This window comes from Pseudorhodobacter sp. E13, assembly GCF_003991405.1.
Taxonomy (GTDB): Bacteria; Pseudomonadota; Alphaproteobacteria; order Rhodobacterales; family Rhodobacteraceae; genus Pseudorhodobacter.
This window is the reverse complement of sequence record NZ_RPEN01000159.1, coordinates 112128-334563: the sequence shown is the minus strand read 5'-3', so window position 1 is coordinate 334563 and position 222436 is coordinate 112128. Positions and strand designations below refer to the sequence as shown.

Sequence of the window (222436 nt, the reverse complement as noted above, 5' to 3'; positions counted from 1 at the left end):
GGCCTGTCTGCAATTGCGCGACAAGCACGGCTATACCCCCGATGTGATCTTTGGCCATTCCGGTTGGGGCGAGACGTTGTTTCTGAAAGAGGTTTGGCCAACCGCCAAACTGATTGTCTATGCGGAATTCTATTACCGTGGCGTCGGCTGTGACGTTGGTTTCGACCCGGAGTTCAGCCGCCCCGGCTTTGATGCGGTGATGACGGCGCAGGCGCGGGCGGGGCATCTGGGGCAAAGCCTGCTGCATGCCGATGCGGGGCTGGCCCCGACGAAATGGCAGGCCAGCACCTATCCGCCTGCGTTGCAGCCTTTGATCAAGGTGATCTTTGACGGGGTGAACACCAAGACCATGGTGCCGAACCCATCCGCCAGCCTGTCGCTGCCCGATGGCCGCGTTCTGCGCGACGGGGATGAGGTGCTGACCTTCGTGAACCGCAATCTGGAGCCTTATCGCGGCTATCACAGCTTCATTCGGGCGCTGCCTGATGTCATGACGGCCCGGCCTGCGGCACAGGTGGTGATCGTGGGGGGCGATGATGTCAGCTATGGGGCCGCAGCGCCCAAGGGCCAGACGTGGAAACAGATGTTTCTGGACGAAGTAAAGGACCGGCTGGACCTGAGCCGCGTGCATTTCCTTGGCAAAGTGCCCTATCCACATTTCGTGGCGCTGATGCAGATCAGCCGTGTGCATGCCTATCTTACCTATCCGTTCGTCCTGTCATGGTCGATGCTGGAGGCGATGTCGGCGGGGGCCTATGTTGTCGGCTCTCGCACCGCGCCGGTGGAGGAGTTGATCGAGGATGGTGTGAATGGCCGTTTGGTCGATTTCTTCGATATCAAAGGCTGGTCAGCGGCGCTGACCGAAGGTTTGGCCGCGCCGGACCGCTTTTTGCCCCTGCGCAAAGCCGCGCGCCAGACCATTCTGGACAAATACGACCTGCACGGCATCTGCCTGCCGCGCATGGTCGATTATGTGGAAAGCTTTGCACCGACAGCGGGTTAAACCGCTGCCGAATGTTGTGCCTTGGCGTGATCATAGGCATCAAAGGCCCGGGCGATCATCCGGGTCAGCGGGCGGGCGCGGGGTGGGATGGCAAGGCCGTCATCATTCACCTGAACCATATCGCCGAAACTTGCCTTGGCTGATTGGAACATCGCTTCCAGCGCGCTGTCGTTGGTATCGAAATCGCGCAGCAACTCGGCCCGGCTGACCTGAAAGTCACACATCAAGGCCTCAATAATCCGGGCGCGCAGCAAATCCTCACCCGAAAACACATGGCCGCGATGGGTAGAGAAGCGCCCCTCGCGGATCGCTTTGGTATGGGCCGCCGTGGCGCTGGCGTTTTGCGCGAAACCCTGCGGAAAGCGCGAGATGGACGAGGCGCCAAGGCCGATCAGGGCTGCGGCGGTATCATCGGTATAGCCTTGGAAATTCCGGCGCAGGGTTCCATTGCGTTGGGCAATGGCAAGCCCGTCGGTCGGGCGGGCGAAATGGTCGATGCCGATTTCATCATACCCGTCCCAGACAAACAATTCCCGCGCGGTTTCAAACAGGCCCAGCCGTTCTTCTGGCGTTGGCATCTTGTCCGAGGGGATCATTTGCTGGCGGCGGCTCATCCATGGCACATGGGCATAGCCATAAAGCGCCACGCGATCCGGCGACAGGGTCAGCAATTTCTGCACCGATTCCGCGATGCGTTGGTTGGACTGGTGCGGCAAGCCATACAGGATATCGGCGTTCAGGCTTGGCACACCGCGTTCGCGGATCATATCGCTGACCTTTTTGGTCAGTTCATAGCTTTGCTCGCGCCCGATGGCTTTTTGAATCTCTGGGTCGAAATCCTGCACCCCGATAGAGGCGCGGTTCATGCCCGAGGCAACCAGTGCATCCAGCCGTGCGGCATCAATCTCATTCGGGTCAATCTCGACCGAGAATTCCCCACCCGGCGCCAAAGGCACCACATCAAACACCTGATCGGCCAGTTTGCGCATCAAATCGGGCATCAGCAGCGTGGGCGTGCCGCCGCCCCAATGCAGGCGCGAAAGGGTAACGCCGGCGGCCAGATTTCGGCGCAGCAGTTCGATTTCCTCGCGCAGCATTTCGGCATAGGCGATCACCGGCGCATCAGACGAGGTGCCCTGCGTGCGGCAGGCGCAGAACCAGCACAAGCGGCGGCAAAACGGCACATGGATATACAGCGAAACAGAGGCCCCCGAGGGCACCGCCTGTATCCACTTGGCAAACGTGTCAGGACCAACACCCGGCGCGAACTGCGGCGCAGTCGGATAGCTGGTATATCGCGGGACGCGCGCGTCAAATAGTCCGAGGCGCTTGAGTTCTGATTGTGTGTTCATATCTGAAGCTGTGACGTATAAGCTAAGATGAATCCTTGATTCAGATCAAACTGGACCCAGCATATGCCAACCTTAGACAGCCTGATCACCACACATGATTGTGGCGATTGCCCCATCCGCCACCGTGCCGTGTGTGCGCGCTGTGAAGGCGATGAATTGGCCCGGCTGGAGCAGATCAAGTATTACCGCAGCTATCAGGCGGGCCAGACGGTGATCTGGTCGGGCGACCGGATGGATTTTGTCGCCTCTGTGGTCAGCGGCATTGCCACGCTGAGCCAGACGATGGAAGACGGCCGCCGCCAGATGGTCGGCCTGTTGCTGCCATCGGATTTCGTGGGGCGTCCGGGGCGCGAATCGGCTGCCTATGACGTGACCGCGACGACGGATCTGGTGATGTGTTGTTTCCGCAAAAAGCCATTTGAGGAAATGATGATCAGCACGCCGCATGTCGCCCAGCGTTTGCTGGAAATGACCTTGGATGAACTGGACTCCGCGCGCGAATGGATGCTGTTGCTGGGCCGCAAAACCGCGCGGGAAAAGATTGCCAGCCTGTTGTCGATCATCGCGCGGCGCGATGCCAGCCTGTCGATGAAGACGCCATCCGGGCGGCTGGTGTTTGACCTGCCGCTGACGCGCGAAGAAATGGCCGATTATCTGGGCCTGACGCTGGAAACCGTCAGCCGTCAGATTTCGGCGTTGCGCAAGGATGGGGTGATCTCTCTGGAAGGCAAGCGCCATGTCACGGTGGAGGATTTCGACGTGCTGATGGAAGCCGCGGGCGATGACAATGACGGTGGTATGCTGGTCTGACCTGCGCTGGGGGGCGTGATGCTGGCCTTTCACACGATGGATGTGTTCACCGACCGGGCTTTTGCGGGCAACCCTCTGGCCGTGGTGATGGGCGCGGATGATCTGACGCCCGCGCAGATGCAGATCATCGCCCGAGAGTTCAATCTGTCCGAAACGATCTTCGTGCAGCGCCCGGTGAACCCCGCCCATACCGCGCGGGTGCGCATCTTTTTCCCCACTGCCGAAATCCCCTTTGCCGGGCATCCCACGATTGGCTGCGCGCTGCTGCTGGCCGAAGGCGCTTTGCCCGAAGGTGACGGCGCTTTGCGTCTGGTGCTGGAGGAGGAGGCTGGGTTGGTGCCCGTGACCGTGCGGCGCCAACAGGGCCGCGTCGTGGCAGAGTTGACAGCGCCGGTCACGCCGCATCCCGCCCTTGCGGTGCCGGATGCCGGTTTTGCGCTGCACCCCGCGCATCTGGCGGCGGCCTTGGGGCTTGATCCGGCAGTGATCGGCTTTGGGGAACATCGCCCCGGCCTGTGGCAAGGCGGGCCCGCGTTTCTTTATGTCCCGGTGCGTGATCTTGCCACCCTCGCCGCCGCCCGCCCGTCAGAGCCGCAGTGGTCGCAGATCATGGCGGCGGGTGGGGTGGATAGCGCTTATCTTTATACGCCCGGCACGGGGGCGGATTATCAGGCGCGCATGTTCTCGCCCACCGCGGGCATTCCCGAAGACCCGGCGACAGGCTCTGCCAGTGCCATCCTTGCCGCCCAGCTTTGGGCAAGCGGGGCCTTGCAGCCCGGCACAAAGGCGCTGGCGCTGGCGCAGGGTGTGGAAATGGGGCGGCCCAGTGCCATTTGCCTGACGGTGGACTGTGATGCGGCCGGGGTGACATCCGTCCGGGTCAGCGGCGCGGCTGTGCGCATCAGCGATGGCCATATCCGCCCGCCCGAAGCTGTCTGACCAGCCTCTGCCACAAGTGCGTGGCAACAGCCGCCGAGCGGGGGCTCGATGCCCCCGAAGGCGGCACGCCCTTTCCGCTCAGACGCGAAAGCCCGCTTCGGCCATCAACGCATCCGAGGCGGTTTCCACCTCGCGTTCCAGCCGTTCCATGAATTGCGCATTGGGCAGGCCTGCCGGGATGGGGGGCAGAAATTCCACCACCGCCAGCCCTGGTTTGCGCAAAATTCCCCGCTTGGGCCAGAACACCCCGACATTGGTCGCCACCGGATAGCATTCCTGCCCCAATTGCATATAGAGCGCCGCCGTTCCGGCCTTGTAGGGCATCTTGACGCCGGGGGCGACGCGGGTGCCTTGGCTATAGATGATCAATTGCCCCGCGCGTTGTGCGCCCGATTTCACATCGGCCATCATCTTGGTGATCGCCGCGCCCCGCTTGCCTCGGTTCACCGGAACACAACCGATGCGCAGCGCGAACCAACCCAAGATCGGGGCATAGATCAATTCCCGTTTCATGATGAACTTGCCACGCGGAATCGCATGGAAAATCATAAGGATATCCAGAAAGCTCTGATGTTTGGCGGCCACCAGAACCTCATGCGTTGGTGGGGTGCCGCGCACTTCGGTCCGCAGCCCCGTCAGCACCCGCAGCGAGAACAGCACCCAGCGGCAATAGGCGTGGCAAGCGGCCAGCGCGCCATCGGGCGACAGGATCGCATAGGGCAGATACAACAGCCCCACGACGGCCATGGCCAGATACATCTGGACAATGAAGATCAGCGAAAGCAGCCATTGGATTGCGTGGCGCATCAGGTCAATTCCTTCAATTTCCGAAAGGCGGCAAAGCGGGTCGCGAAAAAGGCCACCAGCGCCGCCGCGGGGGGGATCAGGAAGGGCAATAACCAGCCCGCGCCCTGAAAGCCAAGCCCTGTCAGGAACCCGCCCGCCACATCGGCCGAGGGCAGCAGGGCCACCCCGATCATCCCCGCCACAGCCCCGATGGCCGATCCTGCCAGCGCCCGCAGCGTGAACCGCCGCACAAAGGCCCGCGCGATATAGGCATCCCGCGCGCCCACCAGCCGCAGCACCCGGATCACTTGGGCATTGGCCGCCAAAGCTGCATTGGCCGCCAGGGTGATCATCGCTGCCATGCTTGCCCCGATCAGCAGGATAGAGGTGATCCCCAACATGCGCAGCCGCCCCGCCGCTACCGCCAGCGGTTTGCGCCAGCGCGTGTGATCATCCAGCACTGCCCCCGGTGCCTCGGCGGCCAGCCGTTGCCGCAGGCCTTCGGCGTCATAGCCGGTGTCATCCTCTGTGACCTCGACCAGCCGGGGGATGGGCAAGGCATCCAGCGGCAGGTTGGGGCCGAACCACGGCTCCAGCAAGGCGCGTTGCTCGGCGTCATCCATGGCGCGGGCGCGTTCCACGCCGGGGGTGATGGCCAGAACATCCAGCACGGCGCGGGTTTGGGCATCCATCTGCCCCGCCGGGGCGGAAATGCGGATGGTGGCACTGCGCGCCAAGGCATCGCCCCAACGTTCCGCCAGACGCCCTGCCGCCAGCGACAAGGCCAGCGCAAAGACGGCCAGAAAGGTCATGGTGGCGGCGGTAAAGCTTGTCAGCCAAGCGGTATGGCCCGAAGGCGGCACCACCCGGTCCGCCTGTTTGTCGCCGCGCAGAAATTGGGTCAGGGCCAGAATTTTCACAGATCAGCCCCCGCCAATTGCACGCGGCGCTTGGCAATCCGCAACACGCGCGCGGGCACTTGCTGCTTGGCCGCGCGGATCAGGTTCAGATCATGGGTCGCGATCAGGATGGTCTTGCCCATCTTGTTCAACTCCACCAACAGCGTCAGCAGCCGCAAGGACATTTCCCAATCAAGGTTGCCCGTGGGTTCATCCGCCAGCACCACATCGGGCGACATGATCACCGCCCGGGCCACTGCCGCGCGCTGACGTTCGCCGCCCGACAATTGCGGCGGCAGAGCATCCGCCAAAGGGGCCAGCCCGACCCAGTTCAGCAGATCCTGCAAATCCTCATTGGCAGAGCTGCGCCCCGACACCATCGCGGGCAGGGTCACATTGGTTGCCAGTGGCAGGTGATCGAGGAACTGGCAATCCTGATGCACCACGCCAATGCGCCGCCGCATCCGCGCCACCTCATCCCGGTCAAGGCTGCGCACCTCGCGGTCAAACAGTGTGATCCGCCCGGCGGTCGGCAGCAATTCCGCATAGCAAAGCTTCAGCAGTGTCGACTTTCCCGCCCCCGATGGCCCTGTCAGAAAATGGAAAGAGCCGGGGGCCAGCCGCAAGCTGACCTCGGATAACAACTCCCCCCCGCCATAAGAATAGGCGACATTTTCAAATGCGATCACGCGTTGCTCCGTCTATTGCGGCGGCATGCCGCGTGTTGTGGCAGTTTTGCCCAGAGTTCGGGAGGTTTCAACGCCCTATTGTGCACAGAATGACGACAAAGGCTTGGATATGCAAAATATCACAGCTACAAAGTAAACAGGGACAAAGAAGTCACGGGTCGGAGAAGTGCAAATGAGGCTGATTTGCCCGAATTGCGACGCACAATACGAAGTAGAAGCGACTGCCATTCCTGACGGCGGGCGGGACGTGCAATGTTCGAATTGTGGTCATGCATGGTTTCAACTGCCGCCCGATCTGGAAGCAGAGCAGGAGGCCGAAGAGGCGCTGTTTGGCAAAGCGGCCCCCGTTCAGGTGCCGCAGCCTGTGTCCACACGTTCGGTTGAAACCGCGCGGGGCGGGGATCGCGGGCAAAGCAAGGTTTGGGCCGATGACCCGGATGACAGCACCGCCGCAGAGGTGACAGCGCCGCCACCGCCCCGGCCCGCTGCGCCCCCAATGCCAAAGCCCGCGTCGACGCCCACCCCGACAGCCGCGCCAGAGGTTCCGGTTGCCAAAACGGCGCAAGCCCCGGCCACTCCGGCAGCCGAGACAACCACCCCGCCTGCTGCCTCTGACGTGCAGTCGCCGGTGTCAGGAGCCGTGCCGGGGGCCGCACCGCGCCGTGGGCTGGATGAAAGCCTGCTTGCCGTTCTGCGCGAGGAGGCCGAGCGCGAAGCCGCTGTGCGCCGATCACAAACCCCGCCCCGGCCCTTGGAATCGCAAACCGAACTGGGGCTGGAGGAAACCACCGGTGCCGCCAGCGCCGCCAAAGCCGTGCGCGACCGCTTGGCACGTCTGCGCGGGCAAGAGGCAGAGCCGGAAACCACCGAAAAGCCGACCGCCCGCCGTGACCTGCTGCCCGATATCGAGGAAATCAATTCGACTCTGCGCGCCAGCACCGAAAACCGTTCGGGCGATGAACTGGCGATGGAGCAAGCCAGCACAACGCAAGCCGAAAGCCGCGCGGGGTTCCGCAACGGGTTTTCGCTGATGTTGCTGTTGGCGGTGGTTCTGGTTGCGGCCTATCTGGCGGCCCCGAAAATCGCCACACAGTTTCCGGCCAGCAAAGGCGCGATGGAAAACTATGTCAGCGCGGTCGACAAAGGCCGGGTGATGCTGGACAGCGCCATGCGCAGCGCTATCACCGCCTTGCAAAACCTGACCGGCGGCGAGACAAGCTAACTACCCGGCAGCCCGGGCCAGCGGCCCGGACGCGGCCCGGTTTCAATACAGATCCAGCAGACGTTTCAGGTAGTCCCGCTCGCTTTCCGGGCGGGTCTGGTCGCCTTGGCGTTTGCGGATTTCGTCCAGCAAATCCTGCGCCCGGCGATAGACATCATCGCCCTGCAACAGGTTGCGATCAGACCCGATCCGCGCGCCTTCGCCCGGTTCGCGGCCCAAAGGATCGCGGGCAGAGTTGGGGTCGGCACGGCCAACCGCCTCACCCTGCTGGGAGCCATCGCTTTCGCGGCGTTCCTGCGCCATCGCCTCGCCCAGATTTTGCATGCCTTCGCGCAAGGAGCGCATGGCATCGGCCTGATTGTCCAGCGCGCCGGGCAGGTCGCCGTCGCGCAGGGCGCGCTCGGCTTCCTCCATGGCGCGGCCTGCGTCATCCAAGGCGCGGCGGCCGGCCTCTCCCTGTTCGGTTCCGGCACCGGGCAGGTTGCTGCCGTTCAAGCGGCCCAGACGGTTGCGCAAGTCGCGCTGGCGGTCTGACAGGCTTTGGCCTTGGCCCTGACCTTCGCGGCCCGTGCCTTCTTGTGCTTGGCCATTCTGGCCTTGCTGGGGCTGACCTTGCTGGCCGTCCTGCCCGTTCTGGCCGGGTTGCTGGCCGTCTTGCTCGCCCTGTTGCCCGTCTTGTTCGCTGCCTTGCTCGTTGCCCTGCTGGCCGTCTTGCTGGCCGGGGTTTTGCAGTTCTGAAAAGCTGTCATCCGACAGGTCTTGCTGGTCGCGCAGCGTATCGCCAAGGTCGCGCATGGCTTGCTGGCCGGGGCCGCCCTGACCACCTTCGCCCTGCGTTACCTGCATGTTTTCCATCAACTGCCGCAGCATTTCCATCAGCTCGGCGGCTTCTTCCATCCGGCCTTCTTCCAGCAGCTTTTGCAGTTCTTCCAGCATTTCCTGCAACTGATCGCCGGTGATTTCCATCGATTCTTGCTCGGTCGCGGCCTGGCTGTCTGGGTTGCGCTGCGCCTCTTCGGCAAGCTGGCGCATGTAATCATTCATGGCCTGCCGCAGTTCCTGCATCAACTGGTCAATCTCGGCCGGGTCGGCGCCATTGCGGATGGCCTCATCCAGCCGGTCCTGGGCGCGCTTCAACCGCTCGCGCGCGTTTTCCAGATCACCTTCTTCGATCAGCAAAGCGATGTCCCAGAACGCCTCGGCCAGTTCATCGCGCGTCTCGACTGACAGGGTGTCCGCCTCGGCCTCCAGCCGCCGCAGGGCGACGCGCAGGCGCAGATAGGCTTTTTCGTTGCGAATCAATTCCTCGGGCCGATGGGTGATGGCCTTGAAAATCTGCACCGACCGGGGGGCATTGCTGCGCGACCACAGCAGATCGCGGCGCATTTCGACCACGGCGGCGGCCAGCGGGTCAAAGAAGCGTTTGCCCGGCAGTGTCACGCGCAGCGGTTCGGCGGTGCCAATTTGCCCCGGCGCATCGGAGACGGACAGGGAGATGGTGACGGGCAGGTTGGCGAAAACATGTTTGGACAGATCGTCGAGCAGGGTTTCGGTGAAGTCCGTCCGCGATCCGGTGATCGGCAAAGGCAGGTCCAGCGTGACCGGGTCCGTCATTTCCGGGGTGGCGGCAAGGCCATAGCGGCGGTCAACCGCGTCCAGATCCAGCGCGATGATGGCTTGGCCGCCGGTGACGCCAAAATCGTCCTTGGCGGTGAAATTCAGTTTCAGCCGCCCGTCCGCTTCGCGCGCAAGGTCGCCCTTGGCGCTGACGCTGGGGGGGGCGTCGCGGGTGGCGGTGATGTTCCATTTGCTGCCATTGGGGCCATCTATCCGCAGCTCACCGCTTTGGGTCACGTCAAATTCATGGCTGGGGGCGGCAGGGTCTAGGGTTTCGCTGCTGCGGCCGGACACGGTTTCGGCCAGCGACAGCGCGCCCACCTCGCCGTAAAACCGCAGTTGCACGCGGCTGCCTGTCGGCACCTCAAAGGTGACGCGGTCAATATCGTTCAGGTAAAGCGTGGGCTTGCCGGTATAGGGCGGCGGCTGCACCCAGCCTTCCCAGCTTGGCCCATTCGCCAGCGCCTGCGCCGGGTTCGGGCCGATGCCGGCAACCGAGGCAACCCGCCAGAGCGAGCCGAACATCAGCGCCATCACCAGCCCCGTCAGCGCGATGTAGCGCAGGCCGAAAGGATCCCGTTTGGAAAGCCGCAGGTCGGGGGAAACGGCGCGGGCGGCAGCGGCGGCGCGGGCCATCCGGGCCTGATGCGCGGCCCAGACCGCCTGTGAGGCGGGGTCATTCGCCCCGATTGCCTGTGTATCGGCCAAAGTGGCGATGGGGCGACCGGGCAGGGTGGCATCCAACCGGTCCAGCGCATCTTGCCGCGTGGGGCGTGCAAAACCGCGCCAGCCGCGCCAAAGGAAATACATCGAAGCCAGAGCCGCAGCAGACAGCCCGCCCCAAACCGCCCAAAGCGGCGCGAAATCCTGCACGCCAAAGGCGAGTGTGGCCAGTGTTGCAATCAGCACGGTCCACAGCGGCCAAAAACTGCGGGCCAGACGTTCTGCCCACAGCCCCGCCCGCGTCAGCGCAAGCGGGCGTTTCAATCTGGCTGCAACGGAGTCCGGCACATCTTGCTTCATTTACCCTGCCTTTGGGCTGCGATGGGTCACAGCCACTCGGGTATGGTATCGCGAGAAAGCATTTCGTCAAACGTCGGACGTGCCCGGATGACCGCAAAGTGATCGCCACGCACCAGAATTTCGGGAATCAGCGGGCGAGAGTTGTATTCCGACGACATAACCGCGCCATAGGCCCCGGCAGAGCGGAAGGCGATCATATCGCCGCTGTGCAAGGCGGGCAGATTGCGCCCCTTGGCAAAGGTGTCACCAGATTCGCAAACCGGGCCCACAATGTCATAGGGTTGTTGCTCGGCCCCGGCCTGTGCTTCGACAACCGGGATAATATCGTGATGCGAGCCATACATGGCGGGGCGAATCAAATCGTTCATTGCGGCATCGACGATCAGGAAATCACGGTCCTCGCCGTTTTTCACATAGATGACCTGCGACACCAGAATCCCCGCATTGCCGGAAATCAGGCGGCCGGGTTCAATTTCAATCTCGCAGCCCAGATCGCCCACGGTGCGCTTGATCAGCGCGCCGTAATCCATCGGCAAGGGCGGGGCGTTGTTGTCGCGGGCATAGGGAATCCCCAAGCCGCCGCCAAGGTCCAGCCGTTCGATGGTGTGCCCATCGGCGCGCAGCGCATGGGTCAGTTCGGCCACTTTCAGATAGGCGGCTTCAAACGGTTCCAGCGCGGTCAACTGGCTGCCGATATGCACGTCGATGCCCACGATTTTCAGGCCGGGCAGGGCGGCGGCTTCGGCATAAACCTCCCGCGCGCGGGAAATCGGGATGCCGAATTTGTCGCCTTTCTTGCCGGTCGAAATTTTCTCATGCGTTTTGGCATCGACATCGGGGTTGACGCGAATGGTGATCGGGGCTGTCAGGCCAAGGCTGCTGGCCACCTCCGACAAGACCCGCATTTCGGGTTCCGATTCGACGTTGAACTGCCGGATGCCGCCGGTCAGGGCCAGCCGCATTTCCTCACGCGTTTTGCCGACGCCGGAAAAGACGATCCGCTCTCCCGGCACGCCGGCGGCTTTGGCGCGCATGTATTCGCCCGCAGACACCACATCCATGCCCGCGCCCAGATCGGCCAGCGTTTTCAGAACGGCGATGTTGGACAGGGATTTGATGGCAAAACAGACCAGATGCGGCAGGGGCGACAGCGCCTCGGTGAAAAGCTGGTAATGCCGGGTCAGGGTTGCGGTGGAATAGCAATAAAACGGCGTGCCCACCTGTGCGGCGATATCGGCAATGGCGACATCTTCGGCATAAAGCGCGCCGTTTTTATACAGAAAATGATCCATCTCGCGCCCTTTGTCTTGCTGCTTGCCCCGCGTCTATCACGAATGGAAAGCCAAGGAAAAGCCACCAGCGTATTGGTGGCGCTGCCGGGGGGTCATGTGACCGGGCGGGTGCGCAAAAACAGATAGAGCGGCAGGCCGCAAGACACGCCGATGCAAAAGGTGGCCGGAATGGCGATCAGTGCCGACCAGTTCTTGCGCACCCGCGTTTCGGCCAGAATCCACAGCGTCAGCGCAATGGCGGCGATAGTCAGATCCCATGTCAGCCCGGTGGTAGAGGCGTTGACATACCACGCATCCATCAACCCGCTAAGGCCGGTGCCGGTGTCCCGCATATGGGTGACAAACCAATACATCGGATGCACCGCCCCCCAGACCGCCAGCCCAAGGTAAAGTATGCGCAAAGGCGACATCATCCGCCCGCCACAACGCCCATCCGCGCCTCACCTGAAACGGTCAGGCCGGGGGCGGTGGGTTCACCATCGGCGCCACATGCGGCCAAGGTGGCAAGGGTCAGAAGGGCAAAAAGGGCGCGCATGGTTGGTTCCTGTGATCAAGGGCTGATAGAGACGGTGGCCCCGCCGAGTTTGGCGCTGGCCACCGGGGTGACGCGAACGCCGTTTGGGGTGATGCTGATGCCGGTATGCAGGCTTGGGTCTGCGCATCCGGCCAAGAGCATGAGGATGATCCCAAGCCCGCGCATCAGAATTCCACCGATGTTTCAGTGCGGCCCAAGCCCGTTACCATCGGCTCTGCCCCTTGGCGGGGCTGAAGCTGACAGGCAGCGGTCAGCAGAATTGCAAGGGCCAGAACCAGTTTCATTTCAACGCGTCTTTCCAGCGGGCGATCTGTGCGCGCACCTGATCGGGTGCGGTGCCGCCATAAGACATACGGCTGCGCACGGAGTTTTCCACCCCCAGCACATCAAACACATCGGCGCGGATGCCGTCATGCACGGATTGCATCTGCGCCAGTGTCAGGTCCGGCAAGTCGATGCCCGCCTTTTCGGCCATGGCAACCAGCGTGCCCGTCACATGATGTGCGTCGCGGAATGGCAGGCCAAGTTCGCGCACCAGCCAATCGGCGAGGTCGGTCGCGGTGGAAAAACCACTGGCGGCGGCGGATTTCAGATTGTCTTGCAGCGCCGTCATATCGCCGACCATGCCTGTCATCGCGGCAAGGCCCAGCATCAGGCTGTCGGCGGCGTCGAAGGTCTGTTCCTTGTCCTCTTGCATGTCCTTGGAATAGGTCAGCACAAGCCCTTTCATCACGGTGAACAGTGCCACCGTCGCCCCCAAGATCCGCCCGAGTTTGGAGCGCAGCAATTCCGCCGCATCGGGGTTTTTCTTTTGCGGCATGATCGACGACCCGGTCGTCCATTTGTCCGACAGTTTCACAAAACGGAACTGGGCCGAGGACCAGATCACCAGCTCTTCGGCAAAGCGGCTCAGGTGCATGGCGCAAATGCTGGAAACAGAGAGGAATTCCAGCGCGAAATCGCGGTCTGACACGGAATCGAGGCTGTTGGCCGTGGGGCGGTCAAAGCCAAGGGCGGCAGCGGTTGCATGGCGATCAATCGGGAAAGAGGTGCCCGCCAAGGCCGCCGCACCCAAGGGGCATTCATTCATCCGCTTGCGCGCGTCGATGAAGCGCGACCGATCCCGCGCGAACATCTCTACATAGGCCAGCATATGATGGCCCCAAGTGACGGGTTGCGCGGTTTGCAGATGGGTAAAGCCGGGCATCACCCAATCCGCGCCTGCCTCGGCCTGCGCCAGAAAGGCTTTCATCAAGGCTTCCAGCCCGGTGATCGCCGCATCGCATTGATCGCGCACCCACAGCCGGAAATCCACCGCCACCTGATCGTTGCGTGAACGGCCCGTGTGCAGACGCCCCGCAGGTTCACCGATGATCTCTTTCAACCGGGCCTCGACATTCATGTGAATGTCTTCCAATTCCACCCGGAAGGGGAACTTTCCGGCCTCGATCTCTGACAACACCGTGAGAAGCCCTTCCCGGATCGCCTCGGCGTCTTTATTGGTCAGGATACCCTGTGCGGCCAACATGGCGGCATGGGCCCGAGAGCCTGCGATATCCTGCGCGGCAAGGCGACGGTCAAACCCGATGGAGGCATTGATGGCCTGCATGATCGCGTCCGGCCCGGCTTCAAAGCGGCCACCCCACATGGCGTTGGCGGTGGTGGTGGGGGCAGAAGGATCGGATTTGGAAGAATTGGTCATCGGTTGGCCCCTGAGGAGATGTAAATGCTGCGAATTGTTCTGATCGTCCTTTATACTGGCTTGGGGCTTGGTGCAAACAGCGCGCTGGCCGATGTGGGGGCGGCCAAGGCCGTGCTGGACGGCGATATGCGCAAACTGGTGTTTCACGACACGGCTAAGGACCTGCCCGCCGAGGTGCTGACCGATCTGGAGGGTGCAGAGCGTGGCTTGGCCGAATGGCAAGGGCAGTGGGTGGTTTTGAATTTCTGGGCGACATGGTGTGCGCCGTGCCGCAAGGAAATGCCCAGCCTTGACCGTCTGGCCGCCAGCGTGGCCGACAAGGGCGTTTCTGTGGTCACCATTGCCACCGGGCGCAACCCGCCGCCTGCCATCACGCGATTTTTTGAGGAAATCGGCGTGCAAAACCTGCCTGTGCTTTTGGACCCGAAATCCGCCTTGGCGCGTCAGATGGGCGTGCTGGGGTTGCCGCTGACGGTGATCCTGAACCCCGCGGGGCAAGAGGTGGCGCGGTTGATTGGGGACGCCGAATGGGACAGTGCCGATGCCAAGGCAATGATCGAGGCGTTGATCGCGCCCTGAACGCGTTTTTGATTTTTCTGCGAAAAATCATGCCTTCGGCGAGGATATTTTTGCCAAAGAGAAAGGGGGGCGCGCGCCCTTTCGGGCCATGGTTTCGTCGGGTCGTTTGCGCATGAGCGCGCAGGTTTGGCCTTGTTGCGTTTACCTTTCGGAGCGCCTTGCCAAGGCTGCCACTTTGGCGTGGCAGGGGCAGCCGATCATGTGGTCATTCACCATGCCGGTGGCCTGCATGAAAGCGTATACGATGGTGGGGCCGCAGAAGGTGAAGCCTGCCTTTTTCAGGTCTTTGGAGATTTGGGTGGACAAGGGGGTGAAGGCGGGCACCTCTGCCATGGTTTTCAGGTTGGTTTGCAGCGGCGTGCCGTCGACATAGGCCCAGAGCCAATTTGAAAACCCCACATCCCGCTCAATCTTCAGATAAGCGCGGGCGGATTTGATGGTGCCTTCGATCTTGCCGCGATGGCGCACGATGCCGGGGTTTGACAGCAGGCGCTGCACGTCATCCTCGCCCCATTCGGCGATGATTTCGGGGTGGAATCCTTCGAATGCCGCGCGAAAGGCATCGCGTTTTTTCAGAATGGTGATCCATGACAGCCCCGCCTGAAACCCGTCAAGGATCAGCTTTTCCCACAGCGCGCGGCTGTCCCATTCCGGCACGCCCCATTCGGTGTCGTGATAGGCCAGATACAGCGGATCGGTGCCGGGCCAAGTGCAGCGTGAGGGGTCGAGGGGCATGTCGGGTGGCTCCGGTTACTGAGGGAGAAGTGCCTAAAATTGGAACAACGGGCAGAATTTTACCAGCCCTTTACGTCTGTGTCGGCATTGTGCGGAACGGACAGCTTGGGGCGTCGGCCCAAAATGGCATGGGGGCATGGCAGCATATGGCAGATATTTCACGACTTGATCGGCAGCCGGGCAGTGAAAGCCCGCTGGCCGCCGCCGTGACCGCGCGGGACAAGGAAACCTTGGCCATGGTGCGCCAAGCCGTGCAGGACAAGCGGATGCGGCTGGCCTATCAGCCAATTGTTCTGGCCGCAGACAGCTCTCGGGTTGCCTTTTACGAAGGTCTGATGCGGGTGATTGATACGACTGGCCGCGTGATCCCGGCGCGGGATTTCATTCATGCCATCGAAACGGATGAATTGGGCCGCGAGATTGATTGCCTCGCGTTGAACATCGGGCTGACGGCTTTGGCGCGCTTTCCGCAGGTGCGGCTGTCGGTGAATATGTCGGCCCGCTCCGTTGGGTATCCGCGTTGGATGAAAATATTGCGCAAGGGGCTTGCGGCGGACAAAACCATCGGAGAACGGCTGATCCTCGAGATTTCGGAAAGCTCTGCCATGCTGATCCCGGAACTGGTGGTCGCCTTCATGGATGATCTGCAAAATCAGGGCGTTTGCTTTGCACTGGATGATTTTGGGGCCGGGCAAACCACCTTCCGCCATTTTCGCAACTTCTTTTTCGATATGGTGAAGATTGACGGCCAGTTCATCCGCAATATCCACAGCGACCCTGACAATCAGGCGCTGACCCGCGCGTTGATGGCGATTGGGCAGAATCTGGATATGCTGACCATCGCCGCCTCGGTCGAAACCAAGGAAGATGCCGAGTGGCTGCAAAGCGCGGGCATCGATTGCATGCAAGGCTTTCTGTTCGGTGCGCCCACGGTGCGCCCCTCCTGGGCTGAAGGGCGGGCCGCCCAGGCGGGTTGATGGCATTTCCCCTGCGTCAAATCTGTGCCCTGACCGGGCTGCGAAAACCTTGCTTTTTGGTCCCACTCGCCTTAGGCCAAGGGTAACGGCGGCTTGGGAAGACCACGCCGCGTTCTGGGTAAGGGGAAGGACCTAACATGACCAATGTTGTAATCGTTTCAGCCGCGCGGACTGCCGTAGGCAGCTTTAATGGCGCTTTTGCCAATACGCCGGCGCATGAGCTGGGCGCTGCCGTCATTTCCGAAGTTCTGGCCCGTGCTGGTGTCGACAAGTCTGAAGTCGAAGAAACCATTCTGGGGCAGGTGCTGACTGCGGGCCAAGGCCAGAACCCGGCCCGTCAGGCCCATATTCTTGCCGGACTGCCGCAGGAAGCCTCGGCCTGGTCCTTGAACCAGGTGTGCGGCTCGGGCCTGCGCGCGGTCGCTTTGGGGGCACAGCATGTGCAACTGGGCGATGCGGCGATTGTGGTCGCCGGTGGTCAGGAAAACATGTCCATGTCCCCCCATGTCGCGCATCTGCGGTCGGGCACCAAAATGGGTGACATGAAGATGATCGACAGCATGATCAAAGACGGGCTTTGGGATGCGTTCAACGGCTATCATATGGGGCAAACCGCTGAAAACGTTGCCGAAAAATGGCAGATCAGCCGTGAGATGCAGGACGCCTTTGCCTTGGCCAGCCAGAACAAGGCAGAGGCTGCGCAAAAGGCAGGCAAGTTCGCGGATGAGATTGTGGCCTTCACCATCAAGACCCGCAAAGGCGATATCACCGTGGATGCCGATGAATATATCCGCCACGGCGCCACGCTGGAATCGATGCAAAAACTGCGCCCGGCCTTCACCAAGGACGGCAGCGTGACGGCGGGCAACGCCTCTGGCCTGAATGATGGCGCGGCAGGTGTTCTGCTGATGTCCGAGGCTGAGGCCGCAAAGCGTGGTCTGACGCCGCTGGCGCGCATTGCATCCTACTCCACCGCGGGTCTGGACCCGGCCATCATGGGTGTGGGCCCGATTTACGCCAGCCGCAAGGCCCTGACCAAAGCCGGTTGGAAAGCGGCTGATCTGGACCTTGTGGAGGCGAACGAAGCCTTTGCCGCGCAGGCCTGCGCCGTGAACAAGGATATGGGCTGGAACCCCGATGTGGTGAACGTGAACGGCGGCGCAATCGCCATCGGCCACCCGATCGGTGCCTCGGGCGCGCGTATCCTGAACACCCTGCTGTTCGAGATGAAGCGCCGCGACGCCAAGAAGGGTCTTGCCACACTGTGCATCGGCGGCGGCATGGGTGTGGCTATGTGCCTTGAGCGTCCCTGATCCCTGCATGTCGCTTAAAGATTGAAAAATGCGGGCGCAATAATATTGCGTCCGCATATTGGTTTCGATAACACTATTACAAATCAATCACGTGGAGGAACTATCATGTCTAGAGTCGCCCTTGTCACCGGGGGGTCGCGCGGTATTGGCGCAGCGATTGCAATCGCGTTGAAGAACGCCGGCTACACGGTTGCCGCAAACTATGCGGGCAATGACGATGCCGCAGCGAAGTTCACAGCCGAAACCGGAATCAAGACCTACAAGTGGAACGTTGCAGATTATGAGGCCTCCAAAGCCGGCATCGCCAAGGTAGAGGCTGATCTTGGCCCCGTGGAAATCGTCGTGGCCAATGCGGGCATCACCCGCGATGCGCCGTTCCACAAGATGACGCCCGAACAGTGGCATCAGGTGATCGACACCAACCTGACAGGCGTGTTCAACACCGTTCACCCGATCTGGCCGGGCATGCGCGAGCGGAAATTTGGCCGTGTTGTCGTGATCTCCTCGATCAACGGGCAAAAGGGGCAATTCGCGCAAGTGAACTATGCCGCGACCAAGGCGGGCGATCTGGGCATTGTGAAAAGCCTCGCACAAGAAGGCGCGCGCGCGGGCATCACCGCCAACGCCATCTGCCCCGGTTATATCGCGACCGAAATGGTCATGGCCGTGCCGGAAAAAGTGCGCGAGTCGATCATTGCAGGCATCCCTGCTGGTCGTCTGGGCGAGCCGGAAGAAATCGCGCGCTGCGTGGCGTTCCTTGTCTCGGATGATGCAAGTTTTATCAACGGCTCCACCATCAGCGCAAACGGCGCGCAATTCTTCGTCTGATCCCATCGGACAGGGCATTCAGGGGCTGGCCACAGGCTGGCCCCTTTTTCGTGGTTGCGGTTTCATCTTGGTCCAAATACCTATCCACGGCTGACCCCGCAGAAAAGGCTTTGGAATGACTCGCCCCCGCGCCACGCTCATCGGCTTTACCGCTGTCCTGATGTGGGCGCTTCTGGCGCTGTTCACCATCGGCTCTGCCCCGGTGCCGCCCTTTCAACTCAGCGCGATCTGCTTTGGCATCGGCGGGGTGATCGGGCTCGTCTGGACGGCGCGGGGCATCGGGCTTGGCGCCTTGCGCAAGATCAGCTGGAAGGTCTATGCCTTTGGCACATTGGGGCTTTTTGGTTATCACTTCTTTTATTTCACTGCATTTCGCTGGGGCCCCACAGCCGCCACCGGGCTGATCGCCTATCTTTGGCCGCTGTTTATCGTGCTGTTCTCGGGCCTGCTGCCGGGAGAGCGTTTGCGCAAGGGCCATGTGATCGGGGCGTTTATCGCGCTGCTGGGCGCGGGGTTGATCGTGGTTGCATCGCGCGGGGATGGCGGGGCCAACTCCCTGCCTGCGCTGGCGCTGGCCTTTTTGTGCGCGTTGACATGGTCCAGCTATTCGGTGTTGTCGCGCCGTCTGGGGGCTGTGCCGACAGAAAGCGTGACGATCTATTGCCTTGCCACGGCCGCCCTGTCCTTGCTGGCGCATCTGACGCTGGAAACCACCCAATGGCCTGCCACCCCGCTGGGGTGGGGCGCGGTGCTGGCGCTGGGGATAGGCCCGGTGGGGGCTGCGTTTTTCACTTGGGATATCGGCATGAAAAAAGGCGACATCCAGCTTTTGGGTGTCGCCTCCTATGCCGCGCCGCTATTGTCTACTTTGGTCTTGGTCGCTGCGGGTATCGCGCAACCGACCGCATCACTGGCTGTCGCCACGGTGCTTATCACGGCGGGTGCGGCACTGGCAGCGCGCGCCAGTGCCGGGCGTCAGGCTATTGTGCCAGACGCGTAATCTCTTCTTTCAGCCGAAGCTTCTGTTTCTTGAGTTCAGCAACCTTAAGGTGGTCTGCACCGGGGCTACGTTCCGCTTGTTCAACCATGGATGAAAGGTTTTCATGCTTGCGGCGGAGTTCCTGCAGGTGCGAAGCAATGGTCATTCGAGTCCTCCTGTAAACGGTTTCCGTTACACCAGTGCAACATAAGTTTTACAACTTGTCACGGAAAACCGAACAGCATCGGCCACAGATTGCCGAGAACTTAGCTAAACAAATGCCCAAGCCCGTGTCCGTGCCGGAAAACCTGTTCGGCTTGGGGGGAATGGTTGTCGCGGTCGCCGGGGTGTTCGGCCCCGTCATGCAGCACGAACGGGGCCAGCAGGCGCAAGGCCCCCCGCCCGCCTTTGCGCGACCGGATCACCACACGCCCGGCCTCGCGCCCCTCGCGCGCGGCAAAGGGCAGGATGGTCACTGACCCCATGCTATCGCCCAAACCCACCAGCGCATCGCCCAGACGGTCTGCACGCACGATCAGCGTCAGCCAGCCCAAAGGCATGACGCGGCGCTTGGCGGCTGTGATCCAATCGGCCAGCAGCACCTCTTCGCGCAGGGCCAGATTGCGGCCTTCATCGGCGGCGGGGGTGCCAACGGGCGGGTAATAGGGTGGGTTGGTGATGACATGATCGAAATCGCGGCGCAGCGCGCGGGGCATATCAAGGATGGAGCCTTCGACCACCTCAAACCCCAAGCCCGCGCGCGCCGCGTTGCGCCGTGCCAAGGTGGCATAGTCGGCTTGCAGTTCCAGCCCGGCCAGCGTCAGCCCCGGCACCCGTGCCCCAAGGCACAGCGCACCTGCGCCCGCGCCACAGCCCAGATCAAGCACGCTTTGCCCCGGTTCGGCCGGGCAGCAGGCGGCCATCAGCACCGGGTCGGTTGCTGCGCGGTAGCCGCGCCGGGGTTGCCAAAGCTGCAAGCGGCCCCCGAGGAATGCGTCATCTGTCAGGTCTTCTGGCGCAAACATCCCGTAATCGAACCCTATTGCCCCGTTGGAATTTCATTATCGGTCAACACGGCCCGCGCGATGAACAGATCGCGGTCCATCACCATCAGCCGCCGTGGCAATATGCCCAAGGAGCCATCCAGTATGCTCATGTGGACGTCAATCTCAAACGTCTCTATACCCTCACCCTGCAAGAGCGCGCTGGCCCAGGCGATGATTGTCGGATCGGTCGTGCGCAAAAGCTCTTTCATACCTTGGACATAATCGTTGGGCGCGCGCCTGTCGAGGTTGCTGACATCAGCGTGAACAAGGATGGATGGGGCTGTGGTGGGTGTAAGGGGTTGAACAGGTCACAGGAAGGTGACAACCAAGGCCAGAACGGTGCAGATGGGGCAAGGCATGAACCAGACAGTCGCGAAACCGCAGGATCAACTGGCCGCTTGGCTGGCCGAGGATATGGCCGCCGTCAACGCCCTGATTCGCGCGCGGATGGCCTCGGAACATGCGCCGCGTATCCCCGAGGTGACGGACCATCTGATCGGGGCAGGCGGCAAGCGCTTGCGCCCTTTGCTGACATTGGCGGCGGCGCGGTTGTGTGGTTACGATGGCCCCTATCATGTGCATCTGGCCGCAACGGTGGAGTTTATTCACACCGCCACGCTGCTGCATGATGATGTGGTGGACGAAAGCGAAAAGCGGCGCGGACGCAAGACGGCCAATATCCTGTGGAACAACCAGACTGCCGTTCTGGTGGGCGATTATCTGTTTTCGCGCAGCTTTCAGTTGATGGTGGAAACCGGGTCGCTGCGGGTTCTGGACATTCTGGCCAATGCCTCGGCCACGATTGCCGAAGGCGAGGTGCTGCAACTGACCGCCGCACAGGATCTGGCCACCACCGAGGCGATTTATCTGCAAGTGGTGCGCGGCAAAACCGCCGCTCTGTTTTCTGCGGCGACAGAGGTGGGCGGCGTGATAGCGGGCGCGCCCGAAGATCATGTGCGCGCGCTGTTTGCCTATGGCGATGCGCTGGGGATTGCGTTCCAGATCGCGGATGATCTGCTGGATTACGGCGGGTCCGAGGCTGTGATCGGCAAAAACCCCGGCGATGATTTCCGCGAGCGCAAGCTGACTCTGCCGGTTATCAAGGCCATCGCGCAGGCCGATGCCGAGGAACGCAGCTTTTGGCAACGCACCATCGGCAAGGGCGACCAGCGCGAGGGGGATTTGGCGCAGGCCATGGCGATCATGGCCCGTCACGGCACGATGGAGGCGGCCCGCGCCGATGCGCTGGCTTGGGCGGCCAAAGCCCGCAGCGCGCTGGATATCCTGCCAGAGCATCGCTTGCGCAACGCCTTGCAGGACCTTGCGGATTACGTCGTCTCGCGCATCAACTGATTTAGTTCGGCGGCTTTGCTGCCGGGAAAAACAGACCCATCGGCCACCCACCAGTCCGGGTGGTTCCGGCCAATCGCCGCGCTGGCCGCTTTGGCCCCGGCCGCATCAGCAAAAAGCGCAAAGCAGGTGGCACCAGACCCGGACATCCGCGCGATCAACGTGCCGGGTTGCGCCTGAAGACTGGTCAGAACATCGGTGATCACCGGCGCAATGGCTTGGGCGGGGGCTTGCAGATCGTTGCGCTGGCCCCGCAGCCAAGCCGCAAGCGCTGTGGCATCGGGCCAATCGGGCAGGGCATCGGGCATCGCGGGGTGCTGCTTGGTGGTCAAGGCTTTAAAGACCTGCGGCGTTGGCACCTCTACCCGTGGATTGACAAGGGTTATCCAACATTCCGGGGTTTTCACAAAGGAAATCCGCTCTCCGATTCCGCGCATCCTTGCGGGGTGGGAGAACAGGCAGATCGGCACATCGGCCCCAAGACGCAGCACCTTGTCCCGGTCAATCTGGTGGAGGCTGTCTTCGACAGCGCTGCCCTCGCCCCCCGCGACCATAAGTCGAACAACGCCACGAATGGCCGCCGCCGCATCTGCCGAACCGCCACCAATGCCAGAGGCAGGCGGCAGGTGCTTTTGCAAGGTGAAGGCGAAACCTTGCGATGGCGCAAAAAGCCGCGCCGCCCGCAACACAAGATTATCCATATCGGCGGGCACTTCGGCCCCGAATGGCCCTTCCAGCATCAGCGAGGACACGGCTGCCGGAGCTACATCCAGCCGGTCGCCGATGCTGGCAAACACCACCAGACTGTCCAGCAGATGATAGCCATCGTCGCGCTGGCCAGTGACGTGCAGCGTCAGGTTTATCTTGGCAAAAGCCTGCTCAGTTACCATTCGCGACATCGGACAAAGACTTCGCACCCTCTTCCTTCAGCACCTCGTCAAGACCGATTTCAAGCTTGCGGCGGATGCGCACGGCGACGTCTTCTTCCGGGTCAAAGGACAGGGCGCGGCGCCATTGAAACTGGGCCTCCCGCTTGCGGCCCACGGCCCAATAGACATCGCCCAGATGGTCCGTCACGGTCGGGTCCACCGGTTCCAGCACCGAGGCGCGCTCCATCGGTTCCACGGCTTCGGCATAGCGCCCGGCAAGGAAATAGCCCCAAGCCAGACTGTCGATGATATAGCCGCTGTCAGGGCGCTGGGCGACCGCGCGTTCGATCATCGACAGCGCTTCCTCATAATTCTCGCCCCGTTCCAGAAAGCTGTAGCCAAGATAGTTCAGCACCTGCGGCTGATCCGGTTCCAACGCCAGCGCTTTGCGGAAATCGGCCTCGGCGCGTTCCCAGATTTTCTGACGCTCCAACGTGATCGCGCGACTGTAATAGACAGACCAGAACCCCGCCGGTGCAGGCTGCGGGATCAGCGCGACCGCACCGTCATAGGCGGCGCTGGCCTCGGCCCAGCGTTCGGCACCGCGCAGCATATCGGCCAAGGCCAGATGCACCGAAATCAGCGTCGGGTTGTCGCGCACCAGACCGTTCAACACCTCCAGCGCGGCTTCCAGATTGCCCGCGCCTTTCAACGACCGCGCGCGCCCGATCTCGGCGGCAAAAAAGCCGCCATCCTCACGCGGGACGGTGGCATAGGCCTCGGTCGCCAGATCAAACTGGCCTTGGTTTTCCAGCATCGCCCCGGCAAGCAAGATCGCCTCGGCATGATCCGGGCGCAGATAGGATGCCACGCGGGCATATTGCAGGGTGAACCCGTCCGATGCCTCACCGTTCAGCGCAAGCGCAAGGGTAAAGAACACCTCGGCAATCCCGTCGGTGACATTGCGCGTCACCTCAAAGGGCACAGGCTCTCCGGTTTCCAGCCGCGCGCGCAGGGCCGTCACCTCGGGGTCGCTTTCGCCGGGAAAGGCCTTGTCCAGCACCGCAATGGCGTCTTGGTTCCGCTCTAACTGGCTGAGGATCTGGATATGCGCCATGGTGCCGCGCCGCATCACGTTGATGGTGCCGCCTTCCTCGCCCGCGAAGATCTTTTCCGCCCCTTCAAAATCCCCGACCGAGGCCAGGGCCAGGGCCTTGTGGAACAGGCCAAAGGCTTGCAGCCCTTCGGTTTGCGCCATTGCGTCAAAGGCTTCCAGCGCCTCGGACATCCGGCCTGTGCCCAATTCCCCCCAAGCGCGGATCAGGCCATCCAGCAACAGGGCCCCGGTGCGGCCACCTTCCTCGGTCGCCTTCAGCGCCTCAAAATCGCCGCGCTTGGCTTGGTCGGCGATCAGCGCCAATTCGGCGGGTTGCGATTTCGCCCCTTTGGATTTCAGGCGCTGCGCCACCGCAATTGCTGCATCCAGATTGCCCGCGCCAAGCTGCGCCACAATCGCCCCATCCATCAGCCAGACATCATCAGGCGCGGCGATCAGCGCGCGGGTAAACCAATGCGCCGCCTCGCGGTAATCATCCGAGGTGCCTGCCACACGCGCGGCCAGATAGGCGCCGGGGTCGATGCCCTGCGCCTGCGCCACCAAGGGTTGCGACCACATCGCCAGCAATGCGGCGGCAAGAACGGGGCGGAACTGCATATAAAATCTCCCATAGGGTTTGGGGCAGGGTAGTGCGCGCGCGGGGGCAAGGCAATGCGACCCAGCGGTCAAAAACCGGGTTTGGCCCCTGCCTCGCGCGATTGTTAGGGTTTGCCGCGAAAGGATGGGCCGTGTGCGTGTTGGACAAGGGCCATTTGCAACGAAAAAGGGCGGGCACCATCGGCCCGCCCTTTGCCAGATGCGTCTGCGCGCGCGGCGCAGGCCCATTTACATGTTCGGATAGTTCGGCCCGTCGCCGCCCTGCGGCGTGGTCCAGTTGATGTTCTGGCTGGGGTCTTTGATGTCGCAGGTTTTGCAATGCACACAGTTCTGGAAGTTGATGACAAAGCGCGGGTCTTTGCCGTCTTCGGCCACCACCTCATACACCCCCGCCGGGCAATAACGCTGCGCGGGCTCGGCATATTCGGGCAGGTTCACCTTGATCGGGATGGCGGCATCTTTCAGCTTCAGATGCGCAGGCTGCGATTCCTCGTGGTTGGTGAAGGAAAACGCCACATTGGTCAGCCGGTCAAAGGACAGCACGCCATCGGGGCGCGGGTAATTGATCGGGGCGAAATCCTTTGCCTTGCCTGTGGCGGCGGCATCGGTCTTGCCATGGCCCAAAGTGCCAAAAAGCGAAAAGCCCAGCGTATTCGTCCACATATCGAATCCGCCCGCCATAAGCGAAGCAACAAGCCCGAATTTGGACCACAAGGGCTTGACGTTGCGCACTTTTTTCAGGTCAGCGCCAATCGCGCCGCTCCTCACCTCGGCCTCATAGGCGCTCAGTTCGTCGCTGCTGCGGCCTGCGGTGATGGCGGCATGGGCCGCCTCGGCGGCGGCTTTGCCTGACAGCATCGCGTTATGGTTGCCCTTGATGCGCGGCACGTTGACCATGCCAACCGAACAGCCCAGCAGCGCCACGCCGGGGGCGACCATCTTCGGCATCGACTGATACCCGCCTTCCGAGATTGCCCGCGCGCCATAAGCCACGCGCTTGCCGCCTTTCAGCAATTCGGCGACCATCGGGTGATGCTTGAACCGCTGGAATTCCATGTAGGGGTAAAGATGCGGGTTCTGATAGTTCAGGTGCACCACGAAGCCGACATAAACCTGATTATTCTCAAGATGATAGATGAAGGACCCGCCGCCCGCGTTGCTGCCCAGCGGCCAACCCATCGTATGGGTCACTGTGCCAAGCTTGTGCTTTTCGGGGTCGATCTCCCAGATCTCTTTCATGCCAAGGCCGAATTTCTGCGGCTCTTTGCCCTTGGACAGGTCGTATTTCGCAATGACTTCCTTGGCCAGCGACCCGCGCACCCCTTCGGACAGGAACACATATTTGCCGTGCAGCTCCATCCCCGGTTCATAGTTCGGGCCGGGGGTGCCATCGGCGGCAAGGCCCATTTCGCCCGCGATCACGCCTTTCACCTCGCCCTTGTCGCCATAAACCAGCGCCGAGCAGGACATGCCGGGGAAAATCTCAACCCCCAAACCTTCGGCCTGTTCGGCCATCCAGCGGCAGACATTCGCCATCGACACGATGTAATTGCCGTGGTTGTTCATCAAGGGCGGCATCGGGAAATTGGGGATGCGAATTTGCCCCGCCTCGCCCAGCATGTAGAAATTATCCTCAACCACTTCGGTCTTGATCGGGGCACCCATGTTGCGCCAATCGGGCAGCAGCGCATCAAGGCCCGACGGGTCCAGCACCGCACCCGACAGGATATGCGCCCCCACCTCGGACCCTTTTTCCAGCACAACCACGTTCAGATCGGCATCCAGTTGCTTCAAGCGGATCGCAGCGGACAGCCCGGCAGGCCCGGCCCCGACGATCACAACGTCATATTCCATCGCCTCGCGCTCGACTTCGGCCATCTGAAAACTCCCTTGCATCTTTGTGGCGCAAACGCGCACCTATCCGTCACATTCTTGCGTGACTGGCTAGCCCAGCCAGATCACAGTTTCAATCTTTACCGCATATCAAAGCCTGTAAATCCGCGCTGATCCAGCCTATACGTTGCGTCCTTGCGCCTAAGCGCGGCAATGGGCCGCGCAAGCCTTGCCATTCCTCTTGCAATTGCCGCGTGGCTGCTATTGGGTAAGGCGCAGCAACCCAGAAACGAGGTCATGGCCCGCAACGGCCGTGGCTTTCTTACTTTTACGTGTAGGCCTATGGAAAAAATTCCGATGACGCGCGCGGGCTTCAACGCGCTGGACGAAGAACTCAAGGTGCTGAAGTCGGTGGAACGCCCGGCTGTGATCCGCGCGATTGCCGAAGCGCGGGAGCATGGCGACCTGTCGGAAAACGCCGAATATCACGCTGCCCGCGAAAAGCAGAGCTTTATCGAAGGGCGGGTGAAGGAGTTGGAGGCGATCTTGTCGCTGGCCGAGGTGATCGACCCGACCAAGTTCACCGGCACCGTGAAATTCGGCGCCACCGTTACGCTGGTGGACGAAGATACCGAGGAAGAGCGCACCTATCAGATCGTCGGGGAACCCGAGGCGGATCTTGAAAAAGGCTTGCTCAACATCAAATCCCCGCTGGCCCGCGCCTTGATCGGCAAAGACGAAGGCGACACGGTCGAGGTGAACACCCCCGGCGGCCAGCGCAGCTATGAAGTGCTTTCGATCAAATTTGTCTGATCCGTGCTACATGGGTGGACTAAGGGGTTCAGGTGAGAACGACAGATGAGTGACGCAGGGCAACAGGCCGCAAAGCGCGGCGCACCACTGCCAGCAGAGCGGAGCAAGCCGCATCTGTCAGAGATGATCGCTCTGGCCTTTGCTGTGGTTTGGGTGGTTGCGGTGGTTGCCCAGCTTGTCATGGCGCCGGAAAGCGTGATGACGGGGCCCTTATCGATTCTGATGACGCTGTTGGTGGTGTTTTTGCCGCTGGCATTGCTGTGGGGCATTGTGGCCACGGCGCGCACCATCCGCGCCCTGCGGGACGAAGCGGCGCGGTTGCAAGTGGCGGTGGATGCAATGCGCCACGCCTATGTCGTAGGCCAGCAGGGCGGGGCGACAAGCAACCCATCGGTGGAAAAGAAGCTGGACGAAATTGCCGCCGCGCAACGCAAGACCGAAAGCGCACTGGCCATGTTCACCTCGCGCCGCGACACGGCTTTGACGGTGCCTTCGGCAGATCGCAAGGCCGCGCTGTCGATCCCGATCAAATCGGCTGCCGATGAACAGCCCACGCTGGCGCTTGGCACACCCGCCGAAGAATTGCGCGCGCCGCTGTCGGTGGCCGATTTTGTGCGCGCCTTGCACTTCCCCGAAAGCGCGGAGGATAAAGCCGGGTTCCGTGCCCTGCGGCTTGCGCTGGAGGATCGAAAGACCTCGCGTCTGATCCGCGCGGCGCAGGATGTGCTGACCCTGCTCAGCCAGGAAGGCATCTATATGGATGACCTGAAGCCAGAGCGCTGCCGCCCCGAGGTTTGGCGCCGCTTTGCCAGTGGCGAACGTGGGCGCGAGATTGCACCGCTGGGCGGGATTCGCGATCGCTCCAGCCTTGCGCTTTCGGCGTCGCGCATGCGCGAAGACCCGGTATTCCGCGATGCCGCGCATCATTTCCTGCGCAGCTTTGACAAGACCTTTGCCGAATTTGAAAAGAACGCCACCGATGCGGAACTGGCAGACCTTGCCGAAACCCGCACCGCGCGCGCCTTCATGCTGCTGGGGCGGGTGACGGGGACGTTTGACTAAAGCGTTTTGACCATGGTGGTCGAGCGGGTGAAATTGAACACATGCCGCAACACCCCCAGATTTTCGCTGCGCAGCGCCTCAAATCCAAAGCGTTCATACAAGGCGCGGGCGCGGGGGTTGGTATCTATCACATCCAGCCGCACCGCCGGATAATTGCGCTGCCGCGCTTCGGCGCAGATCGCCTCCAGCAGCAGGGTGCCAACACCTTGGCCGCGTGCTTGCGGGGCGACGCAGATACCATCCAGCAAAAACCGTTGGTTCTCGACATCCCGCGTCAGCAGGGCCAGCAATGCCGCGCGCCAGCTTGCGCCAAACAGGCCATAGACGGCGCGCATATCTGCCATCTCGCCCCCGGCAAAAGACCCGTTGGCCGTCTTGAACCCGACAAGCCCAAGCAGATCGCCCCGGTCTGACAGGGCCACAAAGGCATGATCGCTGCGCAAAACCCGTTCCAGAAAGCGGATGGCCTTGGGTTTTGGCCCCAACACCCGCCCCAGCTTGCCGCCAAAGGCCTCCCAATACAGGGCGGCTGCCTCTGGGCGCAAATGCTCGGGCAGGCCGCGGCGCAGCGAAACCGTCATTGCAGGCGCGGATCGCCCGCTTGCACCAGCAAAACGCCGTGATTGTCATTGGTGTCGGTATCGGTGATCCGCTTCGTCTTGACGCCCGGCAATTGCCCGAAAGCGTTCATCAGCTTTTTCGGATACCATGTGCTTGGCAGGCCTTCGAAACCCGGCACACCGCGCAGAATCTTGGAGGTGGCAACCGTGCATTGCGCCTTGGGCACGGCCCCGTATTCCATCGCGCGCCGCATCACCAATTCGGCAACTTCGGGCGATACTTCGATGGTTTGTTCAATCACATCAAAGGTTTCGCGGGCATGATAGTCGATGTAGAAATCCACCATCAGGGGCGTCATGCCAAAATGCACATCGTTGCGTTCGGGCAGGCGCGGGTGGCGCCATGTGCCCGCCGGGTCAAACATGACGCGCTGAGAACCGTTGATCAGCAAGCCCGCATGCGCGCCAGAGCCGTCGCGGGTTGCCAGAACGGTGTAAAGCGTGATCGAGGGCGGGCCGCCATGCACATAGCGCGCGCGGGCCACATCTGCATCCGGCGCCCATGTCGGCTGTGCCGTGCCGCAGGCGGCCAGAAACAAAATGGCGACAAAGCACATATACAAACGGCGCATAGCTATCCCTTTCGGCGCGCGAAACGCGCGCCGCCAAAATCATGGAGCCAAAAGAAAATTAGGCGTTGGCCAAAGCCAGGAAGATCAGAACACCGATCGAAATCGCGGCACCCCAAGTGACCATACGGATAAACCCTGCAAAGGCCTTTTCCTGTGCTTTGATATCCATGCTGCCGTGCTTGTGTTCAGCCATTGTGGCATCTCCCCTAAATTCCAAGTTCTTTCGTCCTTTACCCGATTCATTCTGCCCTGTCACGGGGGCAGGCAAAATGCCGCAAAAGCGCGGCGCTCAGGCCTCACCCAAATCCTGCGCCAGCCGAAAGCCTATCCGGCGGGCGGGCTCTTCGGCGGGGGATTGTTTGGAAACGGCGCGCAGGGCCACGTTCAACTGGGTTACATGCTGCACCAGTTGCATCCGCGCGCCCTCCTCATCCACACCGTAGAAGGTCAGGATATCGGGGTCGAAATAGCCCAGACCTTCGATCCGCAGCACACCTGCCGTGCTGCCGGTAAAGCCCATGGCCACCTCGTGATTCTGGTCCAGTTGCTCTTCAAAATTCTTCAGATACAGGATCACCCGCTCATACGCCCATTCCGCCGGGCTTTTCTGCGAGACGGGCTTGTCGGCAACCGCCTTGGGCAGGGGCAGTTGTTCGGCGGTGGCGGGCGCATTTTCACTGCAATGAACCACGCGGGCATGTGGCATGGCGCTGGCCTCCATCGCCTCGGCGGCGGTCATTATGTCATCTGTCATGCATCACCCAAGTCCAAGCGCCTGTCTCGTTCATGGTCCGGCAAACCTCGCCGCGATGCAAGAGGTGGTTCAGATGCGCCACCGCCTCAACCAGCGCCAGCCCATAGGCGCCGCCGGTGATGTCACGCTTGAAGATGGGCAAAAAACACTCGGCAGCGGTGTGGGGTGTCGACAGATGCGCGCGCAACCGGTCCAGCGCGCCGTGGTGGTTTTCAATCATCTGGTGCAGGCGCAGCGGCAGGCCGGTGAAGGGCAGCTTATGGCCGGGCAGCACCAGTTGATCGTCACGGGCCAAGGGTTGAAAGGCCGCGCAGCTTTCCAACCATTCGCCCAAAGGGTCGGCATCGGGTTCGGTCGGGTAAACCCCGATATTGGCAGAGATAGAAGGCAAAAGCTGGTCGCCGCCCAGCACCAGATTGTCATCTTGTGACCAGAAGGTTGCGTGTTCCGGCGCATGGCCGTTGCCCATGCGGATGGTCCAGCGCCGCCCGCCCATGGTGATCGCTTGCCCCTGTTGCAGGCGGGTGAAGCCAAGCGGCAGCGGGGCCACCACATCGGCAAAGTTGAACGGGCGTTCGGCCATGCGCTGCGCCAGCAGGTCCGGGGCCATGCCTGCCGCGCGCCAAAACGCCACCTGTTCCGGCAGGGGGGTGGGTTGTTCATCCAGCACCAGCATCCGCGCGTAAAGCCACGCGGTGCGAGTGGTGTGCAGCGCGGCCCCTTGTGCCTGCAACCAGCCCGCAAGGCCGATATGGTCGGGGTGGTGATGGGTCACGATCACCCGCGTTACCGGCTTGCCCCCCAAAGGCCCGGCCAGCAGGCGTTGCCAGATCGCGCGGCCGCGTTTGCTGTCAAAGCCGGTGTCGATCACCGTCCAGCCGGGGCCATCATCCAGCGCAAAGATATTCACATGGTCCAGCGCCATCGGCAGCGGCAGCCGCATCCACAGCACGCCGGGGGCGATTTCAATGGCCTCGCCTTCGGCGGGTGGGTCTGCGTAGGGATAGCGGATGCCTGCCGCCATCACATTCACGCGGCAAGATCCTCATCCGTGAGGGCATAAAGCTCGGCAGCACCGGCGCGAGCTTGGGCCAGCAAGGCGATATGTTCCGGCAACAGGCGCTTGATCGCCACGCGGGCGAGGGCCGTGCGCGGGCCATCATGCCCCTCGGCCATGGCGGCGCGCAGGTGGAAATGGCTGCCAAGCACGCGGGCAAAGGCGCGTTGATAGGCCACGGCCCCGGCAAAACGGTCGTTCATATCTTGGCCGACCAGCAACTCCGTCGCCTCGCGCAGGCTTTCGGCAGCGTTCCAGACTGCGGTGGCCATATTGGGATATTGGGCGCGCACGCTATGGGCGTTTTGTTCGATTTCCTCGATCAGGCGGAAGGCGGCCTCGCCCCCGTCCATCATCTTGCGGCCCACAAGGTCCATCGCCTGAATGCCGTTGGTGCCTTCGTAAATCGCTGTCACCCGGACATCGCGCAGGTATTGGGCGGCGCCGGTTTCCTCGATAAAGCCCATGCCGCCATGCACCTGAATACCCATGTCGGCCACGGCAATCCCGGTTTCGGTGCCGAAGGATTTGTTGACAGGTGTCAACAGAGCCGCGCGCGCCGCCCATTCGGCCGACCCTGTGGCCTTTGCCATATCAATCGCCACGGCGCAGGACAGGGCGATGGCGCGGGCGCTGAACACCTCGGCTTTCATCACCGCCAGCATGCGGCGCACATCGGCGTGGTCGATGATCGCGCCAGAGCCTGCCACCGGCGTTTTGCCCTGCTTGCGGTCTTTTGCATAGGCCAGCGCGTGCTGATACGCGCCTTCTGCTGCGGAAATCCCCTGAATACCCACACCCAGACGGGCGTTGTTCATCATGGTGAACATCGCGGCCATGCCCTTATGCGGCTCACCCACCAGCCAGCCCTTGGCCCCGTCATATTGCATGACAGCGGTGGGGGAGCCGTGAAGGCCCATCTTATGTTCCAGACTGACAACTTGCAGGGAATTGCGCGCGCCTAGGCTGCCATCGGCATTCGGGATCACCTTCGGCACCATGAACAGGCTGATGCCCTTGGTCCCCGGCGCACCATCGGGCAGGCGGGCCAGCACCAGATGGCAGACGTTTTCGGTAAAATCATTATCACCCCAGCTGATATAGATTTTCTGCCCAGAAATCGCATAGGAGCCATCGCCATTCGGTTCTGCCTTGGTCCGCAGCGCGCCCACGTCACTGCCCGCTTGCGGTTCGGTCAGGTTCATCGTGCCGCACCATTCGCCGGAAATCAGCTTGGGGATATACAGCGCCTTGATCTCATCGCTGGCGTGATGTTCCAGCGCCTCTATCTGGCCTTGGGTCATCAGCGGGTTCAATTGCAGCGACAAACAGGCCGACCCCATCATTTCATTGACGGCGCTCGTCAGCGCCATCGGCAGGCCCATGCCGCCAAATTCGGGGCTGGCCGCGATGCTGACCCAGCCACCTTCGACAATCGCGCGATAGCCATCTGCAAAACCGGGAGAGCAGCGCACAACCCCGTTTTCCAGCCGCGCCGGGTGCAGATCGCCGGGGCGCTGCAAGGGGGCCAGAACCGTTTCGCACAGCTTGCCTGCCTCGGACAGGATCGCCTCGACCGTGTCGGGGGTCGCTTCGGCAAACATCTCTGTCTTGGCGACCTGATCGAAACCCACCACATGGTCAAAGAGGAACTGAAAATCGGTCAGCGGTGCGCGATAGGGCATAAAACTCTCCTCAGGCATAAATACGGGCATGAGCTTGGCAAATGAACCTTACACAAGTATGTCCGGTAAGCGGCAAGACTAACGCCGCTGCCCCAGCCTTCAAGGTCAACGCTACGTCACGATGCCGATGAAAACCCAAATCCTTGACGCAACGTCAGACGGTATCGCTGCTGCCGCAGAAATTCTGCGGGAGGGCGGGCTTGTCGCCTTTCCGACCGAAACGGTTTACGGGTTGGGCGGTGATGCGCGGGCGGATCGGGCGGTGGCCCGGATTTTTGACGCCAAGGCCCGCCCGCATTTCAACCCGCTGATCGTGCATTTGCCGGATCTGGAGGCAGCGGCCCTTTACGCCGAAATCCCTGATCTGGCCCGGACACTTGCGGATGCGTTCTGGCCCGGACCGCTGACGATGGTATTGCCCTTGCGGCCCGATGCGGGCTTGTCACCTTTGGTGACGGCGGGGCTGGATACGGTGGCCATTCGGGTGCCGGCCCATGCCACCGCCCGCGCCTTGCTGCGGGCCTTTGGCGGGCCGCTGGCCGCCCCTTCGGCAAACCCGTCGGGGCGCATTTCCCCGACCCGTGCCGACCATGTGATGGCGGGCCTGTCCGGGCGGATCGAGGCGGTGCTGGATGGTGGCCCCTGCGCTGTCGGGGTGGAAAGCACGATTCTGGGGCTGGAGCCGGGGCCGGTTTTGCTGCGGCCCGGTGGTTTGCCGCAAGAAGCGCTGGAGGCCGCGTTGGGCCAGCCGCTTGCCAGTGGTGGCAATGCGGCCAAGCCCAATGCGCCGGGGCAGCTTGCCTCGCATTACGCGCCGGAGGCACGGGTGCGCTTGGGCGTGACGACCCCGCAACCAACAGAGGTTTGGGTGGGTTTCGGCCCCGATTGCGCGCAGGCGCCGCTGACGCTTTCGGCCTCGGGCGATCTGATCGAGGCGGCGGCCAATCTGTTCCATATCCTGCGGCTGGCCGATGCGCAGGCCGGGGCAGGGGCGGGCATTGCCTTTGCGCCGATCCCCGAGCAGGGTTTGGGCCGGGCGATCAATGACCGTTTGCGCCGCGCTGCGGCCCCGCGGCCCTGATTTTGCCTGCGCTGGGTTGTGGGGCGGCGGGCCGGGTATAGGTATTTTTGCCAAGATGAAATCAGGGCGCGGGTTTGTGGCTTGCCCGCGCCCGGTCCGGTTCAGCCCCGGCTGGGGATCGTCAACCCGCGCTGCACGGCGGGGCGGGCGAGGAAACGATCGAGGTAGGCAGGCACATGGTGCAGGTCTGCCCAGCCTGCGCTGTCGGCGGCTTTGTAAAAATCGCGCAGGGTGCGCAGCCAAGGGGCAATGGCGATATCGGCAATCGAGTAGTCGCCCACGATCCAGTCACGCCCCGCCAAGGCACCATCCAGCACTGTCAGCAGGCGCGCCGCTTCGGCCCGGTAGCGTTCTTTCGGGCGAGGGTCTTCGATCTCTTTGCCAGCGAAATGGTGGAAATAGCCCAATTGCCCGAACATCGGGCCCAGCCCGCCCATCTGAAACATCAGCCATTGCAGCACTTCATAGCGCTTGTCCGCTGGCATCAATTGCCCGGATTTTTCGGCCAGATAGATCAGGATCGCGCCGCTTTCAAACAGGGCCAGCGGTTTGCCCTCTGGCCCATTCGGATCAATGATTGCGGGGATTTTGTTATTCGGGTTCAGCGCCAGAAACGGCGCGCTCATCTGGTCGTTGCTGGCAAAATCCACCAGATGCGCCTCGTAGGGCAGGCCGATTTCTTCCAGCATGATCGAGATTTTGACCCCGTTGGGCGTGGGCAGGGAATAAAGTTGCAGCCTGTCGGGCACCTGCGGGGGCCAGCGGTGCGTGATCGGGTGGTCTGCCAAACTCTGCATGATCTTATCCTTTTTTAATGCTTTGGCGCAGATAAGCATATTTTCCCCGTGAAAAACCCCGGCCCTTCAGGCAAACATGGCGCAGCGCATGTGCGTAAACACACAGGAACCAAGGGCCGATAACAGGCTGAGCGACCAAGGGGACATAAGAATGATCAATGAATTCAAGAATTTTATCGCCAAAGGCAATGTCATGGACATGGCTGTTGGTATCATCATCGGCGCGGCTTTCACGGCGATCGTTTCGTCCTTGGTGGGCGATCTGATCAACCCGATCATCGGCCTTATCATCGGCGGGATTGATTTTTCTAACATGTATGTGGTTCTGAGCGGCGATGTCGCCCCCGGCACCGGGCTTGAGGCGGCGCGCGAAAGCGGTGCTGCGATCTTTGCCTATGGGTCCTTCATCATGGCCATCATCAACTTCCTGATCATCGCATTCGTGGTGTTCATGCTGGTGAAAATGGTTAACCGCGTGAAGGATGCCGCGATCAAGAAGGAAGAGGCCGCACCGGCAGCACCTGCTGGGCCGACCGAAACCGAATTGCTGGCTGAAATTCTGGCCACGCTGAAGAAATAAGCGGCGGGCTATCCGCAGCAAAAAGGCCCCTCGGAGCGATCCGGGGGGCCTTTTCCTTTGGTCGTGTCAGGCCGCAGTTGCCGGGCGGCTGGGCCGTTTGCGGAAATACTGATACCAGATGCGATAGAGGCTGAGCGCGGCCAGTGGCGCGAAATGGACCGCAGCAGGGGCCCAGCCGCTCCAATTGTGCAGGCTTGCCCAATGCAGCAAGGTCAGCACAGCGGCAGCATAGGTCCAGCGTTGCAGGGGTTTCCACGCCGTGCCCAGTTTGCGCAGCGCCCAGTCGTTCGAGGTGGCCGCAAGCGGGATGAAGATCAAAAACGCGAGCCAGCCTGTCAGAATGTCGAAATGTGTGACCTCTCCCAGAATGCGGGCAAGGCTGCCTTCATCGACCAGATAGACCACGGTGTGCAGCGCGGCATAGCCAAAGGCGGCAACGCCGAAATAGCGCCGGTTTTTCACCAGCCAGCGCGGCCATTGATGGGTGCGGAACAGCATCATCAGGGGCGTGGCCAGCATGGAGATGATCATGAACCGCGCGGCGAATTCGCCCGTCGGGTGCAGCAGGCGGTGAAAGGCGCGGGCGTCATCGCCGGTCAGGGCCGAAAACATGCCCAAAGCGGGCAGCGAAAGGATAACCCACAGAAGATAGGGAGAAATACGCGCAAACATGGAAGGGGGGCCTTTGTGTTGTTATGACCCTTTTACGTTTGTTTGCGCGCTTTCCGTCGCTGTTGCGTCAGATTTTCATCGCCTCGGCCGCCGGGGTGACGGGCAGGCCCAAAGCCTCGCCCACTGCGGCATAGGTCAGATGGCCCGCATGGGTGTTGAGGCCGGCCAGCAAGTGCTTGTCCTCGGCGCAGGCCTTTTTCCAGCCCTTGTCGGCGAGCGCCAGCATGAAGGGCATGGTGGCATTGCCAAGCGCGATGGTCGAGGTGCGGGCTACAGCGCCCGGCATGTTGGCCACGCAATAATGCATGATGCCGTCCACGTCATAGATCGGGTCTTGGTGGGTGGTGGCCTTGGAGGTTTCAAAGCAGCCGCCTTGGTCGATTGCCACATCCACGAGGGCCGCGCCGGGTTTCAATTCTGCCAGTTGCGCGCGCGAGATCAGCTTGGGCGCGGCGGCCCCCGGCACCAGCACCGCACCGATGATCAGATCGGCCTGACGGGCCAGTTCAATGGTATTGCCTACGCTGGCATAGGCATTTTTGAACGTGCCGCCAAAGACATCATCCAGATAGCGCAGGCGGGGCAAAGACCGGTCAAGCACCGTTACATCCGCGCCCATACCCGCCGCGATCTTGGCCGCGTGGGTGCCAACGACACCGCCACCGATCACCAGAACGCGCCCCGGCCCAACACCCGGCACGCCGCCCAACAAGACCCCGCGCCCGCCATTGGCTTTCTGCAAGGTCCAGGCCCCGACCTGTGGCGCCAGCCGGCCTGCGACCTCGGACATCGGGGCGAGCAGGGGCAAGCCGCCGCGGTCATCGGTCACGGTTTCATAGGCAATGGCGGTGACGCCGGATTTCAGCAAGTCTTTGGTCTGCGCCGGATCGGGCGCAAGGTGCAGATAGGTAAACAGCACCTGACCTTCGCGCAGCATGGCGCGTTCAACGGCTTGCGGTTCTTTCACCTTCACGATCATTTCGGAGGCGCTGAATACATCTGACGCAGTCGCCGCGATCTTGGCCCCAGCAGCGATGTAATCGGCATCAGAGAACCCCGCGCCCAAGCCTGCGCCGGTTTCGATCAGCACCGAATGGCCATGGGCGACAGCCTCATGCGCGGCGTTTGGTGTCATGCCGACGCGGAATTCCTGTGGCTTGATCTCTTTTGGGCAACCGATTTTCATGTGAACCTCCCGCTATGCTAAGCCATCAGCTTGCATCCGCTTTGCCGCAATTGTTTTGAATTCTTGCTGGCAATCGGAGTTTGTTTTCGTATAATCTTCGGCATATCCGGGTATGTCTTGAAAGATTACACCGCCATGCTTGATCTTGACGCAACAGACCGCCGCATCCTGACCGTTCTGCAAAAAGAGGGGCGCGTGACCAACGCGGAATTGTCAGAGCGGATCAACCTGTCGCCCTCGGCCTGCCACCGCCGCGTGCAACGGCTGGAGGAGGAGGGCTATATCGCGGGCTATGTCGCCTTGCTGGATACCCGCCGCATGGGCCGCCCGACCACGGTTTTCGTGGAAATCACCTTGCAGGGGCAAGCGGATGAGATTTTGGATAAGTTTGAGCGTGAAGTCGCGAAAGTGCCGGATATTCTGGAATGTTATCTGATGGCGGGGTCTGCCGATTATCTGCTGAAAATCCTTGCGCAGGATACCGAGGATTTTGCCCGTATCCACCGCCAGTATTTGTCCCGCTTGCCGGGGGTGGCGCAGATGCAATCGTCCTTTGCGCTGCGCACGGTGGTCAAGACCACGGCGATGGCGGTGTGATCAGGCCTTGCGCCGTTTGCGGAAATACTGAACCACCGCAAAGGCGATGATCAGCGCATAGGTCACATCAAGGATCACCATCAGCAGCCAGAACCGCGTGACCATCAGGCCCACGATCACCGCCGCGCCCAGCAAGACCAGCACTTGCCATTCGCGCTTCACCCGCACCGCCTTGGACGACAGTGTCGGCACTTTGCTGACCATCAGCCAGCCCACGATCCCGATCCACAGCCCGAACAGAAAGGGATAATCCTGCGCGTCGATCAGCCCTTGCCGGGTCAGGAAAAACGGCAGCAGCGCCAGCATCGCGCCGCCCGGTGCCGGAACCCCGATGAAATGCGGCTTGCCGCCCACCGGCGCCGGATCATCGCGAGAGACGTTGAACCGGGCCAAGCGCAGGCAGCAGCAGCAGGCAAACACCAGAACAAACATCCAGCCCGTTGCGAAATCGCGGGCCAGTGCGAATTGGAACACCAGAATACCGGGGGCCACACCAAAATTCAGAAAGTCTGACAGGCTGTCCAGTTCGCCGCCAATCTCACTCGCGGCATTCAGGCGGCGGGCCAGCAGCCCGTCCAACCCGTCAATCAGTGCGGCGAAAATGATCAGGGCCGCAGCGATATCAAACCGCCCGACCAGCACGAACCGGATAGAGGTCAGGCCCGCACACAGCCCGAGGATTGTCACCATATTTGGCAACATCAGCATCAGCGAGAGGCTGTCTCTTTTGCGGTGCGGTTCTTCGTTCATCTTTCGCGGCCCATACGCGGGGATTCCGTCGAAGTGATATCGGCCAGTACGGTTTCCCCGGCAACCATGGTCTGACCCAAGCAAACCAGCGGCTCTACCCCTTCGGGCAAATAGACATCCAGCCGTGATCCGAACCGGATCATGCCAAAACGTTCTCCGGTTTGCAAACGCGCGCCTTCGGGCACCTCGCAGACGATGCGCCGCGCCACCAGCCCGGCAATCTGCACCACGGCCAGATCGCGGCCGTCATCCATCCGCACGACCAGCGCGTTACGCTCATTATCCTCGCTGGCCTTGTCGAGGCTTGCGTTCAGGAATTTGCCGGGGCGGTATGCAATCTTGCTGACCACGCCCGAAATCGGCAGGCGGTTCACATGGCAGTTGAACACGTTCATGAATACCGAAACCCGCATCATCGGGTCAGGGCCAAGCCCCAGTTCCGCAGGGGGAACCGCCGGTTCCAACAAGGAGATCACACCATCGGCAGGGCTGATGATAAGCCCTTCGCGCGTGGGCGTGACGCGCTTGGGGTCGCGGAAAAAGTAATAGCACCAGATCGTCAGGCCCAGACCAATCCAGCCCAGCGGTTGCCAGACGAAAAACAGCACGAGTGCCACAACCGCAAAGATCGGAATAAAGCGCCACCCTTCGCGGTGGATCGGCTTGATAACAGTGGACATCATGCTGGCGGACATATGCGGGCCTTTGTTGGTTCGTGTAAGCTGATGCGGTCTGGCACATTTCAGAGGGTGAAACAATGCCAAGGCCGATATGGTTCCGCAGCGTTTCCCTTGCGCCACGCCACCCGCCCAGGCCCGCCTTCCTTGGCCAAAATCGCACACCCGGCCCAGATTGGCGCGAAACTGCCATGGCATCAGCATCGCACGCCCCTGTCGTGCCAAGATGGGATAGGGAAGCGCCTTAAGGGAAAAGAGAAATGTGTATCGCGAAATCAAGTTGGTCTGGCGTGCGTGGAGAGGTCAGCCCGCCACATATGCACCAGCGGCGTTTCGGAGAAGCCGTTCAACAAACGGTGGTTTTTGGAAGGGCTATGAATGGCAGATACGAGGCTGAAATAGACTTCATACGGAAACGCTACCAAATGACGAATATCTTAGATCAGCGAGCAGGTAGTGCAAGGTCACTTTCACAAACTGCCAGAGATTTCGCAGTCAGCGCTGTGACTTCCGAGACCCAATTTGTCGCTTTATCAACCTTACCTTCGAAACAGCCACATCCGTAGCCGTAAGAACCATTTGTCTCTCGCCACTGATCCTGAAAATTCCAATCGTTCGGGATGTCGGAGAACCCGTTATCTTGGTCGCCAACACCTTGGACACTTAAGATCCACTCGCCGTCACGATCCGTTAGCCACCAATTAGCGGGCGTCGGATTATCGACCCAACCGCAACGCAATTCAGCTGAAGCAACTTGAGGCAAAAAACCGAATGTGAAAATGAGGGCTAATATGGAAGAACGAGGATTGATTGATCGCATAGTGCTAAATTCCCAAAGTTACTCGGATCGGCGCAAACAGTAATATGGCCATCACAAGCCTAGCTTGCCAGCTATTTCAAATTCAAGTCTTGGGAGCGGGCAGCGAGTGACGGCTTGGTCAGCACAGTATTCGTTGAGATCCGTTCCAAAAACCCACGTTTCAGGAACATCAGCAAAACACCCCGTTTTCCGCCGCAAAAAAAAACCGTTCAAAATTCAATTCCTTGTTGAAGGTTTTTGCCGCGCCTGTGTTCGCCGCGTCCCTCTGCATTATGCAGCACCCAATACCGCTTCGCCCCGGCCAAAAGAAAAACCCCCAAGCTCGCGCAAGGGGGTTAACCTTATTAGTGGGGTTGCCCCCACCAGTGTTCGCTTGACGTCGATCTTTTCTTAAAGACCGCCTTCGCGCTGGGCTTTCTTGCGTGCGAGCTTGCGCGCACGCCGGATTGCTTCAGCTTGCTCACGGGCTTTCTTGACGGAGGGTTTCTCGAAATGTTGCTTGAGCTTCATTTCGCGGAACACGCCTTCGCGCTGGAGCTTTTTCTTCAAGGCCCGAAGGGCTTGTTCGACGTTATTGTCGCGGACGCTGACCTGCATGTGGTTTTCACCACCTTTCTAAGTTAAATTTGCACGGATGTGCAGGCCTGCGCCCTATAACAAAGGGGGAATGGCCTGTCTACCATTCCGACCGGCGCAGGAGGCCTTGATGAGCGACCAAACCCAAGCGGACCCACAGGAAACCGGGCTAACCCCCCAAAAACAGGCGATTTTGCAGGCCGCCTTGCCGCATGTCGCCTTTGACGGCTGGACGGATGTGACCTTTCGCGCGGCGGTGGCTGATTCGGGTGTGGCCGATGGTTTGGCCCGCGCGCTGTTTCCGCGGGGCGGGCTGGATCTGGCTTTGGCCTTTCACGCGCAGGGCGATGCGCTGATGGTGGAACGGCTGGCCGCGCTCGATCTGGGCAGTCGCCGCTATTCGGAACGGGTGGCCCTTGCCATTCGGACAAGGCTGGAACTGGTGGAGGATAAAGAGTTGGTGCGCCGTGGCACCACGCTGTTTTCCCTACCGCAGCACGCCGCCGAAGGGGCAAAGGCGATCTGGGGCACCGCCGATGCGATCTGGAAGGCGCTGGGCGATACCAGCACCGATTTCAACTGGTATACAAAGCGGGCCACGCTGTCGGGCGTTTACGGGGCAACCGTGTTGTTCTGGTTGGGCGATGACAGTCCCGGCCATACCGCCACATGGGATTTTCTGGATCGGCGGATTGCGGATGTGATGCAGATTGAAAAGGTCAAGGCCAGCCTGCGCGATAACCCTTTGTCCAAGGCGCTGCGCAATGGACCCTTTGGCGCTGCGCTTAACGCATTGGAAAAGTTCAAGATGCCAGATATGCCTAAGATGCCCGACGATCTGCCCGGCAGGTTTCGGCAGTAACGCGCCCGACGGCAAGAAATGAGGCAGAGATGACCCTTCCGCATGCGATGCTCGCGATTGAAATCACACAGGCTGGTGCGCCCGATGTGCTGACGCCTTGTTCAGTGCCGGTGCCGGTGCCGCGCCATGGCCAGATTTTGATCCGGGTTGCCTATGCCGGGGTGAACCGCCCGGATGCCTTGCAGCGTGCGGGGGCCTATAACCCGCCCCCCAATGCCTCGCCCCTGCCGGGGCTGGAGGCGTCGGGCCATGTTGCGGCTGTGGGGCCGGGGGTGACGCGCTGGAAGCTGGGCGATGCGGTCTGCGCGCTGCTGCCGGGCGGCGGCTATGCGGAATATGCGGTGACGGCGGCTGATCACGCGCTGCCGGTGCCTGAAGGCATGTCGATGCGTGACGCTGCTTGCCTGCCGGAAACCTGCTTTACCGTCTGGTCCAATGTGGTGATGCGCGGCGGTTTGCGCGGCGGAGAGCGGTTCTTGGTGCATGGTGGCACCTCGGGCATCGGCACAACGGCGATTCAGATTGCCCGCGCGCTGGGGGCGCGTGTTTTTGCCACCGCGGGTTCCGAGGAAAAGTGCAAGGTCTGCACCGATCTGGGGGCCGAAAAGGCCTTTAACTACCGCGAGGAAGATTTTGCCGCCGGGATGAAGGCGGTGGGTGGGGCCGATCTGATCCTTGACATGGTTGGCGGCACCTATCTGCCCCGCAATATCCGCAGCCTTGCCGATGATGGCCGCCTTGTGCAGATCGCCTTTCTGACCGGCGCCAAGGTCGAGCTGAATTTTGCGGAGTTGATGATGCGCCGTCTGACGCTGACAGGGTCAACCCTGCGCCCGCAATCCGATCTTGCGAAGGCCCGAATCGCCGCGCAGGTGGAAACGCATGTCTGGCCGATGATCGCGCGCGGGGTGTTCAAACCCGTGATCGACAGCGAATTCCCGTTGGCAGAGGCCCCCGCCGCGCATTGGCGGATTGAGGCCCCCGGCCATATCGGTAAAATTGTTCTGAAAGCGCGGGAGGGGTAAGCCCCCCGCCCGATTTTATCGCACCGCGCCCAAGATCGCATCCTGCATCCGGCAATCGCGGATTGTATCGGCCCCGCAGCGGCGCGGTTCCAGATCCTTGGTCAGGCACAGGCGCACTTCCTGGATCATGCCAGCCTGACAGGTGACGGTGATCATGTCGCGGGCAAGGCCGGGGTTGGCGGCCAGAAACGCCTCTTCCACCACCTCGGCGGGCACCTCCAGGGTTTTGTTGATCTTGGCAAAAACCTCGGGTTCTTTCACCGAAGCAAAGGCTTTACGGGCGGTGGCAAAGTAATCCTCGGCACTTAACCCCGCGCAGCGCCCGTGTTTTTTCCACTGATACCACGCCAGCCCCGCGCCGCCCATGATATCGGCCATCGCTGCCGACTGGCTGCGCGAGGGGTCGCGCGCGGTGGTGCGGCAATAGGCGGGCCAGCCTTTTTCATATTGCGGCCACAGCCCGTGCAGCGTGAATGTCAGGCCTTTGCCGGGCAGGCACTGGTCCTCGCCGCGGGCATCGCCTTCCAGCGCGCACCAGTTGGCAGACCAACTTAACGCCATCACATAATAGTCGAAATCCCCGGCTTTTTCGCCATCGGCCCGCGCCATAACGCCCGAAAACGCCATCACAAACCCGATCACTAGTGCAAAAACACGCATTTTCTCTTTCCTCTGCCCGTTTGGCCCATTATATGCACCCCTGACTTCCCCGAAAACGAGAAGACGCGAGGCCCCGGCCCGCAGCCGTTTTCCCGGCATGGAAGGGATATATAAAGGAGTGTTGCGATGAACAAGCCACTGATGTCCAAAGCAACCGCCGTCTGGCTGGTGGACAACACAACCCTGACCTTCAAGCAGGTCGCCGATTTCTGCGGGTTGCACGAATTGGAAGTGCAGGGCATCGCCGATGGTGATGTGGCAACCGGGGTCAAAGGCTTTGACCCGGTGTCCAACAACCAGCTTGAACCGGGTGAAATTGAGAAGGGTCAGAAAGACCCGGCCTATCGCCTGAAGCTGAAGTTCAACGCCTCGGCCGTGGGCGAAGAAAAGCGCCGCGGCCCGCGCTACACCCCGCTGTCCAAGCGGCAGGATCGTCCGGCGGCCATTCTGTGGCTGGTGAAATTCCACCCGGAACTGACCGATGGTCAGGTGGGCAAGCTGGTGGGCACCACCAAGCCGACCATCCAGGCCATCCGTGAGCGCACGCATTGGAACATCAACAACATCACCCCGATTGACCCGGTGGCGCTGGGTCTGTGCAAACAGACCGAGCTGGACGCCGCCGTGCAGGTTGCCGTGCGCAAGAAAGCTGCCGAAGGTGGCGTGATGTCGGATGATGAACGTCGCAAGCTGGTCAGCACCGAGCAATCGCTGGGCATGCCGGATGAGCCGAAGATGCCGTCTTCCATCGCAGGGCTGGAAAACTTTACCCTGTCGGAAAAGGAAGAGAAATCGGCCGATTACTCGGACGCGGACAGCTTCTTCAACCTGCCCGATGCGGATGAAGATGATGATGAGGATGATGACGGCATCGACCCGCGCCGTTGATCCGCAGCCGCCAAAGCCACGAAAAAAGCACCCCGCGCGGGTGCTTTTTTATTTGGGGGGCAAGGGGAAAGCGGGGGCTAAGCCGGTGCCGCGTGCTGTTCCACCCAGGCCCGAACTTCGGTCTGACGGTTGCGGGCGACAGGGATTTCCTGCCCCGAATGGGTAACGATCCGCCAGCCGTCGCGGTGGCGCAGCAAGTCGGCGACCGACGTCGTGGCGACCCAATAGCTGCGATGCACTTGCATCCCCGATTCTTCGGGCAGGCAGGCCATCGCATCCGCCAGTCTTCCGCGCAGCAGCAAAGGGGGGCTGCCGTGCAGGGCAACACAGACATAATGCTCCTCGGCTTTCAGATAGATCACGGTATCGCTTTGCACCTGCTTGCCCAGCAGGTCTATCCAGTGGGGGGCCGGCGGCTCTGGCTCTTTGGCAGGTTTGGGGGATGCCTTTTCCGAAGGGATTTCTTGCGTGATCACTGCGTCCTCTGGGGCATAGATGGCGGGGACGGGATGCGCCTTCATCCCTGTCTGCGCGGCAATGCGGCCCAGAAGAAAAGAGGACAAGACGACCTCTCCGATGATGGCGACAACCAGATCAAAGGCCAGAAGCTGCATCCATTGCGCCGGGCTCAGCCCCTGTCCGCCCAAAGCCACGCTCAATTCAACGCCCCAGACCGCCGAGACGCCTATGGCGGGCAGCATGACGACAAAGGTGCGCATCCGGGTGCAGGTGCGATATCCGATGGCCAGCAAGCCGATGGCGGTTGCCAGAAACACCAGAACGCAACTGGCAACGATGAGCATTCTGACAATCACGCCTTCGGGCATGATGTGGTTGTAGGGTTGCACCAAGAAAATGATGCCGGTCATTGTCAGAACCAGACCGACGAAATGCGGACTCCATAATGCGCGGCGCAAATCGCGCCACTTGCCCCTGAATTCGCTACCATTCAAGAATATGATGTGCATTTCATTCCAAAATTGATGAATCTGTTATACTTTTTTGGCACAAAGAGGTCGGGTCGGGGGCAAAGCGCCCGTCAAAAGTTTAAGTGTAGCGAATGCCGACCCGCTTTTCCCAATTCCCATGGCACTGCGTGTCACCGTTAACCTTTGGGTAATTTAGCGTGTTCGCAGGTCAGGGAAACCCTACCTTTGCGATTTTTTCCAATGTTTTTGCAGCGGCTTTTGCACGAGGGGAAGGGCCGGATTTCAGAGGGGGGCATTTCAGAACTTCCGGCGTGCTTTCAGGGCTGCGCCGATGGTGCCATCATCCAGATAATCCAACTCGCCCCCGATAGGCACGCCTTGCGCAAGGCTTGTCACCTGCACCCCGGTTTCCTCTAACGCGTCGGCGATGTAATGCGCGGTGGTTTGCCCGTCGACAGTGGCATTCAGCGCAAGGATCACCTCTCGCGTGGCCTCCTCGCGGACGCGGGCCACCAGTTGCGGGATGCGCAGATCATCCGGCCCTACGGCATCCAGCGCAGACAGCGTGCCGCCCAGAATGTGATAGCGCCCTTTGAAGGCGCGGCCGCGTTCCAGCGCCCACAGGTCAGCCACATCTTCGACCACGCAAATCTCGCCCGTGGCGCGGCGGTCGTCGCGGCAAATCTCGCAAATCTCGGCGGCGCCGATATTGCCGCACACCTGGCAATCGCGGGCGGTTTCGGCCACTTCGGCCATCACACGGGCCAATGGGGCCATCACCGCCCCGCGCTTTTTCAACAGCATCAACACGGCCCGCCGCGCTGACCGTGGCCCAAGCCCCGGCAGCCGCGCCATCAGGTCGATCAACTGTTCAATATCGCGCGGGGTTTCAGCCATGGTCAGAACGGCAGTTTCATGCCCGGCGGCAGGCCCAGCCCCTCGGTCAGCTTGCCCATTTCGGCCTGTGCGCGTTCGCTGGCCTTGGATTGCGCATCCTTGATCGCGGCGAGGATCAGATCTTCGACGACTTCCTTTTCCGAGGCGACAAAAATTGAGGGGTCGATCTCCAGCCCCGTCAACTCGCCCTTGGCGGTGGCGCGCGCCTTGACCAAGCCAGCGCCGCTTTCACCGATCACGACGATCCGCTCCAGCCCCTCTTGCATCTCGGCCATCTTGCCTTGCATTTCCTGCGCGGCTTTCATCATCTTGGCCATGTCGCCAAGCCCGCCCAATCCTTTTAGCATCGCGTATTCTCCACTTGATTTATCCTGAGGTAGGCCGTGCCCTTACGGGGTTCAACCCTCCTCAAACGGGTCCCATTCGTCTTCGACCTCTGGCAGCGCCTCAAAGGCGGCTTCAAGCTCTGGCTGGCGCATCGCGCTGATCTTGGCACCGGGAAAAGCGGCAATCACGGCTTGCACCAACGGGTTTTCCATGGCTTTCGCCTCTGCCGCCAGACGTTCCTTGTCTTGTTCCTCGGCCAGCGTGGCCTTGCCGCCTGCGTTCACAACCGTTACCGCCCAGCGCGCGCCGGTCCAGCCCTGAAGCCGGGTTGCCAGCCGGGAGGCAAGGTCGCGCGGGGCGTCGGCGGTGGGTTCAAATTCGATCCGGCCGGGCGCGTATTTGGCCAGCCGCAGCGTGGTTTCCACCTCGACCAGCAGCTTCATGTCGCGGCGCTCGCGGATCAGATCGACGACATGATCAAAGCTGACATAGCTTTCCAGCGCGCCGGGGGCCAAGGCGACCGCAGTCGCTTGCCCGCCCTGCGCGGCGCCGTGCATCATCGTTGCGCCATGCACCGGGCCCATGGCCGGGGCCGACAGCCGCGTGCTGGCGTGAACCATGCCACCGCCACCGCCACCGCCCGCAGGCGCCCCGCCGACAACCGGGCCGGGCTGCGACGATTGCAACTTGCGGATCAGGCTTTCCGGGTCGGGCAAATCGGCCACATGGGTCAGGCGGATCACGGCCATTTCGGCGGCCATCATGGCATTGGGGGCCAGCGATACCTCCTCCAGTGCTTTGAGCAGCATTTGCCACATGCGCGTCAGCACCCGCATCGGCAAACGCCCCGCCATATCCAGCCCGCGGCGGCGTTCATCGGGGGGGATCGTCGGGTCCTCGGCGGCCTCGGGCGTGATCTTGATGACGGACAGCCAATGCGTGATTTCGGCAAAATCGCGCAGCACGGCCATCGGGTCCGCGCCATCGGCATATTGGTTCGAAAGCTCGGTCAGGGCGGCGGCGGCATCGCCCCGCACCACCATATCGAACAGGTCCAGCACCCGGCCCCGATCGGCCAGCCCCAGCATGGCGCGCACTTGGTCGGCGGTGGTTTCCCCCGCACCATGGCTGATCGCCTGATCCAGCAGCGAGGTCGCATCGCGGGCCGACCCTTCGGCGGCGCGGGTAATCAGCGCCAGCGCATCCTCCGAGATATTCGCCCCTTCGGCCTTGGCAATTTTTTGCAGCAAGGCGATCTGGGCTTCCGGTTCAATCCGTTTCAGATCAAAGCGTTGGCAGCGGGACAGCACCGTCACCGGGACCTTGCGAATTTCGGTGGTGGCAAAGATGAATTTCACATGCGCTGGCGGTTCCTCCAGCGTTTTGAGCAGCGCGTTGAAAGCGTTGTTCGACAGCATGTGCACTTCGTCGATGATGTAAATCTTGTAGCGGGCCGAGGTGGCGCGATACGCGACCGAGGCGATGATTTCGCGGATGTCATCCACCCCGGTGCGGCTGGCGGCGTCCATTTCCATCACATCGACATGGCGGCCTTCCATGATGGATTTGCATTGGTCGCATTGGCCGCAAGGTTCCGTTGTCGGCCCGCCCTTGCCATCGGGGCCAACGCAGTTCAGCCCTTTGGCAATGATCCGGGCGGTGGTGGTTTTGCCCGTGCCGCGAATACCGGTCATGATGAAGGCCTGCGCGATCCGGTCGGCGGCAAAGGCGTTTTTCAACGTGCGCACCATCGCATCCTGCCCGACCAGATCGGCAAAGGTTTCGGGCCGGTATTTGCGGGCCAGAACCTGATAGGCTTTGGGGGCTGTGTCGGACATGTGGCTCCTTGCGGCGGCGGCGGATTCGAACTTCGGCCAGAGGTTAGGCGCTGGCTTGTCGCGCGTCCAGTCAATGACTAGTCTGAAACAGGGTATACCGCCGGGAGACGCCGATGTCGAACAGTCGCTGGGTTCAGATTTTGCTTGCGCTTTGGCTGGTGGTTTTTCTGTGCTCGCTGGCCTTGCGGGTGTTTGGCCCCGCCGAGGGGCTGGGCTTTCTGCGTGGGGTGGAACGGGCGGCGGGCTTTGTCATCGGGCAGTTCTTTGCTGGGGTGGTTGCGATGCAGGCCCGCAGTTTTGCGATCCGTCTGCCCAAGGGCGATGCGTTGCGCCTTGTGGGGCAGGTGCCGCTGATGGTCACTGCGGCGATGATTGCGCTGGCCTTCGTGCTGATCGTCCGGGCCTTGAATCAAGGCTTGGCATGAGCGGCTTTTCCCTGACGCCGCTACCGCTGTTGAAGGGGGCGCTGGCGCTGTGCCCGTTGCCGGGTGCCGGGGAGGGGGCGGGCTTGGCCGATGATCTGGCGCAGGTGCAGGCTTGGGGGGCCGATCTGGTGCTGACCTTGGTGCCACAAGCGGAACTGGCGGAATTGGGCGCATCTGCCCTGCCGCAGCAGGTGGCGCGGTTGGGCATGGCGTGGCGGCCTTTCCCGATCAGGGATTTTGGGGTGCCGCAGGGCGGTGACTGGCCCGCGCTGTCGCAAGAGCTGCGCGCGGTTCTGGCGCGTGGCGGGCGGGTGATGATCCATTGTCGGGGGGGCTGCGGTCGCACGGGCATGATCGCCCTGCGTCTGATGCTGGAGGCGGGTGAGCCACCGCAACCCGCTTTGGCCCGGTTGCGCGCGGCACGTCCCTGCGCGATTGAAACCGAGGCGCAACTGGCTTGGGCGCTGCGGGATTAGCGCTTTTTGTGTTTCTGCGCGGTCTTGATCTGTTTGGCCAGCGCCTTGCCCTTGGACCGTTTGGTGATGCCATAACCCTTGCCCATGGCCGCCGCCGATGTGGTGCTGTTCACCGCATCTTCGGCTGAAAGCTTGCGCCAGCGGTCCAGCCGGTCGGCATCGACGTCGCCACTGGCGATGGCGGCTTGCACGGCGCAACCGGGTTCTGCCTCATGCGCGCAATTGCGGAATTTGCACTGGCTCGCCAGTTCGGTGATTTCGGCAAAGGTGACATCAATCCCCGAAGCAGCATCAGATACCCCAAGCCCGCGGATGCCGGGTGTATCAATCAGCCAACCGCCCTTGGGCAGCGGATAAAGGCTGCGGGCCGTGGTGGTATGGCGACCGCGCGTGTCGTCGCGGATGCCTTGTGTTGCCTCAGTCATCCCGGTCAGCGCATTGGTCAGCGTGGTTTTCCCCACACCAGAGGACCCGGCCAGCGCCACGGTTTTTCCCATGCCGCACCATTGCGCCAGCTTTTCGGGCACATCTGGGGCGTGGGCGTCCAGCACCAGCACCGCCAAATCCCGCCCCAGTTTCTGCGCCTCGATGGCATAGCTTTCGGGATCGTCGGCCATATCGGCCTTGGTCAGCAGGATCACGGGTTCTACTTCGGCGTCATGAGCCAGGGTCAGATAGCGTTCCAGCCGCGCCACGTTGAAATCGGCATTACAAGAGGTGGTGATAAACAGCGTGTCGATATTGGCGCCGATCAGGCGATATTCACCGATGTTGCGGCTGCCTGCACGCGAATGCACCCGGCGTTGCAGCAGGCTGCGCCGTTCCAGCCGCCGCCGCATCACCGATTGCGTGGCGGAAATCATCACCCAATCGCCCACGGCAAAGCTGCCCGAAGGGTGGCCATTGGGCAGCGCCACCTCACGCGGGCCATCGGGTGTCAGCACGGCCAAGCGGTCACGATGCACTTGCGCCACGCGGGCGGGCAGGCTGCCGTCATCCTCTGCCGTGATCTGACGCGCGAAATCATCGCTCCAGCCAAGGGCTTCAAGCGAGAGGGGTGGGGGGGTATCGGTGGAGATGACAAATATCCCGGCGTTTGGCGCAAGCGCGCGCCCAATGGGCGAGGGTGAGAGGCTGGACATCGACCCAAGTGGGGCTCGTTGTGGCTGCTTCCTTCCGGACCTGACCAGGTTGGCGAGGCACTTGCCCGCGCCAACCTCTCCCCTTCGATATAGGTGGCGCGAACGGGATTCGCAAGGTCAACTGGGCAAAAGGCCAATCGCGCGCGCGCCGGACAGCAGATCGGGGGCCACCAGATGCGCAAAGCGGCCCGAAGCGGGGTTGATATCGGGCACCTGCACCACGGTCATGCCTGCGCGATGCGCCGCTTCGGCCCCGGTTTCGCTGTCTTCAAAGGCAAGGCAGCGTTTCGGGTCCACCCCCAGAAGCGATGCAGCCAGCAAGAACGGATCGGGCGCGGGTTTGGCATGGGTCACATCGTCAAAACTGACGAAATGGCTGAAATAGCCGGAAATATCAGTCACGCCCAGCTTGTAATCCAGTTGCGCGCGGGTGGAGGAGGTGGCCAGAGCCTTTGGCAAGGCCACCGCGCCCAGCAATTCATGCGTGCCGGGTTTCAGCGGGATGCCGCCCGCATAATGCGCAAGCACCTGCCGTTTCCACGCCTCGGCAAAGGCATCGAAATCCAGTTGCGGAAACCGCGCGCGGACAAGGCCCGCGCCTGTCACGTCATCCCGCCCGATCAGCCCGTGCAGAAAGCTTGGGTCCACCGTGATGCCGCAATCGGCAAAGGCCTTGATCCCCGCCGCCTGTGTCAGGCTTTCGGTGTCCAGCAGGGTGCCATCCAGATCAAAGATAACCGCATCAAACATGCGGTCAGACGCCTGCGTCGATGATGGCACGCGCCAGAATGGGCACGGTGCGCGCGTTCAGCCCGGCGATGTTCATCCGGCTGTCCCCCACCATATAGATGCCATGATCACGGCGCAGGGTTTCCACCTGTTCCGGCGTTGCCCCCAGCCGCGAGAACATGCCGCGATGCTGGGCCAGAAAGCCGAAACGGTCAGACCCGGACAGGCGGCGCAATTCGGCGGCAAGGCTTTCCCGCAGGGTCAGCATGTTCTGCCGCACGTCTTCCAGTTCGGCCTGCCATTCGGCGCGCAGGGCAGGATCGGTCAGGATCATGGTCACCAGCCGCGCGCCGTGATCGGGTGGAAAGCTGAAGTTCTGGCGGTTGAGAAAGGCCAGATTGCCCTGCACCACCGCCCGCATATCCGCATTTGGCGCGATGGCGATCAGGATGCCGGTGCGTTCGCGGTAAATCCCGAAGTTCTTGGAACAGGACGCCGCGATCAGCATCTCGGGCAGGCGGCTTGCCAACAGGCGCATGCCTGCGGCGTCCTCCTCCAGCCCGTCGCCAAAGCCTTGGTAGGCGATATCGACAAATGGAATGGCCCCGGTCTTTTCCAGCATGTCGGCCACGGCGGCCCATTGCGGCAAGGTCAGGTTTGCCCCGGTCGGGTTGTGGCAGCAGGCGTGCAGCAACACCACATCACCGGGCTTTGCGCTGGCCAGATCGGCCATCATGCCATCAAAATCGACGCCGCGCCTCTCGGCGTCGAAATAGCGATATTCGGCCATCTTCATGCCAAGGTATTTGATGATCGACGGATGGTTGGGCCAAGTGGGGTTGGACAGCCACACCGTAGCATCGGGGCTGGCAAGCTGGATCAGTTCCAACGCTTGGCGAATGGCACCGGTGCCGCCGGGCGTGGCCACGGCAGCCAAGCGATCGGCTGGCACAACACCGGCCAGCAGCAGGGTTTGCATGGCTTCGGCATAGGCAGGTTCACCCGCGAGGCCGGTATAGGTTTTGGTTTTTTCGCTTTCCCAAAGCTGCTTTTCGGCGGCTTTGACCGCGCGCATCACCGGGGTCAGCCCGGTGGCATCCTTGTAGACCCCGACGCCAAGGTCGATCTTGGTGTCGCGCGGGTCATCCTTGAACATCTGGATCAGTTGCAGGATCTTGTCTTGCGGTTGGGCGTGCAGCGCGTTCAGCATGGGGTCTTCTTTCAACAGATTGCAGGGTCAGCCTTTGGCGATGGGCAGGTCATCATACATGCCCCATTCCGACCAAGAGCCATCGTAAAGCGCGTGATTGCGGTGGCCGATGCGTTCCAGCCCCAGCGACAGGATCGCCGCCGTAACGCCGGACCCACAGGTCGTGATCACGGGTTTGGACAGGTCCACCCCTGCCGCCTCAAAGGCTGTGCGCAGGGCGGGCGGCGTTTTCATCGTGCCATCGGGGTTCAGCAACTCGGCAAAGGGCAGGTTTTTCGAATTCGGAATGTGGCCTGCGCGCAGGCCGGGGCGGGGCTCGGCCACTTCGCCCTTGAAGCGGGCGGCGGCGCGGGCATCCACGATTTCCGTTTCCAGCAGTTTGGAGGCAGAGGCGACTTGCGTGACATCTTTCACCAAGCCGGATTGGCGCTGCACGGTGATATGGCGGTCGCGCACCACGGGGGGCATATCTTCGATTTCGCGCCCTTCGGCCTGCCATTTCGGCAAACCACCATCCAGCACCGCCACGTCGGTTTTGCCCATCAGCCGAAAGGTCCACCAGACGCGGGCCGCCGAAAACAGCCCGGTGCTGTCATAGACCACAACCTGATGCCCGTCACCCACACCCATCGCCCGCATCCGGCTGATGAATTTTTCCACCGGGGGGGCCATATGTGGCAGCTCTGACCGATGGTCCGAAATCTCGTCGATATCAAAGAAGCGCGCACCGGGAATATGGGCGGCATGATATTCCGCCAGCGCATCGCGGCCCGTTGCCGGCATGTGCCAAGACGCATCAATCACCCGCAGATCGGGGTCTTTGAGGTGTTTGGCCAGCCAGTCGGTGGAGACCAGCGTTTTCGGGTCGTCTTGCGGGGCGGGGGTCATCTGTGGCTCCTTGCAGCAATACGTTGGGTATATCGGATAAGCCGTATGAGGCAAGGCTGGAGACGGCAAAACCAGTGGCCTTGGGGTCGCAGCTTGGCGAAAGCCGGTGCCGCGCGGGGCCGCCCTGCGCAACGCCTCGCAGGATGTGCCTTAGCGGTTTTGCTTCAAAAGACGGGCCTTCTGGCGATCCCAGTCGCGCTTGGCCGAGGTTTCGCGCTTGTCGGCATTCTTTTTGCCCTTGGCGATCCCCAGCTTGAGTTTGACCATCCCGCGCTCGTTGAAATACATTTTCAGCGGCACGATGGTCATGCCTTCGCGGGCGGTCGCATTCCACAGGCGCGACAGTTCCTTGCGCGACACCAGCAGCTTGCGTTTGCGGCGTTCTTCATGGCCCCATGTCTTTGCTTGCAGATAGGGGGCAATATAGCCGTTGATCAGCCAAAGCTCGCCATCTTCGACGCTGGCATAGCTTTCCGCGATATTGGAACCGCCTTGCCGCAAGGACTTTACTTCTGAACCCAAAAGCATGATGCCCGCCTCGATATCATCTTCGATAGCGAAATCGAACCGCGCGCGGCGGTTTTCGGCAATGAGTTTGGAATTGGGGTCGCTGTGTTTTACCATGGTGCACCCCAGATAGGGGTTGGCGCGCCGACTGTCCAGATGGCGGCGTTTGGCAAAGGGGTTGGAATGTTCTTGCAGATCGCCATTGGCACCGGGTTGATGTTGCTGTCGATTGCCGTGGGTGGCGCCGGAATTCTGGCGATGGAGATGGGGTTTGCCCGCAGCCACCGTTGGCTGGTGCGAGAGCCACACCGCCCCAAGCTGCTGCTGGTCATGCTGGGTGTGTCTTTTGTGGTGCTGGGGATCATCACGGCAGGCGTCTGGATCTGGGCCTTGGCCTTTTACGCCTTGGGCGTGTTCATCACGCTGGAGGCCTCGGTCTATTTTTCGCTGGTCAGCTTTACCACGCTTGGCTTTGGCGATGTGTTGTTGCCGCAGGAATGGCGATTGCTATCGGGCATGGCGGCGGCGAATGGGCTTTTGAACTTTGGCCTGTTGACCGCGCTGCTGGTTGAGGCGCTGCGCCATGTGCGGCTGGGGCAGATGAACGCGCGCAAAGGCCGGGAATAGGGCGAAACACCTTACGGCTTGCGGGCGATCAGGGTGTAGCACAGCGGCAATTGCGCGGTCTGGCCTTCGTAGCGGTCGTAATCCACCTCTCGGTTGGAATGGGGGTGTTCGGTCAGCCGTTCCATCCGCAGGCCCGCCGCTGCGATGGCCGTCACTATCGCCCCCATCGGATGCGCGAACCAATAAGACCGCGCGCCCTTGCCTGCGTCTGTGCCGTCATAGGTGATGACATCGTCAAACACCTGTGGTTCGGCCTGAAAATAGGACCGCACGGGCGCAAACGGGTCGGGTGCATCCGGGTCGAACATATCAAGGATGGGGTGGGTTTCATAAATCACCAACTGGCCGCCTGCCGCCATCAGCCCGGCCACAATCTGAAAAAAGCGCGGCAGGTCGGGCATCCAGTTCAGCACACCGATGGTGATAAGCGCGAGGTCATGGCCGCGCGGGGTGTTTTCGGGCAGGGCATAGATATCGGCGCAGAGGAATTGGCAATCAGACTGCGCGGCGCGGGCCAGTTGCGCCGCCTGTGCCAAAAACCCTGCGGATTGGTCGATGCCCAAGCGGGGCCGCGCGCCGAAATGCGCCAGCGACAGCAGTTCCCGCCCGTTGTTGCAGCCGATTTGCACCGCCGTTTTGCCTTGCAGCGACAGGGCTTGCAGCGTCTCGGCCAGGCAGGCATCGAAGGTGGAAAACCCCGGCTGGCTTGCCGCCTGCACCAGTGCCGCCCATTCCGGCGTTGCGGCATGCGCCGGGGCCGAAGCATCCCATGCGGCGCGGTTGGCGGCGGTGTAGCGTGTCAGATCTTGTGTCATGCTGTGGCCCCGGAAGTTTTGCGCCCGCGCAGCAGCGTGTAAATGCCTGAGGCGACGATGATCGCGCTGCCGATCAGCGTGGCGGCATCGGGGCGTTCCGCAAAGACCAGCGCGCCAAGGATCAGCGCGAACACCAGCCTTGTGTAGCGGAACGGCGTCACGACCGATACCTCGCCGACGCGCATCGCGGCGGTCAGCGCGTAATAGCCTGCAACGCCAAACAGGGTGGCCGCCGCAAGGGCAATGCTGGTGGGCGCATCTGGCCAGACCGCGCCCCCCGTCCATGCCAGCAGCACAGCCCCGGTGGGCACCATCATCGCAAAGCCGTAAACACCCAGCGTCAGGTTGGACAGGGTCTTGGGGGCGGCCCGCGTGGCCAGATCACGCCCGGCAAAGCCCAGCATCCCCAGCACGGCAAGCACCGACAGCGGGGTAAAGCCCGCAAGCCCCGGTCGCAGCACCACCATGACGCCGACAAACCCCACCATGATCGCCGACCAGCGCCGCCAGCCGACCTTTTCGCCAAACACCAGCGCCGCCCCCGCGACCACAACCAAAGGCGTGGCCTGCAAGATGGCCGAAGCCGAGGACAGCGGCGTCAGCGCAATCGCCAAGGTGTAAAACAGGCGGCCCATCACCTCAAACACCGCGCGGATCAGGATCGGGGCAGACAGGATCGCGGGGTTCAGCAGCCGTGCGCCTTGCGCCTTGGCAAGGATTGCAAACCCCACCATCCCCGCCGCACCAAAGATCATCAAAATCTGGCCCACGGGGATTTGGCGGGCAGCGGTTTTCAGGAACATATCCTCCACCGCGAAGCCTGCCATCGCGGCAATCATCATCAGGCTGCCGCGCAGATTGTTGTTCATATCACTTCCCTGCGGCCCAGCATGTCTTTGCGCTGCACCCTAACGCCCGGCGGTGGCAAAAGAAAAGAGCGATTGAGCGGGCTTACTTCTTGCCCGGCGTGCCGTCGAATTTCTTTTCCAGATCGGCCCAGCAGTCGATGTAGTCATCCTGCAACGGGGCTTCCTTGGCGGCGAAAGGCGTCAGATGTTGCGGGAAACGGGTTTCGAACATGAAGCTCATGGTATGGTCGAGCTTGTGCGGTTGCAGGTCGGCATTGCTGGCACCTTCAAAGGCGGTGCGGTCGGGGCCGTGGGGCAGCATCATGTTATGCAGGCTTAGGCCACCGGGGATGAAACCTTTGGGCTTGGCATCATATTGGCCGTAAATATTGCCCATCAGTTCCGACATGACATTCTTATGATACCACGGCGGGCGAAAGGTATTTTCCGCCACCATCCAGCGTTCGCGGAACAGCACAAAGTCGATATTCGCGGTGCCTTCCACCCCTGACGGCGCGGTCAGCACGGTAAAGATCGACGGGTCCGGGTGATCAAACAGAATGGCACCGACCGGGCAATAGGTGGTCAGATCATATTTCACCGGGGCGTAATTGCCGTGCCATGCCACCACGTCCAACGGCGAATGGCCGATGCGGGTTTCGTGGAACTGCCCGCACCATTTCACCGTCACGGTGCTGGGCACCTCGCGATCTTCAAACGCGGCCACGGGGGTTTTGAAATCGCGGCGGTTGGCCATGCAATTGGCCCCGATGGGTCCGCGCCCCGGCAGATCAAACTTCTGCCCGTAGTTTTCACAGACAAAGCCACGCGCGGGGCCGTCCAGCACCTCTACCCGATAGACCAGCCCGCGTGGCAGGATGGCGATTTCCTGCGGGGCAAGGTCTATCACCCCCAATTCGGTGCAAAAGCGCAAACGGCCTTCCTGCGGCACCACCAGCAGTTCCGAATCCGCCGAGAAGAAATAACTGTCCACCATGCTTTGCGTGACCAGATAGATATGGCTGGCCATGCCCACTTGGGTGTTCACATCCCCTGCCGTGGTCATGGTGCGCATGCCTGTCAGCCACGTCAGCGCGGCATCGGAATGGGGAACCGGGTCCCATCGGTATTGACCAAGGCTGATGACATCCGGGTCCACGCAAGGCGCGGTTTTCCAATAGGGCAGGGCAATTTTGGCAAAGCGCCCGGTGTGTTTGACCGAAGGGCGGATGCGGTAGCACCATGTCCGTTCATTCTGGTGGCTTGGCGCAGTGAAAGCGGTGCCGGAAAGCTGTTCGCCATAAAGACCGTAGTTGCATTTTTGCGGGCTGTTCATGCCCTGTGGCAGCGCACCGGGCAGCGCCTCGGTTTCGAAATCATTGCCAAAGCCGGGCATATAACCGGGTGTGGTGCCAACAGGGCTTGGCGCAGAATGCAGCTTGGTCATGGGGGTGGCCTTTCGGGACAGGTGCTTTTCGGATAATAGTTGAAAATGTAACTAACAAGGGATTTGTCGCCCGATGCCCAGCGAGTCAGATTTCGATTTGCAGCAGTTTTTGCCCTATCTGCTGAATCAGGCGGCGGAACAGGCCAGCCTTGGCTTTCAGACGCTTTACAAAACCCGCTATGGCATGTTGCGCACCGAATGGCGGGTGCTGTTTCACCTTGGCCGCTATGGCGAGATGACGGCAAAGGCGCTGTGCGACCGGGGGCGGTTGCATAAAACCAAGGTCAGCCGCGCCGTCGCCAAGCTGGAGGGGCGACGGTTTTTGCAGCGCCGCACCGTGCCACAGGATCGCCGCGCCGAGGTTTTGGCGCTGACCGCAGCGGGCCGCGCCGCCTATGCCGATTTACACGCGCAGGCGCAGGTGTTTGACCGCCAACTGACCGCAGGGCTTTCGCCTGCGCAGGATCAGGCCTTGCGGCAGGCTTTGGTGATTTTGGCAAAGCTGTAGCGCCCCGGTATTTTGCCAAATGGACAAAAGATCCCGCGCGGATATGCCTTTTCGGGGCTTTGAAACCGTGTCATTTCGTGGCATCACCTTGCCGCACTGAAAACCCCGCTTTCGGGCGGAAAAAGGATAAAAAACTCCGCGAAACGGCGCTGGCATGTCGCAAATTCAGTGTGGGGGCCGGGTGAAATGCCCGAGAAACAAGCAAACAATCTCATATGGGGAGAGACTGGGATGACACATCGGCGAATGATCTTGGGGGCGCTGGGCGGCATGGCGCTTGCGGCCTTGGCGGGCACGCAGGTCTTGGCACAAGAGGTGACGCTGAAGCTGCACCAGTTTTTGCCCGCGCAGGCCAATGTGCCAAAGCTGATCCTCGATGTCTGGGCCGATAACGTCGAGCGCGACTCGGCCGGGCGGATCAAGGTCGATCGCTTTCCTTCCATGCAGTTGGGCGGTGCCCCGCCGGAATTGCTGGATCAGGCGATTGACGGTGTGGCCGATGTGATCTGGACGGTGGTCGGCTACACGCCGGGTCGTTTCCCGTCGACCGAAGTGTTGGAGCTGCCTTTCATGGTGTCGGATGCGCGCGCGGCCTCCTATGCCTATTGGAAGCTGTTTGATGCCCATATGAAGGATACCGAGTTCAAAGATGTGCATGTGCTGGGCACTTGGGTGCATGGGCCGGGCCTGTTCCATACGGCTGATCCGGTCGAAACCCCTGCCGATCTGCAAGGCATGAAAATCCGCGGGGCCTCGCGCATGGTCAACACGTTGTTGGAAAAGCTGGGGGCGGAGCCGGTGGGCATGCCGGTGCCTGCGGTGCCCGAAGCCTTGTCCAAAGGCGTGATTGATGGTGCGACCATCCCGTGGGAGGTGACGGGGTCGCTGAAGGTGCCGGAACTGGTGGGCAATCACACCGAATTCGAAGGCCCGGCGCTGTATAACGTGACCTTTGTGCTGGCGATGAACAAAGGCGTCTATGAAGCCCTGCCCGATGATCTGAAAGCCGTGATCGACCAGAATTCCGGCTTGGAGTTTTCGGTGTTTGCGGGCGGCGTGCAATCGGATGCCGATGCACCTGCGCGTCAGGTCGCGGTGGATCGTGGCAACACCATCATCACCATCAGCAAGGACGAGGCCGCGCAGACATGGCTGCCTTTGGTCCAGCCGATTTACGCCTCTTGGGTGGCGGAAATGCATGGCAAGGGGATTGACGGGCAAGCCCTGATTGATGAGGCCCGCGCCTTGATGGATGAATACCAAGCCAAGCAATAGGGCTGTGGCGCAAAAGGGGCCTTGATGCAGCGCTTTTTTCAAACCCTTGCACGGGTCTTTGCCTATTTGGGCGGGGCCATGCTGGTGGCCTTGGTTCTGCTGACCTGCCTTTCGGTGCTGGGCCGGAAGGCAAGCGATCTGCTGCATGGAATGCTGGCCCGCGATCTGTTTGCGGGCACGGCGCAGGCCTTGCTGGATGCCGGCATCGGCCCGGTGAAAGGCGATATTGAGTTGATCGAGGCCGGTATCGCCTTTGCCATTTTCGCCTTTCTGCCGCTGTGCCAGATCAAATCGGGCCATGCGGCGGTGGATATGTTCGCCAACCGATTGCCGCCGCGCGCTGATCGCATCTTGCGCGCGCTGACCGAGGTGGTCTTTGCCGCCGTTCTGGTGCTGATCGCGGTGCAGCTTGGCGCAGGCATGCAGAGCGAGCTGCGGTCTGGGCAGACGACCTTTCTGTTGCAGTTTCCGCTGTGGTGGGCCTATGCGCTTAGCCTGACTGCTGCTGTCGTTGCTGCCCTTGTGGCGGTCTATGTGGCGCTGATGCGGATGGCCGAAGCCGTCACGGGCCGTGCGCTCTTGCCCGTGGAAGGGACCGAAGCGTGAGCGATCTGGCAATCGGCCTGTGGTCCTTTCCGGCGCTGATGGCGCTGATTTTTCTGCGCGTGCCCATCGGGCTTGCGATGTTTCTGGCCGGGCTGGTGGGGATGATGCTGGTGGGGGGCGGGTCTGCCGCTGCTTTTGCCCGTTTGAAATCTGAAACCTTCACCACGTTTTCCAGCTATTCGCTGTCTATCGTGCCGATGTTTTTGCTGATGGGCCAGTTCGCCACGCTGGGCGGGCTGTCGCAAGCGCTGTTCAAGGCGGCGGAAAGCTGGTTGGGGCATCGCCGGGGCGGGGTGGCCATGGCGGCTATCGGGGCCTGTGCCGGGTTTGGCGCGATCTGCGGATCATCACTTGCCACAGCGGCCACGATGGGGCGGGTGGCCCTGCCAGAACTGCGGGCGCATGGCTATGCTGGCGGGTTTTCCACGGCGACTTTGGCGGCGGGGGGCACATTGGGTATTCTGATCCCGCCTTCGGTGGTGCTGGTGATCTATGCCATCCTGACCGAGCAGAATATTGCCAAGCTGTTCCTTGCTGCCTTTTTGCCGGGGCTGCTGGCGGCGCTGGGCTATGTGCTGGTGATTTCGGTTTATGTGCGGCTGTATCCGGCCTCGGCGGGGCTGCGCGCGCGGGTGCCCTATGCCGCGCGCTTTGCCGCCTTGCTAGAGGTCTGGCCCGTCTTGCTGGTGTTTGTCGCCGTGGTGGGCGGGATTTACGGCGGCATCTTTACCCCGACCGAAGCCGCGGCGATTGGCGCCTTTGGCACCGGTTTCATCGCTTGGGCCAAAGGCGGGCTGACGCGTGACAGCTTGGCCGAAAGCTTTCTGGTTACCGGAAAATCCACCGCGATGATCTTTTTCATCGTGCTGGGGGCGGCGTTTTACAATGGCTTTCTGGCGCTGACCCAAGTGCCGCAGGAAATCTCCGCTTGGGTGGTGGAGCAAGGGTTCAGCCCGTGGTTGGTGCTGGTGCTGATCTTGGTGTTTTACCTGTTGCTGGGCTGCCTGATGGACAGCCTGTCGATGATCCTGCTGACAATCCCGATCTTTTGGCCTGTGGTGCAGGGCCTCGATTTCGGTTTTATCACAATGGCGGACCTGCATGCCGCCCGCGCCACCGAGGCTTTGGCGCGCGGGCTGTCGCTGGCCCCTGATATGCTGAACAGCGTGCAGGCGGTATTGGCGCAGGGCGCAGAGCTTTCGCCTGAGCAAATCCGCGCGCTGGGCCTGCGCGGGGTGAATGACGGCGCATTGGCGCGCATCAACCTTGAGCAAACCGCAATCTGGTTCGGCATCTTGGTGCTGATCGTGGTGGAGGTGGGGCTGATTACCCCGCCGGTGGGGATGAATCTGTTCATCATCAATACAATGGACCGCAAAACCCCGATGATGGAAACCTACAAGGCGGTGTTGTTCTTTGTGGGTTCTGACATTTTGCGCGTGGCGATTTTGGTGGCGTTCCCGGCGATCACGTTGTTTCTTGTCGGCTGGTAAGACAACGGAGGCGGCAGGATGAAGATTGATGATTTCGGCGTTGAGATTTGGATGAACGCCCATGAAAACGACTGCACCTATAACCTCGCCGAAACCTGCGTCGACTCGCTGACCTTGGCGGAATTGCTGGAGATTTGCGGCAAGACCGACAGTTTTCTGGCCGATGTTCTGCCAATGCGCCTTGGCTATGGCGCGATTGAAGGGTCGGACCGTCTGCGCGCCGCGATTGGGGCGATGTATCAGCGCCAGCAGCGCGAGAATATCGTGGTGACGCATGGCACCATCGGTGCCAATGCGCTTGTGCATGAAACGCTGGTAGAGCCGGGCGACCGCGTGATTTCGGTTTTGCCGACCTATCAGCAGCACTATTCCATCCCCAAAAGCTATGGCGCGGATGTTCAAATCCTGCCTTTGCATGTGCAAAACGGCTTTCTGCCCGATCTGGCGGAACTGGAACGCCTTGCCACGCCGGGCACTAAGCTGATTGCCATCAATAACCCCAACAACCCCACGGGTGCCTTGATGGATGCGGCGTTCTTGGCCCAAATCGCCGAGATTGCGCGGCGGGTCGGGGCCTATGTGCTGTGCGATGAGGTTTATCGCGGCACCGATCAGCAGGGGTCGGGCTTTACCACCTCTGTCGCCGATATTTACGAGCGGGGGATCAGCACGGCAGGCATGTCCAAGGCGTTTTCGCTGGCCGGGTTGCGGCTGGGCTGGATTGCCGGACCAGAGGAGGTGATCCGCGCGGTGTCGGTGCATCGCGATTACACCACGATCAGCGTGGGCATGATCAATGATTATCTGGCCGCGATTGCCTTGGAAAACCGTGACAAGATCATCGCGCGCAGCCAGCGGATTACACGCGGCAATCTGGCGATCTTGGACGCATGGGTGCAGGCGGAGCCGCTGATCACCTATCACAAGCCTGCCTCTGGCACGACGGCGCTGCTGCGGTATCACTTCGATATGCCCAGCGAGGTGTTTTGCCTGCGTTTGCTGCGCGAAACCGGGGTGATGCTGACCCCCGGTTCCGCGATGGAAATGGAAGGCTGGGTGCGTATCGGCTATGCCAATGCGCCCACCATTCTGCGCGACGGGCTGGAAAGGTTGAGCGGGTTTCTGGCCACCCTTGCGGCAGAGCAGCGCGCGGCGTCCGCCTGACCGCGTCAGGCGCAGGATTGCCACCCTGAAAACTGGCCTTAAATCTGCGTTTCGTCTGGCCCTACGTCGGGACTTGGCAAAGCATGATAATTGACGGCAGAATTGATGATCTTTTTTCTGGCCGGGCAACCCCGGCCTGTCCTTCGCAAAGGTGCTCCGATGGATACCATGACCCACAGCAATGACATGTCCGGCGTGATCGCGGCAGATCGCGCCCATATCTGGCACCATCTGGTGCAGCACAAAGGCTTTGAGGTGAATGATCCGCGGATCATCGTCGAAGGTAAGGGCCTGCGCGTCTGGGATGCCAAGGGCAAAGAGCATCTGGACGCGGTTGCAGGCGGGGTCTGGACGGTGAACGTGGGCTATGGCCGCGAGAGCATCGCGCGGGCGGTGTATGACGCGATTTTGAAGATGAACTTTTACGGCGGGGCCACGGGCACCGTGCCCGGTGCGATCTTTGCGGAACGCCTGATCGAAAAGATGCCGGGGATGAGCCGGGTTTACTATGCCAACTCGGGTTCCGAGGCGAATGAAAAAGCCTTCAAGATGGTGCGCCAAATCTCGGCCCGGCACCATGGCGGCAAAAAGCACAAGATCCTGTATCGTCACCGCGATTATCACGGCGGCACCATCGCCACCATGTCCGCCGGTGGCCAGTATGAACGGAACGCCCAATACGGGCCGTTTACCCCCGGTTTCGTCGAGGTGCCGCATTGCCTTGAATATCGCAAGCAGTGGGATACCGAAGATTACGGCGTGCGTGCCGCCGATGCGATTGAAGAGGTGATCCTGCGCGAAGGCGCCGATACCATCGGTGCGCTGTGCCTGGAGCCGATCACCGCCGGGGGGGGCGTGATCGTGCCGCCCGCTGGCTATTGGGAACGGGTGCAAGAGATTTGCACCAAATACAACATCTTGCTGCATATTGACGAAGTGGTCTGCGGCATGGGCCGCACGGGCACTTGGTTCGGCTATCAGAACTATGGCATCAAGCCGGATTTCGTGACGATGGCCAAGGGCGTTGCCTCTGGCTATGCGGCGATTTCCTGCATGGTGACAACCGAAGCCGTGTTTGAACAGTTCAAGGATGACCCGACAGACCCCTTGTCCTATTTCCGCGATATCTCCACCTTCGGGGGCTGCACGGCTGGCCCGGCGGCGGCTTTGGAAAACATGCGGATCCTTGAGGATGAAGACCTGTTGGCCAACACGCTGAAGATGGAAAAGCGGCTGCTGGGCAATCTGCAAAACCTGATGGACAAGCATCGGGTGATTGGCGATGTGCGCGGCAAGGGCCTTTTCTGCGGGGCGGAACTGGTGGCCGACCGCGAGACCAAAGAACCCGCAGCCGAGGCGAAAGTGGCGGCGGTGGTGGCCGATTGCGCGGCGCAGGGCGTGCTGATCGGGATGACCAACCGCAGTATTGCGGGCTATAACAACACGCTGTGCATGTCGCCCGCGCTGATCGCCACGGCGGATGATATCGACCAGATCACCACCGCCATCGACAAGGCGCTGACCAAGGTGTTTTCCTGATCTTTCGGGAGTGCCTGACGGAACCCAAAAGGCCCGCGCCATCCCCGGCGCGGGCCTTTGCCTGCCTGTCTGGTTTGGGCGCAGGTCAGGCCCGCATTTCCGCCCTTAGGGCGATGATGCGGCGATCATTGACGCCTCGGCCCGAGATCATGCCAAGGGCTGCCATCTTGGCCAGAATTGTCCAGTAATCCTCATCGCTGGCCTGCGCCAATGCTTTGGGCGACAGCCGGTCATCGGGCAGGAAGGGCAGGAACAAGCTGTCATCCTGCGGGCCGACCAGCGCGCGCAATTGCTCTGGGCCGTTGCCAGCCTCGCCCAAACGGTCCAGATGCATCAAGGTCAGACGCCCGCGCAGGTGGCTGATGCTGGGCAATTCCGCCAGCCGATCATAGACGCGCAGGGTCGAGGCCGAAAACCCCGTGACCAACAGCGCCGGGCCGGGGCGGCCACTGTCGATCACCATGCCAAGCGCAGTATGGGTATTGGTGCCATCAATCCGGGTCAGCGGTTGGATATGTTTGGACATGATCGGCCCTCCCTTTCACGATGGTTTAGGGCGGCCTTATCCAAAAGAAAAACGAATAAGAATGACTAATAAGCTGAGGATTATTTGACGATACCCGCCGCTGCTGCGGGCTTCCGGCAAAAGGTTGAGCTGCAAGCCGCAAGGGCCTAGGGTTTAACGGATATCTTCTACCAAGATATCAGGCCTTTGGCCGTTTGCGGCTTTTATTCTGTGCTATGCCGAGTTGGGGGGGGACTATGCTAAGTTTTCTATTGATGTTCGGGGCCTTTGCCCTGTTGCCACTGGTTTTTGGCAAGGATGACGACGACAGCGATCAGGTGCCCGAAGGGCCCGAAACCTTGGATGGTGGCTATGTTGACGGGGCTGAACCCATCAATGCAGGCGATCGGGAATTCAGTGGCACCGCTGATGACGACCGGATTTTCAGCGATGACTATTACTTGTCCGAGACAGAAGGCCGCGCGTGGAATGACGCCATTTATGGCGGTGGCGGTGATGATCTGATCGGCACGGGCTATGGCGATGATCTGATCAGGGGTGGCAGCGGCAACGATACGCTGGAAGGTTGGTTCGGCAACGACACGCTGGTGGGTGACGCGGGCGATGACACTTTGGCAGGCGGCGCTGGCAGTGACGTGCTCTATGGTGGCCGCGGTGCCGATCTGTTCAGCGCCAACAGCTTTGATCTGGCGGGCGAAGATACGATCTATGGCGGCGCGGGCGATGACCACATCTGGGACGCGAACGTCCCGCATGACGATGGCCCGAATACATCCTTGATCGACGGCGGGTCCGGCGATGACATCATCGGATTTGATGGCGGCAGCACGGTAACGGGTGGGGCAGGCAATGACAGCCTGTCTGCCTTCATTGACATAGGTGTTGATGACCCCACGCAGATTACGGATTTTAATGCCGCCGAGGACACGTTGGCCGTTTATCTGACCTTGGGCAATGGCGTCACGCCTGCCGAACTGACGCTGACCGATTGGGCCAATGGGCAAGGGGCGGACCTGCGATACGGCGATGAGGTTTTGGCGCAAATCGGTGGCGCGCAGGGTTTGGACCTGTCCGCCTTTGATATTCGGGTGTCCTTCGAACAGGGCGCAGAAGGGTTGAATTTCACCGATGGGGCCGGGGATACCCAGATTTTCGGGAATGAATATGACAATGTGATTGATGGCGGCGCGGGGGATGATCTTATCTCGGTCGGCGGCGGGGTGAACTATGGTCAGACCCCCTATCAGGGTGGCGAAGATCTGGTTTACGGCGGCGCGGGGAATGATACGCTCAGCGCGTTGGGCGGTCGGATTGAAATGCCAAACGACGATGATGATACAAACCCATTGCCCGCTACGCAGGAAATCCATCGCGACGCGCTGTTTGGCGGCGCGGGCGATGATTACTTGCTGTCCTCCAATGGCAACGATCTGACGGGCGGTGCTGGGCGGGATGTCTTTGGCGTGCAGCACACGGTGGGAGAGCGGGCCTTCGGCTTTACCTTCGCCCCGACCCTTATCACAGATTTTGACCGGGCCGAGGATGCCATCGTGATCACCAATGATAGCGTGCCGGATGGTGCTGTGCTGTCCGTTTCGGTTTGGGCCGATGGGCGCGGATCTGACATTTTGGTGGATGATACCGTGATTGCGCGGGTGACGGGCGGGCAGGGGTTGACCGTCGCTGATATCCGGTTGGAAAACTACCTGGTTGAAGCCTATCTGAACGACCAGGGTGCTTGACTTCTTTGGTGCAAGCGGGGCCTGATAGGTCCAGTTTCCTGCTCTGATGAGGCCAAAATGCCAATCCCGCCCGAGGCGTTCTTTCTGCATGGCAATCTGAACGGCACCTTGCAGCAGCGCATCCGGCAATTGGTGGCCGAAGGTATTGTTGCGGGGCGGTTTCGCGCGGGGGAAAAGATGCCCTCCAGCCGGGGGCTTGCGGCGCATCTGGGTGTCAGCCGAATTACGGTGACGCTAGCCTATACCGATCTGGTTGCGTCGGATTACCTGACATCGCGCGGGCGGTCGGGGTATTTCGTGTCGGAAAGCGCGCCCTTGCAGCCCGAATTCGAAGTTGGCCCCAAGTTGCCCGCCGATCAGGTCGATTACGCCGCGCTGACGGGGCGGCGTTTCTCGGCGGCAGAGCATCTGCGGCGGCCCGAGGATTGGGCGCAGTTCCGCTATCCGTTCATCTATGGGCAGGCTGATGCCACCCTGTTTGACCATCAGAACTGGCGGCAATGCGCCCTGCGCGCGCTGGGCAAGCGCGATTTTGAGGCGCTGACCTCTGATTACTATGACCGCGATGATCCGCTGTTGATCGAATATATCCTGCGCAACATTCTGCCCCGCCGCGGGATTGAGGCCCATGCAGGCGAGGTGTTGCTGACCATGGGCGCGCAGAATGCGCTGTGGCTGGCGGGCGAGGTGCTGACCGGGCCGGGGGTGCGCGTGGCGCTGGAAAACCCCGGCTACCCCAGCCTGCGCGCGATTTTGGCGCAAACCGGGGCAGAGGTGCATGGCGTGGCCGTGGATGCCGATGGCCTGCCGCCCGAGAATTTGCCGGCCGGCGTCAACGTGGTCTTTACCACCGCCAGCCACCATTGCCCCACCAATGCCACTATGCCGATGGCACGGCGCCGCGCCCTGCTGGAGGCCGCCGTGGCGCAGGATTTCGTCATCGTCGAGGATGATTACGAGTTTGAGATGTCGTTCCTGCGCGCCGTGTCCCCGGCCTTGAAAAGCTTGGACCGGGAGGGGCGGGTGGTCTATGTCGGCTCCTTTTCCAAGTCGATCTTTCCAGGGTTGCGGTTGGGATATATCGTGGCCCCCGAAGGGTTTATCCGCGAGGCGCGGGCCCTGCGCGCCCTCACGCTGCGCCACCCGCCGGGGCATATTCAGCGCACGGCGGCCTATTTCCTGTCACTGGGCCATTATGACGCCTTGGTGAATCGCATGAAGCAGGCGTTCAAGCGCCGCCGCTTGGCGATGACCGAGGCGATAGAGGCCGAAGGGCTTATCGTGGCGGGCCAAGGCGGGGTTGGCGGGTCCAGCTTTTGGATGGTGGCCCCGCAAGGCGTGGATACCGAAGTGCTGGCGCAGGAGTTGCACGGCAAAGGCGTGCTGATCGAACCGGGCCGCGTGTTCTTTGATCCGGCGCAGGCCCCGCGCAATTACTACCGTTTGGCCTATTCCACCATCCCGGTGGGCCGCATCGCCGAAGGCATCGGATTGATCGCGGCCGCCATTCGAAACACTGGACCTAAGTAGGCGCAAAAACTGGCCCTACTAGCGGCTTTGCCCGCCAGCGTATTCTGCTGCCAACGCGGCGCAAGACGTGCCCTGCCAACGGAGATAGCCCATGAAGATGACCACCGAAGAAGCCTTTGTCAAAGTCCTGCAAATGCACGGGATTGAGGATGCGTTCGGCATCATCGGCTCTGCCATGATGCCAATCTCGGATCTGTTTCCACAGGCGGGTATCAAATTCTGGGATTGCGCGCATGAATATACCGCCGGGATGATGGCCGATGGCTATGCCCGCGCGACCGGCAAGATGAGCATGATGGTCGCGCAGAACGGCCCCGGCATTACCAATTTCGTGACCCCCGTGAAAACCGCCTACTGGAACCACACGCCTTTGCTGCTGGTCACACCGCAAGCCGCGAACAAAACCATCGGGATGGGCGGCTTTCAGGAAGTCGAACAGATGGCGCTGTTCAAGGATATGGTCGCCTATCAGGAGGAGGTCCGCGACCCTTCCCGCATGGCCGAGGTGCTGAACCGCGTGATCCTGAAGGCCAAGCGGGCAAGCGCGCCCGCACAGATCAACGTGCCGCGCGATTTCTGGACACAGGTGATCGACATCGACCTTCCCAAAATCGTGGAGTTTGAACGCCCGGCAGGCGGCGATGATGCCATCGCCCGGGCGGCGGACCTGCTGTCGAAAGCGAAATTCCCGGTGATCCTGAACGGCGCGGGCGTGGTGCTGGCAGGCGCGATTCCGGCCTCGATGGCCTTGGCCGAACGTCTGGATGCCCCTGTGTGCTGTGGCTATCAGCACAATGATGCCTTCCCCGGTTCGCACCCGCTGTTCGCGGGGCCTTTGGGCTATAACGGCTCCAAGGCGGGGATGGAGTTGATCTCCAAGGCGGATGTGGTGTTGTGCCTTGGCACGCGGCTCAACCCGTTTTCCACGCTGCCGGGCTATGGCATTGATTACTGGCCCAAATCGGCGGCGATCATTCAGGTTGATCTGAACCCCGATCGCATCGGGCTGACAAAACCGGTGACAGTGGGCATTGTGGGCGATGCCAAAAAGGTCGCCACCGCCATTCTGGAAAAGCTGTCGGCAGGGGCGGGCGATGAGGGCCGCAAGGACCGAAGAGCCACGATTGCACAGACCAAATCGGCATGGATGCAGCAGCTTTCCTCAATGGACCATGAAGATGATGACCCCGGCACCACATGGAACGAACGCGCCCGCAACGCCAAGCCGGATTGGCTTTCGCCCCGCATGGCTTGGCGCGCGATCCAGTCTGCTCTGCCGAAAGAGGCGATCATTTCCTCTGACATCGGCAACAATTGCGCCATCGGCAACGCCTATCCCACCTTTGAGGAAGGGCGCAAATACCTCGCCCCAGGTCTGTTCGGTCCTTGCGGCTATGGTTTTCCGGCGATCATGGGGGCAAAAATCGGGCGGCCGGACCTTCCGGTCGTGGGCTTTGCAGGTGACGGTGCTTTTGGGATCTCGATGAATGACATGACAGCGATTGGCCGCGATGAATGGCCGCCGATCACCATGGTGATTTTCCGCAACTACCAATGGGGCGCGGAAAAGCGCAACACAACGCTGTGGTATGCCGATAACTTCGTCGGGACGGAACTGGATCAGAAGGTATCTTATGCCGGGATCGCGCAGGCTTGCGGGCTGACGGGCATTGTCGTCCGCACGATGGAACAATTGACCACAACCCTGCACAAGGCGATTGCCGACCAGAAAGCGGGCAAGACCACCTTCATCGAAGTCATGATCAACCAAGAGTTGGGGGAGCCCTTCCGCCGCGATGCGATGAAGGCCCCGGTGGCGGTGGCGGGCATCTCGCGCGATGATATGCGGCGCCAGCCGCTTGCCGGGTGACGCTGCCCTTTGATCTGACGCCCTTGGCTGCCGCCTATCTGGCGGTGGTCTTGTTTGGGGCGGCTTTTGTGCGCGGCTATTCCGGGTTCGGGTTTGCCGCGCTGACGGTCACGGGCGCATCGCTGGTCACCAACCCTTTGCATCTGGTTGGTGTGGTGCTGGCCCTCGATTTTCTGATGATCTTTCAGCAATGGACCGGGATTTCGCGCGATGTGGATTGGCGGCGGGTGCTGCCCTTGGTGTTGGGGGCAGGCGCGGGCGTGCCGCTGGGGCTGTGGGCCATCACCCAAATCCCCCCCGATGCCGCGCGGGCGGTGATTGCGGTTTATGTGTTGATCATGTGCGCGGTGCTGCTGCGCGGCTTTGTGCTGCGGCGCGCGCAAGGTATGGCCGAACATACGGGCATGGGCGTGGTGTCGGGCATTGCGAATGCGGTGGGCATGGGCGGGCTGCCTGTGGCCACCTATTTCACAGCGCAGGGCCTTGGCGCGCGTGGGTTTCGCGCCACGCTGATCGCCTATTTCGCGCTGCTGGATGGGGTGACGCTGCCGCTGATGTGGTGGCATGGGTTGATCAGCTGGGATACCGTGGTCGCAGCGGCGGCGGCTTTGCCGATTGTCGGCTTGGGCATCTGGCTTGGCGGGCGGCATTTCTTCGGCACCGATCCGCAGGATTTCCGGCGCTTTGCCATTATCCTGCTGGCGGTTCTGGCGGTTCTGGGCCTTGCCAAGGCGATGATCTGAAAGGGGCGGATATGCGCAAGATCTTGGTCGTCAACGCGGGGTCGTCCTCGGTCAAATTCGCGGTTTTCGCTGGCGGGGCAGAGATAGCGTCCGGTTCGGTATCGGAAGTCGGCGGTGCCGCGCGCTTGGCATTTGCCGGGCAAAAGCGGGCGGTGGAAGCGCCTGACCATCGCGCGGCAGTGGCGGCCTGTCTGGCGGTTTTGGCCGAGGCGGGGCACCGCGTTGCAGGGTTCGCCGCCGCCGCGCATCGGGTGGTGCATGGCGGCACGGGCTTTGTCGCCCCCTGCCGGATTGATGCCGATGTCCTCGCGGGGATAGAGGCTTGTGTGCCACTGGCCCCTTTGCACAACCCTGCCAATCTTGCCGCGATCCGGGCGCTGGCCGCCTTGGCCCCCGATCTGCCCCAATTCGCCAGTTTTGACACGGCCTTTCACGCGGGCCAGCCCGATGTCGCCGCCCGCTATGCTTTACCCCCCGAGGCAGAGGCGCTGGGCATTCGCCGCTACGGGTTTCACGGCATATCCTATGCCAGTCTGACACAGGCCATGGCTGCGCGTGGCCCGTTGCCCCGCCGCCTGCTGGCGCTGCATCTGGGCAATGGTGCCTCGCTGTGCGCCATTCTGGAGGGGCGTTCGGTCGCGACAACCATGGGCTATTCGCCGCTGGAGGGGCTGACCATGGGCACCCGGTCCGGCGGGATTGATGGCAATGCCGTGCTGCGTCTGGCCGAGGCGTTCGGCATCGCGCGGGCAGGCCAGATTTTGAACAAGGAAAGCGGCTTGCTGGGCCTTGCCGGGGCATCCGATATGCGGGCCCTGTCGCAAGCAGGCACGGCGGTGGCCCGCTTTGCCCGCGCCCATTTCGCCTATTGGGCCACCCGTCACGCAGGCAGCATGATTGCCGCGATGGGGGGAATTGATGCTCTGGCCTTCACCGGGGGGATCGGGGAAAATGATGCCGAAATGCGGGGGGAAATCATGGCAGGTTTGGCCTTTACCGGGCTTGTTGTGGATGCTGCGGCCAATCAGTCCGGGGCTGAAAAGATTAATGATTCCAAATCACTGGTTGGTGCATGGGTCATCCCCGCCGAGGAGGAAGCCTGGATTGCCGCCGAGGCGCTGGCAGTGATGGAAAAGGGGGCCTGACATGGCGCAGCCAAAGATTGATACATCGCCGAAAGTCTCGGATGAGGTGCGCCAGACCACCTGTTACATGTGCGCCTGCCGCTGCGGCATCAATGTGCATCTGACATCCGGCAAGGTGACGTATATTGAGGGCAATCGCGCGCATCCGGTGAACAAGGGTGTGCTTTGTGCCAAGGGGGCCTCTGGCATCCGTCAGGTCAACGCGCCCTCGCGTTTGCGCGCACCCTTGCGCCGTGTCGGGCCGCGCGGTTCCGGCGCGTTTGAGGAAATCACCTGGGAGGAGGCGCTGGGAATTGCCGTGGAATGGCTTGGCCCCTTGCGCGATACATCCCCGGAAAAGCTGGCGTTTTTTACGGGCCGCGATCAAAGCCAAAGCCTGACCAGCTTTTGGGCGCAGAATTACGGCACCCCGAATTATGCGGCGCATGGCGGCTTTTGTTCGGTCAATATGGCGGCGGGCGGGATTTACACCGTGGGCGGTGCGTTTTGGGAATTTGGCCAGCCGGATTGGGAACGCACCAAGCTGTTCGTTCTGTTCGGCGTGGCCGAGGATCACGACAGCAACCCGATCAAGATGGGCCTTGGCAAGCTGAAGGCGCGCGGGGCCAAGGTGATTGGCGTGAACCCCATTCGTTCGGGCTATAACGCCGTGGCGGATGATTGGTTCGGCGTGACACCCGGCGCGGATGGTTTGCTGATCCTGTCCTTGATCCATTGCTTGCTGGAGGCGGGCAAGGTCGATCTGCCTTACCTTGCGCGTTTCACGAATGCGCCGCTGTTGGTGCGGTCGGATGGGGGTGCAGAGAAAGGGTTGTTCCTGCGCGATGCGGAAGGCAAGGCGCTTGTGATGTCAGGCGGCAAGCTGGTGCCGTTTGATACGCCGGGGGTAAAGCCCGATCTGGGCGCCACCTATGAAGGCCACCGCACCGTGTTTCAGCATATGGCGGAACGCTATCTCTCGCCCGTTTACGCGCCCGAGAAAATTGCAGCCCGCGTCGGCATCGACCCTACGCGCATCCGGGCGCTGGCCACCGATCTGGCGCGGGTGGCGTTCGATGAGGCGATTGAGATTGCGCAGCCTTGGACCGATTTCCGGGGTGACACGCATGACAAGATGATCGGGCGGCCTGTGTCCTTTCACGCGATGCGCGGCATTTCGGCCCATTCCAACGGGTTCCAGACCGCCCGCGCGCTGCATCTGTTGCAGGTCGTGCTGGGCACGGTGGAAACCCCCGGCGGCTACCGCTTCAAACCGCCCTATCCCAAACCGGCCGAGGCGCATCCCGCCCCGCATTGCAAGGTCACGCCGGGCAAGCCACTGGACGGCCCGCACCTTGGCTATCCGCGCGGGCCAGAGCATCTGTGCCTTGATGCGCAGGGCAACCCTGCCCGTATCGACAAGGCGTTCTCATGGGAAAACCCGCTGTCGGCGCATGGGGTGATGCATATGGTCATCGCCAATGCCCATGCGGGCGACCCCTACAAGATTGACACATTGTTTCTGTATATGGCCAATATGGCGTGGAATTCCTCGATGAATACCGCGCGTGTGATGGAAATGCTGACGGATAAGGACGCCTCCGGCGAATACGTCATCCCGCGCATCATCTATTCCGATGCCTATGCATCCGAGATGGTGGCCTATGCCGATCTGATCTTGCCGGATACGACCTATCTGGAACGGCATGATTGCATCAGCCTGCTGGATCGGCCGATCAGTGAACCCGATGCGGCGGGCGATAGTATCCGCTGGCCCGTCGTGGAACCGGACCGTGAGGTGCGCGGCTTTCAATCGGTGCTGATTGATCTGGGCGCGCGGTTGGGTCTGCCGGGGTTTGTCGATGCCGATGGCAAGGCGCTTTACACCGATTATGCCGATTACATCGTCAACCATCAGCGCCGCCCCGGTGTTGGCCCCTTGATCGGCTTTCGTGGTGATGGCAGTGCCGAAGGTAGGGGGGCGCCGAACCCAGACCAGCTTCAGCGTTACATCGACAATGGTGCGTTTTATCAGGCCCATGTGCCGGAAGGTGCCGATTTCTACAAACCGTGGAACAAGGCGTATCAGGATTGGGCGGTTAAAATCGGGCTTTATGATGCGCCGCAGCCTTACCTGTTCTCGATCTATTCCGAACCGATGCGCAAATTCCAGCTTGCCGCCGAAGGGTTTGGCACCCGCCAGCCGCCAGAGGCTGCCCGCGCGCGGCTGAAACAGGCGATGGACCCGCTGCCGATCTGGTATGCGCCTTTTGGTGATGATGCCACCGATTACCCGGTGCATGCGCTGACCCAGCGACCCATGGCGATGTATCATTCCTGGGGGTCGCAGAATTCATGGCTGCGGCAGATCCATGGCTATAACCCGCTTTATGTGCCGACGAAAATCTGGGCAGCCAATGGGTTCAAGGAAGGCGACTGGGCGCGCGTCACCTCACCCAATGGGGAAATTGTGGTGCCCGTGGCCCATATGCCCGCGCTGAATGAACACACGGTCTGGACATGGAACGCGATTGGCAAGCGCAAGGGCACCTGGGGCTTGGACGCGGATGCGCCCGAGGCGACCAAGGGCTTCCTGCTCAACCATCTGATTTCCGAACTGTTGCCGGAAAAGGGCGATGGCATGCGCTGGAGCAATTCCGACCCGGTGACGGGGCAGGCCGCGTGGTTCGATTTGCGGGTGAAGATCGAAAAGGCCGAGGCCCCGGCGCAGGCAGAACCCGCCTTTCCGGCGCTGGATTTGAAAGGGGTGCAGGTATGACAGCCGATCCCGAAACCGATGCAGCAGAAGGCCCGCCAGAAGCCGGAATCTGGTATTTTTGCGACATGGCAGATGAGTATCTGCTGGATGAAACCGAGACGTTCGGCGCATTGGTCAGAACGGCTTGCGCGTCCCTCGAAGCAACAAACGCCGAAATCTATCAATCCATTCGATTGGCAGAGCAAGGCGGGCGCTATGACTATGACGGCGAAACAGGCTTGATGCGTTTTACAGACGCTGCGGGGCATGCCCATGACGCAAAATTCCAAAGAGTCGGAACTTGGTTGCCAGCGTCGGGCTCCTTCATGTTGAACTGGGGGCAAACCGGCGAACGCGTGCAGGGCGAAGCCGTCGATCAAGCGCGCAGCTTTGGCCAGAAACACGATATGCCGGTCCTGACCAGCAAGATGCTTTGGGTCGATGAAGCGGATGCGTGGCACCTGACAGATGTGGTTGCCTATCTTTCGGGTCTGCCGATGACCTATCGCGCCAAAGTCGGGGAACGAACCTGGACCTATTTTGCGTTAGAGCGCCCGGAGCGGGTAGGATGAACATGGATAAATTGAGAAGAAAAGGGCCGCGCCCATGACATGCCTTCCCGACATGACCCAGAAAAAGCTTGGCCTTGCGATTGACCTGGATACTTGCGTGGGCTGTCATGCTTGCGTGACGGCCTGCAAGGGCTGGAACGATCAAGGCTATGGCGCGCCGCTGTCGGATCAGGATGCTTATGGGGCGGAACCATCCGGCACCTTCCTGAACCGCGTGCATTCCTATCAGGTGCAGCCCGCGCAAGGGGCGGCGCAGACCATCAATTTCCCCCGCTCTTGCCTGCATTGCGAAGATGCGCCTTGCGTCACCGTTTGCCCCACAGGGGCGAGTTACAAGCGCGTGGAGGATGGCATCGTTCTGGTCAATGAGAGCGATTGCATCGGCTGTGGTCTGTGCGCCTGGGCCTGCCCCTATGGCGCGCGCGAGATGGACGCAGACGAAGGCGTGATGAAGAAATGCACGCTCTGCGTGGACCGCATCTATAACGAAAATCTGCCCGAGGAGGACAGAGAGCCTGCCTGCGTGCGCACCTGCCCGACCGGCGCGCGCCACTTCGGCGATTTCAACGACCCCGACAGCAAGGTCAGCCAACTTGCCGCCGCGCGCGGTGGGTTTGATCTGATGCCGGAAATGGGCACCAAGCCCACCAATAAATACCTGCCTCCCCGCCCCAAGGATCAACGGCTGGAGGCCTCGCTTTTGGCGCCTTTGCTGGATATTGAGGCCAAAGGCTTTGCCGGCTGGCTTGACCGTGTTTTGGGGAAGATCTGATGCATCCTGCGCCTTCTGTCATCATTTTCTCGGTTCTGTCGGGGCTTGGCTTTGGTTTCATGTGCTTCATGGCGCTGGGCTTTCTGCCGCTGACCGGGCTTTGGGCCTTTTGGGCCTGGGCCATCGGCTATGCGCTGGCGGTGGGGGGGCTGATCGCCTCGACCACGCATTTGGGCAACCCGCAGCGGGCGCTGAAAGCGTTTAGCCAATGGCGCAGCAGTTGGCTCAGCCGTGAAGGTTGGGCCGCCGTGTTGGCCCTGTTTGCACTGGCCCCGATCGCGCTGGGCGATTGGCTGGGGTTTGCTGTGCCCTATGCGTGGCGCGGGCTGGCGGCGGCACTGGCCGTGATTACGGTGGTTTGCACCGCGATGATCTATACGCAGATCAAGGCGGTGCCGCGCTGGCACCATTGGTTGACGCCCGTGATGTTTCTGGCCTTTGCGTTGGCAGGGGGCGCGCTTTTGGCGATGCAGGCAACGCTGTCCTTCTTTTTGCTGCTGGTGCTGGCGGTCGTGATGCTGGTGCTGTTCTTTGTTGGGGACAGGCAGTTTGCCCGCGCTGGGTCCACGATGGGCACAGCAACGGGCCTTGGCGCGCGCGGCGATGTTTCAGTGTTTGAACAGCCGCATACCGGCGGCAATTACCTGCTGCGCGAGATGATCTTTGTCGTCGGGCGCAAGCACGCGATGAAACTGCGGGTGATAGCGGTGCTTTGCGCTGCGGTTTTGCCCGCGCTGATGGCGGCTGTGGGCGGCGTTGGCCTTATGCTGGTTGCGGTGTTGGTGCATCTGGTCGGGGCCTTTGCGGCGCGATGGCTGTTCTTTGCCGAGGCCGAGCATGTCGTCGGGCTGTATTACGGCAAACGCTGAATTGCGCTGGATCAAGGCGGGGGCTGCAATCATCTGCTATTGTTTGAATGTAAGCACTGATTGGAGACGGAAATGACCCGCCTGATGATGATATTGTTCTCGATGATTTCCACCACGCTGATGGGGGTGGCAATGGTTGTGGCACTGGTGATGGGCTATGATACGCTCAACCCGCTTTTGGTGGCGGTCGCTATCGGCTTTGTGGCCGCCTTTCCCGCCAGTTGGTTTGTGGCCAAGCAAATCGCCGGGTAGGTGCCGCAATCGCACGGCTTTGCCGTAACCTGAAAAAATACATCAAAGGCCAGCCATGCGCCCCTATTCCAGAACTCAGATATTGCTTCATTGGGCCGTGGCCCTGCTGATTGCGGCGCAATTCGTGTTTCACGAATCCATCGCGGATGCGTGGCGGGCGTTTCGGCGTGGGCAAGAGGTGGTGTTTGATCCGCTGGTCGCGGGCCATGTCTTTGGCGGCATCGCTGTTTTGCTGCTGGTGGTCTGGCGCTTGGTGATCCGTGCGCGGGCAGGCGCTGTGCCCCCGGTCGCAGGCACCAGCCCCCGCATGGCGTTGATCGCGCATCTGGGCCATATCGCCCTTTACGGGGTGATGATCCTTGCTGCCCTGTCTGGTCTTGCTGCGTGGTTCGGTGAGGTGGAATTGGCCGGAGAGCTGCATGAAACGCTGAAACCGGTGATCCTGATCCTTGTCGCAGGGCATATCGCGGCATCGCTTTATCATCAGTTTTACCTGAAAGACGGGTTGATGCGCCGGATGTCCTTGCGCAAGTGACGGCTGGCACAGCGCCCGGATACTCCCGGCGGAAAGACCGGGGGCCGCAGCTAGCCCGCCAGAAACACCCGCAAGGTTTCTTCAAATTCGCGCGGTTTGTCGGCGTGCAGCCAATGCCCGGCCCCCGGCAGTTTGGCAAAGCGGGCGGCGGGGAACAGGGCGCGGATTGTGTCGCGGTATTCGGGTTTGACGTAAGCGCTTTCCGCCCCGGTCAGAAACAGCACCGGCCCGTCAAACCTGCCTTCGGTGTCCGGCCAGCCGACGATTTTGGGCATCTCTGCCTCCAGCACATCCAGATTCAACCGCCAGCGCGGGGGCGAGGCCTTAAGGTCCAGCGATTGCAGAAAGAACGCGCGCAGGGCAGGGTCATCCAGCGTGGCTGACAGCCGCCGATCCGCCTCGGACCGGGCGTTAAGCCCTGTCAGGTCCAGACTGCGCATCGCACGGATATGCCCGCTTTGGTCATGGCCATAGGCCACCGGCGCAATATCGGCCACGATCAGGCGGTTCACCTTGTCGCTTTGAGTCAGCGCCAGTTGCATCGCGGCTTTGCCACCCATCGAATGGCCCACCACATCCATCCGCCCGCCATGGGCGTCGATCACCTCGGCCAGATCCTGCGCCATGTCGGGATAGGAGTGGCTGGGCAGGGCCGGGCTTTCGCCATGGTTGCGCATATCCACCGCCACCACATCACGATCCGCCGACATGCGCCGCGCGATCACCCCCCAATTGCGCGCCGAGCCGAACAACCCGTGCACGATCAGCAAGGGCGGAAGGGTCGCGGGCGATTGGGCGGGGTGCAAAACTGTGTTCAACATGCCCCAAGCCATAGCGCAGCATGGCCCGCAGTGCCAGAGGAGTTGAACAGCCCTTTCCCGCCGCGTAAGCTGTGCCAAAGCAGCACAGGAAGTGGCATATATGGGCGCGGTTTCAATTCAACAAATGGCAGAGCGTGTCTCCGCCCTGTTGACCGAACGATTGCATGTGAAGGGCCGCGATTTGCCGGACAAGCTTAGCCGCGGGGGGCGCCGCCTGCCGCGCAAGGTGCGTATTGCGGCACAGGAACTGGCCACCGCCTTGGAACACTCTTTCAACCCAAAGCTGTTGCTGCAAATCAATGAAGAAAAGGTGGCGGCCAATTACGACATCTGCATCAAGCATCTGGCCGGGTTGAACAAGGGCCACAAGCTGCGCGGTGTGTTGCTGGGCCTGTCGACCTCAATCCTGTTCAGCCTTGTCGCGGTGATTGCCTTGGTGCTTGGCGTGCTTATCTGGCGCGGGTATCTGTAACCGGAACCACCGCTTTGCGTGACAAGGCGCTGCGGCTGACGACTGTGACGGTCACGAAGGCTACATAAAGCAACAAATACCACGACCCAAGCTTGGCAAAGCTGACTGCCTGCCCCGGAAGCTGGCCGGAATACAGCCAAGTGCCCGTGGCCGTGCCCACATTTTCGGCCACCCAAAGCGCGAAGCTGGACAGCAAAGCCGCCAGCGGCAGCGGCATCCAGCGCGGATGCTCGGTGTTGATGAACCAGACGCGGGTGCGGGCGTAAAGCACCACCGTGGCGGCAAACAGCACCAGCCGGATATCGGGCAGAAAGTGATGGGCAAAGAAGTTCACATAGATCGCCACAGCCAGAACCATCGTCATCCAGAACGGTGGGTAAGGCGCGAATTGCATCGAAAAAATGCGGATCACGCGCGCCATGTAGCTGCCCACGCTGGCATACATGAAACCCGAGAACATTGGCACACCCATCAGTTTGAACAGACCCGGCTCGGGGTAGCCCCATGAACCTGCATGCACCTTGAACCATTCCATCGCGGTGCCGGTCAGGTGAAACAGCAAGATCACCCGCGCCTCCTCCCACGTTTCCAGCTTGAAGCGCAGGAACAGGGCTTGGGTGGTGATGGCAAAGAGGAACAGGAAATCATAGCGCTGAAACGCCCAATCGGGGTTCCAGAGGTATTTCGACAGGATGATCGCGGCCAACAGCAAGCCGCCGAACAGACAGGCCCAAGCCTGTTTGAACACGAACATCACAAACTCGCCGAAGAGGCCCGGCAGGCGGGCGCGGACGGCATCGCCAAGGCGGCGTTCGATGCTTAGGTTGTGTTCGTGCAAATGCTGCATGGGCCGGGCAATAGCCAGTGTTGCAAGGCTTGGCAATTCACTGACATGCTATCGGGGGAGAAAAAGGAACATATGATGGAACTGACACAGATCACGCCTTTTGTCCCTTGCACCGCCTTGCACGCGCAAATCGGTTTTTATCGCGATGTCTTGGGGTTCTCCGTCGGCTATCAGGCCGAGGGCTATGCCTTTTTGCGCCGGGACAAGGTGGCGCTGCGCTTGGTGCAGGTTTCCGATGATGTGGACCTGCAAAACCCTGAGCGGCAAGGATCGTTCTATATTGATGTGAAGGCGCTGGATGCGCTTTATGCCAGCCTGAAACCTGCGCTGGATACGCTGCCGGCAGGCCGCGTGCGGGCACCGTTCAACCAGCCCTACGGACAGCGGGAATTCCATGTCATTGATGAAGACTGCACGCTAATCTTTTTCGGAGAGGCGTTGGGCAGATAGAAAAGCCGCGCCAAGGTTTCCCCGGCGCGGCCCGTTCTAAGGTTCGTGTGGCCTTACAGGTCCGGATAGATCGGGAAGCGTTTGCACAGGGCCTCGACCTTGGCCTTTACGGCTTCTTCCACGGCGGCATTGCCGTCTTCGCCATTGGCGGCCAAGCCGTCCACGACTTCGACAATCCAATCCCCGATCAGGCGGAATTCGGCCTCGCCAAAGCCGCGCGTGGTGCCTGCGGGGGTGCCAAGGCGGATGCCCGAGGTGATCGTCGGCTTTTCGGTGTCAAACGGGATGCCGTTTTTGTTGCAGGTGATATGGGCGCGGCCCAGTGCCTTTTCGGTGGCATTGCCTTTCACGCCTTTGGGGCGCAGATCGACCAGCATCAGGTGCGTATCGGTGCCGCCCGTGACGGTGCCCAAACCACCTTTCATCAACTGATCGGCAAGCGCTTGGGCGTTCTTGATGACCTGCGCCTGATAGGATTTGAACTCGGGCCGCAGGGCCTCACCGAAGGCGACGGCTTTGGCGGCGATCACATGCATCAAGGGGCCGCCTTGGATGCCGGGGAAAATAGCCGAGTTGACCTTTTTGGCAATCGCCTCGTCATTGGTGACGATCATGCCACCGCGCGGGCCGCGCAGGGTTTTATGGGTGGTCGTGGTGGCCACATGTGCATGCGGGAAAGGCGAGGGGTAAAGGCCCGCCGCAACCAAGCCTGCGAAATGCGCCATATCGACAAGGAAATAAGCCCCGACCTTATCGGCAATCTCGCGGAAGCGTTTGAAATCGAGGATGCGCGGAATCGCCGAGCCGCCAGCGATGATCAGCGCGGGCTTATGTTCCAGCGCCAAGGCTTCGATCTGGTCGTAATCGGGCAGCAGCGTATCCTTGACCACGCCATATTGCACCGCGTTGAACCATTTGCCAGACTGGTTTGGCGCGGCCCCATGGGTCAGGTGGCCGCCCGCATCCAACGACATGCCCAGAATGGTGTCGCCCGGTTTGATCAGGGCGGTGAACACGCCTTGGTTGGCTTGGGAACCGGAGTTCGGCTGAACATTGGCATAGGTGCAGCCAAAGAGTTCGCAAGCCCGTTCAATCGCCAGATTTTCGGCGATATCGACATATTGGCAACCGCCGTAATAGCGACGGCCCGGATAGCCTTCGGCGTATTTATTGGTCATCACCGAGCCTTGCGCTTCCATCACGGCGCGCGAGACGATGTTTTCCGAGGCGATCAGCTCGATCTCGTCGCGCTGGCGGCCAAGTTCAAGCGTGATGGCACCGAAAAGTTCGGCGTCGCGGCTGGCGAGGCTTTCGCTAAAGAAACCGGCGTCGCGGTGGGCGGTGTCAACGGGGGCGTTCATGGGCGTCTCCTAAATCAGGTCGCGGGGCCAAAGGTTGCCGCTGTTTAGAGCAGCTTGGCCCGCGCGAAAAGGTAAGAATCCGCCTTGATGCCGTGAATGGGCGACATTGGCGTTTCGGATGGGAAACTTTTAGCGCTAACGTGGCGGGATGTTTGGGGAATCCGACGGATTGTTGCCCGAGGGGTTGAGTTTGGCAAAACAGAGCGCCAAGACTGTGGTCATAGCCGGTGGAAAGGGAAGGTCTGGCCCTCGATCCGGGCAAGGGGGGATTGTGGCGTTCAAGATAGCTTTTCTGGCAAGTGAGGCCGAGGCGGCGCAAAAGGCGCTGGCGGCGCTGACCCTGCGCTATGGCAATGTTGCGCCTGAAGCGGCCAGTCATATCGTGGCACTGGGTGGCGACGGGTTCATGCTGCAAACCCTGCATCAAAAGCAAAGCCTTGATATTCCGGTTTACGGGATGAATTGCGGCACCATCGGCTTTTTGATGAATGCCTATGCCGAGGAGGATTTGCCCGCACGTCTGGCCGAAGCGGGGGAAGAGGTGTTGAACCCTTTGGCGATGCGGGCCGAGACGATGGATGGCAAGGTTGCGATGGGGTTGGCGATCAATGAGGTCAGCCTGTTGCGGGCCGGGCCACAGGCCGCCAAGCTGCGCATCTCGGTCGATGGGCGGGTGCGGCTGGATGAATTGGTCTGTGACGGGGCGCTGGTGGCCACGCCTGCCGGGTCCACGGCTTATAACTATTCGGCGCATGGGCCGATTTTGCCAATCGGGGCCGAGGTTCTGACGCTGACAGCGATTGCCGCGTTCCGTCCCCGGCGTTGGCGGGGCGCGCTGTTGCCCAAGGCCGCCGTGGTGCGGTTTGATGTATTGGAGCCGGAGAAGCGCCCGGTGCGTGCCGATGCTGACAGCATGTCGGTGCCGAATGTCCTGTCGGTGGAAATCCGGTCGGAACCAGCGATCCGGCATCGGATCTTGTTCGACGAAGGGCATGGGTTGGAAGAACGCCTGTTGCGGGAGCAATTCGCCTGAGCGTTTCGTGGCAACAGGACAGGGGGCGTTGCCCCCTCGCCGCAAGCGGCTCACCCCCAGGATATTTTTGAATAGATGAAAGGGCTTTGGGTCAGGGCTGCTTTGGCAGTTTGGCCCAGAGGTCCAGTTTGCGATACAGGGTGGAGGGGGAGACATCGAGGACGCGGGCAGCGCGCGGGACGGAGCCGCCATGCATCTCGATTGTGGCCTCGACGATACGGCGTTCGACTTCGGCGAGGGGCAGGCCCAGCAGGGCATCCAGACTGACATTGTCGCCGGGGGCGTTGTGAGCCGGGGGCGATGTTTGCGCGAGTGAGGTTGGGGCGGCAATATCTTCGGGCAGCATATGGCGTTCGACCTGTGGGCCATCATAGAGCACAACGACATTGCGCATCACGTTGAGCACCTGTCGCACATTTCCCGGCCAAGGCAGATCGCGGAACAGGCTGCGCACCTCGGGCGAGAGAGCGGTGAAGCCGCGGCCTTCTTCCTGGGCAAAGCGCAGCAAAGCCGCTTCGGCGATTTCGATCACATCATCCTGCCGATCGCGCAATGGGGGCATATGGATGGGGACGACATAGAGCCGGTAGTAGAGGTCTTCGCGGAACTGGCCGCGCCGCACGGCTTCGGCGGGGTCGCGGTTGGTGGCGCAGACGATGCGCACATTGACCTTGCGGGGGCGCGTCGCCCCCACTGGCTGCACGGTAGAGGTTTGCAGAAAGCGCAGCAATTTGGTTTGCAGGGCGGGCAGCATTTCGCAGACCTCATCCAGAAACAAGGTGCCGCCATCGGCGGCGGCGGCTGCACCGATCTTGTCGGAAACCGCGCCTGTGAACGAGCCTTTGACATGGCCAAACACCTCGGATTCCAGCAATTCCGCGGGGATGGCGCCGCAGTTCAATGCGATGAATGGCCCGGTGCTGCGCGGCGATTGTTGGTGCACGGCCAGCGCGCACAGCTCTTTCCCGGTGCCGCTTTCACCGGTGATGAACACGGTGGCCATGCTTTGCGCGACCGAGGCGATTTTGGCCTGAACCCGTGCCATGACCTGCGACTGGCCGATGAAGGCCCCTTCGGGTGGGGCGGTGGGTTGGCGGGTGGCGCTGCGCGGGGCTGCCTGTGCAGCGCCTTCGCCGCGCAGCGATCCGAGGCGCAGCGCATTGTCGATGCAGGACAGGAAGCGTTGTTCATCAAAGGGTTTGACCAGAAATTCATGCGCGCCCGCGCGCATCGCCTCCACCGCTTTGTTGATCGTGCCATTGGCAGTGATCACGATGACGCAGGTGTTGGCATTGCGGGCCAGCATGTCTTGCATCAGGTCAAGGCCGTCCCGGTCTGGCAAGGTCAGGTCCAGCAGGACGATGGCGGGGCTGTGTTCACAAAACAGCGCAAATCCTTCGGCGGCATTGGCGGCGGCAATGACCTTATGGCCTGCGTTTATCAGCGTGGCGCGATAGACCATTTGCAAGGACAGCGTGTCCTCGATCAGCAAAATGGGTGGGGCGCTGCCGGATTTGGCTTTGGCGCGGGGCGGTGTGGGCGCAGGGGTCATGGCCCTGCCTGCCGTTCTGCCGCGATCTTGTCAATAAACGCGATCAGCATTTCCAGCCCGTCCAGCAGGTCTGGGGCAGCGTTTTGGATGCTGTCGGTATCCAGTGCCTGCGCAGCCAAGTTGAAGCGGCGGGCCGCGTCCGAGAGCAGATGCGCCCCAGCCGTGCCCGCCAGCGAGACGAGAACATGCGAGCAGGCCCGCAGCCCGTGCAGATCCATCTGCGGCAAGGCGGCGTGGAGTTGGCTGCGGACTTCGGCCAGATCGGCGGCGAAACGTTGCACCAGCTCTGCCGCAAACTCATCGCCTGCCACGGAAAGCAGGCGGCGGAAGTCGCTAGGGTCGATGGGCGGCGTGTTGGGGCGGGCGTCAGGCGGTTTGCTGGGCGGTTCTGCGCGCATGGGGTGAATGATTGCGCTGACCGCGCGGATAAGGGCGTCAGGCGAAGGGATGGGCTTTTGCAATACGGCATCGGCACCGGCGGCCAAAGCCGCCGCGCGCGGCGCTTCACCGTGATGGGCCGTCAGCACGAGAATCGGCACATCGGCCATCGGGCCGCTGTCGGCGCGGAGGGCGGCGCAGATATCAGGCCCGCTGTGCCCCGGCATGTCATGGTCCAGAACCGCCGCCCCGAACCCGCCCAGACGCAAGCTGGCCAAGGCCGAGGCCCCATCGCGCAGCGAAACGACCTCGGCACCGGATTGGGCCAGATATTGTGACATCACCAGCCGTTGGGTCGGGTTGTCATCGGCCAGCAATATCCGAAGACCGTGCAAGGCTGTATCGGCCATCACGGTGGGCGTTTGCGGCGGTAAGGCGGGTTCCAGCGGCAACCAGAACTCTGCCGCGCCATGCCCATCTTTGGTATTTCGCAAAATGATCCGGCCGCCCATGCGTTCCGCAAGAGATTGCGAAATGCTGAGGCCAAGCCCATGGCCTTCGCCGGTTTGCCATGCGGGCAAGGCGCGGCTGCCGGTTGGCATGGGCACGACGGCAGGAAAGCCGGGGCCTTCGTCTTGCACGGTAAAGCACAGCGCTTTGGGGGTAGGGCGCGCGACATGCAGCGTGACACGCCCGCCCCCTGAATGGGTCAGTGCATTGCCCAGCAGATTTGCCAAGACCCGCTCGACCGCGACATGGTTGCAAGCGATAACCTCGGGCAGATCAGGCTCGGCCACCAGAATGGCCTTAGCCTCTGTCTCCTCTGCCCTGCCGGGATGGGCCCAGCGGCGCATCAGGTCACGCAGCAGTTTATCCAGATGCACCGGGGCTTTGGGCAGATCGGCGGTGCTTTGGCCCAGCACATTCGACAAGGCCACTTCCAGCAGGCGAAACAACCCTTCGCCAGAGGCGCGGACGCGGTCCAACTGATGCCGGTCACGCTGGGGGAGGGCGGTATCGTCAATCAGTTCCAGCCCGGTCATCACATCCGTCAGGGCAGAGCGGATATCATGCGCCAGAAGGGCAAGTTCTTCCGCGAGATCTGGTGCTTCGGCAGGGGTTGAACCGGGCTCAGCTGTCACGATGCCCCCCAATAGGGAGTTGCAAGGGCGCGTGGGGAATGGACCAGATTAACTCAGACATGACACGCAGACGTTAACCTCTCTGGGGGCAAAGTCCAGCGCAGAACATGGTTAACGCCGCGCGGAAATCCGCGCAGCGCCTGTGCGTCAGGGCAGAGACAGGGCTTAGCCCTGTGCAAGGCCAAGCGTTTGCAATGCCGTCTTTATTTCGTTCAGAACGGTGGGGTCTTCGATCGTCGCGGGGGCTTTGAACGGCTCGCTATCCGCGATCTTGACCATGGTCGAGCGCAAGATCTTGCCGGATCGGGTTTTGGGCAGGCGATCCACCACGCAGGCGCGTTTGAAATCAGCCACGGGGCCGATCTTGTCACGCACGAGGGCCACACATTCCTTGATCACGTCAGCCTCGGCCCGGTCAGAGCCGGAGTTGAGGCACAAAAACCCCAGCGGTGACTGGCCTTTCAACGCATCGGCCACGCCGATCACCGCACATTCGGCGACATCGGGATGCCCTGCCAGCACTTCTTCCATCGCGCCGGTGGACAGGCGGTGGCCGGCGACGTTGATCACGTCATCGGTGCGGGCCATGATGTAAAGATAGCCGTCCTCGTCAATATAGCCCGCATCGCCGGTTTCATAATAGCCGGGGAAAGTGGTGAGATAGGATTTCTTGAACCGTTCCTCGGCGTTCCACAGCGTTGGCAATGTGCCGGGGGGCAGCGGCAGTTTTACCGCAATCGCACCCAGCGTTCCGGCGGGGACCGGGTGGCCGCCTTCGTCCAGCACCTGCACGTCATAGCCGGGCATCGGCACCGAGGGGGAGCCGATCTTGATCGGCAATTCTTCAATCCCCAAGGGGTTGGCGGCAATCGCCCAGCCGGTTTCGGTTTGCCACCAATGGTCGATGACCGGGATTTTCAACGCGTCTTTGGCCCAGTTGATGGTGTCGGGGTCGGCGCGTTCGCCCGCCAGATACAGCGCTTGCAGGTGGCGCAGGTCGTAATCGGCCATCAGCTTGGCCTGCGGGTCCACGCGTTTGATCGCGCGCAGGGCGGTGGGGGCGGTGAAGAAGCTTTTGACCTTATGTTCGGCAATCACCCGCCAGAAGGTGCCTGCATCGGGCGTGCCAACGGGTTTGCCTTCGAAGACAACGGTGGTGCAGCCCGCAATCAAGGGGCCATAGCAGATATAGCTGTGGCCCACGACCCAGCCCACATCGGACGCGGCCCAAAACACATCGCCCGCCTCGACATTATAGACGTTTTTCATCGTCCAGTTCAGCGCGACCAGATGGCCGCCGGTTGGGCGCACAACGCCTTTGGGGGCACCCGTGGTGCCAGAGGTATAAAGGATATAGGCTGGGTGATCGCCGCTGACGGGCACGCAATCGGCGGGTTCGACGCCATATTGAAAGCCGTGCCAGCTGACATCGCGGCCTTCGATCAGCTTGGCAACCTCTTGTTCACGCTGAAAGATCACGCAGAAATCGGGCTTATGGGCGGCCATTTCGATGGCACCATCCAGCAGCGGTTTGTAATGAATCACGCGGGACGGTTCGATCCCGCAGGAGGCGGCGATGATGGCCTTGGGTTTGCAATCGTCGATGCGCACAGCAAGTTCATTGGCGGCAAAACCACCGAAAACAACGGAATGGATGGCCCCCAACCGGGCGCAGGCCAGCATCGCCTCCAGCGCCTCGGGGACCATGGGCATATAGATCAACACGCGGTCGCCTTTTTCCACGCCTTTGGCGCGCAGGGCCCCGGCGAGAGAGGCGACGCGGTTGCGCAACTCTTCATAAGTGATGGAATGTTTGGTGCGGGTGACCGGGCTGTCGTGGATAATGGCCAGTTGGCTGCCGCGCCCGGCCTCGACATGGCGGTCCACGGCGTTCCAGCAGGTGTTGACCATGCCATCGGTGAACCATTCATAAAACGGTGCGCGAGAGGCGTTGAGCGCGGTGGAGGGGGTTTTATCCCAGTCGATGTCTTGCGCGGCTTGCATCCAGAACCCTTCGGGATCGGCTTTCCACCCCGCGTAGACTTCTGCGTATGAACCCGCTGCCGTTCCAGTGTATGCCATCGTATACCCTCCTCTGATCGTGCCTTTGTTACGCTGCGGCAGCTTGTCTGACAAGAATGTTGCGGCACTGTTGCAAGGCCCAGACTGCGCCTATTGGTCACATTTAGCGCAAACGGTTGGCCGCGTGTTGTGAATTTTCGTCAAAAAAGCAGGGGGCGCTCGCGCCCCCTCGGGGCGATGCCCCTTCACCCCCTGAGGATATTTGGACCGAAAAGAAAGCGGGTCAGAGTTCCAGGTGGATATGGTCGTCATGCCGTGCGGCGCGGCAGCCCTGAAAGCGGATTTTGGGATGGCTGAGGCCGAGGCTTTGCAGGATATGCGGTTCGATCAGGATTTTGCCTGTGCGCGGATCATTGGCGAGCCATTGCAGCGCGAATGCAAGGCGCGGCGGGTCGAGATGCCAATCGGGCAGGGCAGCGTTGAGCCCGTTCATATCCCAGCGCAGATCGGTCCAGCGGCGGGGGCATTGGGTTGGGCCTGCGGCGTAGCCCCAATAGCCCAAGGCGGATTTGCTGCGGCCCGGCAGGTAGCTGCCATCCTTGGCCCAGTAAAGCGCGAGGTCCAGCTTTTCCCCGTCATCATGGCTGAGATGGGGCAGCAAGGGCAGCGGGCCGAAGGGAAAGCCTGCATCCAGCGTTATGGTGAGCGTGCCGGGATAGGCCTGGGCCGTGGCGCGGGCGAGGTCTGTCGCAAGATCGCGCAAGGCGGGGGTGACGTAATGGCGATTGAGCGCGCAGTAGAGCAGGCTTTGACTGCGCAGATCTGCCCCCGTGCAGGGCAGCGCCACGCGACCAAAGAGCGGCGCGGTGACAAGGGCGGCGGCCCATAGTGCGGCATAGGCGGCCAGAAACGCCAGCCCCCGGAGCCTTATCGCGCGCCGGAGCAGCAGGGCGGCCAGCCATGCCAGACCGCCCAGTTGGGTGAGCAAGGTCAGGGCCAGCACGGCAAATGCGTGGCCCAAGCCTTTAGCCATAGGTTGCCACAGGCGTGCCTGCCAGCGCCGACATGTTCAGCAGGCCGCGCGCCGTGATCGAAGGCGTCACGATATGCGCCTTGTTGCCCATGCCCATCAGAATCGGACCCACTTCCAGCCCGCCGCCGCGCATTTTCAAGATGTTGCGCACGCCCGAGGCGGCATCGGAATTGGCAAAGATCAGCACATTGGCCGGGCCTTCGAAGCGGCCACCGGGGAAGATGCGGTCACGGGTGGCTTGATCCAGCGCCGCGTCGATATGCATCTCGCCCTCATAGCAGAAATCGCGAGGGGCGGCGTCCAGCACGTCAATCGCGGCCCGCATCCGCCGCCCGGTTTCGCAATTCAGGTTGCCGAATTGCGATGACGACAGCAGCGCCACTTTTGGCACAAGGCCAAAACGGCGGACATGGCGCGCGGCCCCGATCACCGTTTCGGTTATCTGTTCCGGGGTCGGGTCGGGGTGGACATGGGTATCGGCGATAAACAGCGGCCCGTCTTCGAGGATCATCAGCGACAGCGCGCCGACCGGGTGCCGCCCTTCGGTGGCCAGAACCTGCGTGACATAGTTCAGGTGCCACAGATATTGCCCGAAGGTGCCGCAGATCATGCTGTCGGCTTCATCCCGGTGCACCATGACGGCGGCGATGGCGGTGGTGTTGGTGCGCATCACGGCGCGGGCGATATCAGGGGTGACGCCTTTGCGGGCCATCAACTGGTGATAAGTTTCCCAGTAATCGCGATAGCGCGGGTCGTTTTCCGGGTTCACCAGATCAAAATCGCGACCGGGACGGATGGGCAGGCCCGCGCGTTCGCAGCGGCTCTCTACCACCTCGGGGCGGCCAATCAGAATCGGCTTGTCGGTGGTTTCCTCGATCATCGCATTGGCGGCGCGCAGCACACGCTCATCCTCGCCTTCGGCAAAGACGATGCGGCGGGTGGCCGTGGCTGCTGCCTGAAACACCGGCCGCATGATCAGCGCCGAGCGGAACACCGAACTGTCAAGCTTGCGCTTATAGGCGTCGAAATCCTCGATCTGTTTGGTGGCGACACCGGTTTCAATCGCGGCCTTGGCCACGGCAGAGGCGACAACCCCGATCAGGCGCGGATCGAAGGGTTTGGGGATCAGGTAATCGGGGCCAAAGGTCAGTTGCTCACCCTTATAGGCGGCGGCAGCCTCGGCGCTGGTGGTGGCACGGGCCAGTGCTGCGATGCCTTCGATACAGGCGATCTTCATCTCATCGTTGATGGTCGTCGCGCCCACATCCAGCGCGCCCCGGAAGATGAAGGGAAAGCACAGCACGTTATTGACCTGATTGGGAAAATCGGACCGCCCTGTCGCCATGATCACATCCGGCACCACGGCTCGGGCCTCATCCGGGGTGATTTCGGGCGTGGGGTTGGCAAGAGCGAAAACAATCGGGCGCTTTGCCATGCGCGCCACCATATCGGGCTTCAATACGCCGGGGCCGGAAAGGCCAAGGAACAGATCGGCGCCTTCGATCACATCGGCCAGCGTGCGCTTGTCGGATTTCTGCGCATATTCGGCCTTTTGCGGCGTCATATCCTCGGTCCGGCCCTCATAGACCAAGCCCTTGATATCGCAGAGCCAGACATTCTCGCGCTTCACCCCCAGCTTCAGCAGCATGTTCAGACAGGCAATCCCTGCCGCGCCGCCACCGGTGGATACGATCTTGATATCTTCAAATTTCTTGCCCGCCACATGCAGCGCATTGGTGGCTGCGGCCCCGACCACAATCGCGGTGCCGTGCTGATCATCATGGAACACCGGAATGCCCATCCGCTCGCGGCAGATGGATTCGACGATAAAGCAATCGGGGGCTTTGATATCCTCAAGGTTGATGGCGCCAAAGGTCGGCTCCAACGCGCAGACGATATCGGCCAGCTTGTAGGGGTCCGGCTCATTCAACTCGATATCAAAGCAATCTATATTGGCGAATTTCTTGAACAGAACCGCCTTGCCCTCCATCACCGGCTTGGAGGCCAGCGCGCCGATATTGCCCAGCCCCAGCACCGCCGTGCCGTTTGACACCACCGCCACCAGATTGCCCTTGGACGTATAGCGCGTGGCTGTGGACGGGTCGGCCTTGATTTCCAGACAGGCCTCGGCCACGCCGGGGGAATAGGCAAGCGCCAGATCGCGACCATTGGCCAGCGGCTTGGTGGCACGGATTTCCAGCTTTCCGGGTTTGGGAAATTCGTGATAATTCAGCGCAGCCTGGCGCTGGGTGTCTTGCCGTGTCTCGTCCATGATGCCCCTCCCGATCGGTGGTTTAGTGGTAAACTATTCTGCGCTTGCCGCAAGTCTTTGGCATCGCGGGGCTGTTACAGGATAAAGTTGAAAATCCTGTCTGCTTGCGCGCCCGGTGTTTTGATCTTGCCTTTTGGCCCGCCCTTCGCATGCTGTGACCTGTTCGGCAAGATGCGCCGATTGCCACCGCAAAGCCCGAGGACCCGATGCCCGAAATCCGTGCCGAAATCCGCCTGCCAACGCAGGAATTGCGCGATGACCTGCCGTTTTACACCAAGGTTCTGGGCCTGCGGCTGGATATGATCTATCCTGCCGATAACCCTGAGGTGGCGGTTCTGTCCGGCCACGGGTTGCGCATCCGCATCGAAAAAGGCGCGGCAGAGGCACCGGGAACGATCCGCATCCTGACCGATGATCCCGGCGCCTTCCCGGCCCGCAACCTGACGGCCCCCAATGGCACCAAGGTCGAAATTGAGGATCTCAATCCCCCGCTGGTGCTGCCCGCGACCGAACACGCCTTTGTCGTGCGTCGTTTGGCCGATCAGGCCCCTTGGGTGATTGGCCGCGCAGGCATGCATTACCGCGATCTGGTGCCCTCGCGCCTTGGGGGGGCCATCATCGCCAGCCATATCCGCATCCCCGATGGCGGCCCGGTGCCCGATATGGTGCATTTCCACAGGGTCGGTTTTCAACTGATCTTTTGCGTCAAGGGCTGGGTCGATGTCGTCTATGAAGATCAAGGCCCGAAAATCCGCCTCACCGCCGGGGATTGCTTTATCCAGCCGCCCGAAATCCGCCACCGCGTGCTGGAGGCATCAGACGGGATAGAGGTGATCGAAATCGGCGTGCCAGCCGAACATGTCACCGAGATTGACCATGACATGACGCTGCCAACCCCGCATCACCGCCCCGACCGCGAATGGCAAGGCCAACGCTTCGTGCATAATGTCGGCGCGCAATCGCCCTTCAAACCTTTCCGCATCCCGGGGTTTGAGGCGCGCGATACCACCATCAACGCAAATACCAAAGGTGTGGCATCGGTGATGGTCGCACGGCCCTCCGGGGCCGCTGCCCCTGCCACCCGGCATGATACCGATATCCTGTTCACCTATGTCATGTCGGGTGAAATGACACTGAAGGGCGAAGGCAAAGCCCCCTACCGCCTAACCATGGGCGACGCCTTCGTCATTCCACCGGGCATGACCACGCAATATAGTGACGCCACCTCTGATCTGCAACTGCTCGAAGTCACACTGCCGGGAGTATTCCGCACCACACTGCTCTGACTGCTTTCTTTTCGGCCCAAATATCCCGGGGGGTCCGGGGGGCTGGCCCCCCGGCTTTTGCTTCGGTCCGGGGGGCTGGCCCCCCGGCTTTTGCTTCGGTCCGGGGGGCTGGCCCCCCGGCTTTTGCTTCGGTCCGGGGGGCTGGCCCCCCGGCCTGTGGTCCGACCCGGCCGCTGGCGCAAAGTTACAGGCCTTGGCAGGTTCCCGCCACGCAAGGCTTGCAAGTTTCCCTGCCCGGTTCCACACTTGTCCAAACGACCACCCTCAAACGACAACGCCGGAGCCGCGCCCATGTCCCTTCTCGATGCCGCCACCAAAGCCCGTGAAAACGCCTATGCGCCTTATTCCCGCTTCAAGGTCGGGGCGGCGCTGCGCACGCCATCGGGCAATGTCTATGTGGGCGTGAATGCCGAGAATGTGGCCTATCCCGAAGGCACCTGCGCCGAAGCAGGGGCAATTGCCGCCATGTGCGCGGGCGGAGACTACAAGATCGCGGAATTGCTGGTGATTTCCGACAGCCCCACCCCGGTCACCCCGTGCGGCGGTTGCCGCCAGAAGATCGCGGAATTTGCCGGGCCGGACGTGGCCGTGACCATGGTCAACCTGCAAGGCGTGACATCGGTTGTCACCGTCGCCGATCTGTTGCCCGGCTCGTTCAACGCGGGCCATATGGCCAATGTCGATGCCAACGGCGTTTGATGCCCGCGAGATCATCGCCGGGCTACGCGCAGGCCGCCCCCCCAAATCCGGCGCGCTGGATTGGTTTGCCCAAGGGCTTGCCTCGGGTGAGGTGTCGGACGCGCAAGCCGGGGCCTTTGCCATGGCGATCTGCCTGCAAGGCTTGGGCGAGGCGGGGCGCGTTGCGCTGACCCGCGCCATGCAGGCCAGCGGCGAGCAGTTGGACTGGGATATGCCCGGCCCGGTGCTGGACAAACATTCAACAGGGGGCATCGGTGATTGCACCTCGCTGCTGCTGGCCCCGGCGCTTGCGGCTTGCGGGGCCTATGTGCCGATGATTTCCGGGCGCGGCCTTGGCCATACCGGCGGCACGCTGGACAAACTGGAATCCATCCCCGGCCTGCGCACCGATATGACAGCGGCGCAATTGCGCGACCAGATCGGGCAAACCCGCTGTGCCATCATCGCGGCCTCGCCGCAGATCGCGCCGGCGGATCGCAGACTTTATGCCATCCGCGATGTTACCGCCACGGTGGACAGCATCGACCTGATCACCGCCTCTATCCTGTCCAAAAAACTGGCGGCAGGGCTGGAAGGGCTGGTGCTGGATGTCAAATGCGGCTCTGGCGCTTTCATGAAAACCGAAGCTGAGGCCCGGGTGCTGGCGCAGGCGCTGGTGTCTACCGCGCAAGGTGCGGGTTGCATGACGACCGCCCTGATCACCGATATGAACCAACCGCTGGCCGCCGCCGCAGGCAACGCGCTGGAGGTGATCGCCGTGATGGAAACCTTGACCGGCAGCGCCATCAACCCCGCGCTGTGGGATCTGACCGCCGCTTTGGGCGGAGAGGCGTTGGCGCTGGGCGGTTTGGCCGCCGATGCCGAAGACGGGGCCTTGAAAATCGAAGCCGCGCTGGAAACTGGCGTCGCCGCCGAGTTCTTTGGCCGGATGATCGCGGCGCAGGGGGGACCTGCCGATTTCGTCGACCGATGGCCGGATCGTCTGCCTGCGGCCCCGGTGGTGATTGATCTGTGCTGCGGCAATCGCGGCTATGTCGCGGCGATTGATACCGAGATGCTGGGGCAGGTCGTGGTTCAGCTTGGCGGCGGGCGCTTGCATCAATCAGACCGCATCAACCCCTCTGTTGGCCTGTCGCAGATCATGGGTGTGGGCGAGGAGGTGGAGCCGGGTGCCGCCCTGCTGCAAATCCACGCTGCCAGCACCGCGGATGCCGAAGCGGCCATTGAACGGCTGGCCCAAGCCTATACCATCCGCGAAGAGGCCCCCGAAGACTTGCCCCTGATCTATGGACGCATCACATGACCCAAAACCGCGCCTTCCTGATCGTGATGGACAGTGTCGGCATCGGCGGCGCGCCGGATGCCGCCGATTTCGGCGATGAAGGGGCCAATACCATCGGCCATATCGCCGCCGCTTGCGCTGCTGGCCGCGCGGATCAGGGGCGGGCAGGGCCATTGCTTTTGCCGCATCTGCTGCGCCTTGGGCTGGCCCAAGCGATGGAGGTGGCTGAACCGGGGGCCTCGCTATCGCTCGGTGGCCTGCCGCCGGCGGCGCAGCTCCCTGCCGGTCGCTGGGGCGCTGCGACCGAGGTCTCGCGCGGGAAGGATACCCCGTCGGGGCATTGGGAACTGGCGGGTGTGCCGGTGCCGTGGGACTGGTCTTATTTCCCCGATACCACGCCAGCCTTTCCGCCGGATGTGGTGGCAAAGGTTTGCGAACTGGCAGGCACCGAAGGCATTTTGGGCAATTGCCATGCCTCCGGCGTGCCCATCATAAACGCGCATTGCGAGGCGCATCTGCGCACGGGGTGGCCGATTTGCTATACCTCTGCCGATAGCGTTTTCCAGATCGCCGCGCATGAAGAGGCGTTCGGCCTTGATCGCTTGCTGAAACTCTGTGCCGACCTTGCGCCGTTTCTGCATGCCCGAAAGGTGGGCCGGGTGATCGCGCGGCCCTTCACCGGAACCTGCGACAATTTCAAACGCAGCCCCAACCGCCGCGATTTCGCGATTGACCCACCCAGCCCGACCCTGCTCGATTGGGTGCAAGGCGCTGGGCGCGTGACCCATGCGGTGGGCAAGATCGGGGATATCTTTTCGCATCGCGGCATCAGCGCCTTGCACAAGGGCAAATCAGACGCTGACCTTTTCGAACAGCTTTTGGCCCTGCAAACCAGCGCGGAACCCGGTTCCTTGACCTTTGCGAACTTCGTGGAATTCGACAGCCTTTACGGCCACCCCCGCGACGTGGCCGGATATGCCCGCGCACTGGAATGGTTTGACGCACAGATGGGCCGGTTTCTGGCCGCCATGCGCCCCGGCGATCTGGCGATTTTCACCGCCGATCACGGCAATGACCCCACTTGGCGCGGCACCGAACACACCCGCGAACGCGTGCCGGTGCTGTGCGCGGGCATTGCCCCCGGCGAGATCGGCCTCTGCGCCTTTACCGATGTCGCGGCCTCGGTCGCGCATCACCTCGGGGTGGAAAACCAAGGCCCCGGACGGAGTTTTCTATGACCTATCTTTCCGCCACCAACTCGGCGAAAATCGAACTTCACCTGCATCTGGAAGGCGGCGCGCCGCCTGCCTTCATTCGTGGATTGGCGCAGGAAAAACAGGTTGATATCGGCGGTATCTTTGATACGCACGGCAACTACAAATATACCGATTTCTGGGATTTCCTGCGCGTCTATGAGGCCGCGACCCAAGTGCTGCAAACGCCGCAGGATTTTCATCGCCTGACGCTGGCGGTGCTGGAAGAAAGCGCCAAATCCGGGGTGATCTATACCGAGGCTTTCTTGTCGCCCGATTTTTGCGGTGGGCGCGATGTGGGGGCTTGGCGTGAATATCTTCATGCCATCCGCGAGGCCGCCGATATTGCCGAAAAAATCATGGGCATCACCCTGCGCGGCATCGTCACCCCCATCCGCCATTTCGGCCCCGACAAGGCGCGCGAAACCGCGATTTGCGCGGCAGAAACGGCGGGCGACTGGATCGTGGGTCTTGGCATCGGCGGGGATGAGAAATCCGGCCATCTGTCAGATTTCGCGTGGTCCTTTGATTGCGCGCGCGAAGCGGGCCTGCGGCTGACGGCCCATGCGGGCGAATGGGGCGGGCCGGATAGCGTGCGCTCGGCCATCCAAGACCTGAAGGTGGAACGCATCGGCCATGGTGTGCGGGCCATCGAAGATCTGGCACTGGTCGATGAGATCGCCGAAAAAGGCGTGGTGCTGGAGGTCTGCCCCGGCTCCAACGTGGCGCTGGGGCTTTACCCCAGCATCCGCAAGCACCCGATCAATGAGCTTTACAAGCGCGGCGTGCGGATCACCGTTTCCACCGATGACCCGCCGTTCTTTCACACCACGATGCAAAAGGAATACGCCGCCCTGCATGACGCGTTTGACTGGGACGAAGCGTTTTTTGACCAATTGGCAAAGGCATCGCTTGACGCGGCCTTTTGTGACGCCGATACAAAAGCCCGTCTGCACAAAACATTGGAGCAAGCCCATGCGTGACCACCTGACAATCGTCTCTCACCCATTGGTGCAGCACAAATTGTCGCTGATGCGCGACAAGGATACCTCGACCGCCAGTTTCCGCCGCTTGCTGCGGGAAATCAGCCTGCTGCTGGCCTATGAGATCACCCGCAATCTGGACATGACCACCAAGCGCATCGAAACCCCGTTGGAGCCGATGGACGCGCCGATCCTTGAAGGCAAGAAGCTGGCGCTGATTTCCATTCTGCGGGCAGGCAATGGCTTGCTGGATGGAATACTGGAGCTGGTTCCGGCGGCGCGGGTGGGTTTTGTGGGCCTGTATCGCGACCCTGAAACGCTGAAACCGGTGCAATATTATTGCAAAGTGCCGGATGCGCTGGAAAGCCGGATGACGATTGTGGTCGATCCGATGTTGGCGACTGGGAACTCCTCGGTCGCGGCGATTGACCTGCTGAAGGCGCAAGGTGCGACGAATATTCGGTTTTTGTGTCTGCTGGCTGCCCCCGAAGGTGTTGCCCGGATGAAAGAAGCGCATCCCGATGTGCCAGTGGTAACAGCCGCCCTCGACAGCCATCTGAACGACCATGGCTATATCGTTCCGGGGCTAGGTGATGCGGGTGATCGCATGTTTGGTACAAAATAACGGGCTTTTGGCCTTTACTCGGAAACAATCCTGACTCATTATCGCCCTACGCTACATGGGGGTAGTAATGTTGTTCAAAGTGCTCGCGGTCGCCGGATGGGCGGCTGTCTCTGTCACATCTATGGCACAGGCGCAATCTTTGGCTGGTCCGGCGGAAAATCCGCCGTCTGGCTTCAAAGGCTCACAATATGTCGATAGTCGCGGTTGCGTGTTCTTGCGCGCCGGGATCGGGGGGCGCACCAATTGGGTGCCGCGCATCTCGGCCAATCGCAAGGCGCTATGCGGCTTTCCGCCCACCTTTGGCGGAACGCAGATCACAGCGGCAGAGCCTGCTCCGGCCCCGGCCCCGGTTGTGCGCCGCGCTGCCCCAACACCGGCCCCTGCGCCCAGCGTGATGCCACGCCCCAGCGCCGATGTGGGTAAACCGATGGAAACCATCGCCAGCTTGCCCCGCACAGCGCCGCGCCGTGTCGCGCCTTCGCCCGCACCCAAAGCTGTGGCCGCCCCGGTGGTTCAGGCCCCGCAGCGTGATGCCAATGCGGTTGCGCGCAACAGCGCATGTCCGTCCAATGCCCCGTATGGCGCGCGGGTCACCATGAATGATGGCCGCCGCAGCCTGCTCTGCTCGGCCAGCGCGAATTTTGATCCGCAGCGCGCGGCACAACGGATCCAGATGGCGCGTCAGGCGCCTGCCGAAAGTGCCAAGGTTGCATCGCGGCTGGCCCCGGCCCCCGCTTATGTGCCAGCGCCGAAATACCGGACCGAAGGCGTTGCGGCAGGTGGCGGGTATCAATGCCCGGCCTCAGCCCCGGTCGCCCGGCGGTTTGAGTTGCGCAGTGGTGGCAGCACGGTGATGTGCACGACCGCAGGCGGAGGTATTGAAAGCGCGACCCCGCCGCTTGCGCTGGGCAACAAGAACGCCGTAGCGCGGGATGAGGTTGTGGTGCCCAAAGGCTATAAGAAAGCCTGGAAGGATGACCGCCTGAACCCGAACCGTGGCAAAGGCACCGCGCGCGGCCAAGCGCAGCAAGATCAGGTCTGGACCCGTGATATTCCTGCAGAGTTGGTCGCTGACCAGCCGGTGACCCGCAAGTCTGGCAAGAAAAAGGTCTATGTCACCTCGACCAGCAATGCGCCGCGCGCGCCGCAGCCTTCGGCATCCGGTCGCTATTATGTGCAGGTCGGGACATTTGGTGAGCCGGCGAATGCCGCACGGTCCGCTGCCCGTTTGCAAGGCATGGGCCTGCCGGTTGCCAAATCGCGTATCACCAGCAAAGGCCGCGCGATGCAAATCGTCATGGCTGGGCCGTTTGGTGACCGGGGCGCTGCCAATGCTGCCTTGGCAGCGGCGCGGCGTTCTGGCTTTGGTGACGCCTTTATCCGTTAAGAACAGGGACCCAAGCCCCTACCGGGGTGCGGCAAGAAGTCGGGCAGAATAAACCTCACACCCTTTGGCCCCGTGCCAGAGGGTGTTTTTCTGTCAGGCAAGCGCCCTATACATTGCGGGGAATTCTGCCTAACCTCTGGCCTTCCGCGATTGCATCGCATCCCTATACAGGAGCCATATCATGGCCAAGAAAACCGACGTCAAAGCCCTGAAAAAAGAAATCAAGAAGCGCAAAGCCAAAGTGGCCAAGCAATTAGGCAAGCTGAAGAAAGCTGTGAAGTCGCTGCGCAAAGCCTAAAGGCGACACAAATGCGCGACAAAGGGCTGGCCGAAATGTTGGCCCTTTCTCGTTTGGATTACAAAATGCCAAACACCTTCAGCCCTAACTGGACTAACCATCCTAAGAAGCCCCCAAGATCATACATAGCCTTCCCAATTTTTATTGTCTTGATTGCAGCATGGCCGTCCATCTTATGAACAACGCCACCTGTGCGCTCAAGGACTGACATTTTTGTCGCGCGGCTGAACACCCGCGCCGATGCATCCATCCCCGGAAGCCGCGGCGCTCCTGTGGGCAGCGGCAACAGCGCGTCATTGATAAGCGCCGGAATATCGGCAGCAAAATCCTCGGCCATAACGCCTTCGCTGATCGCCTGCAAAACGGGCAGCGCCTCGGCCAGCTCGGCCTTTTGGTCGGGCGAAAGCTCTCGCAGCGCTTGCGCCGCAAGGCTGGTGCGGTTCGCCGCTACCTCTGGGTGCGCCGCCCGCAACCCTCGCGCGCCTTCTTCCACCGCCTCTAGCAGCGCAAGGTTATCCTCGGAATCGGGCAGCTCTCGCGTCTTATGCACCTGCCGCCGCAGCCCTACGGCCACTGATGTAAAATCCATCTCCAACCGCTGCGGATCATTGCCATAGCGCTGCGCCGCACGGGTTAACACGCGCACCTCGCGGCTATCTACGCGCAGGCCATTGTTGCCCTGCACCGCATCGTCCACCGCATCCAAAACCCGCGAGAGCAGCGCCCCCACCAGCGGCGCGTTTTGCACAGGGATCGGCACAACATGGAACAGGTTTGTTGCGGGGTTAAGCGCCACCGTCTCCGCCAGCGGCACCTTCTCTGCCAGAAAAGCAGCCTTGATCTCCTCAATTTTGGCGGCGATATGGGCCGGCCCTTGGTCCCAATCCGCATCGGGGATCAGGGCCACCCGGCGTTGGAGTTCCCAATCGAGGGGTTTGCCGTCGAGGAACCCTTGATACCAGTCGGCCCAGAAGGACCAAGGGTTGTCGAGGGAAACGTCGTAGAGTTTTTTTGCCTTTAAGTGTGCTAATGAGAACATTGCCCATCTATTGCCTTCATCATGGGTTGAGAGTGCGCTACTCAGAACCTCGCGAAAAGCCGATCTTGGGAGTTCGTTGCGGTCAGCTTGCGCCAGCGCAGTCAACTCATCCAATATCTCGGTGATTGTATTGTGAATTGGCTGTGCGCGCAGACGGTCGCCATGGCTGTGGACCTGCATGGCAAGCGCGATGGCTGATAGGGTAAATGCTTTCCACGCAATTTCAACCGGATGCCCATTTATGGCAGCGCTCGCATAGAGTGCAGCCCATTCCGCTGCTATGGCAGACACCTCAAGTGTCGCTGCCTGATCTACAAAGCCGTCAATGTCTGCCTCTTCAATATCCTCAAGCGGGTATGTCAAGGGTAAACCGAGCGGCTTCAGGGTAGCATAAAGCATATCACGCAGCGCAGCCACTGTTTGCTGCCATGTGTGCAGTTGGATCTTGCCCCAAGGTGCCACAGACAGAAAGCAATGTGCTGAACGTAAGGCTGTGATAGTCGCAAGTTCAGCGGCAATGTGACTTGGCAAGGCGCGGAACCAGTCTGGAGGACTATTCATTTCAAATACCGCTTCAACCCTATCTGTCACGCCACTATCACCCATTGACCAGCCCACAAATCCACATCATATCCCTCTACCATGACCGATCTTGATCTCATCCGCAATTTCTCCATCGTGGCGCATATCGACCACGGTAAATCCACCCTTGCCGACCGGCTGATCCAGCTCACCGGGACGGTGGCCGAACGCGATATGAAGGCGCAGATGCTCGACTCGATGGATATCGAGCGCGAGCGTGGCATCACGATCAAGGCCAACTCGGTCCGCATCGAATATCCGGCCAAGGATGGCAAGCGCTACATCCTGAACCTGATCGACACCCCCGGCCACGTCGATTTCGCCTATGAGGTGTCGCGGTCGATGCGCGCGGTCGAAGGCTCGCTGCTGGTGGTGGATGCCTCCCAAGGGGTTGAGGCGCAGACGCTGGCCAACGTTTATCACGCGCTGGACGCGGGGCACGAAATTGTGCCCGTGCTGAACAAGATTGACCTGCCCGCCGCCGAACCCGAACGCGTGAAGGCGCAGATCGAAGATGTGATCGGGCTGGATGCCTCGGACGCGGTGGAGATTTCTGCCAAGTCCGGGCTTGGTATCCCGGATGTGCTGGAGGCCATCGTCACCCGCTTGCCGCCCCCGAAAGGCGACCGTAACGCCCCGTTGAAGGCCATGCTGGTCGATAGCTGGTATGACAGCTATCTCGGCGTTGTCGTCATGATCCGCGTGATTGACGGCGTGATCCGCAAGGGCGACCGTATCAAGATGATGCAAACCGGCGCGGTTTACGGCGTCGATAAACTGGCGGTGCTGAAACCCCAGATGGTCGATATCGCGGAGCTTGGCCCGGGTGAAATTGGGATCTGGACCGGCTCTATCAAGCAGGTGCGCGATACCCGCGTGGGCGATACGATCACATCGGAAAAGAAGGGCTGCGAAAAGCCGCTGCCGGGTTTCAAACCCGCGCAGCCCGTGGTGTTCTGCGGCCTGTTCCCGGTCGATGCCAATGATTTCGACGATTTGCGCGATGCCATCGAGAAGCTGCAACTGAACGACGCGTCCTTCAGTTCGGAGATGGAAACCTCGGCGGCGCTTGGCTTTGGTTTCCGCTGCGGCTTCCTTGGGCTTTTGCATCTGGAGGTGGTCCGCGACCGTCTGGAACGCGAATATGACCTTGACCTGATCACCACGGCGCCTTCGGTGGTCTTTCACCTGCACATGCGCGATGGCGAGGTGCGTGACCTGCACAATCCCGCCGACATGCCTGACCTGACGCTGGTGGATCATATCGACGAGCCGCGCATCAAGGCCACCATCCTCGTGCCCGATGAATACCTTGGCGATGTGCTGAAGCTGTGCCAAGACCGTCGCGGCATCCAGCTTGACCTGTCCTACGCCGGCCCCCGCGCCATGGTCGTCTATGACCTGCCGCTGGCAGAGGTGGTGTTTGATTTCTATGACCGCTTGAAATCGGTCTCCAAGGGCTATGCCAGCTTTGACTATGTGATCTCTGAGTATCGTGAGGATCACTTGGTCAAGATGTCGATCCTTGTGAATGACGAACCCGTGGACGCGCTGTCGATGATGGTCCACCGTGACCGCGCCGAAACCCGCGGCCGCGCGATGGTGGAAAAGCTGAAAGACCTGATCCCCCGCCATATGTTCAAAATCCCGATCCAAGCCGCCATCGGCGGCCGCGTCATCGCGCGTGAAACCCTGTCGGCCATGCGCAAGGACGTAACCGCGAAATGCTACGGCGGCGACGCCAGCCGGAAGAAGAAGCTGCTGGAAAAGCAGAAAGCCGGTAAAAAGCGGATGCGCCAGTTCGGGAAGGTAGAAATCCCGCAAGAGGCGTTTATCAGCGCCCTGAAGATGGACAGTTAACAGCTGCATTCGTCAGGCGGGCTGAAAACCCGCCTCTGGCATGTCTCGGCCTTCTGACCCCGCGCGGGGCATTCCTGTCACTTAGGCTCATCAAACAAAAAAGCCCCGGCCCTTTTGCAAGGACCGGGGCTGCGTTTTGACCGGCTTCCCGCCTTCTCAGGCGGCTTTCTTTTGTGGCGCGAAGCGGGTGTAGAAGGTTTCGCCTTTCTCGGCCATATCCCGCAGCAGGGCAGGGGTGGTGAAGCGCGGGCCGTATTGGGCGGTCAGCGCGTCGCAGATTTCCACCGCGCGGGCCGCACCGATCATATCCAGCCATGACAGCGGGCCACCAGACCAAGGCGCAAAGCCCCAGCCCAGAATCGCGCCGACATCGCCTTCGCGGATATCCATCAGCACGCCATCCTCCAGCGCGCGCACCGCCTCCAGCACCTGCGCCATCAGCAGGCGTTGCTGCACATGGCCGACATCGGGTTGCGCCTCTGCCAGCGGATAGGCGGCTTCCAGCCCGTCCCACAGGCCAAGGCGCTTGCCCTTGTCATCATAGCTGTAGAACCCCGCATTGGATTTCTTGCCCAAGCGCCCTTGATCGGCCATCGCGAACAGAACCGCATCCACCGCGCTGTCGGGATAGGCATCACCCATCGCCAGCTTGGTCGCCTTGGCGATCTTGACCCCCAGATCAATCGAAGTTTCATCGACCAGTTGCAGCGGCCCCAAGGGCATGCCGACCAACTTGGCCGCGTTCTCGATCAGCACCGGTTCCACCCCTTCGGCGACCATGCGGATGCCTTCGTTGATATAGGGAATGATGCAGCGGTTGGCATAGAAGAAGCGGGCGTCATTGACCACGATCGGGGTCTTGCGGATTTGCCGGATGAAATCCAGCGCCTTGGCCACCGCGCGGTCGCCGGTTTCCTTGCCGCGGATGGTTTCGACCAGCAGCATCTTGTCGACGGGGCTAAAGAAATGGATGCCGATGAACTGCGCGGGCCGTGCGCTGGCCTTGGCCAGATCGGTGATCGGCAGGGTAGAGGTGTTGGTGGCAAAGATGCAATCGGGGCCAACCACCGCCTCGACCTTCTTGGTTACTTCGGCCTTCACGCCCATATCCTCAAACACCGCCTCGACGATCAGATCGCAGCCTGCAAGGGCGGCGTAATCGGTGGTGGCGGTGATGCGGCCCAAGATTTCGGCTTTCTTCTCCTCGGTCACTTTCTTGCGGGCGATGCCTTTGTCCAGAATACCTGCGGAATAGGATTTGCCGCGATCCGCTGCCTCTTGCGCGGCGTCGATCAGCACCACCTCAATCCCGGCATTGGCCGAGACATAGGCAATGCCCGCCCCCATCATGCCGGCGCCAATGACGCCAACTTTCTTGACGCTTTGATCCGGCACGCCTGCGGGGCGCACGGCACCCTTTTCCAGCGCTTCCTTGTTGATGAACAAGCTGCGGATCATGGCGCTGGACGAAGGATTCATCAGCACGGATGTGAACCAGCGCGCCTCGATCTTCAGCGCGGTGTCAAAGGGCACCATCGCACCTTCGTAAACGGCAGACAGCAGCGCCTTGGCGGCAGGATAGACACCCATGGTCTTGCTGTGAACCATGGCCGAGGCCCCCACGAAGGTCATGAATCCCGCCGGGTGATAGGGGGCACCGCCGGGCATCTTGTAGCCCTTGGCATCCCAAGGCTTGACCAGATCGGCATCCTTCGCGCCCAGCACCCATTCCTTGGCGCGGGTCAGCAGATCTTCGGGGGCGACAACCTCATCAATGATCCCGGCGGCCTTGGCGGCTTTGGGGTCGGAAAGCTTGCCTTCCAGCAGGAAGGGGGCGGCCATCATCGCGCCCATTTTGCGCACAAGCCGGGTGGTGCCGCCCGCGCCGGGGAAAATGCCGACCATGATTTCCGGCAGGCCGATCTTGGCGCGCGGATTGTCGGCGGCAATGATGCGGTGGCAGGACAGCGGAATTTCCAAGCCGATGCCAAGGGCAGTGCCGGGCAGGGCGGCCACAATCGGCTTGCCGCCTTTCAGGGTTTTCGGGTCCATGCCCGCGCGTTCGATCTTGCGCAGAATGGCATGCATGCCCATCACACCTTCAAACACCGACTTGGCCGGGTCGTCGCCACCGTCTTCTTTCATCTTGGCGATGACGTTCAAATCCATCCCGCCCGCGAAATCCTTTTTCGCCGAGGTGATGATGATGCCTTTGACAGCCGCATCGGCAAGCGCTTTGTCAACCATGCCATCCATGGTCAGAAACGCCTCTTGCGACATCACATTCATGGATTTGCCAACGGTATCCCAAGCTATGGTTGCGACACCATCTGCATCGACGGAATAGGTGAAATCAGTCATGTTTTCGGTCCTTCTTCAGGGGAACTAAGGGGCTGGCTGTGCAGCAACAGCGGCCAGCGCGAATTTGCCAAAGCGTTGGTGATAGAGGCCGCGCGCCAGATACCGTCTTGGCGGCGCAGCGTGATCTGTGAGGTATAGGGATCAAGCAGGCGATGCCCACCCGACAAAAGATGCGTGGTATAGCTGCCGCTGATCAGGTCCTTGTCGACCTGCTTGGCACTTTCCACCAGACGGATGAAATCGGTGACGCGCTGCACCACCAAGGTTTGCCGGAAGCTGTCAAACCCGGCGCGCAGGTCGGCCTCGGTCGATACGGTGATATTCGCGCTATGCGTGACCAGATGGAACGGCATCACTACACCGGCACGATAGGTGTCCCAGTCATTCACCATCACCGCCTGTGCGATGTGGTCCAGATAGGTTTGCAGAACGGTGCTGGCGTCATCCGTCATTCTGGCCCCCCGTGCGGCGCGGACGGCCATCCAGATGGGTATAGTGCCGTGCCGCGCCATCCTTTACGGCGATCAGATCATGGTCGGGGTAGTGGATTTCATCCAGTTGCCCGCGCGTGCCGATGACCAGATAGCGCGCCTCTGCCTCGCTGCGGTTTTCAAGGCAATGGGCGGGGCCCGCCCCTTTGGCCCAACACGCCACATCCCCCGCGACCAGCGCGGTTTCCGTGTCCTCGATCAGCATGACCTGACCGGACAGGATCATCACGAACTCATCCTCATCCCGGTGCCAATGCCGGAAAGAGGAGCGTGAGCCGGGCGGCAGCACCTCAAGATGCGCGCCGAACTGCGTCAGCCCGCCCAATTCGCCCAGAACCGCATAGGAATAGGGGCCAAGCCCGCCGCCCAGAACCGGGTGGCGATAGGCGGCCTCCTCCGTCAGTGCAGGGATCGCCAGCTTGGTCATGCGCCTTCACCTTGATCAAGGGGGGAGCCATCGCGGCGGGTGAAGTTGGCGGTTTTCCCTGTGATTTCCACCCGCAGGTCCACATCGGAATAGGTCGCTACCTCATGCGCGGCCTTGGTGCCGATCACCAGAAATTCGGCCACCGCGCCGGACTGGTTGATGAAATGATGCCCATCGGCCACCCCCGCCGGAAAGGCCGCGCAATCCCCCGCGCGCATCAGGGTGGGGCCGGCATCCTGCACGAGTGTGCATTCGCCTTTCGTGATCATCACAAACTCATCTTCATGCTGGTGCCAATGCCGCAGGCTGGATTTCGCCCCCGGCTGCAAGGTCACAAGGTTGGCCCCGAACTGGGTCAGCCCCCCCGCATCGCCCAAGCGCAGGCTGGAGCGGCCAGCCATCTGGCTGGCATAGGGTTCGGGGTAAATCGACCCGGTTCTGACGGGCAGTTTTGACAGGTCCAGCTTTGGCATCGGGTTTCCTCCTCCTCCCGCGTTCCGTTACACCCGCTCGATGATCGTTGCGGCCCCCATGCCCGAGGCGATGCACAGCGTGGCCAGCCCGACCTCTTTGTCGGCGCGCTCCAACTCATCCAGCAAGGTGCCGATGATGATCGCCCCTGTCGCGCCCAAGGGGTGCCCCATCGCGATGGAGCCGCCATTGACGTTGACCAAGGCCGGATCGACATCAAACGCCTGCTGAAAGCGCAGCACGACGCTGGCAAAAGCCTCGTTCACCTCAAACAGATCAATGTCGGAAATTGCCATGCCATGATCGGCCAGAATTTTCTGCGTCACGGGCACTGGCCCTGTCAGCATGATCGTGGGATCGGTGCCGATTTTCGCGGTGGCGCGAATGCGGGCGCGGGGTTTCAGGCCGTATTTCTCGCCAAACTCCTTGTTGCCGATCAGCACAGCGGCGGCCCCATCCACGATACCACTGGAGTTGCCCGCGTGGTGGATGTGGTTGATCTGGGCCAGATGCGGGTATTTCATCATCGCGATCTTGTCGAAACCGGGCATCACCTCGCCCATATCCTTGAAGGCCGGTTTCAGCCCGCCAAGGCTTTGCATATCGGTGCCGGGGCGCATGTATTCGTCGCGGTCCAGAATGGTCAGCCCGTTCTGATCCTTGATCTCGATCACCGATTTGGCAAAACGATTCTCAGCCCAGGCCTGCGCCGCGCGCTTCTGGCTTTCTACGGCCAAAGCATCGGCCATATCGCGGGTAAAGCCGTATTCGGTGGCGATGATATCGGCAGAAATGCCCTGCGGCACGAAATAGGTTTTCATGGCAAGGCTTGGGTCGACCGCAATCGCCGCCCCGTCCGAGCCCATGGCCACGCGGCCCATCATTTCCACGCCACCCGCGATATAGGCCATGCCCGCCCCGCCACGCACCTGATTGGCGGCAATGTTCACCGCCTCCATCCCCGACGCGCAAAAACGGTTGATGGCAAGGCCAGGGATGGATTCGTCAAGATCCGAGGCCAGAACCGCCGACCGCGCAAGGCAGCCGCCCTGTTCACCCACTTGGGTCACATTGCCCCAGATCACATCCTCGACCGCATGGCCTTCCAGCCCGTTGCGGGATTTCACAGCATTCAGCACCTTGGCCGAAAGCGCCACCGAGGTGAGTTCATGCAGGCTGCCATCCGGGCGGCCTTTGCCGCGGGGGGAGCGGAGGGCGTCGTAGATATAAGCGTCGGTCATCTGGGTGTCTCCCGGTCTTTAGAAATGGGTGCAGTGGTGGGGGCTTTTCTTGTGCTGCGTCAGCCTGTGGCCCGGTCCGAAGGATGGCCGGGCATCATGTCATAGGGATGCTTCCACCCCGGCAAAGCGGCGATCTGGTCCAGCCAGCGGTTGATATGCGGCCAGTCCGCGCGGTCAAATCCGAAGGGTTCAGGGTAGTAAAGATAGCCGCAGCAAGACAAATCAGCGATCGTCACCTGATCCCCGACGATCCAGTCTGAACCGGCGAGGTGGTCATTCAGGATTTTGTAAGAGGATTTCAAGCGTGCCTGATTGAAGTCAATCACCGCTGCGGGGCGTTTTTCTGGCGGCAGGAAATTCATCAAAAAGCGCGTCGGCCCGGCGACGCCGGACAGCTTGTGATTGTCCCAGAACATCCAGCGCAACACATCGCGCCGTTCGGCGGCAGACCGCCCGCCAAGCTTGCCGGTCTTGGAACTGATGTAATCGAGGATCACCGCCGATTGGCTGAGCGTGGTATCGCCATCAACCAGAACCGGCACCTCACCCATCTCGTTGATCTCGCGAAAGGCAGGGCTGCGGGTTTCACCGTTGAAGAAATCAACGAAGACAGGCTCCCAATCCATCTCGGCCAGCGTGAGGGCAAGCGCCGCCTTGTAGGCATTGCCGCTTTCGCCAAAACAATAGAGTTTCGCACTCATTCAATCGGTCTCCTGTTGATGGGCCGGGCGGGGGTTTCACACCCCCGCACCCCCGTGAGGTATTTTCGCCAAGATGAAGAAGGTTTTGTTAACCATCCCGGCGTATCGTCAGTGGTGCGGTACAGGCTGAGGAGCCGATGACCGCCCAAGGTGAAGTCGCCCCGGTCTTGATGTGAAGCGCTCACATGGGTTGGACCGATCCCCTGAACCGGGGCGCATTCGCTTTATTTCATCTTGGCAAAAATACCTGAAATCGGTTTTCGCTAAGCGAGACGTCATTTCTTTCGCGCCTCCAGTTCCGAATTGAACAGCCGCAAACGGTGGGTCAGTGTGTCTTCGTCGATCACCGAGTTGAAGTTTTCGAACAGGAATGACAGCGCTTCGCCTTCATCCAACCCCGCGTCGGTCGCGAATTTCTTCAGACGGCGATAGCCATCTTCGGTCATGGCAACCGGGAAGCGGCGGGTCAGGCGAAAGCGTTTGGGCATAGAACTCTCCGGCGGAAACGGGTGTAGGGTGGGCGATCCGCCCACCTTACCTTAGAACGCCTCTGCGGGCAGTGCCATGACGCTCTCGGCACCGGATTCGATCCGGGCAAGGTGCATCCCCGTCGCGGGCAGGTGGCGGGCCATGTAATAGCGGCCTGTCGCGATCTTGGCGTTCAGGAATTCGGCATCCCCGCTGCCCGAGGCCAGCCCGGCAAAGGCCGCTTTGGCCATGCGCGCCCACATCAGGCCAAGGCAGACATGGCCCATCATATGCATGAAGTCATACGAGCCAGACAGGGCGTTATTGGGGTTTTTCATGCCGTTTTGCATGAAATACATCCCCGCCGCCTGCAAATCCTTCGACGCCGCTTTCAACGGGTCGGTGAAGGGCTTCATCTGGGCATCATCTTGATTTTCCTTGATGAAAGCCTTGATCATCTCGAAGAAGGCCATCACATGCTTGCCGCCATCCTGCGCCAGTTTGCGGCCGACCAGATCCAGCGCCTGAATGCCATTCGCGCCTTCATAGATCTGCGCGATACGGGCATCACGGACGAACTGGCTCATGCCCCATTCTTCGATATAGCCGTGGCCTCCGTAAACCTGCTGCGCCTGCACAGCCATCTCGAAGCCTTTGTCGGTCTGGAAACCCTTGATCACCGGGGTCATCAGGGAAATCAGCCCTTCGGCCTCGGCATCCCCCAACCGCACGGAACGGTCGATCAGATGCGCGCCCCAGAAGGTAAAGGCCCGCGCGCCTTCGACAAAGCTTTTCTGATCCATCAGGTTGCGGCGGATATCGGGGTGCACGATCAGCGGGTCAGCCGGGCCATTGGGGTTTTCAACCCCCGTGACCGCGCGGCCCTGCAAACGGTCCTTGGCATAGGCCACCGCGTTTTGATAGGCAGCCTCGGCCACGGCATAGCCTTGCAGGCCCACACCCAGACGCGCCTCGTTCATCATGGTGAACATCGCCCGCATGCCCTTGTGCAGATCGCCAAGCAGCCAGCCTTTCGCGCCATCGTAATTCATCACGCAGGTCGCGTTGCCGTGGATGCCCATCTTGTGCTCGATAGAGCCGACCGACACGCCGTTGCGTTCCCCCAGCGAGCCATCGTCATTGACCAGAAACTTCGGCACGATAAACAGGCTGATCCCTTTGGTGCCTTCGCCGCCGCCGGGGGCCTTGGCCAGCACCAGATGGATGATGTTTTCGGCCAGGTCATGCTCCCCCGCCGAGATAAAGATCTTCTGCCCCGAAATGGCGTAGGAGCCATCGGCCTGCGGTTCCGCCTTGGTGCGCATCAGGCCCAGATCGGTGCCGCAATGCGGTTCCGTCAGGTTCATGGTGCCGGTCCAGTCACAGCTGACCATCTTGGGCAGATATTTGGCCTTTTGCTCATCGGTGCCATGTGCGTGGATTGCAGAATAGGCCCCATGGGTCAGGCCCTGATACATGTTGAACGCCATATTGGCCGAAACGAAAATTTCGCCCACAGCCGAACCCATCAGATAGGGCAGGCCTTGGCCGCCGTATTCGGGGTCGCAATCCAATGCGGTCCAGCCGCCCTCTTTCATTGCGGCAAAGGCCTTGTCGAAGCCTTTGGGCGTGCGCACAACGCCGTTTTCCAGCGTGCAGCCCTCTTGATCGCCCGAGGCGTTCAGCGGGGCCAGCACGTCGCGCGCCACTTTGCCTGCTTCTTCCAGAACCGCCGAGGTGAAATCCGCTTCCAGATCCGCATACCCCGGCACGTCGGAGTCTGCGACTTTCAGCACATCCTGCAACAGGAACTGCATGTCTTTGACAGGGGCGTTATAGATTGGCATCGGTTCTCTCCCTTGGGTCGGTTCTGTGCGCCTTTGGATCAGGCGGCGGATTGGGTCGCGGATCGGGTTTCGGTGGCGGCGGCATAGCTTTCATACAGGGCCGCGCCATCGTTCAATTCGACTTTCAACTCGGCAATGGCCTCGATCAGCTCGTCGCGTTGTTGTTCCATCTGGGCCAGACGCTCTTGCGCCAGCTTGTAGGTTGTCAGGTATTGCGACCGCTCAGAGCCTTCGCGGTCATACATGTCCAGCAATTGCCGGATATCTTCGAGACTGAAACCAAAGCGCTTGCCGCGCAGGATCAGCTTCAGCCGCGCGCGGTCGCGGCGGTTATACAGACGCTTGGTGCCTTCGCGCTTGGGGAAGATCAGTTCCTTGGCCTCATAAAACCGCAGCGTGCGCGGGGTTACGTCGAACGCATCGCACATCTCGCGGATCGTCATCGTGGTGTCTGTCGTCATTGTCACTCTCACTTGCCTAACAGGGCATTGCGCCCTTTCCGTTAGGTCAGATGGGGGCCTTGACCGAGTCTTACCAGACGAATTGACGTTAACGTCACTGTAACGTCACGTCAGAGTTTTGCTGACGTAATGTTAAGCAAGAAATCCCAAGGAAGGGTTTAGATTTCTTTCGCGGCCGTATCGCGCAGCGCCCGCAAGTCAGCGATGGCGACATCCAGTTCCTTGCGCTGTTTATCCAGTTCGGCAAGCTGGCGGTCGGCCAGATCAAGCCACGCCTGCATCTGCGGTTTGGTGCCTTTCTGGCGGTAAATCAGCAGCCATTGCCGAATTTCCTCAAGGCTGAAACCAAAGCGGCGGCCGCGCAGAATCAGGGTCATGCGGGCAATTTCACGCGGGCCATACCAGCGCGCGCGGCCTTCTTTTTCAGGCTCCAGCAGTTCGATATATTCGTAATAGCGCAGGGTTCTGGGCGTCACGTCAAACTTGGCGCACATTTCTTTGAAGCTTAGGCGTGTGTCTGGCATGTCGCATTCCCCCCTCGCGAAAAGACTAGGCCGATGCGCGTTGCGTTGCAATCGCATAGCTGCGCAAATCAGGGCAGGGGTTGCAGCTTGCGGCGCAATGGGGAACATGGGCCGAAACCAGAGGGGCAAAAGATGACGGAACCAAGAACCTTTGTGCGCCAGTTTATCGAGGCTTTGCCGCATTCCAGTGCCTTGGGCATGGAGTTGGAACTGCTGAAGGACGGCGTGGCCGTTGTGGCAATGCCCTATGACACCCGTTTTATCGGTGATCCGGCGACCGGGGTTATTCACGGCGGCGCGGTATCGGCGCTGATGGATACGGCCTCGGGGGCGGCGGTGATGTGCCACCCTTGCCAGCCGGTTGCCACTGCCACGATTGACTTGCGCATCGACTACATGCGCCCCGCCACACCGGGCCAGCGGATCACTGCGCGTGCGGAATGTTACCACGTCACCCGCTCGGTCGCCTTTGTCCGCGTCACCACCACGGATGAGGATACCGATCGCCCGGTCGCCACCGCAACCGGTGCCTTTACCCTAGAGCGTGCAAAAGGGTCCGCAAAATGAGCAAACGCCCCCGCCCCGAACCCGTGCAAGTTATCAAGCAGCGCCGCGATGCTGCCCTGCACCGCCTTGTCGATGGCGTGCCCTATATCCAGTTTCTGGGCATCCACTTTGACCGTCGCGGCGATGAACTGACCGCGGTTTTGCCCTTTGACGAAAAGCTGATCGGCAACCCAATGCTGCCTGCGCTGCATGGCGGGGCCACGGCGGCTTTTCTGGAAGTGGCCGCGATCATCGAACTTAGTTGGTCGATGCTATGGGAAGATATGGAACAAGGCCGTCTTGACCCCAGCAGCCCCGCGGCAATGGCCCAATTGCGCCTCCCAAAGACCATTGATTTCACGGTCGACTATCTGCGCTCGGGCCTGCCGCGCGATGCCTATGCCCGCGCGCGGATCAACCGTTCGGGCCGCCGCTATGCCAGCGTGCATGTCGAGGCATGGCAAGACAACCGGACCAAGCTTTTCGCGCAGGCAACCGGCCATTTCCTGATGCCCAGCCGCGAAGATGAACCCGACCCCAGCCATATGCTCGCGACCTGAGGTGGCATGACCGAGATTTCCCACAGCCGCGTGTTACAGGTGGCGGTGCCCATCGTGCTGGCGAATGTGACGGTGCCGCTGTTGGGCGTGGTCGATACGGCGGTGGTGGGCCAAATCGGGCTGCCCGCCCCCATCGGGGCCGTGGGGCTTGGCGCGGTGATCCTGTCGTCGATCTACTGGATTTTCGGCTTTCTGCGGATGGGCACCACCGGGCTTGCCGCGCAATCCATCGGGGCGGGGACTGCGGCGGAAACCACGGCGATCTTGCTGCGGGCCTTGCTGATCGGGGCGTCGGCGGGGTTGGTTTTCATCCTGCTGCAAGTGCCGATCATCTGGGGCGCCCTGTGGCTGTCACCGGGCAGCGCCGAGGTGGAAACACTGGCGCGCGGGTATCTGTCAATCCGCATCTGGGGCGCGCCCGCAACCATCGCGCTTTATGCTGTGACAGGCTGGCTGATCGCGACAGAACGGACGCGCGCGGTGTTGGTGCTGCAACTCTGGATCAACGGGGTGAACATCGCGCTGGATATCTGGTTCGTGCTGGGGCTTGGCTGGGGGGTGAATGGCGTTGCCATCGCCACGCTGATGGCGGAATGGTCGGGGCTGGCGCTTGGCCTTTGGCTGTGCCGCAGCGCCTTTGGTGCGGCACTGGCCCCCGCCTTGTCACGGCTGCGCGATGCGGCGGCACTGGCGCAAATGGCTTCGGTGAATGGCGATATCATGATCCGCTCTGTGCTGCTGCAACTCAGCTTCACCAGCTTTCTGTTCTTTGGCGCGGGCCTGGGCGATGTGACCTTGGCCGCTAATCAGGTCCTGATGCAGCTTCTGACCGTTGCGGCCTTCTTTCTGGACGGTTTCGCCTTTGCCGCCGAGGCGCTGGTGGGCCAAGCGGTTGGCGGGCGGTCGGTGCGGGCGGCGCGGCGGGCCGCGATTGTCAGCACGCAATGGGGCGTGGGGGCGGTGGCCTGCCTGTCGCTGTGTTACCTGCTGGCCGGGCCTGCGATCATTGATCTGATGACCACCGCGCCACAGGTGCAGCAGGTCGCCCGCGACTATCTGCCATGGCTTATCGCGGCACCGCTCATCGGGGTCTGGGCCTGGATGCTGGATGGCATTTTCATCGGCGCCACCCTGACGCGCGAGATGCGGCAAACCATGCTGATCTCGGTCGCGGTCTATGCGTTTGCGTTGCTTTTGTTGCTGCCGCTGCTGGGCAATCACGGGCTTTGGGCGGCACTCATGGTGCTGAACCTGACGCGCGGCATCACCATGGCGCGGCAATGGCCCAAGGTCGAAGCCCGCGCCAAACAGGGCTAACCCCCCCTTGTGACCTCGGCCAAAATGTCGCATTCCCGCCAAAGCGGTCGGATTTGACCCTTGGACGCACAGCCCATGGCCACAGACTTTGGGCTGCAAGACACAATGCAAAAGGACGGAGCAATGACATCCCATTCCAACGACACACCTGATGTCGAACCCATCCCCGAGCCGGAAGGCAAGACAGAACTGATCGAAACTGATTTTGAGATTGGTCAGGACAATATCACCACCAAACTGATCTTTGACTTTGATATCCACAACCCGGTGTTCCCGCTTTCGGCGCTGGCCATCGTGGCCTTTACCTTTGCCACGATGATGTTCCAGACCGAGCTGGAGCCGATGTTCACCGCGCTGCGCAATGGTCTGACGGGCAGCCTTGACTGGTTTTTCCTGCTGTCGGGCAATGTGTTTGTGCTGTTGTGCCTGTTCCTGATCGTCTCGCCCTTGGGCAAGGTGCGCTTGGGTGGGCCTTTGGCCACGCCGGATTATGGCTATATCGGCTGGTTCGCGATGCTCTTTGCCGCCGGTATGGGCATTGGCCTGATGTTTTATGGCGTGTCCGAGCCGATGTCGCATTATTCCACCGCCTTCGGTGGGATTGCGGTGGGCGAGGATGGTATGCGCACCGATTGGGCACCGCTGGGCGGGGCCGCAGGCGACATCGAAGGCGCAAAGCGTCTGGGCATGGCGGCAACGATTTTCCACTGGGGCCTGCACCCTTGGGCCATTTATGCCGTGGTGGCGCTGGCCTTGGCTTTGTTCGCCTATAACAAAGGCCTGCCGCTGACCCTGCGCAGCTGCTTTTACCCGATTTTCGGCGAACGCATCTGGGGCTGGCCGGGGCATATCGTAGATATTCTGGCGGTTTTTGCCACCATCTTCGGGCTTGCCACCTCGCTTGGCGTGGGTGCGCAGCAAGCGGCGGCGGGGCTGGATTTCCTCTTTGGCTTTGGCACGTCGAACGGGATGCTGATTTTCCTGATCGTCTTCATCACCCTGATCGCGATTGTCTCGGTGGTGCGGGGCCTTGATGGCGGTGTGAAAATCCTGTCAGAGTTGAACATCGCGCTGGCGGCTTTGCTGCTGGTCTTTGTCATCGTGGTCGGGCCGACCCTGACCATCGTCAAGGATTTCTTCGCCAATCTGGTCGCCTATGGCCAATATCTGCCCGCGCTTTCCATGCCCTTCGGGCGTGAGGATGCCAATTTCGCCTCGGGCTGGACGGCCTTTTACTGGGCGTGGTGGATCAGCTGGTCGCCCTTTGTGGGCATGTTCATCGCCCGTGTCAGCCGGGGGCGCACCGTGCGCGAATTCCTGATTGCAGTGCTGATCGTGCCCACGGTGCTGTCGGTGCTGTGGATGACCGCGCTGGGCGGCACCGCGATTGAACAACTGGTTGCCGATGGCTTTACCGGGGTGCAGGACGCCGCGCTGGAGCTGAAACTGTTCCAGATGTTGACGCAACTGCCGCTGACCGCGATCACCTCGTTCATCGGGATCATTCTGGTCGTGGTGTTCTTTGTCACCTCGTCCGACAGTGGCAGCTTGGTGATTGATACGATCGCGGCAGGCGGCAAGGTCAATGCCCCGGTGGCGCAGCGTATCTTCTGGGCCTCGTTCGAAGGTTTGGTTGCGATTGCGCTGCTGCTGGGCGGGGGGCTTGCGGCCTTGCAGGCGATGGCGGTTTCGACCGGATTGCCCTTCACCTTCGTGCTGCTGGCGGCCTGCTATGCCATCGTCAAAGGCCTGATGAACGAACGCGCGGTGTCCTGACCCGCGATGCACCCACAAAAAGCCCCGCGCCTTGCGGGGCTTTTCTTTTGTCCGGTCAGCGCCGGATCAAGCCAAACAGGGCCGAGGCCCCCCAGCCTGCCGCAATCGCCAGAACCAGCGACAACAGCCCATAGATCAGCGGCTGTTCATGCGCCAGATTGTGAATCCAACGTTCCAACCCGTCTTTGTTGACCTTGATAATCTCTTCATGGCTGTCAATCACGGCCCCATCCCGGGTGATGAACAGCCGCACCTTGTAATCGCCTTCGGTCAAATTGGCGGGCAAGGCAATATCGGCGCGGAACAGGGTCGATTCCAGCAGTTTCACCGACGATTCGGACAGCGCGTAATCGCCTTCCTCGCGGCGCAACCGGATCAGCGCATCCAGAAACAGCGGCGAATCCTCGGCCTCGGCGGCGATGCCGACCGCCCGGATCGCGCGGGGGATGGTGATCTGATGCCGCAGGTTTTCGGTTTCCGACAAGGCCTCCTCCAGCGGGGCCGAGGAGGCGATGGCGTAAAAGCTGGGCGCGCGGCTGATGGTCACGGCATCGGTGTTCATCCAGATGCCGAACCTACGTTCCTTGCGCCGCACCACCAGCGGGCCAGAGGGGCCTTGCACGGTGACAACAACTTCCAGCGGGGCGGTATCAGGGATCGGGGCCTCGCGCCGCACCGCGCCATAAATTAAAATCTCTGATCCGGAAAAATTCGTGGTAATCGCCACAAGGTTCTGGCTTAGCCCGGCCACGATGGTTTCGCCGCTCGGGTCGTCCTGCGCGGCCACCGGGCTTGCAAGCAACAGCAGCAGGGCAAGCGCGCGGATCATGGTGCCCCCAAAGCGATGGAATACACCTCGGACGGGGTCAGCAGCAGGCCCAAGGCAATGCGCAAGCACACGGCCAGCACCATCAGCGCCAGCAGAACGCGCAACTGCTCTGCCCGCAGCATCACCCCGATCCGCGATCCGATCTGCGCGCCCAACACGCCGCCGATGATCAGCAATAGGGCCAGCACCATATCAACCGTCTGGCTGGCGACCGCATGCATTACCGTGGTGAACGCGGTGACAAAGATGATCTGAAACAGCGATGTGCCGACAACCACCTTGGTCGGCATCCCCAGCAGATAGATCATGGCAGGCACCATGATGAACCCGCCGCCTACCCCCATGATGGCCGACAAAAAGCCAACCGAGGCCCCCGCCAGCATAGGCGGAATAACCGAGATATACAGGCCAGAGGCGCGAAACTTCATTTTCAGCGGCAGTTTATGCACCGCATAATGCACATGCGCGCGGCGGATCGGGGCGTTGGGTTTGCGTGACCGCAGCAAGGCGCCCAAGCTTTCCTTCAGCATCATCGCGCCGATCAGGCCGAGAAACAGCACATAAGACAGCTGCACAAACAGGTCGATCTGCCCCAGCGTTGTCAGCCAGGCAAAAACCCAGATCCCAAGCGCCGAGCCGATAAGGCCACCGACCAGCAGCACCAGCCCCATGCGGAAATCAACCGCCTTGCGTTTCAACTGCGCCAAAACCCCGGACACGGATGAGGCAACAACAAGGTTGGCGCCGGTCGCCACGGCGACCGCCGGGGGAATGCCCATGAAGAACAGAAGCGGCGTGATGATAAACCCGCCGCCAACGCCGAACATGCCTGACAGTATCCCCACAATGCCGCCCAAACCCAAAAGGGCAAAGGCGTTGACTGAAAGTTCAGCAATGGGCAGGTAAAGCTGCATAAGGGGCAATCAACGCAATGTTTTCAGGCGAATAACGCAATGCGTCGATGACGCGGTGCAGTCGGGCGGGGTCGGCATTGGATGAAATTGCGCCGCTTGTGGGGCGATGTCAAACCCTGTTAAGGGCGTGGGGGGCGCTCTGACGTCATTGGCCCCAATTTCCCCCTGAAACTGGCCTTATGCCATCGCCCGCAGCGCCGCCCGCAAGATTTTTTCCAGCTTGGCCGCCCCCAGCGGGGCCATGGCCTTGGTATGCTCGTGGCTGATGTTTTCCTCGGACAGGCCCGCCGCCATATTGGTGATGGTCGATACCGCCACAGCGCGCAGCCCAAGAAAACGCGCCAGAATCACCTCGGGCACCGTGCTCATGCCAACGGCGTCGCCGCCCAAAATCTTGATCGCGCGAATTTCGGCCGGGGTTTCAAAACTGGGGCCGGAATACCACGCATAAACCCCTTCGGGCAGCGGGATGCCGCAGGTCTTGGCTGCGGCCTGCAAGGCGGCGCGCAAGGCCGGGTCATGCGCGTCTTTCATCGGCACGAAACGCGCATCTGTCTTTTCCCCGATCAACGGGTTCAGGCCGGAAAAGTTGATGTGATCTGACAACAGCATCAGATCACCGGGCTGAATATCGGCGCGCAGCGACCCTGCGGCATTGGTGGCCATGACCGCCTCGGCGCCCAATGCGCGCAGCACCTCCAGCGGCAAGCGCATCGCTGCCGGATCGCCGCTTTCATAGTAATGCGCCCGCCCGCCGAACACGGCCACGCGCACGCCTTCCAGATCACCGATCACAAGGTTCGGGTTATGCCCCGAAACCCCCGCATGCGGAAACCCCGGCAAATCGGCATAGGGAATGGCAACCCCTTGCACCGCGCCCGCCAGATGCCCCAAACCGGAGCCAAGGATCAGGCCCAGCTTCACAGGCTCTGCCCCCGCAAGGTTGCGGATCTGCGCCGCCAGCGCCTCAGCGTTCTTTGACATAGGGTTCCCCCCCGGCAGAGGGTGGCCGCGCCTTGCCAATAAAGCCTGCAAGGATCACCACGGTGATGATATAAGGCAGGGCCTGCACGAATTGCGAGGGGATGGCGAAAAGCCCAAGGTCGATACTGGGGAAACGGTTGCCGACCGCCTCCAGAAAGCCAAAGAGCATGGTCGCCCCCAGCGCATACCAAGGCCGCCATTTCGCAAAGATCAGGGCCGCCAGCGCGATAAAGCCGCGCCCCGCCGTCATCTCTTTGCCAAAGCCTGCGGCCAGTCCCAGCGCCAGATAGGCCCCGGCCAAACCGCACAGCACACCGCAAATCGCCACAGCGCTATAGCGGATGCCGATCACCGAAACCCCCGCCGTATCCACCGCCGCCGGGTTTTCCCCCACCGCCCGCAAGCGCAGGCCAAAGCGGGTGCGATAGAGCAACCACGCCGACGCAGGCACACAGGCGATCGCCAGATAGACCAGAACCGAATGCCCCGAAATCAGCTCGGCATAAATCGGGCCGATGATGGGCAGCGGCGCAATCGCATCAGCAAAGGGCAGGGTGATCGCTTCAAACCGGCCTTCGCCTGTCAGGGCAGGGGTGCGGCCGCCAAGGCCAAACCATTTTTGCCCCAGCAGCACCGTCAGCCCCGAGGCCAGAAAGTTGATCGCCACGCCCGAAATCAACTGATTGCCCCGGAAGGTGATCGAGGCCAGACCATGCACGCCCGACAGCAGCAGCGAGGCGAATATCCCCGCCAGCACCCCCAGCCAGACCGACCCGGTCACAGCCGCGACAGAGCCTGCCAGAAAGGCCGAGGCCAGCATCTTGCCCTCCAGCCCGATATCAAACACGCCCGCGCGTTCCGAAAACAGACCCGCAAGGCAGGCAAACAGCAGCGGCGTTGCAAGCCGCACTGTGCTGTCCAGAATCTGGATCAGGGTTGCGAAATCCATCACGCTTTCCCCTTTCGCAGCAACAGGAACAGGCTTTCTACCGGTTTGCGCACCATATTATCCATGGCCCCGGTGAACAGAATGACCAGCGCCTGAATAACGATGATCAACTCTCGCGGGATCGTCGTCCACAGGGCCAGTTCCGCCCCGCCCTGATACAGAAACCCGAACAGGATCGCGGCCAGCAGCACACCCACCGGATGGCTGCGCCCCATCAGGGCCACGGCGATGCCGATGAACCCCGCCCCCTCGACCGAGTTCAGCAGCAACCGCTGCGCCTCGCCCATCACGGTGTTGATCGCCATCATCCCAGACAGCCCGCCCGAAATCAGCATGGCATACATGGTGATGCGCACCGGGTTGATGCCTGCGTAAACGCTGGCCTTTTCCGATTTGCCAAAGGCGCGTAGCTGATAGCCCAGCCGCGTGCGCCACATCAGCAGCCACACACCGACACAGGCCACAAACGCGATCAGCAGGCTGATATTGGCCGGGTTGCGGTTGTTGAACGGAATGCCCACCAGCCCCAGAATATCGCCCAGACGCGGCAATTTCAGCGCGGGGTCAAACCGGGCCGAGGCGGTATCCATCGCCCCCGCAGGCCGCAGCACCGTAACCAGCACATAGATCATCAAGGCGGCCGCGATATAGTTGAACATGATGGTGGTAATCACCACATGGCTGCCGCGCTTGGCCTGCAAATAGGCCGGAATCGCCGCCCAAGCCGCGCCAAACAGCGCCGCCATTCCCGCCGCCCCGATCAGCGCCAGTGACCAATGCGGCCATGGCACGAACAGGCAGGCCAGCGCCACGCCAAGCCCGCCTAGGGTGGCTTGCCCCTCGCCGCCGATATTGAACAACCCGGCTTGAAAAGCGACCGAAACCGCCAGTCCGGTAAAGATGAAGTTGGTGGCGTAATACAGCGTATACCCCCAGCCATAGGTGGACCCAAGCGCGCCCGTAATCATCAGCTTCATCGCGGCCACGGGGTCTTCGCCAATCGCAAGGATCACGAGGCCCGAAATCACAAAGGCAATCAGCAGGCTGATCAGCGGCACCAGTATGGCATCGGCCCATTTTGGCATCGCGGTCATTGCACCACCCCCGCCATCAACAGGCCCAATTCGCGCTCATCCGTGTTGGCGGGGTCACGCTCGCCCATCAACTGGCCGTCAAACATAACGGCAATCCGGTCCGAAAGGCTCATGATCTCATCCAATTCGACCGAAACAAGCAGCACTGCCTTGCCCGCATCACGCAGCGCGACGATCTGCTTGTGAATAAATTCAATCGCGCCGATATCGACGCCGCGTGTCGGCTGGCCGATCAGCAGCAGGTCGGGGTTGCGGTCCATCTCGCGGGCGACGACGATCTTTTGCTGGTTGCCGCCGGAAAAGCTTTTGGCGGCCAGCGTCGGGATTGGCGGGCGCACGTCATAGCGTTCCATCTTGGATATGGTATCGGCGCGGATGGCGTCATTATCCATGAACAGCGCCGATTTCTGGTATTCCGGCGCGTGGTGATAGCCAAAGGCCACATTTTCCCAAGCCGTGAAATCCATGATGAGGCCCAGATGCTGCCGATCCTCTGGCACATGGGCGATGCCGCGCGCGCGGCGGGTCTGGCCATCGGCGGCGGCGGTCAGCGCAATGTCTTGCCCGTTCAGCCGCACGGTTCCGGTGCCCCGCGCAATGCCGCCCAACACTTCCAGCAGTTCGGATTGGCCGTTGCCCGCCACGCCTGCAATGCCCAGAATCTCGCCTGCGCGGATGGTCAGGGAAATGCCTTTCAGGCGCTCTATCCCCGCCTCATCCCGCACCCGCAGGTTTTCCACCTCCAGCACCATCGCGCCCGGTGTCGCAGGCTTTTTCTCGACCGAGAGCAGAACCTTGCGGCCCACCATCAACTCGGCCAGTTCCTCGGGGCTGGTGTCTTTGGTCTTGACGGTCGCGGTCATCTGCCCGCGCCGCATCACAGATACCGTGTCAGTGATCTCCATAATCTCGCGCAGCTTGTGGGTGATCAGGATCACGGTCTTGCCCTGATCTTTCAACCCTTTCAAAATGCGGAACAATTGGTCGGCCTCTGCCGGGGTCAGCACGCCAGTCGGTTCGTCCAGAATCAGAATATCGGCCTGACGATACAGCGCCTTCAAAATCTCTACCCGCTGCTGATGGCCGACAGACAGGTCTTCGATCACGGCATCGGGGTCGACATCCAGTTCGTATTCGCGCGCAAGCTCGGTCAGGGTTTTGCGCGCCTGTGCCATCGCACCGCGAAGCATGGCACCGCCTTCGGCCCCAAGGATCACATTTTCCAAAACGGTGAAATTCTGCACCAGTTTGAAATGCTGAAACACCATGCCGATCCCGGCGCGAATGGCGCTTTGGCTATCGGGGATGGGGGTCAAATTGCCGGAAATGTAAATCTCGCCCGCGTCGGCTTTGTAAAACCCGTAAAGGATCGACATCAGCGTCGATTTGCCCGCGCCATTCTCACCGATGATCCCGTGGATGGAGCCTTTGGCAACCTGAATCGAGATATCCTTATTGGCCTGCACCGGGCCAAAAGCCTTGGAAATCCCGCGCAGCTCAATCGCCAGCGGGGCCGCGTGGGGGGCGGCAGTTTCCTGCCGCCCCGAATTGCTTGGCACTGACATTTAGAACGTCAGGGCGGGGCAAGTTTCATCCGACATATAGTCGTGCACAACCAGTTCGCCCGAGGCAATCTTGGCCGAGGCTGCGTCCACAGCAGCTTTCATTTCTTCCGAAACCAGTGCCGCATTGTTGTCGTCCAGCGCATAACCAACGCCGCCCGCCTTAAGGTCCATCACCTGCACGCCCGGCTCCAGATCGACGCCTGCCTTGAAGGCTTCGTAAACCGCGTTATCCACACGCTTGAGCATGGAGGTCAGAACCTTGCCCGGATGCAGGTGGTTCTGGTTGCTGTCCACGCCGATCGACAAAATGCCTTCATCGGCAGCGGCTTGCAGCACACCGATCCCGGTGCCGCCCGCTGCGGCAAAGATCACATCCGCGCCTTGGGATTTCTGGGCTTTGGCCAATTCGCCACCCTTCACCGGGTCATTCCAGGCGGCAGGGGTGCTGCCCGTCATGTTGGCGATCACGGTTGCATCTGCGTTCACGGCTTTCACACCTTGCGCATAGCCACAACCAAAGCGGCGGATCAGCGGAATATCCATACCGCCAACAAAACCAACCGTCCCGGTCTTGGAGGCCATGGCCGCCATCATCCCGACCAGATAGCTGCCCTCATGTTCCGTAAAGGCGACTTGCTTTACGTTGGCAAGGTCAAGCCAGTTCACGTCGATGATGGCGAATTTGGTATCCGGGAAATCCGGGGCAACTTGTGCCAGCACATCGCCAAAGGCAAAGCCGGTCATGACAACCGGGTTTGCGCCGGATTCGGCCAGACGGCGCAGCGCCTGCTCGCGCTGGGCTTCGGATTGCATCTCTAGTTCTTTATAGGTGCCGCCGGTTTCCTGTGCCCAACGCTGCGCGCCTTCATATGCAGCCTCGTTGAAGGATTTGTCGAATTTGCCGCCCAGATCAAAGATCAGCGCAGGGTCTGCCGCCGCCATGCCAGCGGTCAGCGCAAGGGTCGCCGTGGCAGCGGCGAGATGTTTCATGAGGCTCATACTATCGTCTCCCGATTGGATTTTTTGCCACCGCAAGAATCCCCCCGAAGGGGTGGGTGGGGCGTGGTCAAATTAGGGCGGGTTTGGCCGAAAGGGTCAATAGGTATTTGCACAGGCCGCAGGCGCGATTTGGCCGATTGGTCAAGTTTTGGGCGATTGGCCGGGCTGTCGTTGCGTCAAGCGGGCGGGGCCAATGATTTGGTCAGCACCAAGGCATCCACGCGCCGCCCCTCTGGCGTTTCGAAATAGGCTTTGCGGCGGCCCGCAAGGTTGTAACCCAATGAAAGATAAAGCGCGGTTGCGGGGGCGTTGTCCTCGGCCACCTCCAGAAAGGCGCTGTCTGCGCCCCTGCTGCGGGCCTGAGTGGCAAAGCCGTCCATCAGGTGGCGGGCGATACCTTGGCGGCGGTGGTCCGGGGCGGTGGCAAGGGTCAGCACCTCGGCCTCTCCGGCGACCGCGCGGCCCAGCACAAAACCACGCGCATCGCCTAAAAGGAAAACCCCGCTGCCTGCCAAAAGCGAGGCGAACTCGGCCTCGGTCCAGGGGCGGGGGGTGGTAAAGGCGGCGGCATGCAAGGCGGCAAGCGCGGCGGGTGTCATGCCGGATCATCCAAGATGCGCGGCGGCGGGTCGCTGGCGGGGACGGCATCGGCGGCGCGCATGTAAAACGGGGCAGGCGGCGGGGCGTCTTGGTCCAAGCGACGCGCGCCAATCCGGGCCAGCGCCCGCAGTCGGGTTTTGGCATCAGGGCGGATCAGCCTGTGCGGCATGCCCGCAGGCGGGTCCGGCCAATCCCCGATCAGCGTCACAGCCGGATCATCCGGCCACAGCGCCGGGTCATCCGCCGCCCGTTCGAACGGTGCCGCCAGCGCGGTTTCCCCATCATAATCCTGCACATAGACCGCCCCGCGTGAGGCAGGCAGCGCCACGCGGCAGCGCCCTTGCGCGCCATGGGCCAAAGCCTCCAACCCTGTCACGCCCACGGCCCGAACGCCAAGGCCAAGCGCCAAGCCCCGCGCTGCCGCCACGGAAATCCGGATACCGGTGAAATTGCCGGGGCCGGTGCCCACGCCCACACCGCCCAGATCGGCCCAGCGATATCCGGCGGCTGCAAGCATCTCTTCGATCATCGGCATCAGGCGTTCGGCTTGCCCCTTGGCCATTTCTTCGCGGGCCAGCGCGATGCAATCACCGCCCAATAGCAAAGCGGCCGCGCAATGCGCGGCCGTTGTGTCAAAGGCCAGAAAGGGCTTTTCAGGCGGCAACGGGCCGGACCTCCAGCACCTCGGGGATGTAATGCCGCAGCAGGTTTTCAATCCCCATCTTCAGCGTCAGTGTCGAAGACGGGCAGCCTGCGCAGGCCCCTTGCATGTGCAGGTAAACCACCCCACGATCAAAGCCGTGGAAGGTGATATCGCCACCATCCTGTGCCACAGCGGGGCGCACCCGCGTATCCAGCAACTCCTTGATCTGGGCCACGATGTCACCATCTTCGCCGGTATGCTCGGCATGGCCCGATGCGGCTTGCTCACCCTCAATCACCGGGGCGCCGGATTGGTAATGCTCCATGATCGCGCCAAGGATCGCAGGTTTGATGTGATCCCATTCCACGGCATCGGCTTTGGTCACGGTCACGAAATCATTGCCAAAGAAAACCCCCGTCACATCGCCCGCCGCAAAAATGCGCCGCGCCAGCGGGGATTTCTCGGCCGCGTCCGCGTTCGGGAAATCGGCGGTTCCCATGTCCAGCACCGCTTGGCCGGGCAGGAATTTCAAGGTCGCCGGGTTCGGCGTGGATTCGGTCTGGATAAACATCTTCTATCTCCGACTGTTCCAGTCAGATATGCGCCCGCGGCAACGACAAGTCAAGGTTTGCGCCGCGACCTTCTGGAATGATTCTAAGCAGGTCTAGCTGCCGCGATAGGTCGAATATGCGAAAGGCGAGATCAGCAGCGGCACATGGTAATGCGCCCCCGCATCCGGCACACCAAAGCGGATCGGGATTTCATCCAGAAACAGCACCTCGCCCGTCGCTTGCCCCGTGGCGCGCAAATAGTCACCCGCGCAGAACACCAGCTCATAGCTGCCTTCTGTCAGGGCAGCACCCGTCAGCATCGGCGCATCGGTGCGGCCATCATCATTGGTGACGGTTTCGGCCAGTTTCTTGTGGCTGTTACCCGAAACCCGATACAGCATGATCTTTACCCCCGCCGCGGGCTTGCCCCGCGCCGTATCCAGAACATGGGTTGTCAGTTTACCGCCGTTCATCGCTTTGTCTCCGTTTCATGTTCTGCGCATTTATCGACCATCATAGCCCGTTTTCCGGGCAAGGCGTGACCCGCAAGTTAGGCAAAAAGTCTTTCCGGTTTTTTTTGGTAATAGCACATCTGTTTCCGTAATAGACAGACAGTCAAACAATGGGGGCAATGGTGAACAGATATCCGCGCGATTTCACGGGCTATGGCGCCAACCCGCCTGATGCCGCTTGGCCGGGTGGGGCGAAAATCGCGGTTTCTGTCGTGCTCAACTATGAGGAAGGCGGCGAAAACAACGTCCTGCATGGCGATGCCGGGTCCGAGGCGTTCTTGTCCGATATCGCCGGGGCAGCAGCTTGGCCGGGCCAACGGCATTGGAACATGGAATCGCTGTATGATTACGGCGCACGCGCCGGGTTCTGGCGGTTGCACCGTTTGTTCACCACGCGCAACATCCCGGTCACGATTTACGGTGTGGCCACCGCCCTTGCCCGCAACCCCGAACAGGTTGCCGCGATGAAAGCCGCCGGCTGGGAAATCGCCAGCCACGGGCTCAAATGGGTCGAACACCGGGATATGCCCGAAGCCGAGGAACGCGCCGCCATTGCCGAGGCCGTGCGCCTGCACACCGAGGTGGTGGGCCAGCGCCCCCGGGGTTGGTATACGGGGCGCTGTTCCGTCAACACTCTGCGTCTGGTGGCCGAGACAGACGGGTTCGACTGGATATCCGACACCTATGACGATGATCTGCCCTATTGGGCCGAAATCGGCCCGCGCGACCAACTCATCATCCCCTATACGCTGGAAGCCAATGACATGCGCTTTGCCACGGCCCCCGGCTATATCGAGGGGGAGCAGTTCTTCCAATATCTCAAGGACAGCTTTGATGTGCTTTACGCCGAAGGGGCGGCGGGTGCGGCCAAGATGTTTTCCATCGGCTTGCACTGCCGCCTGATTGGCCGTCCGGGCAAGATCGCAGGGCTAATGCGCTTTCTGGATTACGCCCAGTCCCATGCCGATGTCTGGTTCCCCCGCCGCATGGATATCGCCGCCCATTGGGCCGCCACCCATCCGCATCAGCGCCGCACCCGCCCCAGCCAGATGGATCACGACAGCTTTGTCGCCCGCTTCGGTGGCGTGTTCGAACATTCCGCGTGGATCGCGTCCCGCGCCCATGCGCTGGAACTCGGCCCCGCGCATGACAGCGCCACGGGGCTGCACAATGCGCTGGCCCGCATGTTCCGCTCCGCCACCCCGGCCGAGCGTCTGGGCGTGCTGACAGCGCATCCCGATCTGGCCGGAAAACTTGCCGCCGCCAAACGGCTGACCGCCGAAAGCACCGCCGAACAGGCCAGTGCCGCGCTGGACGCGCTGACCGATGCCGAACGCGCGCAGTTTGAACAGCTTAACGCGGCCTATGTTGCCAAACACGGCTTTCCCTTCATCATCGCCGTGCGCGACAACACCAAAGACAGCATCCTCGCCGCCTTTCAAACCCGCATCGGCAATGACACGGAAACCGAATTCACCACCGCCTGCGCCCAAGTCGAACGCATCGCGGAACTGCGCCTGAAGGATATGCTGCCATGACCCGCTATTACGCGCCAACCGGTGGCCTGCCGCCGCAAACCCAATTGATGACAGGCCGCGCCATCTTCACCGATGCCTATGCCTTCATCCCGCGCGGGGTCTTCTCCGATATCGTGACCAGCTACCTGCCCGGATGGCATAAAACCCGCCTCTGGCTGATCGCGCGCCCGATGACCGGCTTTTCCGAAACCTTCAGCCAATATGTGATGGAGGTTGCCCCCGGTGGCGGCTCCGACGCGCCCGACAATGACCCCGGCGCGGAATCGGTGCTGTTCCTCACGGAAGGTGAGGTCTGGCTCTCCATCGACGGGCAGGAATATGACCTTGGCCCCGGCGGCTATGCTTATATCCCGCCCCACAGCGCGTGGCGGCTCAAGAACGCCCAGAAAACCCCGGCGCGCTTCCATTGGGTCCGCAAACTCTATGTACCCGCCCCCGGCCTCCCCGCGCCGAAACCCTTCGTGACCAGCGATGCCGAGGTGAAACCCACTCCCATGCCCGATACCAACGGCGCTTGGGCCACCACCCGTTTCGTCGACCCGACAGACCTCAGCCACGATATGCATGTCACCATCGTCACCTTCCAACCCGGCGGCGTGATCCCGTTTGAAGAAACCCATGTCATGGAACACGGGCTTTATGTGCTGGAAGGCAAAGCCGTCTACAAACTCAATCAGGATTGGGTAGAGGTCGAAGCAGGCGATTTCATGTGGCTCCGCGCCTTCTGCCCGCAAGCCTGTTACGCCGCAGGCCCCGGCCCCTTCCGCTACCTGCTTTACAAAGATGTCAACCGCCACGCCAATCTGCGCGGCCCCTTCACACCCCGCTAGCCCCTTCATCTATTCAAAAATATCCCACGGGGGTCCGGGGGTGTGAAACCCCCGGCGACCAGCCGGAAACCCAAAGGCCCAAATGTCGCGCATCATCTTCACCGAACCGCTCACCGCCACCGCCTTCGCCCCCTTCGGCGATGTGCTGGAGGTTGCGGGCCCACCGGACAAGCTGATCAACCAAGGGCTTTGCGGGCGGTTCCATGACCGTGCCAAACTCGATTTCGCTGACGCCCGCGCCGGGATTTCCATTTTCCACGCCCAGCCGCGCAGCTTGCCCTACTGCCTCGATCTGGTGGAACGGCATCCCGAAGGCTCGCAAGCTTTCATCCCGATGTCGCAGCACCCGTTTCTGGTCATCGTCATCACAGACCCAGAGGCCACGCCGCGCGCTTTTCTGACCAATGGCGCGCAAGCCATCAACCTGCATCGCGGCACATGGCATGGCGTCCTCACGCCATTGCACGCGCCGGGCCTTTTCGCCGTGGTGGACCGGATCGGCCCCACCGCTAACCTCGAAGAACATCACTTCACCCAAAGCTGGGAGGTGCATCCCCACAACACCTAACGCGACCCCTGAAAAGAACCGCCAAAAAAAGAAGCGGTTTTTCCAAAAAAGAACCCCAACACGGAAGGACATCGAAATGGCTGATACATCTCTCGGCACGCCGGAACAGCTCCGCGATCCTAACTATCTGCCCGCGCTTGGAAGTGCGGTGCCCTTGGGCATCCAGCACGTCTTGGCGATGTTTGTTTCCAACGTCACCCCTGCCATCATCGTTTGCGGTGCGGCGGGTATTGGCTTTGGCTCGGATCAGGGGGCCTTGGGCTTTCCTGATATGAATTACATGATCCAGATGTCGATGCTGTTTGCCGGCATCGCGACCCTGTTTCAAACCATCGGCATGGGGCCTGTCGGTGCGCGGCTGCCCATCGTGCAAGGCACCTCTTTCGCCTTTGTGCCGATTATGATCCCGGCGGTGGCAGGGCTTGGCACCGCCGGCTTGGCAGGGCTGATGACAGGTGTGGTCCTTGGCGGCATGTTCCACTTCTGCCTTGGCTTTGTGGTGGGCAAAATCCGCTATGCTTTGCCGCCACTCGTCACCGGGCTGATCGTGCTGATGATTGGTCTGGCCTTGGTCAAGGTCGGCATCCAATACGCCGCAGGCGGTGTGCCCTTGATGGGCAAGCCCGAATTCGGCTCGCTTGCGATGTGGACCCCGGCGATCGTGGTTGTGCTTGTCACGCTTGCGATCAAGTTTTTCGCGCGCGGCTTCATGGCGGTTGCCGCCGTGCTGATCGGCATCATCGCGGGTTATATCGTGGCTTACCTCATGGGGCAGGTGAACTTTTCCAACATCGGCCGCGCCTCTTATTTCGCTGCGCCGATACCGTTCAAATGGGGGTTTGAATTCAACGCCGCCATCGTGATCGGCATGTGTTTCATGGCCATCGTTTCGGCGATTGAAACCGTGGGCGATGTGTCCGGTATCACCAAAGGCGGCGCGGGGCGCGAGGCGACCGACAAGGAAATCTCGGGCGCAACCTTTGCCGATGGTGCAGGCACGGCGGTTGCGGGTGTGTTCGGCGGGCTGCCCAACACCTCGTTCAGCCAGAACGTCGGCCTGATCGCCATGACCGGGGTGATGAGCCGCCATGTCGTGACCATCGGCGCGATCTTCCTGATCCTCTGCGGCTTCATCCCGAAAATCGGCGCGATCATCAACACCGTCCCGATCAACGTGCTGGGCGGTGGTGTGATCGTGATGTTCGGCATGGTCTGCGCCTCGGGTGTCAACATGCTGTCTGATGTGACATGGAACCGCCGCAACATGGTAATCTTTGCCACCGCGCTTTCGGTCAGCCTTGGCTTGCAACTGGAACCGACGGCCTTGCAGCATGTCGGCAAAACCGCGCAAATCCTGCTGACCTCGGGCCTGTTGCCTGCGGCCTTGATCGCGATTGTGCTGAACCTTGTGTTGCCGGAACAGCTTGCCGACGATTGATCCGACAGTCTGACAAACAGAAAGGGCGGCCCCGTGGTGCCGCCCTTTTTCATGCCCGCTTCTGAGCCGTTTCAGGGCTGCTTTGCCAGCAACCCGCCCAGATTGGCAGCCACTTGCTTGGCATCGGCACTTTGCGCGCCCAAGGCTTTTTCCAGCACCGACAGCGCCTCGCGGAACATCGCTTCGGCCTCGGCCTTACGGTCGCCGCTGGCCAACAATTGCGCCAGATTGTTCAAGGCGCGGCCATAATCGGCATCGGCCTTGCCAACGGCACTTTCGGTCAGCGTCAGCAATTCGCGGTAAAGCCGCTCGGCCTCGCTGTCCTTGCCGATGCTGCGCAGCGCGCTGGCAATCCGGTCCAGACGGCTGCGAAATTCCGGGTGTTCGGTCCCAAGGGCCACGCGGCTGACCTCAATCGCCTCCAGATACAGCGGCAGTGCTTCCTCATTCTTGCCAAGGCTGCGGCGCAGGTCGGCCAAGGCCGCGATTCGCATGGCCAGATCGGGATGGGTCGGGCCAAAGGCCTGACGCGTGGCCTTGATCGCGCTGTCATACAGCGGCTCTGCCTCGGCGGCGCGGCCGGTGGCAACCAGCAATTCCGCCAGATTGGACAGGCGCGTCGCGGTTTCAGGGTAAACCCCATCGGGGGCGGCGCGGTCAATCTCGATCGCTTGGCGATAGATCGGTTCCGCCGCCTCGGCATAGCCCGCCGCGCGCAAAACAGCGGCCAGATTGTTCAGCCGTTTGGCCTGTGCCTCATCCTTGCCGCCCGTGGCCTTTTCGCCCACGGCAATCGCCTCACGCAGCAATTTCTCGGCATCGGCGGGCTTTTGCGCGATCAAAAAGGCTTGGGCCACTTGGCCAAGCGCCTCTGCCCGCTCGGCGCTGACCTCGCCATATTCGGCAAGCGCGCTTTGCAGCACGACCTTGGACAGTTGCAGCGCGATGTCTTTTTGGCCCAGTTGGATGGCAACAGCTTGTGCCGCCTTGGCATAGGCATGGCGCGTATCCAGATCCGCCGCGCGGCGGAAAAAGCCAAGCGCCGTGCCGGTATCGCCCTGCGCCATAGCAATGCGGCCCAAACCATAGGCGGCCTTGGCGGCGCGGCGGATATCGGCCTCCGCCTGTTCGCGCAGCGCGGCGAAGGCAGGGGCGGCGTCGGCGATATTCCCGGCCTCCAGCGCGGCTTGCGCGGCCTCGGCACCTTCCGGCGCGCTCAGGCCATAGGCCTCTTGCAACTCGGCCAGCAGCGCCCGGTCTTCGGTTGCTTGCTTCAGTGTTGCACCGGGCATGGCCAGCGCGCGCGCGGTCAGATCAAGCTCGCGCAGCAGGGCCGCGCGTTGCTGCGGGGTTTCCGCCTTTGGCAGCGCCTCACGCGCCTTGGCCAGACGGGCGCGCAGCGGCTCGGTAATCTGCGCTTCGGTCAGGGGCGCAAGGCTTGCCGTATCGGCTGCGGCTTGGGTGACAAGATCGGGCATCGGATTTCCTTCCATCTGGTGCCAGCCCAGAACGGCGGCAACGGCCAGCGCCGATACCAGAATGCTCGGAACAAATAGCTTGCGCGCCATGGGCATGGTCCTTTGAAATAACTCTATCAAAACGTCGCCTAACCCTAACCGAGACTTCTGCCCCCCTGCAAGGCCGGAACAGGCTGGACGGAGGCCCCTGAAATCGCACAGGGTGGGCGCAGGCCGTGCCCAGTTTGACCACCCCACCAAGAAAGCCCCGACCCTATGCGCCTGCTAATCTCCTTTGCCGCCCTGTTCCTGTCGGTCGTGCTGCTGCAACTGGGGTCGGGCGGGGTGGCGCCGCTGGATGCGATTTCGGGCGGGGTGCTGAATTTCACCACCGCACAGATCGGGATATTGGGTTCAGCGCATTTTGTCGGGTTTTTTGTGGGGTGCTGGTGGGCGCCGCGCCTGATGGGCGAGGTGGGCCATTCCCGCGCCTTTGCCGCCTTCATCGCGGCGGGCACCATCGGGATATTGGCGCATATGCTGGTGATCGACCCCTATGCCTGGGCCGTGATGCGGGTGGCCAGCGGGATTTGCATCGCGGGCTGTTACACGATTATCGAGGCGTGGTTGCAGGCCAAGGTGACGAATGAAACGCGGGGGCGGGCGATGGGCACCTACCGCGTGGTGGATATCTGCGGCAGTCTGGGCGCGCAGATGATGATCGCGGTGCTGGAGCCTGCGTCCTATGTTTCCTACAACCTTTTGGCATTGCTGTGCTGTGCGGCGCTGTTCCCGCTGACGCTGACCAAGGCCGAGCCGCCCGAAACACCCGTCACCCCGCGCCTGCGCCCCCGTCTGGCGTGGGAACGCTCGCCGCTGGCAGCCGCAGGGGTGATTGTGTCGGGGGTCACGGGGGCGGCGTTTCGCATGGTCGGCCCGGTTTACGGCATCGAGGTGGGGCTGCGCGCCGACCAGATCGCGCTGTTTCTGGCGGCCTTTGTGGTGGGGGGCGCGCTGGCGCAAATACCGGTGGGCTGGCTGGCCGATAAATACGACCGGCGCGGCGTGTTGATCGGGTTGTCCGTGGCCGGGATTGCGGCGTGTTCAGTGACCATCTTTCTGTCAGGCGCGGGCACGGTGGCGGTGTTCCTGTCGGCCGGGTTGTTCGGCTTTGTGACGATGCCGATCTATTCGGTATCCACCGCCCATGCCCATGATTTCGCCACCTCGGCAGAGCGGGTGGAGCTTTCGGCGGCGCTGATGTTCCTTTACGCCGTGGGGGCGATTGCCAGCCCCTATCTGGCGTCGGTTGTCATTGAATATTTCGGGCCTTCCGCGATGTTCCTGATGATCGCGCTGGCCCATGTTGTGCTGATCATTTTCGGGATTGCCCGGATGCAGGCGCGACCCAGCCCCGAAGCCAGAACCGCCTATACCTATGAGCCGCGCACCTCATTCTGGGTGGGCCGCTTGCTGGGCCGGGGGCGCGACCGCAAGTAAGTTTGCCGGGGCGGTGCATGGCTTGGCTGATGGCGATGGATATTTGGACCGGAAAGAAAGCAGCGGGCGGGACGGGACTAAAACCCGTTGCGCAAGGCGTAGATGGTGACGATCCCCGCCAACATTGTCAGCGGCAAAGAGCGGGTGGCGATGGCGATAGCAAGGGCGGCGGCACCTGCGATCCATTCATTCACGCCGCCATTGATCAGTTGCAGCGTGACCAATGCGGTGATCAGCGTGCCGGGCAGCGCCTTGAGGCCCCGCGCAATTGGCCCCGATTGCGGCAGCGCCGCGCCAAGGTAATAGCCGCCCAAGCGGATGACCAGCGTGGCGGCGGCAAGGCTGGCAATCAGCAGCGTGACCTCAGACATCGCGGCCCCCAAAGGCGGCGACAGCCGCGCCCAGCACGCCACCTGCGACCAAGGCCCAAGAGGGCTCCAACGTGGTGCCAAGGCGCAGGGCGACAACGGTGGCGGCAGCCACCAGCCATGGCGCGGCATCGCGCCGCCCGCGCCACAGCCCGCGCAGAATGGCGATGAAGGCGGCGGCAAAGGCGAAATCTATTCCCAAGGCGCGCGGTTCGGGGATGGAATGGGCAAAGCTGGCCCCCGCCACGGTTGCCGCGATCCAAGCCGCGAACACGCCAAACCCTGCGCCGACCAGATACCAATAGCCCGCAGGCCGCCCCGCCGCACGGGTGGCATGCAGCAGCGCCCAGCTTTCATCGGTGGTCAGATGCACGCCCAAGGCCACCTTCCAGAACGGCTGGCCCGCCAACACATCGCGCAGGCTGGCCGTGATCAGCACCATCCGCAGGTTCAGCGCGATGCCCGCCACCAATGCCGTCAGCGCCGTCGCCCCGGCGGCAAGCCGTTCCACCGCCACGAATTGCGCCGATCCGGTGAAAACCGTGGCCCCCATGATCCCGGTTTGCAGCCCGTCCATGCCTGCCTGTGCCGCCAGCAGCCCAAAGGCCAGACCATAAAGCGCCACGCCAAGCGCCAGCGGGGCGATGTCGCGCAGACCTTGGCGGAATTCGGCGGGCAGGGGCATGGGGCGGGGTTCCGATTTTGCGGCGGTGATAGGCGGCAAGGCCGCAGATGGTCAAGCCCTGCGTGCGAGGGTTCTGGCCCTCGGCTTTGGCATGGGTTAAACGGGGGCAATCTTTGCAAGGGGCAGCGTTCATGGCCAGACATCTTATCACCTCCGCGATTCCCTATATCAACGGGATCAAACATCTGGGCAACCTTGTCGGCAGCCAGTTGCCCGCCGATCTTTATGCGCGTTACCTGCGGGCGCGCGGGCATGAGGTTTTGTTCCTCTGCGCCACTGATGAACATGGCACGCCTGCCGAGTTGGCCGCCGCCAAGGCAGGCAAACCGGTGGCCGAGTATTGCGCCGAAATGCATGCCGTGCAGGCCGAGATTGCGCGCGGCTTCCGGCTGTCTTTCGACCATTTCGGCCGCTCCTCCAGCGCGCAGAACCGGGCGTTGACGCAAAGCTTTGCCAAGCGGCTGGCCGAACAGGGCCTGATCCGCGAAGTGGTGGAAAAACAGATGTATTCCGTGGCCGATGGCCGCTTTTTGCCCGACCGCTATATTGAGGGCACCTGCCCGAATTGCGGGTTTGAAAGCGCGCGCGGCGATCAATGCGACAATTGCACCAAGCAGCTTGACCCGGTGGACCTGATCAACCCGCGCTCGACCGTTTCAGGCTCTACCGAGTTGGAGTTGCGGGAAACCAAGCATCTTTACCTGCGGCAATCCGACATGCGCGCGCAGTTGCAAGACTGGATCGACAGCAAAGCCGATTGGCCGGTGTTGACCACCTCCATCGCGAAGAAATGGCTGAACGATGGCGACGGGCTGCAAGACCGTGGCATCACCCGTGATTTGCAATGGGGCGTGCCCGCGCAGTTTGACGGCGCGCCATGGCAGGGCATGGATGGCAAGGTGTTCTATGTCTGGTTCGATGCGCCCATCGAATATATCGCCTGCGCGCAGGAATGGGCCGAGGCGACGGGGGGCGACTGGCAACGCTGGTGGCGCACCGATGCGGGCGCGCAGGATGTCACCTATACCCAGTTCATGGGCAAGGATAACGTGCCGTTCCATACCCTTAGCTTCCCCGCCACGATCCTTGGCTCGGCAGAGCCGTGGAAGCTGGTGGATTACATCAAATCCTTCAACTACCTGAATTACGATGGCGGCCAGTTCTCCACCTCACGCGGGCGCGGGGTGTTCATGGATCAGGCGCTGTCGCTTTTGCCCGCCGATTACTGGCGCTGGTGGTTGCTGTCACATGCCCCCGAATCCTCGGATGCCGAGTTCACATGGGAGAATTTCCAGCAATCCGCCAACAAGGATCTGGCCGATGTTCTGGGCAACCTTGTCTCTCGCGTCACCAAATTCTGCCGGTCCAAATTTGGCGAAACGGTGCCAGAGGGCGGCACATGGGGCGCGGCCGAAGATGCGCTGATCGCCGAGGTGGAAACCCGTCTGCGCGCCTATGAGGCGTATATGGAGGCGATGGAGGTTCGCAAAGCCGCGATCGAACTGCGCAGCATTTGGGTGGCGGGCAACGAATACCTGCAAGCCGCCGCGCCGTGGACCGTGGTGAAAACCGATCCGGCGCAGGCGGCGGCGATGATCCGCCTCGCGCTGAACCTGATCCGGGTTTATGCGGTGATCTCGCAGCCCTTCATCCCGGATGCGGCGGCCTCGATGATGGCGGGCATGAAAACCGACGATTGGTCATGGCCCAATGATCTGCGCGCGGCGCTGGGCGCCTTGCCCGTTGGCCATGTGTTCGAGGTGCCAGAGGTGCTGTTCCGCAAGATCACGGATGAAGAGCGCGCCGAATGGCAAGCGCGTTTCGCCGGGGTGCGCGACTGATCCGCTAGGGCGCGTCGATTGGGCGGTCGCGGTGCCGCAAGGCGCGCAGGCGGGCGCGATGTGCCTGTTCGATATGGTCACGCATCAGGGCCTCGGCCTGCGCGCCATCACGGGCGCGCAATGCCTGCAACACCCGCGCATGTTCGGCCACGGCATCGGCGGCGCGGGTGGCATCCATCAGCGTTGATTGCCCAATGATCAGCAGGGTTTTTTGCAGTGATTGCACCGATTTGATCAGATAGCGGTTCTTGGCGGCATCCAGCAAGGTCATGTGAAACTGCCGGTTCAGCACATAGGCCGCCCGGCCCGAAGCCCGGCTGAGTTCGGCATTCAGCGCTTCCAGCTCATCCAGTTCCAGCTCGGATGCGGCGCGCGCGGCCAGACGCGCGGCGGTGCCTTCCAGCACGGTGCGCATCTCATACAGCTCCATCACTTCGGGGTAATCCAACTGCCGGATGGTGGCCCCCTGGCGCGGGATATGGGCAACCAGCCCGTCTGCCTCCAGCTGCCGGATGGCCTCGCGCACCGGGGTGCGGCTGATGCCCAACCGCTCGGCCAGTTCGGTTTCCCGCAGCCGGGCACCGGGGGCCAGATCGCCGCGCGCAATGTCTTCCAGCAGGCGCTTATAGGCCGCCCCGCCTTGCGAGCTGTCTTCGCTGTCGGGCAGATCGGGGGAAGGGGGCATCAAACACCTGCTTGCAATTTGTATCCACATGTATACAAGGGGATGCGATGATGTGTCAATGTGCACCCCTTTGGCAGAAAGATACCCATGACTAGCTGGAAATCACAAGCCATTGGGCGCGGGCAAACCCTTCTCTTTGCTGCCCCAGGGGTGGCGGTGTTTTATCTGCTGGGCTTGCCACTGCCGTTTCTGTTCGGGCCCATGGCCGCCTGCCTGATCGCGGCGCTTGCCGGGGCCAAGCTGCGCGGCATGGGCGAGGTTTCGGTTGCCGCGCGCACCATTCTGGGCGTGGCGGTCGGGGCCTCGATCACACCCGACCTGATCCACCAATTGCCACTGATGGCGGCCTCTGTGGCGCTGATCCCGTTCTACATCGCGCTGATCGCGCTGATCGGTGTGCCCTTCTTTACACGGGTGTGTGGCTTTGACCGGGTCACGGCCTATTACGCCGCGATGCCCGGCGGCTTGCAGGATATGGTGATCTTTGGCGAGGCAGCAGGCGGCAATGTGCGCACGCTGTCGCTGGTGCATGCCACCCGCGTGCTGATCATCGTCACGCTGGCCCCGATCTTGCTGACCCAGATTTACGGCGTAGCGCTGAACAACCCGATTGGTGCCCCCGCCGCCACCATCCCTTTGCAAGAGATTGCGCTGATGGTCGTGGCCGCCCTTGTCGGTTGGAAAGGGGGGGAGCGGTTGGGCCTGTTCGGGGCCTCAATCCTTGGGCCGATGATCGTGGCGGCGGTGTTCTCGCTGACCGACCTTATCCATATGCGCCCGCCAAAAGAGGCGATTCTGGCGTCGCAATATTTCATCGGCATGGGGATCGGGGTGTATTATGTGGGCGTGACCCTGCGCGAATTGCGGCAGGTCGTGGCCTCGGGTGTGGCCTTTGTGCTGCTGCTGGCGGTGCTGGCGGCGCTGTTTACCGAACTGGTCACGCTGACGGGCCTTGCCCCCCCGGTCGAAGGATTCCTTGCCTTTGCCCCCGGCGGGCAGGCCGAAATGACGGTGCTGGCGATTGTGGCCGGGGCTGATCTGGGCTTTGTCATCACCCATCACCTGACCCGGATCATTCTGGTGATAACAGGCGCACCACTGGCCGCGCGCCTGTTCGGGGTGACAAAGCCGAAGCCATAGCCGCGGGCTGTCAGTCTTCCATCGCGTTGATCATATCCACCCGCGTCGCATGGCGGCCACCTTCAAAATCGGCATCCAGAAACGCGTCAACGATATCCAGCGCAAGCCCCTCGCCCAGCACCCGCACGCCCATCGACAGCATGTTCGCGTCATTATGCTGGCGGATCATCCGGGCCGAGAATGTGTCCATACACACACCGCAGCGAATGCCCTTGACCTTGTTCGCGGCCATCATGATGCCTTGCCCGGTGCCGCACAGAATGATGCCAAACCGACACTCGCCCGAAGCAACCGCCTGCGCCGCCGCTGCGCCATGCTGCGGGTATGGCGTGCTTTCCGGGGTGGTCGGGCCAATATCCACCGCCTCCCAGCCGCGCGCGGTGATATGGGCGGCGATCTTCTGGCGCAGATCAATGGCGGCATGGTCACTGGACAGAACGATACGCTTGTTGGTTGTCATGGCAGGGGCTCCCGGTTTCCAAGGCTGATTGGCGGCGCTTGGAACAGGTGTTCAGCCGTTTGTCAATTCGCCCTGAAGCCGCGCAATCCTGCCCGCCAGCCGGTCGGCCAATTGGTCCAGCCCTGCCTCATCCAGGCTCTCCGCACGGAAATCCTCCAGCGGTGGGGCGCTGCGGGCGCGGTGCTTGGCATAGCGCGGATCGTAATGCCGGGCCATCAGATCGGCGGCCAAAGCCTGAAACGCGCCAGTTTCAGACAGGGCTTGCCACGCGGCAATCTGCTCGGCGGCATGGGCAGGCTTCAACCGCGCGATCACACGGCCAAGCCGCGCAGGGTCCGTCACCAGATCGGCATAGGCCCGCACCAGATAGGCGGCCCGCGCCTCCACCGGTGCCGAAATTGCCAAGCGTGGCGCGGTTTGCATCGCCTTCCACAGGCTTGCGGGCAAACGGCAATTCCCCACCTTGGAACTTTCCGCCTCGACCACCAGCACCTGCGCGGGGTCATAGGCGATCAAAGCCGCGGCCAACGCGCTTTCAAACGCCTTCTGGCTGGGTTGCCCGCCTGCCAGCGCACCAAACAAGGACCCGCGATGATGCGCCAAACCTTCCAGATCCAGCACCTGAACCCCACGCTGCGCCAGCCGCGCCAGAAGCGCGGTCTTGGCCGATCCGGTATTGCCATCCAGCACAACCAGCCGCCCGGCAAAGGGCTGATGATACAGCGCCTCCACCACCAAGCCGCGATAGGTTTTGTAGCCCCCGGCAACCAGCTCCACCCGCCAACCAATCTGCGCCAGAATCGAAGCGAAAGAGCCTGACCGCTGCCCCCCGCGCCAGCAATAGACCAAAGGCCGCCAACCGCCGGGCTTATCGGCCAGAACGCCTTGCAAGTGCCGCGCCGCATTGGCCGCCACCAAGGCCGCGCCCACCTTGCGGGCGCGAAACGGGCTGTCTTGCTTGTAAATCGTGCCCACCTGCGCGCGCTCGGCATCATCCAGCACGGGCAGGTTGATCGCGCCGGGAACGTGATCCTCGGCAAATTCCGACGGCGCGCGCACGTCGATGATATCATCGAAGCCAAGCGCCGGAATCTGTGAAAGCGAGGTAAGGGTCAATGCCATTCCCCAGACATAGCCTACCCGCCGCACGGCGAAAAGCCGCCATCTGCAAAGCCCACCCCGCCGCGCGCGATTGATCGGGCGCACAGCGCCGCATAGGCTGCTTGCATGCGATACCTGCTTTTATGCCTCTTGGCCTTGCCCACAGCCACCCTGGCCGATCCCGCTCTGATCGCCGCCGCGCGCGGTCAGGTGGGCGTCACAACGACCTATGACCCCAGCTACCAAAGCCTCGCCTTTCCCGGTGGCGATGTCACGATGGATCGCGGTGTCTGCACCGATGTGGTGATCCGCGCCTTGCGGGCTGGCTGGGGCATTGATCTGCAACTTGCCACCAACCGCGACATGAAAGCGGCGTTCAGCGCCTATCCCAAAACCTGGGGGCTGCACACCACCGACCGCAACATAGATCACCGCCGTGTGCCGAACCTGCAAACCTTGATGACACGGGTCGGGGCCGCGCTGCCACTCAGCTCTGATCCGGCGCAGTTTCAGCCCGGTGACATCGTCACATGGATGCTGCCCGGCAACCTGCCCCATATCGGCATCCTGTCAGACCGCAGCACAGGCGCGCATCCTTTGGTGCTGCACAATATCGGCGCCGGCGCGCGCGAAGAGGACCGCCTGTTCGACTTCCCCATCACCGGCCATTTCCGCATCAGCGAAACTGCACGGCAACGTCTGAAAACCCTCGGCACGCCCTGATTTCATCTTGGTAAAAAATACCTCCGCCGGAGGCTCCCCAAACCAGCCACAGCGCCGGTCAGAACCCTGCCTCGCAGCGCGCCAGCAAGGCCGCCAACATCGCCTCGCAGCGTTCCAGTTGCGCGATCTCGATGAATTCATCCGGCATATGGCCCTGTGCCATCGCGCCGGGGCCGCAGACCACCGTGGGCAGGCCAAGCCGCTGCGCAAACATACCGCCTTCGGTGCCATAGGCCACTTTCAGATGCGCATTGCCCCCCGTCAACCCTTTGACAAAGCTGACAACATCCGCATCCGCCGCGGTGCCAAGGCCGGGGTAATCCCACAGCCGCTCGATCCGGATCGCCGCTTCGGGGAACGCACCGCGCAAAGGGGCGACAATCGCTTCGGCGGCGGCCTCCAGCTTGGCAATCAACCGCGCCGGGTCATCCCCGGCGAGTGAGCGGATTTCCATATCAATCACGCAGGAATGGGCCACCACATTCACCTGCACCCCGCCGTTGATCTTGCCGACATGTAAGGTGGTATAGGGCACGTCATAATCCGTATCAAACGGCCCTTCCGCCGCTACGCGCGCCTGCAACGCCCGCACGGCGGCGGTAAAATCCATCGCCAGATGGATCGCGTTCAATGCCTGTGGCGCGGCCGAAGAATGTCCCGCCCGCCCCGTGCAATGGACGCGCAGCGCCACCTTGCCCTTATGGCCAATCGCGGCCTCAAGGCTGGTGGGTTCGCCCACGATGCACAGGCGCGGGCTCACGGGCCATTCGGCCATCGCGTCGATTATCGACCCCACACCGCGACAGCCCACTTCCTCGTCATGGCTCAGCGCCAAGATCAGCGGCACTTTCAATTCCCGCTTGGCCGCCGCCAACAGGCAGGCAATCGCGCAAGCGTCAAAACCCTTCATATCGGTGGTGCCGCGCCCGTATAGCCGGCTGCCTTCCTGTGTCAGGGCAAAGGGCGGGCGCGTCCAGTCCTGCCCTTCCACCGGAACCACATCGACATGGCCCGACAAAACCACCCCCGGCACATCGCGCGGGCCGACCACGGCGTAAAGATTGGCTTTCTCGCCTGTCTCGTCAAAGATCAGGGTGCTTTCAATCCCGGCCTCGGCCAGCACCCCTTCGACAAATCGCATCAGGGGGATGTTGGTCATATGGCTGACGGTTTCAAACCCGATCAGACGTTCAAGGATGGCCCGCATGTCCATTTGGAAAACTCCGCTTCATCTTTTGCCGTCATAGCGCAGGACCGCCGCCGATGGCACCCCCAACAGGCCGAAGGCGCAGCGCTGTCAATCCTGCGCGCGCAACACCTGCGCGGGCCGCGCCTTCAGGGGCCGCCAGACAAAGGCCAATCCGGCAAGCAGCGTCGCCAACACCCCGCCCGCCACAATCGCAAGGGCTGAGATTGGTTCAAAGATGAAGGCCACCTCCATCACGAAACGCATGACAGCCCAAGCCGCCAGCGCGCCCGCCGCAATGGCCACCACACCTGCCGCAGCCCCGGTCAGGGCGGCACGCAGGGCAAAGCTGCGCATGATCTGCGCACGGCTGGCCCCAAGGGTTTTCAGAATCGCGGCTTCATAAATGCGCGATCGTTCGCCCGCCGCCGCCGCCCCGATCAGCACCACAAACCCTGTCAGCAAGGTCGCCCCCGCCGCCCAAGCGGTTGCCGTGGCAATGGCCGACAGCGCGTCCGACACCCGGTTGATCGCATCGCGCACCCGCACGGCGGTGATATTGGGGTAAGCCCCCGCCACATCTCGCAGCAATTGTGCCTCGGCCGCCTCATCGGCATAGACGGTGGCAATATGGGTATGGGGTGCCCCTGCCACGGCACCGGGGTTCAACATCATCACAAAGCCCATGCCACCCGTGGAAAAATCCACCTCGCGGAAGCTGGTGATCTCGGCCTCGATATCGCGGCCAAGGATGTTGACGGTGATCTTGTCCCCCAGTTTCAACCCGATCTCATCCGCCTCCTCCTGCGCAAAGGAAAGCTGCGGCGGCCCGGCGTAATCGGCAGGCCAGAAGGTGCCACCCGTCAGCGTGGTATCTTCGGGCAGGGTGGCGGCATAGGTCACGCCACGATCGCCGCGCACCACCCAATGCTCGCCCGCCACCTCGCGCGCATCCACCCCGTTGATCTGGGTGACAACACCGCGCAGCATGGGCGAGCTTTCGACCTTGCTGACAGCCGGGTCGTTGCGGGTGCGGTCCAGAAAGCCGTCAATCTGGTCATTCTGGATATCGACAAAGAAGTAAGATGGCGCAACGCTGGGCAAATCGCGGTCAATCGCAGCGCGCAGGTTGGCGTCAATCTGGCCCACAGCGGCCAGCACCGTCAGCCCCAGCCCCAGCGACAAGATGACCGAGGCCGCCTCATCCCGCGGGCCACCGATGGCGGCCAAAGCGGCGCGCAGACCAACCCGGCCCCGCGCAAGGCCGGATCGTGCAAGCGCGCGCGCCGCAAAGCGCAGGCCCAAAGCCGCCAGCCACAAGATGCACAGCGCCGCCACAACCCCCGCCGCCGACCACAGCGCCAAAAGCATCAGCCCTGAAAGCCACGCGGCCCCGCCGATCAGCAGCACCACCAGCAGCGCCATTGCCGCAAGATGCACCCAAGACGGCCAGGCCACCCGGCCTTCGCCGCCGCGATACAGCACCGCCGCGCGCACCTTTTGCACCCGCGCCAAGGGCCAGAGTGTGAACAGCAGCGCCGTCACCACGCCGTAAAACGCGGCCTCCAGCAGCGGCGCAGGGTAAAGCCCGAAGGCCACCGGAAACGGCAAAGAGGCTTTGATCAGCGGCGACAAGGCCAAGGGCACACCCGCGCCCAAAATCAACCCCATGGTCACGCCCAACAGCGTCAGCGCGCCAATCTGCATCAGATAGGTCTGAAAGATCATTCGCCCGCTGGCCCCAAGGGTTTTCAGCGTGGCAATCGTGGCGATCTTGCTGTCCAGATAGGCGCGCACCGCGGCCGAAACCCCGACGCCCCCCACGGCCAAACCCGCAAGCCCGACCAGCACCAGAAAAGACCCGATGCGTTCGACAAACCGGGCCACACCCGGCGTCGCGCGGCGGCTGTCAGACCAGCGCAAGCCCTTGTCGCGAAACGCCTCCTCGGCCTTGGCCTTGGCGGCATCAAGGTCGGTTTCAGGCGGCAACAGCAACCGATATTCGGATTCGAACAGACTGCCGGGGCCGATCAGGCCCGACTGCGCAAGGCTTTGCGTCAGCACCATCGTGCGCGGGCCAAGCCCGAAGCCCCCGGTGGCGCTGTCCGGTTCTGTCACCAGCACCGCCGACAGCCGAAAGCTTTGGGTGCCCATGGTAAACGCATCGCCCACAGCCAGCCCCAAACGGTCCACCAGCACTCGGTCCATCACCGCACCGGGCAGCCCGTTTTCCGTGCCAAGCGCCTCGGCCAGCGGCAGCACCGGGTCCAGTACCACAGCCCCCACCAGCGGATAGGCGCTATCTACCGCCTTCACCTGCGTCAGCGCGCGGTCATCGCCCACCACCGCCATCGAGCGGAAATCAATCACCTCTGACGTGGCAACGGCCATCGCGTCCATGAAGGCGCGTTCGTCTTCTGTGGCGGTGCGATAAGTGAATTCCATCTGCGCATCGCCACCCAACAGCGATGCCCCTTGTTCGGCCAACCCACCCTCAATCGCGGCGCGCACCATGCCGACAGCGGCAATCGCCGCCACGCCAAGCGCAAGGCAGGCCAGAAACACGCGAAACCCGGCAAGGCCCCCGCGCAATTCGCGGCGGGCCATCTTGGCAGCAAGGCGCAAACTCATGCAGCACCCGATTGGGCAATTGCTTCGGGGGCCGATGTATCAATCCGCCCGTCATTCAGCCGGATAATGCGCGAGCAGCGCTCGGCCAGTTCGGGCGCATGTGTCACCATGATCAGCGTTGCCTCGTGCCGATCACGCAATCCGAACAACAGGTCCATGATCGCCGCACCGTTCTTGCCATCCAGATTGCCCGTCGGCTCATCCGCCAACAGGATCGCGGGACGGGGGGCGGCGGCACGGGCCAGTGCCACGCGCTGCTGCTCTCCGCCTGACATCTGGCTGGGGTAATGATCCATCCGCGCACCAAGGCCCACGGCGTTCAACTCTGCCTCGGCGCGCCCAAAGGCATCTTCCACCCCGCCCAATTCCAGCGGCAAGGCCACGTTTTCCAAGGCGGTCATCGTGGGAATAAGGTGGAAAGATTGGAACACCACCCCCATATGATCCCTACGAAAGCGTGCAAGCTGGTCCTCATCCATCGCGGTCAGGTCATGGCCAAGCGCCTGCACCGACCCCGATGTCGCGCGCTCCAGCCCGCCCATCACCATAAGGAGAGATGATTTGCCCGACCCCGACGGCCCGATCAGCCCAAGGCTTTCGCCGCGCTGGACCTCCAGTGAAATGCCGCGCAAAATGGAAACCGGGCCCGCATTGCCCGCAAGCGTCAGCGCTGCATCGGTCAGCGCCAGAATAGGTGTCGTCATGAAATCTGCCCTTCGGTCTTGCCTTACCCCTCCATATGGGGCGGTGCGCGCAATCCGCAACGTTGTTTTTACGTCGATTTTCGGCTTTTCCGTCGCAGGGGCCGCGCTTGCCGCCGATCTGCCGCGCATTTTGGCGCTGGGGGATAGTTTGACAGCAGGCTATGGATTGCCGCAGGACGAAGGCTTTGTGCCGCAACTGAACGCGTGGCTGGCAGGGCAGGGCGTGCAGGCCGAGGTGATCAATGCAGGCGTGTCAGGCGATACCACAGCAGGCGGCGCGGCGCGGCTGGAATGGTCGCTGGCAGACGGGGCGCAGGCGCTGATCGTCAATCTGGGCGGCAATGACCTGCTGCGCGGTCTGCCCCCGGCGGCCGCCCGCGCCAACCTGACCACGATCATGGATATCGCCAAAGGCCGGGATTTGCCGGTTCTGCTGGTCGGTATGCAGGCCCCCGGCAATTTCGGCCCCGATTACAAGGCCGAGTTTGAGGCGATCTACCCCGACCTTGCCGCGCAATATGGCGCGCTGTTCCTGCCCGTCTATTTCGCCCCGATTGCCACCGCCGAAGGCGGGCTGGACCCGGCCTTCATGCAAGCCGATGGCATCCACCCCAATGCAGAAGGCGTGCAAAAAATCGTGGTGGCGATGGGGCCAAAGGTTCTGGAATTGTTGGAAAAGATCAAACCCTGACGGAACACCGCTTCAGGGTTGCTTGGCCTCCGGGTTGCTGAACTCGGCTTCGATGATAATCTCTACCCGGTCCGATACGCCAAAATCGCTGTCAGGCGCGGGCACACCATAGCCGATGCCGAAGGCAGATCGCAGCAAGTTGCCCGTGGCCGAAAACCCGATGCGCGCGCCGCCCGGATCAAAGCTGTTCGCGCCATAGCCGCCGTTGAAGACCGTGGCCAGAACCACCGGCGCCGTCACCCCGTGCAGCGTCAGATCGCCTGTCACATCGGCGGTATTTTCCCCGGTCCGGGTGATTTTGGTGCTGATAAATTCCATCTGCGGAAATTGCGCGGCATCCAGAAACTCTGGCCCTGCCAAGACCGCATTGAAATCAAGCCCCGCGTCCGGGTAATGCGTTTCAACCGAGGCCGGGTCCACCGTCACGCGCAGGGCCATCGCCTCTGGTGCCGCAGGATCAAACTGCAACTCCGCGTCAAACCGGGTAAACATCGCGGTGTATTTGGAAATCCCAAGGTGATCGACGCGAAACAAAAGCCGCGCATGGCCAAGGTCCAGCGTGTAATGGCCCGCAGGCGGGGGCGGCAAATCCTGCGCGCGCAAGGGCGCGGCTGTCAGGCCAAAGGCGATCACCGCCGCAAACAGCCAATTCATCAGATGCTTCTCCTTGCCGACCACGCAGGGCCGCAGTTTTTCAGCTTCCAAGCGGGAGTCAATCGGCAATCCGTCTGGTCAAACGGGTCCCGTTAGCTATGATCCCCCAAATCCTGACGGAGCCGCAGATGACCCTGATCGCTGACCTGACATCCCTTCTGGGCGCGGCCCATGTGCTGACCGGGGCCGACCGTGCCGCCCATATCGGCGATTGGACGGGCAAATATACCGCCGACCCAGTGGCCGTTGCGCGCCCCGCCACGACCGAGGAGGTAGCGGCCTGCGTGAAGCTGGCGGCCAAGCATGGCGTGGCGGTGGTGCCGATTTCCGGGCGCACCGGGCTGGTGGGCGGGGCGATGACGTGCGGCGGCCTGATGATCTCGACCGAGCGGATGAACCGCATCCGCGAAATCCGCCCCGAGGCGCGTATTGCCGTGGTCGAGGCGGGCGTGATCCTTGACCGCTTGCACGAAGCCGCCGAGGCGCAGGGGCTTTACTTCCCGCTGTGGTTCGGCGCGCGCGGTTCGGCCATGATCGGCGGTGTGCTGTCGACCAATGCAGGCGGGTCCAACGTGCTGCGCTACGGCTCCACCCGCGCGCTGTGCCTCGGGCTGGAGGTGGTGCTGGCCGATGGTCGCATCCTCAACCTGATGTCGGAACTGCACAAGGACAACTCCGGCTATGACCTGCGCGATCTGTTCATCGGGGCCGAGGGGACGCTGGGCATCATCACGGCGGCGGTGATGAAACTGGTGCCGCGCCCGCGCGCCTATGCCACCGCCACGCTGGCCGCGCGGTCCTTGCCCGATGCCTTGCTGCTGCTGAACCGCCTGCGCGAGGCGACAGGCGGCGCGGTGGAGGCGTTTGAATTCATGCCCGAAACCTATATGCGCCGTCTGGCCGAGGTGCGACCCGATATCCGCCAACCCTTTACCCCCCGCCAGCAGGTGAATATTCTGGTCGAGGTCGGCGCCACCGCCCCCCGCGACGCCACCCCCAATGACGCAGGCGAGGTGCCCGTGACCCTTCTGCTGCAAGAGGCGCTGGCCGAGATGATGGAGGCAGGTATGGTGCTGGACGCCGAGATTGCCCAATCCGAGGCGCAGCGCCGCACCATGTGGGAACGCCGCGAACTGGCCGCCGAAATCACCTTCGCCCGCAAACCCGCAATTGATACCGATATCGCCGTGCCGCTGGACAAGGTTGATACCTTCTTGCGCCGCATGGCCGCGCGCCTGCCAAGCCTCGATCCGGGGGCCGAAGATCTTTGCGTCGCGCATCTGGGCGATGGCAATGTGCATTACACCGTCTTTCCCACCCGCGATGACCCGGCGCTTTACGATCAGGTCGTCGCCGCGGTTGAGGATGAAGTGCAGGCGCTGCACGGCAGCTTTTCGGCAGAACATGGCGTCGGCCTGTCCAAGCGCGCCTCCATGGCGCGGCGCAAAGACCCGGTGGCGCTGGACGTCATGCGCAGCATCAAAGCCGCCCTTGACCCCGAAAACCGCATGAACCCCGGCAAAATTATCCCCGATCCTGCCTGAACCGCGCTAAGGTCGGAGCCAGCGCCCGCCACTCGCGCGACCCGCTCAACCGGGCCAATGGCGGCAACCAGCGCAGCCAGCCTGCGGTCACGCGCGCCTGCGCCCAGATACCGGGGGCCAGCCCGCGATAGGCCGCAATCGCAGCCTCTTGCACCTGTTCCGCCCGGTCTGCGGGCACCTGCAAACCATCCGCCATCAGACTATGCACAAAGACCATCAGGTCCAGTGCCAGCCCACGAGGGTCGGATTTGACCGGCGAAAACCGCTCCAGATCAATGAAATGCACAGCATGGCCATCCCAGCACAGATCGCGAATGGCAGGGCGACCATGGCGGTAGCTGGCCAGATGCAGCCGCGCCAGCGCCCCCCCCGCCGCCGCAAAGATCGGGGCCAGATCGCGCCCGGCATCACCGTCCCAAAGCAAGCTGCGCAGGGTCGGCCCCAGATCAGGGGTCACGAACCAGTCAGGCCCCGCCGCCAGAATGGGGGCGGCGGGCAAACCAACCTCGCCCAACAGGCGCAGCCCTTCCCATTCGCGCGCAAAACCCTTGGCCCCGCTGCCTTTTTGCAGCCGCATGCGGCCCGTCAACCGCTCGGCCCGTTTCAGCCAGACCTTGCGGCCATCGGGCAGGGGCAGCGCTTGGATGCGGTGATAAGGTCCGGCCAATGCGGCCTGTATCGCGGCCTCCAGCGCGGCCTTATCGCCAGTCAAAGAAACCCCTCGGCGCACGGCCCAACAGGGTTTGCGCCAATGCCCGGCCCAAACCCGGCCCATCGGCCACCGGGCCACGGATATCATCGGCAAGCGATTCCGACCCATCGGGGCGCAAAATCTCGCCCCGCAGCCACAGCGTATCGCCTTCCAGTAAGGCAAGCGCCGCAATCGGCGTTTCACAAGACCCGTCCAATTCGCGCAGGAAGGCGCGTTCGGCATTCACCCGCTGCCCCGTGGGGGTGCAATGAATGGCGTCCAGCAACCCGCGCACCCGCGCGTCATCCGCCCGCTGCTCCACCCCAATCGCGCCTTGCGCCACGGCGGGCAGCATCTCCTCCGGCTCAATGGCAGACCGCGCCACATGCGCCATGCCCAAGCGGTTCAGCCCGGCCATCGCGAGAAACGTCGCCACGGCCACGCCATCGTCCAGCTTTTTCATGCGCGTCTGCACATTGCCGCGAAATTCCACCAGCGTCAGGTCAGGCCGCCGCAAGGCAAGCTGCGCCCGCCGCCGCAAACTGGACGAGCCGACCACCGCGCCCTGCGGCAAATCCGCCAAGCGCGCCACACCGGGCGACACAAAGGCATCGCGCACATCCTCACGCGGCAAATAACATTCCAGCACAAGGCCGTCGGGCTGGATCGTCGGCATATCCTTCATCGAATGCACCGCGATGTCGATGGACCCCGCCAGCAGCGCTTCCTCGATCTCACGGGTGAACAGGCCCTTGCCGCCGATGTCCTTCAACGCGCGATCCTGAATCATATCGCCCGTGACCTTGATCACCACCACCTCAAACGCGGCTTCGGGCAGATCATGTGCCACCATCAGGCTGCGCCGCACCTCATGCGCCTGCCACAGGGCAAGCGGTGAACCACGGGTGCCAATACGCAGCGGTTGGGCGGGGGAGGGGGGTGCATTTTTCATGCCCCTTTCCTAGCCTCCCCGCGCCCCTCTTTCAACGGGGGATGATGTGTCATATTGACAAGCCCGCCCGATCTTGGAAGGCAAGGCGCAAGCCAAAGGAGAGCGATATGACCGACAAGACCATCCTGCGTGCGCTGCGCGGCGAAACCCTGCCCACGCCCCCGATCTGGATGATGCGTCAGGCAGGGCGCTATTTGCCCGAATATCGCGCAACGCGGGCGCAGGCCGGCGATTTTCTCAAACTGTGCTACAATCCCGATCTGGCCGCCGAGGTGACGCTGCAACCGATCCGCCGCTATGGCTTTGATGCGGCGATCCTGTTTGCCGATATCTTGCTGCTGCCCCAAGCGCTTGGCGCGGATCTGTGGTTCGTGACGGGCGAAGGCCCGCGCCTGTCCACCATCACCGATATGGCCGGGGTGCAGGCGCTGAAACCCACCGCCGATATCCACGAAACCCTGTCGCCAATCTATGAAACCGTGCGCATTCTGGCCCGCGAATTGCCGCGCGAAACCACGCTGATCGGCTTTGCGGGTGCGCCCTGGACGGTGGCCACCTATATGATCGCCGGGCGCGGCACCCCCGATCAGGCTCCGGCGCATAAGCTCAAAGACCATGACCGCCCGGCGTTTCAGGCGCTGATCGACCGCATCACCGATGGCACGATCGAATATCTCGATGCCCAAGTGAAAGCCGGGGCCGAGGTGGTGAAACTCTTTGACAGCTGGGCCGGCAGCCTCAAGGGGCAGGATTTCCACGATTTCGCGTTGCTGCCCGCCAAACGCATCATCGCTGCGCTGAAACAACGCCACCCCAACCTGCCCATCATCGCCTTCCCGCGTGAAGGCGGCGAAGGCTATATCGGCTTTGCCCGCGCGACAGGTGCCGATTGCATCGCGCTGGATAACTCTGTCACCCCGGAATGGGCAGCAGAACATGTGCAGGTGGATGGCTGCGTGCAAGGCAACCTCGCCTCACACCACATGGTCACAGGCGGTCAGGCGCTGGTGGATGAAACCCGCCGCATCGTAAAGGCTTTCTCCGGCGGCCCGCATATCTTCAACCTCGGCCATGGCATCACACCCGATGCCGACCCCGACAATGTCAGCCGCATGATCGACGCGGTGCGAGGTGGCTGACTGCGGATAGGTATTTGGACCAAGATGAAAGAGCGGTCAGTCCGCCTGCCTTCATCTATTTCCAAATATCCCGGGGGTCAGGGGGCAGCGCCCCCTTTGCTTCGAATAAGACTTGCGCGCAGCGCGCCTTTAGGGTCGTTTGACCAACGGACGACAATGGGGAGCGGGCATGCAAGACTGGTGGCGCAATTCAGTAACCTATCAAATCTACCCGCGCTCGTTTCAGGACAGCAGCGGCAACGGCATCGGCGATCTTCCGGGCATCACCGCCCGGCTGGATCATGTGGCCAGCCTTGGGGTCGATGCGATCTGGCTCTCACCGATCTTCACCTCGCCCATGGCCGATATGGGCTATGATGTCTCAAACTACACCGATATCGACCCGCTGTTCGGCACGCTGGCAGATTTTGACGCGTTGGTTGCCCGCGCCCATGCGCTGGGGCTGAGAGTCATCGTCGATCAGGTCATCAGCCATTCGTCGGATCAGCACCCGTTCTTCGTCGAAAGCCGCTCCAGCCGCGACAACCCGCGCGCCGATTGGTATGTCTGGGTGGACCCGCTGCCCGATGGCACCCCGCCAAATAACTGGGTATCGGTGTTCGGCGGCTCAGCCTGGGAATGGGATGCGCGGCGGCGGCAATATTACCTGCACAACTTCCTGACCTCGCAGCCCGATTTCAACTTCCACAACCCGGATGTGCAGGATTGGCTGCTGTCCACCATGCGCTTTTGGCTCGATCGCGGCGTCGACGGCTTTCGCCTTGATACGGTGAACTTCTACTTCCACGATCAGAGCCTCCGCTCCAACCCGCCCGACCCGCGCAACACCGCCGCGCCCAAGGTCAACCCCTATGACATGCAAGACCACCTCTATTCCAAGAACCGCCCGGAAAACCTTGCCTTTCTGGAACGCCTCCGCGCGCTGACCGATGAATACGAAGGCCGCGCCATGGTGGGCGAGGTAGGCGAATCCCGCCGCGCGGGCGAGATCATGGCCCAATACACCGCAGGCAACAGCCGCCTGCATATGGCCTATTCCTTTGATATGCTCGGCCCCGAATTCACCGCCGACCATTTCCGCCAAAAGATCGAAGGCTTCTATTCCGCCGCCCCCAATGGCTGCCCCTGCTGGAGCTTTTCCAACCATGACGTGATCCGCCACGTCACCCGCTGGCAAGACCACGGCGCACCAGACGCCTTGGCAAAACAAGCCATCGCCATGCTGATCGGGTTCGAAGGCTCGCTCTGCCTTTATCAGGGCGAGGAACTGGGCCAGACCGAAACCGATATCCTTTATTCCGAACTGACAGACCCGCCGGGTTTCAAATTCTGGCCCGATTACAAAGGCCGTGATGGCTGCCGCACGCCAATGGTCTGGGATGACAGCGCGCAGGCAGGCTTTACCACCGGCACCCCTTGGCTGCCGATCAAAGCCCCGCAAAAAGCCCGGAATGTGGCTGGGCAAGATGCCGAACACGCCACAGGCTCGGTGCTGGCGGCGTATCGCACAGCACTGGCGTTTCGCAAAGAAATCCCGGCGCTGCGCTATGGCAAAACCCGCTTTGCCAATCTGCCGGAACCGATTTTGGGCTTTTGGCGCGACGGCTTGCTTTGCCTTTACAACCTGTCTCCACAGCCCCAGCAGTTGCATGTCACCCAAGGTGCCGCGCTGACAGGCCCCCATGCGGCCGCGCTGTCTGGTGCAAAGCTTCAGCTTCCCGCCAATGGCTTTGCCTTCCTCACAGGCGCGACCGAGGTGAAACCGGGCTAAAGCAAAACGCTCCCCCCGGTTTCATCTTGGCAAAAATACCTACCCCGACCCGCCACAAGGCATATCGCCCAAATCACCTCACCCCGGCGGGGCAAGATCTGCAAGGATCGGGCAGTCGGGGCGGTCATCACCATGGCAACAGGCCACCAGATGCGACAGCGTGGCCTGCATCGCCTGCAAGGCCGCAATCTTGTCGGAAATCTGCGCCAGATGCTTTTGCGCAATCTCCTTTACATCGGCACTGGCGCGGCTCTGATCCTCATACAGCGACAGCAGCACGCGGCAATCCTCGATGGTGAAGCCCAAGGCCCGCGCGCGGCCCAGAAAGCCCAGCTTATGCACATCGCTTTCCCGAAAGGCGCGGTAGCCATTGGCATCGCGCAAAGGCCGGATCAGCCCCACCTCCTCATAGTAGCGGATGGTTTTGGCGGGCAATCCGGCCCGCGCGCTGGCGTCTTTGATGTTCATGCCATTCCCCCCGAAACCCAGCGCAGCCGCAGCGCGTTGGACAACACAAAGACCGATGACATCGCCATCGCCCCCGCCGCCAGCATCGGCGAAAGCTGCACCGCCCAAAGCGGATACAACACCCCCGCCGCCACCGGGATCAGGGCGGCATTATAGCCAAAGGCCCAGAACAGGTTTTGCTTGATATTGCGCATCGTCGCATGGCTGACCGTCAACGCCGAAACCACGCCGCGCAAATCGCCCGAAATCAGCACCACATCCGCCGCTTCAATCGCCACATCGGTGCCGGTGCCAATCGCGATGCCCACATCGGCACTGGCCAGCGCCGGCGCGTCATTGATCCCGTCACCGACAAAGGCCAAACGCGCACCATCCGCCCGCAACGCGGCCAACGCCTCTACCTTGCCTTCGGGCAAAACCTCGGCCACGACCTCGGTGATCCCCAACTCTCCGCCGATCACCCGTGCTGTGGCCTTGGTGTCGCCGCTGATCATCACCACCCGCAGCCCCATCGCCTTCAAGGCGGCAATCGCCTCTGGCGTGCCGGGCTTCACCGGGTCGGCCACCCCGATCACCGCGGCAATCCGCCCGGCCATGGCGGCAAACAGCGGTGTCTTGCCATTGGCGGCCAGCGTGTCGCCTGCCTTGCCCAGATCCCCCAGATCGACCCCTTCGCGGGCCATGAACCGGGCAGAGCCGACAAGCATCCGCTGCCCCGCCACTTGGGCGGCAATGCCAAACCCGGTGTGCGAGGCGAAATCAAAAGCAGGCGGCACCTCCAGCCCTTTGTCGCGCGCGGCCCGCAAAATCGCCTGCGCGATCGGATGCTCGGATTTGGCCTCCACCGCCGCGATGCGGGCCAGCACGACATTGCGGTCAAAGCCCTTGGCCAGCACCATATCGGTCATTTCCGGGCGACCTGCGGTCAGCGTGCCGGTTTTGTCCAAGGCAATCACCTGAACCGATTGCAGGCCTTGCAGGGCATCGCCCTTGCGGAACAGCACCCCCAGTTCCGCCGCGCGCCCCGTGCCCACCATGATCGACACAGGCACCGCCAATCCCATTGCACAGGGGCAAGCGATAATCAGCACCGCCACCCCCGCCACCAAAGCATGGGTCAGCGCAGGGGCGGGGCCAAAGACCACCCAGGCCAACACCGTCAGCGCGGCGGCCAACAGCACCGCAGGCACGAACCAGCCGGTGATCTTGTTCACCAGATCCTGCACCGGCAGGCGCGCGCCTTGCGCCTCGCCCACCATGCGGATGATCTGCGCCAGCATCGTATCGGCCCCCACCCGCAACGCGCGATAGGTCAGGGCCCCGGTGCCATTCACCGTGCCGCCGGTGATCGCCGCCCCCACGGTTTTGGCCACTGGCGCAGGCTCGCCCGAGATCATGCTTTCATCGACATAGCTGTCGCCGGTCAGCACCTCACCATCCACGGCGACCTTTTCGCCGGGGCGCAGATGCAGGATGTCCCCCACCAGCACCTGATCCAGCGGCAGGTCCTGCACCACACCGTCGCGCTCCACCTGTGCGGTTTTGGGGGCCAGCCCGACCAGCCGCGCAATCGCGGCCCCGGTGCGGCCCTTGGCCCGCGCCTCCATCCAGCGGCCCAGCAGGATCAGCGTGACGATGACGGCGGCGGCCTCAAAATACACCGCGCGGGCGGCGCTGGGCAACAGCCCCGGCGCAAAGGTGGCGATGACCGAAAACACATAGGCCGCCGCCGTGCCGATCATCACCAGCGCATTCATATCCGGCGCCCCATGCCGCAACGAGGCCCAGCCGCGCCGGTAAAACACCCGCCCCGGCCCGATCAGCACCGCCGTTGTCAGCACGAACTGGATCAGCCAATTGGTCTGCGTGCCAATCGTGCGCAGGATGAAATGGTGAAAGGCGGGCACCAGATGCCCACCCATTTCCAGCACAAACACTGGCAGCGCCAGCACAAGCGCCGTCAGCAATTGCCGCCGCAGATCGTCCATCTCGGCGGTTTTGTGGTCCTCCGCCCCAAGCTGCGCTTGTGGTTTTGCAACATAGCCCAAGGCGGCAACCGCCGAAATCAACGCATCCGGCGTCACCGCACCTGCCAAAAACCGAACCTCGGCGCTGCTCGTCGCCAGATTGACCTGCGCTTGCGTCACACCGGGCAGGGCGGCCAGACCGCGCTCCACCCGCCCCACACAGGACGCGCAGGTCATCCCCTCGATGGCCAGCGTCAGATGCGTCTCGCGCGCGGCAAACCCGGCCTGTTCCAAGGCCGCCGCCAGCGCAGGGGCAGCGCCCCCTTCCACGGTCGCGCTGTTTTGCGCAAGGTTCGCCACCGCTTTGCCCGCGCCATCGACCGCCGACAAAATCCGCTCCACCCGGCCCACGCAGGCACCGCAGGTCATGCCTTCCACTTCAAACGTATACCCGGCCATGCTGCCCTCACTTTCAAGGGCAACATAGGGGTTCCAGTCACGGGAAGGTCAAGGCCTATTCGGCAAAATCATCTCTTGACCTTCCCCCAGCAGGAAGCCCCATAGTCACCCAAACGCATCCTTCAGAGGCAAATCCAACATGACCACACTTTCCATCCCCGATATGAGCTGCGGCCATTGCAAAGCCGCCGTCGAAACCGCGATCCGCAAACTCGACCCCGGTGCGCAGGTGCAGGTCGATCTGACCACCCGCCGCGCCGAAATCACCTCCTCCCAGACCGTTCCGGCCATGATCGCAGCGCTTGCTGCCGTAGGGTTCCCGGCAGAACCGGCCTAAGCGGCCTTGCCCCCGCGGGCGCAGGGCGGCACAGTATGCCCGACAAAGCGGAGCGCCCCATGATCCTTGAAAACCGGCTGTTTGAAACGCTGTCCATCGGCGATACGGCACATTCCACCCGGCTGTGCACGGCGGATGATCTGTTCATCTTTGCCGCCGCCACCGGCAACCATAACCCCTTGCACCTGCCGGGGCTGGACGGGGACGGCGACGGACAGGCCGAGGCGATGGTGCCTTCGGCCTTTGCCGCCTCGCTGGTCGCGGCGCTTCTGGGCACGCAATTGCCGGGGCCGGGCATCGTGACCCTGTCGCAGGATTATACCTTCCATGCCCGCGCCCATGCCGGGGATGAGCTGCTGACAACCGTGACCGTCACCGGGCTGGATGCAGGCGTGGTGACGCTGGCCGCCCAAGTCACCCGCGATATGGATCAAACCCTGATCCTGTCAGGCTCCGTGCGCGTGCAGGCCCCGACCAGAACCTACCGGGTCGATGGCTCCACCCTGCCGGGTCTGACCGTGCGCCGCCATCGGCATTTTGAGGCGCTGCTGGCACTGGCCGAACCCCTGCCGCCCCTGCGCACCGCCGTGATCTGCCCGGAAAACGCCTCCTCGCTGGGGGGCGCGCTTCTGGCGCTGAAACATACCATCATCACCCCGATCCTTGTCGGCCACGCGGCCAAGATCACCGCCGCCGCCGCCGAATTGGGGGCCGATCTGACGGGGATTGAGGTCATCGACGCCCCCAGCCACACGGATGCCGCCACCCGCGCCGTGGCCTTGGTGCATGAAGGCCGCGCCGATGCGGTGATGAAGGGCAACCTGCACACTGATGACATGCTGCGCCCGATGGTCGACCGTGACAAAGGCCTGCGCATCGGCCGCCGCCTGACCCATATTTTCGTGATGGATGTGCCGGGGCTGGACCACCCGCTGCTGGTCACAGATGCCGCCATCAACATCGCACCGGATTTGCCGACCAAGGTGGATATCGTGCAAAACGCCATTGATCTGGCCATCTCCATCGGCATCGCGACCCCTCGCGTTGGCGTGCTGTCGGCGGTGGAAACCGTGAACCCCGCGATCCCGTCCTCTATCGACGCGGCGCTGCTGTCCAAGATGGCCGAACGCGGGCAAATCACGGGCGGCTTTGTCGATGGCCCGCTGGCGATGGATAACGCCGTCTCTATGGCTGCGGCCCGCACCAAAGGCATCACGTCAGAGGTTGCAGGCCGCGCCGAGGTGCTGGTGGTGCCGGGCATTGACGCGGGCAATATGCTGGCCAAACAACTCGCCTATATCAGCCATGCCGAGGCGGCGGGACTGGTGATGGGCGCGCGGGTGCCTGTCATCCTCAACTCCCGCTCCGACAGTTCCATGGCGCGGCTTGCCTCTTGCGCGGTGGCCTCCATTCACCATGCCCGCATGAAAGGGGGGGCGCTATGAAACCCACGCCAAAACCCGTTCTGGGGGCCGCCCTGACGCTGGATATGCTGGCGCTGCACCGCGATTGGATGCTTTGTGCCCCGCGCGACCTTGAAATCCAAAGCTTTTGCCTGCCGCATGTGCTGAACGGCGATCTGTCGGCCCCCTTGGCCCGCGCCAAATCCCTGATCGACGGGTTGACCGGGCGCATCGGCATCCACGGCCCCTATATCGGCTTCAGCCTTGATACCGCCGACCCGGATGTCGCGCTGATTGTGCAGGCGCGGATGCTCAAGGCGCTGGAGGTGTGCGAGGCGTTGGGGGCCACGCAAATGGTCATCCATTCGCCTATCAGCACATGGGACCATGGCAACCAGCAGGTCAGCGCCCATGACGCGATGATCCAGATAGAACGCGTGCGCTATATCCTTGGCCCTGTGTTGAAACGGGCCGAAGATACGGGCGTGGGCCTTGTGCTGGAAAATATCGAAGATGTGGACCCGGCGGCGCGGGTGCGCATGGTCGCGGCGCTGAACTCCCCGGCCTTGCAAGTGTCGCTTGATACCGGGCACGCACAATACGCCCATGTCACTGCTGGTGCCCCCCCGGTTGATACCTATGTGATGGCGGCGGGCAAACGGCTGGCCCATGTGCATCTGCAAGACAGCGACGGCTTTGCCGACCGCCACTGGCACCCCGGCGATGGCCCGCTGAACTGGCACGCCATCTTTGCCGCCCTGCACGCCCTGCCACAGATGCCCCGCCTGATTCTGGAAGTGAACGATTTGCGCAATGTCACCCGAGGGGCCGCACATCTTGCGGCGCTGGGGCTGGCAGAGTAGGCGTCGCAAAAGAGTGCGTTTCAGTTGGGTGCGATGGCCAGTCTCTGTGTCTACTTTATCGTTTTTGCCGCCATTCTGGACCCCGACAGCCTCTCCGCCGCATCGCGCCGAAAGGCCCGCCGTGTTGCAGCCGTTTTCCGCTATCTTGGCGCGGTTCTTTTGCTCTGCGCCGCTGGGGCCTTTCTCTATGCCGTTCAAGGCGTTGTCTTTGCCGGAAAAGCGCCGGATACGCCCGTTTCTGTGGCCGAGTTTTCCGAGACGAGCCTTACGGGCACCTTGGGCGAGGCAGTGCTGGACGGCTATGTCCAGCTTGATGCCCTTTCCAAGGTCAACTACCAGATCGAAAGGGCGCGAATTGGCGGCTACATCACGCTTTTCCCCCTGACAGGTGCCGATTGGCAGCCCGGCGATCCGGTAAAAACCTTCGTCACGATGCCATGGATCGCAGAGGCAAGGACGCTAGAGCAATACGCGCAGGCGCTGGTCAAAGAGGGTCTGCCCCCCGGCAGCACAGGCGCTGTTGCCCAAACCCGTCTTGCGGTCAAAGCCAGAATGTTCGGCTTCAACGGTGATCTTGCACCTACACTCCGTGCCGCCGGGCTTAACGTGACAGACCAAGCCTATGCGCTGGAATTCATCGACAACCGCCGCGCTGAAAAGCTGCAAAAGGCGTTTGCAGGCCCAAGGATGATCGCCATGATCTTTGGCGTGATGGGCCTTGTGCTTTTGCTGATCGATTTCGGCGCGCGGCGCTCCCTAGCGCGGTTTGAGGATTGAGCGTTTTTTGGGTGATTGTGGCTGCTAGCGCGGACTGCGATTCAAGTGTTAAGAATTGATGAAGATTTCAGGCGTTGTTGCGTTTTATCAATGGGTTGACGCCCATTCCGCGCGCGATTCACCGGGCGGAATCGCAGCCTATTGCAGCTTTTTCAACGCTTTCAGCAACCCGGTTTTCCGCAAGGTTCGCACCGGGTAATCCGGGTCCTCAATCATCCGGTCCAGCGTGAAGCCCGGCTCCAGTTTCTCCAGATGGGTCTGCATCAGGGCGGCGCGGTCCAACTCCCCCCGATGGGCATAAAGCGACAAAAGATACCGATAGGCGGGCCGCAGGCTGGGCGCGCCAAAAGCGGCGGCCTCGGCGGCGCGGATTGCCTCATCCACCCGCCCGGTGGCCACGCAAACCGTCGCATGATGGGCGTCCCACCAATGCCGGAACGTGGACCGGCTGGCATAGGATCGCCCCAGCGCCGACATCTGATAGGCCTGCTCGCCTTCCCCGGCCAACATCTTTGCCACCGCCATCGCTTGCAGCGCGAAGGGGTTGCGCGGGTTCGCCTCCAGGGCCTGCGCGGCGGCTTGCCCTGCGGCCACCGCATCACCAAACAGCATCGCGCGGGTCTGGCTGACAAGGGCCTTCACCGTGGAATTGCCATTCTTACTTTCCATCGCGTAATTGGTCAGGCTTTGGGCCATATCGTGCAATTCCGGGCGCTGGGCCTGGCTCAGCTCAATCGCCTTGACCATCTGAAGCAAGCCGCGCCACGCCAGATGAACGGCGTTGCCTTCCACCTCATAGGCCTGTTCCATCAAGCGATCCGCCTGACTCAGCTGCGCCTCATCAAAGGAAAACATCTTATGCAGCGCCAATTGCCCCAGCGCCGCCGATTTGGTCGCCATCCGGGACAGGCCCAGCACATGCGGCACCTTGGCAACGGTTTTCTCTGACGCTTCGAAGGCCGCACCAATCAGCGCCTCACTGCCCACAAGCGAGGTCGCGGTGCCGACAAAGCGGCAATCCTTCGCAAACAAAACCCGCCCCGAGGCGACATGCACCACCTTGATAAAGGCCAGACAGATGCCGTTATCTTCGATCACATTGCAGGTCACATCCAGATCGGCGACAGGCCCGCCCTGCGCCGCACCGTTCTGCCCGGCGGCCCCGCTGGGCCGTTGCGTGACGGTGCAGGCGGTCACATGGTCCGAGATTTCCTCGCCGATGCGCGAGGCGATGATTTCGGCCACGATCCCGCCACTGGTGCCCGGCAGGTTGGCCGTGCCGCAGGAAATGACGATTGGCTCCGCCTCAAGCTCGGCGGCAGGAAAGGCTGCGGCCAGCCCGGCGAAATGCGCGGCGGGCAGCATCCCCCCCACGGCTTGCGGGCGACGGACAGAGTCGAGCCAGCGCTGAAATGCCGGGTCGCGCACCGAGATGCCTTCCAGCAACTCACCCGCGCCTTCGCTTGCCGCCTCGATCTGGACAGCTGTTTTGGTCAGGCTGACCCATTCACGATCCGCCTCGATGATATCACCACAGGGCCCCAGCGATTTGCGCAGATCGACCAAGGCCTGCCGCAGGCTGCCCGCAGCTTGCTGGGGCGCGCGATCGCTCCACAACCGTTCTTCGATCCAGCGGCGGGTGCGGCGAAAATCCGGTGACAGCGCCAGCAGCGCCAGCACAGCCCGCGACTTATGCGGGCGGGGGGTCAGATCCTCATCATTTGCAAGGGCGCGCACCGCAAATGGCCCGTAAAGCGAAATCGCCACGGATGGTGTCGCCGCTTGATGGTCTTGCCCTTCAGGCATATCCCCAATGTCCCCCTCAAAAGACGGGTCGCTTTCCCCACTCTGGCCGCTTTTGCGGCCCCACCCTTTTGGCCCGGTCAGACCGCGCCCGACCAACCTACCACCAGTTTTCCGTTGCGGGTAGTGCCTTTACTTCGTCAAAAATCCGTAAAAATCCGCAGCCTGCGCAAAAGCGGTTTGCATTGGCGCGCGAGGGGCTTTTAGGCTTGCAAAGGCCAATTTTGTCACCGTCAGGAGTTTTTGAGCATGTCATTTTCCGGAACGCAGGGCACGCAAGGAACGCAAGGGACGCAGGGCACTCAAGGAACACAAGGCACCCAAGGAACGCAAGGGACCCAAGGCACGCAGGGCACCCAAGGGGCGGGCGGTTCGGCGGGGCCTTATCTGTCGCTGGCCCTTGCCACCACCCGGGACGGGATTTCGCGGCAATGGACCGGGGTCGGGGGCCGCGCGATTGACAATGCCACCCCCGGCGGTTGGGATGCGTTTCGCAAGATGCAGGACGGCCCGCAAGCCGCCGTGCTGGATTATGAGCTGGGCTGCCTTGCCGGGCTGGACATCAGCACAGCCCAAAAGGGGATCGTGAAGGCGCGGGCCGCTGGCGGGGCGGATGCCGTGATCCTGACGCGCCCGGTCTATGATCAGGCCTTTGTCGATGCGCAAATGTCCTTGATCCGCAGCTATGCCGATTTGCGGATGGACCGGCTGGCCGAAATTCAGGTGCAGACCGGCGATATCGTCTCATTCTTTGGGGGGCTGGGGTATCTGGACCGGGTGGCGACCAAACGGTCGCTGGAACTGATCTGGGCGGTGTTGCGCATGGTGGGGCAGATGGAGATGCGGCTGAAGATGCATTTCGATTTCCCGCGCCCGATACAGACCTCATCCGATGTGCAGCCCGTCATTCAGACCCCCGGCCATGGCAGTTGGCCCAGCGGCCACGCGACCGAGGCCTTTGCCGTGGCGCAGGTGTTCAGTGCCTTGCAGGCAGGCGGGCCGGTGGATGCTTTGGATGCCGTCACGGCGCGCAGCCATCCGATGCGGCTGGCCGCGCGGATTGCCACCAACCGCACCATCGCCGGTGTGCATTACCCCTCGGACAGTATGGCGGGTGCCGTGCTGGGGCTGGGGATTGGCGAGATGGTGATCAACTGGTTGTCCGGTCAGGCCGAAACCCCGGTGCGCCAGTTCAATGGCACCGGGTTTGTAGATGATTTCTCGCTCGAAACGCTGGAAGGCATTTTGCCAAGCGCGGGCATGGTTTCCTTTGTCGATCCTCCGTCACCGGTTCTGTCCAACCTGTGGCAAGTCGCAAAGGATGAATGGGTGCGATAACGGCGCCTCCCCAGAGCAACGTTGCCGCAACCATCGGAAAGGGTTGCCGTTTGCGCGGCAGCCCTTTTTGGTTTTTGGGGGGTCAGACCACCGAAACTGCGACCGCTTGCCGGAGGGGTGCCAGAACGCCTGCCCCTTGCCGCGCGGTTCGTCCCGGTTGCGGCTGCGGGCCATAGGTGGCGACCAGATGCGCCGCCTCAGCCATGCCGGGGGGGGGCGGAATCTGGCCATCGGCAAAGGCCTGCGCGATGAGGCGCGAGGCGACCCCCGCCGCAGCAGAGGTGCCATTGAGCGCGCGGCCCGATCCGCTGAACGTGCCGCTTGCCACCAGCCCGCGCAGGGCGGTGCCGCGATCTGCCACTGCCGAAAGCGTGGGGCCGGGCACTGTCCATGCCGCGCCATCGGGGGAATAGAGGCAGGGGCCCAGTGTGTCGCCCCGCGCGGCGCCGACCGTATAGATGCAAGGCGATTGCGCGGTGGCAAAGCTGGAATGGCTGGCGGCGCGGGTGATGGGGCCTGCGGAGTCGGGCTGGCGGTAATCGGCGGTTTCCGCATCCCAGCCATAGGCCTGCGGCGCGTCCAGATAGGATTGCCGTCCGTTCAGGCGGTAGCCCATGACGGTATCGCCGCGCTGCACCTCTAGCCGGATCGGCAGATCGTTGGGGCCAGTGGCCGCCAGCGTCAGCCGCCAGCGCCCATGCGCCGCCGTAACAGGCGCGCCGGTTGAGGCCGCCATCGCCAGAACCGCATGGGCCGGGGTGACGACACCCGGCGCGCTGGGTCTGGCCCCGACGTGATAAAACGCGCCGATGCTGCGGCCTTGGGCGTCCCGTATCAAGCGCCGGGAATTGGCAGGGATCGGGGGCAGGGCTTGCACGCGGCCATCCGGCGCGGTCAGGGTCAGCGTCAGGCGTGACAGGTCTGCCGGGGTCAGGGGCCTCAGTTCAAGGTAAGAGGGGGCGAAATCATCGGGTTGCAGGCACCAGTCGACGCTTTGCGCCACCTGCGGGGCAAGGGTGGCAAAGGCGCTTTGCCGGTTGCGCCGCGCGTTGCCAAAGGCAAAGACCAGCCGCGCCTGACGCCCGGTTTTCACCTGCCAGCGTTCCAGCAGATGTTTCACCATCGCCTCAATCGGTTTGGTGCCATCTTTCGGCCCGGCAAACGTGGCGAAAGAGATGTTGATGACCACCGGGCTGTGATCATTCATCCGCCGGGCCTGCCGCAAGATCCAGCGCACGGCGTCGATGATGCATGGTTCCAATTGGGTGCCTGCGGTATTGTCCACCGCTTCGGGGGGCAATTGCACGGCCAGAAGCGGCCAATCCTGCACCGGACCATCGCTTTCCGGGTCTGCCCCGGCGGCAAGGGCAAGGATATGGGTGCCATGGGTAAAGCCGAATTCGGTCGAACAATGCGCGCCGGGTTCCAGAAGCTGCCGGTTGAGGCGGCGATAGCTGTCCTCCTCCTCCAGCCGGGGGCCTAGGGCGAGCAGGGCATCAATATCGCGCCGGTGCAGCACTTGTCCGGCCTGCACATAGGCCGGGCTGTAGCTTGGCATCGGGATGGTCTGAAAGGCTTGCAGCCAGACCGCATGAAAGCGTGTGCGATAGCGGGCAGGCGCATGGCGGCGCAGATCGCGGCGGCAAAACCGGGTGTTGAGAAAGCCGATACCGTCATCAATCACCGCCACAATGGGGGTTTCGGGCGGGATCGGGGCGGTATCTTCGGCCAGCGCTGGGGCCGGGGTCAGCGCAATAGCGGCCTCAGGTGCCTCTATCGCGCGGCCAAGGTGCAGGAATTCCACCGCGCACGACAGCCGCGACTGGGTGGCGGCAAAGCCTCGGGCCGCGATGAAAACGGTAAAGATATCACGCGGGCTGGGCGGGGTGGCGCGCTGCGGGGCATCGGCCAGCAGGCCCAGATCCTCCAGATCGTCGCGATCCATCAAGATCTCTTGCGCCAGAAGCGCATCGGCCAGCGCGGCGAGGGCGGCGCTGGTATCCTTGCCATCCGCCTGCAAACGCACCAAGGCGGGAATAAGCTGTGAGGCGGTCGCTGCGGTTGGCTGCTGTTGCAGGCGTGCCCAATCCAGATAGGGGGTATCGGCGGGCAACATCGGGGCAGTGTCTTCGGAAAGCATCATCTGAAATCTCCGCGCGCGGCTGGTCTGCATCAATGGTTTGACTATGGCGGGGCCGCCGCCCTGCGGTCAAACCCCTTGCGCGGGGGCGGGCGGGTTTTGACGGTAGTTTCACGCATGCCCTTGGTCGCGGCTTTGGTTGGGGTGGCGCGGGGCATTGTGCTTGATACAAAATTCCAGCCCTGCGGGGATTGATCGGCAGGCTGTGCCATGCTCTGACAGATAGAACGGAGGTGCCATATGCGGGTATTCATCAACGGATTTGGCCGGATCGGGCGGTCGGTCTTGCGGGCCTTTTTGCAGCAACCGGACCGCTGGCCGGGGCTGGAGGTGGTGGGCATCAATGATATCGCCACCCCAGACATGTGCGCCTATCTGTTTGAGTTTGATAGCGTTTTCGGCCCGTGGCGCGGCACAGTTGCGATGCAGGGCGGCGATCTGGTGATCGACGGGCGCGCCTTGCCGCTGCATCGGGTGGCCGATATTTCCACGCTTGATCTGCGCGGTGTCGATCTGGTGATGGAATGCACCGGGCGCGCGGATGGGCGCGAAATGGCCGCGCGCGGGGCACGGGCCGGGGCAAAGCGGGTTCTGGTGTCTGGCCCGTCCAAGGCTGCCGATTTTACGGTGGTTCTGGGGGCGAATGAGGCGGGGCTGTTGCCCGAACACCGCATCATTTCCAACGCGTCCTGCACCACGAATGCGCTGGCCCCGCTGATCGCCTTGCTGGAGGCGGAATGGGGCGTTGTCACCGGGTCCATGACCACGATCCATTGCTATACCGGCAGCCAGCCCACGGTGGACGCGCCTGCCGCCGATTTTGCGCGCAGCCGGGCGGCGGCTGTCTCTATGGTGCCGACGACCACTTCGGCGCAGCGCCTGCTGGATCACGTTTTGCCCGCGCTTGCAGGCCGGATCGAAGGGTCGGCGGTGCGGGTGCCGGTGGCGAGTGTTTCGGCGGTGGACCTTGCGGTAATGACGCAGCGGCCCGCTGCTGTGGCCGATGTCAACGCGGCGTTTCGGGCCGCAGGCGGGGTGATCGGTGCGACGGACAAGGCGCTGGTGTCCACCGATCTGCGGGCGCGGCGCGAAAGCATCGTGATGGCCTGCCCGGAAACACGGGTAACGCAAGGCGGGATGCTGCGTGTCTTTGGCTGGTATGATAATGAATGGGGGTTCTCCAACCGGATGCTGGATATGGCGATCCGCCTGAAAGGACTGGCATGACCAAGGATATCGACCAGATCACCGCAGCCATAGCCGCGCTGCCGCAAACGCCGGGGCAACGCGTTCTGGTGGCGGTGGCAGGCCCGCCGGGGGCTGGCAAATCCACCTTGGCCGAGGCCATTGCCGCGCAGGTGCCGGGTGCGGTGGTGGTGCCGATGGATGGGTTCCATCTGGACAATGCCATTCTGGATGCGCGCGGATTGCGGCCCCGCAAAGGTGCGCCTGAAACCTTTGATGTCGCAGGGTTTGCAGCCCTTCTGGCGCGGCTGAAGGCAGAGCCGGAGGTGATCATCCCTCGCTTTGACCGCGCGCGTGATCTTGCGGTGGCGGGGGCTGCGGTTGTGGGGCCTGCCGACCGTATTCTGATTGTCGAAGGCAATTACCTGCTGTTGCAAGAGGCCCCATGGCGCGACCTTGCCCGGTTTTGGGATGTCACGGTGCAGATCGCCGTGCCGATGGTGGAACTGGAGGCGCGGCTGATTGCGCGTTGGCGCGGCTTTGGCCTGTCAGAGGCGGCAGCGCGGGCGCGCGCGCTGGGCAATGATATCCCCAATGCGCGGCGTGTGCTGGAACAGTCCGGCCCGGCCGATATTTGCGTCACGCAAGGCGATACATAGGGCGAAACCCGGCGCGGCAGGCGCTTAAGCGGTTGGATTCATTGGCCGCCCCGGCTTGTGCCTGCGCCCCTGCATCCGCTTGCGCCTCTGTCAAAATGATGCAACCTTGCGCGGCGATGCTGCGTAAACAGAAAGGCGCCCGATGAAACAGATCCCGCTCGGCTCTACCGGTTTGATGGTGTCGGAATATTGCCTTGGCACGATGACCTGGGGCTCGCAGAACTCTGAGCGTGAGGGGCATGACCAGATTGCCATGGCTTTGGAGCATGGGCTGAATTTCTGGGATACGGCGGAAATGTATCCGACCAATCCGGTGCGGGCCGAAACCATTGGCGGCACCGAAGAGGTGATCGGCAATTGGTTTGCGCGCAATGGCGGGCGCGACAAGGTGGTGCTGGCCACCAAGGTCACGGGGGAGGGTAACGGCTATGTGCGCGGCGGGGCCCCGGTGACGGGGGCGGTGCTGCGCGAAGCGGTGGAAGCCTCGCTGAAGCGGCTGAAGACAGATTACATCGACCTGTTTCAGATTCACTGGCCCAACCGTGGCTCTTATCATTTCCGCAAGATGTGGACCTATGCGCCGCAGACCACCCCGCCTGCCGATATTTTCGCCGATATGACGGATGTGCTGCAAACTGCGGGTAAGCTGGTGGCGGAAGGCAAGATCCGCGCGATTGGCCTGTCGAATGAAAGCGTCTGGGGGGCGGCGAACTGGCTGCGGCTGGCGGCGGCAATGGGCCTGCCGCGCATGGCCAGCGTGCAGAATGAATATTCGCTGCTGTGCCGTCAGTTTGATACCGATTGGGCCGAATTTGCCGCGATGGAGAATATGCCCTTGCTGGCCTTTTCGCCGCTCGCCGCTGGGTTGCTGACGGGCAAATACGCGGGCGGGGTTATTCCGGACGGCACGCGCCGGGTGAACACGCCAGAACTGGGCGGCCGCGTCACCCCGCGTGTGTTTGAGGCGGTTGCGGCCTATCTGGGGATTGCATCGCGGCATGGGCTGGACCCAATTCAGATGGCACTGGCCTTTGTGCGCAACCGTCCCTTTCCGGTGATCCCGATCATCGGGGCGACCAGTCTGGAGCAGTTGCGCACAAATATCGGCGCGGTTGATCTGCATTTGTCCGAGGCGGTGCTGGAGGAGATTGACGCCGCCCATCGCCTTTATCCGGCCCCGTTCTGACATGGCGACCGGGGGCTTTCTTCGCCTGTTGTCCGCGCTTGGGGTGGTGCTTTCGCTTGCGGGTTGCCAAATGGGCGGGAGCAAGGCACCTGCCAGCGATGTCGCGCCACCTGCTGCGCTTCAAGGCCCCGCGGTCGAGGTGACGCCGCTTGCGCCCATCGGTGCGGCCCCCGCGCCGGGCAATGAGGCACCAGTGAAACCCGCAACGCCCGCGCCTGTTTCAAAGCCGGAACCGGAACCAGAGCCCGCCGTGGTGGCCAAGCCAAAATCGGCGGCGCATCTGGCCTGTGAAAAGAAGGGCGGCAAATATGTGCCCTTGGGCAAATCCGGCGCCTTAACCTGCCAGATGCCGACGCGTGACGGTGGCAAGCAATGCCGCAAGGAAAGCGATTGCGAAGGGGTGTGCCTTGCACGGTCGCGCACCTGTGCCCCGGCAAAACCCTTGTTCGGGTGCCAATCCATCCTGCAAGAGGATGGCGTTCAGGTGGATCTATGTATCGATTGATCGCGCTGGTTTTACTGGCAGGTTGTGTCGCCAAATCACCCGCGCCGATTGCAGGGTTTCGCGATCCGTCAACGCAGATTTATTCCAACGCGGTGCTGGACAATGCGCGGCTTGACGGGCGCTGGGTGCAGGTTGCGGAATTTGCTGCCGCCGATGCCCCCGCCTGCAAACCGGGCGGGGCCGAGATCAACCAGACGGCCAGCGGGTTGCAGATTCGGGCGCGGCTGTGCCTGAACGGGGTGCCCACGCCCTTCAACGGGGCTTTGCGGGCCACGGGGCCGGGCCGTTTTGCCGCCCCCAGCGGCGAGCCGTGGTGGGTGATCTGGGCGGATGTCGGCTATCGCACGCTGGTCATCGGCACGCCTTCGGGGCGGTTCGGTTTTATCCTGAACCGCGATGGCCCCTTGCCCTCCGACCGGTTGCGCGCCGCGCGCGAGGTGTTGGAGTGGAACGGCTATGCCTTGGCGCGCTTGCGCTAAAGGGTTGATCGCAGATGGCGCAGATGCGCCGTGACATCCCGCGCGCCCAAGGCCGCCTCGCGCACCAGCCAGTCGAAATGCTGTGTCAGGCTGTCCACCCGGATGGAATCGCGAAAGGCGATATAGTGGCGGCCCAGATAGATCACCGCCAACAGCGGGCCGAACACTGTGACCGGGGCCGAATACACGCGCCGCGCATCGAACAGATACAGCCGGAGCGAGGGGTAAAGCTGATCGGTCAGCGTGATCAGATGGTCCAGTTGCGCGCGCCGCAGGTCCGGCGGCAAACCGTGGTAATACCCGCTTGCCTGCGCAAAGGCGGCCAGTTCATGCAGCGGCAAGGCGATCTCGTAATCCGAGCGGGAGGCCCGCATCCATTCCAGACGGTCCTGCGAGGCACCGATGGCTTGTTCGGTGCTTTTGCCCAGATGCGGGTCATATTCCCAGCGCAGCATGGCATCGGTTTTCAGCATATCGGGCAGGGTGGCGGGCACATGGCGGATTTTGTAGCCCGCCGCCTCTCGGTGCCAATTGAAGATCTGTTCATCCACCAGCGCGCGCGGGGCCTCGGTCATGGCCAGCGAGGCGGCCAGCAGTTCCGCCCCCATTTCGGGACGGTCGGTCAGGCCCAGCAACCAATCGGCGCTGACTTGCAGGGCGGTGGCACATTCAGCGGCCAGTTGCGCATTGGGCAGGCGGGTGCTGCCCTTGGCCAAAAGCTGCGAGATGGTAGACCGGTCCACCCCCACCAGACGCGCCAAACGCGCCTGCGACAGTGCGGCGGTGGTCATCCCTGCCTCTAACCGGTCGCGAAACATCTGGGCGCGAGTGTTTTTATTCTGCATTGGTGACTAAACTCAACATTGTTCCATAAACATTGCGCATATCCAGACTACCGCACCAATTGGGGCGGCGCTAATCCTTTTCGCAAGGTGAAGGAGTGCGCATGGAAAGCCGTCGTCGCAGTGTGGTAAAAGCTTTGGTCTGGCAAGCGGTTGGCCTGTTGTCGATGCTGGTGATCGGCTGGGCCGTTACCGGGTCGGCGGGGCTGGCGGGTGGGCTGGCGCTTGCGAATATGGCGGTCGGCTTTGTGGCCTATATTGCCTATGAGCGGCTTTGGGCGCGGATCGGTTGGGGCAAGCATGTCTGACCGCATCCAGATCGCGCGGGTTGAATGGCAAACGCTGCTGCTTCTGCTGGCGACCTATGCGCTTTGGGGTGTTGGGACCACGCTGGCCTATGGCGCAAGCCCGGTTCTGGGGATCGTGCTGACCGGGGTTGCGATCACGCAGTTTTCCTCGCTTCAGCATGAAGCGCTGCATGGCCACCCGTTCCGCATCAAATGGCTGAATGAGGCTTTGGTCAGCCCGGCGCTGACCCTGACGGTGCCTTACGGGCGGTTTCGCGATACGCATCTGGCACATCACAATGATCCGGCCTTGACCGACCCTTATGACGACCCTGAAAGCAATTATTTCGACCCCGCAGTCTGGGCGGGTTTGCCGCGCCCGGTGCAGGCGCTGTTTCGGGCCAATAACACGCTTCTGGGCCGCGTGGTTCTGGGGCCGATCATCGGCAATACGCTTTGGCTGCTGACCGAGGCGCGGCTGGTTCGCGCCAATGCGCCGGGGGTGCGACGGGATTGGGCCTTGCACGCGCTGGGGCTGGTTCCGGTGGTGCTGTGGCTTTGGTGGGCGGCGATGCCGCTCTGGGCCTATCTGCTGGCGGCCTATCTGGGCCATGCCATCCTGAAAATCCGCACCTTTCTGGAACATCGCGCGCATGAGGTGGCCCGCGCCCGGACTGTGGTGGTCGAAGATCGTGGCCCGCTGTCGCTGTTGTTTCTGAACAATAATCTTCACTCAGTGCATCACTGCCATCCGGGGGTGCCGTGGTATCATCTGCCCCGGATCTATGCCGCGCGGCGGGCCGAGTTTCTGGCGGGCAATGACGGATACGCCTATTCCGGCTATGGCGCGGTGTTCCGGGCGCATCTGTTGCGGGCCAAAGACCCGGTGCCGCATCCGCTTTATCCGACTGGCTGCGCGGAACCGCTCGACAGCCGTTAGGGCGCGTGCCATCAGGGCGCATGGAACTTTGGGTTATCGCCACCATCGCGGCGGCTGCGGTGCAGACCATCCGATTCATGCTGCAAAAACGGTTGAAAGGGCTTGGGCTTTCAACCGGTGGGGCCACATTTTCGCGGTTTTTGTTCGCGGTGCCCTTGGCCTGTGCCGGGGTGGCGGTGTTGATGGCCACGCGCGGCTATGCGCTGCCGCCGCTTGGCCCGGTGTTCTGGGGCTTTGCTGCGGCGGGCGGGGTAGCGCAGATCATCGCCACTTTTTGCACCGTTGCCTTGTTTTCCGAACGTAGCTTTGCCGTGGGCATCGCTTTTACCAAAACCGAAACCGTGCAAGTCGCGCTGTTTTCGGCGGTGTTTCTGGCCGAGGCCGTCTCGGGCATGGGGATTGTCGCGATCCTGATCGGGTTGGCGGGGGTTTTGCTGCTGTCGCGCCCGCCCGAAGGCTGGGTGGCGGGCAAGATTTTCAACCGGGCCACGGTGTTGGGCCTGATGGCGGGGGCGCTGTTTGGGGCTTCGGCGATTGGGTATCGCGGGGCAACGCTGGAGGTGGCGAATGCCGACCCGCTGTTCCGCGCCCTGCTGACGCTGGCTTGTGTGACCGCGTTTCAAACCTTTGTCATGGTGCTGTGGCTGCGCTGGCGCGAAGCGGGGGAGTTGACGCGCGTTCTGGCAGCTTGGCGGGCGGTGTTGCCGGTGGGGGTGACGGGGGTTCTGGGCTCGCTGGGTTGGTTCACGGCTTTTGCGCTGCAAAACGCGGCCTATGTGCGATCGGTCGGGCAGGTGGAGCTTATCTTCTCCATCCTCGTGTCGATGCTGGTTTTTGGCGAAAAGCCGAAACCGCGTGAGGTGGTGGGAATGGGCCTGCTGGCCCTGTCGATCATCCTGATCGTGGCTTTGGCCTGACCGGTTCAGCCAAGGCGGCGGAACAAGGGGCGCGGGCCGGAATTGTCAAAGAACGGCACGCCGGCGGTGCTGGTATCGGCCAGAACGGCGGCCACTTCGGCCAAGACCACTTCGGTGATGAAGGGCAGATCGAGGCTGCGGGTTTCGGCCAGATCAATCCAATGCAGATGCGACAGTTCATCAGAGGCGGCGCTGAAATCATTCACATCCCCGGCAACGGCATCGGCAGGCACCAGAAAAAACCGCGCGTCAAAGCGGCGAGGGCGACCCGGTGGGGTGATGGCGCGGAAGATGAAATGCAAATGCTGCGCTGAAGGCAGCAAACCGCGCGCGGCAAACCCAGCCCAATCATGCCCCTCATCCGCGGGGGGGGAGGGCCAGGTGCCGGGGAGGCCGAGGGCAAGGCCGGTTTCCTCCCAAAGCTCGCGGATCGCGGCGGCGGCGAGCGTTTCGGGCGCGATCGTGGCATCCATGGCAAGCTGGGCGCGGGTTGCGGCGGGCAGGGTATCGGCCAAGGTGACGTCGGCATCGGCCGGGTCCACCGCGCCGCCGGGGAACACATATTTCGACGGCATGAAAGCGGCAGCCGCGCCGCGTTGCCCCATCAGAACCTGCGCCTGCCCCTGCGCGCCGCTGCGCCACAGAACAATGGTGGCGGCATGGCGGATGGCGGTTTTATCCACCACAGGGGCTGCGGTTTCAGCCACGCTTGCCAAACCCATGCATGCGGCGCGCCCATTGCATCGCCACCACCATGCCCTTGAGCCGTGGCAACAAGAACAGCGACAAGGCCACCGTGCCCACCGAAAACACCGAGGCCAGCACCCATGGGTCCGGGCGGTAGGTGGTAAAGACCCACAGGATCAACGGGGCCATCAGATGCCCGACGATCAGAATCGTCAGATAGGCCGGGCCATCATCGGCGCGCTGGGGCGAGAAATCCTCGTTGCAGACAGCGCAACTGCCGCGCACCGTCAGATAACCGCGCAGCAGCGGCCCTTGCCCACAGTTCGGGCAACGGCAGCGCCAGCCCCGGCGCAAAGCCTCGCCCACCGGGCGCTCTTCTTCAAGGTCTATGGTCTGATCGGTCATCGCGTCGTCCTGTCATTGCGGTGCGGACGGACCGGCACCCCATCTGCAAAGGCCCCTCATAGCCTGTCTTGCCCGAAAAGTAGAGGCCAAGTTCTGCCTTGCGGCGGGATGTCGCAAAAAACTTTACCCTCTGGCGACGGAAACCCCGCCAAGCCGCGTTTGAGAAGCATGAAGGAAGGCAAACAGGCCTTTCAGAGCAGACAGGAAATACAAGATGAAAACGAAAACAGTTTTGACCGCTGTAACCTTGGCCGCCATGGTCGCTGCCAGCTTCTCGACCGTTGCCAATGCCGAAATGGGCCCGCGCGGCGGGGACCGGGGCGCGATGATGCCCGCCTTCGAAGAGATGGACGGCAACGCTGATGGCAAGGTGACGAAAGAAGAAATCGCCGCCTTCCGCGCCGCACAAGTGGCAGCGATGGATACCGACAAGGATGGCAATCTGTCCGAAGCCGAGTTGATCGCAGGCCGGAAGATGCAGGATGAAGCCCGCGAGGCCGCTATGGCCAAGCGCATGATCGAACGTCAGGACACCAACAAGGACGGCGTGCTGTCGGTCGCGGAAATGACGGCACCGGAAGATCGCGGGGACCGGATGTTTGACCGCATCGACACCGATGATGACGGTGCCATTTCCAAGGCCGAAGCGGATGCGGCCAAGGAAAAGATGGGCAAGCGCGACGGCAAACGTGACGGCAAGCGCGGCGACAAGGGCAAGCGCAAGCACAACCGCGACGATAAATAAGCCATGGTTTGGCCCCCGCTTTGCCCCGTTTGCGGGCGGGGGCCAGACAATCCGAATTGAAGTTAGAATGATGTATCGTTAGTGCGATAGGATGCAAATGCCCTTCGACACCGCCTCAGACGCGCCGGATGACGCCTTGTTGGTGCTTTACGCCAATGGCGATGGCACGGCTGCGCGGGAATTGGCGGCCCGCCATTTGCCGCGTGTGCTTGGCTATGCCGCGCGCATGTTGGGCGGTGATCGGGCCGAGGCCGAGGATGTGGCGCAAGAGGCCATGTTGCGGCTGTGGCGCATCGCGCCGGAATGGCGGCCGGGCGAGGCGAAGGTGTCAACCTGGCTGTTTCGGGTGGTGACCAATCTGTGCACCGACCGCATGCGCGGGGTGAAACGTCGCCGGGCAGTTGGTCTCGATGACGCGCCCGAAGTGGAAGACGGTGCCAAAAGCGCCGAGGCGGAATTGGTCGATAGTGACCGGATGAAGGCGCTGAATGCCGCCTTGGACACATTGCCAGACCGCCAGCGCCAAGCCGTTGTGCTGCGGCATATCGAAGGGTTCTCCAACCCCGAGATTGCCGAGGTGATGGACATCGGTGTGGAAGCGGTTGAAAGTTTGACGGCGCGGGGAAAGCGGGCTTTGGCCGCAGCTTTGTCGGGGCGCCGGGCGGAATTGGGATATGAGGAAGGAAGCTGAAATGAATGACAGCGATCTGGACGATCTTTTCGCAGTGGCGCAGCGCCAACCGGCATCGGTGTCATCCGATCTGATGGCGCGGGTGATGGCGGATGCCGAGGCGCATCTGCCGCGCGCGGCGGTGGTGACGCGGGCACCTGTGGCGCGGGTCAGCCTCTGGTCCTCGATCCTTACGGCATTGGGCGGGGCGGGCGCGTTGGCGGGGCTGTCAACGGCAACGCTGGCTGGCGTCTGGATTGGCTTTGCCCAGCCAACGGCTGTCAGTTCCTTTACCGACGTGCTTTGGGCCGATGATGCAATATATGAAACGGTGGATGTGCTTCCCGCCTTCGACGACTTCCTGACGGAAGGGTAGGATATGAACGAAACGAACAAACCCAACGCGCCTTTGGCTTCTGGCAAGCCGCCCTTCCGATGGGGGCGGGCCTTGCTGTTTGTGTCGCTGGCGCTGAACCTTGCGGTTCTGGGCGTTGTCGGTGGTGCGGCCTTGGGCCGCTTCGGTCCGCAACGCCCCGAGATCGCGGCGCGCGATGTGGGCTTCGGGCTTTTTACCGAAGCGCTGGATGAGCAGGACCGCAAGGCGCTGCGCCGCGCCTATGGTCAGGCGAAACCCGATATCCGAGACGATCGCCGGCAGATGCGCGAGGATTTGCAGCGTGTGCTGGAGTTGCTGCGGCAAGAGCCGTTTGATGCCGTCGCCCTGCGCGCCAATCTGGAAGCCGGGGCCGCGCGCATGGCCGAACGTCAGGCGCTGGGGCAGACGATCATTCTGGATCATCTGGAAAAGATGCCCGCAGCAGAGCGCGCGGCCTTTGCCGACCGGCTGGAAAACAGCCTGAAACGCCGCGACCGCAAAGAGCGCAAGCCAGAGCCGCCGCGCCAGTAAGCGGTGCGCGGCGGGGGTATTGGCCTGCCCAGATGCTCCATTCAGGTTGTGCGGAAGGCCGGATCATCCGGCCTTTTTCATGGCCGGAGGGTGCGCGTTACTGGGGCCGCCCCTGTGCCTTAGGCGGCGTTGCTGATGGTTACTTTGTTGCGCCCGCCTGATTTGGCCACCAACAAGGCGCGGTCTGCGCGGTCAATCACGTCGGCCACGTCTTCCTGTTGCCAGGCGGTGCCACTGTTGCAGATCGCAAGCCCGATGGAGGCCGTTACGGTCAAGGGTGCAAAGCCGGGCAGGGCGAAAGGCATCCCCTCAATCGCGCGGCAAATCCGTTCGGCAATGGGCCGGGCCATGGACAGATCAGTCTCTGGCAGGGCAATCAGGAATTCCTCACCGCCGATACGGGCGACCATATCACCCGCCCGCACATTTGCAGCCATCCGGCGCGCGACCTCTGTCAGCACCGCATCACCAGAGGCATGGCCGTAACCGTCATTCACATCCTTGAACCGGTCGATATCCAGAACCATCACGGCGTAGGGGGTTTTGCTGTCCCACGCTTGTCCTGCGATTTCGGCCAAGCGGTTCAGGGCATAGCGGCGGTTGTAAAGCCCGGTCAACGGATCGACCAAAGCAAGGCGCAACCCGTCACGAACAGAGGCGCGAATGCGGTCCGCCTCGCGCTTGCGGTTGAGAAGCCGCGACAGGCGCAGGCCGAATTCGCGCGGGTCCACTTCGGCTGTCACCACATCATTGGCGCCCAGATCAAAGGCCATGGCCGCATCACCGGGTCCGGGGGCGCTTTGCACGATGCAGATGGCGGCATGGCGCGTTTGGGTCCGGCAGCGCAGTTCAGACATCAGCCGTAGCCCGGCCATCGGGTTTTGTGCATCACATTCGATGACAAAGACATCGGGCATTGGTGACAGGGCCGGTTCGGCCAAAGCCGCCTCGCGTGAGATCATCTGCAAACTGTCGGGCACCTGCCCGCCCAGTTCCCGGCGCCAGCGCAGGGCGGTTTCGGGGCGTTGGGTGACAAGGGCAATCGTGCCGGGCAGGTGAAAGCCCAAGGCAGGTTCGGCAAAGCCCAAAGAGCGGATGGAACCGCCCCCGCCATGCAGCCCCTGACTTTCTTCGCGGTCACGCAGCAAGCTGCGCAGACGCGCCATCAGGGTCTGATCATCCACCGATTTGGTCAGATAGTCATCGGCCCCTGCGGCAAGTGCCTCCATCCGGGCCTGGCGACCGCCTTCCGATGAAAACACCACGACGGGAATGGCGGCGGTTGCCGGGTCTGCGCGCAGGCGGCGCAGCACCTCGGTGCCAGACATATCGGGCAACGCCAGATCCAACAGAATCAGATCCGGCTTTTCCTGCTTTGCAAGCGTCAGACAGCCCGCGCCATCCGCTGCAAGCAACGGGGCATAACAAGCTGCGCCGAGCTTGACTTTGTAGACGATGCGATTGGTCGCAACATCATCCACAATGAGAATTTTGCCAGACATTGAGATACCTCTAAGGTCTCACGAGTAATGTTCTGATCATCTTTCCCGCTATTTGGTTAAGAAATTCTTGCGATTTTTAATTCAAACAGAACAAAGACCGTTAAGACTCTCAATTTGCCCCAAAACAGGCCCAAATAGGAAAGAATCCGCTGATGAACAGGCAAGAATACGCCGAAACGATTGCTTTGCAGGCTCTGGGATGGCTGGCTGCGAATGACGAATTGCTGCCGGTTTTTCTGGGGGCGAGCGGCGCATCGGTTAACGATTTGGTCAAAAATGCGGGGCAGCCCGCGTTCCTTGGGTCGGTTCTGGATTTCATCCTGATGGATGACGCATGGGTCATCGCCTTTTGTGATGCCGAAAACCTGCCCTATCAGGCCCCGATGGAGGCGCGCGCGGGCCTGCCCGGTGGTGAGCAGATCAACTGGACCTGAGCCGTTGCATTCCGACTGCGCGCTGGGCATGGTGCCTGCAAAGTGATGGACTGGGGGGCGGCGATGATTGACGGTGTGGTGTTTGACAAGGACGGAACGCTGTTCGATTTCCGCCTAAGCTGGAGCGGCTGGGCGCAGCGCGTGCTGGAAGCCTTGGCACAGGATGCGCCGCACGCGGCCCAAATGGCGGCCGCCATCGGCTATGACATCAAGACGCGGGATTTTCACCCAGACAGCCCGGTGATCGCGGGCACCTCGGATGAGGTGTCTGCCGTAATCCTGCCGTATCTGACGGGCTACACTCAGCCCCAGTTGGCCGAGCGGTTGAACGCGATGGCGGAACTGTCGGCGATGGCCCCTGCGGTGCCCCTGCGCCCGGTTCTGGGGGCGTTGCGCGACCGTGGATTGAAGATCGGCTTGGCCACCAATGATGCCGAAAGCCCCGCGCGCGCGCATCTGGCGGCGCATGATGTGCTGGACCTGTTCGATTTCGTGGCGGGGCAGGATTCCGGCCATGGGGCCAAGCCGGGGCCGGGGATGTGCCTTGCCTTTGCCCGGCAGGTGGGCATTGATCCGGCGCGTGCGGTGATGGTGGGCGACAGCCGTCATGATCTGATCGCGGGGCGCGCTGCGGGCATGCGTGTGGTGGCGGTGCTGACCGGTATCGCAAAAGCCGAGGAATTGCGCCCCCATGCGGATGCGGTTTTGCCCGATATCGCGGCACTTGGGGCGTGGATTGACGGGCTTTGCCCAACGTCGTGACCATTCAGGCACCAAAAACGACCTGAATATGTCGCGGTTTGAGTGCTCATTTCCGGGCGGCTTCGGTCATTCTTGGCACATCGACACGCAGCACGGAGTGTTTTCATGGCCGAAGAAGCAGGGCGCCGCCGCAGGGCCGGTGGGCGTGCGGGCAACAAGACCCGCGCGGGGAATGCTGCGATTGATCAGATGCCGTGGCGCTTGCCCATCAACCCCGACCGCCCGGTGGAGCCGCTGGACGCCGATGGGGTGCAGGCCATTCACCGCACCGCCATGCGGGTTCTGTCCGAAATCGGGATCGAGTTTCTGAACCCCGATGCCGTGGCGATCCTGAAACAGGCGGGCTGTCGGGTGAATGGCGAAAACGTCCGCATGGACGAAGATTTCGTGATGGAAATGCTGGGCCATGCGCCCGAAAGCTTCACCATCACCCCGCGCAACCCGGACCGGGAATTGATCGTCGGCGGCAAGCATATGCTGTTTGTCAACGTCTCCAGCCCGCCCAACGCCTGGGATATGGAGCGGGGCAAGCGGTCGGGTGACTTTGAGACGTTCAAGGAGTTCATGAAGCTGACGCAGTATTTCAACTGCATCCATATCGCGGGCGGCTATCCGGTGGAGCCGATTGATATTCACCCTTCGGTCCGTCACCTCGATTGCCTGTATGAAAAGCTGACGCTGACGGACAAGGTGGTGCATGCCTATTCGCTGGGCGCGGAGCGTGTGGAAGATGTGATGGAGATGACCCGGCTGGCAGGCGGGCTTTCCCATGCGGAATTCGATGCCAAGCCTCGGATGTATACCAACATCAACTCTGTCAGCCCGTTGAAGCATGATTACCCGATGCTGGACGGCGCGATGCGTCTGGCCAAGCGCGGGCAACCGGTTGTGGTGACGCCCTTCACGCTGGCGGGGGCGATGGCCCCGGTGACGATGTCGGGTGCGGTCGCGTTGAGCATTGCCGAGGCTTTGGCCGCGATTGCGCTGTTGCAATATATCAACCCCGGTTGCCCGGTGGCGATTGGCACTTTTACCAGCAATGTCGATATGAAATCCGGCGCGCCGGCCTTTGGCACCCCGGAATATATGCGGGCCACGCAGATGACAGGGCAATTGGCGCGGTTTTACAAGCTGCCGCTGCGGTCCTCGGGTGTTTGTGCGGCCAATGTGCCGGACGGGCAGGCGATGTGGGAAACCTCCAACAGTCTGTGGGCGGCGGTGCAGTCGGGCACCAATATGGTGTATCACGCGGCGGGTTGGCTGGAGGGCGGCCTGATTGCCAGCCCTGAGAAGTTCATCATGGATTGTGAAGTGCTCCAGATGATCCAGCGCTACTTTGAGGAGGCGACATTCGCCACCACCGAAGAAGACCTTGCTTTTGACGCGATCAAAGAGGTGGGGGCAGGCGGGCATTACTTTGGTTGCCAGCACACGCAAGACCGCTATCAAACCGCGTTCTATGCGCCCTTTGCCTCAGATTGGCGGAACTATGAGGCATGGCAGCAAGATGGCGCAGTCTGGACGCCAGAGCGGGCACATCGGATCTACAAGCAGATATTGGCAGAGTTCGAGGCCCCCGAAATGAACGAAGATCACCGCGAGGAGCTTGCCCGCTTTGTCGCCCAACGCAAACAAGCGGGCGGGGCGCCGACGGATTTCTGACACGGATGGCCTAGTCCGTTTGCCCTTTGGCACAGGGAAAACTGGCTTGCGATAGGGCTGCATTGGTTCTATACGCCCCCGGTGGCCTGTCATGGTCACAAGAATCAACAAGAAACGCCGTGTTTGGCCGCTCCCGTCGCTGGGGGTCACATCCGGCAATAGGAGAAGCGACATGAAATTGAACCAACTCGCCGACAATGAAGGCGCAGCAAAGAAGCAAAAGCGCAAGGCGCGTGGTCCGGGCTCGGGCAAGGGTAAAACCGCTGGCCGTGGTATCAAGGGCCAGAAATCGCGTTCGGGCGTGGCTATTGGTGGGTATGAAGGCGGGCAAATGCCGCTGTATCGCCGCCTGCCGAAGCGCGGCTTCACCAAGCCGAATGCAAAGCATTATGCCGTTGTGAACCTGGGCCTGATCCAGAAGTTCATCGACCTGGGCAAGCTGGACATCAAAGCCGACATCACCGAAGACGCGATCATCGCGGCCGGTCTGACCAAGCAAAAGCTGGACGGTATCCGCGTTCTGGCCAAGGGCGAGCTGAAAGCCAAGGCAACGATCATCGTGACCGGTGCGTCGGCTGCGGCGATTGAAGCGGTGGCAAAAGCCGGTGGCAGCCTCACGGTTGCGGCACCTGTGGCGGCTGCGGCTGAATAAGAGGTTGTGAGCCGCCGCAAGACGGCTTACATCCCTATAAGTTTTCTCGCGCCGCCGACCGGAAAACGGTTTGGCGGCGCTTCCTTTAGCGCCTGTGGAGAAATTTAACCATGGCATCAGCTGCGGAACAAATGGCGGCAAACCTTAGCTGGGGGGCGCTTGGAAAAGCGACCGACCTGCGCCAACGCATCTTTTTCACTATCGGCCTGCTGATCGTGTATCGCATCGGGACCTATATCCCGGTGCCGGGCATTGATGGCACCGCGCTGCGGAACTTCATGCAGGATCTGTCTTCGGGCATTGGTGGCATGTTGAACATGTTCACCGGTGGCGCGATTTCCCGGATGGGGATTTTTGCGCTGGGGATCATGCCTTACATTTCGGCCTCGATCATCGTGCAATTGCTGACGGCCATGGTGCCGCAGTTGGAGCAGTTGAAGAAAGAGGGCCAGCAGGGCCAGAAAAAGATCAACCAATATACCCGTTACGGCACGGTTGCGCTTGCAACCTTTCAGGCCTGGGGCATTGCGGTGTCGATCGAGGCGGGTGGTTTGGCGCATGATCCGGGGCTGTTCTTCAAGCTGGCCTGCGTGATCACGCTGGTTGGCGGCACCATGTTCCTGATGTGGCTGGGTGAGCAGATCACCGCGCGCGGCATTGGCAACGGCATCTCGTTGATCATCTTTGTGGGTATCGTGGCGGAAATTCCGGCAGCTTTGGCGCAATTCTTCAGCCAAGGCCAGTCGGGCGCGCTGCCGCCTGCCGTGATTATCGGTGTAATGGTTATGGTCGTGGCCGTGATCGCCTTTGTGGTGTTCATGGAACGTGCGCTGCGCAAGATCCATATCCAATACCCCCGCCGTCAGGTGGGCATGAAGGTTTATGATGGCGGGTCCAGCCACTTGCCGGTGAAAGTGAACCCGGCAGGCGTGATCCCGGCGATCTTTGCCTCGTCATTGCTGCTGTTGCCGGTCACGATCTCGACCTTCTCGGGGGCGCAGACCGGGCCGATCATGTCGACCATTCTGGCCTATTTCGGGCCGGGGCAGCCGCTGTATCTGCTGTTCTTTGTCGCGATGATCGTGTTCTTTGCCTATTTCTATACCGCGAACGTGGCGTTCAAAGTGGATGATGTGGCCGATAACCTGAAAAACCAGAACGGGTTTATCCCCGGTATCCGGCCCGGCAAAAAGACGGCGGAATATCTGGAATATGTGGTCAACCGGGTGTTGGTGCTGGGCGCGGCCTATCTGGCTGCTGTGTGCCTGTTGCCGGAAGTGCTGCGCAACCAGTTTGCGATTCCCTTCTACTTTGGCGGCACCTCGGTGCTGATCGTGGTGTCGGTGACGATGGATACGATCAACCAAGTGCAATCGCATTTACTGGCGCATCAATATGAAGGCCTGATCGAGAAGTCGCAGTTGCGCGGCAAAAAGCGGGGTAAGCCTGCACCATCGCGGCGCTAAGGGGGCAGCATGATCAACATCATCCTTCTGGGGCCGCCCGGCGCTGGCAAAGGCACGCAGGCAAAGCGTTTGGTCGAGGGCCGCAATATGGTGCAGCTTTCCACCGGCGACATGCTGCGCGAGGCGAAAACCTCAGGCTCTGAAATGGGCCTGAAGGTCGCGGCAGTGATGGAGCGGGGCGAGCTGGTCACGGATGAGATCGTGATCGGGTTGATCCGCGAAAAGCTGACGGGCGAGGCGGGCGGCGGGTTCATCTTTGATGGCTTTCCGCGCACGCTGAAACAGGCGGATGCCTTGGCCGAGTTGATGGCCGATCTGGGTCAGTCGCTTGATGCGGTGATCGAGATGCAGGTGGATGATGCGGCTTTGGTCGCGCGGATCACCGGGCGCTATACCTGCGGCGATTGCGGGGCTGTGTATCATGACCAGACCCGCCCGACCAAAGTGGATGGTGTCTGCGATGACTGCGGTTCGGGCAAGATGGTGCGCCGGGCCGATGACAATGCCGATGCGCTGCGCACGCGCCTGCTGGAATATTACAAAAAGACATCGCCCTTGATTGGCTATTACTATGCCAAGGGCAAGCTGTCCTCGGTGGATGGGCTGGCTGAAATGGATGCGGTGTCGGCGGCGATTTCCAAAGTGCTTGACGGCGCGCAATAATCCTGCCTGTCGCCCTTGACGGGCGGGGCAAAACCCCATATTGCACGGCGTCCCGCAAGGGAATCGTTTCGGCGTTTGGGTCTCTGAAAATCGTAAACGAAATCATCAAGGGCGGATACGCCGCCTTTGGGTTGTGAAAAAAGGTTCTGGTATCACGGAACCGCAACGAAAGGAAAAGCGCGTGGCTCGTATTGCTGGCGTAAACATTCCGACGGGGAAACGCGTCCCCATCGCATTGACATATATCACCGGGATCGGTTCCCACACCGCAGAGCTGATCTGTGAGTCGGTTGGCATTGACCGCACCCGCCGCGTGAACGAGCTTTCGGATGCCGAAGTGCTCGCGATCCGCGAACATATCGACGCAAACTACACCGTTGAAGGTGACCTGCGTCGTGAAACCTCGATGAACATCAAGCGCTTGATGGACCTTGGTTGCTACCGTGGCCTGCGCCACCGTCGTGGCCTGCCGGTCCGCGGTCAGCGCACCCATACCAACGCACGCACACGCAAGGGCCCTGCAAAGGCCATTGCTGGCAAGAAGAAATAAGGGGCGCTGAGATATGGCACGCGATAAGACCCGTATGAAGCGCAAGGAACGCAAAAACATCGCCGCTGGCGTTGCGCATGTGAATTCCTCGTTCAACAACACCAAGATCCTGATCTCTGACGTTCAGGGCAATGCAATTTCCTGGTCCTCCTCGGGCACCATGGGTTTCAAGGGGTCGCGTAAATCCACCCCTTACGCTGCCCAGATGGCGGCTGAGGATGCGGCCCGCAAGGCGCAAGAGCATGGCGTGAAAACGCTGGAAGTCGAAGTGCAGGGCCCCGGTTCGGGCCGTGAATCGGCTTTGCGCGCGCTGGCTGCTGCCGGTCTGAACATCACGTCGATCCGTGACGTGACGCCGATCGCGCATAACGGCTGCCGCCCGCCAAAGCGCCGCCGCGTCTAAGGCTATTCGTTATCACCGGGCCGCGCGCGTTCTGCGCACGGCCCGGTTTCGGCATTTCTACATCCTCGGGCGTCGACTGCTTAGGGACATGGGCAGAAGACAGGTATGGAGGCTATACGCATGATCCACAAAAATTGGGCCGAATTGATCAAACCGACGCAGCTGGTGGTTAACCCCGGCCCGGACGCGTCGCGCACGGCAACTGTGATCGCTGAACCGCTGGAGCGTGGCTTTGGCCTGACGCTGGGCAACGCGCTGCGCCGCGTGCTGATGTCCTCGCTGCAAGGTGCAGCCATCACCAGCGTCCAGATCGACAATGTTCTGCACGAGTTCTCCTCGGTCGCGGGTGTGCGTGAAGACGTCACCGACATCGTTCTGAACCTGAAAGGCGTCAGCCTGCGCATGGATGTCGAAGGGCCGAAGCGCCTGTCGATTTCCGCCAAGGGTCCGGGCGTTGTGACCGCTGGCGATATCTCTGACTCCTCGGGGATCGAAGTGCTGAACAAGGATCACGTGATCTGCCACCTTGACGATGGCGCTGACGTGTTCATGGAACTGACCGTCAACACCGGTAAGGGCTATGTTTCCGCTGACAAGAACCGCCCCGAAGATGCGCCGATCGGCTTGATCCCGATTGATGCGATCTATTCGCCGGTGAAAAAGGTCAGCTATGAAGTGCAGCCGACCCGCGAAGGTCAGGTTCTGGACTATGACAAGCTGACGATGAAAATCGAAACCGATGGCTCGCTGACGCCGGATGATGCTGTGGCCTATGCCGCGCGCATTCTGCAAGACCAGCTGTCGATCTTCGTGAACTTCGACGAGCCGGAATCGGCGACGCGTTCGGATGTGGATGACGGGCTGGAATTCAACCCGCTGCTGCTGAAGAAGGTCGACGAGTTGGAACTGTCGGTGCGTTCTGCGAACTGCCTGAAGAACGACAACATCGTCTATATCGGCGATCTGATCCAGAAAACCGAAGCCGAAATGCTGCGCACGCCGAACTTTGGCCGCAAGTCCTTGAACGAAATCAAGGAAGTGCTGTCGGGTATGGGCCTGCACCTTGGCATGGACGTCGAGGATTGGCCGCCAGAAAACATCGAAGATCTGGCCAAGCGCTTTGAGGACCAGTTCTAAGAGTTTGGGGGGCGGTAACGCCCCCCGCAAATGCCCGGATCTGCCGGGGAAAACATGGGCATGATGCCCCAAGGTGAGTGGCCCATTCGAGGGCTGCCGGACAAAGCAAAACGCGACTTTAGGAGATAGAATATGCGTCACGCTCGTGGATACCGCCGTCTGAACCGCACACATGAACACCGCAAGGCGCTGTTCGCCAACATGTGTGGCTCGCTCATTGAACATGAGCAGATCAAGACCACCCTGCCCAAGGCAAAAGAACTGCGCCCGATCATCGAAAAGCTGATCACGCTGGCAAAGCGTGGCGATCTGCACGCGCGCCGTCAGGCTGCTGCGCAATTGAAGCAGGACCAGTATGTGGCCCGTCTGTTCGAAATCCTTGGCCCGCGCTACAAGGACCGTCAGGGCGGCTATGTGCGTGTGCTGAAAGCGGGTTTCCGCTATGGCGATATGGCCCCGATGGCGATCATCGAATTCGTTGACCGCGATCCGAACGCCAAAGGCGCAGGCGACAAGGCCCGCGTTGCCGCATCGGAAGCTGCCGAGGCGTAAGCCCGAAAGCAAAACGAATTGCAAAGGCCCGCTTTTACAGGCGGGCTTTTTTGCTTATTGTGTTCCGGTGCCAACGGAATAGGCACGGCTGCGCTTAACCCGGAAATTAGACCGCAAGAGTAAACGGTTTCTTAACGAAGGCACTGGCAGATATAGGTAAATGTATCTAGGGTTGAGCAGAATCTAGAAGGACTCTGTTAAGGTTGATGTCGTTAGAGAAGAGGCTTTCTCAGTTGTATGAAGAGTTGCATCAGCTTGCGCCGGAAGGCTATGCCGTTGGGCTGCATATTCGGTTTGCATCCCCTTTGATTTATCATAGTGCTTATCCGCCCGATTGGGTGGCCTATTACAATGCCAATTCCTATTACCTTCGCGATCCGCTGGTGTTTTGGGGCATTGGGACCGCTGGAACCGCTCGGTGGAGTGAGATCCCGCTACCCGACCCGTTTAACGTGCTTAAAAAAGCTGCGGCACATGGGATGAACTATGGGGTCGTTTCCTCCTATGGGCCAATTACCTCGCGGTCGATGGCTGGCATTTGCCGCTCTGACCGTGAGTTTACAGATGAAGAGATGGCGCGGCTGGCCGATATTACAGTGCGATTGCATATCGAGGCCAATCCCCCCTCTGAACTGACCAAAGCACAGATTGAAGCGTTGCAATGCATCGCTGACGGGGACCGACACACTGCTGCCGCAGCTAAACTAGGGATCTCGGAAAGTGCCTTCAAGGCGCGGCTGACTTCGGCCCGCGTGCGACTTGAAGCCCGAACGACATCTGAGGCCTTGCGCAAAGCGCGAGAATACCGATTGCTTTAGGAGTGTTCGCTCCCCTCTGACCGGTTCTTAACCCCAGAAGGAGCACTAAAATGGAAGTTACAACACTCTCTTACGAGAACCTGCACAATCACGGTGAATTGTTTGCCAATATGTTTCGGGCGCGGCACCGCTCGTTCATCCTGCAAAACAAATGGGATTTGCCGCAGGCCAATGGCATGGAGTTTGACCAATATGATACGCCCGCAAGCCGCTGGGTGGCGGTGCATGAAAACGGGCAGGTCTTGGCGGGTATTCGCCTGACGCCAACAACGCATCGCTGCGGTATTTATTCTTACATGATCCGCGATGCCCAGAACGGGCTTCTCGCCTCGATCCCCAGCAGCTTGCTGTATGAGGAGGCCCCTGTGGCTGATCACATTTGGGAAAGCAGCCGGGTGTTTGTGTCGGATCTGGTGCCTGCGAACCTGCGGTTGCGGGTGCAGTTGCAGTTGCGGCACGAGATGGTGATCTCGGCGCGGAATCTGGGGGCAACCTCGGTTCTGGGGCTGATCCCGGAAAATTCGCGGCGTCTTGGGCGCAGGGTTGGTCTGGAATGTGAGCCAGCGGGCCCTGTGATGGATATCGACGGCGTGGATTGCGTTTGCGTGACCATTAACATGGCAGGCAAGATGCACTGAACAGGCTTGGGGTTGAGCCGTTGCAGAACCGTCACCGATGGCCCATATCGGTGGCGGACGCTGCAAAGAGGATTTCCAATGATGCTGACCAGATTGCTTGTCGTTTTCGCGCTTTCCGCGATGCCCGTGCTGGCGCAGGCCGAGGCCGTGCCACAATCGCAGGCCGAGATCGGGCTGTCTTTTGCCCCTTTGGTGCGCGAGGCGGCCCCTGCGGTGGTGAATATCTATGCCAAGCGCGTGGTCGAGGGCCGTGAAAGCCCGTTTTCCGGCGACCCGTTCTTTCAGCAGTTCTTTCAGGATTTCGGAACCCCGACAGCGCGGGTGCAAAACTCGCTTGGGTCGGGGGTGATATTGGATGCCAGCGGTCTGGTGATGTCGAATTTTCATGTGGTCGGTGGGGCCACCGATATTCGTGTGGTGCTAACCGACCGGCGCGAGTTTGCCGCATCGGTTATCATGGCGGATGAGCAGGCCGATCTGGCCTTGCTGCAACTGGACGGGGCCGAAGGGCTGCCGCATCTTGCCCTGCGCGCCAGCGACGAGGTGGAAGTGGGAGAATTGGTGTTGGCCATCGGCAACCCGTTCGGGGTGGGGCAAACTGTTTCAAGCGGGATCGTCTCGGGCCTTGCGCGGTCATCCGCCTCGCTCGGGCGCGGGTATTTCATCCAGACCGATGCGCCGGTGAACCCCGGCAATTCCGGCGGGGCACTGATTGATATGGCAGGGCGGTTGATTGGCATCAATACTGCTATCATCACGCAATCGGGCGGCTCCAACGGGGTCGGGTTTGCGATCCCGTCTGATCTGGTGGCGCAGATGGTGGCGCAGGCGGCGGCGGGCCAAGACAGCTTTGTGCGGCCATGGGCCGGCGTTTCGGGGCAGACGGTGGACGCGCAGATGGCCGAGGCCTTGGGCATGGAGCGGCCCATCGGTATTGTCTTGGATGAACTGCACCCCGACAGCCCGTTTGGCAAGGCAGGGCTTGTGCCCGGCGATGTGATCGTGCGGCTGGATGGGGCCGAGGTGAACAGCCCGCAAGAGATCATGTTCCGGCTTGCCGTTGCGGGTATCGGCAAGCGTGTTTCGGTCGCTTACATGCGCGGCGGTGAGGCACAGGAGGCAGAGGTGGATCTGATCGAAGCGCCCAAAGCCGAGGCGCGCGCAGAGATCACCATCACCGAAGGCGGGCTTGCGGGGCTGACGGTCGCGTTGATCGATCCGGCGCTGATGTCTGAAATGGGTTTGCCCTTGTCGGCCACAGGTGTGGTGATTACGGCGATTGAAGGGCGGTTGCAGCTTTCGGGCATGGCGGTGGGCGACATCGTCTTGGGGATCAATGGCGCGGCCATTACCTCCCCCGCCGATGTCGAGGCTGTCGCGGCCAGTGGCGGGCGCGGTTGGGCGGTGGACCTGTTGCGCGGCGGGCAGCAGGTGCGGCTGCGGTTCCGGCTGTGATGCGCATGCTTCCTAAACTGTGCGGGACAGCGTAATCTAGCTTCATGCCCGATCTGTTTGACCAAACGCCCCAGACCAAAGCCGATGGCCCCCGCCCCTTGGCCGATCGGTTGCGGCCGCGCAAATTGTCCGAGGTGATCGGGCAGGCCAAGGTGCTTTCGCCCGAGGGGCCTTTGGGCGCGATGCTTGCCTCTGGCTCTTTGTCGTCACTTATCCTCTGGGGGCCGCCGGGCGTGGGCAAGACCACCATCGCCCGGCTGCTGGCGGATGAAACAGACCTGACCTTCGTGCAAATCTCGGCCATTTTCACCGGGGTTCCGGATTTGCGCAAAGTGTTCGAGGCGGCAAAGATGCGGCGGCAGAACGGCAAGGGCACGTTGCTGTTCGTGGATGAGATTCATCGTTTCAATAAGGCCCAGCAAGACGGGTTTCTGCCCTATATGGAGGATGGCACCATCCTTTTGGTGGGGGCCACCACCGAAAACCCCAGTTTTGAGCTGAACGCCGCTGTGATGTCGCGTGCGCAGGTGATCGTGCTGGAGCGGTTGTCGCTGATTGATCTGGAACTGCTGGCCCAGCGGGCGGAAAAGGAGTTGGGCCGCGCGCTACCATTGAAGGGCGAAGCGCGCGAGGCAATGCTGGAAATGGCCGATGGCGATGGTCGCGCGTTGTTGAACCTGATCGAACAAGTCGCGGCGTGGAAGGGGGACGCGCATCTGACGCGGGACCAGCTTTCGCAGCGGCTGATGCGACGAGCGGCGAAATACGACAAATCGGGTGAGGAGCATTACAACCTGATCTCGGCGCTGCACAAATCGGTGCGCGGATCAGACCCGGATGCCGCCCTCTACTGGTTCGCCCGGATGCTGGAAGGCGGCGAAGACCCGCGTTTTCTGGCCCGCCGCATCACCCGCATGGCGGTCGAGGATATCGGGCTGGCCGACCCGCAAGCGCAGGATATCTGCCTGCAAAGCTGGCAGACCTATGAACGGCTGGGCAGCCCCGAAGGGGAACTCGCGCTGGCGCAGGCGGTGGTCTATCTGGCACTGGCCCCGAAATCGAACGGGGTCTATGTGGCCTATAAGGCGGCGCGTGCGGCGGCCAAGCAGACCGGGTCGGAACCTCCGCCCAAACACATTCTGAACGCGCCGACCAAGATGATGAAAGAGATCGGCTATGGCAGCGGCTATGCCTATGACCATGATGCCGAGGACGGATTTTCAGGCCAGAACTATTTCCCGGAAACGATGAAACGCCCCGTCTGGTATGCCCCGCCCGAGCGCGGGTTCGAGCGGGAGTTGAAAAAGCGGATTGAGTATTTCGCGAAACTGCGCGCCAAGCGGCAGGGCGATTAATCGCGGTTTCCCCCGGTTTTGCAGGGATTGGCGGCGCAAGTCCGGTTGACAAAACAGGGTGGCGGGCACAGACAGCGGCGATGATGACAACTCTGGTTCAAGTGGCGCTGGGTGGCGCTTTGGGGGCTTCGGCCCGGTATCTGACCAATACGGCGGTGATGCGCTGGATTGGGCCGGGGTTTCCCTATGGCACGCTGTTGGTCAATGTGGTGGGGTCGTTCCTGATGGGGGTGTTGGTGGTGGTTCTGGCGCAGAAGGGCGGCACCAAGCTGGCACCTTTTCTGATGACGGGGCTGCTGGGTGGCTTTACCACCTTTTCTGCCTTTTCGCTGGATGCGTTTACGCTGTTGGAACGCGGCCAAACCGCTTTGGCGGGGGCTTATGTGGCCGGGTCTGTGGTGCTGTCGATCATGGCGCTGGTGGTTGGAATTTTGACAATGCGGGGGATACTGGCATGACTGCGGTGAAACTGTTGACCGTGTCGGTGGACGAAGGCGAACAGCGGCTTGACCGTTGGCTCAAGCGGCGCTTTCCCCATATCACGCAAGGCGCGGTGGAAAAGCTGTGCCGCACAGGGCAGGTGCGGGTGAATGGCGGGCGGGCAAAGGCCTCGGATCGGGTGGCGCCCGGCGCCGAAATCCGCGTGCCGCCTTTGCCCACAGGTGATGCCCCGTCGCGCCCTGCGACAGGTGGCGTGTCGGCGGCGGATGAAAAGATGATCCAGTCTTGCGTGGTCTTCAAGGATGAGCATCTGATCATCCTGAACAAGCCGCCGGGATTGCCTAGCCAAGGCGGTTCGGGGCAAGGCGACCGGCATGTCGACGGGCTGACCGAGGCGCTGAAGTTTGGCTACAAGGATCGCCCCAAGCTGGTGCACCGGCTGGACAAAGATACCTCGGGCCTGTTGATGCTGGCGCGCACGGACCGGGTGGCGCGCGCGCTGTCCGAGGCGTTGCGCCACCGCAACACGCGCAAGATTTACTGGGCGGCTGTGGCCGGGGTGCCCAGCCCGCGCAAAGGCTCTATCAAATACGGGTTGATGAAGGCCGGGGGCCGGGGGCGCGGCGGCGAAGGCGAAAAGATGATCTGCGTGCATCCGGCCAAGATGGCAGATTATCCTGATGCCAAGCGCGCGCAGACCGATTTCTTCGTGCTTTGGTTCCTTGGCAGCCGCCTGTCCTGGATGGCGCTGGAGCCTGTGACCGGGCGCACGCATCAATTGCGCGCGCATATGGCCGAACTGGGCCACCCGATCCTTGGCGATGGCAAATACGGCGGCTCTGGGTCGGAAAATCAGGGGGATGGCTGGGGGGCCTCAATCGGCGGTGAGATCAGCAAGAAGCTGCATCTGCATGCGCGGTCACTGACCATTGAACACCCGATCACCAAGAAGATGATGACCTTTACCGCCCCTTTGCCCGACCATATGGAGCGGACATGGAAAGCGCTGGACTGGGGCGTCAATGACGTGCCCGCCGATCCCTTCGGGGGCGATAAATGAGCGTTTGGGCGCCGAAACGGTTTTGGAAACAGGCCGAAGTTGCGGAACAGGGCGACGGGTTCACCGTGGTGCTGGATGGCCGCGGTTTGAAAACGCCCGCAAAAACGCCGTTCTGGGTGCCGACACGGGACCTGGCGCAAGAGGTTGCCGCCGAATGGCAGGCGCAGGGCGAAAAGGTGAAGCCGGAAACCATGCCCTTTACCCGGACGGCCAATTCCGCGCTGGATAAGGTCACCCCGCAGTTTGAGGCGGTTGCCGATATGCTGGCGGCCTATGGCGGGTCTGACCTGCTGTGTTACCGCGCCACCGCGCCGCAAGAACTGGTGGCCCGGCAGGCAGAGCGGTGGGACCCATTGCTGGCTTGGGCGCAAGCGCGTTTTGGCACGGCGCTGGTCGTGACCCAAGGCGTGATGCCGGTGGAGCAGCCTGCCGCGTGTCAACTGGTCTTTCGGGATGCGGTGCGGGCCCTGTCGCCGTTCCAACTGGCGGCCTTTCACGATCTGGTCGCGATTTCAGGCTCTTTGATCCTTGGCTTTGCCATTGCGGAGGGGCGGCTGACGGCGGATGAAGGCTTTGATCTGTCGCGGGTGGATGAGGCCTGGCAGATCGAGCTTTGGGGCGAAGACGAAGATGCCGCCGAATCTGAGGCGATCAAGCGGGCAAGTTTGACCCATGCTGCGCGATTCTACGGATTGTGCGGGTAACAATCTTGCCAAAACAACCGGCTCTTGTGCCGGTTCTTGCAGCACCATGCGTAGAAACAGTGAAAAACGCACATTCTTTCGTTTGACGCAGGGATGCCCTTGACCTTTCAAAGCGGTTCGGAGGAAACTATCGGTGACTGTGGGGGGCTTCCCTCAAGCAGTTTCTCCCCGGTGACGGGGAAAGGGAGCAACGAATCCACCTGAAATTGGGTGGGACAATCAGGAAGAGGTAATCAATGAAAAAAACCGTATTCGTCGGAGCAATGACAGCCGCCGCGACACTGATCGCTGGCGCTGCATCTGCGACAGTCTTGGAAGACGTGAAGGCACGCGGTGAATTGAACTGCGGCGTGTCCACCGGTGTTAACGGCTTCTCCGCGCCGGATTCCGCTGGTGAATGGCAAGGTTTTGACGTGGCTGTGTGCCGCGCTGTGGCCGCTGCTGTGCTGGGCGACCCCAAGAAAGTAAAATTCGTGACCACCACCGGTCAGACCCGCTTTACCGCGCTGGCTTCAGGCGAAATCGACATGCTGGCCCGGAACACCACCTGGACCATGAGCCGCGACGCCGACCTGAAGTTCACCTTTACTGGGGTGAACTACTATGACGGTCAGGGCTTCATGGTGAACAAGGCGCTGGGCGTGTCTTCGGCCAAGGAACTGGACGGTGCAACCGTTTGTATCCAGACCGGCACCACCACCGAGCTGAACTTGGCTGACTACTTCAAAGCCAACAACATGACCTATGAGCCGGTTCCGATTGAAACCAACGCCGAAGCACAGCAGCAGTATCTGGCTGGCGCTTGCGACGTGTATACCACCGACGCATCGGGCCTTGCAGCAACCCGTGCAACTTTTGCTGACCCGGAAAACCACGCAGTTCTGCCGGAAATCATCTCCAAAGAGCCGCTGGGTCCGTTGGTTGCACATGGCGATGACCAGTGGGCAGATATCGTTCGCTGGACGATGAACGCGCTGGTCGCAGCAGAAGAACTGGGTATCACTTCGGCCAATATCGAAGAGCTGTCCAAAGGCACCGCAAACCCGGAAATCGACCGTATGCTGGGTTCGTCGGATGACGATCTGGGTGCGATGATTGGTCTGGACAAGCAGTGGGCGAAGCGTGCGATCTCCGCAGGCGGCAACTACGGCGAAATCTTTGCCGCCAACATCGGCGAGTCGACCCCGATCGGTCTGGCCCGTGGTCTGAACGCACTTTGGACCCAAGGCGGTCTGCAATACTCCCCGCCCTTCCGTTAAGGCGCGGCGACTGGAAGGGCGCACCTGATCGTGCGCCCTTTTTCCTAGTAATTTTGCAATTCTGACAGGTGCTTGCGGCATAAGCCGGCAGCATCAGAGCGCGACAAAGTGCCAGTTCAGACGCAGGGGGAATAATTCATGGCAACAACGTCCGAGACTCCGGGCAGCTCTTTTCGGTTGAGCATGCTTCTTTACGATACGCGGTATCGTTCCTTGACGATTCAGGTCATCTTCATGTTCCTGATGACCATCGGTTTCTGGTGGCTGGTGGATAACACCTTGGTCAACCTTGCCCAAAAAGGCAAAGACATCGGGTTTGATTTCCTTGGCGCGCGCGCCGGGTATGATATCAACCAACGTCTTGTAGATTACACCAACGACAGCACCCATGCGCGGGCCTGGATCGTGGGTTTGCTCAACACGCTGATCCTTGCGGTATGTGCCTGCGTTTCGGCCACCGTGCTTGGGGTGATCGCCGGGGTTTTGCGCCTGTCCAAGAACTGGATCGTCTCAAAACTCATGTCGATCTACGTCGAGATTTTCCGCAACGTGCCCTTGCTGTTGTGGATCATCGTGATCTTTGCGGTGCTGACCGAGATTACACCCGCCCCCAATGCGTTCCGGGGAGAGAATGCCACCTCGTCGATGCTGCTGTTCGATACTGTTGCCGTGACGAACCGGGGCACCTATTTGCCCGGCCCGTTGTTTGAGCGCAGCTTGGGCGATTTTGACCTTGGCATCGTTTCCGTCAGCACAAACTACCTTGTTCTGCTGCTGGTCATCATTGGCAGCGTCATGGGCTACCGTGCGTTGCAGCGCAATGCGACCGCTGTGCAGGAAGCCACTGGCGACCGCCCGGTGACATGGTGGAAATCGGCGCTGATCATTGTGGCCCCCATGCTGATCGCTTTGATCGCGATGGGGTTCCATCTGGAATACCCGGAATTGAAGGGTTTCAACTTTACGGGCGGCAGCTATCTGCGCAACTCGTTCATTGCGATGTGGCTGGCGCTGACGCTCTATACCGGGGCCTTCATTGCGGAAAACGTGCGTGCCGGTATTCTGGCGATTTCCAAAGGCCAGTCCGAGGCGGCGTTCGCCCTTGGCCTGCGCCCCAACCGCACGATGAACCTTGTGATCCTGCCGCAGGCGCTGCGGGTCATCATCCCGCCGTTGATCTCGCAATATCTGAACATCACCAAGAACACCTCGCTGGCGATTGCGGTGGGGTATATGGACCTGCGCGCAACGCTGGGCGGCATCACGCTGAACCAGACCGGGCGCGAGTTGGAATGTATGCTGTTGATGATGATGACCTATCTGATCATCAGCCTGATCATCTCTGGTGTGATGAACATCTACAACAATTCCGTAAAGCTGAAGGAGCGTTGAGATGAGCGATACACATAGCAATACCGTCGCCTATGTCCGCAAAACGATGCTGACGGAACAGGCCCCTCCGAGCAGTCAGGTCGGGGCGGTGCGCTGGGTGCGGGAGAACCTGTTCTCTGGCCCGCTGAACACGATCCTGACGCTGCTGGGCGTGCTTTGCGTCTATTACCTTGGCGTGCATCTGGGGCCTTGGTTTGCAAACTCCATCTGGAATGCGGGGTCCTTGTCAGAGTGCCGCGAGATTCTGCAAGGGGCGAGCGGGGCCTGCTGGGGCGTTATCAAGGATCGTTGGCACCAGTTGTTGTTCGGCTTTTACCCGCAGGATGCCTATTGGCGCCCGACCATCGCTTTCTTTCTGATGATTGTCGCGATGGCACCGATCCTGTTCGATGCTGTGCCGCGCAAAGTGCTGTGGTTCTCGGCCGTGTTTCCCTTTCTGGCCTTCTGGCTGCTGTGGGGTGGCACGATCTGGTTGCCGCTGCTGGCGCTGGCAGGGTTTGTGATTGGCTATTTCGCCTTTACCGCCTTGCAAAAGGTTTCGGCTTTGGCGGCCGTGATCGGCGCGATGGTCGCCCCGGTTCTGTGGTGGCTGTTCTTTGCCGGGCCGCTGGATGAGGTGCTGTCGAACGCTTTGCCGATTGGCATCAAGCATATCCAGTCGGATGAGTTTGGCGGTTTCATGATCTCGATCATCATCGGGGTCACGGGCATCGCGCTGTCCTTGCCGATTGGTATTCTGCTGGCGCTTGGTCGCCAGTCGGATATGCCCTTGGTCAAATGGATCTGCGTGGGCTTTATCGAGTTCATCCGGGGGGTGCCGCTGATCACGCTGCTGTTCACGGCTTCGCTGTTGCTGAACTACTTCCTGCCACCGGGCACGAATTTCGATATCGTGCTGCGGGTGATCATCATGGTGACGCTGTTCGCCGCGGCCTATATGGCCGAGGTGGTGCGCGGGGGCTTTGCCGCCTTGCCGCGCGGCCAGTATGAGGCGGCGGATGCGCTGGGCCTTGATTACTGGAAGGCGCAGCGCCTGATCCTGCTTCCGCAAGCGTTGAAAATCTCGATCCCCGGTATCGTGAACACCTTTATCGGCTTGTTCAAAGATACCACGCTGGTTGTCTTTATCGGCATTCTGGACCCGATTGGCCTGTCCAACGCCATTCGTGCCGACAGCAACTGGAACGGGATTGTGTGGGAGCTTTACGGCTTCATCGCGCTTTGTTTCTTCATCTTCTGTTTCGGCATGTCCCGGTATTCGCAATACCTTGAAGGCAAGCTGAAAACTGATCACCGTTAAGGGAGACCGCTATGACCGAAGCCATGGCAGACCGTAAAGTAGACCGTAGTCACATGCAGGTGAGCGACGAGGTCGCGATCCAGATTTCCAACATGAACAAGTGGTATGGCACATTCCATGTGCTGCGCGACATTGATCTGACCGTAAACCGGGGGGAGCGTATTGTTATCGCAGGCCCCTCCGGGTCTGGCAAATCGACGCTGATCCGCTGTATCAACCGGTTGGAGGAGCATCAGGCCGGCCAGATCATTGTGGACGGGACCGAGTTGACCTCGGACCTCAAGAACATCGACAAGGTGCGGTCAGAAGTGGGGATGGTGTTTCAGCACTTCAATCTTTTCCCGCATCTGACCATTCTGGAGAACCTGACGCTGGCCCCGATCTGGGTGCGCAAGACCCCGAAGAAAGAGGCCGAAGAGGTGGCGATGCATTACCTCAACAAGGTCAAGATCCCGGAGCAGGCGCATAAATATCCGGGGCAATTGTCGGGCGGGCAGCAGCAGCGCGTGGCGATTGCGCGGTCTTTGTGCATGAAGCCGCGGATCATGCTGTTCGATGAGCCGACCTCGGCGCTGGACCCCGAGATGATCAAGGAAGTTCTGGATACCATGATCGAACTGGCGGAAGAGGGCATGACCATGCTCTGCGTGACGCATGAAATGGGGTTTGCACAAGCCGTGGCAAACCGCGTGATCTTCATGGATCAGGGCCAGATCGTGGAGCAGAACAACCCGCATGACTTCTTCAACAACCCGCAATCGGATCGGACTAAACTGTTCCTGAGCCAGATTCTGGGCCATTGATCTTTTGAGGTTCTGAAACGAAGGAGGGGGGCGCTGCCCCCCTCTTTGCCTTGCGGCAAATTCACCCCCCGGGATATTTGTGCCGAAAAGAAAGCGCGGTCAGGCCATGATTTCCTTGGGCACGATGAAGTCCAACGTGGCGCCTGTGCCGTAGGTGACATCTTTCCAATCATCAATCATGAAATCAACGACCAAGGTTGCCCCGGTGGGGTAGCGTGCAAATTCAGGGTTGATGGGCGCGCGTGTGACCAATCGGGCCGCGAATTCCGCGATGCCGGGGTTATGGCCGATCATCATCACCGTATCGGATTTGGCATGGCGCAGCACCGCCAGCATCACGTCAGGCCCCGCGTGATAGAGCGCGGGTTTCAATTCCAGCGTGGGGGAGCCGGGCAGAGCGGGGGAGATGCCTGAAAAGGTTTTACGGGTGCGCAACGCGTCCGAGCAAAACACCTCCTCCGGGGCATATCCGCGCGAGGCAAGCCATTGGCCCAAGTCGGCTGCGGCCATCTTGCCCCGCTCATTCAGGGGGCGGTCGTGATCGGGGGTCAAAGGGTCATCCCAACTGGACTTGGCATGACGGGTAAGGATCAGACGTTTGGTCATTTGTGAAACTGCCTCATGTGATAGGCCGACTGTTCGGGTAGTCTTGCATAGGCAAGGGACAGGGGGCAAGCGCGGCGCGCAGCACAGCCCATATTCATGCAATCTTGTCCGGCGTCCTGATCCAGAAAGCCGTGACAGGCGGGCAGGTTGTAGCCGTCTGCTCCAAGCGCCTGCACTGGGCAGGCTGTCAGGCAGGGTTTGTCTGGGCAACTATCGCAGGGTTTGGCGGGCGGCGCAGGCAAGGCGATGCGTTGCGGCAGTGCCAAGGCCCCGCGATAGGAGGCGAAAAGCCCCATCTGTGCATGCACCAGCAGGCGCAGCGGGCTTTCCCATGCCGCGCCTGAGCGCAGCGCCCATTGGTAGAACGGGTGCCACGGCGGGCCGCCAAAGGGGAAAACCGCAGTTGCCCCGAGCCCTGTGGCAAGCGCCGTCAAGACGCGTTGGGACCAGCGGTCCATCGGGTCTGGCTGGCCGTCGCGCCATTCAGGCTGTCGGGTGAAATGGGGCCAAAAGCCCGGTTCTGCCGGGCCGATCAGCAGCAGGGTCTTGCAGCCTTCCGGCAAGGCCGGATCATCCTTTGCGTGAAACCCGCCCATGACGGCCAGAGAATGCGGCCGCAGGCGGGTTTCAATCGCGGAAAGGGCGGTCATTCCTCGCGGGGTTTCACGCGCGGCTCAACGGTGGCAGAGCGGATGAGCGAGCCTGCGCCATGGTCGGTAAAGAGTTCCAGCAAGCAGGCGTTCTGGATACGACCATCAAGAATGACCACCGCGCGCACGCCTTGTTCAATTGCCATCAATGCGGTTTCCGTTTTCGGGATCATGCCCCCTGCAATGACGCCTTTTTCGGTCAATTCGCGCACTTCTTCCGGGGTCAGCTGGGTGATCACTTCGCCTTCGGCATTCTTTACGCCCGACACATCGGTCAGCAGCAGCAAGCGATCTGCTTTCAGCGCGCCTGCAATGGCCCCGGCTGCGGTATCGCCGTTCACGTTGAAGGTTTCACCATTGTCGCCGGGGGCAACGGGCGCCACGACCGGAATGATACCAGCGTTGAACATATCGCGCAGAACTTGCACCCGCATATCGCGCGGGCGGCCGACAAAGCCCAGCTCTGGGTCGTCATAATCACAGACCATCAGGTCATCGTCCTTGCCGGAAATGCCAACAGCGCGGCCCCCGGCATCATTGATCGCCTGCACGATACGCTTGTTCACAAGGCCCGAGAGCACCATTTCCACCACTTCAACCGTGGCGGCATCGGTGACGCGTTTGCCGCGCACGAATTCGGATTTGATGCCCAGCTTGCCCAAGAGGCTGTTGATCATCGGCCCGCCGCCATGCACGACAACCGGGTTCACCCCGACCTGCCGCATCAAGACGATGTCTTGGGCGAATTCTTCCATCGCCTCATTGTCGCCCATGGCGTTGCCGCCAAATTTCACAACGACAATCGCGCCGGAATAGCGCTGCAAATAGGGCAGGGCTTCGTTCAGGGTCCGGGCGGTGGCAATCGAATCGCGCATATTGGCTAGCTGCTTTTTCATGTGTGAGGTCCTGTGCTTTCCTTATTTGGTAACGGCTTTGGCCGCCTATGCCAAGGGTCAGCAGTGGCGCTTGCGCTGGCGAGGCAGAAGCGTAGGGTGGCCACGGGGTTCAGGAAGGGTCGCAAGGATGGAAAAGCCAAAGACGCTGGTATTGACGGGGGCAAGCCGGGGTATCGGGCATGCAACGGTCAAACGGTTTTCAGCCGAGGGGTGGCGGGTGCTGACCTGCTCGCGCCAGCCGTTTGATCCGCGTTGCCCTTGGCCGGGGGGCGAGGATAACCATATCCAGATTGATCTGGCCGACCCGAACAAGACCATTCAAGCGATTGAGACTATTCGTGAAAAAGTTGATGGACGGTTGGATGCGCTGGTAAATAATGCGGGGATTTCGCCCAAGGGCGAGGGGGGAAAGCGGCTGAATACCTTGGAGACGGATTTGCGGACATGGGGGCAGGTGTTTCATGTGAACTTCTTTGCTTCGGTCATTCTGGCGCGGGGTTTGCAGGCGGAACTGGTGGCGGCGCAAGGCGCTGTGGTGAATGTGACCTCCATTGCGGGGGTGCGCGTGCATCCCTTTGCAGGGGCCGCCTATGCTACGTCCAAGGCGGCTTTGGCGGCGCTGACGCGGGAAATGGCACATGATTTCGGCCCGCTTGGCGTGCGCGTCAATGCGATTGCGCCGGGCGAGGTGGAGACGGCGATTCTGTCCCCCGGAACCGAGAAGATCGTGGAAACCCTGCCGATGCGCCGTTTGGGGCAGCCGCGCGAAGTGGCAGATGCGATCTGGTTCCTGTGCTCCCCGCAGTCGAGCTATATTTCAGGCACCGAGATTGAGGTGAATGGCGCGCAGCACGTCTGACACTTGCGCGTTCACCAAAAGGCCAGCAGCCCGCGCGGGTTACTCCAAAGTTGCGATGGTCGCGCGCAATGTCTCGATCCCAAGCCCTTTTTCAGAGGATGTGACGATCAATTCCGGAAACGCGGCCGGATGTTTGGACAGCGCGGCGCGGGTTTGGTCGATGTTCTTTTCCAACTCGGCCTTGCCGATCTTGTCGGCCTTGGTCATCACGGCTTGGAAGGTCACGGCGGAACGATCCAGCAGGTCCATGATCTCTTCGTCCACCACTTTCACGCCATGCCGCGCGTCGATCAGCACAAAGGCGCGGCGCAGGGTTTGGCGGCCGGACAGGTAGCTTTTCAGCAGCGCCTGCCATTTGGCAACAGCGGCCACCGGGGCCTCGGCATAGCCATAGCCGGGCAAGTCGACCAGATAGCGTTCGGCGCCCAAGGCGAAATAGTTGATTTCCTGCGTGCGGCCCGGTGTGTTGGAGGCGCGTGCAAGGTTTTTGCGGCCTGTCAGCGCGTTGATCAGGCTGGATTTTCCGACGTTGGAGCGCCCTGCAAAGCACACTTCGATCCGGTCTGCGGGGGGCATGCCAGACATGGCCACCACGCCTTTGACAAAATCCACCGGGCCTGCAAACAGCAATCGCCCTGCCTCGCGCGCGGCGAATTCCGGTTCTTCAGCGATGGGGAAGGGAAGCGGGGTCACAGCAATATTCCTTCGTCTTGCAAGGCGATTTTGCCACCCTGTATCACCTCGGCAAAGACGCCGAAATCCTGATGCCCATAAGCCGCTTGTAGATTGCCCAGCGTATCGGCATCGACCTGCCCGGTTTCGGGGTTGGCCATGGTGGCCCGGCAGCGCGTTATACGCTCTTTGATCCGCAGCACGGCGGTGCCGATTTGTAGGTCGCGCCCTATCCAGTCAAACTCCGCAAAGGCATCAACGCCCGACAGCCACAGATTGCCGCGGAACCGATCGGCTGACAGCGGGGTGCCCATACGCTCTGACAGCGCATCAAGCGAGGCAAGCGACAGGATAGAGACAGACGGGAAATCGCTATCCGTCATCCCGCGTCCCGCGCTGACAATGCGCTGCGGCTGGGCGCGGTCGGTCGGTGAAATCGGCGCGACCCAATCCAGAAACGCGGGTAAATCGGCGGGATCATCCGGCGCAAAGGTCAGGTCTGGTCGGTTCGGGTGGCGCAGCGTGACGCGGTCGCCCGCCAGTGTTGCCTCAATCGCCATCAGTTGCGGTGCCTTGGCGCCCCGGTGAAAATTGTTGCAGGGGTTCCAACCCGCGACCAGTTTTGCAGCCTCATGCGCGACGGCCCAGCGGCGATCACCGGGCAGGCAGGCCCCCGCCGAAAGCAGAACGGACGCGAGATCCTCGCGTCCGTGTGCCTTGATCGGGTGGCGACAGATTCGGGACAGCCGAACCGTCATTTCTTGCCTTGCTTCTTGGCTGGTGGTTGCACCACCGGTTTGCGTTTGAAGCTGGACTTGATGTTGCCAAAGATATCCGGCGAGTGGCCGTGACTTTTCATGATCGCGAACTGCTGGGTAAAGGTGATCACGTTGTTGGTGATCCAGTAAACCACCAGACCGCTGGCAAAGCTGCCCAGCATGAACATAAAGACCCATGGCATCCAGGCAAAGATCATCGCTTGTGTGGGTTCCGTCGGCGTCGGGTTCAGCTTTTGCTGCAACCACATCGAGATGCCCAACAGCAAGGGCAGCACACCGATGAAGATCAGCGCCAGCATTGACCCCGGCTCGGGTGCGGCCCAAGGCAGCAGGCCGAACAGGTTGAAGATCGAGGAGCTGTCGGGCCCCGACAGGTCATTCAACCAGCCAAAGAACGGCGCGTGGCGCAATTCCAGCGTGACGAAGATCACCTTGTAAAGCGAGAAGAAGATCGGGATCTGGATCAGGATGGGCAAGCAGCCCGCCGCCGGATTGACCTTTTTCTCTTTATAAAGCGCCATCATTTCTTTCTGGAGCTTTTGCTTGTCGTCACCGGCACGCTCTTTCAGCGCTTCCATTTCCGGCTGCAATTCCTTCATCCGTGCCATGGAGACATAGGATTTATAGGCCAGCGGCAGCACCAGCGCCTTCAGCAGGAAGGTCAGCGCGATAATCGCCAGACCCATGTTGCCGATATGGGCGTTCAGCCAATGCAGCACGGCGAAAATCGGCTTGGTGAAGAAAAAGAACCAACCCCAGTCGATCGCGTCGATAAAGCCACCAACGCCGCCATCGTTCTGATAGGCGCGCAGGCTTTCCCATTCCTTCGCCCCGGCAAACAGGCGCGAGGCCGCCGCAGCGCTGGCACCCGGTGCCACGGTGATCACGGGCTGGCGGGTTTCAGTCTGATAGATATCGGCGCCGGGCGCGTATTTGGTCACGGCGGTAAAGGGCTTGCCCTGTTCCGGGATCAGCGCGGTCATCCAGTATTTGCTGGTAAAGCCGATCCAACCGTTTTCATTGGCCTGCACCACTTCGGCAAGGGCAGCTTCGCGGTCCACCAAAGGCAGTTTGGTCGCGTCTTTATATTTGACCTCTTCCAGAACGCCATCGGCGCGCAGAACGATACCCTCATGGCTCAGGTAAAAGCCTTCCAGATCGGCGGGCAACCCGTGGCGGGCGACAATGCCGTAAGGCGCAAGGCTGACCGGCGTTGTGCCGTTGTTTTCAACGCTTTGCGTGACGTTGAACATATAGCGGTTGTCGATGGAGATCACGCGCTGGAACACAAGGCCCTTGCCGTTGTCCCATTGCAGCGTGATCGGGGTTTCGGTGGTCAGCGTGTTGGTGCCGACCTGCGACCAAAGCGTATTGGCGCCCGGAACATCCTCAAACCCAAGGCTACCGGCAGGCAACCAGCCATACAGCGCGTAGTAGGGTTGCGGTTTGCCAATCGGCGACAGCAGCGTCACAATATCCGAAGTCGGATCGATGGTGACCTTGTAGCTTTTCAGCGCCAGATCATCCAAACGCCCACCGAGCAAGGAAATGGAGCCCTTCACGCGGTCAGTTTCAATCGCAACGCGCGGCGCGTCTGATTGTGCGGGGGCGGCTGCGGTTGCCGGCTCTCCCGTTGCCGTGGCCGCCGGGGGCGTTACGGCGTCATTGGTGGTTGCCACAACCGCAGGTGCGTTGGGGTCAACCACCGGCTCTTCGGGTGGGAAAAGCACAAACCAGACCAGAATCACAAGGAAACTGAGCACGGTTGCAAGGATGAGATTTTTGTTCTGATCGTCCATCTGGGACCAACACCGTTCCTGTTCAGGGTCAGCGGTGGTTCAACGATAGGGGGGCGCAAAGGTCAAGGGCTTTTCCCCCGATTTGCGGCTTTGCCCCCCGATTCCCGTGGGGAATTCAAGCATTCGTCAGAAACCCCGGCCATATCGTCGCAGGTCAGGGGTGCTCACCGCCGGGAAAAGCGCATCGCTTGACGGGAATGTCCCAAACCGCCTTGGCCGCAGCAAAGGGCAACACAGCGCGTGCGTGTCATGCAAAACAGGAAAAAGAGGAAGATGGCGGACCCGGAGCGATTCGAACGCCCGACCCTCAGATTCGTAGTCTGATGCTCTATCCAGCTGAGCTACGGGTCCACTGGGGGGCGATGTAACGCCCAGCGCCGGGCATTGCAAGAGGGGAAAAGCACAAGGTCAATGCTTTTCGCCGAAGGTCACCGCAAGCCCATCGGTTTTGGGCAGATGAATCATGAATTCCGTTCCGGCCTCGTCCGACCGGATCAATTCCAGCCGCCCGCCATGGCCGCGCACCAATTCAAAGGCAATCGCCAAACCAAGGCCAGAGCCGCCCTTGCGCGCGCCGCCCTGAAAGGCGGTGAACAGATGATCGCGCGCGCGGGGCGGCAGGCCCGGCCCGGTATCACCCACCTTGATCCACCATTCGCCATCGGTCTCGCCCCCCGAAACCTCGATCACGCCTTCCTTGCCGGTGGCCTCAATCGCCTGCATGGCGTTGCGCATCAGATTGGCAAGCACACGATACAACTGTTCCGGGTCGGCCCGCAGGTTCAACCCGACGGGCACATCAATCAGACAGGCCACGCCGGGGCGCTCCCCCAAGGCTTCGGCCTCGATCACCTCTTCGATCAGGGGGCGCAGCGCCAGACGCGACAGGCGCGGCGGCGGCTCCTCTGCCTTGCCAAAGGCCAGGGTCGATTCGCAGAGTGACACCGCGCGGGTGATAGAGCCGACAAGCTTGGGCGCAATCCGCGCCACTGCCGGGTCCGCGCTCCGCTCAATCCGGTCTGCAAACAGCTGCGCTGTCGTCAGGATGTTGCGCAAATCATGGCTGATCTTGGCAACGGCAGACCCCAATTGCGCCAAACGCTCTTTTTGTCGCAAAACGCCCGTCATCTGGGTTTGCAGGCTTTGCAAGGCTTCCTCGGCATTACGCAACTCCACCACACCAGAGGTCGGCGCTATGACCCGCCGCGCATCTTCGGGCGCTTCGGCATAGGCGGACATGTGGCGCACCACCCGGCCAATCGGCTGCACCAGCAATCGGCGCACCGCAAAAAACAGCAGTGCGGCAGTTACGGCTGAAATCAACGCCGACAGCACCAGAATGCGAAAGCCGTAATCCAGCATCGCCCTGCGCAAAGGGGCTGTGGGCATCGTCACCTCGATCAAGGAGCCCGCATCCTGAACCGGATTGCCAATGATCCGCACTGCATGGTCCTGACTGTCTACCAGAACCACCAAAGCATCCCGCATCAGATGCAGCGGCGTTGCCATGCGCAGATCATAAGTAGCCGAGATTTCTTCGGTCATCGGTGATGACAAGATCAGCTGCCGGATCTGGTCCCGCCACAACACCACGTTGTAAACGCCAGCATTCGAAAGCAGCTCCGCCTCCAATTCCGCACTCAGCATCCCGTCGGTGGCCAACAAGGCCAGTGAGGCGATTTGCGCCTTCTCCAGCCGCAAGAGCAAATAGTCCTCCCGAAACCGCGCAATAGAGGGCACGAAAATCAGAACTTCCGCCAGCATGACAAAGGCAACGGTCAGCATCAGGAACCGCCCGGAAAGCGTGTTCAGAAACCCTGATCCTCTGCGCCCCAAATTCTTGCCCCCATTCATCTATTCACAAATATCCCCGGGAGGGGTCCGGGGAGGGCAGGCAGCCCTCCCCGGCGGTTCCATGATCTCAGTCCTCAAGGCAAGAAGCGCTGCACCAGCCCCACCACCCGCTTGACCATTGGATTATCAAACAATCTCGGTGAAAAATAGGCCCCAGCAGCACGCTTTGAAACCTCGTTCAACGTGGGGTAGGGCAAGACCGTCCCCGCAATCGCCGACATCTTCAGCTTTGCCGCGATTGCCAGCGCCCAAAACCCGATCAGCTCGCCCGCTTGCGCCCCTGCGATAGAGACACCAATGGGCCGCCCTTTCAGCACCATAACCTTGATCAGGCCTTCGGTCTTGCCTTCGGTCTGCGCGCGGTCGTTTTCTGCGTATTCAAAGCGCACCACCTGCACCGCATCACCGTGCTGTTTGCGCGCCTCTGCTTCGGTGGGGCCAATCTGCGCCAGTTCCGGGTCGGTATAGGTCGCCCAGGGAATATGCGCGGTGCTGGCCTTTGAAGGCAGGCCAAACAGCATCTGCCGGATCACGATCCCGGCGTGATACCCGGCCACATGCGTAAACTGCAACCCGCCTGCCGCGTCCCCCACCGCATAGACCTTGCGGTTGCTGGAGCGCAGATCCGCGCCGACCGTCACACCTTTGCGGGTATAGTCCACCCCCGCCTTTTCCAACTCCAACCCGTCAAGCGAAACCTGCCGCCCCACGGCCATCAGCAAATGGCTGCCTTTGACAATGCGCCCGTCTTTGATTTCCACCTCAATCGCGCCCGCCGTGCCACCAATACGCACCACGGGGGCCTCTTCCATCACCTCGACGCCTTCCGCGCGCAGCTTTTTCAAGACGACAGCGGCGGTTTCGGGGTCATCGCGGCCAAAGGCCTTCGCGCCTTCGATCACCGTTACGGCACAGCCCAGACGCCGATGCGCCTGCGCCATTTCCATGCCAATCGGGCCACCACCGATGACGATCAGATGCTCCGGCCGCTCACGCTGCGCAAAGATCGTCTCATTCGTCAGATAGGGCACGCTGTCCACGCCGGGGATCGGCGGCACGAACGGACGAGAGCCAGTGGCGATGACGATACGCCGCGCGGTGATGCGATGATTGCCCGCAATCACGGCTTCCGGCCCGTCAAACTTCGCCCAGTCTCGGATCACCCGCACGCCAAGGCCTTCAAACCGTTCCTGACTGTCGACAGGGGCAATGCCTTCGATCACGCGCCTCACATGGTCCTTCACCGCGCCGAAATCGACCTGCGGCGTGGTGGGCGTGATGCCGAACGGCCCGCCTGTGGTCATCGCATGTGCGTGCTTTGCCGCCGCGATCAGGGCTTTGGACGGCACGCAGCCCGCGTTCAGGCAATCGCCGCCCATCTCGCCGCCTTCAATCAGCACGACGCGCGCGCCCATCTGCACAGCCCCTGCCGCAATCGACAACCCGCCAGAGCCCGCGCCAATGATGCAAATATCGGTTTTGATCTGTTCCATAACTCAAGCGTCTTTCTTGCGAAGCAATTTCAAAAGGATGGGCAGGGCAGACAGCGCCGCCAGCCCCAGAATCGGCCCCAGCACATGCGGCGCGAAGATGATGGACAGGTCCGGCGTTTCACCACGGGCAAACACCTCGCCCAAGCCCGAGCCGACCGATGTATAGACCAAAGCGCCCGGCATGATTCCCAGAAAGGTGGAGATTGCAAAGCGCGACAGTTTGGTGCCAACAAAGGCCGGGATAAGATTGGCCAGAAAGAACGGCACCGCAGGCACCAGCCGCATCAGAAACAGCACCGACCATTCGTTTTCGCGCAGACCCGCTTGCAGCTTGGCCACAGCCCCGCCCTTGCCTTCGATCTTTTCCGAAAATTTCGCGCCAAAGCCACTACGCGCGGCCAGAAAGATTGCAATCGCCCCCAAGGTCGCCGCCGTGACGTTAAAGAACACGCCCGGAAAGGTGCCAAACAAAAAGCCCCCGGTCAGCGTGGCAATCGTTGCCCCCGGCAAGGAAAACCCGACAATCGCGGCATAAGCGGCGATGAAGGCCAGCATTGCCACAAGGTAATTGGCATCCCGAAACGCAATCAACGCCTCACGGTTCTCGGCCAAGGCAGCAAAGCTGATCTGATCGCGCAGAAAAAAGGCACCGGTGGCTGCGACTGCCAGTATCACCAGTATAGGCAGTTTCTGCGCAAGTCCGGTTTTGGGGCCGGATTTCGGCTGCTCTGTTTCGGGCGTTTCCATGGGCATCACTGTCATCTCTTTCTCCGCTAGGCATCATCACGCTGGTCTGCGGCCAAGATGCGCGTTCACGTCCGGTTGCGACAGCCCTCTCACGCGCGCTTGATCAAGGGTGACGGATTTGGCACCATTTCACGGTGACTTGTAACATTCCGATACCGCGCGCCGGGGATTTGCGGGCAATAAGCGTGAAATGTTGCAGGAAATTCGGCTTGGGCGAATTGACTTGGGGCCGAGGGATGCGTAAAGGACGGGCTTCGAATAAGCGCGACCAAGGCGTTTGCGGCGAATCCCGCCCGAAACCTGTTGGCCGCATCTGTGATGGAGAACCGCGATGAAGCGCACTTTTCAACCGTCGAACCTGGTCCGTGCGCGGCGCCATGGCTTTCGGTCCCGTATGGCAACCAAAGGCGGCCGCATTGTTCTGAACAATCGCCGTGCAAAAGGCCGCAAGAAGCTTTCGGCCTGATCTGGCCGGGGCCTTTCGCGCCCTGCTTTTTGAAGGACGAATGAAATGACACCGCCGAAGGCAGAGGGAAAAGGCAGTCTTGCCACGCCCGAAGCGCCATCGGCGGTTTCGCTTTGCGCGGGTGTCGCAAAGCCCGAAGTCATGCGCAACCGCAGTGATTTCCTGCGCGCCGCCTCGGCACAGCGCCAAGGCACCCAAGGCTTCATGCTTCAGGCGCGTGCGCGCGGTGATGACACTGCGGTGATCCGCGTCGGGTTCACTTGTTCCAAAAAGATCGGAAATGCTGTCGCCCGCAATCGCGCCAAGCGCCGTTTGCGGGCCGTGGCGCAAGCGGTTTTGCCGCAAGCCGCGCGCCCCGGCTGGGATTATGTTCTGGTCGGGCGGCCCTCTGCGACCATTGAGCGGGACTTTGCCTTGTTGATCAGTGATCTGCAAAATGCCTTGGACCGCGTTCATGCCAATGCGGGCGGGCCGCGCAAATGACCCCGCTTGCGCATATCGTGGCGCTGCCCGTCCGCGCCTATCGGCTGTTGCTGAGCCCTTGGGTGGGCCATGGCTGCCGGTTTCAGCCCACCTGTTCGGCCTATGCGCTGGAGGCGCTGGAAACCCATGGCGGGTTGAAAGGTGGCTATTTGACGGTGCACCGGCTGTGCCGTTGCCACCCTTGGGGCGGCACGGGCTATGACCCGGTGCCCCCGAAAACGAACCCTAGGTCCTGACACAAGCCTGCCGGTCTGCGTGCAAACCAATCCACTGGCGCCGGGTTGTCGGCGCAGTTATCTCGAATTGTAGGCAACTTGCAGGCGAGCGTTAACGCTTTGCATATCCGGCGGGCGATAGCTTCGGTGATGTCAGGGGCTTTGCCTCTTCTCAGCCGAAAAGGACGCATCATGCGGGATCGCCAAGACCAAACGCCCACGCCCTTGAAGGTATATGCCTCTAAAAACTGGGGCCATTACCTGCGGCGACCGGAGCTTTTGGTGTTTCTGCCCGCCTTGTCGCTGGGGGCGTTTTGGGCGGGCGGGGAAACGATCATGATGATGATCGCCCTTGGCCTGCCGTTGCTATTTGCTTTGGCGGGGGCGTTTCGCACCGTGCCACCGGGCGACCATGTGCTGCCCGATGCGCTCAGCGGGCTGGCCCTGCGACCGCAGATCGCCAAGTTTCTGGATCGGGTCTTGGCGGAGTCTGAAGTGTCGGGCAAGAATACCGCCTGTTTCGTGATGCAATTCGATGACGCGGATGTGCTGCTGGATCGTCACGGCCGCGCCGCCCAGACCGAGGTGCTGGCCCGTTGCGCCGAACGCTTGTGCGCGACGCTTCGTGAAGGCGACACCGTGGCGCGATTGGAAGGGGGGGGCTTTGCGGTTGCCTTGGCCCCGATGCGGCGGATGGATCTGGAAGGCATGGTGCAGGTGGCCGCGCGGCTGCAATCGGCAATTGCGCCACCAATCAGTCTGGACGCGGCACGGCTTTATGTGACTTGCTCGGTCGGGTTTTGTCTTGGGCCAAAGGCGCCGTTGCCGACAGGTGCCTCACTCCTGGACGCGGCGCAAGTGGCGGCGGATGAGGCGCTGCGCAACGGGCCGGGCGCTATTCGCGCCTATACGCCGGGCATGGCGCGCAAGCGCGCAGACCGGGATGCCAAACGCGGCGAGTTGGAAATTGCCTTGGATGAAGGCCATATCCGCCCGCATTTTCAACCGCAGATTTGCACCGATACGGGCGTCATCTCGGGGTTTGAGGCGCTGGCGCGCTGGCACCACGCCCAGCATGGCCTGATCCCGCCATCGGAATTTCTGCCCGCGATTGAAGAGGCGGGGCTGTCGGAACGATTGGGCGAGGTGATGCTGTATCACGCGCTGGCCGCATTGGTCCGTTGGGACAAGGCCGGGCTGCGCGTGCCGAATGTCGGGGTGAACTTCTCGGCAGCGGAACTGCGCAATCCGCGCCTCGCGGAAAAGCTGAAATGGGAATTGGACCGCTTTGACCTGACGCCAGACCGGCTTTGTGTAGAGATTTTGGAAACCGTGATCGCAGAAACCGACAACGATGTGATCGTTCATAATATCTCGGCGCTGGCGAAGCTGGGCTGCGGAATCGACCTTGATGATTTTGGAACCGGTCACGCTTCGATCACCAATATTCGTCGTTTCGCGGTTCGGCGGATCAAGATTGACCGTAGTTTCGTGATGAAGGTCGATGAGGATCAGGATCAGCAAAAGCTGGTATCGGGCATTCTGTCACTTGCAGAACGGATGGGGTTGGAAACCCTGGCCGAAGGCGTTGAGACAAAAGGGGAGCATGCCATGCTGGCGCAATTGGGCTGTGGCCATGTGCAGGGGTTCCTGTTTGCGCGCCCGATGCCGTTTGAGGATACGGCGCAATGGATCATCCAGCATCAGGCCAACCGTTCTATCCTGCCCAAAATCACTTCTCGGGCCCGCTGATAAGGGGGGAGAAGGGCCGAAATGCTTTCGATGGCAGGGGATGTCGGTCTGAAACCTCGTCAGGCTTTGGCCTGCGCCCACCACCAATGACTGTCGGGAAAGCCCTTTGGCGCTGTTACCCCCGTCGCGCCTTTGGCGTGATCGCGCAAGGCTTGATCGAGGTCCGGGTCATCGGGAATCAGGTCTGCGACCGGTAAATGTAGATCGTAAAGCTCTTTCAACGCCTCCAGCGTGCTGCGCAATTGGCAGATGATCGGCCAATCATCGGCTTGCGCGCCAGAGGCCAGCCGCGCTTCGATTCGGTCGCTCAGGTTGTAATCCAGAAAGGGCAGGGCTGGTTCGAGAATATGGGCAGAGCCGATCAGGAAGCGGTCAACCGTTTCTTGTTGCGCCTTGGTCAGGCCCGCCGCCTGCGCTTCATACAAAGCGAAAAACGCAGCGGTGAAATCGCGGGCAGCATTGGGGCGGGTTGCCTGATCTGCGATCAAGGGCAGGGTGCTGTGCAGTTTTTCCAACGTCTCTTGTAAATTTCCCATTGTGATCCCTCACGAAAGGTCATTTGCCCGCCGCGCCGTCACCAATTGACGCCGCATTGGGCCCTTCTCCACCGTGCGCCTCTTGTTGGGCGTTGGGGGCGCGTAAACCCTTGCGGGTCTTGAAAAAATAAAGCCATTTGCCATGGTTTCCCACCGCTCTGCCGAAATTGCAGATAGGTCCAGCGTAGCGCCTGCGCGCGCGGCGGCCAAGCGAAAAGACAGGGATCGCATGGCTTGGGCAGACTGCCGCACCGCGCACCCCGCGCTTAGCCGCGTTGCAGCTTCACCGGTTCGCTGCGGCCCAGCTTCAGAAAATGCGCCATGAAAGGCTTGGTTGCGTCCTCTTCGCGCGTGGCGGCATAGAGCCGTTTGGTAATCACCTGCGGCCCCAAGGGACGGGTGACGTAATCGGCATGGCTGCGCAGGTCACGCAACACCCAATCGGGCAGGACCGAAACGCCACGATTCGACCCCACGAGCATCAGAATCACAGCGGTCAGTTCCACCGCGCGCGTTCCGCGGGGTTCGACCTTGGCAGGGGTCAGCAACTCGGTGAACACATCCAGCTTGTCGCGCGTCACGGGATAGGTGATCAGCAATTGATCGCGGAAATCCTCGGCCTCGATCATCGCTTTTTCCGCCAGCGGGTTCTGGGACGAGGCGACAAACATCGGGTGATAGTCAAACAACGGGTTGAACACCACATTCGCCAGCGGTGCGGGATCAGAGGAGATCACCAGATCCACCTCCTCTCGCTGCAAGGCTGGCAGCGCCTCAAAGGCGAGGCCCGCGCGGATATCGACATCCACCTCGGGCCAGGCGCGGCGAAACAGTTCCAGCACCGGGAACAGCCATTCAAAACAGGCGTGGCATTCGATGGCGATATGCAACCGCCCCGACTTGCCCGAGCGAAGGCCGCGAAACTCCTCCTCCAACGCGTCCATTTCCGGCAGGATGCGTTCGGCCAGACGCAGCAACCGCATCCCCGCCGCCGACAGTTTCAGCGGCTTGGAGCGGCGCACGAACAGTTCCACCCCCGCCTGATCTTCCAGCCCTTTGACCTGATGGCTCAGCGCGGATTGGGTCATGTTCAGCATATCTGCCGCTTTGGCGAGGCCCCCGGCCTGATGAATGGCGCGAATGGTGCGCAGGTGGCGGAACTCGATATGCATTATGCGGCCATCCTCATAAACATGATTAGAATTATGAAATTGTCTCACATCGCAGAATCGGCGACAAGAGGGGTAAGAGCAGGAGCTTATAAAATGACCAAGACGCCAAATATCTCGTTTGAATTTTTCCCCCCGCAGACGCTGGATGCGTCTTTCCGGCTGTGGGAGACGGTGCAGACCTTGGCCCCGTTGAACCCGAATTTCGTTTCCGTGACCTATGGCGCTGGCGGCACCACCCGCAAGCTGACGCATGAGGCGGTGGGCGCGATCGGCAGCAATTACGGGCTGAACGTGGCCGCGCATTTGACCTGCGTGGATGCCACCCGCGCCGAAACGCTGGAAATCGCTGAAAGCTATGCCGCCGCTGGTGTGACCGAAATCGTCGCCCTGCGCGGTGATGCGCCCAAAGGGGCCGCCCGGTTTACGCCGCATCCCGAGGGTTTCGCCTCCTCCGTTGAATTGGTCGAGGCGCTGGCCGCGACCGGAAAATTCAAGCTGCGCGTCGGCGCCTACCCCGAACCGCACCCGGATTCGGCCGACACTTTGGCCGATGTGCGCTTCCTCAAGCGCAAGATTGAGGCTGGGGCAAGCAGCGCGATGACCCAGTTCTTCTTTGAGGCGGAAACCTTCCTGCGCTTCCGCGATGCTTGTGTGAAAGAAGGCATTACCGCGCCGATCATCCCCGGTATTCTGCCGATCCAGTCTTGGGAAGGCACCAAGAAATTCGCCGCGCGGTGCGGCACACAGGTTCCCGCATGGCTGGATGAGGCGTTTGCCGCCGCCAAGCGGGACGGGCGTGAGGAATTGCTGGCCACCGCGATCTGCACCGAGCTTTGCGATACGCTGATCGGTGAAGGGGTGGAGGACTTGCATTTCTACACGCTGAACAAGCCGCACTTGACCCGTGAGGTGTGCCATGCTTTGGGCGTCACCCCGCAGGTTGAACTGCAAAACGTCGCCTGATCGTTTTTCCCTGAAGGAACCTTGGGGGCGGGTTTTCCGCCCCTTTTTTTATGGCAGGTTCATTTACGGCGGCGCACACGGGGGATGCTGGACGGGCTGACCGCATAGGTCGCTTCGGGATGTGGCGGGGTTCCTTCGGTGCGGTTCCAGAAGGCGGTTCCGCCCAAGCGCCGCCAAGCGGGCAGCATCAGGATGACGCCAGCAATGAACCCGCCCGCATGGGCCCAATAGGCCACCCCACCGCCATCGCCGGGGGTGGAAAACCCGCTGACCAGTTGCATCGCAAACCACAGCCCCAGCATGATCCAGGCAGGCACCGGAAAGATGCGGAAAAAGATCACGATAATGATCAGAACATCAACCTTGGCGCGCGGGAACAGCAGCAAATAGCCCCCCATCACCCCCGCAATCGCGCCCGATGCCCCGATCATCGGCACCGGGGAATAGGGCGCCGAGGCGATTTGCAGCGCCGCCGCCGCCAGCCCCGACAGCAGGTAGAATCCCAAAAAGCGGACATGGCCCAGAATATCTTCGAGGTTATCACCAAAAATCCACAAAAACAGCATGTTACCGGCAAGATGCATGAAGCCGCCATGCAAGAACATCGAGGTCAGAAGCGTTTCCAACCGGCTGCCCGCCATGACGTTGCGCGGCACAAGCCCCCATTCGACATGCAGCATCATAAGCTGCGGATCAGTCGGCAGGGCGAACCAATAGCTTGCGAAAATCCCGACATTCAGCAGGATAAGCGCAAAGGTGACATAGGGCACCCGCCCCGAGGGGTTATGGTCGCGGATCGGAAACATCAGGTCAAACTTCCCGATCCGCGGTAAGGCGTCAAGCCTCTATCACGCCTCGCCCATTTCCGCCAAAAGCTGGGCATTGCCACCCGAGGCGGTGGTATCGATGCAGACGTGGCGTTCCAGCCGGACATGGGCCGCATCGGGCATGCCGCCGATCAACGGCAAAATTGCACCGGGTCGCGCGGCCAAGGCCTGCGCATAGGCGCGGCCTGCCTCCGCATCGCCCCACCACAGGGCGCCGGAAAAGCCGGACAGGCTGGTCAGGGCATCGGGGGCAAGGCAGGCTGCCTCTACCGCTTCACCGCCAAGGGCGCGCACGGCTTCGGCTTGGGCCAGAACCTGTTCGCGGCTGGGGCCAAGGCACAGCAAGGGCGTGCGTGGATAGGCCGACAAGCGGTTGCTTTCCCCGGTCGGGCCGGGCAGGTCTTGCACATGCAACACGCGGCGCGCGGTTGCCTCGGATGTCAGGGCTTTGGCCACGGTGGCAGCATCGCTGGTGGCTGTTGCCCCACCCAAGGCGGGAGCGTCGACACGGGTGAAACGGGCGATGTAATCCGGTCCGCCCGCTTTTGGCCCGGTGCCGGAAAGTCCCTCGCCGCCAAAGGGTTGGCTGCCAACAACGGCACCGATCTGGTTGCGGTTGACATAGGTGTTGCCGACACAAATCTGCGCCACGGCGCGTTCTACGCGGTCGTCAATCCGGCTGTGCATGCCAAAGGTCAGGCCGTATCCGGTGGCGTTGATATCCGCGATGACCTTATTCAAGCCACCCGCCCGCCATGGGGCCACATGCAGCACCGGGCCAAAGATTTCGCGCGGCATATCCGCGATCCCGTTCACCGCAATGACCGTGGGCGCGATGAAGGTGCCGCCTGCGGGCAGGTTGCCTTCTTTCAGCACCCGGCCTTCGGCGCGCGCGGCCTCGATATAGGCGCGGATGTCGGCTTGGGCCTCAGCGTCGATCACCGGGCCGATATCGGTGGCCAGATCCCATGGGTTGCCTGCCTCCAGATCATCCATCGCGCCATAGAGCATCTCCAGCACGGTGTCGCGGATATCGTCTTGCAGATAGAGGCAGCGCAGGGCCGAGCATCGCTGCCCCGCCGATTGAAAGCTGGAGGCGAGGATATCGCGCACGGCCTGTTCGGGCAGGGCTGTGCTGTCGACCACCATCGCATTCAGCCCCCCGGTTTCCGCGATCAGCGGCGCGGTGGGGTCCATATGCTGCGCCATGTTGCGGCGGATGCGCTGCGCGGTTTCGGTCGACCCGGTAAAGCAGACACCCTGCACGCGGGCATCACTGGTCAACCCGGCGCCGACAATGGCACCTTCGCCGGGCAGCAGTTGCAGCGCGGTGGCGGGCACCCCGGCCTTGTGCAGCAATTCCACGGCGGCGGCCGCGATCAGGCTGGTTTGTTCGGCGGGTTTTGCCAGCACGGCATTGCCCGCAGCCAAGGCTGCCGCAATCTGGCCCGAAAAGATGGCGAGCGGAAAGTTCCACGGGCTGATGCAAGCGAAAAGCCCCCGCCCGGGGGCGCTGAGCGTCTCGCCCTGATCCGCGTAATAGCGCAGGAAATCAACGGCTTCACGCAGTTCGCCCACGGCATCCAGCAGGGTTTTCCCTGCCTCGCGCGCCAGCAACGCAAACAGGCGGCCAAAGTCTGCCTCATACAGATCAGCAGCACGGCGCAGCACTTCGGCACGTTGTTTTGGCGCTGCATCCCAGCGTGCCGCCGCGGCCAAAGCGGTTTCAACATCCGGCACACCTGCGGGCAGCACATGGCCCACCACAGCGCCTGTCGCGGGGTTGGTGACGGCCCAGCGTTTCGCACCAGCAACCGGGCCTCCCAACATCGGGCGGGCCTCAAACAGCACATCGGCAAAGGGCGCGCGCGCGGCCTCAATCGCGGCCAGATCGGCACTGTCGGTCAAATCCCAGCCTTTGGAATTGGCGCGGCTGCCAAACAGGGCAGGTCCCGTGCGCAGCACCGGGCTTTCCACCGGGGCCATCGCTTCCATCGCGGTGATCGGGCAGGCTGCAACCTCTTGCGGTGGCACGGTCTCATCGACGATCTGGTTTACAAAGCTGCTGTTTGCACCGTTTTCCAACAGGCGGCGCACCAGATAGGCCAGCAAATCGCGATGCGCGCCAACGGGGGCATAAATCCGGCAGCGGGTGCCGTGGCCTTCCAGCACGATGTCATGCAGGCGTTCGCCCATGCCATGCAAGCGCTGGAATTCAAAGGCGCGTTTGTCGGCGGCCATATCCAGCACGGCGGCCACGGTATGGGCGTTATGGGTGGCAAATTGCGGGTAAATCCGGTCGGTCATGCCCAGCAGTTTCTTGGCATTGGCGATATAGGAAACATCGGTCGCCTGCTTGCGGGTAAAGACGGGAAAGCTTTCCAGCCCCATCACCTGCGCGCGTTTCACCTCGGCATCCCAATAGGCGCCTTTGACCAGCCGGACCATGATCTTGCGGTCTAACCGCTCGGCCAGCCCGTAAAGCCAATCAATCACCGCACCAGCGCGGCGACCGTAAGCCTGCACCACCACGCCGAACCCGTCCCAGCCCTTCAGCGCCTTGTCGGACAGCACCGCCTCGATCACTTGCAGCGACAGGGCCAGTCGGTCGGCCTCCTCGGCGTCGATGTTAAAGCCCAGCCCTGCGGCCTTTGCCAAGCCTGCAAGGGCGCGCACGCGGGGCACCAGTTCCTCCATCACCCGGTCGCGCTTGGCCACCTCGTAGCGGGGATGCAAGGCCGAGAGTTTCACGGAGATGCCGGGATTGTCGCGGATATCCTTGGATTTCGCAGCTTTGGCGATGGCGGTGATGGCGGCGGTATAGGCCAGATGATAGCGCCGCGCGTCATGTTCGGTGCGGGCCGCTTCGCCCAGCATGTCATAGGAATAGGTAAAGCCCTTACTTTCCAGATCCCGCGCGCGTTTCATCGCGGCCTCAATGGTTTCGCCCAGAACGAATTGCTTGCCCATTTCCTTCATGGCGCGCGATACGGCCGTGCGGATCACCGGCTCGCCCAGTCGTTTCACCGCGCCGCGCAGGCTTGCAGCGACACCGGGTTGGCGGTCATCCAGCACGCGGCCCGTCAGCATCAAGGCCCAAGTAGAGGCGTTGACAAGGCTGGAGGCGGAATGACCAAGGTGTTTGCCCCAGTTCGAAGGCGCGATCTTGTCTTCGATCAGCGCATCCATCGTGACGGCATCCGGCACCCGCAGCAGCGCCTCGGCCAGACACATCAGGGCGATGCCTTCATCAGTGGAAAGCCCATATTCGGCAAGGAAAACTTCCATCAATCCGGGCTTGGCGCTGGCACGAATGGCGCGGACCAGATCGGCACCGCTGGCGGCAATGCGCGCGCGGTCCTCAGCGGTCAGCCCGGCCTCTGCGATCAGTTCGCGGATCAGCGCGGCCTCGGGGCGCAAGGCGTCGCGGTCAATGGTGGTCCAGGCAGTTTCAATCGAATCGCGGGGCATGGGCAAACACTCCTCTTTCCCTTAGTATAGGCATGAATCAAAAGCCATTCGTCCCGATTTCTGTCAAACGGCAGGCGGTTTGGCCGATTGCAGGGGAGAAACTGATGTCGTCAGAGCCGTTTGACCTTGACCGTTTCGATCAGGCGATTTTGCGGGTGCTCGCCACCGAAGGGCGCATTTCGGCGACCGAACTTGCCCGCCGGATCGGCCTGTCCAAATCACCCACCCAAGCGCGGATGAAACGGCTGGAGGAGGCGGGGGTGATCACCGCCTATCGCGCGCAGCTTGACCCGATCAAGATGGGGCAGGCGCATGTGGCCTTTGTGGAGGTGCGGCTGTCAGACACGCGCGAATCGGCCTTGCAGGCCTTCAACAAAGCAGTGCTGGCGATCCCGGAGGTGGAGCAATGCCATATGATGGCAAGCCGCTTTGACTATTTGCTGAAGGTGCGCACGGGCGATATTCAGGATTACCGCCGCGTGTTGGGGGAAAAGATTTCCTCTCTGCCGCATGTCTCCTCCACCTCTACCCATGTCGCGATGGAGGCCGTGAAAGAGGCCGGGGTCTAAGCCTCGAGCAGCAGGGCAGAACCGATGCCGCCTGCCGCCGCGATGGTGCAAAGCCCATAGCCGCGCGGCAGGTCTGCGAACATCCGCGCCACCAGAACCGCGCCAGAGGCCCCGATGGGATGACCGCGCGCCAAGGCACCGCCACCGATGTTGACGCGCAGCGGGTCCAGCCCTGCGCCATTGATGCAGGCGATGGCTTGCACGGCATAGGCCTCCATCACCTCGGCGCGGTCCAGAACCAGACGGGGGGAAAGAACCCGGGCAATCGCCCCCAAGGGGGCAAGCCCGGGTTCTTCGGGGACGCCCCCAAGGGTCGCCCCGGCCGCGATCCTGACAGCGCGTGCAGACTGGCCAGCAATGCGGGCCGAGACGACAAGGCAAAACGCGGCCCCATCGGCGGCAACCGCCGCATTGGCGGCGGTGATACTGCCGTCGATCACCTTGGCCCGCGCGGCCACGGCAGGTGTCAGGTTGCGGGTGAAGCCATCGCGCGATTGGCCGTTGATGGCAACAATCTCTGGCATTGCGGTGGCCAGCGCGCGTTGATGTGACGCCACGGCGAAGGCATCCTGTGCCGCGCGGCTGATTTGCAACTTTTCGGCCAAAGCCGCCGCGGCGGTGTGCATGGCCGGATCGCGCGCAGGCCACGGGGTGAAGGGGGGCGCATCATAGGCGATTGGCGGGCCGCCATCGACCCGAGTGCGCAGGCGCAAGGGGCGGCGGGAATAGCTTTCTGCACCGCCTGCCAGCACCACTTCGGCGGCCCCGCTTTCCACCAAGGCGCGCGCAAGGATCACGGCATCCAGACCGCCCGCGCATTGCCGATCAAGGCTCAGCCCCGCCACGCTGTCGGGCAAACCCGCTGCCAATGCCGCCACCCGCGCCGGGTTGCCGCCGGCGCCCAGCGCGTTGGACAGGATAAGCTCATCCACGCGGTCGTGCGCGATCCCTGCGTCGGCGAGGCAGGCCTGAATGACCGGCGCGGCCAAGCCCTGCACCTCCAGCCCAGCGAAAGCCCCGCCCACAGGCATCACCGCACTGCGCCGGGCTGCAATGATGAACGCCCCACTCATAGCGCTGCCGCAATCGCGGCCAGATCGACCTTGCCCGAGGGCAAAACCGGCCAATCGGCCCGCCAGTGCAGCCGTTTCGGGGCGATCAAGGCCCCGAACTTGGCGCGCAAGGCGGTCAGCACCACCGCGTCTTCGGCATGGCCCATTAGCACCGCCTCTAATACCTGCCCGCGCAAGGCATCGGGGCGTGGCACCACCGCCGCGCGGGTGATTCCCGGCAAGCCCAGCAAGAACAACTCCATCGCTTCAGGATAGGCGTTTTGCCCCGCCACTGTCACCATCCGGTCAATCCGCCCCAGCAACACCAATTGCCCGGCTTCCATCCGGCCAATCTCGCCCAGACCCAACCAATCGCCTTGCCATTCGGCCACGCCCGCATCCGCCCCGGCATAGCCGTGAAAGAGGTAAGGGCTGCGCACCCAAACCCGCCCTTCCGCCGCACAGCCACCCGGCGCGCCGATGCCAATGTCCACCCCCGGATAGGGGCGCCCAACCGCATGCGGCGGCGTCTGCTCATCCGCCAAAGTGACAAAGCTTGCCTCTGCCGCGCCGTAGAATTCGCGCACCGCAGCCTTGGGGCACATCACCGCCAGCGCGCCGCGCAGGCCCGCATCCAGCTTGGCCCCCCCGACCAGCACAAAGCGCAGATCGGGCAGCGGCGGCCCGCCCGCCTCTATCAGCAACTGGAGTTGCGGCGGAGAGGCCCAAAGCCCCTGCACCCGCCGCGCCGCCAAGGCCGCCCGCTGCTTGTCGGGGCGCAAACCTTCCAAGATATGCACCTCGGCGCCAAGGCTCAGCCCCTCAACCGCGCCATAGAGCGACAGTGATTGCACCAGCCGGCCCAGCACCGCTACGCGCAGCCCCGGCCCAATGCCAAACAGCCCCGCATTCACCGCAAAACTGCGCGTCCATGAACCTGCGTCCCGTGCAATGCGCCGGGGGCTGCCTGTGCTGCCAGAGGTCAAGGTTTCAAACCCTGATACCGGGGCCGGGGCCGAAACAGCGCCAATCCGGAACGGCGCAGCGCCAAAAGCAGCAGACAAAGCCGCGGCCACAGGCCGATCCGCACAGACCACTGAACGCCCCCCGGAAACGGCAAAAGGGCGCGGCAATGCCACACCCTTTGCATCGTAAACCCTTGCCTCAGGATGCCAATGAAACCTGTCCACCTGCGCCCCCCGTCAGATCACCAAAGCCCGCGCCCTGATTTCATCTTGGCAAAAATACCTCATTCCCGCCGCAGCCCCAAGGCACGCCGGTCAAGCGGATCACTCTCCCCGCACAACCTTGCGAAACCCTTCGAACAGCGGCTCGTTTGCCGCGACGATAGAGCCTTTGACCAAGGGGTCGTCGCCTTCGCGGATGGCCGAGACCAAGCCGCCTGCCTCGCGCACCAGCACCAGACCTGCCGCAATGTCCCACGGCTGCACACCGCGCGCCCAATAGCCATCAAACCGGCCCGCCGCGACATAGGCCATGTTCAACGCCGCCGACCCCCAGCTGCGCACACCGGCTGTCACCGGGGCCACGCGGGCGAGGTCTTGCAAAGTTGCGGGCAGGGTGCCCTTGCCGCCAAATGGCACAGCCGTCGCGAAAATGCTTTCGATCATCGACCGACGGCCCGAAACCCGCAGACGGCTTTCGTTCATCCAGGCGCCACCGCCCTTTTCGGCCCAGAACATCTCATCCTTGGCGGGGTCGAACACCACACCGGCGATAATCTCGCCCTTATGCTCCAGCGCGATGGAAATCGCCCAATGTGGCAAGCCGTGCAAAAAGTTGGTGGTGCCGTCCAGCGGGTCTACGATCCAGCGGCGCGTCGGGTCCTGCCCTTCGGTTTCCGTGCTTTCCTCGCCCAGAAACCCATAGGTCGGGCGGTCGCCCAGCAGCGCCTCGCGCAGCATCTTTTCGGCCTCGCGGTCGGCGCGGGTCACAAAATCCCCCGGCCCCTTGGAGGAAACCTGAAGGTTTTCCACCTCGCGGAAATCCTTGACCAAAGCCCGCCCAACCTTGCGGGCTGCCTTCTTCATCAGGTTGAGGTTCGCGCTGCCTTGCATGCCGGGGCTCCATCCGTGTCCGGCCAAAGCCTATACGCGCGGGCGGCGTGGATGCCAAGGGGGGCGGCATCGGCCGCAGGCATACAGAGGTGAAAAACGCCGCAACAGGCCGGATCGGTAAATTGGGGCGGACTGGTGGTCGATATGCCCGAATCATATATAAAATGAAGTCTTATCGTCTAATTATATGATGAAAATCGGACGATAAGGCTTCGACAAATCTGCGATAGTAGAGGACGGCAGGAAAAACAAGGGGGAGGGGGCGGATATCGGCGGGTTGATCGGGCGATAGACCGGACAAGCGGAGGCTTTCTACCAGTTTAACCGTGCTTCCTTCGTCGAAATCTCAAAAATACAAAATTAAATTCTAAAAATTGCTCAAATCTGCGAAAAAATATCAAAATTCTGCGCAGGGCGCGCGATATTCGGGACCACCTGCGCCCGAATGTCGCGCATAGTGAAATCAGCGCAATCAGGGCCGTCATCGGCCTTTGTGCAAAACCGGCCTCTTGGGGCCACAATACGAGGGAGAGAGAAAAAGATGTCAGACACAATCGTCGTGGCCTGTGATGGCTCAGACGCATCCGGTCGGGCTTTGGCCTTTGCGCATGCCCGCGCAAAGCAGCTTAACGCCAAACTGCTTGTGGTGCATGTGTTGGAATGGTCGCCCTACAGCTTCCTGACACCCGAAGAAATCGCCGAGCGTCATGCCCGGCGGACAGAGGAGTTGGCCCGCGCCGAAAGCGCCATCATCGGCCCGATCATCGCAAAATACAAAGATCAGGGCGTGGCGATCGAGACAGCGGTCAAATACGGCCATGTCATTGATACGCTGGTGGCAACCGCGACCAAAGCCAAGGCGGTGGAAATCATCAGCGGCCGCACCGGCAATTCCGGCGTCATGAGCCGGGTGTTCGGCTCTGTTGCCGGAACGCTGGCACAGGTTTCGCCCGTGCCTTGCACCATCGTGCCTTAAGCCATTCAAAGGGAGAGAAGAATGTCACATATAAACCGCTTTGGCGCGGCCTTGATGGCGCTTGGTTTTGCCAACAGCGCGCAGGCCTCAGCCATTGACGAAAGCGTCAATCAGATGTTTGCCAGTTCAACGGGCTGGTTCGTCAACTTCATTTTCGCCTCCATCCCCGGCACCAGTTTTCCGTGGATCGTGGCGTGGCTGGTCATCGCCGCCTCTGTGTTCACCATTTACTTTGGCTTTATCCAGTTCCGGGTGATCCGTCATTCGCTTCACATCGTTTCGGGCAAATATTCCGACCCGGAAGATGCGGGCGAGGTGTCGCATTTTCAGGCGCTCGCCACTGCGCTTTCGGGCACGGTCGGTTTGGGCAATATCGCCGGTGTGGCCGTGGCCGTTGGCATCGGTGGCGCAGGCGCGACCTTCTGGATGATCCTCGCGGGCCTGCTGGGCATGGCATCGAAATTCACCGAATGCACCTTGGGCGTGAAGTATCGCAATGAATATGCCAATGGCACCGTGTCCGGTGGCCCGATGTATTACATGACCAAAGGCTTTGCCGAGCGTGGCCTGCCCGGTGGCAAGTTTCTGGCGGTTCTGTTCTCGGTTTTCTGCGTGTTGGGCGCGCTTGGGGGCGGCAACATGTTTCAGGCCAATCAGGCGCATCAGCAGTTGACTGGCGTGTTCGGAGAGTTCCCGGGCTGGATCACTGGCCTTATCTTTGCGGGCATCGTCTTTGCGGTGATCGTGGGCGGTTTGAAATCCATCGCGCAGGTGACGGAAAAGATCGTGCCGTTCATGGGCATCCTTTACGTTGGCACCGCGTTGGTGATCTTGCTGATGAACCTTGAACACATCGGCCCCGCGTTTGGCCAGATCATTGACGGTGCCTTTACCGGTGCAGGTGTTGCAGGGGGCGTGGTTGGCGCGTTGATCCAAGGCTTCAAACGTGCCGCCTTTTCCAACGAGGCTGGCGTCGGCTCTGCCGCGATTGCCCATTCGGCGGTGCGCACGAAAGAGCCGATCACCGAAGGTTTCGTCTCCTTGCTTGAACCCTTCATCGACACCGTGGTAATCTGCACCATGACCGCTTTGGTGATCATCATCACCGGGCAATTGATGGTTGATCCGGCAACCGGCCTTTACATCCTGAACGATGGCGGCACGATCCAGACCTTGGATGGCTCCTCCGGCGTTGGGCTGACATCGGCGGCTTTTGCCTCTGCGCTGCCTTGGTTCCCCTATTTGCTGGTGGTGGCTGTGTTGCTGTTCGCCTTCTCGACCATGATTTCCTGGTCCTATTACGGGCTGAAGGCCTGGACCTATATGTTCGGCGAAGGCCGCAATCAGGAACTGTCGTTCAAGATCCTGTTCTGCGTCTTTGTGGTGATCGGTGCTTCGGCCAGCCTTGGCCCGGTGATCGACTTCTCGGATGCGGCAATCTTTGCCATGGCCGTGGTCAACATCACGGCGCTGTATTTCCTGATGCCTATCGTGAAGCGGGAAGTGAACAGCTATCTGTCGCGCCTGAAATCGGGAGAGATCAAGCGCTTCCACTAAACGCCAAAAACAAAAGGACGCCGGGCGCAATGGCCCGGCGTTTTTCGCCTTACGCGGGTTTGCGCGCCACCAGATCAATCAAGGCCGCAGGCCCGCGATGCCCGCTGCCTTCGTCCAAGTCAGCGACATAGCTTTCCAGCCGCAGCACATCCCAACCGGCAAACGCCTCGGCCAGCAATTCGGTCGTATACAGATGCGCCAAGCGCCCCGGCCCGCCCGAGGCATAGCCCATCTGATCGGTTGAAAACCCGTGCAGCAAAACCAGCCCACCCGGTTTCACCGTGCGCCTGATACCTTTGAAAATCGCGGCACGAAAGGCCGGATCGGCGAATTGGAAAAACACGCCGACCACCACGTCAAAGGCCGCCTCTTGCCAGTCCCAGTCCCGCAGATCGGCAACCCGCGCGTCCAGCGTCACGCCACGTTCCGCCGCAAGCCGCTCTGCCTTTGCCACACCCGTAGGCGCGCCGTCCAGACTGGTCACCTGCAAGCCGCGTTCGGCCAGAAACACGCCATTGCGCCCCTCGCCATCCGCCAAAACCAGCGCGCTTTGTCCCGCCGTGAGGTGATGCGCCTGATCCAACAGAAATTGCGCGGGCGCGGTGCCGTAAACATAATCCTCTACCGCGAATTTTTCTGTCCACATCACGCGCCCCTTTCATACTTAGCATCAGGCCGCGCCCGCCAATCTGCGCGCGCGGCCTGATTTCATCTTGGCAAAAATACCTGAAAACACCAGCCAGACAAATCGTCGCTTGGCTTCGCTGCGCTTACCCCCGCGACAGCACCGCATGGGGCCGCAGCCGTGCCAGCCCTTGGGTGATGAACCCGGCCATCCCGGCCTTGATCAGATCGCCGGGAATATAGGCCCCGACCAGCAGCGACGCCGCAGGCCAGCTTTTGCCCAAGACAACCGCCATCCCGGTGATCCCAAAGAGGTAAAGCACCAAAACCCCGCCAAGGATCGCCCCGGCAAAGCTGGCAATCCCAAGGCCCACGCGCCATTTCTCAACCACCAGCCCCGCGACAAAGGCCGCAACCGGAAAGCCGATCACGAATCCGACCGTCGGGCTGGAAAACACGCCAAGCCCACCGCGACCACCGCTCAGCAAGGGCAGGCCCAAGGCGACAAGCGCCACAAACAACAGCACCGCCAAAAACCCGCGCCGCGCGCCCAGCACGGTGCCACAAAGCATGACCCCAAGGCTTTGCGCTGTAATCGGCACACCCGTGGCCAGCGTGATTTGCGGGACCAGACCCAGCACCGCGATCAGCGCGGCAAAAAGGGCAATGTAAGCGACGTTCTTTTCCATGATAATCCTTGTTCAAGGGCCCGAAAGCCCGCCTCGCGCGCGAATGGCCTCGGCCACATGGTCTGCTTCATCCAGCGCCATGAGGCTGATGGGCAACACGATCCGCCAGTTCACCCGGCGGGCCGATCGCGCGCGCCATGCCTGCATCAATTGCCCGGCCTTGTCCATCAAAACCGGCGTGAAACGCACGACCAAGGCCACCGCCACAGCCAGCACCCGGGGCGACAGGCCAAAGCGGGCCAAAGGCCGCGCCAACCGCTCGACCAAGGTCATCATATCTTCCAGCCGTGTCGTCATGGTGACCAGATTGGCCAGGGCCACAGCCAGCAGCAACCGCCCCGCAATGATGCCACCCGCCGCAAACTCGCCCGTCCAGCCATGCCAAAGCGCGATGATCAGAACAAAGGGCCAAAGCGGGCGCAGCAGCCGCAGGCCATAGCCCGCGAAACCGCGCCCAAACGCCAGATACAGGCAAACCACAGCCACGCCCGCGACCCCAAGGGCCCAAAGGCTTTGCATCGCCATCAAGCCGATGCTCGCCAGTGCCAGCGCTGCCAGCTTCAGGCCCGCAGGCAAGCGGTGCAGGGGCGTTTCAAAGGGCGAGGTCAGTGTCAGCATCCGCTTCCCCCAGTCGCGCCATTTCGGCGGTAAAGGCAGGCACCACCGCATCCACTCGCCCATCGGCGCGCAGGCGCCCCGCCTCCAGCCAGATCACCCGGTCATAGCCTTGCAAGGCCGCCGGATCATGGGTGATGGTGATAAGCCGCTGCGGCAAGTCGGCAAGGCTACGGGTCAGCCGCGCTTGTGTCGGCAGGTCCAGCCCTGCGAAAGGTTCGTCCAGCAGAATGGTTCGCGGCCCCATCGCCAGCACCGACAGCAGGCACAGAAAATGCCGCTGCCCCTGTGACAAGGCCGTCACCGGCTCCGCCTCCCAATGGGCGCGGCCATGGGCGTGCAGCAGCGCACGGGTCTTGGCCAGTGCCGCGGCCTTGTCCAAGCCCTGTTGGCGCAGGCCAAAAGCCAGTTCCTCGCCCACGGTTGGAAAGATGATCTGATGGTC

General features: G+C 61.8%; 226 protein-coding genes, 1 tRNA gene and 1 other RNA gene (2 of these 228 only partly in view). 112 read left to right on the top strand and 116 right to left on the bottom strand.

Annotation, left to right across the window (positions count from 1 at the left end; translation table 11 throughout):
- Positions 1 to 1003, top strand: the 3' portion of a protein-coding gene (locus EGN72_RS17755) for a glycosyltransferase (RefSeq protein ID WP_127050048.1). The gene continues 230 nt to the left of window position 1, outside the view; 1003 of the gene's 1233 nt are visible here — the last part of the coding sequence; its start codon lies beyond the left edge, outside the window; its stop codon occupies positions 1001 to 1003.
- On the opposite strand, the gene hemN is transcribed toward EGN72_RS17755, so the two are convergent.
- Complete coding sequence (gene hemN / locus EGN72_RS17750) at positions 1000 to 2355, bottom strand: oxygen-independent coproporphyrinogen III oxidase (RefSeq protein ID WP_127050046.1); 1356 nt, start codon at positions 2353 to 2355, stop codon at positions 1000 to 1002. The genes EGN72_RS17755 and hemN overlap by 4 nt on opposite strands.
- 63 nt (positions 2356 to 2418) lie before the next feature.
- Between hemN and fnrL the strand changes: the two genes are divergently transcribed.
- On the top strand, positions 2419 to 3165 hold the full coding sequence (gene fnrL / locus EGN72_RS17745) for a transcriptional regulator FnrL (RefSeq protein ID WP_127050044.1): 747 nt from the start codon (positions 2419 to 2421) through the stop codon (positions 3163 to 3165).
- An 18-nt stretch (positions 3166 to 3183) separates the two neighbouring features.
- Positions 3184 to 4104, top strand: coding sequence for a PhzF family phenazine biosynthesis protein (locus EGN72_RS17740; protein ID WP_127050042.1), 921 nt, complete (start codon positions 3184 to 3186; stop codon positions 4102 to 4104).
- Positions 4105 to 4182: 78 nt separating this feature from the next.
- On the opposite strand, the gene EGN72_RS17735 is transcribed toward EGN72_RS17740, so the two are convergent.
- The 3 genes from EGN72_RS17735 to EGN72_RS17725 are packed head-to-tail and all read right to left on the bottom strand — an operon-like array spanning position 4183 to position 6478.
- The gene (locus tag EGN72_RS17735) at positions 4183 to 4911 is read right to left on the bottom strand and encodes a 1-acyl-sn-glycerol-3-phosphate acyltransferase (protein WP_127050040.1); all 729 of its coding nucleotides are present in this window, start codon (positions 4909 to 4911) and stop codon (positions 4183 to 4185) included.
- Positions 4911 to 5810, bottom strand: coding sequence for an ABC transporter permease (locus tag EGN72_RS17730; protein WP_127050038.1), 900 nt, complete (start codon positions 5808 to 5810; stop codon positions 4911 to 4913). The genes EGN72_RS17735 and EGN72_RS17730 overlap by 1 nt, the downstream gene beginning before the upstream one ends.
- Entirely contained in the window at positions 5807 to 6478 is a 672-nt protein-coding gene (locus EGN72_RS17725; RefSeq protein WP_127050036.1) for a cell division ATP-binding protein FtsE, read from the bottom strand. Before EGN72_RS17725 ends, EGN72_RS17730 begins: the two co-directional genes overlap by 4 nt.
- A 172-nt stretch (positions 6479 to 6650) precedes the next feature.
- Between EGN72_RS17725 and EGN72_RS17720 the strand changes: the two genes are divergently transcribed.
- Positions 6651 to 7700 carry a zinc-ribbon domain-containing protein gene (locus EGN72_RS17720; RefSeq protein WP_127050034.1) on the top strand — a complete coding sequence of 350 codons (1050 nt, stop codon included), beginning with the start codon at positions 6651 to 6653 and terminating at the stop codon, positions 7698 to 7700.
- A gap of 42 nt (positions 7701 to 7742) precedes the next feature.
- On the opposite strand, the gene EGN72_RS17715 is transcribed toward EGN72_RS17720, so the two are convergent.
- The 6 genes from EGN72_RS17715 to argH form a co-directional block, all read right to left on the bottom strand.
- On the bottom strand, positions 7743 to 10340 hold the full coding sequence (locus EGN72_RS17715; RefSeq protein WP_127050032.1) for a TIGR02302 family protein: 2598 nt from the start codon (positions 10338 to 10340) through the stop codon (positions 7743 to 7745).
- Between the two features lie 26 nt (positions 10341 to 10366).
- Positions 10367 to 11632: a diaminopimelate decarboxylase gene (lysA, locus tag EGN72_RS17710; protein ID WP_127050031.1), complete on the bottom strand. Its 1266-nt coding sequence runs from the start codon at positions 11630 to 11632 to the stop codon at positions 10367 to 10369.
- 92 nt (positions 11633 to 11724) lie between these two features.
- Positions 11725 to 12042, bottom strand: coding sequence for a DUF2834 domain-containing protein (locus tag EGN72_RS17705; RefSeq protein WP_127050512.1), 318 nt, complete (start codon positions 12040 to 12042; stop codon positions 11725 to 11727).
- On the bottom strand, positions 12042 to 12167 hold the full coding sequence (locus EGN72_RS19605; protein ID WP_255417440.1) for a hypothetical protein: 126 nt from the start codon (positions 12165 to 12167) through the stop codon (positions 12042 to 12044). Before EGN72_RS19605 ends, EGN72_RS17705 begins: the two co-directional genes overlap by 1 nt.
- Positions 12168 to 12182: 15 nt before the next feature.
- On the bottom strand, positions 12183 to 12332 hold the full coding sequence (locus EGN72_RS19215; protein WP_158623221.1) for a hypothetical protein: 150 nt from the start codon (positions 12330 to 12332) through the stop codon (positions 12183 to 12185).
- A 115-nt stretch (positions 12333 to 12447) separates the two neighbouring features.
- The gene (gene argH, locus EGN72_RS17700) at positions 12448 to 13869 is read right to left on the bottom strand and encodes an argininosuccinate lyase (protein WP_127050029.1); all 1422 of its coding nucleotides are present in this window, start codon (positions 13867 to 13869) and stop codon (positions 12448 to 12450) included.
- 24 nt (positions 13870 to 13893) lie between these two features.
- Between argH and EGN72_RS17695 the strand changes: the two genes are divergently transcribed.
- The gene (locus EGN72_RS17695) at positions 13894 to 14448 is read left to right on the top strand and encodes a TlpA disulfide reductase family protein (protein WP_127050027.1); all 555 of its coding nucleotides are present in this window, start codon (positions 13894 to 13896) and stop codon (positions 14446 to 14448) included.
- A gap of 141 nt (positions 14449 to 14589) precedes the next feature.
- Here the strand turns inward: EGN72_RS17695 and EGN72_RS17690 are convergent, their stop codons facing one another.
- Complete coding sequence (locus EGN72_RS17690) at positions 14590 to 15183, bottom strand: DNA-3-methyladenine glycosylase I (protein WP_127050025.1); 594 nt, start codon at positions 15181 to 15183, stop codon at positions 14590 to 14592.
- A gap of 146 nt (positions 15184 to 15329) precedes the next feature.
- On the opposite strand from EGN72_RS17690, the gene EGN72_RS17685 reads away from it, so the two are divergent.
- The 4 genes from EGN72_RS17685 (at position 15330) to EGN72_RS17670 (ending at position 19301) form a co-directional block, all read left to right on the top strand.
- On the top strand, positions 15330 to 16160 hold the full coding sequence (locus EGN72_RS17685) for an EAL domain-containing protein (protein ID WP_127050023.1): 831 nt from the start codon (positions 15330 to 15332) through the stop codon (positions 16158 to 16160).
- 137 nt (positions 16161 to 16297) lie between these two features.
- Positions 16298 to 17473, top strand: a complete 1176-nt coding sequence (locus EGN72_RS17680) for an acetyl-CoA C-acetyltransferase (RefSeq protein WP_127050021.1) — start codon at positions 16298 to 16300, stop codon at positions 17471 to 17473.
- 105 nt (positions 17474 to 17578) lie between these two features.
- A complete protein-coding gene (gene phbB, locus EGN72_RS17675) occupies positions 17579 to 18301 on the top strand; it encodes an acetoacetyl-CoA reductase (RefSeq protein ID WP_127050019.1) in 723 nt (240 codons plus the stop codon).
- A gap of 115 nt (positions 18302 to 18416) precedes the next feature.
- The gene (locus tag EGN72_RS17670) at positions 18417 to 19301 is read left to right on the top strand and encodes a DMT family transporter (RefSeq protein ID WP_127050018.1); all 885 of its coding nucleotides are present in this window, start codon (positions 18417 to 18419) and stop codon (positions 19299 to 19301) included.
- On the opposite strand, the gene EGN72_RS17665 is transcribed toward EGN72_RS17670, so the two are convergent.
- The 3 genes from EGN72_RS17665 to EGN72_RS17655 form a co-directional block, all read right to left on the bottom strand.
- The gene (locus EGN72_RS17665; protein ID WP_127050016.1) at positions 19282 to 19446 is read right to left on the bottom strand and encodes a YdcH family protein; all 165 of its coding nucleotides are present in this window, start codon (positions 19444 to 19446) and stop codon (positions 19282 to 19284) included. The genes EGN72_RS17670 and EGN72_RS17665 overlap by 20 nt on opposite strands.
- A gap of 100 nt (positions 19447 to 19546) precedes the next feature.
- Positions 19547 to 20305 carry a tRNA1(Val) (adenine(37)-N6)-methyltransferase gene (locus EGN72_RS17660; RefSeq protein ID WP_127050014.1) on the bottom strand — a complete coding sequence of 253 codons (759 nt, stop codon included), beginning with the start codon at positions 20303 to 20305 and terminating at the stop codon, positions 19547 to 19549.
- A gap of 14 nt (positions 20306 to 20319) precedes the next feature.
- Positions 20320 to 20535 carry a DUF2007 domain-containing protein gene (locus EGN72_RS17655; protein WP_127050012.1) on the bottom strand — a complete coding sequence of 72 codons (216 nt, stop codon included), beginning with the start codon at positions 20533 to 20535 and terminating at the stop codon, positions 20320 to 20322.
- A 148-nt stretch (positions 20536 to 20683) separates the two neighbouring features.
- On the opposite strand from EGN72_RS17655, the gene EGN72_RS17650 reads away from it, so the two are divergent.
- Positions 20684 to 21679, top strand: a complete 996-nt coding sequence (locus EGN72_RS17650; RefSeq protein WP_199743775.1) for a polyprenyl synthetase family protein — start codon at positions 20684 to 20686, stop codon at positions 21677 to 21679.
- Here the strand turns inward: EGN72_RS17650 and EGN72_RS17645 are convergent.
- The 3 genes from EGN72_RS17645 to EGN72_RS17635 all read right to left on the bottom strand — a co-directional run bounded on the left by EGN72_RS17645 (position 21655) and on the right by EGN72_RS17635 (position 26137).
- Positions 21655 to 22566, bottom strand: a complete 912-nt coding sequence (locus EGN72_RS17645) for a 4-(cytidine 5'-diphospho)-2-C-methyl-D-erythritol kinase (protein WP_127050010.1) — start codon at positions 22564 to 22566, stop codon at positions 21655 to 21657. The two genes, EGN72_RS17650 and EGN72_RS17645, sit on opposite strands and share 25 nt — an antisense overlap.
- Positions 22556 to 24259, bottom strand: coding sequence for a tetratricopeptide repeat protein (locus tag EGN72_RS17640; protein ID WP_127050008.1), 1704 nt, complete (start codon positions 24257 to 24259; stop codon positions 22556 to 22558). The genes EGN72_RS17645 and EGN72_RS17640 overlap by 11 nt, the downstream gene beginning before the upstream one ends.
- Before the next feature lie 228 nt (positions 24260 to 24487).
- On the bottom strand, positions 24488 to 26137 hold the full coding sequence (locus EGN72_RS17635) for an electron transfer flavoprotein-ubiquinone oxidoreductase (RefSeq protein ID WP_127050006.1): 1650 nt from the start codon (positions 26135 to 26137) through the stop codon (positions 24488 to 24490).
- A gap of 297 nt (positions 26138 to 26434) precedes the next feature.
- Between EGN72_RS17635 and greA the strand changes: the two genes are divergently transcribed.
- Positions 26435 to 26905: a transcription elongation factor GreA gene (greA, locus tag EGN72_RS17630; protein ID WP_199743774.1), complete on the top strand. Its 471-nt coding sequence runs from the start codon at positions 26435 to 26437 to the stop codon at positions 26903 to 26905.
- Between the two features lie 45 nt (positions 26906 to 26950).
- Positions 26951 to 27967: a hypothetical protein gene (locus EGN72_RS17625; protein ID WP_127050002.1), complete on the top strand. Its 1017-nt coding sequence runs from the start codon at positions 26951 to 26953 to the stop codon at positions 27965 to 27967.
- Here the strand turns inward: EGN72_RS17625 and EGN72_RS17620 are convergent.
- The 6 genes from EGN72_RS17620 to EGN72_RS17595 all read right to left on the bottom strand — a co-directional run bounded on the left by EGN72_RS17620 (position 27964) and on the right by EGN72_RS17595 (position 32655).
- The gene (locus EGN72_RS17620; RefSeq protein WP_127050000.1) at positions 27964 to 28548 is read right to left on the bottom strand and encodes a GNAT family N-acetyltransferase; all 585 of its coding nucleotides are present in this window, start codon (positions 28546 to 28548) and stop codon (positions 27964 to 27966) included. The two genes, EGN72_RS17625 and EGN72_RS17620, sit on opposite strands and share 4 nt — an antisense overlap.
- Positions 28545 to 29159, bottom strand: a complete 615-nt coding sequence (locus EGN72_RS17615) for a hypothetical protein (RefSeq protein ID WP_127049998.1) — start codon at positions 29157 to 29159, stop codon at positions 28545 to 28547. Before EGN72_RS17615 ends, EGN72_RS17620 begins: the two co-directional genes overlap by 4 nt.
- A gap of 58 nt (positions 29160 to 29217) precedes the next feature.
- Entirely contained in the window at positions 29218 to 29352 is a 135-nt protein-coding gene (locus EGN72_RS17610; RefSeq protein ID WP_127049996.1) for an aa3-type cytochrome c oxidase subunit IV, read from the bottom strand.
- A 96-nt stretch (positions 29353 to 29448) separates the two neighbouring features.
- Positions 29449 to 29913, bottom strand: coding sequence for a DUF6173 family protein (locus tag EGN72_RS17605; protein WP_127049994.1), 465 nt, complete (start codon positions 29911 to 29913; stop codon positions 29449 to 29451).
- Complete coding sequence (locus EGN72_RS17600) at positions 29903 to 30937, bottom strand: MBL fold metallo-hydrolase (protein WP_127050508.1); 1035 nt, start codon at positions 30935 to 30937, stop codon at positions 29903 to 29905. Before EGN72_RS17600 ends, EGN72_RS17605 begins: the two co-directional genes overlap by 11 nt.
- Before the next feature lie 5 nt (positions 30938 to 30942).
- Positions 30943 to 32655, bottom strand: coding sequence for an acyl-CoA dehydrogenase (locus EGN72_RS17595; protein WP_127049992.1), 1713 nt, complete (start codon positions 32653 to 32655; stop codon positions 30943 to 30945).
- Positions 32656 to 32776: 121 nt separating this feature from the next.
- On the opposite strand from EGN72_RS17595, the gene EGN72_RS17590 reads away from it, so the two are divergent.
- Positions 32777 to 33736, top strand: coding sequence for an L-threonylcarbamoyladenylate synthase (locus tag EGN72_RS17590; protein ID WP_127049990.1), 960 nt, complete (start codon positions 32777 to 32779; stop codon positions 33734 to 33736).
- A gap of 101 nt (positions 33737 to 33837) precedes the next feature.
- Here the strand turns inward: EGN72_RS17590 and EGN72_RS17585 are convergent, their stop codons facing one another.
- Positions 33838 to 34533, bottom strand: a complete 696-nt coding sequence (locus EGN72_RS17585) for a glutathione S-transferase N-terminal domain-containing protein (RefSeq protein ID WP_127049988.1) — start codon at positions 34531 to 34533, stop codon at positions 33838 to 33840.
- Between the two features lie 151 nt (positions 34534 to 34684).
- On the opposite strand from EGN72_RS17585, the gene mscL reads away from it, so the two are divergent.
- On the top strand, positions 34685 to 35113 hold the full coding sequence (mscL, locus tag EGN72_RS17580; protein WP_127049986.1) for a large conductance mechanosensitive channel protein MscL: 429 nt from the start codon (positions 34685 to 34687) through the stop codon (positions 35111 to 35113).
- A 66-nt stretch (positions 35114 to 35179) separates the two neighbouring features.
- On the opposite strand, the gene EGN72_RS17575 is transcribed toward mscL, so the two are convergent.
- Both EGN72_RS17575 and ald read right to left on the bottom strand, forming a co-directional pair.
- A complete protein-coding gene (locus tag EGN72_RS17575) occupies positions 35180 to 35785 on the bottom strand; it encodes a sulfite oxidase heme-binding subunit YedZ (protein WP_127049984.1) in 606 nt (201 codons plus the stop codon).
- A gap of 67 nt (positions 35786 to 35852) precedes the next feature.
- A complete protein-coding gene (gene ald, locus EGN72_RS17570; RefSeq protein WP_127049982.1) occupies positions 35853 to 36971 on the bottom strand; it encodes an alanine dehydrogenase in 1119 nt (372 codons plus the stop codon).
- A gap of 135 nt (positions 36972 to 37106) precedes the next feature.
- On the opposite strand from ald, the gene EGN72_RS17565 reads away from it, so the two are divergent.
- On the top strand, positions 37107 to 37568 hold the full coding sequence (locus EGN72_RS17565) for an Lrp/AsnC family transcriptional regulator (RefSeq protein ID WP_127049980.1): 462 nt from the start codon (positions 37107 to 37109) through the stop codon (positions 37566 to 37568).
- Here the strand turns inward: EGN72_RS17565 and EGN72_RS17560 are convergent, their stop codons facing one another.
- The 4 genes from EGN72_RS17560 to rpsU all read right to left on the bottom strand — a co-directional run bounded on the left by EGN72_RS17560 (position 37569) and on the right by rpsU (position 40412).
- Positions 37569 to 38318 (bottom strand): phosphatidylcholine/phosphatidylserine synthase, encoded by a 750-nt coding sequence (locus EGN72_RS17560; RefSeq protein WP_127049978.1) that lies wholly within the window; start codon positions 38316 to 38318, stop codon positions 37569 to 37571. It abuts the gene before it with no gap.
- Positions 38315 to 39193, bottom strand: a complete 879-nt coding sequence (locus EGN72_RS17555) for a phosphatidylserine decarboxylase (RefSeq protein WP_127050505.1) — start codon at positions 39191 to 39193, stop codon at positions 38315 to 38317. Before EGN72_RS17555 ends, EGN72_RS17560 begins: the two co-directional genes overlap by 4 nt.
- A 244-nt stretch (positions 39194 to 39437) precedes the next feature.
- On the bottom strand, positions 39438 to 39815 hold the full coding sequence (locus EGN72_RS17550) for a DUF4087 domain-containing protein (RefSeq protein ID WP_127049976.1): 378 nt from the start codon (positions 39813 to 39815) through the stop codon (positions 39438 to 39440).
- Between the two features lie 390 nt (positions 39816 to 40205).
- On the bottom strand, positions 40206 to 40412 hold the full coding sequence (gene rpsU / locus EGN72_RS17545) for a 30S ribosomal protein S21 (protein ID WP_096519594.1): 207 nt from the start codon (positions 40410 to 40412) through the stop codon (positions 40206 to 40208).
- Between the two features lie 109 nt (positions 40413 to 40521).
- Here rpsU and EGN72_RS17540 point away from each other — a divergent pair, with 109 nt between their 5' ends.
- Both EGN72_RS17540 and EGN72_RS17535 read left to right on the top strand, forming a co-directional pair.
- Positions 40522 to 41253 (top strand): COQ9 family protein, encoded by a 732-nt coding sequence (locus tag EGN72_RS17540; RefSeq protein WP_127049974.1) that lies wholly within the window; start codon positions 40522 to 40524, stop codon positions 41251 to 41253.
- Positions 41254 to 41282: 29 nt separating this feature from the next.
- A complete protein-coding gene (locus EGN72_RS17535) occupies positions 41283 to 42278 on the top strand; it encodes an NAD(P)H-quinone oxidoreductase (protein ID WP_127049972.1) in 996 nt (331 codons plus the stop codon).
- Between the two features lie 15 nt (positions 42279 to 42293).
- Here the strand turns inward: EGN72_RS17535 and EGN72_RS17530 are convergent, their stop codons facing one another.
- On the bottom strand, positions 42294 to 42938 hold the full coding sequence (locus EGN72_RS17530) for a ribonuclease T2 (RefSeq protein WP_127049970.1): 645 nt from the start codon (positions 42936 to 42938) through the stop codon (positions 42294 to 42296).
- Positions 42939 to 43064: 126 nt separating this feature from the next.
- Between EGN72_RS17530 and EGN72_RS17525 the strand changes: the two genes are divergently transcribed.
- Complete coding sequence (locus tag EGN72_RS17525) at positions 43065 to 43826, top strand: DUF1013 domain-containing protein (protein ID WP_127049968.1); 762 nt, start codon at positions 43065 to 43067, stop codon at positions 43824 to 43826.
- Between the two features lie 77 nt (positions 43827 to 43903).
- Here the strand turns inward: EGN72_RS17525 and EGN72_RS17520 are convergent, their stop codons facing one another.
- From EGN72_RS17520 to EGN72_RS17505, 4 genes are all read right to left on the bottom strand, one after another.
- Positions 43904 to 44695, bottom strand: coding sequence for a LytTR family DNA-binding domain-containing protein (locus EGN72_RS17520; protein ID WP_158623220.1), 792 nt, complete (start codon positions 44693 to 44695; stop codon positions 43904 to 43906).
- 357 nt (positions 44696 to 45052) lie between these two features.
- Positions 45053 to 45652: a recombination mediator RecR gene (recR, locus tag EGN72_RS17515; RefSeq protein WP_127049964.1), complete on the bottom strand. Its 600-nt coding sequence runs from the start codon at positions 45650 to 45652 to the stop codon at positions 45053 to 45055.
- A gap of 2 nt (positions 45653 to 45654) precedes the next feature.
- Positions 45655 to 45999: a YbaB/EbfC family nucleoid-associated protein gene (locus tag EGN72_RS17510; protein WP_127049962.1), complete on the bottom strand. Its 345-nt coding sequence runs from the start codon at positions 45997 to 45999 to the stop codon at positions 45655 to 45657.
- Between the two features lie 51 nt (positions 46000 to 46050).
- Positions 46051 to 47817 (bottom strand): DNA polymerase III subunit gamma/tau, encoded by a 1767-nt coding sequence (locus EGN72_RS17505; protein WP_127049960.1) that lies wholly within the window; start codon positions 47815 to 47817, stop codon positions 46051 to 46053.
- Positions 47818 to 47930: 113 nt separating this feature from the next.
- Between EGN72_RS17505 and EGN72_RS17500 the strand changes: the two genes are divergently transcribed.
- Complete coding sequence (locus tag EGN72_RS17500) at positions 47931 to 48242, top strand: hypothetical protein (protein ID WP_127049958.1); 312 nt, start codon at positions 47931 to 47933, stop codon at positions 48240 to 48242.
- Positions 48239 to 48718, top strand: coding sequence for a protein-tyrosine phosphatase family protein (locus tag EGN72_RS17495; protein ID WP_127049956.1), 480 nt, complete (start codon positions 48239 to 48241; stop codon positions 48716 to 48718). Before EGN72_RS17500 ends, EGN72_RS17495 begins: the two co-directional genes overlap by 4 nt.
- Here EGN72_RS17495 and rsgA read toward each other — a convergent pair.
- From rsgA to smpB, 6 genes are all read right to left on the bottom strand, one after another.
- On the bottom strand, positions 48715 to 49692 hold the full coding sequence (gene rsgA, locus EGN72_RS17490; RefSeq protein WP_233587179.1) for a ribosome small subunit-dependent GTPase A: 978 nt from the start codon (positions 49690 to 49692) through the stop codon (positions 48715 to 48717). The two genes, EGN72_RS17495 and rsgA, sit on opposite strands and share 4 nt — an antisense overlap.
- A 150-nt stretch (positions 49693 to 49842) precedes the next feature.
- An RNA gene (gene ffs / locus EGN72_RS17485) (signal recognition particle sRNA small type) lies at positions 49843 to 49941 on the bottom strand.
- 36 nt (positions 49942 to 49977) lie between these two features.
- Positions 49978 to 50610, bottom strand: coding sequence for an HAD family phosphatase (locus tag EGN72_RS17480; protein WP_127049951.1), 633 nt, complete (start codon positions 50608 to 50610; stop codon positions 49978 to 49980).
- A 4-nt stretch (positions 50611 to 50614) separates the two neighbouring features.
- Positions 50615 to 51799, bottom strand: coding sequence for an amino acid aminotransferase (locus tag EGN72_RS17475; protein WP_127049949.1), 1185 nt, complete (start codon positions 51797 to 51799; stop codon positions 50615 to 50617).
- 27 nt (positions 51800 to 51826) lie between these two features.
- Positions 51827 to 52687, bottom strand: a complete 861-nt coding sequence (gene sseA / locus EGN72_RS17470; protein ID WP_127049947.1) for a 3-mercaptopyruvate sulfurtransferase — start codon at positions 52685 to 52687, stop codon at positions 51827 to 51829.
- Positions 52688 to 52837: 150 nt separating this feature from the next.
- Complete coding sequence (gene smpB / locus EGN72_RS17465; protein WP_127049945.1) at positions 52838 to 53311, bottom strand: SsrA-binding protein SmpB; 474 nt, start codon at positions 53309 to 53311, stop codon at positions 52838 to 52840.
- Between the two features lie 66 nt (positions 53312 to 53377).
- On the opposite strand from smpB, the gene EGN72_RS17460 reads away from it, so the two are divergent.
- On the top strand, positions 53378 to 53821 hold the full coding sequence (locus EGN72_RS17460; RefSeq protein WP_127049943.1) for an ion channel: 444 nt from the start codon (positions 53378 to 53380) through the stop codon (positions 53819 to 53821).
- 11 nt (positions 53822 to 53832) lie between these two features.
- Here the strand turns inward: EGN72_RS17460 and EGN72_RS17455 are convergent, their stop codons facing one another.
- The 3 genes from EGN72_RS17455 to hmgA all read right to left on the bottom strand — a co-directional run bounded on the left by EGN72_RS17455 (position 53833) and on the right by hmgA (position 56931).
- The gene (locus tag EGN72_RS17455; RefSeq protein ID WP_127049941.1) at positions 53833 to 54636 is read right to left on the bottom strand and encodes a bifunctional 2-polyprenyl-6-hydroxyphenol methylase/3-demethylubiquinol 3-O-methyltransferase UbiG; all 804 of its coding nucleotides are present in this window, start codon (positions 54634 to 54636) and stop codon (positions 53833 to 53835) included.
- Positions 54633 to 55505, bottom strand: coding sequence for a DMT family transporter (locus EGN72_RS17450; RefSeq protein WP_127049940.1), 873 nt, complete (start codon positions 55503 to 55505; stop codon positions 54633 to 54635). The genes EGN72_RS17455 and EGN72_RS17450 overlap by 4 nt, the downstream gene beginning before the upstream one ends.
- An 82-nt stretch (positions 55506 to 55587) precedes the next feature.
- Positions 55588 to 56931 (bottom strand): homogentisate 1,2-dioxygenase, encoded by a 1344-nt coding sequence (gene hmgA / locus EGN72_RS17445; protein WP_199743773.1) that lies wholly within the window; start codon positions 56929 to 56931, stop codon positions 55588 to 55590.
- Between the two features lie 73 nt (positions 56932 to 57004).
- Between hmgA and EGN72_RS17440 the strand changes: the two genes are divergently transcribed.
- The 6 genes from EGN72_RS17440 to EGN72_RS17415 all read left to right on the top strand — a co-directional run bounded on the left by EGN72_RS17440 (position 57005) and on the right by EGN72_RS17415 (position 63516).
- Complete coding sequence (locus EGN72_RS17440) at positions 57005 to 57439, top strand: MarR family winged helix-turn-helix transcriptional regulator (protein WP_127049936.1); 435 nt, start codon at positions 57005 to 57007, stop codon at positions 57437 to 57439.
- Between the two features lie 231 nt (positions 57440 to 57670).
- Positions 57671 to 58714, top strand: a complete 1044-nt coding sequence (locus EGN72_RS17435) for a TRAP transporter substrate-binding protein (protein WP_127049934.1) — start codon at positions 57671 to 57673, stop codon at positions 58712 to 58714.
- A gap of 24 nt (positions 58715 to 58738) precedes the next feature.
- Positions 58739 to 59320: a TRAP transporter small permease gene (locus EGN72_RS17430; RefSeq protein WP_127049932.1), complete on the top strand. Its 582-nt coding sequence runs from the start codon at positions 58739 to 58741 to the stop codon at positions 59318 to 59320.
- Positions 59317 to 60813 carry a TRAP transporter large permease gene (locus EGN72_RS17425; protein ID WP_127049930.1) on the top strand — a complete coding sequence of 499 codons (1497 nt, stop codon included), beginning with the start codon at positions 59317 to 59319 and terminating at the stop codon, positions 60811 to 60813. Before EGN72_RS17430 ends, EGN72_RS17425 begins: the two co-directional genes overlap by 4 nt.
- 18 nt (positions 60814 to 60831) lie before the next feature.
- On the top strand, positions 60832 to 61977 hold the full coding sequence (locus tag EGN72_RS17420; protein WP_127049928.1) for an aminotransferase: 1146 nt from the start codon (positions 60832 to 60834) through the stop codon (positions 61975 to 61977).
- 159 nt (positions 61978 to 62136) lie between these two features.
- Positions 62137 to 63516 carry an aspartate aminotransferase family protein gene (locus EGN72_RS17415; protein WP_127049926.1) on the top strand — a complete coding sequence of 460 codons (1380 nt, stop codon included), beginning with the start codon at positions 62137 to 62139 and terminating at the stop codon, positions 63514 to 63516.
- Between the two features lie 85 nt (positions 63517 to 63601).
- Here EGN72_RS17415 and EGN72_RS17410 read toward each other — a convergent pair whose 3' ends face one another.
- Positions 63602 to 64042, bottom strand: a complete 441-nt coding sequence (locus tag EGN72_RS17410; protein ID WP_127049924.1) for a hypothetical protein — start codon at positions 64040 to 64042, stop codon at positions 63602 to 63604.
- Positions 64043 to 64278: 236 nt separating this feature from the next.
- On the opposite strand from EGN72_RS17410, the gene EGN72_RS17405 reads away from it, so the two are divergent.
- The 11 genes from EGN72_RS17405 to EGN72_RS17355 all read left to right on the top strand — a co-directional run bounded on the left by EGN72_RS17405 (position 64279) and on the right by EGN72_RS17355 (position 76809).
- Positions 64279 to 65784 carry a calcium-binding protein gene (locus tag EGN72_RS17405; protein ID WP_158623219.1) on the top strand — a complete coding sequence of 502 codons (1506 nt, stop codon included), beginning with the start codon at positions 64279 to 64281 and terminating at the stop codon, positions 65782 to 65784.
- A gap of 57 nt (positions 65785 to 65841) precedes the next feature.
- Positions 65842 to 67314 carry a PLP-dependent aminotransferase family protein gene (locus EGN72_RS17400; RefSeq protein WP_127049920.1) on the top strand — a complete coding sequence of 491 codons (1473 nt, stop codon included), beginning with the start codon at positions 65842 to 65844 and terminating at the stop codon, positions 67312 to 67314.
- 91 nt (positions 67315 to 67405) lie between these two features.
- Positions 67406 to 69184, top strand: a complete 1779-nt coding sequence (gene xsc, locus EGN72_RS17395; RefSeq protein ID WP_127049918.1) for a sulfoacetaldehyde acetyltransferase — start codon at positions 67406 to 67408, stop codon at positions 69182 to 69184.
- Positions 69181 to 69927, top strand: coding sequence for a sulfite exporter TauE/SafE family protein (locus EGN72_RS17390; RefSeq protein WP_233587178.1), 747 nt, complete (start codon positions 69181 to 69183; stop codon positions 69925 to 69927). The genes xsc and EGN72_RS17390 overlap by 4 nt, the downstream gene beginning before the upstream one ends.
- A gap of 11 nt (positions 69928 to 69938) precedes the next feature.
- On the top strand, positions 69939 to 71072 hold the full coding sequence (locus tag EGN72_RS17385) for an acetate/propionate family kinase (RefSeq protein ID WP_127049916.1): 1134 nt from the start codon (positions 69939 to 69941) through the stop codon (positions 71070 to 71072).
- Position 71073: 1 nt separating this feature from the next.
- Positions 71074 to 73830, top strand: a complete 2757-nt coding sequence (locus tag EGN72_RS17380; protein ID WP_127049914.1) for a molybdopterin oxidoreductase family protein — start codon at positions 71074 to 71076, stop codon at positions 73828 to 73830.
- Complete coding sequence (locus EGN72_RS17375; protein WP_127049912.1) at positions 73827 to 74381, top strand: DUF6882 domain-containing protein; 555 nt, start codon at positions 73827 to 73829, stop codon at positions 74379 to 74381. The genes EGN72_RS17380 and EGN72_RS17375 overlap by 4 nt, the downstream gene beginning before the upstream one ends.
- Positions 74382 to 74415: 34 nt before the next feature.
- Positions 74416 to 75153, top strand: coding sequence for a 4Fe-4S dicluster domain-containing protein (locus tag EGN72_RS17370; RefSeq protein ID WP_127049910.1), 738 nt, complete (start codon positions 74416 to 74418; stop codon positions 75151 to 75153).
- Positions 75153 to 76022 (top strand): DmsC/YnfH family molybdoenzyme membrane anchor subunit, encoded by an 870-nt coding sequence (locus tag EGN72_RS17365; RefSeq protein WP_127049908.1) that lies wholly within the window; start codon positions 75153 to 75155, stop codon positions 76020 to 76022. The genes EGN72_RS17370 and EGN72_RS17365 overlap by 1 nt, the downstream gene beginning before the upstream one ends.
- Before the next feature lie 72 nt (positions 76023 to 76094).
- Complete coding sequence (locus EGN72_RS17360; RefSeq protein WP_127049906.1) at positions 76095 to 76274, top strand: CTP synthetase; 180 nt, start codon at positions 76095 to 76097, stop codon at positions 76272 to 76274.
- A gap of 55 nt (positions 76275 to 76329) precedes the next feature.
- The gene (locus tag EGN72_RS17355; protein ID WP_127049904.1) at positions 76330 to 76809 is read left to right on the top strand and encodes a cytochrome b; all 480 of its coding nucleotides are present in this window, start codon (positions 76330 to 76332) and stop codon (positions 76807 to 76809) included.
- Between the two features lie 50 nt (positions 76810 to 76859).
- On the opposite strand, the gene EGN72_RS17350 is transcribed toward EGN72_RS17355, so the two are convergent.
- Positions 76860 to 77630: an alpha/beta fold hydrolase gene (locus tag EGN72_RS17350; protein ID WP_127049902.1), complete on the bottom strand. Its 771-nt coding sequence runs from the start codon at positions 77628 to 77630 to the stop codon at positions 76860 to 76862.
- A 124-nt stretch (positions 77631 to 77754) separates the two neighbouring features.
- On the opposite strand from EGN72_RS17350, the gene EGN72_RS17345 reads away from it, so the two are divergent.
- Positions 77755 to 78102, top strand: a complete 348-nt coding sequence (locus EGN72_RS17345) for a hypothetical protein (RefSeq protein WP_158623218.1) — start codon at positions 77755 to 77757, stop codon at positions 78100 to 78102.
- Here EGN72_RS17345 and EGN72_RS17340 read toward each other — a convergent pair.
- Positions 78080 to 78949: a DUF817 domain-containing protein gene (locus EGN72_RS17340; protein ID WP_127049898.1), complete on the bottom strand. Its 870-nt coding sequence runs from the start codon at positions 78947 to 78949 to the stop codon at positions 78080 to 78082. The two genes, EGN72_RS17345 and EGN72_RS17340, sit on opposite strands and share 23 nt — an antisense overlap.
- Before the next feature lie 75 nt (positions 78950 to 79024).
- Between EGN72_RS17340 and EGN72_RS17335 the strand changes: the two genes are divergently transcribed.
- Entirely contained in the window at positions 79025 to 79399 is a 375-nt protein-coding gene (locus EGN72_RS17335) for a VOC family protein (protein ID WP_233587177.1), read from the top strand.
- Positions 79400 to 79452: 53 nt separating this feature from the next.
- Here the strand turns inward: EGN72_RS17335 and glyA are convergent, their stop codons facing one another.
- Positions 79453 to 80760, bottom strand: coding sequence for a serine hydroxymethyltransferase (gene glyA, locus EGN72_RS17330; RefSeq protein ID WP_127049894.1), 1308 nt, complete (start codon positions 80758 to 80760; stop codon positions 79453 to 79455).
- A 268-nt stretch (positions 80761 to 81028) separates the two neighbouring features.
- Here glyA and EGN72_RS17325 point away from each other — a divergent pair, with 268 nt between their 5' ends.
- Positions 81029 to 81793 (top strand): NAD kinase, encoded by a 765-nt coding sequence (locus tag EGN72_RS17325; protein ID WP_370323340.1) that lies wholly within the window; start codon positions 81029 to 81031, stop codon positions 81791 to 81793.
- Positions 81794 to 81884: 91 nt separating this feature from the next.
- Here the strand turns inward: EGN72_RS17325 and EGN72_RS17320 are convergent, their stop codons facing one another.
- From EGN72_RS17320 to EGN72_RS17300, 5 genes are all read right to left on the bottom strand, one after another.
- On the bottom strand, positions 81885 to 83345 hold the full coding sequence (locus EGN72_RS17320) for a sigma-54 dependent transcriptional regulator (RefSeq protein ID WP_127049890.1): 1461 nt from the start codon (positions 83343 to 83345) through the stop codon (positions 81885 to 81887).
- Positions 83342 to 84865 carry a response regulator gene (locus EGN72_RS17315; protein WP_127049888.1) on the bottom strand — a complete coding sequence of 508 codons (1524 nt, stop codon included), beginning with the start codon at positions 84863 to 84865 and terminating at the stop codon, positions 83342 to 83344. Before EGN72_RS17315 ends, EGN72_RS17320 begins: the two co-directional genes overlap by 4 nt.
- A 165-nt stretch (positions 84866 to 85030) precedes the next feature.
- The gene (gene prpE / locus EGN72_RS17310) at positions 85031 to 86947 is read right to left on the bottom strand and encodes a propionate-CoA ligase PrpE (protein WP_127049886.1); all 1917 of its coding nucleotides are present in this window, start codon (positions 86945 to 86947) and stop codon (positions 85031 to 85033) included.
- 223 nt (positions 86948 to 87170) lie between these two features.
- Positions 87171 to 87920, bottom strand: a complete 750-nt coding sequence (locus EGN72_RS17305) for a hypothetical protein (protein WP_127049883.1) — start codon at positions 87918 to 87920, stop codon at positions 87171 to 87173.
- Complete coding sequence (locus EGN72_RS17300; RefSeq protein ID WP_127049881.1) at positions 87913 to 90192, bottom strand: NADP-dependent malic enzyme; 2280 nt, start codon at positions 90190 to 90192, stop codon at positions 87913 to 87915. Before EGN72_RS17300 ends, EGN72_RS17305 begins: the two co-directional genes overlap by 8 nt.
- Positions 90193 to 90398: 206 nt before the next feature.
- On the opposite strand from EGN72_RS17300, the gene EGN72_RS17295 reads away from it, so the two are divergent.
- From EGN72_RS17295 to EGN72_RS17260, 7 genes are all read left to right on the top strand, one after another.
- Positions 90399 to 91478 (top strand): cupin domain-containing protein, encoded by a 1080-nt coding sequence (locus EGN72_RS17295; RefSeq protein ID WP_127049879.1) that lies wholly within the window; start codon positions 90399 to 90401, stop codon positions 91476 to 91478.
- Positions 91479 to 91769: 291 nt separating this feature from the next.
- Positions 91770 to 92177 carry a cytidine deaminase gene (cdd, locus tag EGN72_RS17285; RefSeq protein WP_127049875.1) on the top strand — a complete coding sequence of 136 codons (408 nt, stop codon included), beginning with the start codon at positions 91770 to 91772 and terminating at the stop codon, positions 92175 to 92177.
- Entirely contained in the window at positions 92155 to 93480 is a 1326-nt protein-coding gene (locus EGN72_RS17280; RefSeq protein ID WP_233587175.1) for a thymidine phosphorylase, read from the top strand. Before cdd ends, EGN72_RS17280 begins: the two co-directional genes overlap by 23 nt.
- Positions 93477 to 94697: a phosphopentomutase gene (locus tag EGN72_RS17275; protein ID WP_127049871.1), complete on the top strand. Its 1221-nt coding sequence runs from the start codon at positions 93477 to 93479 to the stop codon at positions 94695 to 94697. Before EGN72_RS17280 ends, EGN72_RS17275 begins: the two co-directional genes overlap by 4 nt.
- The gene (locus EGN72_RS17270; RefSeq protein WP_127049869.1) at positions 94694 to 95695 is read left to right on the top strand and encodes an adenosine deaminase; all 1002 of its coding nucleotides are present in this window, start codon (positions 94694 to 94696) and stop codon (positions 95693 to 95695) included. Before EGN72_RS17275 ends, EGN72_RS17270 begins: the two co-directional genes overlap by 4 nt.
- Positions 95688 to 96320, top strand: coding sequence for a uracil phosphoribosyltransferase (upp, locus tag EGN72_RS17265; protein WP_127049867.1), 633 nt, complete (start codon positions 95688 to 95690; stop codon positions 96318 to 96320). Before EGN72_RS17270 ends, upp begins: the two co-directional genes overlap by 8 nt.
- Before the next feature lie 67 nt (positions 96321 to 96387).
- Positions 96388 to 97707 (top strand): SPOR domain-containing protein, encoded by a 1320-nt coding sequence (locus EGN72_RS17260; RefSeq protein WP_233587174.1) that lies wholly within the window; start codon positions 96388 to 96390, stop codon positions 97705 to 97707.
- Between the two features lie 356 nt (positions 97708 to 98063).
- Here EGN72_RS17260 and EGN72_RS19530 read toward each other — a convergent pair whose 3' ends face one another.
- The gene (locus EGN72_RS19530; protein WP_233587173.1) at positions 98064 to 99650 is read right to left on the bottom strand and encodes a hypothetical protein; all 1587 of its coding nucleotides are present in this window, start codon (positions 99648 to 99650) and stop codon (positions 98064 to 98066) included.
- Between the two features lie 36 nt (positions 99651 to 99686).
- On the opposite strand from EGN72_RS19530, the gene lepA reads away from it, so the two are divergent.
- Entirely contained in the window at positions 99687 to 101486 is a 1800-nt protein-coding gene (lepA, locus tag EGN72_RS17250; protein ID WP_127049863.1) for a translation elongation factor 4, read from the top strand.
- A 156-nt stretch (positions 101487 to 101642) separates the two neighbouring features.
- On the opposite strand, the gene EGN72_RS17245 is transcribed toward lepA, so the two are convergent.
- The 10 genes from EGN72_RS17245 to EGN72_RS17200 form a co-directional block, all read right to left on the bottom strand.
- On the bottom strand, positions 101643 to 103847 hold the full coding sequence (locus tag EGN72_RS17245; RefSeq protein WP_127049861.1) for an FAD-dependent oxidoreductase: 2205 nt from the start codon (positions 103845 to 103847) through the stop codon (positions 101643 to 101645).
- Positions 103844 to 104299, bottom strand: a complete 456-nt coding sequence (locus EGN72_RS17240; RefSeq protein WP_127049859.1) for a hypothetical protein — start codon at positions 104297 to 104299, stop codon at positions 103844 to 103846. The genes EGN72_RS17245 and EGN72_RS17240 overlap by 4 nt, the downstream gene beginning before the upstream one ends.
- Positions 104289 to 104765, bottom strand: coding sequence for a cupin domain-containing protein (locus EGN72_RS17235; RefSeq protein WP_127049857.1), 477 nt, complete (start codon positions 104763 to 104765; stop codon positions 104289 to 104291). The genes EGN72_RS17240 and EGN72_RS17235 overlap by 11 nt, the downstream gene beginning before the upstream one ends.
- Entirely contained in the window at positions 104762 to 105238 is a 477-nt protein-coding gene (locus EGN72_RS17230) for a cupin domain-containing protein (protein ID WP_127049855.1), read from the bottom strand. The genes EGN72_RS17235 and EGN72_RS17230 overlap by 4 nt, the downstream gene beginning before the upstream one ends.
- Positions 105239 to 105265: 27 nt before the next feature.
- Positions 105266 to 106477: an acetyl-CoA C-acetyltransferase gene (locus tag EGN72_RS17225; protein WP_127049853.1), complete on the bottom strand. Its 1212-nt coding sequence runs from the start codon at positions 106475 to 106477 to the stop codon at positions 105266 to 105268.
- Between the two features lie 59 nt (positions 106478 to 106536).
- A complete protein-coding gene (locus tag EGN72_RS17220; RefSeq protein WP_127049852.1) occupies positions 106537 to 107178 on the bottom strand; it encodes a glutathione S-transferase family protein in 642 nt (213 codons plus the stop codon).
- A 275-nt stretch (positions 107179 to 107453) separates the two neighbouring features.
- Positions 107454 to 107666: a hypothetical protein gene (locus EGN72_RS17215; RefSeq protein ID WP_127049850.1), complete on the bottom strand. Its 213-nt coding sequence runs from the start codon at positions 107664 to 107666 to the stop codon at positions 107454 to 107456.
- A gap of 51 nt (positions 107667 to 107717) precedes the next feature.
- A complete protein-coding gene (locus EGN72_RS17210) occupies positions 107718 to 109493 on the bottom strand; it encodes an acyl-CoA dehydrogenase C-terminal domain-containing protein (RefSeq protein WP_127049847.1) in 1776 nt (591 codons plus the stop codon).
- Between the two features lie 38 nt (positions 109494 to 109531).
- A complete protein-coding gene (locus tag EGN72_RS17205) occupies positions 109532 to 109954 on the bottom strand; it encodes a MerR family DNA-binding transcriptional regulator (RefSeq protein WP_127049845.1) in 423 nt (140 codons plus the stop codon).
- A gap of 158 nt (positions 109955 to 110112) precedes the next feature.
- Positions 110113 to 110478 carry a MerR family DNA-binding transcriptional regulator gene (locus tag EGN72_RS17200; protein ID WP_127049843.1) on the bottom strand — a complete coding sequence of 122 codons (366 nt, stop codon included), beginning with the start codon at positions 110476 to 110478 and terminating at the stop codon, positions 110113 to 110115.
- Between the two features lie 132 nt (positions 110479 to 110610).
- Here EGN72_RS17200 and EGN72_RS17195 point away from each other — a divergent pair, with 132 nt between their 5' ends.
- From EGN72_RS17195 to EGN72_RS17180, 4 genes are all read left to right on the top strand, one after another.
- The gene (locus EGN72_RS17195) at positions 110611 to 111045 is read left to right on the top strand and encodes a PaaI family thioesterase (RefSeq protein ID WP_127049841.1); all 435 of its coding nucleotides are present in this window, start codon (positions 110611 to 110613) and stop codon (positions 111043 to 111045) included.
- Positions 111042 to 111584, top strand: a complete 543-nt coding sequence (locus tag EGN72_RS17190; RefSeq protein WP_127049839.1) for a PaaI family thioesterase — start codon at positions 111042 to 111044, stop codon at positions 111582 to 111584. The genes EGN72_RS17195 and EGN72_RS17190 overlap by 4 nt, the downstream gene beginning before the upstream one ends.
- 6 nt (positions 111585 to 111590) lie before the next feature.
- Positions 111591 to 112901 (top strand): MATE family efflux transporter, encoded by a 1311-nt coding sequence (locus tag EGN72_RS17185; protein ID WP_127049837.1) that lies wholly within the window; start codon positions 111591 to 111593, stop codon positions 112899 to 112901.
- Positions 112902 to 113024: 123 nt separating this feature from the next.
- Positions 113025 to 114677, top strand: a complete 1653-nt coding sequence (locus EGN72_RS17180; RefSeq protein ID WP_127049835.1) for a BCCT family transporter — start codon at positions 113025 to 113027, stop codon at positions 114675 to 114677.
- A 55-nt stretch (positions 114678 to 114732) separates the two neighbouring features.
- On the opposite strand, the gene EGN72_RS17175 is transcribed toward EGN72_RS17180, so the two are convergent.
- From EGN72_RS17175 to uraH, 11 genes are all read right to left on the bottom strand, one after another.
- Positions 114733 to 115506 carry a TIGR02186 family protein gene (locus EGN72_RS17175; RefSeq protein WP_127049833.1) on the bottom strand — a complete coding sequence of 258 codons (774 nt, stop codon included), beginning with the start codon at positions 115504 to 115506 and terminating at the stop codon, positions 114733 to 114735.
- Positions 115503 to 116420, bottom strand: a complete 918-nt coding sequence (locus EGN72_RS17170) for a sulfite exporter TauE/SafE family protein (RefSeq protein ID WP_127050499.1) — start codon at positions 116418 to 116420, stop codon at positions 115503 to 115505. The genes EGN72_RS17175 and EGN72_RS17170 overlap by 4 nt, the downstream gene beginning before the upstream one ends.
- 177 nt (positions 116421 to 116597) lie before the next feature.
- Positions 116598 to 117404: a purine-nucleoside phosphorylase gene (locus EGN72_RS17165; protein WP_127049832.1), complete on the bottom strand. Its 807-nt coding sequence runs from the start codon at positions 117402 to 117404 to the stop codon at positions 116598 to 116600.
- A complete protein-coding gene (locus EGN72_RS17160) occupies positions 117388 to 118353 on the bottom strand; it encodes an ABC transporter permease (protein ID WP_199743772.1) in 966 nt (321 codons plus the stop codon). Before EGN72_RS17160 ends, EGN72_RS17165 begins: the two co-directional genes overlap by 17 nt.
- A complete protein-coding gene (locus tag EGN72_RS17155; protein ID WP_127049828.1) occupies positions 118353 to 119447 on the bottom strand; it encodes an ABC transporter permease in 1095 nt (364 codons plus the stop codon). Before EGN72_RS17155 ends, EGN72_RS17160 begins: the two co-directional genes overlap by 1 nt.
- Complete coding sequence (locus tag EGN72_RS17150) at positions 119444 to 121012, bottom strand: ABC transporter ATP-binding protein (protein ID WP_127049826.1); 1569 nt, start codon at positions 121010 to 121012, stop codon at positions 119444 to 119446. Before EGN72_RS17150 ends, EGN72_RS17155 begins: the two co-directional genes overlap by 4 nt.
- Positions 121013 to 122011, bottom strand: a complete 999-nt coding sequence (locus EGN72_RS17145) for a BMP family protein (RefSeq protein ID WP_127049824.1) — start codon at positions 122009 to 122011, stop codon at positions 121013 to 121015. It lies immediately after the preceding gene.
- Between the two features lie 176 nt (positions 122012 to 122187).
- On the bottom strand, positions 122188 to 122610 hold the full coding sequence (locus tag EGN72_RS17140) for a GNAT family N-acetyltransferase (protein ID WP_127049822.1): 423 nt from the start codon (positions 122608 to 122610) through the stop codon (positions 122188 to 122190).
- Positions 122607 to 123275, bottom strand: coding sequence for a tRNA (adenosine(37)-N6)-threonylcarbamoyltransferase complex dimerization subunit type 1 TsaB (gene tsaB, locus EGN72_RS17135; RefSeq protein ID WP_127049820.1), 669 nt, complete (start codon positions 123273 to 123275; stop codon positions 122607 to 122609). Before tsaB ends, EGN72_RS17140 begins: the two co-directional genes overlap by 4 nt.
- Positions 123265 to 123825, bottom strand: coding sequence for a NifU family protein (locus EGN72_RS17130; RefSeq protein WP_127049818.1), 561 nt, complete (start codon positions 123823 to 123825; stop codon positions 123265 to 123267). Before EGN72_RS17130 ends, tsaB begins: the two co-directional genes overlap by 11 nt.
- Positions 123826 to 123918: 93 nt before the next feature.
- Complete coding sequence (gene uraH / locus EGN72_RS17125; RefSeq protein ID WP_127049816.1) at positions 123919 to 124278, bottom strand: hydroxyisourate hydrolase; 360 nt, start codon at positions 124276 to 124278, stop codon at positions 123919 to 123921.
- A gap of 161 nt (positions 124279 to 124439) precedes the next feature.
- Between uraH and puuE the strand changes: the two genes are divergently transcribed.
- The 4 genes from puuE to EGN72_RS17105 all read left to right on the top strand — a co-directional run bounded on the left by puuE (position 124440) and on the right by EGN72_RS17105 (position 128691).
- Positions 124440 to 125855, top strand: coding sequence for an allantoinase PuuE (gene puuE, locus EGN72_RS17120; protein ID WP_127049814.1), 1416 nt, complete (start codon positions 124440 to 124442; stop codon positions 125853 to 125855).
- Positions 125852 to 126685, top strand: a complete 834-nt coding sequence (locus EGN72_RS17115) for a bifunctional allantoicase/(S)-ureidoglycine aminohydrolase (RefSeq protein WP_127049812.1) — start codon at positions 125852 to 125854, stop codon at positions 126683 to 126685. Before puuE ends, EGN72_RS17115 begins: the two co-directional genes overlap by 4 nt.
- A gap of 82 nt (positions 126686 to 126767) precedes the next feature.
- The gene (locus EGN72_RS17110) at positions 126768 to 127253 is read left to right on the top strand and encodes an ureidoglycolate lyase (RefSeq protein WP_127049810.1); all 486 of its coding nucleotides are present in this window, start codon (positions 126768 to 126770) and stop codon (positions 127251 to 127253) included.
- A 76-nt stretch (positions 127254 to 127329) separates the two neighbouring features.
- Positions 127330 to 128691, top strand: coding sequence for a uracil-xanthine permease family protein (locus tag EGN72_RS17105; protein WP_127049808.1), 1362 nt, complete (start codon positions 127330 to 127332; stop codon positions 128689 to 128691).
- Positions 128692 to 128762: 71 nt separating this feature from the next.
- On the opposite strand, the gene EGN72_RS17100 is transcribed toward EGN72_RS17105, so the two are convergent.
- Entirely contained in the window at positions 128763 to 130259 is a 1497-nt protein-coding gene (locus tag EGN72_RS17100) for a tetratricopeptide repeat protein (protein ID WP_158623216.1), read from the bottom strand.
- Between the two features lie 165 nt (positions 130260 to 130424).
- On the opposite strand from EGN72_RS17100, the gene EGN72_RS17095 reads away from it, so the two are divergent.
- Positions 130425 to 131648: an MFS transporter gene (locus EGN72_RS17095; RefSeq protein WP_127049804.1), complete on the top strand. Its 1224-nt coding sequence runs from the start codon at positions 130425 to 130427 to the stop codon at positions 131646 to 131648.
- A gap of 77 nt (positions 131649 to 131725) precedes the next feature.
- Here the strand turns inward: EGN72_RS17095 and EGN72_RS17090 are convergent, their stop codons facing one another.
- Both EGN72_RS17090 and EGN72_RS17085 read right to left on the bottom strand, forming a co-directional pair.
- Positions 131726 to 132019, bottom strand: a complete 294-nt coding sequence (locus EGN72_RS17090) for an AzlD family protein (RefSeq protein ID WP_127049802.1) — start codon at positions 132017 to 132019, stop codon at positions 131726 to 131728.
- On the bottom strand, positions 132012 to 132701 hold the full coding sequence (locus EGN72_RS17085) for an AzlC family ABC transporter permease (protein ID WP_127049800.1): 690 nt from the start codon (positions 132699 to 132701) through the stop codon (positions 132012 to 132014). Before EGN72_RS17085 ends, EGN72_RS17090 begins: the two co-directional genes overlap by 8 nt.
- 131 nt (positions 132702 to 132832) lie before the next feature.
- On the opposite strand from EGN72_RS17085, the gene metG reads away from it, so the two are divergent.
- A complete protein-coding gene (metG, locus tag EGN72_RS17080) occupies positions 132833 to 134542 on the top strand; it encodes a methionine--tRNA ligase (RefSeq protein WP_127049798.1) in 1710 nt (569 codons plus the stop codon).
- A 4-nt stretch (positions 134543 to 134546) separates the two neighbouring features.
- Here metG and EGN72_RS17075 read toward each other — a convergent pair whose 3' ends face one another.
- Positions 134547 to 135227: a GntR family transcriptional regulator gene (locus tag EGN72_RS17075; protein WP_127049796.1), complete on the bottom strand. Its 681-nt coding sequence runs from the start codon at positions 135225 to 135227 to the stop codon at positions 134547 to 134549.
- Between the two features lie 87 nt (positions 135228 to 135314).
- Between EGN72_RS17075 and EGN72_RS17070 the strand changes: the two genes are divergently transcribed.
- Positions 135315 to 136367, top strand: coding sequence for an AbrB family transcriptional regulator (locus tag EGN72_RS17070; protein WP_127049793.1), 1053 nt, complete (start codon positions 135315 to 135317; stop codon positions 136365 to 136367).
- A 10-nt stretch (positions 136368 to 136377) separates the two neighbouring features.
- On the opposite strand, the gene rpiB is transcribed toward EGN72_RS17070, so the two are convergent.
- Positions 136378 to 136827, bottom strand: a complete 450-nt coding sequence (rpiB, locus tag EGN72_RS17065) for a ribose 5-phosphate isomerase B (protein WP_127049791.1) — start codon at positions 136825 to 136827, stop codon at positions 136378 to 136380.
- A 51-nt stretch (positions 136828 to 136878) separates the two neighbouring features.
- The gene (gene mnmH / locus EGN72_RS17060) at positions 136879 to 137949 is read right to left on the bottom strand and encodes a tRNA 2-selenouridine(34) synthase MnmH (protein ID WP_127049789.1); all 1071 of its coding nucleotides are present in this window, start codon (positions 137947 to 137949) and stop codon (positions 136879 to 136881) included.
- A 135-nt stretch (positions 137950 to 138084) separates the two neighbouring features.
- Here mnmH and EGN72_RS17055 point away from each other — a divergent pair, with 135 nt between their 5' ends.
- Positions 138085 to 138651: a DUF1287 domain-containing protein gene (locus EGN72_RS17055; RefSeq protein WP_233587172.1), complete on the top strand. Its 567-nt coding sequence runs from the start codon at positions 138085 to 138087 to the stop codon at positions 138649 to 138651.
- Between the two features lie 58 nt (positions 138652 to 138709).
- Here the strand turns inward: EGN72_RS17055 and argE are convergent, their stop codons facing one another.
- From argE to EGN72_RS17040, 3 genes are all read right to left on the bottom strand, one after another.
- Entirely contained in the window at positions 138710 to 139858 is a 1149-nt protein-coding gene (argE, locus tag EGN72_RS17050; protein WP_199743785.1) for an acetylornithine deacetylase, read from the bottom strand.
- A 90-nt stretch (positions 139859 to 139948) separates the two neighbouring features.
- A complete protein-coding gene (locus EGN72_RS17045) occupies positions 139949 to 142468 on the bottom strand; it encodes an ABC transporter permease (protein WP_127049783.1) in 2520 nt (839 codons plus the stop codon).
- Complete coding sequence (locus EGN72_RS17040; RefSeq protein WP_127049781.1) at positions 142465 to 143172, bottom strand: ABC transporter ATP-binding protein; 708 nt, start codon at positions 143170 to 143172, stop codon at positions 142465 to 142467. The genes EGN72_RS17045 and EGN72_RS17040 overlap by 4 nt, the downstream gene beginning before the upstream one ends.
- Between EGN72_RS17040 and EGN72_RS17035 the strand changes: the two genes are divergently transcribed.
- Positions 143171 to 143863, top strand: a complete 693-nt coding sequence (locus tag EGN72_RS17035) for an arylesterase (protein ID WP_127049779.1) — start codon at positions 143171 to 143173, stop codon at positions 143861 to 143863. The genes EGN72_RS17040 and EGN72_RS17035 overlap by 2 nt on opposite strands.
- Positions 143864 to 143875: 12 nt before the next feature.
- On the opposite strand, the gene EGN72_RS17030 is transcribed toward EGN72_RS17035, so the two are convergent.
- Positions 143876 to 144517: a YceI family protein gene (locus EGN72_RS17030; protein WP_127049778.1), complete on the bottom strand. Its 642-nt coding sequence runs from the start codon at positions 144515 to 144517 to the stop codon at positions 143876 to 143878.
- A gap of 98 nt (positions 144518 to 144615) precedes the next feature.
- Here EGN72_RS17030 and EGN72_RS17025 point away from each other — a divergent pair, with 98 nt between their 5' ends.
- A complete protein-coding gene (locus EGN72_RS17025) occupies positions 144616 to 146061 on the top strand; it encodes an FAD-binding oxidoreductase (protein WP_233587171.1) in 1446 nt (481 codons plus the stop codon).
- Here the strand turns inward: EGN72_RS17025 and EGN72_RS17020 are convergent.
- Entirely contained in the window at positions 146042 to 146773 is a 732-nt protein-coding gene (locus tag EGN72_RS17020; protein WP_127049775.1) for a serine/threonine protein phosphatase, read from the bottom strand. The genes EGN72_RS17025 and EGN72_RS17020 overlap by 20 nt on opposite strands.
- Positions 146760 to 147704: a hydroxymethylbilane synthase gene (gene hemC, locus EGN72_RS17015; RefSeq protein ID WP_127049773.1), complete on the bottom strand. Its 945-nt coding sequence runs from the start codon at positions 147702 to 147704 to the stop codon at positions 146760 to 146762. The genes EGN72_RS17020 and hemC overlap by 14 nt, the downstream gene beginning before the upstream one ends.
- A 107-nt stretch (positions 147705 to 147811) precedes the next feature.
- Between hemC and hemE the strand changes: the two genes are divergently transcribed.
- Complete coding sequence (gene hemE / locus EGN72_RS17010) at positions 147812 to 148843, top strand: uroporphyrinogen decarboxylase (protein ID WP_127049771.1); 1032 nt, start codon at positions 147812 to 147814, stop codon at positions 148841 to 148843.
- Positions 148844 to 149012: 169 nt separating this feature from the next.
- A complete protein-coding gene (locus EGN72_RS17005) occupies positions 149013 to 150614 on the top strand; it encodes an alpha-amylase family glycosyl hydrolase (protein WP_127049769.1) in 1602 nt (533 codons plus the stop codon).
- 78 nt (positions 150615 to 150692) lie between these two features.
- Here EGN72_RS17005 and cueR read toward each other — a convergent pair whose 3' ends face one another.
- Together cueR and EGN72_RS16995 are read right to left on the bottom strand one after the other, a co-directional pair.
- Complete coding sequence (gene cueR / locus EGN72_RS17000) at positions 150693 to 151082, bottom strand: Cu(I)-responsive transcriptional regulator (protein WP_127049766.1); 390 nt, start codon at positions 151080 to 151082, stop codon at positions 150693 to 150695.
- Complete coding sequence (locus EGN72_RS16995) at positions 151079 to 153508, bottom strand: heavy metal translocating P-type ATPase (RefSeq protein ID WP_127049764.1); 2430 nt, start codon at positions 153506 to 153508, stop codon at positions 151079 to 151081. The genes cueR and EGN72_RS16995 overlap by 4 nt, the downstream gene beginning before the upstream one ends.
- Positions 153509 to 153647: 139 nt before the next feature.
- Here EGN72_RS16995 and EGN72_RS16990 point away from each other — a divergent pair, with 139 nt between their 5' ends.
- From EGN72_RS16990 to EGN72_RS16975, 4 genes are read left to right on the top strand one after another with little or no spacing between them, the layout of a single operon-like run.
- The gene (locus EGN72_RS16990; RefSeq protein WP_127049762.1) at positions 153648 to 153845 is read left to right on the top strand and encodes a heavy-metal-associated domain-containing protein; all 198 of its coding nucleotides are present in this window, start codon (positions 153648 to 153650) and stop codon (positions 153843 to 153845) included.
- Between the two features lie 59 nt (positions 153846 to 153904).
- Positions 153905 to 155290: a bifunctional enoyl-CoA hydratase/phosphate acetyltransferase gene (locus EGN72_RS16985; RefSeq protein ID WP_127049760.1), complete on the top strand. Its 1386-nt coding sequence runs from the start codon at positions 153905 to 153907 to the stop codon at positions 155288 to 155290.
- Positions 155287 to 156111, top strand: coding sequence for a sugar phosphate isomerase/epimerase (locus tag EGN72_RS16980; protein ID WP_127049758.1), 825 nt, complete (start codon positions 155287 to 155289; stop codon positions 156109 to 156111). The genes EGN72_RS16985 and EGN72_RS16980 overlap by 4 nt, the downstream gene beginning before the upstream one ends.
- Before the next feature lie 33 nt (positions 156112 to 156144).
- Positions 156145 to 156888 carry a hypothetical protein gene (locus tag EGN72_RS16975; RefSeq protein WP_127049756.1) on the top strand — a complete coding sequence of 248 codons (744 nt, stop codon included), beginning with the start codon at positions 156145 to 156147 and terminating at the stop codon, positions 156886 to 156888.
- Between the two features lie 138 nt (positions 156889 to 157026).
- Here the strand turns inward: EGN72_RS16975 and EGN72_RS16970 are convergent, their stop codons facing one another.
- Positions 157027 to 158694 carry a hypothetical protein gene (locus tag EGN72_RS16970; RefSeq protein WP_127049753.1) on the bottom strand — a complete coding sequence of 556 codons (1668 nt, stop codon included), beginning with the start codon at positions 158692 to 158694 and terminating at the stop codon, positions 157027 to 157029.
- Positions 158695 to 158940: 246 nt separating this feature from the next.
- Between EGN72_RS16970 and EGN72_RS16965 the strand changes: the two genes are divergently transcribed.
- The gene (locus tag EGN72_RS16965) at positions 158941 to 160029 is read left to right on the top strand and encodes a phosphatase PAP2 family protein (protein ID WP_127049751.1); all 1089 of its coding nucleotides are present in this window, start codon (positions 158941 to 158943) and stop codon (positions 160027 to 160029) included.
- Positions 160030 to 160111: 82 nt separating this feature from the next.
- Here the strand turns inward: EGN72_RS16965 and EGN72_RS16960 are convergent, their stop codons facing one another.
- Complete coding sequence (locus tag EGN72_RS16960) at positions 160112 to 162172, bottom strand: S8 family serine peptidase (RefSeq protein WP_127049749.1); 2061 nt, start codon at positions 162170 to 162172, stop codon at positions 160112 to 160114.
- 237 nt (positions 162173 to 162409) lie between these two features.
- On the opposite strand from EGN72_RS16960, the gene EGN72_RS16955 reads away from it, so the two are divergent.
- The 5 genes from EGN72_RS16955 (at position 162410) to EGN72_RS16935 (ending at position 166183) form a co-directional block, all read left to right on the top strand.
- Positions 162410 to 163396, top strand: coding sequence for a type I glyceraldehyde-3-phosphate dehydrogenase (locus EGN72_RS16955; RefSeq protein WP_127049747.1), 987 nt, complete (start codon positions 162410 to 162412; stop codon positions 163394 to 163396).
- Positions 163393 to 164013 (top strand): nucleoside triphosphate hydrolase, encoded by a 621-nt coding sequence (locus EGN72_RS16950; protein ID WP_127049745.1) that lies wholly within the window; start codon positions 163393 to 163395, stop codon positions 164011 to 164013. The genes EGN72_RS16955 and EGN72_RS16950 overlap by 4 nt, the downstream gene beginning before the upstream one ends.
- 142 nt (positions 164014 to 164155) lie before the next feature.
- The gene (locus EGN72_RS16945; protein WP_127049743.1) at positions 164156 to 165199 is read left to right on the top strand and encodes an aldo/keto reductase; all 1044 of its coding nucleotides are present in this window, start codon (positions 164156 to 164158) and stop codon (positions 165197 to 165199) included.
- Between the two features lie 70 nt (positions 165200 to 165269).
- Entirely contained in the window at positions 165270 to 165704 is a 435-nt protein-coding gene (locus tag EGN72_RS16940) for a hypothetical protein (RefSeq protein ID WP_127049741.1), read from the top strand.
- Positions 165692 to 166183: a lipocalin family protein gene (locus tag EGN72_RS16935; protein ID WP_127049739.1), complete on the top strand. Its 492-nt coding sequence runs from the start codon at positions 165692 to 165694 to the stop codon at positions 166181 to 166183. Before EGN72_RS16940 ends, EGN72_RS16935 begins: the two co-directional genes overlap by 13 nt.
- Here the strand turns inward: EGN72_RS16935 and EGN72_RS16930 are convergent.
- Positions 166180 to 167028: a helix-turn-helix transcriptional regulator gene (locus tag EGN72_RS16930; protein WP_127049737.1), complete on the bottom strand. Its 849-nt coding sequence runs from the start codon at positions 167026 to 167028 to the stop codon at positions 166180 to 166182. The two genes, EGN72_RS16935 and EGN72_RS16930, sit on opposite strands and share 4 nt — an antisense overlap.
- 101 nt (positions 167029 to 167129) lie before the next feature.
- Between EGN72_RS16930 and EGN72_RS16925 the strand changes: the two genes are divergently transcribed.
- From EGN72_RS16925 to EGN72_RS16915, 3 genes are read left to right on the top strand one after another with little or no spacing between them, the layout of a single operon-like run.
- Positions 167130 to 167333 carry a DUF2061 domain-containing protein gene (locus EGN72_RS16925; RefSeq protein WP_127049735.1) on the top strand — a complete coding sequence of 68 codons (204 nt, stop codon included), beginning with the start codon at positions 167130 to 167132 and terminating at the stop codon, positions 167331 to 167333.
- Positions 167326 to 168252, top strand: a complete 927-nt coding sequence (locus EGN72_RS16920; RefSeq protein ID WP_127049733.1) for a fatty acid desaturase — start codon at positions 167326 to 167328, stop codon at positions 168250 to 168252. Before EGN72_RS16925 ends, EGN72_RS16920 begins: the two co-directional genes overlap by 8 nt.
- A gap of 20 nt (positions 168253 to 168272) precedes the next feature.
- A complete protein-coding gene (locus EGN72_RS16915; protein WP_127049731.1) occupies positions 168273 to 169169 on the top strand; it encodes a DMT family transporter in 897 nt (298 codons plus the stop codon).
- A 5-nt stretch (positions 169170 to 169174) separates the two neighbouring features.
- Here the strand turns inward: EGN72_RS16915 and EGN72_RS16910 are convergent, their stop codons facing one another.
- Positions 169175 to 169876: an NUDIX domain-containing protein gene (locus EGN72_RS16910; protein ID WP_370323333.1), complete on the bottom strand. Its 702-nt coding sequence runs from the start codon at positions 169874 to 169876 to the stop codon at positions 169175 to 169177.
- A complete protein-coding gene (locus tag EGN72_RS16905) occupies positions 169869 to 170261 on the bottom strand; it encodes a DUF983 domain-containing protein (RefSeq protein ID WP_127049727.1) in 393 nt (130 codons plus the stop codon). Before EGN72_RS16905 ends, EGN72_RS16910 begins: the two co-directional genes overlap by 8 nt.
- Before the next feature lie 214 nt (positions 170262 to 170475).
- On the opposite strand from EGN72_RS16905, the gene EGN72_RS16900 reads away from it, so the two are divergent.
- From EGN72_RS16900 to EGN72_RS16885, 4 genes are all read left to right on the top strand, one after another.
- Positions 170476 to 171006 (top strand): EF-hand domain-containing protein, encoded by a 531-nt coding sequence (locus tag EGN72_RS16900; RefSeq protein WP_127049725.1) that lies wholly within the window; start codon positions 170476 to 170478, stop codon positions 171004 to 171006.
- A gap of 91 nt (positions 171007 to 171097) precedes the next feature.
- Positions 171098 to 171697: an RNA polymerase sigma factor gene (locus tag EGN72_RS16895; RefSeq protein ID WP_127049723.1), complete on the top strand. Its 600-nt coding sequence runs from the start codon at positions 171098 to 171100 to the stop codon at positions 171695 to 171697.
- Position 171698: 1 nt separating this feature from the next.
- On the top strand, positions 171699 to 172052 hold the full coding sequence (locus EGN72_RS16890; protein ID WP_127049721.1) for a dihydroorotate dehydrogenase: 354 nt from the start codon (positions 171699 to 171701) through the stop codon (positions 172050 to 172052).
- A 3-nt stretch (positions 172053 to 172055) separates the two neighbouring features.
- On the top strand, positions 172056 to 172583 hold the full coding sequence (locus tag EGN72_RS16885) for a periplasmic heavy metal sensor (RefSeq protein WP_127049719.1): 528 nt from the start codon (positions 172056 to 172058) through the stop codon (positions 172581 to 172583).
- Positions 172584 to 172702: 119 nt separating this feature from the next.
- Here EGN72_RS16885 and EGN72_RS16880 read toward each other — a convergent pair whose 3' ends face one another.
- Positions 172703 to 174064, bottom strand: coding sequence for a diguanylate cyclase (locus EGN72_RS16880; protein WP_233587170.1), 1362 nt, complete (start codon positions 174062 to 174064; stop codon positions 172703 to 172705).
- A 173-nt stretch (positions 174065 to 174237) separates the two neighbouring features.
- On the opposite strand from EGN72_RS16880, the gene EGN72_RS16875 reads away from it, so the two are divergent.
- The 21 genes from EGN72_RS16875 to EGN72_RS16775 all read left to right on the top strand — a co-directional run bounded on the left by EGN72_RS16875 (position 174238) and on the right by EGN72_RS16775 (position 193591).
- Positions 174238 to 174519 (top strand): DUF3572 domain-containing protein, encoded by a 282-nt coding sequence (locus tag EGN72_RS16875; RefSeq protein ID WP_127049715.1) that lies wholly within the window; start codon positions 174238 to 174240, stop codon positions 174517 to 174519.
- 63 nt (positions 174520 to 174582) lie between these two features.
- The gene (locus EGN72_RS16870; RefSeq protein WP_127050496.1) at positions 174583 to 175281 is read left to right on the top strand and encodes an HAD family hydrolase; all 699 of its coding nucleotides are present in this window, start codon (positions 174583 to 174585) and stop codon (positions 175279 to 175281) included.
- Positions 175282 to 175386: 105 nt separating this feature from the next.
- Positions 175387 to 176943 (top strand): trimethylamine methyltransferase family protein, encoded by a 1557-nt coding sequence (locus EGN72_RS16865; protein ID WP_127049713.1) that lies wholly within the window; start codon positions 175387 to 175389, stop codon positions 176941 to 176943.
- 172 nt (positions 176944 to 177115) lie between these two features.
- Positions 177116 to 177595, top strand: coding sequence for a 50S ribosomal protein L15 (rplO, locus tag EGN72_RS16860; RefSeq protein ID WP_127049711.1), 480 nt, complete (start codon positions 177116 to 177118; stop codon positions 177593 to 177595).
- Between the two features lie 110 nt (positions 177596 to 177705).
- Positions 177706 to 179061, top strand: coding sequence for a preprotein translocase subunit SecY (gene secY, locus EGN72_RS16855; protein WP_127049709.1), 1356 nt, complete (start codon positions 177706 to 177708; stop codon positions 179059 to 179061).
- A 9-nt stretch (positions 179062 to 179070) separates the two neighbouring features.
- Complete coding sequence (locus tag EGN72_RS16850; protein ID WP_127049707.1) at positions 179071 to 179724, top strand: adenylate kinase; 654 nt, start codon at positions 179071 to 179073, stop codon at positions 179722 to 179724.
- 181 nt (positions 179725 to 179905) lie between these two features.
- Complete coding sequence (gene rpsM, locus EGN72_RS16845) at positions 179906 to 180274, top strand: 30S ribosomal protein S13 (RefSeq protein WP_127049705.1); 369 nt, start codon at positions 179906 to 179908, stop codon at positions 180272 to 180274.
- Positions 180275 to 180287: 13 nt separating this feature from the next.
- Entirely contained in the window at positions 180288 to 180677 is a 390-nt protein-coding gene (rpsK, locus tag EGN72_RS16840; protein WP_127049703.1) for a 30S ribosomal protein S11, read from the top strand.
- 120 nt (positions 180678 to 180797) lie between these two features.
- Positions 180798 to 181814: a DNA-directed RNA polymerase subunit alpha gene (locus EGN72_RS16835; protein ID WP_127049701.1), complete on the top strand. Its 1017-nt coding sequence runs from the start codon at positions 180798 to 180800 to the stop codon at positions 181812 to 181814.
- Between the two features lie 132 nt (positions 181815 to 181946).
- Positions 181947 to 182366 carry a 50S ribosomal protein L17 gene (gene rplQ, locus EGN72_RS16830; protein ID WP_127049699.1) on the top strand — a complete coding sequence of 140 codons (420 nt, stop codon included), beginning with the start codon at positions 181947 to 181949 and terminating at the stop codon, positions 182364 to 182366.
- A 206-nt stretch (positions 182367 to 182572) separates the two neighbouring features.
- Positions 182573 to 183184 carry an autoinducer binding domain-containing protein gene (locus EGN72_RS16825; protein WP_127049697.1) on the top strand — a complete coding sequence of 204 codons (612 nt, stop codon included), beginning with the start codon at positions 182573 to 182575 and terminating at the stop codon, positions 183182 to 183184.
- 50 nt (positions 183185 to 183234) lie between these two features.
- Complete coding sequence (locus EGN72_RS16820) at positions 183235 to 183822, top strand: acyl-homoserine-lactone synthase (protein ID WP_127049695.1); 588 nt, start codon at positions 183235 to 183237, stop codon at positions 183820 to 183822.
- A gap of 84 nt (positions 183823 to 183906) precedes the next feature.
- A complete protein-coding gene (locus tag EGN72_RS16815) occupies positions 183907 to 185277 on the top strand; it encodes a trypsin-like peptidase domain-containing protein (RefSeq protein ID WP_233587194.1) in 1371 nt (456 codons plus the stop codon).
- A 44-nt stretch (positions 185278 to 185321) separates the two neighbouring features.
- Positions 185322 to 186632 carry a replication-associated recombination protein A gene (locus EGN72_RS16810; protein ID WP_127049691.1) on the top strand — a complete coding sequence of 437 codons (1311 nt, stop codon included), beginning with the start codon at positions 185322 to 185324 and terminating at the stop codon, positions 186630 to 186632.
- 80 nt (positions 186633 to 186712) lie between these two features.
- A complete protein-coding gene (gene crcB, locus EGN72_RS16805; protein WP_127049689.1) occupies positions 186713 to 187090 on the top strand; it encodes a fluoride efflux transporter CrcB in 378 nt (125 codons plus the stop codon).
- Positions 187087 to 188133: an RluA family pseudouridine synthase gene (locus EGN72_RS16800; RefSeq protein WP_127049687.1), complete on the top strand. Its 1047-nt coding sequence runs from the start codon at positions 187087 to 187089 to the stop codon at positions 188131 to 188133. Before crcB ends, EGN72_RS16800 begins: the two co-directional genes overlap by 4 nt.
- On the top strand, positions 188130 to 188837 hold the full coding sequence (locus EGN72_RS16795; protein WP_127049686.1) for an ATP12 family chaperone protein: 708 nt from the start codon (positions 188130 to 188132) through the stop codon (positions 188835 to 188837). The genes EGN72_RS16800 and EGN72_RS16795 overlap by 4 nt, the downstream gene beginning before the upstream one ends.
- A gap of 236 nt (positions 188838 to 189073) precedes the next feature.
- Positions 189074 to 190096, top strand: coding sequence for an amino acid ABC transporter substrate-binding protein (locus EGN72_RS16790; RefSeq protein WP_127049684.1), 1023 nt, complete (start codon positions 189074 to 189076; stop codon positions 190094 to 190096).
- Positions 190097 to 190234: 138 nt separating this feature from the next.
- The gene (locus EGN72_RS16785) at positions 190235 to 191488 is read left to right on the top strand and encodes an amino acid ABC transporter permease (protein WP_127049682.1); all 1254 of its coding nucleotides are present in this window, start codon (positions 190235 to 190237) and stop codon (positions 191486 to 191488) included.
- Position 191489: 1 nt separating this feature from the next.
- The gene (locus EGN72_RS16780) at positions 191490 to 192788 is read left to right on the top strand and encodes an amino acid ABC transporter permease (RefSeq protein ID WP_127049680.1); all 1299 of its coding nucleotides are present in this window, start codon (positions 191490 to 191492) and stop codon (positions 192786 to 192788) included.
- A gap of 11 nt (positions 192789 to 192799) precedes the next feature.
- On the top strand, positions 192800 to 193591 hold the full coding sequence (locus EGN72_RS16775) for an amino acid ABC transporter ATP-binding protein (RefSeq protein ID WP_127049678.1): 792 nt from the start codon (positions 192800 to 192802) through the stop codon (positions 193589 to 193591).
- 99 nt (positions 193592 to 193690) lie between these two features.
- On the opposite strand, the gene EGN72_RS16770 is transcribed toward EGN72_RS16775, so the two are convergent.
- From EGN72_RS16770 to argB, 3 genes are read right to left on the bottom strand one after another with little or no spacing between them, the layout of a single operon-like run.
- Positions 193691 to 194197, bottom strand: a complete 507-nt coding sequence (locus EGN72_RS16770) for a histidine phosphatase family protein (protein WP_127049676.1) — start codon at positions 194195 to 194197, stop codon at positions 193691 to 193693.
- Complete coding sequence (locus EGN72_RS16765) at positions 194194 to 194847, bottom strand: ferredoxin (RefSeq protein WP_127049675.1); 654 nt, start codon at positions 194845 to 194847, stop codon at positions 194194 to 194196. The genes EGN72_RS16770 and EGN72_RS16765 overlap by 4 nt, the downstream gene beginning before the upstream one ends.
- Positions 194844 to 195743, bottom strand: a complete 900-nt coding sequence (gene argB / locus EGN72_RS16760; protein ID WP_199743771.1) for an acetylglutamate kinase — start codon at positions 195741 to 195743, stop codon at positions 194844 to 194846. Before argB ends, EGN72_RS16765 begins: the two co-directional genes overlap by 4 nt.
- Before the next feature lie 127 nt (positions 195744 to 195870).
- On the opposite strand from argB, the gene EGN72_RS16755 reads away from it, so the two are divergent.
- Positions 195871 to 196602, top strand: a complete 732-nt coding sequence (locus EGN72_RS16755; protein WP_127049673.1) for an SDR family oxidoreductase — start codon at positions 195871 to 195873, stop codon at positions 196600 to 196602.
- A gap of 39 nt (positions 196603 to 196641) precedes the next feature.
- Here EGN72_RS16755 and yihA read toward each other — a convergent pair whose 3' ends face one another.
- The 7 genes from yihA to EGN72_RS16720 all read right to left on the bottom strand — a co-directional run bounded on the left by yihA (position 196642) and on the right by EGN72_RS16720 (position 203952).
- Positions 196642 to 197295, bottom strand: a complete 654-nt coding sequence (gene yihA, locus EGN72_RS16750) for a ribosome biogenesis GTP-binding protein YihA/YsxC (protein ID WP_127049671.1) — start codon at positions 197293 to 197295, stop codon at positions 196642 to 196644.
- Complete coding sequence (locus EGN72_RS16745) at positions 197292 to 198032, bottom strand: MOSC domain-containing protein (protein WP_127049669.1); 741 nt, start codon at positions 198030 to 198032, stop codon at positions 197292 to 197294. The genes yihA and EGN72_RS16745 overlap by 4 nt, the downstream gene beginning before the upstream one ends.
- Positions 198029 to 199852, bottom strand: a complete 1824-nt coding sequence (gene yidC, locus EGN72_RS16740) for a membrane protein insertase YidC (RefSeq protein ID WP_127049667.1) — start codon at positions 199850 to 199852, stop codon at positions 198029 to 198031. Before yidC ends, EGN72_RS16745 begins: the two co-directional genes overlap by 4 nt.
- 274 nt (positions 199853 to 200126) lie before the next feature.
- Positions 200127 to 200203: transfer RNA gene (locus EGN72_RS16735), tRNA-Arg, on the bottom strand.
- A 57-nt stretch (positions 200204 to 200260) separates the two neighbouring features.
- Entirely contained in the window at positions 200261 to 201637 is a 1377-nt protein-coding gene (locus tag EGN72_RS16730) for a HAMP domain-containing sensor histidine kinase (RefSeq protein WP_233587169.1), read from the bottom strand.
- Positions 201638 to 201780: 143 nt separating this feature from the next.
- The gene (locus tag EGN72_RS16725) at positions 201781 to 203199 is read right to left on the bottom strand and encodes an NAD(P)/FAD-dependent oxidoreductase (RefSeq protein ID WP_127049663.1); all 1419 of its coding nucleotides are present in this window, start codon (positions 203197 to 203199) and stop codon (positions 201781 to 201783) included.
- A gap of 3 nt (positions 203200 to 203202) precedes the next feature.
- The gene (locus EGN72_RS16720) at positions 203203 to 203952 is read right to left on the bottom strand and encodes a TVP38/TMEM64 family protein (protein ID WP_233587193.1); all 750 of its coding nucleotides are present in this window, start codon (positions 203950 to 203952) and stop codon (positions 203203 to 203205) included.
- A gap of 325 nt (positions 203953 to 204277) precedes the next feature.
- On the opposite strand from EGN72_RS16720, the gene rpmH reads away from it, so the two are divergent.
- The 4 genes from rpmH (at position 204278) to EGN72_RS16700 (ending at position 206862) form a co-directional block, all read left to right on the top strand.
- Complete coding sequence (rpmH, locus tag EGN72_RS16715) at positions 204278 to 204412, top strand: 50S ribosomal protein L34 (RefSeq protein WP_127049659.1); 135 nt, start codon at positions 204278 to 204280, stop codon at positions 204410 to 204412.
- Between the two features lie 45 nt (positions 204413 to 204457).
- Complete coding sequence (gene rnpA, locus EGN72_RS16710) at positions 204458 to 204895, top strand: ribonuclease P protein component (RefSeq protein WP_127049657.1); 438 nt, start codon at positions 204458 to 204460, stop codon at positions 204893 to 204895.
- Entirely contained in the window at positions 204892 to 205131 is a 240-nt protein-coding gene (yidD, locus tag EGN72_RS16705) for a membrane protein insertion efficiency factor YidD (RefSeq protein ID WP_127049655.1), read from the top strand. Before rnpA ends, yidD begins: the two co-directional genes overlap by 4 nt.
- A 171-nt stretch (positions 205132 to 205302) precedes the next feature.
- Positions 205303 to 206862, top strand: coding sequence for a bifunctional diguanylate cyclase/phosphodiesterase (locus tag EGN72_RS16700; protein ID WP_127049653.1), 1560 nt, complete (start codon positions 205303 to 205305; stop codon positions 206860 to 206862).
- A 59-nt stretch (positions 206863 to 206921) separates the two neighbouring features.
- Here the strand turns inward: EGN72_RS16700 and EGN72_RS16695 are convergent, their stop codons facing one another.
- On the bottom strand, positions 206922 to 207398 hold the full coding sequence (locus tag EGN72_RS16695; RefSeq protein WP_127049651.1) for a hypothetical protein: 477 nt from the start codon (positions 207396 to 207398) through the stop codon (positions 206922 to 206924).
- Positions 207399 to 207664: 266 nt separating this feature from the next.
- Positions 207665 to 208570, bottom strand: a complete 906-nt coding sequence (locus tag EGN72_RS16690; protein ID WP_127049649.1) for a LysR family transcriptional regulator — start codon at positions 208568 to 208570, stop codon at positions 207665 to 207667.
- A gap of 93 nt (positions 208571 to 208663) precedes the next feature.
- Between EGN72_RS16690 and metF the strand changes: the two genes are divergently transcribed.
- Positions 208664 to 209533: a methylenetetrahydrofolate reductase [NAD(P)H] gene (metF, locus tag EGN72_RS16685; RefSeq protein WP_127049647.1), complete on the top strand. Its 870-nt coding sequence runs from the start codon at positions 208664 to 208666 to the stop codon at positions 209531 to 209533.
- Positions 209534 to 209592: 59 nt separating this feature from the next.
- Here metF and EGN72_RS16680 read toward each other — a convergent pair whose 3' ends face one another.
- Together EGN72_RS16680 and putA are read right to left on the bottom strand one after the other, a co-directional pair.
- On the bottom strand, positions 209593 to 210339 hold the full coding sequence (locus EGN72_RS16680; protein ID WP_127049645.1) for a rhomboid family intramembrane serine protease: 747 nt from the start codon (positions 210337 to 210339) through the stop codon (positions 209593 to 209595).
- A gap of 42 nt (positions 210340 to 210381) precedes the next feature.
- Entirely contained in the window at positions 210382 to 213831 is a 3450-nt protein-coding gene (gene putA, locus EGN72_RS16675) for a bifunctional proline dehydrogenase/L-glutamate gamma-semialdehyde dehydrogenase PutA (RefSeq protein WP_127049643.1), read from the bottom strand.
- Between the two features lie 104 nt (positions 213832 to 213935).
- On the opposite strand from putA, the gene EGN72_RS16670 reads away from it, so the two are divergent.
- Entirely contained in the window at positions 213936 to 214400 is a 465-nt protein-coding gene (locus EGN72_RS16670) for an Lrp/AsnC family transcriptional regulator (protein ID WP_127049641.1), read from the top strand.
- On the opposite strand, the gene EGN72_RS16665 is transcribed toward EGN72_RS16670, so the two are convergent.
- From EGN72_RS16665 to EGN72_RS16655, 3 genes are all read right to left on the bottom strand, one after another.
- Entirely contained in the window at positions 214397 to 215473 is a 1077-nt protein-coding gene (locus EGN72_RS16665; protein ID WP_127049639.1) for a thiolase family protein, read from the bottom strand. The genes EGN72_RS16670 and EGN72_RS16665 overlap by 4 nt on opposite strands.
- Complete coding sequence (locus EGN72_RS16660; RefSeq protein ID WP_158623215.1) at positions 215470 to 216528, bottom strand: AMP-binding protein; 1059 nt, start codon at positions 216526 to 216528, stop codon at positions 215470 to 215472. The genes EGN72_RS16665 and EGN72_RS16660 overlap by 4 nt, the downstream gene beginning before the upstream one ends.
- Positions 216529 to 216741: 213 nt before the next feature.
- Positions 216742 to 217530 carry an inositol monophosphatase family protein gene (locus tag EGN72_RS16655; RefSeq protein WP_127049635.1) on the bottom strand — a complete coding sequence of 263 codons (789 nt, stop codon included), beginning with the start codon at positions 217528 to 217530 and terminating at the stop codon, positions 216742 to 216744.
- 541 nt (positions 217531 to 218071) lie between these two features.
- On the opposite strand from EGN72_RS16655, the gene EGN72_RS16650 reads away from it, so the two are divergent.
- Together EGN72_RS16650 and EGN72_RS16645 are read left to right on the top strand one after the other, a co-directional pair.
- Complete coding sequence (locus EGN72_RS16650) at positions 218072 to 218506, top strand: universal stress protein (protein WP_127049633.1); 435 nt, start codon at positions 218072 to 218074, stop codon at positions 218504 to 218506.
- Between the two features lie 54 nt (positions 218507 to 218560).
- Positions 218561 to 220063, top strand: coding sequence for an alanine/glycine:cation symporter family protein (locus tag EGN72_RS16645; protein WP_370323339.1), 1503 nt, complete (start codon positions 218561 to 218563; stop codon positions 220061 to 220063).
- A 49-nt stretch (positions 220064 to 220112) separates the two neighbouring features.
- On the opposite strand, the gene EGN72_RS16640 is transcribed toward EGN72_RS16645, so the two are convergent.
- From EGN72_RS16640 to EGN72_RS16625, 4 genes are all read right to left on the bottom strand, one after another.
- Positions 220113 to 220709 (bottom strand): cyclopropane-fatty-acyl-phospholipid synthase family protein, encoded by a 597-nt coding sequence (locus EGN72_RS16640; RefSeq protein ID WP_127049629.1) that lies wholly within the window; start codon positions 220707 to 220709, stop codon positions 220113 to 220115.
- Positions 220710 to 220833: 124 nt separating this feature from the next.
- The gene (locus tag EGN72_RS16635; protein ID WP_127049627.1) at positions 220834 to 221376 is read right to left on the bottom strand and encodes a biotin transporter BioY; all 543 of its coding nucleotides are present in this window, start codon (positions 221374 to 221376) and stop codon (positions 220834 to 220836) included.
- Between the two features lie 12 nt (positions 221377 to 221388).
- Positions 221389 to 221994 carry a CbiQ family ECF transporter T component gene (locus EGN72_RS16630; RefSeq protein WP_127049624.1) on the bottom strand — a complete coding sequence of 202 codons (606 nt, stop codon included), beginning with the start codon at positions 221992 to 221994 and terminating at the stop codon, positions 221389 to 221391.
- A protein-coding gene (locus tag EGN72_RS16625) for an energy-coupling factor ABC transporter ATP-binding protein (protein ID WP_127049622.1) crosses the window boundary here: on the bottom strand, positions 221969 to 222436 show its 3' portion. It continues 279 nt past the right edge of the window; only the last 468 of its 747 coding nucleotides appear in the window; the start codon falls outside the window, past its right edge — the gene reads right to left on this strand; it ends in the stop codon at positions 221969 to 221971. The genes EGN72_RS16630 and EGN72_RS16625 overlap by 26 nt, the downstream gene beginning before the upstream one ends.

Excerpts from the sequence above, each read along its gene's own strand:
- hemN (WP_127050046.1), bottom strand. The coding sequence starts at position 2,355 with ATGAACACACAATCAGAACTCAAGCGCCTCGGACTATTTGACGCGCGC.
- fnrL (WP_127050044.1), top strand. The coding sequence starts at position 2,419 with ATGCCAACCTTAGACAGCCTGATCACCACACATGATTGTGGCGATTGC.
- EGN72_RS17740 (WP_127050042.1), top strand. The coding sequence starts at position 3,184 with ATGCTGGCCTTTCACACGATGGATGTGTTCACCGACCGGGCTTTTGCG.
- EGN72_RS17735 (WP_127050040.1), bottom strand. The coding sequence starts at position 4,911 with ATGCGCCACGCAATCCAATGGCTGCTTTCGCTGATCTTCATTGTCCAG.
- EGN72_RS17720 (WP_127050034.1), top strand. The coding sequence starts at position 6,651 with ATGAGGCTGATTTGCCCGAATTGCGACGCACAATACGAAGTAGAAGCG.
- EGN72_RS17715 (WP_127050032.1), bottom strand. The coding sequence starts at position 10,340 with ATGAAGCAAGATGTGCCGGACTCCGTTGCAGCCAGATTGAAACGCCCG.
- lysA (WP_127050031.1), bottom strand. The coding sequence starts at position 11,632 with ATGGATCATTTTCTGTATAAAAACGGCGCGCTTTATGCCGAAGATGTC.
- EGN72_RS17705 (WP_127050512.1), bottom strand. The coding sequence starts at position 12,042 with ATGTCGCCTTTGCGCATACTTTACCTTGGGCTGGCGGTCTGGGGGGCG.
- EGN72_RS19605 (WP_255417440.1), bottom strand. The coding sequence starts at position 12,167 with ATGCGCGCCCTTTTTGCCCTTCTGACCCTTGCCACCTTGGCCGCATGT.
- EGN72_RS19215 (WP_158623221.1), bottom strand. The coding sequence starts at position 12,332 with ATGCGCGGGCTTGGGATCATCCTCATGCTCTTGGCCGGATGCGCAGAC.
- argH (WP_127050029.1), bottom strand. The coding sequence starts at position 13,869 with ATGACCAATTCTTCCAAATCCGATCCTTCTGCCCCCACCACCACCGCC.
- EGN72_RS17695 (WP_127050027.1), top strand. The coding sequence starts at position 13,894 with ATGCTGCGAATTGTTCTGATCGTCCTTTATACTGGCTTGGGGCTTGGT.
- EGN72_RS17690 (WP_127050025.1), bottom strand. The coding sequence starts at position 15,183 with ATGCCCCTCGACCCCTCACGCTGCACTTGGCCCGGCACCGATCCGCTG.
- EGN72_RS17685 (WP_127050023.1), top strand. The coding sequence starts at position 15,330 with ATGGCAGATATTTCACGACTTGATCGGCAGCCGGGCAGTGAAAGCCCG.
- EGN72_RS17680 (WP_127050021.1), top strand. The coding sequence starts at position 16,298 with ATGACCAATGTTGTAATCGTTTCAGCCGCGCGGACTGCCGTAGGCAGC.
- phbB (WP_127050019.1), top strand. The coding sequence starts at position 17,579 with ATGTCTAGAGTCGCCCTTGTCACCGGGGGGTCGCGCGGTATTGGCGCA.
- EGN72_RS17670 (WP_127050018.1), top strand. The coding sequence starts at position 18,417 with ATGACTCGCCCCCGCGCCACGCTCATCGGCTTTACCGCTGTCCTGATG.
- EGN72_RS17665 (WP_127050016.1), bottom strand. The coding sequence starts at position 19,446 with ATGACCATTGCTTCGCACCTGCAGGAACTCCGCCGCAAGCATGAAAAC.
- EGN72_RS17660 (WP_127050014.1), bottom strand. The coding sequence starts at position 20,305 with ATGTTTGCGCCAGAAGACCTGACAGATGACGCATTCCTCGGGGGCCGC.
- EGN72_RS17655 (WP_127050012.1), bottom strand. The coding sequence starts at position 20,535 with ATGAAAGAGCTTTTGCGCACGACCGATCCGACAATCATCGCCTGGGCC.
- EGN72_RS17650 (WP_199743775.1), top strand. The coding sequence starts at position 20,684 with ATGAACCAGACAGTCGCGAAACCGCAGGATCAACTGGCCGCTTGGCTG.
- EGN72_RS17645 (WP_127050010.1), bottom strand. The coding sequence starts at position 22,566 with ATGGTAACTGAGCAGGCTTTTGCCAAGATAAACCTGACGCTGCACGTC.
- EGN72_RS17640 (WP_127050008.1), bottom strand. The coding sequence starts at position 24,259 with ATGCAGTTCCGCCCCGTTCTTGCCGCCGCATTGCTGGCGATGTGGTCG.
- EGN72_RS17635 (WP_127050006.1), bottom strand. The coding sequence starts at position 26,137 with ATGGCCGAAGTCGAGCGCGAGGCGATGGAATATGACGTTGTGATCGTC.
- greA (WP_199743774.1), top strand. The coding sequence starts at position 26,435 with ATGGAAAAAATTCCGATGACGCGCGCGGGCTTCAACGCGCTGGACGAA.
- EGN72_RS17625 (WP_127050002.1), top strand. The coding sequence starts at position 26,951 with ATGAGTGACGCAGGGCAACAGGCCGCAAAGCGCGGCGCACCACTGCCA.
- EGN72_RS17620 (WP_127050000.1), bottom strand. The coding sequence starts at position 28,548 with ATGACGGTTTCGCTGCGCCGCGGCCTGCCCGAGCATTTGCGCCCAGAG.
- EGN72_RS17615 (WP_127049998.1), bottom strand. The coding sequence starts at position 29,159 with ATGCGCCGTTTGTATATGTGCTTTGTCGCCATTTTGTTTCTGGCCGCC.
- EGN72_RS17610 (WP_127049996.1), bottom strand. The coding sequence starts at position 29,352 with ATGGCTGAACACAAGCACGGCAGCATGGATATCAAAGCACAGGAAAAG.
- EGN72_RS17605 (WP_127049994.1), bottom strand. The coding sequence starts at position 29,913 with ATGACAGATGACATAATGACCGCCGCCGAGGCGATGGAGGCCAGCGCC.
- EGN72_RS17600 (WP_127050508.1), bottom strand. The coding sequence starts at position 30,937 with ATGGCGGCAGGCATCCGCTATCCCTACGCAGACCCACCCGCCGAAGGC.
- EGN72_RS17595 (WP_127049992.1), bottom strand. The coding sequence starts at position 32,655 with ATGCCCTATCGCGCACCGCTGACCGATTTTCAGTTCCTCTTTGACCAT.
- EGN72_RS17590 (WP_127049990.1), top strand. The coding sequence starts at position 32,777 with ATGCCGATGAAAACCCAAATCCTTGACGCAACGTCAGACGGTATCGCT.
- EGN72_RS17585 (WP_127049988.1), bottom strand. The coding sequence starts at position 34,533 with ATGCAGAGTTTGGCAGACCACCCGATCACGCACCGCTGGCCCCCGCAG.
- mscL (WP_127049986.1), top strand. The coding sequence starts at position 34,685 with ATGATCAATGAATTCAAGAATTTTATCGCCAAAGGCAATGTCATGGAC.
- EGN72_RS17575 (WP_127049984.1), bottom strand. The coding sequence starts at position 35,785 with ATGTTTGCGCGTATTTCTCCCTATCTTCTGTGGGTTATCCTTTCGCTG.
- ald (WP_127049982.1), bottom strand. The coding sequence starts at position 36,971 with ATGAAAATCGGTTGCCCAAAAGAGATCAAGCCACAGGAATTCCGCGTC.
- EGN72_RS17565 (WP_127049980.1), top strand. The coding sequence starts at position 37,107 with ATGCTTGATCTTGACGCAACAGACCGCCGCATCCTGACCGTTCTGCAA.
- EGN72_RS17560 (WP_127049978.1), bottom strand. The coding sequence starts at position 38,318 with ATGAACGAAGAACCGCACCGCAAAAGAGACAGCCTCTCGCTGATGCTG.
- EGN72_RS17555 (WP_127050505.1), bottom strand. The coding sequence starts at position 39,193 with ATGCCATGGCAGTTTCGCGCCAATCTGGGCCGGGTGTGCGATTTTGGC.
- EGN72_RS17550 (WP_127049976.1), bottom strand. The coding sequence starts at position 39,815 with ATGCGATCAATCAATCCTCGTTCTTCCATATTAGCCCTCATTTTCACA.
- rpsU (WP_096519594.1), bottom strand. The coding sequence starts at position 40,412 with ATGCAGGTCAGCGTCCGCGACAATAACGTCGAACAAGCCCTTCGGGCC.
- EGN72_RS17540 (WP_127049974.1), top strand. The coding sequence starts at position 40,522 with ATGAGCGACCAAACCCAAGCGGACCCACAGGAAACCGGGCTAACCCCC.
- EGN72_RS17535 (WP_127049972.1), top strand. The coding sequence starts at position 41,283 with ATGACCCTTCCGCATGCGATGCTCGCGATTGAAATCACACAGGCTGGT.
- EGN72_RS17530 (WP_127049970.1), bottom strand. The coding sequence starts at position 42,938 with ATGCGTGTTTTTGCACTAGTGATCGGGTTTGTGATGGCGTTTTCGGGC.
- EGN72_RS17525 (WP_127049968.1), top strand. The coding sequence starts at position 43,065 with ATGAACAAGCCACTGATGTCCAAAGCAACCGCCGTCTGGCTGGTGGAC.
- EGN72_RS17520 (WP_158623220.1), bottom strand. The coding sequence starts at position 44,695 with ATGACCGGCATCATTTTCTTGGTGCAACCCTACAACCACATCATGCCC.
- recR (WP_127049964.1), bottom strand. The coding sequence starts at position 45,652 with ATGGCTGAAACCCCGCGCGATATTGAACAGTTGATCGACCTGATGGCG.
- EGN72_RS17510 (WP_127049962.1), bottom strand. The coding sequence starts at position 45,999 with ATGCTAAAAGGATTGGGCGGGCTTGGCGACATGGCCAAGATGATGAAA.
- EGN72_RS17505 (WP_127049960.1), bottom strand. The coding sequence starts at position 47,817 with ATGTCCGACACAGCCCCCAAAGCCTATCAGGTTCTGGCCCGCAAATAC.
- EGN72_RS17500 (WP_127049958.1), top strand. The coding sequence starts at position 47,931 with ATGTCGAACAGTCGCTGGGTTCAGATTTTGCTTGCGCTTTGGCTGGTG.
- EGN72_RS17495 (WP_127049956.1), top strand. The coding sequence starts at position 48,239 with ATGAGCGGCTTTTCCCTGACGCCGCTACCGCTGTTGAAGGGGGCGCTG.
- EGN72_RS17480 (WP_127049951.1), bottom strand. The coding sequence starts at position 50,610 with ATGTTTGATGCGGTTATCTTTGATCTGGATGGCACCCTGCTGGACACC.
- EGN72_RS17475 (WP_127049949.1), bottom strand. The coding sequence starts at position 51,799 with ATGCTGAACGCGCTGCACGCCCAACCGCAAGACAAGATCCTGCAACTG.
- sseA (WP_127049947.1), bottom strand. The coding sequence starts at position 52,687 with ATGACCCCCGCCCCGCAAGACGACCCGAAAACGCTGGTCTCCACCGAC.
- smpB (WP_127049945.1), bottom strand. The coding sequence starts at position 53,311 with ATGGTAAAACACAGCGACCCCAATTCCAAACTCATTGCCGAAAACCGC.
- EGN72_RS17460 (WP_127049943.1), top strand. The coding sequence starts at position 53,378 with ATGTTCTTGCAGATCGCCATTGGCACCGGGTTGATGTTGCTGTCGATT.
- EGN72_RS17455 (WP_127049941.1), bottom strand. The coding sequence starts at position 54,636 with ATGACACAAGATCTGACACGCTACACCGCCGCCAACCGCGCCGCATGG.
- EGN72_RS17450 (WP_127049940.1), bottom strand. The coding sequence starts at position 55,505 with ATGAACAACAATCTGCGCGGCAGCCTGATGATGATTGCCGCGATGGCA.
- hmgA (WP_199743773.1), bottom strand. The coding sequence starts at position 56,931 with ATGACCAAGCTGCATTCTGCGCCAAGCCCTGTTGGCACCACACCCGGT.
- EGN72_RS17440 (WP_127049936.1), top strand. The coding sequence starts at position 57,005 with ATGCCCAGCGAGTCAGATTTCGATTTGCAGCAGTTTTTGCCCTATCTG.
- EGN72_RS17435 (WP_127049934.1), top strand. The coding sequence starts at position 57,671 with ATGACACATCGGCGAATGATCTTGGGGGCGCTGGGCGGCATGGCGCTT.
- EGN72_RS17430 (WP_127049932.1), top strand. The coding sequence starts at position 58,739 with ATGCAGCGCTTTTTTCAAACCCTTGCACGGGTCTTTGCCTATTTGGGC.
- EGN72_RS17420 (WP_127049928.1), top strand. The coding sequence starts at position 60,832 with ATGAAGATTGATGATTTCGGCGTTGAGATTTGGATGAACGCCCATGAA.
- EGN72_RS17415 (WP_127049926.1), top strand. The coding sequence starts at position 62,137 with ATGGATACCATGACCCACAGCAATGACATGTCCGGCGTGATCGCGGCA.
- EGN72_RS17410 (WP_127049924.1), bottom strand. The coding sequence starts at position 64,042 with ATGTCCAAACATATCCAACCGCTGACCCGGATTGATGGCACCAATACC.
- EGN72_RS17405 (WP_158623219.1), top strand. The coding sequence starts at position 64,279 with ATGCTAAGTTTTCTATTGATGTTCGGGGCCTTTGCCCTGTTGCCACTG.
- EGN72_RS17400 (WP_127049920.1), top strand. The coding sequence starts at position 65,842 with ATGCCAATCCCGCCCGAGGCGTTCTTTCTGCATGGCAATCTGAACGGC.
- xsc (WP_127049918.1), top strand. The coding sequence starts at position 67,406 with ATGAAGATGACCACCGAAGAAGCCTTTGTCAAAGTCCTGCAAATGCAC.
- EGN72_RS17385 (WP_127049916.1), top strand. The coding sequence starts at position 69,939 with ATGCGCAAGATCTTGGTCGTCAACGCGGGGTCGTCCTCGGTCAAATTC.
- EGN72_RS17380 (WP_127049914.1), top strand. The coding sequence starts at position 71,074 with ATGGCGCAGCCAAAGATTGATACATCGCCGAAAGTCTCGGATGAGGTG.
- EGN72_RS17375 (WP_127049912.1), top strand. The coding sequence starts at position 73,827 with ATGACAGCCGATCCCGAAACCGATGCAGCAGAAGGCCCGCCAGAAGCC.
- EGN72_RS17370 (WP_127049910.1), top strand. The coding sequence starts at position 74,416 with ATGACATGCCTTCCCGACATGACCCAGAAAAAGCTTGGCCTTGCGATT.
- EGN72_RS17365 (WP_127049908.1), top strand. The coding sequence starts at position 75,153 with ATGCATCCTGCGCCTTCTGTCATCATTTTCTCGGTTCTGTCGGGGCTT.
- EGN72_RS17360 (WP_127049906.1), top strand. The coding sequence starts at position 76,095 with ATGACCCGCCTGATGATGATATTGTTCTCGATGATTTCCACCACGCTG.
- EGN72_RS17355 (WP_127049904.1), top strand. The coding sequence starts at position 76,330 with ATGCGCCCCTATTCCAGAACTCAGATATTGCTTCATTGGGCCGTGGCC.
- EGN72_RS17350 (WP_127049902.1), bottom strand. The coding sequence starts at position 77,630 with ATGTTGAACACAGTTTTGCACCCCGCCCAATCGCCCGCGACCCTTCCG.
- EGN72_RS17345 (WP_158623218.1), top strand. The coding sequence starts at position 77,755 with ATGGCAGAGCGTGTCTCCGCCCTGTTGACCGAACGATTGCATGTGAAG.
- EGN72_RS17340 (WP_127049898.1), bottom strand. The coding sequence starts at position 78,949 with ATGCAGCATTTGCACGAACACAACCTAAGCATCGAACGCCGCCTTGGC.
- EGN72_RS17335 (WP_233587177.1), top strand. The coding sequence starts at position 79,025 with ATGGAACTGACACAGATCACGCCTTTTGTCCCTTGCACCGCCTTGCAC.
- glyA (WP_127049894.1), bottom strand. The coding sequence starts at position 80,760 with ATGAACGCCCCCGTTGACACCGCCCACCGCGACGCCGGTTTCTTTAGC.
- EGN72_RS17320 (WP_127049890.1), bottom strand. The coding sequence starts at position 83,345 with ATGACCCCTGCGCCCACACCGCCCCGCGCCAAAGCCAAATCCGGCAGC.
- prpE (WP_127049886.1), bottom strand. The coding sequence starts at position 86,947 with ATGGCATACACTGGAACGGCAGCGGGTTCATACGCAGAAGTCTACGCG.
- EGN72_RS17305 (WP_127049883.1), bottom strand. The coding sequence starts at position 87,920 with ATGGCTAAAGGCTTGGGCCACGCATTTGCCGTGCTGGCCCTGACCTTG.
- EGN72_RS17300 (WP_127049881.1), bottom strand. The coding sequence starts at position 90,192 with ATGGACGAGACACGGCAAGACACCCAGCGCCAGGCTGCGCTGAATTAT.
- EGN72_RS17295 (WP_127049879.1), top strand. The coding sequence starts at position 90,399 with ATGCCCGAAATCCGTGCCGAAATCCGCCTGCCAACGCAGGAATTGCGC.
- cdd (WP_127049875.1), top strand. The coding sequence starts at position 91,770 with ATGTCCCTTCTCGATGCCGCCACCAAAGCCCGTGAAAACGCCTATGCG.
- EGN72_RS17280 (WP_233587175.1), top strand. The coding sequence starts at position 92,155 with ATGTCGATGCCAACGGCGTTTGATGCCCGCGAGATCATCGCCGGGCTA.
- EGN72_RS17275 (WP_127049871.1), top strand. The coding sequence starts at position 93,477 with ATGACCCAAAACCGCGCCTTCCTGATCGTGATGGACAGTGTCGGCATC.
- EGN72_RS17270 (WP_127049869.1), top strand. The coding sequence starts at position 94,694 with ATGACCTATCTTTCCGCCACCAACTCGGCGAAAATCGAACTTCACCTG.
- upp (WP_127049867.1), top strand. The coding sequence starts at position 95,688 with ATGCGTGACCACCTGACAATCGTCTCTCACCCATTGGTGCAGCACAAA.
- EGN72_RS17260 (WP_233587174.1), top strand. The coding sequence starts at position 96,388 with ATGTTGTTCAAAGTGCTCGCGGTCGCCGGATGGGCGGCTGTCTCTGTC.
- EGN72_RS19530 (WP_233587173.1), bottom strand. The coding sequence starts at position 99,650 with ATGGGTGATAGTGGCGTGACAGATAGGGTTGAAGCGGTATTTGAAATG.
- lepA (WP_127049863.1), top strand. The coding sequence starts at position 99,687 with ATGACCGATCTTGATCTCATCCGCAATTTCTCCATCGTGGCGCATATC.
- EGN72_RS17245 (WP_127049861.1), bottom strand. The coding sequence starts at position 103,847 with ATGACTGATTTCACCTATTCCGTCGATGCAGATGGTGTCGCAACCATA.
- EGN72_RS17240 (WP_127049859.1), bottom strand. The coding sequence starts at position 104,299 with ATGACGGATGACGCCAGCACCGTTCTGCAAACCTATCTGGACCACATC.
- EGN72_RS17235 (WP_127049857.1), bottom strand. The coding sequence starts at position 104,765 with ATGACCAAGCTGGCGATCCCTGCACTGACGGAGGAGGCCGCCTATCGC.
- EGN72_RS17230 (WP_127049855.1), bottom strand. The coding sequence starts at position 105,238 with ATGCCAAAGCTGGACCTGTCAAAACTGCCCGTCAGAACCGGGTCGATT.
- EGN72_RS17225 (WP_127049853.1), bottom strand. The coding sequence starts at position 106,477 with ATGACCGACGCTTATATCTACGACGCCCTCCGCTCCCCCCGCGGCAAA.
- EGN72_RS17220 (WP_127049852.1), bottom strand. The coding sequence starts at position 107,178 with ATGAGTGCGAAACTCTATTGTTTTGGCGAAAGCGGCAATGCCTACAAG.
- EGN72_RS17215 (WP_127049850.1), bottom strand. The coding sequence starts at position 107,666 with ATGCCCAAACGCTTTCGCCTGACCCGCCGCTTCCCGGTTGCCATGACC.
- EGN72_RS17210 (WP_127049847.1), bottom strand. The coding sequence starts at position 109,493 with ATGCCAATCTATAACGCCCCTGTCAAAGACATGCAGTTCCTGTTGCAG.
- EGN72_RS17205 (WP_127049845.1), bottom strand. The coding sequence starts at position 109,954 with ATGACGACAGACACCACGATGACGATCCGCGAGATGTGCGATGCGTTC.
- EGN72_RS17200 (WP_127049843.1), bottom strand. The coding sequence starts at position 110,478 with ATGCCAGACACACGCCTAAGCTTCAAAGAAATGTGCGCCAAGTTTGAC.
- EGN72_RS17195 (WP_127049841.1), top strand. The coding sequence starts at position 110,611 with ATGACGGAACCAAGAACCTTTGTGCGCCAGTTTATCGAGGCTTTGCCG.
- EGN72_RS17190 (WP_127049839.1), top strand. The coding sequence starts at position 111,042 with ATGAGCAAACGCCCCCGCCCCGAACCCGTGCAAGTTATCAAGCAGCGC.
- EGN72_RS17185 (WP_127049837.1), top strand. The coding sequence starts at position 111,591 with ATGACCGAGATTTCCCACAGCCGCGTGTTACAGGTGGCGGTGCCCATC.
- EGN72_RS17180 (WP_127049835.1), top strand. The coding sequence starts at position 113,025 with ATGACATCCCATTCCAACGACACACCTGATGTCGAACCCATCCCCGAG.
- EGN72_RS17175 (WP_127049833.1), bottom strand. The coding sequence starts at position 115,506 with ATGATCCGCGCGCTTGCCCTGCTGCTGTTGCTTGCAAGCCCGGTGGCC.
- EGN72_RS17170 (WP_127050499.1), bottom strand. The coding sequence starts at position 116,420 with ATGCAGCTTTACCTGCCCATTGCTGAACTTTCAGTCAACGCCTTTGCC.
- EGN72_RS17165 (WP_127049832.1), bottom strand. The coding sequence starts at position 117,404 with ATGTCAAAGAACGCTGAGGCGCTGGCGGCGCAGATCCGCAACCTTGCG.
- EGN72_RS17160 (WP_199743772.1), bottom strand. The coding sequence starts at position 118,353 with ATGGATTTCGCAACCCTGATCCAGATTCTGGACAGCACAGTGCGGCTT.
- EGN72_RS17155 (WP_127049828.1), bottom strand. The coding sequence starts at position 119,447 with ATGACCGCGATGCCAAAATGGGCCGATGCCATACTGGTGCCGCTGATC.
- EGN72_RS17150 (WP_127049826.1), bottom strand. The coding sequence starts at position 121,012 with ATGTCAGTGCCAAGCAATTCGGGGCGGCAGGAAACTGCCGCCCCCCAC.
- EGN72_RS17145 (WP_127049824.1), bottom strand. The coding sequence starts at position 122,011 with ATGAGCCTCATGAAACATCTCGCCGCTGCCACGGCGACCCTTGCGCTG.
- EGN72_RS17140 (WP_127049822.1), bottom strand. The coding sequence starts at position 122,610 with ATGACACCCGCCGCGCTTGCCGCCTTGCATGCCGCCGCCTTTACCACC.
- EGN72_RS17130 (WP_127049818.1), bottom strand. The coding sequence starts at position 123,825 with ATGTTTATCCAGACCGAATCCACGCCGAACCCGGCGACCTTGAAATTC.
- uraH (WP_127049816.1), bottom strand. The coding sequence starts at position 124,278 with ATGAACGGCGGTAAACTGACAACCCATGTTCTGGATACGGCGCGGGGC.
- EGN72_RS17115 (WP_127049812.1), top strand. The coding sequence starts at position 125,852 with ATGACCCGCTATTACGCGCCAACCGGTGGCCTGCCGCCGCAAACCCAA.
- EGN72_RS17110 (WP_127049810.1), top strand. The coding sequence starts at position 126,768 with ATGTCGCGCATCATCTTCACCGAACCGCTCACCGCCACCGCCTTCGCC.
- EGN72_RS17105 (WP_127049808.1), top strand. The coding sequence starts at position 127,330 with ATGGCTGATACATCTCTCGGCACGCCGGAACAGCTCCGCGATCCTAAC.
- EGN72_RS17100 (WP_158623216.1), bottom strand. The coding sequence starts at position 130,259 with ATGGCGCGCAAGCTATTTGTTCCGAGCATTCTGGTATCGGCGCTGGCC.
- EGN72_RS17095 (WP_127049804.1), top strand. The coding sequence starts at position 130,425 with ATGCGCCTGCTAATCTCCTTTGCCGCCCTGTTCCTGTCGGTCGTGCTG.
- EGN72_RS17090 (WP_127049802.1), bottom strand. The coding sequence starts at position 132,019 with ATGTCTGAGGTCACGCTGCTGATTGCCAGCCTTGCCGCCGCCACGCTG.
- EGN72_RS17085 (WP_127049800.1), bottom strand. The coding sequence starts at position 132,701 with ATGCCCCTGCCCGCCGAATTCCGCCAAGGTCTGCGCGACATCGCCCCG.
- metG (WP_127049798.1), top strand. The coding sequence starts at position 132,833 with ATGGCCAGACATCTTATCACCTCCGCGATTCCCTATATCAACGGGATC.
- EGN72_RS17075 (WP_127049796.1), bottom strand. The coding sequence starts at position 135,227 with ATGCCCCCTTCCCCCGATCTGCCCGACAGCGAAGACAGCTCGCAAGGC.
- EGN72_RS17070 (WP_127049793.1), top strand. The coding sequence starts at position 135,315 with ATGACTAGCTGGAAATCACAAGCCATTGGGCGCGGGCAAACCCTTCTC.
- rpiB (WP_127049791.1), bottom strand. The coding sequence starts at position 136,827 with ATGACAACCAACAAGCGTATCGTTCTGTCCAGTGACCATGCCGCCATT.
- mnmH (WP_127049789.1), bottom strand. The coding sequence starts at position 137,949 with ATGGCATTGACCCTTACCTCGCTTTCACAGATTCCGGCGCTTGGCTTC.
- argE (WP_199743785.1), bottom strand. The coding sequence starts at position 139,858 with ATGCGGGCCATCCTTGAACGTCTGATCGGGTTTGAAACCGTCAGCCAT.
- EGN72_RS17045 (WP_127049783.1), bottom strand. The coding sequence starts at position 142,468 with ATGAGTTTGCGCCTTGCTGCCAAGATGGCCCGCCGCGAATTGCGCGGG.
- EGN72_RS17035 (WP_127049779.1), top strand. The coding sequence starts at position 143,171 with ATGAAATCTGCCCTTCGGTCTTGCCTTACCCCTCCATATGGGGCGGTG.
- EGN72_RS17040 (WP_127049781.1), bottom strand. The coding sequence starts at position 143,172 with ATGACGACACCTATTCTGGCGCTGACCGATGCAGCGCTGACGCTTGCG.
- EGN72_RS17030 (WP_127049778.1), bottom strand. The coding sequence starts at position 144,517 with ATGAATTGGCTGTTTGCGGCGGTGATCGCCTTTGGCCTGACAGCCGCG.
- EGN72_RS17025 (WP_233587171.1), top strand. The coding sequence starts at position 144,616 with ATGATCCCCCAAATCCTGACGGAGCCGCAGATGACCCTGATCGCTGAC.
- hemC (WP_127049773.1), bottom strand. The coding sequence starts at position 147,704 with ATGAAAAATGCACCCCCCTCCCCCGCCCAACCGCTGCGTATTGGCACC.
- hemE (WP_127049771.1), top strand. The coding sequence starts at position 147,812 with ATGACCGACAAGACCATCCTGCGTGCGCTGCGCGGCGAAACCCTGCCC.
- EGN72_RS17005 (WP_127049769.1), top strand. The coding sequence starts at position 149,013 with ATGCAAGACTGGTGGCGCAATTCAGTAACCTATCAAATCTACCCGCGC.
- cueR (WP_127049766.1), bottom strand. The coding sequence starts at position 151,082 with ATGAACATCAAAGACGCCAGCGCGCGGGCCGGATTGCCCGCCAAAACC.
- EGN72_RS16995 (WP_127049764.1), bottom strand. The coding sequence starts at position 153,508 with ATGGCCGGGTATACGTTTGAAGTGGAAGGCATGACCTGCGGTGCCTGC.
- EGN72_RS16990 (WP_127049762.1), top strand. The coding sequence starts at position 153,648 with ATGACCACACTTTCCATCCCCGATATGAGCTGCGGCCATTGCAAAGCC.
- EGN72_RS16985 (WP_127049760.1), top strand. The coding sequence starts at position 153,905 with ATGATCCTTGAAAACCGGCTGTTTGAAACGCTGTCCATCGGCGATACG.
- EGN72_RS16980 (WP_127049758.1), top strand. The coding sequence starts at position 155,287 with ATGAAACCCACGCCAAAACCCGTTCTGGGGGCCGCCCTGACGCTGGAT.
- EGN72_RS16975 (WP_127049756.1), top strand. The coding sequence starts at position 156,145 with ATGGCCAGTCTCTGTGTCTACTTTATCGTTTTTGCCGCCATTCTGGAC.
- EGN72_RS16970 (WP_127049753.1), bottom strand. The coding sequence starts at position 158,694 with ATGCCTGAAGGGCAAGACCATCAAGCGGCGACACCATCCGTGGCGATT.
- EGN72_RS16965 (WP_127049751.1), top strand. The coding sequence starts at position 158,941 with ATGTCATTTTCCGGAACGCAGGGCACGCAAGGAACGCAAGGGACGCAG.
- EGN72_RS16960 (WP_127049749.1), bottom strand. The coding sequence starts at position 162,172 with ATGATGCTTTCCGAAGACACTGCCCCGATGTTGCCCGCCGATACCCCC.
- EGN72_RS16955 (WP_127049747.1), top strand. The coding sequence starts at position 162,410 with ATGCGGGTATTCATCAACGGATTTGGCCGGATCGGGCGGTCGGTCTTG.
- EGN72_RS16950 (WP_127049745.1), top strand. The coding sequence starts at position 163,393 with ATGACCAAGGATATCGACCAGATCACCGCAGCCATAGCCGCGCTGCCG.
- EGN72_RS16945 (WP_127049743.1), top strand. The coding sequence starts at position 164,156 with ATGAAACAGATCCCGCTCGGCTCTACCGGTTTGATGGTGTCGGAATAT.
- EGN72_RS16940 (WP_127049741.1), top strand. The coding sequence starts at position 165,270 with ATGGGCGGGAGCAAGGCACCTGCCAGCGATGTCGCGCCACCTGCTGCG.
- EGN72_RS16935 (WP_127049739.1), top strand. The coding sequence starts at position 165,692 with ATGTATCGATTGATCGCGCTGGTTTTACTGGCAGGTTGTGTCGCCAAA.
- EGN72_RS16930 (WP_127049737.1), bottom strand. The coding sequence starts at position 167,028 with ATGCAGAATAAAAACACTCGCGCCCAGATGTTTCGCGACCGGTTAGAG.
- EGN72_RS16925 (WP_127049735.1), top strand. The coding sequence starts at position 167,130 with ATGGAAAGCCGTCGTCGCAGTGTGGTAAAAGCTTTGGTCTGGCAAGCG.
- EGN72_RS16920 (WP_127049733.1), top strand. The coding sequence starts at position 167,326 with ATGTCTGACCGCATCCAGATCGCGCGGGTTGAATGGCAAACGCTGCTG.
- EGN72_RS16915 (WP_127049731.1), top strand. The coding sequence starts at position 168,273 with ATGGAACTTTGGGTTATCGCCACCATCGCGGCGGCTGCGGTGCAGACC.
- EGN72_RS16905 (WP_127049727.1), bottom strand. The coding sequence starts at position 170,261 with ATGACCGATCAGACCATAGACCTTGAAGAAGAGCGCCCGGTGGGCGAG.
- EGN72_RS16900 (WP_127049725.1), top strand. The coding sequence starts at position 170,476 with ATGAAAACGAAAACAGTTTTGACCGCTGTAACCTTGGCCGCCATGGTC.
- EGN72_RS16895 (WP_127049723.1), top strand. The coding sequence starts at position 171,098 with ATGCAAATGCCCTTCGACACCGCCTCAGACGCGCCGGATGACGCCTTG.
- EGN72_RS16890 (WP_127049721.1), top strand. The coding sequence starts at position 171,699 with ATGAATGACAGCGATCTGGACGATCTTTTCGCAGTGGCGCAGCGCCAA.
- EGN72_RS16885 (WP_127049719.1), top strand. The coding sequence starts at position 172,056 with ATGAACGAAACGAACAAACCCAACGCGCCTTTGGCTTCTGGCAAGCCG.
- EGN72_RS16875 (WP_127049715.1), top strand. The coding sequence starts at position 174,238 with ATGAACAGGCAAGAATACGCCGAAACGATTGCTTTGCAGGCTCTGGGA.
- EGN72_RS16870 (WP_127050496.1), top strand. The coding sequence starts at position 174,583 with ATGATTGACGGTGTGGTGTTTGACAAGGACGGAACGCTGTTCGATTTC.
- EGN72_RS16865 (WP_127049713.1), top strand. The coding sequence starts at position 175,387 with ATGGCCGAAGAAGCAGGGCGCCGCCGCAGGGCCGGTGGGCGTGCGGGC.
- rplO (WP_127049711.1), top strand. The coding sequence starts at position 177,116 with ATGAAATTGAACCAACTCGCCGACAATGAAGGCGCAGCAAAGAAGCAA.
- secY (WP_127049709.1), top strand. The coding sequence starts at position 177,706 with ATGGCATCAGCTGCGGAACAAATGGCGGCAAACCTTAGCTGGGGGGCG.
- EGN72_RS16850 (WP_127049707.1), top strand. The coding sequence starts at position 179,071 with ATGATCAACATCATCCTTCTGGGGCCGCCCGGCGCTGGCAAAGGCACG.
- rpsK (WP_127049703.1), top strand. The coding sequence starts at position 180,288 with ATGGCACGCGATAAGACCCGTATGAAGCGCAAGGAACGCAAAAACATC.
- EGN72_RS16835 (WP_127049701.1), top strand. The coding sequence starts at position 180,798 with ATGATCCACAAAAATTGGGCCGAATTGATCAAACCGACGCAGCTGGTG.
- rplQ (WP_127049699.1), top strand. The coding sequence starts at position 181,947 with ATGCGTCACGCTCGTGGATACCGCCGTCTGAACCGCACACATGAACAC.
- EGN72_RS16825 (WP_127049697.1), top strand. The coding sequence starts at position 182,573 with ATGTCGTTAGAGAAGAGGCTTTCTCAGTTGTATGAAGAGTTGCATCAG.
- EGN72_RS16820 (WP_127049695.1), top strand. The coding sequence starts at position 183,235 with ATGGAAGTTACAACACTCTCTTACGAGAACCTGCACAATCACGGTGAA.
- EGN72_RS16810 (WP_127049691.1), top strand. The coding sequence starts at position 185,322 with ATGCCCGATCTGTTTGACCAAACGCCCCAGACCAAAGCCGATGGCCCC.
- crcB (WP_127049689.1), top strand. The coding sequence starts at position 186,713 with ATGATGACAACTCTGGTTCAAGTGGCGCTGGGTGGCGCTTTGGGGGCT.
- EGN72_RS16800 (WP_127049687.1), top strand. The coding sequence starts at position 187,087 with ATGACTGCGGTGAAACTGTTGACCGTGTCGGTGGACGAAGGCGAACAG.
- EGN72_RS16795 (WP_127049686.1), top strand. The coding sequence starts at position 188,130 with ATGAGCGTTTGGGCGCCGAAACGGTTTTGGAAACAGGCCGAAGTTGCG.
- EGN72_RS16790 (WP_127049684.1), top strand. The coding sequence starts at position 189,074 with ATGAAAAAAACCGTATTCGTCGGAGCAATGACAGCCGCCGCGACACTG.
- EGN72_RS16785 (WP_127049682.1), top strand. The coding sequence starts at position 190,235 with ATGGCAACAACGTCCGAGACTCCGGGCAGCTCTTTTCGGTTGAGCATG.
- EGN72_RS16780 (WP_127049680.1), top strand. The coding sequence starts at position 191,490 with ATGAGCGATACACATAGCAATACCGTCGCCTATGTCCGCAAAACGATG.
- EGN72_RS16775 (WP_127049678.1), top strand. The coding sequence starts at position 192,800 with ATGACCGAAGCCATGGCAGACCGTAAAGTAGACCGTAGTCACATGCAG.
- EGN72_RS16770 (WP_127049676.1), bottom strand. The coding sequence starts at position 194,197 with ATGACCAAACGTCTGATCCTTACCCGTCATGCCAAGTCCAGTTGGGAT.
- EGN72_RS16765 (WP_127049675.1), bottom strand. The coding sequence starts at position 194,847 with ATGACCGCCCTTTCCGCGATTGAAACCCGCCTGCGGCCGCATTCTCTG.
- argB (WP_199743771.1), bottom strand. The coding sequence starts at position 195,743 with ATGAAAAAGCAGCTAGCCAATATGCGCGATTCGATTGCCACCGCCCGG.
- EGN72_RS16755 (WP_127049673.1), top strand. The coding sequence starts at position 195,871 with ATGGAAAAGCCAAAGACGCTGGTATTGACGGGGGCAAGCCGGGGTATC.
- EGN72_RS16745 (WP_127049669.1), bottom strand. The coding sequence starts at position 198,032 with ATGACGGTTCGGCTGTCCCGAATCTGTCGCCACCCGATCAAGGCACAC.
- yidC (WP_127049667.1), bottom strand. The coding sequence starts at position 199,852 with ATGGACGATCAGAACAAAAATCTCATCCTTGCAACCGTGCTCAGTTTC.
- EGN72_RS16730 (WP_233587169.1), bottom strand. The coding sequence starts at position 201,637 with ATGCTGACCGTTGCCTTTGTCATGCTGGCGGAAGTTCTGATTTTCGTG.
- EGN72_RS16725 (WP_127049663.1), bottom strand. The coding sequence starts at position 203,199 with ATGGAACAGATCAAAACCGATATTTGCATCATTGGCGCGGGCTCTGGC.
- EGN72_RS16720 (WP_233587193.1), bottom strand. The coding sequence starts at position 203,952 with ATGCCCATGGAAACGCCCGAAACAGAGCAGCCGAAATCCGGCCCCAAA.
- rpmH (WP_127049659.1), top strand. The coding sequence starts at position 204,278 with ATGAAGCGCACTTTTCAACCGTCGAACCTGGTCCGTGCGCGGCGCCAT.
- rnpA (WP_127049657.1), top strand. The coding sequence starts at position 204,458 with ATGACACCGCCGAAGGCAGAGGGAAAAGGCAGTCTTGCCACGCCCGAA.
- yidD (WP_127049655.1), top strand. The coding sequence starts at position 204,892 with ATGACCCCGCTTGCGCATATCGTGGCGCTGCCCGTCCGCGCCTATCGG.
- EGN72_RS16700 (WP_127049653.1), top strand. The coding sequence starts at position 205,303 with ATGCGGGATCGCCAAGACCAAACGCCCACGCCCTTGAAGGTATATGCC.
- EGN72_RS16695 (WP_127049651.1), bottom strand. The coding sequence starts at position 207,398 with ATGGGAAATTTACAAGAGACGTTGGAAAAACTGCACAGCACCCTGCCC.
- EGN72_RS16690 (WP_127049649.1), bottom strand. The coding sequence starts at position 208,570 with ATGCATATCGAGTTCCGCCACCTGCGCACCATTCGCGCCATTCATCAG.
- metF (WP_127049647.1), top strand. The coding sequence starts at position 208,664 with ATGACCAAGACGCCAAATATCTCGTTTGAATTTTTCCCCCCGCAGACG.
- EGN72_RS16680 (WP_127049645.1), bottom strand. The coding sequence starts at position 210,339 with ATGTTTCCGATCCGCGACCATAACCCCTCGGGGCGGGTGCCCTATGTC.
- putA (WP_127049643.1), bottom strand. The coding sequence starts at position 213,831 with ATGCCCCGCGATTCGATTGAAACTGCCTGGACCACCATTGACCGCGAC.
- EGN72_RS16670 (WP_127049641.1), top strand. The coding sequence starts at position 213,936 with ATGTCGTCAGAGCCGTTTGACCTTGACCGTTTCGATCAGGCGATTTTG.
- EGN72_RS16665 (WP_127049639.1), bottom strand. The coding sequence starts at position 215,473 with ATGAGTGGGGCGTTCATCATTGCAGCCCGGCGCAGTGCGGTGATGCCT.
- EGN72_RS16655 (WP_127049635.1), bottom strand. The coding sequence starts at position 217,530 with ATGCAAGGCAGCGCGAACCTCAACCTGATGAAGAAGGCAGCCCGCAAG.
- EGN72_RS16650 (WP_127049633.1), top strand. The coding sequence starts at position 218,072 with ATGTCAGACACAATCGTCGTGGCCTGTGATGGCTCAGACGCATCCGGT.
- EGN72_RS16645 (WP_370323339.1), top strand. The coding sequence starts at position 218,561 with ATGGCGCTTGGTTTTGCCAACAGCGCGCAGGCCTCAGCCATTGACGAA.
- EGN72_RS16640 (WP_127049629.1), bottom strand. The coding sequence starts at position 220,709 with ATGTGGACAGAAAAATTCGCGGTAGAGGATTATGTTTACGGCACCGCG.
- EGN72_RS16635 (WP_127049627.1), bottom strand. The coding sequence starts at position 221,376 with ATGGAAAAGAACGTCGCTTACATTGCCCTTTTTGCCGCGCTGATCGCG.
- EGN72_RS16630 (WP_127049624.1), bottom strand. The coding sequence starts at position 221,994 with ATGCTGACACTGACCTCGCCCTTTGAAACGCCCCTGCACCGCTTGCCT.